Source organism: Embleya sp. NPDC001921, assembly GCF_053594475.1.
Genome location: NZ_JBSFEO010000004.1, coordinates 114,458 through 337,506 on the forward strand (window position 1 = coordinate 114,458; position 223,049 = coordinate 337,506).

Sequence of the window (223,049 nt, forward strand, 5' to 3'; positions counted from 1 at the left end):
GCTCGGGGGTGAGGGGTGCTCGATCGCGCATGGTGTGGTCCTCCGGTCGTGGGGCCGGCCCGGCCCGGGGTGTCTCGTGACCACCTCGGGCCGAGCCGGTTAGTGGGTAGGCACTACATGGCGGGCATGGGTGTCACACGCGGCCGGCGGCCATGGCGGCGTCCACGATGAGCGCGGACTGCCCCCAGGTGGCCACGCCGGTGGCGAACTCGGAGCCGCCCCAGCCCTCGCGACCGAAGATCTCGGCCCGCACGGGCACGTCGTTGCCCTTGCGGTCCCGGCCCATGGGGCGAAGGAGCACGGTCCAGGTGTAGCCGTCCGAGGCGCTGACCGAGGCCATCCGGCCGAGGTTCGTCACCGTCCACCGCGCCTTGACGGCCGCCGCGAACACCTCTCGCAGGATCTCGCTCTGTTGTGCTTCCATCGGGTTCTCCTTGGAGGGTGGTGTTTGTTGTGCTTTGAACTACTTTCAGTCTAGTGGGTAGGCACTATATGACCCAGCGAAACGTTCACTCGTTCGAGTGAATATCGCCGTTGAGTTCGGCGGGCTCCGGACGGAATCGCCGCAGCTCATCGGCCGTCATCCGGGTGGTCAGCCGGCCGTACGGGAACCGCTTCGTCTCCGCCGACCCGCCGGCCTCCACCACGGTCACCGTCTTCGGGTTGGCCCGCAGGACCTCGTACCAACGGCCTTCGATCCGCGTGTGGTCGCCCCGCTTGAAGTCGGCCCGGCCCCACGCCGCGCCGTCCGCCCCGCCCCGGGAGAGAATCGCGGCCCAGTGCGCCAGATCCTTGACGATGCTCTCGCGCTGCTCCCAGAGCCCGGCGACGACCAAGGCGTCGTCCAGGTTCGCTTTCCATCCGTCCGCCGTCTCGCCCCTGAGCCAGGTGTCGACGAGGTCGAGACTGTCGCGCAGGAGCCCGACCTCCCAGGGCGTCACGCCCGAGGTGGCGCGCGGCTTCTCCTCGCGCGCGGTCGCCTCGGCGGGGCGGAGAGTCTCGAGTCCGAAGGGGCCGGCCAGGACTTGCCGGAGGGTCGCCTCCGGGGTGTCCGTGTCCGTCCACTCGTCCTGCCAGGTGATCTCGCCGTTGCGGTAGACGGTCCCGGACCATGCCCCGGTGGCGGTCGTCAACTGGAGGAAGTCCCCGTTGGGGAGGGCGATCTCGGTGGCGTAACAGTGGCTGCCGGTGGGGATCGCGCTGGCCGAGATGCCGACCGCTTCGAGCGCGGCGACCATCGCGTTCGCGTCCTCTTCCTCGCTCGTGTCGTCCAGGGTCGCGGCCGGGGCGAATCGCGCGGGGTCGAGGTGGCGAAGGTGATCGATGATCGGTCCGGCGAATTCGTGGTCGAGGTGCTCGGCGACGATGGCGAGGGCGCGCGTGTCGGGAACCTCCTTCAGGGCGTGGTAGACGGCCGCGTTCATGTCGCAGTACTCGGCGCCCTCGCGGACCAGCCAGCCGAAGACGTTGGTGGTCGTGCGGTGGAGTCCGTCGAGATAGCCGGCGGCCTCCGCCACGGCGGCGGCCACTTCGGGGGAGAGGGTGGGCGCGGTCGGGTTGCCGGGGTCGACGAGCCGGCCGAGGGTGCCTGCGATGTCCTGTGCGCTTCGGGCCACGGTTGTCCGTTTCTTGGTTGTGGTGGTTTGGGCCACTTTCAATCTAGTGGGTAGGCACTAGATGACCCAGTGAAACGTTCACTCCATAGAGTGAAGATCTGTGTTGAGTTTCGATGTGCCCGCAGACGTATCCGCAGGTCGGAGGGGGGTTCCCACCGCTCGGGTCCGTGCTGCCGGCGACCGCCCGCCCTAGTGGGTACCCCCTATGCTTGAGGCATGGCACCCACTCCCACCGAACTGCCGCCCACGGAGCTTCCCGAGCCGTTCGCGGCCCTCCTGAACCTCGTCGAGCAGCGCGACGGAGTCCGGCGCGCCCGCTTCCTCACCGATGCGCTCAAAGCAGTTCCGCAGCTCCAGCAGTGGCTGCGCGAACAGCGCCAGCAGACCGTCCGGGAACTCAAGCAGCAGCGGGACATGAGCAACGAGCAGATCGCCCCGTACCTGGACTGCACTCCGCAGCGCGTCGCCGACATCGCCAGCGGCCACGGCCGCAGCAGGGCACCGCGCCCGCCGCGACCGGCCCGCTGACGCCCCACCCGCCCGGGCGGGCGGGTGGGCGCCCCGTTCACACGGTCGCGATGATGAGCGCGGTCGGCAGCAGCCAAGCCACGTGCCAGCTTTGGTCGAGCAGGTACGGCGCGTTGGGATCCTTCTCCCACCAGGTGCCTTTGCCGACCGCGCGGGCCAGGCGCCGGAGCGTCGTCCTGCGGTCCGCCCAGTAGTGACTGGCCGCGTCGACGGCCAGGCCCAGGGCCAGGCCGACGCCGCCGATGGACAGGTCGAGGACCGCCCAAACCAGCGCGATGGCCGCGAGCTTCGTCGCGGTGAGCGACGCGACATGGCGCCCGCACATCCAGCGGCCCGACCAGTTCGCCGCTCCCTTGGCCATTGCTTCGGTGTGGGTCTGGATCCAGTGGTCTCCGAGTTGATGCGCGCTGAACAGCGCCGCGTACACGACGGCCGTCGTGGCGGCGGCCTCGGTTTGGTCCGGTGTCATCGTGCTCTCCTCCATGTGGTTCGTTCCGGATCGTGACGAAGGCCGCGCCCGGTAGTTGCCGGGCGCGGCCTTCGTCTGCGCTGTGCCGAGGGTGGTCGAGGGACGGCCGCGGGGAGGTCACGCGCCCACCGCGCCGAACAGGGCCATCTGCTCGGGCTCGGTCGCGTCGGCCTCGAAGCGTGGCAGTTCGAGCATGCGACAGGGGCGCAATCTGGGGACCACGGGGCGGAGTTGCGGGCATTCGGCGTCCGCGTGCAGTGCCGCGACGACCGCCGGGTCCAGGTCGTGCGCGGCGGCCTCCTCCGGGGTCGGTACCCAGCCGGCGGGGCGGGGGACGGTCCAGTTCAGTACGCGGTTCACCGCAGCCCAGGCCGCCCGCAGCGGCTTCTCGCGGTCCTCCCACGCGTGTTGCGCGGCCAACGCCCGGTTGAACTCATCGCGTTCGAGCTTCTGCCGCTGGTCCTCCTCTTGGCGCTTGCGATGGATCCACGCCGCGTACTGGCCTCCGAGCAGGACCGGGAGCCGCTGTAGCTCCTCCTTGCGGTTCTTCGTCAGCGGAGGCGGCTGCCATCGACGCCACAGCGCGAGTGCCGCCCGGCCGTCGGCCGTGACCTGGACGCGCGCGGCACCGTCCGGGTCCGGGTCGGCGACGATGATCAGGCCGGCGTTGATCAGGGGGTGGAGGCGTTCACGGGTCACGCGCCGGCCGGCCTGGCCGGGCTGGGCGCGGTGCCGCAGGACGCCGTCCGGGTCGATGGACAACTGCGCCGCAGCGGCCATCGCCATCAGCTCGGCCTGCCCGGCGGACCACGCGAGGGCGAATGCCCGCTTCTTCTGTGCTCGCTCGCGCGACCGCGTGAGCGCGTCGAGCACCCGGGCCGGTGAAGGGGCGGCGGGCGCTTCGGGCTCGACCGCCGCCGGCTCGACCGCCGCCGGCTCGACCGCCGCCGGCTCGACCGCCGCCGGCTCGACCGCCGCCGGCTCGACCGCCGCCGGCTCGACAGGCGTCGGCTCGACAGGCGTCGGCTCGGCCGGAGAAGGCGCTCCGGTCGGGGCGGGGGGCGTGTGGCGGACCCTCTTGCCGCCGTTCGCGATCTCGGTCCAGGGTCGGGGGTTGTCGCCGACGTAGGTCACGGACACGCGGAAGGGGAACGGCCCATCCTTCGACCAGCGCTCGATGTCATCGGCGTGCGTGGCGATCAGCTCGTCGACTTCTCGGGTGTAGGTCACGACGTAGGTGTAGAGGCGCTCGCCGGCGCTGTTGTACTCGCCGCGCACGCGGAAGTCTCCGCCGCGTCCCTGGGTCAGGCCGAGGTGATCCCGCAGGATGCGTGCGATCGCGACGGTCGGGGACTTGGGTGGGGGCGTGGTCGTCATGGCCGAGGGCTCCTCGTGGCTGTCCGGACAATGTCGGGACGTGCGTGTCGGGTGTCGGAACAGGTGTCGGGACACGCGTGTCGGGTGTCCCGACACCTGTCCGTGATTCCGTGTCGCTGCTGGTCAGAGCGTGTCCGGTCGTGTCGGGGCACTGTCCCGACACGACCGGACAGGCTCAGGCCGGTCGGTCCGCGAGGCGACGCGCGATGCGCAGGCACGTCCGGCAGGTGGGCCAGCCGTCCTCGTCCGTGTCGGCGATGACGCGGAGGTCGCGGGCCCGGCTGGGGGTCCAGCACAGGACCTGTCGAGCGGTCCTCCGCAGCCGGCCCGCGGTGAGGTCGTCGAGGAGGTAGACGTGGTCGGCGCCCTGCGTGAAGCCGTCGCCGTGACGGTGGCTGGTGTAGTTGTGGCGCACCACGACCCGGACGCCGTGGACGTCGCGGAGCGCGCTCTCCAGCGCTTCCCATTCCTGTGCTCGCCGCCGGTGTTCCGTCTCGGCCGCCGTCCGCCGCTCGGCTTCCAGTGCCCGGTACTGCTCCAGCGTGGCCGATGTCTGCGGGGGTGGTGGCGGTGTCGGCTCGGCCTTGGTGGCGATGTGCAGGAGGTACCGCTCGGGCCAGGTGATGGTGTGCGGGCCGGCGTAGGGGTGGCCCAGGATCTCGCCGGCCCACTCACCGTTGTGGATCGGGGTCGCCAGCACGCGGGGGTTCGTGAAGGGCCCGGCCTCGCGGCGTGCCCGCTCGCGGAGTTCGGTGACCTGCTCGGGGGTCAGGTCTGTGGCTCGGGGGAGTTCGTTGGTCACGGGACTCTCGTTTCTGTGGTGGTGACAGGGCCGCCCCGTCCGGGCGGTGGGCCCGGACGGGGCGCGGGGGGTTCAGCTCGCGTCGTAGTCCAGCGCGAGGCAGAGCCAGCGCGCGGGCCGGACCGGGGCGGAGAGGAGGCGCGAGGCGAGCGCGTTCGCCTCTTCCTCCGCGAGCCGGTCGGCGAGGCGTCCGGCGCTCTCCGAGTAGCGGGTGAGCGGGCAACGCGGGAAGCCGTACTCCCACATGTCCATGAACGCCTGCCGGGCCTCGTACTCGGCGGCGACCGCTTCGGTGACGGCCGGCCGGGTGTGCTTGCGAATGCGCATGGGACACTCCTTGGCGTAGTGGGTAGCCACTATGACTAACGGTTGGTCGGGCCTGGGGTACCGGGATGAACGGGGGAGATTCGGGAGATCTTGCGGGTCAGCGGTCGCCGTACGGCTCGGCTCGGAGGTCGAAGAAGGCGATGCCGCGACGACCGTTGGACACCGGGAGCCCTTCGTGGGACTCGCCGGCGATCACGTACGCGTCGATCGTCTCCTGATTGACCATGAACCAGGCCATGGCCTGCGCCCACGCCCTATTGGTGCTGTGGTCCTCGACCACCACCCTGAACGGCGCCTCGCCGTCGTGTCGTTCGGGGCCGGCGATCACGACCGTGAAGACGCGCGTCCGCTCGGTCCAGTCGTTGCGCAGCGTGTACAGGGGAGGCGCGGCCGGGGCGTTGACCTCCGCCGGCTGCGGGGCGGTGGGCTGGGTTGCGCGGGCGCGCAGCTCGGCGAGGCGCTGCCGCTGGTAGCCGATCCCCAGCCGGGCCAGGGGCGCGGTCGCGTGCGGCCACACCCGGCGGGCCGCGTCGACGTACGCGGCGCCCGCGAGGACGGTCACGTCGTGGGCGTGGGTCACGTCCAGGTCCCGAGCCTGGACCAACAGCCGCCTCTCGAACAGGACGCCCACGTGGCCGAGGCGTTGGTCGTAGGGCTTCAGGATCTCGTCCCCGTCCAGGGCGACGAGTCCGTACCGCGCGGAGAGGACGAGGACGGTGCCGCCGTCCGCGGTGAGCGCTTCGGCAGTTGCTCGGCACCACCGGTGATAGCTGCCGACGTACAGGTCGGCCGCGCGTGCCGGCCTGGGCAACTGGCCGTGGGAGCAGGGGATGACGACGACGGGGCCTGGATTTACTGCGCTCATGTGGAGGATCCTCCCGGATTGTGGTGGTTGGTGGTTATGGGGCGTCGCAGGCGCACAGGGTGCGCCAGCCGTCGCGGTCGATCTCGATCTCGTCCCCGCAGTCCTCGCAGATCGCGTCTCGCCACTCGGGTTGACGGGGCTTCGGGTCGGGCCTGGCCATGTGTTCGGCCCTCTCGGGTGGGTGGTCTAGGACAGGTCGGACATGCCGTGCTCGTACGCGAGTTCCTGGCCGACGTGGACGGTCCAGGGGAGGGGGGTGTCCCTGGGGACCGGGCCGGCGGGCTCGATGTCCAGCCACCAGCCGCGCCCGTCGTCGTCGAGCAGGATGTTGATGTCGTACGGGCAGAACTCGGATGCGGTGATGGTGATCCGGGTCGGGGTGATGTCGAGGGTGGGCTGATGGGGCCAGCGCTGCATGCCGGTCTCCTGGGTGTCTGGTGTGTCCGGGGTGGGGGTCACGCGAGGCTGGCGAGGACCGGGAGGGTCTTCACGAACGTGGTGGCGGCGGTCGCGCGGTGCTCGGCCGCGTCGCGTCGGGCTTCGTCGCGGTCCTCGCAGACCTTCGTGTAGCCGCACTGGCACACAGCCGTGCTGGTCCGGGAGTAGAGGTGGCCGGCGCGGCCACCGGGCTTGTTCAGGCCCGCGCTGGCGATGCCACGGTCGGCCGGTCGGTACCACCCGGCGGGTTCCGTGGTGTGGGTGCGGTGGCTCGTGGCGAACAGGGCCAAGCGCGCGGTGAGGGTGAGGCGCACCGGGCCGTCGTCCTCGGTGACGAGCTTCCGGGCGCGGAGTCGCGCGGTCGCTCCCTGGGGGATGCTCCAGAACAGGCCGCTGATGACGCGGGCTCCGTTGGCGTCCGTCGCGTAGTCGGCCGGGCTCTTGTGGATGAGGTCGAGGTCCGCGCGGGTGGCCTCGGTGAGGGCCTTTCCGACGGGCATGAAGGGGGTGAGGATGACCGCCCGGCCCTCGGTGCCGTGCGGGGTCCTGAACGTGTTCACGATCCAGGTGATGGTCACTCCGCCGTCGGGGGTGGCCTCGATCCGGTAGCCCCGCTGGACGGCTCGGCGGAGGAGGCTCTCGGCGTGCGCCTCGCTCGCGGTGCCTTCGGTGACTCCGCCGGAGTGGGTGACGATCTCGCGGAACATGGGTGTCCCTTCTTCTGGCTTCTGGGGCTGGGGGGTGGGGAGTTCAGGCGGCGGAGACGAGGCGCGCGGCTGCCGCGTGGTAGCACGCGACCGAGCGCAGGCCCGCCGGACAGTTGCACTGTCCGGTTGCCGCGGTGCGGTAGACCTCGCTGCCGTCGTCCGAGACGGTGAGGAAGATCCGGTTGCCGCGCAGGGGGATCAGTGCGCCCATCTCCAGGAGTTCCACGGCCTTCGCGACTTGGTACGGCTTGTAGTCGCCCAGCCGGTTCGCGGGCTTCTGGTGGACCTTCCGCCTGCACTTCGGGCCGTAGCCGTCGGGGGTGGGACGGCGCAGGATCCGCCGGCACTTGAGACAGCGCTGGGCCTCCGAGGTGGGGCCCGTGGTGGGGGAAGTGCAGCCCATGACGCCTGCTTTCGCCTGTTTGGTGGGTTTGTGTGTACACATTCAATATACCCAAGGGAATTTGGCCAAATCCATTTGGGAACTTTGGATCCGCAAAGGATCCGCAAAGGATCGGCGGCCGACCGACCGACCGAGCCCCGCTTCCGGGCAACAGGACGCCCCGCCCTCCCCCTGTCGAGAGAGGAGCGGGGCGTAGTCCCGCGCCGTCCGTACCGGCTATCCGGCGAGTTCCACCGGCCGCTCACAGGAGCCGTGGTCCTCGCAGTTGCACCCGCCGCAGCCGGCGCACGTCTGGCCGGCCTCGATGCCGCACGCACCGCACCCGCCGTCGGCGTCGAGCTCGGCGCCGTCGATCGCGATCATCAGCCCCAAGGCCGCCTTGACCGAGAACGGGCGCCGCGTGCAAGTGCCGTCGCACATCACGGTCTCGCCGAGCGGACCGGCCAGGTCCTCGTGGCCCTCGCACTCGTACTCGGAGGGGTCGGCCTGCTCGATCGTGAGGGTGACCGCGTGGACGATGAGCGTCGCGGTGCCCTTCAGGTCGGCCTGCCACAGGGCCGAGCTGATCGCGCTGCCCAGCTCCATGTCGTCCTTGCCCGGCTTGCCCTGGGCGCCGGCCACGCGGTACGCCGTGGTGAACAGCTCGCCCGCGCCCTTGCAGGTGAACTGCTCGGCCTGGACGGCGGGGTGCTCGATCGTGATCGTGTACATCGGCTTGAACATGGTGGTCTCCTCGCGTCCGGGGGTGTGGGTGTGGTCGGGGTTCAGGCGTGCACGCCGGGCGCGATGCGCTCGACGTCGACCCACTTGCCAGCCGCGTAGTCCACGTACATGCACAGGCTCTGGGGGACTCCGTAGAACGCCCGCCGGTCTTCCTCGGTGACACCGTGGAAGGTCGCCCACCAACGCTGCTGGCCGCCGTCGTTGGCCGCGATGCCGACGTCCAGGAGGGTCAGCCGGGCTCCGTCGATGTGAAGGATGTCGGTGGGCGCGACTGCCAGGAGCGGGATTTCGATCCGGGTCCTGCTGCGGGCCTCCTCGGCCAGCTCGACCAGGACGGCGGGCGCGGCCTGCGCGAGGTAGCGCAGGGCCTCGCCGAGGTCGTACGCGGCGTCGGTCTCCAAGTTGAGGGAGGCGGCGGCCACGCGCGCGTCCTTGCACGCCTGAGCGACGCGGGAGGTGTCGATCCGCTCGCACTTCGCGACCGGCCAGGCGGCGCCCGCTTCGACGAGCACCCATTCGCGTCCGCCGACGGCGGTGTGCGCGCCGGAGACGGTGCGGGTGTGGCCGTCGGGGCAAAGGATGCGGTCGCCGATCGCGAACGGCGCCGGCTTCGGCTTGGGTTCGGGCTTCGGGGTGTGCCTGGTGTGGAGGGCGAGGCCGAGTGCTTCGGCCTGCTCGCGAGCCACGCGGACGGTGGCCGCGTAGCGTCCGTCGTCGGCCTCGGTGGCGTTCTCGGTGAGGGTGTGGAGGCCGCCGTTTTCCTGGGTGAGGGCGGCCGGCCAGGCGCGGTAGAGGAAGGCGACGACGCCTTCCGATTCGATGACGAGCACGTCGCCGTCTTCGATGTCGTCGCGGCACTGGGTCGCGTCGTAGGCGTCTGTCGTGTCGGCGAACCGGTGCACGGCCGGGGAGGTGATGGGGGGTCCGGTGGGGGCCGCTCGTTCGCTCATGGTGGGTGCCTCGCTTGGTGGTTGGTGGGAAGTGGTTCACTCCTAATCATACCCAAATCAATTTGGCCAAATCCATTTGGTCAAAGTGATTGTGCAAAGAGTACGCAAAGGGTGACGAACCCCCACGGCCGCACTCCGCCCCGGCAATCGGCCCGCCCCCGCGCCCCCGGAAGAGACGGAGCTCCGCCGAGGGCACATCGCACCGGATCGACCCACGCGAGACTTGCCAAGTCGGTTTGGCCAAATGGATCCATGGAACACTTGGGCCATGAGCCGTGCGCCAGGACCCAGCAAGAAGTACGCCGACTACAAGCCCGCCCCGCAGATGCTCGACGCCATCAAGGCTTGGGAAGACTCCGTCGAAGCCGAGAAGGTCGCGCGCGCGGCCGCGCGTAAGGCCGTGGCCGACGAACTCAAATCGTCGGGCGTCTCCCGCCGGGCCCTCGCAAGGTTCACGCCCTGGACCGAGCAGACGGTCGACGGCATCGCGAAGGAGCACGGTGCCCCCCCGGTGCGGAAGCCCAAGCCCGACACCACGGGCGAGTGACCACCGCGACGAACGAGTAGAGGGGCCCCACTCGGGCCCCTCTCTCACGTTCCGGCTCGGCGACTCGGTGTTGTTCTTGGGCGACGCCTCCTCGAGGTGGCTTCGTCCGAGGACGAAGTCGACCGGGCCCCTGCGACATGTCCGGTCAGTGGGCCTCGGCGTAGTGGGCATCGAGGGCGGCGGCGACGCGCGCCCGGAGCGCGAGCAGTCGGCTTTCGGCGTTCAGGCTCAGTGCCGCGCTCAACTCGTCGAGGTCGACCAGGTCGCGGAGGTGGGAGGCCGCGGGGTCGGCGCCGGGCTTGGCGGGCAGGATGAGGCGGAGCGGGCCGGGGTCGGTGGACTCGTCGTGCCACCAGCCGCAGCGGCGCGGACACCGGTACCGGGCGACGCAGTTCGGGAGGTGTTCGGGCGCGGGGACCGTGTCGAGGGGCGGTGGCTCACTGGCGCGCCGGGCGGCCTCCCGCCGGGCCGCGAAGTGCTCGGCGGCCTGCCGCGCGGCGGTCTCGGGCCGGGCGAAGTGCCGGCGAATCCGGAGATCCATGGCCTCGAACTCGTCATCGGTCACTGTCCGGCGCTCCCGGTCCCATGGTGACGATCTCTGTGAGGCGGGTCCGGACGTCGGACATGCGCTCCGTCACGTGGGCCGCGAGTGCCCCGTGGTCGTCTTTGGGCATGTGGCCGGCCGTGGTGGACACGAGGTCCATGTACGTCCCGATCAGGATCTCCACCAGTTCCATCAGGTGCCCAATCCGGGGATCGGTGATTACGCTCGGTGTGGGTGCGGTCATGCGTCCATGATGAGGTCCGGCGGTCCCGCGATTCAGCGCCGGCGGGACTGGTCGGTGTACTGGATGCGGGTGATCATCACGCGCATCCAGGCGATGATCCCGACCACGACGACGGCGCAGCCGCCGAGGAGCACCGCTACGAACGCCGTCGTACCCGCCATGCCTACCGCCGCCTCTCGACCCGCCGCCGGAACAGCGGGAGCGTACGCCACCCGCGCCGCCGGGCGGGGGGCTCCGTCGGCCCGATGTCGGGCGGGGGTGGTGGCGGCGGATCGGGGGCGGCGAGCCGCCAGGTGAAGAAGAGTTCCCGGTGGCAGTCGGGGCACCGCCAGGGGCGATCGAGCCGCGCGTGTGGCTCGGCGTAGAACCGCCTCGGGTAGTGCCAGTCGGGCCCGCCCCACGCGTCGTCCGCGTCGTTGCCGTGACACGTGCCGATGTAGCGGAGCCGGGCGGGCGGCGGGTCCTCCTCGCGGAGCATGGGCATGGGCACGTCCCTTCGGCCGGCGGAGAGCATACGTCGCCCCGGGAAGCGGCGAGGCCGCACACGCGGTGCGTGTGCGGCCTTGTGCCGTATCGCCGACTGCAATCGTGCACGGCCTATCGCGGTGATGATCCTGTTCACCAATGGGAGGTAGGGGTCCCGGTCCGGAATCTACCGCTACCGGAGCAAGATCGCGGACGTGTTCACACGATCGGGGTAGGTGGGGGGTGGCCGGTGCGGGGTGGCCCCGTGAATGGAACCGGCCCCGGCGGGAGTCCCGTCGGGGCCGTGGTCTCGGAGTGGTTCGAGGTGTTCACCCGTCGAACCTGCCGCGAGGTCGGTGTGACCCTATCCGAGCCAGATCGCGACGACGATGACGACGAGGATGACCGCCGCCGTGATGAGCTGTCCGCGCGGGACGTGGCTCAGGGAGGTCAGCAGGGACTCCGGCTCGATCGTCTCCTCGCCGGCGTCGGGGATGAGTCCTCCGTGGGCCTGGTCGCGGTGCCGCTGTCGCACCGCGTCCAGGTCGGTGAGCGAGTAGACGGGCGGTGACGTCGCCCGGCACGCCCGGCATCGCGTTCGCCAGCCCATCGGTCTCTCCCTCGGTTCAGATCACCGCCCATCATGGCGGACGATCCGGCCGGATGAGGCTGTTTCCTCCTTTCTCATGATCCCGTCGATTCGTTCGATTTGGGTGCGGGTTCGACGCGGAAATGTCGGGTCGGGTCGCGGGTGATGGTGACCGCCCCGAAATCGATGCTCTCTACAGGCAACCTCTCTTCGGGGGTGTTGGCGCTGTTGTTGGCGGTGTTGTTGGCAGTTGTTGTTGGCGCGCTGACCTGCACCAACGCCGTTGGTGTTGGCAATCCTGGGAGGTCTTGGGCGGAGGGGAGCGGGGGCACATCGGAGGGGTGTACGGCGGGCCCGTTGCCGGCCGCCGTGCGCACCCCTCTGCGCCACCGGATACCGGCCTCGTCGAGGGCGGCCTGTACGTCTCTGGTGTGGGGTAGTTGGAGGTCGTCACGGAGGGCGGTGAGGAGCACTCCCCGGCCACCGTGACGGGGGTGGTGCAGGGCCTCGATCAGGGTCATCGGGCGGGGTGCCAGCGGGGCCTGCGCGGGGTCCTCGACGGGGGGTTCGGGGGCCGGGTTCGGGGGCTGTTCGGAGGCGGCGCCGGCGGGGTCCGGGGGAGCGTCGTCCGGGCCGCGACGGAGGCCGAATCGGGCGAGCATCCCGCCGACCGCGCCGCCGCCGTTCCGGGCCCCCGCGACCTTCTCCTTCTGCGCCGCTCGGGCCGAGCTCGGCGCGGCCTCGGAGGAGGCGCCGGCCTTCCCCTTCCGCTTGCTCTTGCCCGGTCCGGCGTCGGTCTCGTTCTCGGCCGGGGCGGGCCGGCGGACCAGACCGGCGGCGGTCGCGACCACCAGGGCAGCCGCGGCGGCCACCCACGGGCCGGCCGGGTGGGAACCCGCCATCCGTACGGCGGCGTAGATCCCGCCCAGGACGCACAGGACCCGAAGGCCGAAGGCGGCCGGCCCGGGGCCGTCCCCGGACACCCACGCGTGCAGGGACGAACCGACGACGCGGAGACCCCGGGCGAGGACGAGCAGCGCACGGAGCAGGATCGGGCCGCCGTACCGGGCGGCCTTGACGAGCAGTGGCCCGTAGACGGGGTCCGTCGGTCCGTCGCTGTACAGCCCGAGGTACTTCCACGCGACGACCCACCAGGGATCGCCCGGGGGGTCTTCCTCGTCCTCCTGGTCCTCGTCGTGGTCGAGGGGAGGGGCGGCGCCGGGGGAGCCGTGCTCCCCCGCCGCCGCTTCCTCGTTCGGGCCGGGCTCGACGTCGTCGAGCTGGTCGCCGCCGGCGGGGTCGGCGGTCGGGACGGGCGACGGCTCCTCCCCCGGGGTCGGCTCCTCGTCGGGGCCGGGCTCGGGCTCGGGGACCGCGTGCAGGTGGGCGGACCTCATCAGCCGGCACCGCCCGCGGCGACCCGGGACATGATTCCGGCGATCCACGTGGACGCGGTTCCCCAGGCTCCGCCGGAAGCGCCGGCCACGTAGAACAAGATGATGGTGACGACGCCCACCTTGCGGATGGTGACCTCGGCGAACAGCAGATACGTGGCGAGGATCAGTGCGATCGCCGGTGTCGTGAGGCCCGGGGCGGCGAGGAACGCGAAGGCGATCATGTCGTGGATGAGGTCGTTCACGATGGTGAACGGCATTACGGCGGCGGCCTGGTACGCGGCGCCGGCGAACGCTCCGACCCAGAACGCCGACGTCCACGTCAGTTTGAGCTTGGCTTTCGGTCCGCCCTTGGTGCCGTAGAACAGCGCGAGGGTGAGCACGAAGGCCATACCCGGCGCGCCGATGTTTCCGAGGGTTCTCATGAACTGTTTCCGTTCGGGTGGAGGTCGGTCACACCAGGGAGAGGACGAGGTCGCGGAACTGGTCGAGCGCTCCGACGGGCGGGCCGTACAGCAGCAGGCCGGAGCAGAGCGACACGAGGGGGACGCAGCCGGCCCACGCGAACGGGGGCCACATGTGGCGCGTTCGCCAGTGGAGCCAGAAAGTGGCGACGACGACGGAGCCCCACACGATGTGGTTCGGGTCGAACCCGTCGTAGGTGCGGCGGAGGTAAACGGCCTGTCGGCTGACGAACTGGGGGAGTTGCAGCAGCACCCCGGCGCCGAACGCGGTGATCACGTAGGTGCCGGCCCGCTGCTTGTTCTTGAGGCCCCTCCACCACTGAAGGCCCGACTCTCGCGGCCTGAGCGGCTTTTCGCGGTACCGGGGCCGGCGGTAGGTCCGCCGGGCGGGCCGCTCCTCCGCCCCGTCGTTCTCCCACGGCTCGTCGTCTTCCGCTTCGTCGTCCTCCTCCGGCTCGTCCTCCCCCGGCGCCTCCTCTGCCGGCGTCGTCTTCGAGGCCCTCTTGGCTCGTCCCTTCTTCTCCGGCTTGTCCTTCTCCGGCTCCCCCGGCTCGTCGTCGTGGTCGTCACGGTCGGCGGCCGGCGCCTCGGGAACCTCGTCCTCGGTCCGGTCCTGGTCCTCGTCGACGTCGGCGGGCGGGGCGCCGCCGTCGGACAGATCGGCCTGCGGCCCCTCCCGCCAATCGGCGATGAGCGTCCCCCGCGCCGGCCGGGTCGGGGCGTGCCGCTCCGGGACGTCGGGTGTGGTGCCGGGCGGGTCCGGGGGATCGCTCTCGCCGGGCCCGGCCCGACGCTCGTCTTCGCGCGAGGGCGTGACCGGGGCGGTGTGGAACGGCTCGTCGTCCAACGCCTGTTCCCGGGCGGCCTGCGCCTCGCGGGCCTCGGTGACGTGGCGGAGCAGATCGGTGGGGCGGAGTTCCATGGTTGGTCAGTCCTTTCGGTAGGGCGGGAAGAGACGGGCGGCGGCCTTGCCGGGGTGTGCTCCCCCACGGGCCCGACGGCCGCCGCCGAGCGCGCGCAGCGCGGGCGCGGTGCGCTCCGCCGGGATGATCCGGACGCCCGCGACGCGTAGTTCGCCGTCGATGTGCGGGCCGTCCATCGAGACCAGCGGGATGACCGGGCACCCGAGCACGCGGGCCACCGTCGATGCCTCGTGCCGGATTCCGTCGAGCCGGCCGGTCACGTCGAGGTCGCCGTGGAGGAGTCGGCCGCTCACCACCCGCAGCGGGAAGCGCCGAGACCAGCGCTTGCTGTCGACGACGATCACGACGCCGCCCGGAGAGACCACCAGGTGGTCGATGTTCGCGCGGCCGGTCGGTAGCGCGCGGTCGTGGAGGACGGTCCAGCCCTCACGGAGCAGCGGGCCCAGGCGGGCCGCGGTGCGCCGCTCCCCCTCGGCACCGGCTGCCCATCGGGCGGCCTGTCGGCCTCCCGAGGTCCGCACGCCGATCAGATCTGCGAGCCGGACGAGCGGTGTGCGGAGTCGGCGGGCGCGGGTGGCGGCCGACCCGCCGGGGCCGATGCTGGGGCGGTGCCAGAACCAGGTGGCGACGAGCGCGGCGGCGGCCAAGGCGGCGAGCGAGTTCACTTGGCGGTCCTCTTGTTCTCCGGCTTGCCGGCCATCTCCCGCTCGATGCGCAGGCGCAGGCGGCCGACGGTCGAGCCGAGTTGGGCGGTCAGGCCGTGCACCTCGGCGACACGATCCGTCAGGTCCTTGTTCGAGATCTGGGGCGTCTCGGCGAGGACGAGCCGGATGATTCCGGTGACCGACGGGGAGCCGATCTGCCGCACGTTCGACACCGGGTCGGCGTTGTCGGTGTGTTCCGACATCCCGACAACGGGCGTGTCGGTCGTGTCCTCCGGCTGTCCGGACACTGGAGGGGCGGGGGGCGCGGGAGGTGCTGTGACCTGCGCCGACACTGTCGGGACAGCGTGTCCGGACACCGCGACATCAGGCGACACGGTGTGTCCGGCGGCCACGTGTGCGGCCGCCACGCCATTAATGTGATGGGCCGCCACGCCACGATCCCCCGCCACGGGCGCCACGTTCACCGGCGCCACGACATGAGTCGCCACGGTGTGTCCGGCCGCCAGGTGTCCGGCCGCCACGGGCGCCACGGGTCCCGGCGCCACGCCATCGGCCGCCACGGTGTGTCCGGGCGCCACGAAACCGGGCGTCACGGCCGCAACCGGCGCCACAGGCCCGACAATTCCGCCGGCCACGTGTCCGGCGGCCGGTTCCTCGGGGCTCGCCGTCGTGATCGCCGTCGCTCGCGCCGTCGTGCCGGTGCCGTACACGGCCCGCGCGTACGCGTCGTACGCGTCGAGGCGGCGCAGCTCCCCCGCCAGAGCGGACGTCGCCGCGTTGGTCTCGCGACGCCGCGCCAGCCAGAACGCCACGGCCTCGGACAGCTCGACCGAGTGATGCCGCATCACCAGCCACCACAAGCCTTTGGACAGGAGCGGTACGAACGCCCCCACCACGCCCGCCTCGACCTGGCCGTGCTGGCGCCCGAACTCGACGATGGCCGCCATCGAGATCAGCAGAGACATCCACCCCGCCGCGCGGGGCGCCGCCGCGCGCTTACGGTCGAACCTCTCCAACCACTCGACCGCGATGCACGTCAGCCAGCTCACGTCGAACACGACCGCGATCCCGAACGCGATCGTCGCCGGGACGAGCCCGGACAGGAGACCGCCGATGCTCGCCGTCGTCCCGCAGATCGCGAGGACCGTGACCCCGATCGCGACCGACGTCACCCCACGCAGCAGGGACCCGTCCAGGTCACGCGGCGGCATCGGCTCCAGCACGTCGTACGGGACCTGCCGCGTCTCCGAAATCCCGTCGATCGTCACGATCTCCGTGCGGAACCGCTTTACCGTCCGGTACCGCACTCCGGGCACCCTCGGTACCTGCGGCTGCTCGGTCGACTCGTCCATGGCCCTACCTCTCCTGAGTGGCAACAGGGGTCCGGCCCGCCCCCGGGGAAGTGGGGGCGGGCCGGTCGTCATGCCGTAGCCGCAAGTCAGCCGTTGCGGCGGCGGTCTTCGTCCTCCCACGCCTGACCGGCGCGGTCCGCGGTTTTGGCCTGAGCGGCGCGGCCCTTGAGTCGGGCGGCCTGGTCCTCGCGGGCCTTGCGGGCGGCCCGGTCGGTCGCCGACTCGCGACCGCTGAACTTCCCGGCGGCCAACCGCGCGTCCCGGTCGCTCATCCGCTGCGTGAAGCTCACCGCTGCGGCTTCCGACCCGGCAGGTTCGCCGCCTCCTGCGCACGAGCGATGTCGATGCCCCTCAACAGCCGAGCCTGGACCTCGCGCGCCTCGCGCTCTTCCTTCGTGCCGTAGTCCTTCGCCGCTTCGGCGAGGAGCTTGGCCGCCGCCTCCGAGATCGCCATCAGCGGCCACCGTCCATCGGCTTGCGCGGGGCCGGGACGATCGGCGGGATGACGGGCTTGTTGTCCTCGTCCGACCACTCGTAGCCGGCCTCGGTGATCGTCCGGCGCAGCCGCAGCGCGTATTCACCACGCGTGATCCCGTGGTCCCCGACCGGCGCGGCCTTCATCGCCGCGTCCGCGAGCAGGCGTGCACCCATACGCGGGCAAATCTCGTACGCCTTCGAACTCACCACCACGGACAGCGCGTCCGGACCGAGCTTCGCCTCCGGACGACTCACCGTCAGGTGATGGGCAACCGCACCCAGGACGCGCACGACCTTGTCGGTCTGCGCGTCCGCAAGGGACCGCGATTTCAGATCAGTAGCATTCATCGGTGTCAGCTCCTGGTAACGACAGGTGTCTGGCGGTCCGGCCCTCGCACGCATGCGCACAGGCCCGGGATTGCTGGCCCGGTATGCGACTACCGAGCCCTTCAGCAGCCCCGGAACCTCGCGTGCGACCGCGAGGGCCGGGGCTTTTTTGCTGAGCAGCGTGGGCTGCTTGAGCGCCACTGTAGGGGGCCCCTACAGTGGTGGCAAGCGCCGCGCCCAAAAGAAGGGGCCGCGTGTTGAGTGAAGAGGAGGTGCTTCGGGTGTCCCTGGCGATCCAGGCTGTGGAGCAGATCGAGGACATCGAGGCCAGAGTCCGCGCGAAGAGCAAGATCATGGCCGCACAGGTGGAGCGCAACGCCGCATGGGCTCAGGAGCGCCGGGAGTTGATCCGCACCCTCCACCTCGGCGCCGAACGCCTGTCGTACCGACAGATCGCCACGCGTCTGGGAATCAAGCTCAGCACGGTGCAGGACGCGTTTCGGGACTACAGGGGATCGGGCACTACCCGGCCGAAGGTGACGAAGCCGAAAGCGGGTGAACCTCCCGCCGAATGAGGAACGGACCCTGACCTGGGCGAAGACTCCCATCCCACGGCGGTGTTCGCGGGATGGGGGCCTTTGTCGTGCCCTGGTACGCGCGGGTCATAAGGCGGGCGGATCGGTCAACCCCGGCGCTCGCGGGAGGCCCGGGTCCGGGGGTGCTTGGCCGGTGGGGGCGGCTGGTTGACGGTGGCCTGGAGGAGGCGGGTTTCGCGGAGCGGGCGGCTGTCGGGTACGGGTGACGGGTCGGGCCACTCGTACGGCCTGCGGGCGGTATGCCCTTCACCGGCCCCGTGCAGGCGCATGTCCTTCTGGGCGTGCGAGGGCTCGGGACGCAGGACGGTGACGCGCGGGTACAGGAGGTAGAGCCACGCGCCGACGGGGGTTTGTGACCAGGCTTCGACCGCGGTGAAGCCGTCTTCGAAGCCGCGGAAGTAGTCGGTGAGGTCGCCGAGTTCGAAGTACTGCGGGTGGTCGTATGGGGTGCTGATCGTGATGAGGCTCGCCACGGCCTGCGGGATGGCCCTGGAGATCACGCCCTGACGCGGGATCGCGTCCTCGCCCGGGGACGGGTGGCGGATCCGGGTGATGTGGACGAGGGTGGCCGGTTCGTCGAAGTGGTACGTGAGGGCCTGGGCGTGGCCGGGGGCGCCGTCGAGATAGGGGGTGACGCGTACGGCCGAGCAGTAGGTGTGGACCGGTGGTTCGGCCTCGATGTTGTCATCGATCACGTGGAGTTCCGTTCTGCCGGTCGGTTGCTTGGGGATCCGGGGGGCGGTCCGAGGACGATGGCCTGTGTGACCTCGTCGCCGATCCGGACGGTCTGGTTGGGGAAGGGTCCGGGCCAGCGGTAGGTGTCGTGTGCGCCGTGGGCGTGGCCGGCGAGCAGGACGGCCACGCCCACGGGCGGGCGCACCTGGCGGGGGTCGGTCGGTTCGACGCGCGGGTAGAGCTGATAGAGCCAGGTGCCCGCGATGGGGGTTTCGGTCCAGGTCTCGATGGCGGCGAGTTCCGCGCGTTCGTGGAACCGGTAGGCGATCGCGGCGAGTCGGCGGGCCTGCGGGTGACCGTACGGGGCGGTGAGCGCGAGGACCCGTGGCACCGGTACGTGTACGGGGATGGGGGTGATGCGCGCTCCCTCGGGCGGCTGGTCGACCCAGCGCAGCCGTCGGTGGCGGCGGGTGTCGGTGACGGTGGCGGGCTCGGTCAGCCGGTACGCGACCGCCCGGGTGTGGTCGGGGGAGCGCCAGCCGTACGGGGTGATCCGCAGGGCCGAGCAGTAGGTGAGGACCGGCCGCCCGGTCTCGATGTCGTCGTCGGTCACCTGGCGTCCCGATCGGCCGGCGCGCGGGGCGTGTCGGTGGTCGGTTCGTCGGCGTCGCGGGGGCGGCAGCGGGGGATGACCGTGTGCGTCCACGTCCCGGACGGGCCTTCGGTCCAGGTTTCGACGGCGGCCGGGGCGCCCTTGTGCCAGCGGATGTAGCGCGCGAGGGCGGCGAGATCCATCGGCTGGGGGTGGTCGGGGTGAGTGATCCAGGCCGGGCCGGGCGGGGCGGGCGGAAGGCCGTCGACGAGGAGTTCGGGCACCCGGGCGGGACCGCGTTCGATGTCGATGTGCGGTCGCGCGGATCCGAGGGTGAGGGTCAGGGGCTCGTCGAACATGAACGTGCGCCCCCGCCGAAGATCCTGGTCGCCGTCGGGGCGCAGCGGCACGATGCGCAGCGTCAGCCTGGGGGCGCGGATCGCCGGGGTGGGCTCGTCGCTGGGCCAGAACGTGCACGCTCGGCTCATGTCGGGGTTGCCGTGCTCGTCGAGCGGGGCCAGGCGCAGGGTCGAGCCGGGGAGGATCAGCGGAGCGGGTTCGTCGTCGGGCACGGTGGTTCCGTTCTGCGCGGGGTGGTGGGTCATCGGCGTCGGCGGGGCGGGCCGTACGGGGAGACCCAGGCGGGGCGGTCGCGGCGGGCGGCCGCGGTGGCGCGAGCTGCGGTGACGGTGCTCAACTGCTGCCGGAGTTCTTCGAAGAACCCGTTCAGCGCGGCGGCGGCGGCCTGGACGAGCGGCGTGAACCGCTCCGCGAATTCGCGGTACGGGGCCAGGAGTTCGGCGCTGAGCGTGGCGTGTTCGGCGGCGACGAGGTCGGCGTGGGGGCCGTGCTCTCGCCGGGAGTACAGGGCGATGGCCTGCATGCCCTCGTCGATGGTGAGTCCGTGGCGGCCGACCAGGCGGCCGAGGAGCAGGAAGCCGAACTCGGGGTGCATCTCGAGTCTCCCTTGTGGGGTGGGGCGGGGCCCACCGCAAGGTTGCGGTGGGCCCTCGCGGTGTCCGGACCTGTCCGGTGTGGTCAGGCGGATGGGCGGGCGTGGATCCGCATTGCGCCGCGCGTGACGTGGTATGGGGCGTTGGTGTCGCAGAGGATCGAGTGGATCTCGGCGTTCACGCAGTGGACGTGCGGACCCTTGTCGCCGCGCCAGCGTTGGGTGAGGGCCTGGATCGCCTGCCGTGGGGTGAGGTTGTGTCGGGAGACGAGTCGGGCGATCAGCAGCACGAGCAGGGGCATCGTCAGGCCCTCCGGGTCGGTGTGTCCGTGGTGTCGGCGTGTCGGGACATGTCGCCGACACGCGTCGGCGCGGTGTCGGCGGGTCGTGTCGGGTCGGTGGTGTCGATGCCGAGTCGGGACACGTCGACGACCCATGTCCCGACACGTGTCGGAACGGCGTAGGGCCGTGCGCACGTGACGGTTTCGCCGACGATCAGCGGTGTCCGGAGGATGCCGCCCCGGGCGTACGGACTGTCCCGACACGTGTCCGGACAGATGTCGGGACCCGTGTCGGGGGTGTCGGGACGGGGCGTGGTCACGCGTCGGTGCCGGAGATGTAGAGGGTCTGGCCGGTCGCGGTGTGCTGGGCCGCGCCGTCGACGGTGACCGCGACCGCCGTGGTGGTCGGGGTCGGGGTGGGCGGCTGCGGGGGTTCGGCCGGCTCGGTCGGTTCCGCGGTGACCGGGGTGTCCGCGGTGCTCGGGGCGTCGGGGAACGACAGGACGCCGGTCATCATCTGCACCAGGCCGGTCTCGATAAAGGCGGCCACCTCCGGGTCCAGGGGGAACGGGAAGCTCTCTCGGATTGTGCGGGCGAATTCCTGGGGCGTTCCGGGCAGGGCGGGCCGCGCCGGCGGGGTGGGCGCGTTGAGGGCTTCGTCCCACTGGTAGCCGCAGCGGTGGCAGACGCGCTCCAGGCGCTCGGGGAGCGGGCCGCGCGCGGCCGTGACGTCGTTGTACTCGACCACGCAGCGGCGGATCGCCGCCCGGTAGTAGGTCAGCGCCTCGCTGTGGCTGCACTTGACGCATGTGGTGGCTTCGCCGGAGTAGTCGGGCAGCGTGGCGTCGGTGTGCTTCTCGGGGCAGGGCTGCCACAGGGGAGGCAGGTCGGTGGCGTGTTCGGTGGTCTGGGTCATCGCGTGTCCTTCGGTCGTGGGTGGGTGGGGGGAGGGCACCGCACGGGCCGCTTCCGCGCCGCGTGCGGTGCCGGTCGGGAGGGTTGGGTCAGCAGTTGCCGTACGCCATCAGGAGCCAGGTGGGGGCGTCCTGGTGTGGGGTGAGTCCGAGGGCTGCGAGCGCGGTGGCGAGGCGCTGGGCCGCGTCGGAACGGGGCTGGCGCGTGGCCAGGAGGACGAGATCGAGGGGTTGTGCGTGTCCTGGGCCTACGGTGATCTTGTGGGTCGTCAGGGCGTACCGGGGCTCGTGGCCCGTACAGTGGGTGACGATGTGGACGCCGACGCGGGCTTGTGCCGCTTGGACTCGCTCGAAGTAGCCGGTCGCGCCCGCGCTCTGGGTGTACTCCTCGGTGAACCCGGCCATCTGGTTGCGCAGGCGCGTGGCGGCGGACTCGGCGAAGTCCCAGTGAGTGGTCGCCTGGTACCAGGCGAGTTCGGCGAGGCCGCCGTGCCCGTCGATCTCCTGGACTCGCCACGCATTGGGTCCGCCGAGGTCGTAGCCGTACGCGAGGATCGCGCTCGTCGTGTTCATCAGCGGGCGCCTCCGTTCGCGGCGGCCTGTGTGGCGCGGACGCGCGCGATGGCGGACCGGAGCCGGCCCAGGGACACGCCGCGCTGGCCATCGGCGCCGAACATCCGCTTGTAGACGGCGCCCAGGTTGACCGCGGTGGGCTCGGCGATGCGCGGCCCCGGACGTTCCTCGGTGACGTGGCCGCCGGTGACACGCCACTGTGCGAGGACCGGTCCGTCGCCGTCGTCGCCGAGGAACTGGGCGGCCAAGTCGAGGTAGGGAAACGAGACCGCGATCAGCTCCCACTCGGCGGTCACGTTGTCCCGGTCGGGCCACTCGCCAACGTTGTAGGTCGTGCAGCCGATCCGGCCGCCCCACGAGCACCAAGAGTGCGGGCCATCGATCCAGGGCGAGGTGATCGCGTAGTTGTGCAGCGACGACAGGCGGAGGATGCCCAGCTCCTCGTACCGCTCCTTGATGCTCTCGCTCGTCGGGCTGCCGTGTGCACTCAGCGTCAGGTCGAACACGCGGTGCAGGGCGTGCGTCCATGCCTCGTCGTTGGAGTACAGCTCGTACAGGCTCGTGGTGCGGATCAGGATGTCGTCGGCCTGCTCGGGCGTGACGTCCTGGCCGACGACCAGGAGGCGCGGCCACTTGGTGAGGCCGTCGGCTTCCGGCTCGTCGTCGGGTGTGTCTGCGGTGATGCCGTGCGCGGCGAACGCCGCCACCACGGCCGGGTTGTCCGCGAACCCTGCGAGGGACTCGTGTGCGGTGTCCCAGTCCAGCGATCGGAGGGTGCCGATGAGGTTGGTGAGCGTGGCCTCGGTGACCTCGGGGGTGGCGCCGGCGTCGATGAGGGCGCGCGCCGTCGGATCGAAGATGGATGGTCCTGCTGAGCCGTAGCCCATGTTGATGCTCCTGGGTGGTGTGGGGTCGGGGTGGTGGGGGCCGCCCCCGTGCCGGGGCGGGGGCGGCCGGTGGGTTACTGCTCGGTGCGGGTTTGGCCGCAGCAGGTCTCGCGGTTCGTGTAGACGGGCTGGGCGCAGGCGCGGCACTTCCACAGCAGTCCGGCGCGTAGGGCGGCGGCCACGATGGGGCGGTACTCCCGCTCGGTGGCGTCGGCCAGCAGCAGGGACATCACCGTTGCGGCGGCCTCGGCTTCGGCGTCGTCGACAGGCACGGGCATCGGGTCAGCCCCGCATCTCGACGGCGTGCCGGTCCAGGAGTTCGGCGGCGTGCTGCCGGGCGGCGTGCTCGATCAGCCCGCACTCCTCGTACACCTTCGTCAGCCGATCGAACGCCGAGCTGCGCGGGTCGACTTCGGGCTCGACGGGCAGCCACTGGTACACGACGACCGGGCGTTCCTCGACCTCGACGGCCGCGACCAGGTCGCCGGACCAGCCGTGGTCCTCGGGCGCCCCGCCGACCTCGTGGTCACCGGCGTCGATCGCTGCCTCGTATTCGACCGCGTACGTCCGGTCGTCGTCGGCGCGGAACACGACTTCGCGCCGTTCGCTGTACTTGAGGATCGTGAGCGGGCCGTCGTGGAGGATCGTCTCGCTGGTCGCGACGTTGTCGGGGCTGTCGGGCGGGAGGCCGTAGGAGGCGAGCTGCTCGGGGGTGAAGTGGCGGACGGTCATGGTGTGGTCGTCGCTTTCGTCGTCGGAGGGTGTGTCCTCGGCGGGGGGCTTGCGCGATCCGTCGCACAGCCGGTCGTCGGGTTCGATGTGGTGGAGTCGGACGACGCCGGCCTTGGTCAGCGCCCATTCCTGGCCGCACGCCGTGCACGTGCCGCGTCGGGAGGTCCGGGGTTGGACTCGGGGGCGGCCGTCGCCGGGGCAGACGTGGAGGGTCACCGTGGCCAGGGCGGTGCCGGTGGACGGGTCGACCAGTGGGAGCAGTCCGACCGTGACGGCGGCGCGCAGCCAGTCGCGGGCCGCGGTGCGCCACACGTGCTTTTGATGCCAGTCAAGGACGTCCCACGGGCGGTCGTCGTCCTCGAACGCGGCTTGCGCGGCTTCTGCGAGGGCGGTGATCCGCGGGTCGGTGAAGTGCAGCCGCCCGGCGGCCTCGGGGCCGGTCGCCGGCACCGGGTTCACGACTTGACCTCGGCGTGGTCCGCCTCGACGTGCTCGGGCAGGGCGGCGCATCGCGGGTGGTGGTCGTCGTCGTAGCCGATGACCAGCTCGCAGGAGGCGTGGCGGAATTCGCGGGCCATCCCCAGCAGGGGCGCGCCCGCCAGGGCCAGCAGGGCGACCGCCTCAAGGTCGTGGCCGGCGTCGAAGGCCGCCGCCCCTGTCCCGGCCGAGCTCAGGACCCAGACGACATAGAGACCGATCACGAACAGGCGGGGCGGGTTGGCGAAGTTCATCGGGTGTCTCCGTGGTCGTCGGTCCGGGTGTCCTCGGCGGCCGGTGCGCAGCACGCGGCGCGGGTGGCCGGGTCGAGGGCGGGGCATTCGTCGGCGTGTGGTCGGCCGAGGGGGTGGGGAGAGAGCGAGCACGAGCAGGTGCACGCTGGGTCGTCGGCGCGCGGGGTGACGAGGACGAGCTGGCCCACGGGGATCTCCTGCTCGCCGTTCGCTGGGGGCCGGGACGCGTGGTCTTCGGTCCCTGCCGTGGGGCGGATCGTGACCGTCGTCTCGGAGATCGCCACGACCGGGCCGTGGATCGGCAGCAGGTCGGACGCGGACCACGAGGCGACGACGTCGCCGACGCGGACCGGCCGGCCGAAGACGTCGCGCACGGCGTGGTCCACCGGGCCGGTCACCGGCGCTCCCTGGTTTCCTGGTCGGGGGCGGCGGTTGGGCTGGTGTGGGTGGGGTCGGCCTGCGGCGGCCGGGGCAGGGCGAGGCGGCAGGCGCAGGGGTGTTCGTCGTCGCGCGGTGCGAGGAGGAAGACCCGGTCGAGGGAGATCCAGCACTCGGCGCCCGAGGCGGGCCGGAACGTGCTGTCCCCGCCGTCGTTGGGCACGAGGACTTTGACCTGGCCCTTGCCGAGCTTCTTGATCGGGCCGATGATCGTGGCCTGGTAGCGGCCGGACGTCGTCCCGCCGACGATGTCGCCGACGTGGATCGGCCGTTCGTACGCGTCGCGGCGTGATTCCTCGGCGGGGCTCACGCGTCCTCCCCGGCCTGGTCGGTGGCGAGGTGCTCGGCGTGGATGCGGCCGACCTGCGGCGTGAGGTACCGGGCGAGGAGCGCCGGGTCCATGCCGGACCGGCACTCGGGTCCGATGCCGTACGTCTTCGAGGTGCCGTCCTTGAGGGCGCGCCCGCACTGGCAGCAGCGGATCGTGAAGTCCGCGAAGCGCCGCGCGGCGGCGAGCGGGTCGGCCTTGATGGCGTCGATCACCACGTCGAGGAACGCGAGGCTCCTCGCCGACCAGTCGGCGACGAACGCGTCCCGCTCGGCCGGGTCTGCGGGGACGTCGCGCCGGAGCGGGATCGGCGGACCGTACCAAGCCTTTGCTGGCCAGGCCGTGAGGGCGTCCGTCGTGGTGGTGCGCTTGCGGCGCCAGTACGTGATCGTGCCCGGATCGTCCGGGTGGTGCACGGCGTAGTAGCTGTCGGGGATGCCGTCCAGCGCGGGCAGGATGACCGTCACGGGGTGATCTCCAAGGTGTCGAGCGGCAGTCCGCGGTGCAGGTGGGAGTGCAGCTCGCGCAGGCGGGTGATGGCCATCGCGCGGTCGTCGCTGCGGTGCAGCGCCCGGCGCGCGGCCGCGGGGACCAGCGCCCAGCAGTCGCGGCACAGGTATCGGCTGGCCGGCTTCCGGGTTGCGCACGCGGGGCACGGTGTCCACCCGGTGCGGTCCGTCCGGGCGGTCACAGGCCCTCACCGCGCCGAGCCCGCATGTCCGCCACCGTCGCCAGGACCGCTTCGTAGAGGCCGACCGGCTGTTGCCCGCCGCCGCCGTCGGCGGCCGGGGCGGCCGGGGCGGCTTGGCGGGATTCCATTTCCGGGTACGTCTCGAACAGGGCCGGCCAGTCGGGGCGCGGGGCGAGGACGCTGCGGGGGATGCGCCCCTGGGCGACGGCCAGGCGCACACCGAGGTGTCGGTGCGCGACCGACGCGAGCCAGCCGGCGCACGCCCGCTCTTCACCGAGGGGCGTCTTGTGGCAGGCGAACAGCTTCGCCCCCCAGTCAGGTTCGTCGTTGTCGTGCTGCGGGCTCGTCTCGCGCATCTCCACGTACCGCTCGGCCGTGAACTGGCCGGGCGGAGTGGACGGCTTCCACGGGCACTTGCGGCAGGGGAACGTGCAGTACGGGATCGGCCCGGTGTCGGCGAGGATCATCACGCGGCACCGGCCCGGCTCGCGGGCGCCCTGTCCGTCGCGGGCCCCTGGGCATCAGCCGTGTCCGTGTCCGGGGCGGCCGTCACGGCCTGGGCGATCAGGTCGGCGATCAGCGGTAGCGCGATGTGGAACGCCGACGTGTCCCAGTAGCCCGGGGCGTACCGGTTCGACGGGATCGCGACCGCTGTCGCGCACTCCTGCGGCCACGTGCGGCACCCGCACAAGTCGGCGTGGTAGTAGTCGTTCAGGGCCGCGTTCGCGGCGTCGGCGAGGGCGTCGATCTGCTCGGGCGTCAGCATGCGGCACCGTCCCGGGCGGGCGGCCAGCCGGAGCCGAGGCACTTCATGCCGGACGAGTAGCCGGACGGGGTGATGCCGCCGTGCCGGCGGAGCAGCCCGCCCTTGATGATCCGGAACCGGCGCCCGCACATGGGGCATTCGCCGGTCGGCGGCTCCGGGGTAGGCGCGGGGGGCGGCTCGTCGGCGATCCATCCCCGCAGGGCTTCCACGTACACGGCGCGGGCCCGCTTGACCTCCGAGAGCAGGTCGGCCAAGTGCGGGGCGTGCTCGGCGATTTCTTCCGCGAGGCCGGACAGCGAGGTCTCCGTGAGGTCCGCGAGCTTGGCGACGGTGCGCTTGTCGCGGCCGGGACCGGGGTCCAGGCACAGGCGGAGGAACGCGCGTAGGTCTTCTGCGGTTGCGTAGCCGCTCACTGGGATGTTTCTCCTTCGGTCTGGTGTGTCGAGGGGTGGCCGGCGCCGAGGGCCAGGGCGCGGGTCACGGCGCGGGCGCCGTACCGGGCGGTCGCGGCGTCCTGGCCGTCCTCGCGCAGGCAGCGGGCGACGTCCGCCGGGTCGATGTCGTCAGGCATCGGCGACGCGGGCCGGGCGCGGGCCTGCCAGCACAACAGGCACCCGTTCTCGGCGCCCGGGTCGAACGGGCCCCCGGTGTGCTGGCGGCAGAGGTTCGCGCCCTGGGGGCCGTTGGCCGCCCGGATGAACTGCCGGGCGCGGTCCAGCTCGGCGGAGATGTCCGGAAGCGTGGTCTCGGTGATGTCGTGCCGTTCCGCGAACCCGCCCAGCGTGCGCAGGAACCGCGACAGGATCGCCACGAACTCGGGGCTCATCCGGCCATCTGCGGGGCCCGCGCCATCTCCTCGACCCGGCACCCCGGGCACAGCTTCCCGGGCTCGGCGGGGCGGTGCGCGCGATCGCAGCCGTCGCAGTTCACCAACGGCCGCCACCCGCGATCACGCCGAGCGGGCGTGGGCTGGGCCGGGACCAGGGCCAGCCGGGCGGGTGCCGGCGTCGGGAACTCGCCTACGTCGGCGGTCTCCCGGGCGGTGCGGCGGTCGGCGGCCTCACGCTCACACGTCCGGCAGTAGCCGCCGGTGTCGAGATCCTGGCCGTCGTTGCACCGGTCGCTCGTGCAGTTCCCTTGCCGCAGCAGCGCCACGGCCGCGCCGACGGGCCGCCGGATGCCCGGCCCGCCGACCTCTTCGCCGGCCGCCGCGTACCCGTGCTGGAACCAGCGCCGCCCGGCCCGCAAGGTCAGCTCGTCACCGGACAGGCCCCGGGCCAGCTCGGCGCGGATCGTCTCGGTGATCGTGGCCGGTACCAACTCCGGCAGCAGCGACCGGAGATCCTCGGGCAGCCCACACAGGACCGCGCCGATTTGCTTGATCTCGCCGACACCGATTTTCGCGGCGCAGCCGCTCGAACCCGGGCCCGTACTTACGTTGGATGGCCTATGGCCGTTTGTAGGTGTCTTTCCCGTTTTCTTCTTAAGACCGTCTTTGGTAGTAGACGTACCACCTGCCGGCACATCGGTCTGACCTGCGGAAACACCCGAAACCGCAGGTGGGGCCGACGTGCCACACGGTGGTACGTCGGTGGACGGGTTATCCACAGCCTCGTCCACACCCGACGAGCCCGGCCGGACCGGGATGTTCCTCGCTGTCAGCACCGTTGCGTAGCGCCCGCCCTCGAGGAGACAGCGATCCGCGCTCAGGTAGCCGTGTTCCTTCAGTTCGGCCCACGCCGCCCGGTACACCCTGCGCCCGGGGCACCTCGGACCCTGCGACTGCCGGGCCTCCTCCCACATCTCGTCAGCGGTGATCCGCCAGCCTTGGGGGCGGCTCAGCAACTCGACCAGGCACCCGCGCGCCATGTGCGTCAACCGGCCGTCCTGCGCCAGGGCGTTCGGGGTCTGGGCGTAGTCCCGGGTCAGGCGAGTGCGACAAATCCTCACTTCGCCTCCCCCTGCGCGTCCCCGTCACGGAGGTAGCCGTACTCGCGCAACTCGGCATACACCGCTTCGAATTGGCGCAGGCTCGGGCTGTGCTTCCCGTGCGACTCGACCGACTCTTGCCACATCACCTCGGCGGTGACTTCGGCGCCGTCGGACCGAGACCACAGCTCGGTCATGCACCCACGAGCCATGTGCGTCAGCCGGCCGTCCTGCGCAAACGCGATCGGCAGCCGCGTGAAGTCGCGGTCGCGAGCGGAATGGATGATCCTCACGAGTTCTCATCTCGGTCGTGCGTGGAGGGGCAAGCGGAAGCGCTTGAGTCCCGAGGGACTCAAGATCCACCACTTCATGTACAGTAGCGCCTTCTTGGCTTACATGGCGCTCATGTACACGAAAGGGTGTGTTGATGTACTCTGCGGCCATGAGCGCTACGAGAGCCGAGCACCGGGCATCCATCGCCGAAGTCCGCAACTCGTTCGCGGAGTCCGTGGGCCGCGCCCGCTATGCCGGCGCTACAACCGTGCTGATCAGCCGCCGTGAAGAGGCAGCGGTGATCGTGCCCGTCGACTTCTACCGTCGTGCCCTGGAAGCCCTCGGAGAGACGGCAGTACCGGTCGAGCGGAACGACGCCTGACGCACGGGTAGATCCCGGCCCGACCCGGCGCCCTCGACCTGATCCCCGGCTCACCACAGGCCGTCCTCGACCGGGACGGCCTCTTCGGTATGTCCGGGCAGCCAATCCACCGTTGTGCCTGCCTCGTCGGCGAGGGTCGCTTTCGACCAGCACGGCGCGCACGCGAGCCGCGGTAGCCCGTCGGCGCGCGAGACGTGCACATGGAGCGTGCTCGTCTTGCCGCACAGCAGGCACCGACCGCGTACCGACTGCGGTCGGGCGCTCACGGTGAGTCCGGGTCGGACGGCATGGGGCGGCTCCGGGATATCGAAAGGGCGGGGAGGGGTGGGCCGGGGCTGGTCGGCCCCGGGCCCGGGGGTCCTGGTGGGTCAGCCGCAGAAGCCGCCGCCGTGGTGGTGGCCGTGCTTCTTCTTCTTGCCGGGACCGGTGGACGGCTTCGGCGGCTTCGGGGGCTTGGGCGGCCTGGGCGGTTTCCGCGCGAACGCGACTGTTCGGGCCTCGCCGGGGAACGGGGCCGTCGCCGGGGTGCCGGGCACCGCGAACCAACAGTCGTCGTCGGGGCCATCGCCCTCGGCCGCCGCGAGGAGCACGGCCAGGACGACCAGGACCAGGACCACGGCGCCGGCGACGACGACGTTCCGGGGCGTCACAGCCTGCCGTCCGACGCCGGCTGACCGCTCTGCCGGAGCAGCACGTTGGCCTCGACGAGCAGCGTTCTGGTCAGCCCGTACGACAGGTCGAAATCGGCGGCCAGGACGCGGATCGACAACCCTCTCCCGTACCCGGCCGCCAACTCCGCGCGGAGCGCCTCGCGTTCCTCACCGCGTACACGCGGGCCCCGCCGAACCACGGTCGCTTCCCGCTTCTTCGGGTCACTGCTCATCGATGTCTCCTTCGTCCGTCTTTCGGTGGGCGCGAGCTTCGAGCTCGGCCGCGTACATCACCAGCGACCGCAGCGCCTCGGCCCGTTCGCCCCGCGAGGCCCTGGCCACGGTCGCCACCAGCGCGGTGACGAGGTCGCCGTCGCCGTTGGCGTAGGCCGTCACGACCCGCCCGGCGAACAGCAACTCGGGCTCACGCCGCGCGTCTTCGACCTGTTCGAGGGCCCACGGCTTGCCCTCCGACATGTCCCGCAGCCCGAACATGACGACCAGCGCACGCGACGCGACGTCGGCCATCACCCGGCAGACCGCGACCAGGTCGAGGACATCGCCGTCGTCGGCGATCCGCTCGACCGCGTCGGCGGCGACGTCGTCGTCACCGGCGCGGGCGGCGGCTAGCGCCGCCCGCGTCCAGTGCGTCAGCAGCCTGGGACTCATCACGGGCGGACCGCGAACCGCGGTGGTCCGCTACGCCGCCGCATCGGCCCGCTTCTTCGCCGCGTCGGTCCGCTTTTTCGCCTTGGACTTCTTCGACGGCGGGAGCAGCTTCTCCCGCTCGGTCCAGTCCAGACCGCCCCACACGCCATGCCGCTCCGGGACCCTGAGGGCGTGTGCCAGACACGGCGCCCGCACCGGACACCCCTTGCAGTACGTGTTCTTCAGGTACAGCGCCTCGGCCTTCGCCGACGACGACCCGGTGTCTCCGTAATCGAGCGGGAAGAACTCGGCGCCGGCATCGGCGGCCGATCCAGCGCACGCGGCCTCGTCGATCCAGTGCCACGGTCGATCCAGGTTGTCGGGGGCGTATCGGTTCTTGAACGACATGGCGTCAACCCCTCACGTCATCGAGGTCGTGTGCCGACACCCGACACAACCCGCCGGGCATGTCCCGACAACCGTCAGGACAGGTGTCGTTGCAGGTCAGGACTGTTGTCCCGACACGCGACCCGCCGTGTCGGGACAAGTTGTCGGCAGTGTCGGGACGGTGTCGGGACAGCGTGGACACGCTGTCGGCACCGTGTCCCGACGCGTGTCGGCACGGCCGGACAGGCGTGGACGGACGCGGACGGCCGGACCGGTGCTGCCACCGCCGAGGCGTCCCACACACCCCCCACCCGACCGACGCCGCCCCCAGCAACAGCGGCACCCACACCGGGCCCCACGCCAGGCAGGCATCGACCGTCCGCCCGTACGTCATCAGCACGTCGAGCCACATCACGACCCACCGGTCCCGTCCGGCGAGCGATGAGCCTCGCCGCCCTGCCCGGGGATCCGCGGTGCCATACACAGCCCCGGCCACAGCAACTGCTCACCGAGGGTGCCCACGTTGCCCGGGACCGCGTCGACGTCGAGATCCGCGACGAACACCCTGTCCACGAGATCGGCGGCCGGGACACCGGCCGCCGCAACGAACGCCGTCGCGCCCGTCCGGAACGCCCTCGCCGGCGACCACGCCGGCACCCGCACCCACACATGCGCCGAGTCCGCGTCGTAGTCCGTCGTCCGCCGCGTCTCGTCCACGGCCACGATGTGCAGGAACGTCGTAGACGTGCTCACACGCCACCGCCCGACGTGTCGGGCCCGGCGAGGAGAAACGGAGGCGGCGCCGAAGCCGTCACCGGCTGACACACCGCCACCCGCGTCCACGGCTCGACCGGCCCACCGACCACCAAGTCCCGGAACCGCGTCAACACCAACGCGTCGACGTCCGGCGCCCCGCAATTCGCCTCGGCCAACAACTCCAGACCCGGCAACTCCGCGACGCCCACGCCGACATCACCGGCCACCTGGTACGCCATCACCGTCACCGGATCCGGCCCCCAGGCCGGGACATCGATCCGCGCCGTCGACGCGGCCCGGTCGACGTCGAGCACCCGCACCGACGTCACGGTCCGCACGTCGTCACGCGCCGCGAGATACGTCCGACCGAGCGGGGTGATCACCGGCGCCCCGCCCACGAGAGTCACCAGGTTGTGCGCCCGCAGCACCGACAGGAACCCGACCTCGCGGCCCTCGGTGCGCTCCCCGCGCGCCAGACCACGCAGCAGCTCCTCCGCCGGGACCAGCAACGGCTTCTCCCGCGCGAGCCTCGTGACCAGGATCCGCGACGCGCGCCACGCCGCCGTGTGCGGCGTCGACTCCGCCGAGCACGGGCAATCCCGCACCGTCTCGCGGTACTCCTGCGCCGTGAACGTCAGGCACTGCATCACGTCGCCCCGGCCCCGCTCACACAAGGCCGCGGTGCAACACATGCAGTTCGGACAATCCCTTTGGACGGGCCGCACGTAGTCGGCCCCGAACGGCTCATCCACGAGCCTGCTCCTTCTGCTTGAGTCGTCGTGGTCTTGCACACCAGGCAGCGCCGCGCGCCGACGTCGAACCCGTGCGGCGTCTCGCAGCCCTCGGCCGGGCACCAGGCCCACGCCGGACCGAACCAAGCCGCGTCCGGCCGGACGAACCGCCGACGGCGGCGCGGGATCGCCCGCGCCGCCGTCAGCAGGACCCTGGCCACGCCCAGCAACGCCCGGCCGCCGGACAGCACCAGATCGGTCACCGACCCGACCCGGGCCGCATATTCGGAATCAGCGGCCACTCGGTACGCACGTCGTGTGCCAACTGCTGCTTGCCTGCCGTCTTCGCGAAGTACTCGCGGAGGGAAGCCTGTTGGTCGGCCGCCCATCGCACCTGCGCGTCGTGCAGCTCCTTCAGCGGCATCCCTGCCAGCCGCGGGTACGCGACGAGGATTGCCTCCGTGAGCGCGCACGCCGCGACCGCGTCCGCCAGGGCGTCATGCGCCCCGCCGTGCGGCACGTCGTACACCTCGCACAGCGCCGTCAAGGTCCTCGATCCGCGCCGGCGCGGATCGACCTGCTTGTCCAGCACCCTCGGGTCCAGGACGAGCGGCGACAGGATGTCGGTCAACGACGGCCGCTCGTACCGCGCGGCCTCCTCGGCCAGAAGAGACAGGTCGAACGGGGCGTTCATCACGACCAGCGGCAGCCCGCCCGCGCACGCGTCCACCAAGACCCCGACCAGCTCGGACACCACCTCGGCCGCCGGCTGCCCGCTCGCGCGGGCCGCCTCCGTGGTGAAGCCGTGGACCGCCGTCGCCTGCGCCGGGATCTCCACCCCCGGGTCGGCCACCCAGGTGTAGCCCTGGGCGGCCCGACCGCCGACATAACGCACCACGGCCGCCGTCACGATCCGATCCCGCCGAGGGTTGACCCCGGTCGTCTCCAGATCGAAGCCGACAAAGCCCACATCAAGATCCAGATGACTCATCGGGTCTTCCCCTTTTCTTTACGGGCCTTGCGGGAAAGCCGCTTGGGCTGAGCCCGGCCACCGCCCCGCGTGCGTGACTTCTTCCGGACAGTCGGGCTCTGCGGTTCCTGGGAGGCTTCCGCCGCCTCGTGAGCCGCAGTGGCGTCCGCGAGGGCCTGGGCGTCCTCTTCCGACGGCGGCACGTGGAGGACCTGGACCTGGCCGGCGTCACCGGCCTCGTCGGCCTTCTCCAGCGCGATCAACTCGGCAGACGTCGGCACGACCTGAGCCAGACGCAACAGCGCTGATTTCCGCATCATTTGGGGAAAATGGGTGTGCCAAAACGAGTCCTTTGTGCCGGACTCCTCGGCCCGCCGGTACGCGTCGCTGTACTGATCGCGGATCTCCTCCGCGTCCTCACGCGTCAGCAACACGACCTGCGACCGCACACCCGACGCGAGCCACGCGAACGCGTACGCCATCACCGCCGGGCCGCGCTCGGCCCGCGACTTCAGCAGCGCGGGCTCGTGCATGAAGTCGTCCGGCGACGGAGCCGACGGCACGTACGACCACGCGTCACCGGCGTGGATCATCTCGACGTGCACCGAACTGACCCGGCCGGACCGGTACATCAAGTCGATGTAGCCGCGGTACATCGGAATGAACCGGGCCTGCGAGCCCTCGCACACGATCACCGCGCGCCGCCCGTCCGGGACGAGCCCGAACCGCGCGCACGTCAGCAACGCCTGGCGCAGGCTCCCCGGGGAGCAGCGGCTCAGCGACGGCAGAGCGTCGCGCACCGCGCCCAGGAACGCGGCGGTCTCGATGTGCGACGGCAGCGCCGCCGTGAACTCGTCGGCGTACTGCTCCAGCCAGGCCAGGACGGCATCGCTCGTCTCGCCGCCCTCGGCCTGCTCACCGGCGTTCAACTCCTCCGGCGTCGCGCCCTCCACCCTCTCTGCCGGCCGCACCATCGGTACGACGTCCGGCGTCTGGGTGGTGGCCGCGAACACGCGGTCCTGCAACGTGGTCAGCGCCATTTCAGATCGCCTCCAGGACGCGGAGCTGACGCGCGCGGAACCGCGTGTACGTCTTTGGCTCCTCCTTCTTGAGGCGGGCCACGTCGAGCTTGGGTGCCAAGACCGTGTACCGCTTGACGAGTTCCGGCTCGGCCTCGGCGAACTTCTTCGGCGCGAACGTCGAGTTCTGCTTCCACGTCCACACCCGGCGGCCGTTCGCCATGGCGATCTCCGCGTCGCCGGTAAGGAGTCGCATCTCGTTCTCGACCTTGGTCAGATCGGTCGCAAGAGCCTCTTGGGCGGCCTTGATCTCCGCGTGCCGGGCCTGCAACGCCATCGCCGTCGCGAGGTCGACCTCGGCCACGGCATCGGCCTTCACCGACCAGAGCTTCGACAGCAGGTCAGCGGTCGCCTGGAGGCCATCGGCGGGCGGAGGGCAACCCTCCACCACATGCCGCTGATACCAGGCCCCGCAGAATTCGACGAGCTGGCCGATCATGTCCTCGTCGCGCTCAATCCGGTGCCACTTCAGCTTGTTGCCACCGACGAGCGCTGCCACATATCCGGCATCCCACCCACCGACGGCCATGTACCAGTGGCACTGAAGCGCGGGAGCGTCCGGAACGTTGTCGTCGTCCCAATCGGCAAGCTGGTACGCCGAGCGGTTCTTGACCTCCAACGGCCCCTGAACGTGACCGGTCGCCTCGTCCCACAGGGTGTAGCGGTCGACGTTGGCGAGCATCCAGTCGTGTTCGTGGTGTACGAGCATCCCGGGCGGCATCGCAATCGGGACCCCCGACCGCTTGCTGAACAAGTTCGCCACGAAGTCCTCGATCTCCGTGCCGATCTCGGCTGCCTCGCTCGGCGCCTTCTCCGCAGCCGCCGCCTTCGGGCAGGCGTGCTTCGCCTCGTAGATGTGCCGGGGACTCTTGTACTTGTCGAGGCCCAGGAGCGCCGCGACGTCCGAGCCGCCGATGCCGCCCTGCCGGGCCGCCAACCACTCGATCTTCGACGCGGACCTCGGGAGCAGCAGACGCGCGGTCGGCGCCTCCAGCAGCGCGGTGGGGGACATCAGCGGTCACCACCGTTCGCGGGACCGGCCACGGCGTAGGGCGACCGATGCTCGGCGCACAGGGCCTGCCAGCGGGTCGGCTCGCCCACACCCGAGTCCGCGGGGGAAGCGGTGGCCTCCTCGGCCTCCTGCCGTCCGACCTCGCGTACCTGGATGGCGGTGCTCCACAGCAACTCGGCGACGTCGGCCGCCCCGTCGGCGGCGCTGTCGGCCCACAGGTCGAGGCCGTCACCGAGCGCCAGTGCGCACGCGTCGACCGCGGTGGCGACGAGGCTCGGCAGCGGATGAACGTGGACTCGCCCCGTCACGGCCACGCAGATCGCGGCCTCGGCGCCCATGGCGCCGCGCTCGTGCCGATCGGTCCATCCCTCGTGCCGGAGAAAACCGACGTCCGTCACGATCGTTGCTGCGGTGTCGAGCGCGTCCGCGACGCACGTCGCCAGCACGGTCAGGGTGGGTGCCATCAGCGGCCACCGCCGCTCGCGCGGCCGGTGCCGGCCTGGACGACCTGCCGGGGAAACGCGGCCAGCGCGCGGCGCGTCCGCTGCTGGGACGGGTGGCGCAGTACCCGGTACAGGTCCTCACACAGGGGGCACGTACGCGGGTCGTGCTCTCGCACGCTGGCGCTACAGTTCTCGCTCACGGTTCCTCGATTCGAGATGGTTGAGGTTCCGGCGACGCTGGGAGCGGCGATCAAGGCCCGGCATGGCCCGTCGCCCCCGGCGGCGTCGCCGTGGCGGTCGCCTAGGAGGCGACGGCGCTGGGCTGGACCGTTTCCGCCAGCGGGCGCACAGCGGTCATCGCGCTGATTTCGCGGATGTCCAGGCCGGTGAAAGTGACCCGCGCTCCACCGTCGTTGAACGGGATTTCCCGGGCGTACGCCTTCCGCCGGAGTTGAAGGGCGGACCACGGCAGGAAACTGGCCGCTTCCTCCGGGGCGTAGTGGAAAACGGCGCCCTCCGGGGTCCCCGGGAACGGCACGACCCTGCACGGGGCAGGCTTCTTGGGGGGCCTCTTCTTCTTTTCGGCGGAGTCCGCCGGGGGCTCCTCGGTGGTGGTCACGATGTCTCCTCGTGTGATGTCGCTCGCGGTCACGTTCAGTGCCTCCGCCAGGCGCCGGATCAAGTCCTCACCCGCGCCGGCCTTCCCTCGCTCGATGCGCGAGAGCTGACCGGCCGATGTCTGCGCCCGGCGGGCAAGGTCGCGCAGGCTCAGTGACTGAACCTCACGCAGCGCCCGGATAGCCGTACTGTTCGGAATCACGGCCAGAGACTAGACATTCACTGCACACAGATGCAAGACGTATGCGCCACTTCTACGTTCAGTCTCTGAATATTCACTCGACTGGCGTCACTGAGCGCCTGCTGAACGTCTAGCGCTCCGGGTGCAACAAATGCGCCCATTCGCGCTGGTAGTACGCCCTCCCCGTTGCATGGGGATGCTGCATCATGGATCTCATGACGAGAGACTGGACACGACTCGGCGAGAAGCTGAAGACGGCACGGTCCCAGCGGGGTCTGGAGCAGCAGGACGTCGCCGAGAGCATCGGGGTCAAGCGAGGCGCGCTCCACAACATCGAGCGCGGGGCGATCGCCAAGGTCACCCCGACGGTGCTCGCCTACGCGCGGCTCGTGGGGTGGACGGCGGAGTCCGTGGAACTGGTACTGGCCGGAGGCGACCCCATCCCCGGCCACGGCACCGGGGACCCGACACCCGAGTCAGTCGCTGAACGCGAGGTCGCGTCCGACCTGTCGGTGCTGGTGCAGCAGTCGTTGAGAACCGGGCCGCTGCTCGACTCGCGGGTGGCGGAGGTGGTCACGCCGAACGGCCGCGTGCGGGCGACCATCGTCATCCGGGGCGAGGACGGCAGCAGCCCGGAGGATCTGTTGGCCGCCCTGCGCGCACTGCGAATTGACGTGACTACGGACGGTTAACTCGCGCATACGCACGGAATAGTCCTAGGAATCATCCGTTCGGGTACATTTCCAGTACTTTTCAATAATCTCTACCGCTTTTTTCCATCAACGATTAAATTACCCACCAGAGCAGGCCCAGCGAATTCGGTTGGGGGTATGCATGGTGAGGCGACCGCGCCGCCGTTCGCTGCGCGTAGCGGGAGTCCCGAAAGCAGTTCTTGCCTGGATCGATTACGACCGGCATCCCGAAGTTCTGCTCATCAACGGGGACGTTTTCACAGAACAAGATGAAGAGGCGATCACAGCGGCCCTGGCGGGCGCGAAGTACACCACCCGCCAGGTGCTGGAGGCCCTGATCGCGGGAGGGTGAGGGGGAGCGTGCCATACGCGGAGAAACGCACGGCTCGCGGGCAGACCTACTTCCGGGCGTGTTACCAACGGCCGGACCGCAAACCACAGGGGTACGTAACCGACAAGGACGGACGAGCCGTCCGTTATCCCACTAAAACGACCGCATACAAAGCTGCTGAATCAGCCGAAGTAGCCGCTTTTGCGGCAGCGAAGAAGGGGCGGTGGGTCCCACCCGAACAGGCCGCGGAGGCCCCGCCGATCACATTCGGGACCTTCGCCCAGGGGGAAATGGAAAAACTCGCCCTCGCGGACTCCACGATGCAGAACTACCCCCGGAGTCTCGCCCACCTGTTGCCGACGTTCGGCGACATGGTGATCCGGGACATCACCGAGGCCATGGTGAACACCTGGGAAAAAGACCAGTTGAAGCAATTCGCCGTGAGCAGCGTTCGGACGTATCGCTCCCTTCTGCATCGCATCCTTGCCGATGCCGTGATCGCGGGGCACGCGGACACGAACGTGGCGGAACGTCGCCGTGGCCGGGGTCGCCGGCACGGGCGCGGCCAGCGTCACCGCCCCAAGAAGGCGATCACCACCATGCTCGGCTCACTGCTCATCGCCGAGCGCGCCTCGCTGCTGTCCGGCCGGGACGACGAATTCGTGGCACACATCCACAAGACCTACACCGGCGTGCGGTGGGGGGAACTGGTCGGTCTGGAAACGGAGTTCGTCCACATGTCCCCCCGGTCCTTCGCGATCGAGTGGCAGCTCTACGAGCTGGATACGGGCGAGCTGTCGCGCTGCCCGCCGAAAGACGACAGCTATCGCACCATCGACAGCCCGCCGTTCCTGTCCGACCTCGTCGGAGACCACATCACCCGGACACAACCGACCCCGTGCCCCTGCCACGACCTCACCTACGTCTACAGCGGCCGGGGAATCGGCGGCAGTCGCACCCCGGGGCCGACGCTGCGTCAGGTCGCCGAACTCGCCGGGGTGTCCACCGGCACCGTGTCGAACGTGCTCAACCGACCGAGCATGGTGAAGGAGGCGACGCGGGCCCGGGTGGAGAAGGCCATCGCGGAAGTGGGGTTCGTACGACAGGTCGGCCCGGCCCGCGAGGCCGCGCACTGGCGGCGCAGCGGTCACGCGGCGTGGATCTTCACCCCGGCGGCCACCGGCTGGTACCCGCCGAAGGCGCCGGCCGTGGCCCATCCCGTCCCGGTCACCGGCGGACCGTGGCCGGGCGTGCCCGTACGCGGGCGAGGAGCGTCCGGCAGGGCCGAAGCGTGCTGGGTCCCGATCAAGGACAGGCTGACCCGACACGGGCTCCGCCACTGCCACCGCACGCTCATGGAGGAACTGGGCACCCCGAAGGTGCTCATGGACGAGCGGATGGGCCACCAGGACGGTTCCATCGGTGCGCGGTACACCCAGGTGACGGACACCATGCGGGCCACGCTCATGGACCAACTCACCGAGGTGTGGGAGGAATCCCTCGACGCGCGCCTCCTGCTCGCCCCGCGTTCCCCCGTGCCGGTGCTCGACGCGCTGTTGCAACAGCGCGCCGCCGACGCGTGATCCGGGAGTTCAAGATCACACCCAGATGACACCCCACACCCCTCGAAACGCAATCAGGGCCGGTCCTCCGTGAGGAGGAACCGGCCCTGACCTGCTACTACGAAGTCGGGGTGGCGGGATTTGAACCCACGGCCTCTTCGTCCCGAACGAAGCGCGCTACCAAGCTGCGCCACACCCCGATGCTGCGCGTTCAGCTTAGCGGGTCGGGGGCCTGAGGCGAAATCCGGTTTAGCGGGGGGTCGGGGGGAGGGTGCCGGCGGTGGATTGACGGGGTGTCAGGGTGAGGAGGGTGGCCTCGGGGGGGCAGGCGAAGCGGAAGCGGGCGTAGCGGGAGGTGCCGCAGCCGGCGGAGACGTGGAGGTAGGCCTCGCGGTCGGCGGAGGTGTGCTTGGACAGGCCCTTGGCGCGCTTGCGGTCGAGGTCGCAGTTCGTGGTGAGCGCGCCGTAGAAGGGGACGCAGACCTGGCCGCCGTGGGTGTGGCCGGCGATCACGAGGGGGTAGCCCTCGGCGGTGAAGGCGTCGAGGGCGCGCAGGTACGGGGCGTGCACGACGGCGAGCGAGAGGTCCGCTGCCGGGTCGGGGCCGCCGGCCACCTGTTCGTAGCGGTCCCGGTCTATGTGCGGGTCGTCCAGGCCGACCAGCTCGATCTCCAGGCCGTCCACCTTGACGCGGCCGCGCGCGTTGTTGAGGTTCTCCCAGCCCGCCGAGTCGAAGCCGTCGCGCAGGTCGGTCCACGGGTTCTCCCGGCCGAGCCGGCGGGTGCCGTCGTCGCGGCGCAGGTAGCCGGTGGGGTCCTTGGGGCGCGGGCCGTAGTAGTCGTTGGACCCGAAGACGTACGCTCCCGGCCGGCCGAGCAGCGGGCCGAGCGCGTCGAGGGTCTCGGGCACCGCGTCCGGGTCGGACAGGTTGTCGCCGGTGTTCAGCACGAAGTCGGGGTGCAGCGCGTCGAGCCGGCGCAGCCACTCCTGCTTGCGGCGCTGGCCGGAGACCATGTGGATGTCGGACACCTGCAGGATCCGTACCGGCCGCGCCCCGCGTGGCAGCACCGGCACCTCGACCCGGCGCAGACGGAACGAACGGGCCTCGTAGGCCGCCGCATAGGTGAGGCAGGCGGCCCCGGTGACGGCAACGGCTAGGGGGAAGGCTGAACGCGGTCGCATCCCTCCATGCTGGCAGAGCCGGCCGGTCGTCGGCAGTCTCGACGGCGTAGTGCGGCTCCGCTTACCACGACGCGGCGGGTCGGCACGCGTGTCCTCGACCGGTCCGCCTCGCCCCGCGCCCGCGTAATTGGGTAGGGCCCTCGCACCCACGGCTGCGACACTTGACCCCATGAGCCCCTTCAAGAGCCGTTTGCAGAGCGACCTCACCGAGGCCATCCGGTCCCGTGACGAACTGGTCTCCTCGACGCTGCGCCTCACCCTGACCGCGATCACCAACGAGGAGGTCGCGGGCAAGACGGCCCGCGAGCTGTCCGACGACGAGGTCCTCAAGGTCATCGTGCGCGAGGCGAAGAAGCGTCGCGAGGCCGCCGAGGCCTTCGAGAACGGTGGCCGGCCCGAGTCCGCCGCCCGCGAGCGCGCCGAGGGCGAGGTCCTCGCGGCCTACCTGCCGGCGCAACTGTCCGACGACGAGCTCAAGGTGATCGTCGCCGACGCCATCGCGGAGACCGGGGCGAGTGGTCCGCAGGCGATGGGTCAGGTCATGAAGGTGGTCCGCCCCAAGGTCGGCGACAAGGCCGAGGGCGGCCGGATCGCCGCCGAGATCAAGAGCCAGCTCGGCACCTGACCCGACGCGGCCCGGCCCACATCGGCCCGCCCAGGCCCGATCCCGGCCGACCTCACCCACACAACGCCGATGGCGGTGCTCCCCGAAAAACAGGGGCGCACCGCCATCGTCGTTCACCACGGATCCCACGGATCCCACAGGACCCGTGAACCCACAGGAACCGTGAACTCACAGAACCCGTGAACTCACCCGCCCGACCCCGGTCTCACCAGGAACCCGGCCGGCCCCGGCCCCGTCAGTCGTCACCGAACCCGCCACCCCCGGACCCGCCCCCGATCGGTGGCCACGAGTGTCCCGGGGGTCGTGTCGACTCCGGCGGCTTGGTGTTACCGCCCCCGCCGCCACTATTGCCCCCATTACCCCCGCCGGGCGGCGTGGTGTTGGTCGGCATGGTCGGCGGAGTCCACGGCGGCCGCGTGTTCGTACCGCCCGTCGGCGGCCGGTTCTGATCCCGCGGCTTGCCGTCGGTCGGCTTCTTGTTCGGGTCCGGCTTCGCCGGGATCGTCCCCGAGGGGGGATCGACGAAGCCGGGCGCTTCCACGCCCTTGAGCGCGCCGGACATCGCGGACTTCCAGATCGGTCCGGGGACCTGCCCGCCGTAGACCTTGTCGTGGCGGACGCCGGCGATGGTGATGTCGACCATCTCGACGTCGTCCTTGGCGCCACCGATCCACACCGCGGTGGACAGGTTCGGCGTGTAGCCGACGAACCAGGCCGCCTTGCGCTCGTTGGTGGTACCGGTCTTGCCCGCGTTGTCCCGGTCCTTGAGTCCGGCCTGGGTGCCGGTGCCGTCCTCGACCACGCCCTTGAGCAGCGCGTTGATCGTGTCCGCCGTGGACTGCTTCATCACCTGCTTGCAACCCGCCTGGGGGACGGGCAGCTTGGTGCCGTCGAGCTTGGCCACCTCGGTGACCGCGATCGGCGAGCAGTAGACCCCACGGCTGGCGAACGCGGCGTACGCGGCGGCCATGTTCATCGGCGCGACCGTGTTGGCGCCCAGCGTCATGCTCGGCACCTGCTCCAGCGCCTTGCCGTTGCCCTGGTGCACACCGAGCTGGTCGGAGAGCGTCGCGATCGGACACAGCCCCACGTCCTTGGACAACAGGACGAAGTACGTGTTGATCGACTTCTCCAGCGCGGTCTGCATGTTCCAGGTGCCGGTCTCGCTGCGGCTCTCGTTCTGCGGCTGGTACTTCGGGTCCCGGGCAGCGTCACCGCAAGTGCGGAACTTCTCTTTCCGCATGTCGATGTCGTAGCCCGTGGAGTACTCCTGGTCGACCTTCATCCCGCTCTCCAGCGCCGCCGCGGCGGTGATCGGCTTGAACGTCGAGCCGGTCTGGAAGCCGTACGTCGAGCCGCCCATGGAGTGGTCGACCGAGTAGTTGAGCGTGGTCTCGTAGTCGCCGAACCCGTACGGCCGACTCTGCGCCATCGCCTTGATCCTGCCGCTGCCCGGCTCGACCATGACGACCGCGTCGGCGACCGGGTCCTTTTGGAGTACGCCCTTGGTTGCGGCGGTGTAGGCCGCCTTCTGGGCCTTTCGGTCCAACGTGGTGGTGATCCGCAGACCGCCCTCGCGCCACAACCGGTCGCGGTCTCCCTTGTTCGCGCCGAACGCCGGGTCGTTCTTGACCACCCGTTCGACGTAGTCGCAGAAGAACGCGGCACCGTCGACCTGGTCGGCGGTGATGCAGCCGTTGGGCAGCGGCTGGGTCTTCAGGTTCAGTTCGGTGGCCTTGGCCGCGTCGGCCTCGACCTGCGAGATGACCTTCACCTCGGCCATGCGCTGCAACACTATGTTGCGTCGTTCCCGGGCGGCGTTCGGGTAGCCGATCGGGTCGTACGCCGAGGGCGCCTGCACCACGCCGGCCAGGGTGGCCGCCTCGGTCAGGGTCAGGTCCTTGGCGTGCTTGCTGAAGTAGCGCTGCGACGCGGCCTCGACGCCGTACGCCTGGCGGCCGAAGAAGGTGATGTTGAGATACCTGGTGAGGATCTCGTCCTTGGACAGCCGTTGTTCCAGGCCGATCGCGTACTTCAGTTCCTTGACCTTGCGGGAGACCTCCTGGGCCTGGGCCTTGGCCACCTTGGCCGGGTCGTTGCCGGCCTCCTCCACGAAGATGTTCTTCACGTACTGCTGGGTGAGACTGGAACCGCCCTGCTTGGATCCCGTGCCACCCGACTGCTGATTGCGCATCAGGGCGCGCAGGGTGCCCTTGAGGTCGATCGGACCGTGCTCGTAGAAGCGCGAGTCCTCGATCGCCACGATCGCCTGACGCATGATCGGTGAGATCTGGTCGAAGTTCACCAGGATGCGATACCGGTCGTAGACCATCGCGAGCTGGTTGCCCTCGGAGTCGAGGATGTACGACGGCTGCGACAGGAACGGTTGATCCAGATCACTGGGCAGATCGTCGAAGTTTTCCGACGCCGCCTTCGCGGTCAGGCCGAAGCCTCCCACGAAGGGCAGCGCGATTCCCGCGACCAGGGCACCGGCGAGGATGCTCGCACCCACGAAGGCGGCGAACCGTCCCACGAAGCCCAACGGGGATCGTGAGCGGGACGAGCCGCGTTTCGGGCGGGCCGAGCCGGAGGAAGTTCGGGCCATGGGCGACAGCCTACGTGCCGAAACACCCTACGCGGTGAAGGGACTTCGCCTAAGCTGGCGGAGCAGCCGGGGGATCCGTGTCAGTAGCCATTTCACTCTTTAGAGTGAATGTGGCCGGATGTCGGATCTCGCTGCCGTGCTCTGTGTCGCCGACGTGCCTCCTTCTGAGTGAAGCCGTGACCGGAAACGCAAGAGCATTCACCCGGACGGGTGGGTCCATATTTGCGCATAGTCCTTCCGGGCCATCGATGACTGCCCGCACAGGGGCTGTTGCGCGTGCCCAGGGTTTCGTACCGTCCTGCTTGGCGTCGGGAATTCCCTTCGCCGCCGTTGGGGGAGCCTCGAAAATCGGGAGAGGACGGCACCAGCATGAGCTGGGTTACCGACTGGAGCACGCAGGCCGCCTGCCGGAGTACCGATCCGGATGAGCTGTTCGTGCAGGGGGCGGCGCAGAACCGTGCCAAGGCAGTGTGCACCGGGTGTCCGGTCCGCACCGAGTGCCTGGCGGACGCGCTGGACAATCGAGTGGAGTTCGGCGTCTGGGGCGGCATGACCGAGCGGGAGCGGCGCGCGCTGCTGCGCCGCCGGCCGATGATCACCTCGTGGCGTCGGCTGTTGGAGACCGCGCGCGAGGAGTACGAGCGCGACATCCACGGAGACGAGGAGTTTCGGGTCGCCGGCTGAGCACGTGTCGACGGCCGAACGCCACCTCGTTCGCACGTGAGAACCCGCCGGGGCCGGGAGTCAGGCCCGGGTCCCGGCGGGTACGGACGGGCCTCGTGGCACGGTGGGTCGACACGGACGACACGGACGACACGGACGACACCCGCGGCACGACGCCGCATGGGTACGGACGAAACCGGTGGCACGTCGCCGAGCGGGTCCGGGCCGGCACCGGATCCGGGCTCAGCCCGCGCCCAGGCTCTCGCCGATCACCCGCAGCCCGTCCAGGTCGTGTACGTCGCCGGGCAGCGCCGGAACCTCCGCCACCCGCACCTCGGGGTGGATCGAGGTGAAGCGTGTCCGCATGCGCTCTTCCCGGTCGATCACCCGCAACCGCTCGGCGTGCAGCGTCAGCAGTCCCGCGACCAGGCGCAGGTCGGCGGGCCGCGACGCGTGCTCGCCGTCGAGCGGTTCGGCCTGCTCGACCTCCTCGGCCTGCTCCGCCTGCTCGGTCAGCGCCTCGGCCGCGGCCACGCTGCGTTCGGCGGACAACCGACCGGCGCGCGTCGCGTGCACGCGGTTGAGCACGAGGCCGGCCAGCGGCATGCGCTCGGTGCCCAGCCGGTCGACGAAGTACGCGGCCTCGCGCAGCGCGTCCTTCTCCGGCGCGGCGACGACCAGGAACGAGGTGCCGCGCGCCTGGAGCAGCTTGTAGGTCGCGTCGGCCCGCTTGCGGAAGCCGCCGAACGTGGTGTCCAGCGCGGCCACGAAGGTCTGGATGTCGGTCAGCAGGTGGGTGCCGACCACCTTGCTGAGCGCGCCGGTCATCAGGCCCATGCCCGCGGACAGGAACTTGAGCGCGCCGCGCCCGCCGACCTTGGCGGGAGCGGAGAGTATCCGGATCAGCCGGCCGTCCAGGAACGAGCCCAGGCGCTGGGGGGCGTCGAGGAAGTCGAGCGCGGACCGGCTCGGCGGGGTGTCCACCACGATCAGGTCCCACTCGCCGGTCGCGTGCAACTGGCCCAGCTTCTCCATCGCCATGTACTCCTGCGTACCGGCGAAGCTGGAGGACAACGATTGGTAGAACGGGTTGTCCAGGATCTGCTGCGCGCGCTCGGGGTCGGCGTGTTGTTCGACGATCTCGTCGAACGTGCGCTTCATGTCGAGCATCATCGCGTGCAGGCTGCCGCCCTTGGTCTCGTCGACGTCGACGACCCGGCGCGGCGTGTTGTCCAACTCGGTCAGGCCCATCGACTGGGCGAGCCGGCGCGCGGGGTCGATGGTCAGCACCACCACGTCCCGACCGCGTTCGGCCGCGCGCAGCCCGAGTGCCGCGGCGGTGGTGGTCTTGCCGACGCCGCCGGAGCCGCAGCACACCAGGATGCGGGTGCCCGGGTCGTCGATCAGCTCGTCGATCTCCAGCCTGTTCATGCCATCCCCTGCTCGCGCAGCGCTTCGGCCAGGCGGTACAGACCGCCCAGGTCCATTCCGTCGGCCAGCAGCGGCAGTTCGTACACCGGCAGGTCCAGCCCGCGGACCAGGGCGCGGCCGGTGCTCTCCAACTCGATCCGGCTCGCGTGTTCGTCGGCCTCGGCCAACAACGAGGTGACCAGCGGCCGGGTGGGCTTGATGCCGCCCGCGACCAGGCCGGCCTCGAGCAGCTCGGCGGTGAGCCGCTGTCCGGTGTCGCTCTCGTCCTCGGCCTGGAGCGGCGGCCGGGCCATGTTGATCACCACGCCGCCGGTGGGCAGGCCCGAGTCGCGCAGTTCGGTGACGCCGTCCACGGTCTCCTGGACCGGCATCTCCTCCAGCAGGGTGACCAGGTGGACCGCGGTCTGCGGTGAGCGGATCACCCCCATCACCGCCTCGGCCTGGGTGTGGATCGGGCCGAATCTGGCCAGCCCCGCGACCTCGGTGTTGACGTTGAGGAAGCGGGCGATCCGGCCGGTGGGCGGCGCGTCCATGACCACCGCGTCGTAGGCGAACTTCCCCTGCGTGCGGCGCCGGGCCGACTCGCACGCCTTGCCGGTCAACAGCACGTCGCGCAGGCCCGGCGCGATGGTGGTCGCGAAGTCGATCGCCCCGAGCTTCTTCAGGCCCTTACCGGCCCGACCCAGGTGGTAGAACATGTCGAGATATTCGAGCAGCGCCTCTTCCGGGTCGATCGCGAGCGCGTACACCTCGCCGCCACCCGGGGCGACCGCGATCTTGCGGTCCTCATAGGGCAGATGCGGGCAGTCGAAGAGCTGCGCGATGCCCTGTCGCCCCTCCACCTCGACCAGCAGCGTGCGCCGCCCGCCCGAGGCCAGCGCCAGCGCCAGCGCGGCGGCCACGGTGGTCTTGCCGGTGCCGCCCTTGCCGCTGACCACGTGCAGGCGCACGCCTTCCCAGTCGGCGTTGCCGTCGGTCGTGCGTGCGCCCGCCGTCGAGGTGCTCACGGCGTCCGTCCAGCGGGTGCGGCCGGGCCGGCCGGCGCGACGGTCGTCTCGGGTACGTGGCATGCCCGGATCCCTGCCCTCGAAGGCTTGCGCCATTCGGCCGCAGCCGAGGCGTTACCGGACCCGTGTGACCGCGCACCCAAACTCACGAGTCGAGCCTAACCACCCCGTCCCCGCCCGGTCGGAGGTGATCCCCCCGTGGTGACCCGCGTCACGTCACCGTCGCCCGAACGGCGTAGCGCGCGTCCTTGTACGCCCCCGTCTCCAGGATGTCCCCGAGGACGCGCGCGGCCTCGACCACGTCGGCGTGGCCGATGTAGAGCGGGTTGAAGCCGAAGCGCAGCACATCCGGCGGCCGGACGTCGCCGATCACGCCCCGGTCGATCAGCGCCGCCATCACCGCGTGCGGCTCCGGATGGCGCACCGCGACCTGGCTGCCGCGCCGCGCGTGCTCGAGCGGGGTCAGCGTCTCCAGACCCAGATCGGTGACGCAGGCGATGAACAGGTCGGTCAGCGCCAGGCCCTTGGCCCGCACGGCCGTCATGGGCACGTCGTCGTAGGCGCCGAGCGCGGCTTCGAGCGCGAGCATCGACAACAGCGGCGGGGTGCCTATCCGGGCCCGCTCGATGCCCGGCGCGGGCGCGTAGCCCGGCTCCATGCCGAACGGGTTCGCGTGCCCGTGCCAGCCGGTCAGGGCGGGCGCGAAGTCCGCGATGTGCCGCTGGGCCACATAGACGAACGCCGGCGCGCCGGGGCCGCCGGACAGGTACTTGTAGCCGCACCCGACGGCGAGGTCGACGTCGTGCGCGTCCAGGTCGATCGGGAACGCGCCGGCGGAGTGGCACAGGTCCCACAGCGCCAGCGCGCCGACCGCGTGCGCCGCGGCCGTCAGTCCGGGCAGGTCGCGCAGTTCGCCGCTGCGGTAGTCGACGTGGTTGTACGCGATCACCGCGACCGTGTCGCCGTCCGCGCGCAGCACCTCGGCGAGTTCGCCGACCGGGACCCGGCGCACCTCGGCGCCGAGCAGGCCGGAGATCGAGTCGGCCAGGTAGAGGTCGGTGGGGAAGCTGTCCGGGTCGGCCAGCACCACCGTGCGCCCCGGGCGCAGCCGCAGGGCCCCGGCGATCGCGTTGAAGATCTGCACCGACGTCGAGTCGCCGCACACCACCCGGCCGGGCGCGGCGCCGATCAGCGCGCCGATCCGGTCGCCGATCCGCGCGGGCGCGCCCCACCAGTCGTTGGCGTTCCAGGAGCGGATCAGGTCGGTGCCCCACTGGCGGTGCACCGCGTCGTTCAGCGCCTCGGGCACCGCGGCGGGCAGTGCGCCCAGCGAGTTGCCGTCGAGGTAGATCACGCCTGCCGGCAGCAGGAAGCGCTCGCGCACGTGCGCCAGCGGGTCGGCCGCGTCCAGTTCGGCGGCTTCGGCCACCCGTCCGGCCGCGAGGCGGCCGTTGGAGAGCCGGACCGACGCGTCGTCGGCGGCCGTGTTCGGCAAGGAATCGGACATGCTTCACCCATCTTTCGATGAATCAGACCTTCGATGGTTCGACCAAGGTGCGCATGGTCCACAATTCGGGAAAAACGCGCACACGTACGGTCTGCTCCAACCAAGACGCTCCGGCCGAACCACCCGTGCCCGGCCGGTTTCCCAGCGCTCGCAGTGTGGCGGCCAGATGCCGCTCGCGCCAGCGGGTCCAGCGCTCGGAGATGTCGGTGAGCACCTCGCCGAGCTCGACCAAGTCGACCACGCCGTCCGTGTACACGCCCGCCCACGCGCGTTCGACGTCCTGGGCCGGCTGGTACGGCCGGCTCGGATCCGCGCCGGGAGTGGGGGTGTGTCGACCCCGGCGGGCGAGCAGCGCGAGCGCGTGGTCGTACAGGCTCGGCGCGCGCAACGAGCGCTCCAGCTCCGCGTGTATCTGCGGGCTGCCCGTGTAGGCCCGCAGCACACCCGCGCGCTTGACGCCGAGCAGGAATTCGAGATGCCGGTACAGGTGCGACTGGAAGCCGGACGCGTCGCCGAGCGCGTTCCGGAAGCCGCCGAACTCGCCGGGGGTGAGCGTCGCGAGCAGGTCCCACGTGGACACCAGCACGTCCAGCTCGCGGATGCTGCGCCGCAGCGTGCCGATCGCGCCGGGCACGTCGTCCGCGTCGAGCCGGTCGCCCGCGATGGTCCATTCGTGCCGCAGCAGCGCGAACAGCAGCTCCATCACCTGGGAGGAGATCAGGAACGACAGCTCGGCGGGCACGTCGGTGCGGGTGCGCTGGAGGGAGAGCAGCCGGTCGAGCTGCACGTAGTCCGCGTACGGCGGCGCGCCGGCGTCGGCGGGGCCTCGACGCGGGCCGGCCATCGGGCACGTCGCGCCCGCCGGGTCGGCCGGCGGGGTCCGTTCGTCGATCGTCATCGCAGGCCACCTCTCCGGCCGGTCCCGCCGGTGCGCCGAAAGGGCCGGTCGGGGAGTGCCCATATGGAATCGTGCGACCATTCGGTTGGGAATGGGTGTCGGGCATCGGAACCCCCGGTTCGGTTTACGCTCGCAACGTGTCGAAGGACATGTGCTCACGATCGTGAACGGAGGGTGCGCATGGACGCGATCGACCGCAGATTGCTCGCCGAACTGCAACGCGACGCCCGGGTCTCGCTCAACGAGCTGTCCCGGCGGATCAACCTCTCCGCACCCGCGGTGGCCACCCGGGTGCGCCGGCTCGAACACACCGGCGTGATCACCGGCTATCACGCGCACGTGGACCCGGCCGCGGCCGGGCGCGGCGTGGTGGCGCTGGTCCGGATGAACTGCTACGGCCCCGGCTGCCTGCTGCGCCGGGACGCGGACACCGTGCGCGAGTGGCCCGAGGTGCTCCAGGTGCACCGGGTCACCGGCGACGCGTGCTGCCTGCTCATGGTCGCGGTCGCCACGATGTCGGACTTCCAGGTGCTGATCGACCGGCTCGCCGAGCACGGCAAACCCTCCAGCACGATGGTGTTGTCCTCGCCGGTGGCGTGGCGCCCCGTCGAACCGCCCGACGTGTCCGTCTAAAGTCTGCACACATGACGAAGTGGGAATACGTGACCGTCCCCCTGCTGGTGCACGCGACCAAGCAGATCCTGGACAACTGGGGCGACGACGGCTGGGAGCTCGTGCAGGTCGTGCCCGGCCCCAACCCGGAGAGCCTGGTGGCCTACATGAAGCGTGCGAAGCAGGAGGCGGCCAAGTGAGCGAGGTACACCCCGAACAGCGCCTGACCGAGCTGGGGCTGACCCTGCCCGGCGTGGTGCCGCCCGTGGCCGCGTACGTGCCGGCGGTGCGCACCGGCAATTACATCCACACCTCGGGCCAGTTGCCGATGATCGAGGGCAAGCTGCCCGCGACCGGCAAGGTCGGCGCCGAGGTCACCGCCGAGGAGGCGAAGGAACTCGCCCGCCGGTGCGCGCTCAACGCGCTCGCGGCGGTCAAGGCGGAACTCGGCGACCTGTCGCTGGTGCGTCGGGTGGTCAAGGTGGTCGGTTTCGTGGCCAGCGCCCCGGACTTCACCGGCCAGCCCGGTGTGATCAACGGTGCCAGCGAACTGCTCGGCGAGGTCTTCGGCGAGTCCGGGCGGCACGCCCGCAGCGCGGTCGGCGTGGCCGTGCTGCCGTTGGACGCCCCGGTCGAGGTGGAAATCCTCGTCGAGGTGGTCTGAGCGGACCGTCCGCTGCGCCATCGTGATGATCGGACCTGGCCCTTTCGGGTCGGGTCCGATCGTTTTCGGGGGCGAGGGATGGAACTTGACTCGGTCAGGCGTACGATCCGGCGCATGGCCGAATCAGGGAGTACGCAAGCCGGGAAGGCCCAGCCGGGCATGCCCGCGTCCTGGGCCGAGCGGGCCCGCGCGATCATCGCCGGCGAGGCCGAACCGGTGGCTCCGCGCCGCGCGGCGACCGTGGTGCTGCTGCGCGAGCGGCCGCACGGCGCCGAGGCGTATCTGCTGCGCCGGCACACCACGATGAAGTTCGCGGCCGGCATGTACGCGTTCCCCGGCGGCGGCGTCGACCCCCGGGACGCGGACCACTCGGTGGCCTGGGCCGGACCCGAACCCGCCGAGTGGGCGAAGCGGCTGGGCACCGGCGTCGCCGAGGCCCGCGCGATCGTCTGCGCCGCCGTGCGCGAGACCTTCGAGGAATCCGGTGTGCTGCTCGCCGGGCCCGACCCGACCACCGTCGTCTCGGACACCACCGGCGCGGACTGGGAGGCGGACCGCGCCGCGCTGGTGGCGCGCGAGCAGACGCTGACCGAGTTCCTGGAGCGGCGCGAACTGGTGCTGCGCTCCGACCTGCTGGGCGCGTGGGGGCGCTGGATCACCCCCGAGTTCGAGGACCGCCGCTACGACACGTGGTTCTTCGTCGCCGCCCTGCCCGCCGGCCAGCGCACCCGGGACGTCTCCGGCGAGGCCGACCGGGTCACCTGGGCCCGGCCCGGCGATGCGCTGAAGCAGCACCGGGCGCAGGAGATGGCGATGTTGCCGCCCACCATCGACACGCTGCGCCATCTGGCGGAGCTGGCCGACCCGGCGGCGGCCCTGGCCGCCGCGGCCGAGCGGGAGATCACCCCGATCATGGCCCAGGGCCGTTTCGAGGGGGATCGCCTCGTGCTCGAATGGCCGGGGGTCGCGGACCCGTTCGGTCTGCGCTGAGGCCCCACCGACGACCCGGAGCCGGTCCGAGGGCATCCACCGGATCGGTCCGGGCCACCGAGGTACAGGATGACCACCATGAACGCACAGCCCCTGCCCGGCAACCCGCGCCCGACCATCGGCGGACCCGCGAGCCCCCGGGTGACCTGTCTGCTCGCACCGAACCCGAGCGCGATGTCGCTGGACGGCACCAACACGTGGATCGTGGCCGAGCCCGGTGCGGACACCGCCGTGGTGATCGACCCCGGCCCCGACGACGAGGGCCACCTGCGCGCGATCGTGGCCGCGGTGGAGGCCGAGGGACGCCGCGTGGGCCGGATCCTGCTCACCCACGGCCACCCCGACCACTCGGCCGGCGTGGCCGGCCTCAAGGCGCTCACCAACGCCGTCGTGCACTCGGTCGACCCGCAGTGGCGCTACGGCGGCGAGGGCCTGGTGGACGGCCAGGTGATCGACGACGGCGGCCTGGACCTGCGGGTGCTGGCCACTCCCGGCCATTCCGGCGACTCGGTGTGCTTCGTGGTGGCCGCGGACCGCTTCGTGATCACCGGCGACACCGTGCTGGGTCGCGGCACCACGGTGGTCGCGCATCCCGACGGTCGACTCGGCGACTACCTGGACTCGCTGCGCCGGCTGCGCGCGCTCGCCGCCGCCGGCGACGTCACCGCGGTGCTGCCCGCGCACGGCCCGATCCTGGACGACGCGGTCGGCGTGCTCGACTTCTACCTGGCCCACCGGGCGGCCCGGCTGGCCCAGGTGGAGGCCGCGGTCGCGGCGGGCGACAAGAGTGCCCAGGACGTCGTCGCACGGGTCTACGCGGACGTGGACCGCGGCCTGTGGTGGGCCGCCGAGATGTCGGTCCGCGCCCAGCTCGAATACCTGACCGAGTGCGCGGACGCCTGAACGCCGCGTGGGGGCCCGCCGACGGCGGACCCCCACGTGTTCGGTGCGCGATGTGCTAGCGCGAGCGGCGCGACAACCGCTCGACGTCCATCAGGACCACCGCGCGCGCCTCCAGCCGCAGCCAACCCCGGCTGGCGAAGTCGGCGAGCGCCTTGTTGACCGTCTCCCGCGAGGCGCCGACCAACTGGGCCAGCTCCTCCTGGGTGAGGTCGTGCGCGACGTGGATGCCCTCGTCGGCGGGCACGCCGAACCGGCGGGACAGGTCGAGCAGGGCCTTGGCCACCCGTCCGGGGACGTCGGAGAAGACCAGGTCGCCCAGGCTCTCGTTGGTCCGCCGCAGCCGACGGGCTATCGCCCGCAGCAGCGCCGCGGCGACCTTGGGCCGACCGGTCAGCCAGGGCTGCAGGTCGGAGTGGCCCAGGCCGAGCAGGCGCACGTCGGTGAGCGCGGTCGCGGTCGCCGTACGCGGTCCGGGGTCGAACAGCGACAGCTCGCCGAACATCTCGCCCGGGCCGAGCACCGCGAGCATGTTCTCGCGGCCGTCGTTGGAGCTGCGGTGCAGCTTGATCTTGCCCTCGATCACCACGTACAGGCGGTCGCCCGGGTCACCCTCGTGGAAGAGCGAGTCCCCGCGCTCGAGCGCGACCTCCGTCATGGAGGCCCGCAGCTCGGCGGCGTCCTCATCTTCGAGCGCCGCGAACAGCGGAGCCCGCTGCAAAACGTCGTCCACGAGGTTCCTCCTAGGCCGGCCTGGTCGACACCAATGAAAGCCGAGCGGTCAAACAGTGCGATCGGTCACAGTCTGACGCACCGGTACCCGCAATCATCACGCGGGGTGGCCTGGATCACGAACGGGCGGATCCACAGTAACCGGACATGTCGCTCCTGTGATCAAGCATGCGCGGACTGCTCGACCGTACGCCCCGTCCATCTGCGTACTCTGGCCGGGTGTCGAGCAACGTGACGGAGCCCGCGCCGCGCAGGTCGCGGGCAGCCGCGAAGGTCGTGAAAACCGAGTCCCATCTCGCTCTGGTGCGCCGCGCGCGCCGGATCAATCGCGAATTGGGCGAGATATACCCGGGTGCGCACTGCGAACTCGACTACGGCGACGCGTTCCAGCTCCTGGTCGCGGTGGTGTTGTCCGCGCAGACCACCGACCGGCGGGTCAACACGGTCACCCCGGCGCTGTTCGCCCGCTTCCCCGACGCCGCCGCGGTGGCCGCCGCGGAACCGGCCGAACTGGAGGCGATCATTCAGCCGACCGGGTTCTTCCGGGCCAAGACGCGCTCGGTGCAGGGCCTGGCCCAGGCGCTCCTGGAACGCTACGACGGCGAGGTGCCGGGCAAGCTCGCCGAACTGGTCACGCTGCCCGGCGTGGGCCGCAAGACCGCCAACGTGGTGCTCGGCGAGGTCTTCGACGTGCCCGGCATCACCGTCGACACCCACTTCGGCCGGCTGGCCCGGCGCTTCGGGTGGACCAAGGACGACGATCCGGTCAAGGTCGAGCAGGAGGTCGGCGCGCTGTTCCCGCGCAAGGACCTGACCCTGCTGTCGCACCGGGTGATCTTCCACGGCCGCCGGGTCTGCCACGCCCGCCGTCCGGCCTGCGGGGCGTGCGCCATCGCGCCGCTGTGTCCGGCGTACGGCGAGGGCGAGACGGATCCGATCAAGGCCAGGGCGCTGCTCAAGTACGAGATGGCCGGGCAACCGGGCCAACGGCTCAAGCCGCCGGCCAAGCCGGTGCTCGCCGTGCCGGGCGCCGCATCCGAAGACGTATCCGAGACGAAGGCCGCACCGGCCGAGGCCGCACGAGCGAAGGCCGTACGAGCGAGGCCCGCACGAGCGAAGGCCGCACCGCGAGACGAGGGGGACGCCGGGTGACCCAGACCGGAACCGGGATCCAGACCTGGGCCGAAGCGGATCTGCCGGAATGGCTGCGCCCGGTCGCGCGCGCCGCCCGGGAGATCCGCCCCGAGCAACTGAGCCGTTTTCTGCCACCGGCCGAGGGCGGCCGGCGCTCCGCCGTGCTGGTGTTGTTCGGCGAGGGACCCGACGGCCCGGACCTGCTGCTGCTGCAACGCGCCGCGACGCTGCGCTCGCACGCGGGCCAGCCCGCGTTTCCGGGCGGTTCGGTGGACCCGGGCGACGACGGCCCGGAGGGCACCGCGCTGCGCGAGGCGCAGGAGGAGGTCGGGCTCGACCCCGCCGGCGTGCGGGTCTTCGGCCGGCTGCCGGATCTGTACATCCCGGTGAGCGACTTCGTGGTCACGCCCGTACTCGCGTGGTGGCACCGGGAGAGTGAAGTCGCCCCGGGGGCGCCCGAGGAGGTCGCGCGCGTGTTGCGAGTGTCGATCGCCGAGCTCGCCGACCCGGCGAACCGGGCCCGACTGCGTCACCCCGGCGGTCACCTGGGCCCGGCGTTCCTGGTGGAGGACCTGGTGGTCTGGGGCTTCACCGCGGGGCTGATCGACCGGGTCCTGCACCACACCGGCTGGGAACGGCCGTGGGACAGCCGCCGCGAGGTCACCCTCTCGGAGACCGAGAGCCGGTTGGCCCGGCGCGGGTTCGACCGCTACGAGGAGACCGCCTCCGAGCCCGAGGTCCGCGACTGACCGTCGTCCCGCCCGCCGCACCCGGTGCCGCGGGCGGGCTGACGGTACGTCAACACCGGTCCTGTACGGCTGTGTCACCGGTGTTCGACGAACCGGCACGGCGGCGGACAGGGCGGGCTCGCACATGAGAACGTGAGCGCGTGAATGTCCTGGACCTGTTGCTGCTCGCCGCCGCGGTGGCCTTCGCCATCTCCGGATACCGGCAGGGCTTCATCGTCGGTGTGCTCTCGTTCCTGGGCTTCATCGGCGGCGGGGTGTTCGGCATGTGGCTGGTGCCGTCGCTGCTCAACCGGTTCGAGCCGGGTCTGGGTCCCTCGATCGCGGCGATCTGCGTCGTGCTCGTGCTGGCCACCGCGCTCCAGGCGCTGACCACCGCGGCCGGCAACCGGCTGCGCCGGCAACTCACCTGGCGCCCGGCGCGACTGGTGGACGCGGCCGGCGGCGCGATCGTGAGCGTGTGCGCGCTGCTGATCGTGGTGTGGCTGATCGGCTCCTCGGTCGCGGGTGCCTCGATGCCCACCATCTCGCGCGAGGTGCGCTCCTCGCAGGTGCTCGGCGGCGTGCAGAAGGTGTTGCCACAGGGCGCGGACACGTGGTTCTCCTCGTTCGGCAACCTGCTCGACCGCAACGGCTTCCCGCAGGTCTTCAGCCCGTTCGTCCGCGAGGACATCCCGCAGGTCCCGCCGCCGGACCCCAAGTTGTTGTCGATGCCGGCGGTCCAGGAGACCCGGGACAGCATCGTCAAGATCGTCGGCACCGCGAAGAGTTGCGGCAAGGTGATCGAGGGCTCCGGCTTCGTGTACGCCCCGCAGCGCGTGATGACCAACGCCCACGTAGTAGGCGGCGTCAAGAAGCCGACCGTGCAGATCGGCGGCGAGGGCCGCGAATACCCGGCCGAGGTCGTGCTCTACGACTGGAAGCGCGACATCGCGGTGCTCAAGGTGCCCGGACTCAAGGCCACCCCGTTGCAGTTCGAGCCGAAGGTGGAGAGCGGCGCGGACGCGATCGTGGTGGGTTTCCCGGAGAACGGCGCCTTCCACGTCGAACCCGCCCGGGTCCGGGCCCGGATCCAGGCCGGCGGACCGGACATCTACAAGCGCGGCACGGTCAGTCGCGATGTCTACTCGCTGTACGCGAAGGTGCGCCAGGGCAACTCCGGCGGCCCGCTGATCTCACCGAACGGCAAGGTCGCCGGGGTGATCTTCGCCAAGTCGCTCGACGACGAGTCCACCGGGTACGCGCTCACCGTCGAGGAGGTGCGCGCGGACGCCGAGGCCGGCGCGGTCGGCGACCGCCCCGTGGACACCCAGAGTTGCGCCATGTGACGCATGTCCGCCGAGTTCTCGGGCAGGCGTTCGGGCACAGCCGCGGCGAGCGGCGGGGCGAGGCGGGGTGGGGTGGGGGAATGCTCGGGCATTCGCACGCGGTCAGCGGGGCACTGGTGTTCGCGGCGACGGCTCCGACGCTGCCGCAACACCTGTGGCACAACCACCTGTCCCCGTCCGAGATCGTGATCGGTACGTTCCTGACCGCGGGCGCGGCGCTGCTGCCCGACCTCGATCACCACAACGGCACGATCGCCAACTTCCTGGGACCCCTCTCGCGGGCGCTGTGCGCGGGCGTGGCCAAGGTGTCCGGCGGGCACCGACACGCGACCCACTCGATCGCCTTCGTCGTGCTGGCCGGACTGCTGACCTGGCAGGGGGTCGAGCACCTGGGGCGACCGTTCACCCTCACGATGGTCTTCCTCCTGCTCGCGCTCGCGCTGCGCGCGCTGAACCTGTGTCCGCCGGGCAAGGGCCTCGCGTCCTGGATCACCATCGTCGCGCTCGCCGGCGGCGGCACGGCCGTGGTCGACCACTGGATGCCGGCGGCCCCCGACTGGCTGCCGATGGTGATCGTGCTGGGCTGCGTCGCGCACCTGCTCGGCGACTTCCTCACCAAGCAGGGGATACCACTGCTGTGGCCGCTGGGCACCCGCTTCGAGGTGGCCGTGGTCAGCCGCACCGGGAATCGCATGGAGACGCTCGTCCTGGTGCCGGTGATGATGGTCGCCACCGTCGCGCTCTTGTGGTTCGGCACCTTCGCCTGAGGGGCGAAAGGCGAAATCGCCCGACGAATGCGCGGAACTCGTACGCGAGACGAGGGATGGTGCGACGCGACTCGGCCCCGAGTCGCGTCGACACGTCAACGCAGGAAGCGCAGGCGCAGACTCAACCAACGTGCTCGTCGGCGCAATATCCCCATCAATCCCGGGAAATGATCCCCCCGGTCGGCAACCGCGCCGGCCGGCGCCCCTCGCGTGTGCTCGAACCCGTGAGTGCCAGTGGTGCCGATCTCAACCATGAGGGTCTCTGCCGTCTCCGACCGGGTGTCCCCGGCCCCCGCCGCCATGCTCGGAGCGTTGTACGTCCGGCTCATACGGGGGCGCCTACCCGGGTCACCGACGGCGTAATCGCGCCGCCTCGGCGGTCCGAAAATCATTTCCGGACACGTCGGAGGCGATCTGTACGGAAGTGTCGGATATCCCCGTCAAGATCGCACGAGAAAGGCTCGGAAGCGCTGTTGGAACTTCAGCGCTCGGGTTCCGGATCCTTCAACCAGCCCAGGAGTTCCTCGGTGAACACGGCCGGTTGTTCCTCGTGCGGGAAGTGCCCCACGCCGTCGAGCAGTCGCCAGCGGTAGGGCGCCTCGACGTAGCGCCCGGAGCCGGCCGCCGTGCGCGGCAGGATCACCGGGTCGAGCGCGCCGTGCAGATGCAGCGTGGGCACCTCGACGGGGGCCTTCATCCGAGCCGAGTACTGGATGCCGTCCGGACGCGGGATGGACCGGATCAGCCAGCGGTAGTGCTCCGCCGCACAGTGCGCCGTGCCGGGCACCAGCATCGCCTGGCGGTAGCGCGCGATCGACTCGTCGGTCGACCGGCCCGGCGCCGACCACGCGCGCAACATGTCGCCCACCATCGCCGCATCGTCGCGGACCAACTGCCGCTCGGGCACCCACGGTCGCTGGAAGCCGAAGATGTGCGAACTCGCGGCCATCTGGTGCCGGTCGGTCAACAGCGCGCCGCGCAGTTGCCGGGGATGCGGCATGGACACCGCGACCAACCGGCGCACCACCTTGGGCCGCAGCACGGCGGCGGTCCAGCCCAGGTAGGCACCGAGGTCGTGGCCGACCACGATCGCGTCCGGCTCGCCCAGCGAGCGGATCACCCCGGTCACGTCCAGGGCCAGGGTGATCGGGTCGTAGCCGCGCGGGGTGCGGTCGCTGCCGCCGTACCCGCGCAGGTCCATCGCGACCGCGCGGTAGCCGGCCCGGGCCAGCACCGGCATCTGATGCCGCCAGGCCCACCAGAACTCCGGGAAACCGTGCAGCAAGAGCACGACCGGCCCCTCGCCCATCTCGGCGATGTGGAACCGCGCGCCGTTGGCGGCGATGTCGCGGTGTGTCCAGGGCCCGGCCACGTTGACCACGGTGCTCTCGGGAACCGTCATGCGGAGCAGCGTCGCACACTCGCCATCGCACCCCGGTTTCCGCCGCCGGTTTGGCCGGCCCGGGCGCGTTGCCGGATCAACCGACGTTCTTGAGCGTGGTGACCGTGTCGCGGGTGGTGGTGATCGTGCGCTCCGGCGCGCGGACGTTCTTGAACGACTTGATGCCGTAGAACGCGAGTCCGCCCGCGAGCAGGAGATAGAAGCCGCCGACGATCAGGAAGCTCCACGCCACGCCGAGACCGAGAGCGTGGATTCCGTACACGATCGCGAAGCTCAGGAAGATGAACGCGAACACGCCGATGAAGGCCGCCGCGCCGAACGCGCCGCCGCCCTTCGCGACGTTGACCACGCTGACCTTGACCTCGCTCTTGGCGAGCGCGATCTCGCTGCGCACCAGCGTGGACATGTCGCGGCTGGCCGACGAGAACAGCTCGCCGAGGGATCGCTGTGCGTCGACGGGCACGTCCTGGGCCGGGGACCTGTCGGTGCCTGCCATGGTCACTCCTTGTACCTGTATGGATAATCCGACCCCGATCATGCCCTGCTGCGGCGATACGTATCCAGCGGGGCGCGTCGTACGAGTGTTTCGGATGGGAAACGAAGCCTCAGGAGTGGCCGAGCTTCTCGTCGCGGAGTCGATCCGCGTCCGCTTGATAGACGTCCGGAATGCCGTCGCCGTCGTCGTCGCGATTCTCCTCGGCGTACAACCGCGCGTAGGTGTTGTTCCTTATCCGCAGCACCACCGACGCCGCGACGGCCGCGAGCACCGAGCCCACCAGCACCGCGGCCTTGGCCTGTTCGGTCAGCGTCGGGTCGTCGGTGAAGGCCAGTTCGCTGATCAACAGGGACACCGTGAAGCCGATGCCGGCGAGCATGGACATGCCGAACACGTCCGACCACGCGAGGTCGTCGCTGAGTTGGGCCCGGGTGAACCGGGCGACCAGCCAGGTGCCCGCGAAGATGCCGACCACCTTGCCCGCGACCAGGCCGATCATGATGCCGAGCGTGGGCCGCTGGGTGAACACGTCGCCGAGCACCGAACCGGAGACCGCGACGCCCGCGGACAGCAGCGCGAAGATCGGCACCGCCACGCCCGCGGAGAGCGGCCGCACCAGGTGCTCGACGTGCTCGGCCGGCGAGGTCCGCTCGTCCGGGTCCGGGACCACGCGCATCAACAGGCCCATCGCCACACCCGCGACCGTGGCGTGCACTCCGCTCTCGTGCATCAGCGCCCAGATCACCAGGGCGAGCGGTACGTACCACCACCAGCCGCGCACCCGGAAGCGCTGGAGCAGCGCGAACACCACGAGCAGGGCGAAGGCCCCGGCCAGCGCGAGGAAGTCCACCGAGTCGGTGAAGAAGATCGCGATGATCAGGATCGCGCCGAGGTCGTCGACCACCGCCAGGGTGAGCAGGAACGACCGCAGCGCGGAGGGCAGGTTGGTGCCGATCACCGCGAGCACGGCCAGCGCGAACGCGATGTCGGTCGCGGTGGGAATCGCCCAGCCGTCGAGCGAGCCGCCACCCGCGTTGACCGCGAAGTAGAACAGCGCGGGCGTGAGCATCCCGCACGCGGCGGCCACCACCGGCAGCACCGCCTGCGCCGGATTGCGCAGGTCGCCGACCACCAGCTCGCGCTTGAGTTCGATGCCGGCCACGAAGAAGAACACCGCGAGCAGGCCGTCCGCGGCCCAAGTGCCCAGCGACAGGTCCAGGTTGAGCGCCGCCGGACCGATCCGGAAATCGCGCAGGTCCTGGTAGGCCTCGCTCCACCCGGTGTTCGCCCAGATCACCGCGATCACCGCGGCGATCAGCAACAGCGCGCCGCCGACGGTCTCGGTGCGCAGCGCGTCCGCGATGAAGTTCCGTTCGGCCAACGTGGACGGACGCCGAAAGAACTTGTTGCGTGGTGCGGACTCGGCACCCACGGGACCTCCAGGTCGGCTGTGGTTCGCAGGCGTATACCGCCCTGCGGAAACGACAAAACAGCGCCGACCAGACTTCCCGGCATGCCTCCCGAGGGGAGACCCAGACGCGGGACGGCGGAATCCGACCGACCCGATCCCCGTCAGTGTATCGACAAGAAGCAGGCCACGAGGGAACCGAACCGCGCACGGCCGCGTCCGCATTCCCCGGCCCACCGCCGCGCACCCCGCCCCGCGCCGACGCAAAGGCCCCGTACCGAAGGGGATTTCGGTACGGGGCCGGAGCCGGGCGCGGGTTCGGCCGGTCGCTCAGTCCTGGCGGCGCGGCAGCACCGCGGAGTCCGAGGCGGCGAGCGGGCGGAGCGCGGCGGGCCTGTTCTGGCCCCCGGCGGAGGCGGTGATGATCGTGCTCCAGTCGGTCACGGTCTGGCCGACGCCCAGACCCTGCAGCTTGGTGATCACCGCGGGGTCCTGGCCCTCGAGCCAGTCGGTCAACTGACGGAAGGTCACACAGCGCACGTCGGACTTGGTGCAGATCGACTTCACCGTGTCCCGGACGGCATTCATATAGATGCCGCCGTTCCAGTCCTCGAAGTGGTTGCCGATGAACAGCGGCGCGCGATTGGTGGTATAGGCGCGCTGGAATCCGTTCATGTAGAACTCGTGGGCCTCTTTCTCCCACGCCTCCTTCTTGGACGGGTCGTACTTACCGTGCAGCGCTTCCTGCTCGAACATGATGTTGTAGTCCATGGAGAGCTGCGACTTGCTCGGGTTCCCCGGCCACGGCAGCGACTGGAGCGGGAAGTCCCAGATGCCGGTCTCCTTGCCGCGCTTGGGCCACACCTGAAGACCGCCGGCGGAACTCGCGTCGTAGCGGAAGCCCATTTCCTTGCCGGCCCGCATCAGATTCGTCTGGCCCTCCAGGCACGGCGCCCGGCCGCCGATGAGTTCCTTGCCGAGCGAGTAGTCGAACGGCAGCGGGGGCAGGTCGGCGAACCCGGTGTTCGTCTTCCAGTTCTGGACGAACTTGACCGCCTGTTCGGTCTCGTTCTTCCAGTCCGCCGGGGCCCAGGCCTTGCCACTCGTGGAACTGTTGCAGAAGTGGCCGTTGAAGTGCGTGCCGATCTCGTTGCCCTTGAGCCAGACCTCGCGCATCTGGACGATCGTGTTGCGGATCGTCTCGTCGGACATGAACGCGATGTCCGACGCGCCGGCCGCGTGCTTCGGGCCGGTGTACATGGCCCGCTTCGCCTTCGGAAGCATGTAGATGCCGCTCAGGAAGTACGTCATCTGCGCCTTGTTCGCCTCGGACAGCTTCAAGAATTCCGAGACCAGCTTGTTCCCGTCCTCGGCCGCGCCGTCCCAGGAGAACACGACGAACTGCGGCGGTTTTTCACCCGGCTTGAGCTTGTCCACCTTGGGCTGGTTCGGCTGCGGACCGGTGTCGGCGGTCGAGCCGTCGCCGATCAACCGGACCGGACCTCTCGGTTTGTCCGATTCCTTGCCCGGAACGCTCGGATTTCCGTTGCCAGAGTTCTTTGCAGAGGAGTTGCCGGAATCTTTCCCGTCCTTTGCGAAAACCACGAAACCGATAGCGGCCAGGACTGCGACAACGACGAGCACCGCAGCGCCGCGGACAGTTCGCACAGTTCACCTCTTCCCATGGACATGCCGGACCGAGCTGTATTTCCTATCGATACATACGCACGCCGGGGTCACCCGGTTGCGTGCGTGCCCGGACCGCTTTCCCCGCGTACCCGAGTCGGGACGCGTCGGATCGCACGGGGCGCGTGAGCGCGGACACATCACCGTACGGGGCGGAAGGGCCCCAAAGCGATCCGAGTCACCCGCGACGGTCAGGGGTCGGCCCGGAACTCGATCCGTCCGCTGTACATGCCCATCGAACAGGTCCAGGTGAGGGTGCCGGCGTGCGGCGTGCCCAGGTCGATCCCGATCTCGCCGGACGTCGGCAGGACGCGCTGCACGTCGCGGGCGGGCAGCACGAAGCCCCGGGTGCAGCCGGTGGTGTGGTCGGTACGCAGCACCAGCACGGTGCGCACGCCGGATCGGGCGAGCGCGCGGGCCGGGTGGTAGCCCTCGTTCCCGACCCGCACGGTGACCCGCTGCACGCCGTCGGCCCCGGTGCTCGCCGCCGCGTGGTCCACCGCACCCACCGCGGCCGGCGTCCACCAGCCGCCCAGGCGCAGTCCGGAGGCGATCGTCCACGCGGCCACCGCGAGCACCAACAGGCCCACCGCGGCGGTCGGTCGGCCGCGCAGGAGCCGTCCCGACGCGCCGACCAGCAGGCCGAGCGCGGCGAACAGCGGGAAGGTGCCGAGCACGAAGCCGGTCAGCACGGCGGCGCCGCCGAGGGCGTTCCCGGCGGTCACGGCGACCAGTTCGACGCTCAGCGTCACTCCGCACGGGACCAGCACCGTGGCCGCGCCCAAGAGCAGCGGACCGCGACCGGCGCCGCGCGGCGAGGGGCGCGGCAGCAGTCGGCCGACGCCGGGCACGCCGAGCATCGACAACCCGAAGAGCACCATCAGCGCGCCCGCCGCGAGCAGCAGGATCGCGCGGGTGCTCGGCGCCGGTTGCATCGCGCCGCCGAGCAGGCCGAGCAGCGCGCCCAGGACGGCGTGCGCGAGCAGCTTCGCGCCGAGGAACGCGGTCAGCGCGCGGGGGAGCAGGCCGCGCGGCGGTGTGCTCGCGCAGTCGCCGGCCGGGTTCTCGCACGGGCGCACGGCCCCGGCCAGCAGGCCGCCCTGGACCGCCGCGCAGGACGCGCCGCCCGCGACGAACCCCGCACCGAGCCCGGTCGCGAACAGCGTGAGCACCTGCACGGAACCACCCCCACTCCGGGGAGATTACGGGTCATCACGCACAGTGTGGAAGATCTCCGGCATGAAACACCTGTTTCACCCATGCGGGTGCATATTTTACGTTCCGAAAAGGATAGCCTTACTGTGACGATGTAAACACTTAGAGTTAACTTGGCCGACCCGGCCCGGAACTCTCTCGTTCGACCCGCGCGCCGCCATCCCTGCGGCAGCCATGCCCGCCATGACATGACTGACATGACTGACCCGGAGGACACGGACATGCCCGTTGCCCCTGCCACCACGCCCGCGCCGGTTTCCCGGACCGCCGCGCTGCGCGCGGACCTCGGCGCCTCACTCGTGGTTTTCCTCGTCGCCGTACCGCTTTCGCTCGGTATCGCGCTCGCCGCCGGCGCCCCGCTCGGCGCCGGCATCATCTCCGCCGTGATCGGCGGCATCGTGGTCGGCCTGCTCGGGGGCGCGCCGCTCCAGGTGAGCGGCCCCACCGCCGGCGTCATGGTGATCGTGGCCGGTCTCGTGCAGACCTACGGCTGGCGGGTGACCTGCTTGGTCACCGTCGGCGCCGGCCTGGTGCAGATCCTCCTCGGCCTGCTCCGGGTGGCCCGGGCCACCCTCGCACTGTCGCCGGCCGTCGTGCACGGCGTCGTCGCGGGCATCGGCGTGGTGATCGCGCTGGCCCAGTTGCACGTGGTCCTGGGCGGTGCGCCACAGCGCTCGGCCTGGGAGAACCTGCGCGAACTGCCCACCCAGGTCGGCAATCTGCGTGCCCCCGCGGTCGCGGTGGGAGTGATCACCGTGGTCCTGCTGCTCGGTTGGCCGCTGTTGTCCCGGCTGCCCGGGCGATGGGCGGCGCCGGCCAAGGTGCCCGCGCCGCTGATCGCGGTCTCGCTGGCCACGGTGATCGCGAGCGTGACGCACCTGAACGTGGCCCGGGTGGACCTGTCCTCGGTCACCTTCACCACCCCGGTGTTGCCGCCGTCGGGCGCCTGGAGCGCGATCGCGGTCGGCGTGGTCAGCGTGGCCCTGGTCTCCGGCATGGAGTCGCTGCTGTCGGCCGCCGCGGTCGACCGGTTGCACAACGGGCCCCGGGCCAACCTCGATCGCGAACTGATCGGCCAGGGCGTGGGCAACGTGGCCTCCGGCGCGATCGGCGGCTATCCGGTCACCGGTGTCGCGATCCGCTCGGTGACCAACGTGCGCGCGGGCGCGGTCTCGCGGGCCTCGACCATCCTGCACGGCGTGTGGGTGATGTTGTTCGTGGCCCTGTTCGGCGCGTTCGTCGAGCGCATCCCGCTCGCGGTGCTGGCCGCGCTGGTGATGGTGGTCGGCATCCAGATGGTCAGCCTCGCGCACATCCGACACGTGCACCGGCACCGCGAGTTCCCCGCCTACGCGGCGACGATCGCGGGCGTGATCCTGGCCGGTGTGCTCCAGGGCGTGCTGCTGGGCGTGGTGGTCGCGGTGCTCACCGCGCTGTACCGGCTCAGCCGCAGCACCGTGCGGGTCCAGCAGGGCGACGGTGTGCTGCACGTCGAGGTGCACGGGTCGCTGACCTTCCTGTCGGTGCCGCGACTGTCCCGGGTGCTGGGCAAGTTGCCGCCGGGCGAGCACGTCGTGATGGACATGACGGTGGACTACCTCGACCAGGCCGCGTTCGAGGCGGTGCACTCGTGGCGGGTGGGCTACCTCGCGCGCGGCGGGCGGGTGGACATCGAGGAGATCCACGACGGCTGCTACGAGCGGGCCGCGGGCGGCTCCCCGGGGCCCAGGCGCTCGCGGCTGACCCCGTCGCCGCGCTGGTTCGCGCCGTGGTGGCACTGGCAGCGCGCGTGCCCGCGCGAGGACGGCACCGCGTCCCAGGCGCTGGTGGCCGGCTCGCGCGAGTTCCAGCAGCGCACCGCGCCGCTCGTGCAGCCGTTCCTGGAGCGGCTCGCGCTGGAGGGACAAAAGCCCGCGCAACTGTTCATCACCTGCGCCGACTCGCGGATCGTGCCGAACCTGATCACCGCGAGCGGCCCCGGCGACCTGTTCACCGTGCGCAACGTGGGCAACCTGGTGCCGCGCGGCGAGGCCGGGCACGCCGATCCGAACACGGCCGACGCGTCGGTGGGCGCGGCGATCGAGTACGCGGTGGCCGTGCTCGGTGTGCGCAGCATCACGGTGTGCGGGCACTCCGGGTGCGGCGCGATGAACGCGCTGCTGGACAAGGTCGGCGACACGGCCGAGGCGGGACCGGGGCACGGCACGACGCCGCACCTGGATCGCTGGTTGCGCAACGGCGACGCGTCGCTGGCGCGCTTCACGGCCGGCCCCGCGCCGACCCTGACCGGCTACCTGGTGCCGCCGGTGGAACAACTGTGCCTGACCAACGTGGTCCAGCAGTTGGACAACCTGCTCGACCACGCGGTGGTCGCCCGGGCCGTGTCCGAGGGCCGACTCCGGCTGTTCGGGCTCTACTTCGACCTCGCCTCCGCGCAGATGTACCTCTACGACGGCGTGCGCGGCGACTTCGGCCCGGTGGACGCGGAGCGCGCCGAGTCCGGGGCGCTCCCGGAGGGCGTCGTCCTGGGCGCCGAAGATCACACTTTTCCGGTACTCAACGCGGGGTAGCCACCCCGTACGATCGCGCGGTCGGCCACGATGCGCCGTGCACCGACAAGTGGTCTAAACCAATCGCGGTTCTCCTCTTGCCGGCTCGGGCCGGTCCCTGATGAGCTACGGCCAAAGGAACCGACCGCAGCGGCACGGAGGAGTACGCGTGAGCAACGCAGACCGGAACACCGGGGACAAGGCCGGAGAGGCATTGTCGAACCTGCTGCGCGAGGAGCGACGCTTCGCGCCCCCGCCGGCGCTCGCGGCAGACGCCAACGTCAAGGCCGAGGCGTACGAGCGCGCGGCGGCCGACCGGCTCGGCTTCTGGGCCGAGCAGGCCCGGCGGTTGCACTGGGCGGTGGAGCCGCGGGAGACGCTGGACTGGTCGACGCCGCCGTTCGCCAAGTGGTTCGCCGACGGCAAGCTCAACGTCGCCTACAACTGCGTCGACCGGCACGTCGAGGCGGGCAACGGCGACCGGGTGGCGATCCACTTCGAGGGCGAGCCGGGCGACACCCGCACGCTGACCTACGCCGACCTCAAGCGCGAGGTGTCCAAGGCGGCCAACGCGCTGACCTCGCTGGGCGTGGAGGCGGGCGACCGGGTCGCGATCTACCTGCCGATGATCCCCGAGGCGGTGATCTCGATGCTCGCGTGCGCGCGCATCGGCGCCCCGCACTCGGTCGTCTTCGGCGGCTTCTCGGCGGACGCGGTGTCCTCACGTGTCAACGACAACGACGCGCGCGTCGTGATCACCGCCGACGGCGGCTACCGGCGCGGCAAGCCCTCCGCGCTCAAGCCGGCCATCGACGAGGCGCTGCAGTCCTGCCCGGACGTGCGCAACGTGCTGGTGGTGCGCCGTACCGGCGGCGACGTCGCGTGGACCGAGGGCCGCGACCTGTGGTGGCACGACCTGGTCGACGCGCAGTCCGAGGAGCACGAGCCGCAGGCGTTCGACGCCGAGCACCCGCTGTTCATCCTGTACACCTCGGGCACCACCGGGAAGCCGAAGGGCATCCTGCACACCTCCGGCGGCTACCTGACCCAGGCGAGCTACACGCACAACGCGGTGTTCGACCTCAAGCCCGAGACCGACGTGTACTGGTGCACGGCCGACATCGGCTGGGTCACCGGGCACTCGTACATCACCTACGGCCCGCTCTCCAACGGCGCCACCCAGGTCATGTACGAGGGCACGCCGGACTCGCCGCACCAGGGCCGCTGGTGGGAGATCGTGCAGAAGTACGGGGTCACCATCCTGTACACCGCGCCCACCGCGATCCGCACCTGCATGAAGTGGGGCGACGACATCCCGGCCCGGTTCGACCTGTCCTCGCTGCGCATCCTGGGCAGCGTCGGTGAGCCGATCAACCCCGAGGCGTGGATCTGGTACCGCGAGCACATCGGCGCCGGGAAGACCCCGATCGTCGACACGTGGTGGCAGACCGAGACCGGCGCGATCATGATCAGCCCGCTGCCGGGCGTGACCGAGACCAAGCCGGGATCCGCGCAGCGCGCGCTGCCGGGCATCTCGGCCAAGGTGGTCGACGACACCGCGACCGAGGTCGGCAACGGCGGCGGCGGCTACCTGGTCCTGGACCAGCCGTGGCCGTCGATGCTGCGCACCATCTGGGGCGACGACCAGCGGTTCAAGGACACCTACTGGTCCCGCTTCGAGGGGCTGTACTTCGCCGGCGACGGTGCCAAGAAGGACGAGGACGGCGACGTCTGGCTGCTCGGCCGGGTGGACGATGTGATGCTCGTGTCCGGCCACAACATCTCCACCACCGAGGTCGAGTCGGCGCTGGTCTCGCACCCCAAGGTCGCCGAGTCGGCCGTGGTCGGCGCGACCGACGCGACCACGGGGCAGTCGATCGTGGCGTTCGTGATCCTGCGCGGCAGCGCGTCCGAGTCCGAGGAGCTGGTCGGCGAACTGCGCGAGCACGTCGGCAAGGTGCTCGGCCCGATCGCCAAGCCCAAGCGCATCCTGCCGGTCGCCGAACTGCCCAAGACGCGCTCCGGCAAGATCATGCGCCGGCTGCTGCGCGACATCGCGGAGGGCCGCACGCTCGGCGACGTGACCACGTTGACCGACGCGTCGGTGATGGACCTGATCACGTCGCAGTTGCCGTCGGCGGCGGCCGAGGACTGATCCCGGCCGAGCCGGCCGGGACTCGATCGAGGCGGGGCGGCCCGTTCCTTCGGGGGCGGGCCGCCCCGCCGCGTTCACACCGGGGCGGAGATCGCGTGCGGGCCGAGCACGAACGCCGAGTCGACCTGCTCGGCGAGGTCGGCGCCGGTCTTGGCGTTCGCCCAGCTCCGCGCGTTCCTGAGGTGGAACTCGACCATCTGCGCGGTGTATCGCTCCCAGTCGCGGCGCTCGAACGTGGCGTCGCAGGCGCGCGTCAGCTCCTCCAGCGCGGCGCGATTGGCCGGCTCCAGGGTCTCGAAGCCGGGCGCGCGGCCCTTCTCCAGGGCGCGCACGAAGTCGGACTGCACGGTCCAGGTGAGCAGGTCCGCGCCGACGTGCTCGCGCAGGAACTCGACGTCCTCGGGCCCCTGGACCTTGTTGCCGACCACCGCGAGCGAGACGCCCCAGTCGCGCGCGTAGTCGCGGTACTGCCGGTAGACGCCGACACCCCGGCGGGTCGGTTCGGCGACCAGGAAGGTGATGTCGAAGCGGGTGAACAGCCCCGAGGCGAACGAGTCGGATCCGGCGGTCATGTCCACCACCAGGTACTCGTCGGCGTCGTCGACGAGGTGGTTGAGGTAGAGTTCGACCGCGCCGACCTTCGAGTGGTAGCACGCGACGCCCAGGTCGGACTCCTCGAACGGCCCGGTCGCCATCAGCCGCAGCCCGGCCAGGCCCGGCACCTCGCGCGCGCACGCCGCGTGGATCGGGTTGTCGTCGGCGAGCCGGATCAGCCGTGAACCCCGGCCGGGCGGCGTGGTCTTGACCATCTCGGCGACCGATGCGATCCGCGGGTTGTCACCGCGCAGCCAGTCCTTGATCGCGGGCAGTTCGGCGCCCATCGCGGGCAGCGCCGCGGCGGTCCCTTCGTCCAGGCCCAGGGCCACGCCCAGGTGCTGGTTGATGTCCGCGTCCACCGCGACCACCGACCGGCCGGTGGTCGCGAGGTGCCGGATGAACAGGGACGACAGCGTGGTCTTGCCACTGCCGCCCTTGCCGACGAAGGCGATCTTCACGGATGGGCCCTCCGATGATGGGTTCGAGCGATGGAACCGATTGACGGGTTCGACCCGAGGACGGGTTCGTCGGGTCGGGTGGTTCGACAATCTGGGTTTGACAATCGTTTTCGAATACGATCATCGGTCGCTCACCGTGCCTGCGTCAAGTCGCTCGGTGACCACGCGGTGGTGGGAGCGCTGCCGTCGCGTGTCGCGCGGACCGGTGTCGCGGGTGGTTTCCCGCGCGGCGTAATCTCGCCCGGGTGAGCACCGCAACCGATCCCCTCGCCGCCCTGGCCGCGCTGCCCGGCGTGCCGGAGGCCGTCGAGGACACCCGCAAGGCCGTCGACCGGCTGCTCGGCCACCGCACGATGCGCCGCCGCAGCATGGACATCAGCGCCGAGTCCGCGCTTCGGGGCGCGCGCGCGAGTGCCGCGCTCGAAGGCGTCGACTGGTCGCTCGAGGAGATCCGCCGCCGTACCGACTTCTCGTCCTCGCTCGACGACGGCGGCGCGGTGATCGCGGGCGCACTGCGGCTGTCCGCCGAGATCGGCTCGCTGCTGGGCACGTGGGGGCACAGTCCGCTCCAGGTGCTGGCCCGCCTGCACGTGGTCGCCGCCGCCGACGCGGTGCCCGCGGAGGCGCTCGGCCGACCGCGCCGCGACGGCGAACTGCCCGGCCCGGTGCCCTCCGCGGAGGAGGTGGCCGCCCGGCTGGACGGACTGTCCCGGCTGCTGCTCGCGCCCTCCTCGGCGCCCGCGATCGTGGTCGCCGCCGTCACCCACGCGGAGATCCTCACGCTCGCCCCGTTCACCTGGGGCAACGGCCTGGTCGCGCGGGCTGCGCAGCGGATCGTGCTGGTCACCCGCGGACTGGACCCCAAGGGCGCGGCGGTGCCCGAGGTCGGGCACCTGGAACTGGGCGTGGACGCCTACGCGGCGGCGCTGCGCGCGTACGAGAGCGGCACCGCCGAGGGTGTCTCGGCCTGGATCCGGCACTGCGCGGAGGCGATGACGCTGGGCGCGCGGGAGAGTGTGGCGGTCTGCGAAGCGGTGATGCGCGGGATCTGACCGCGATCCCGCGGGCGGTCGTGGCGCCGGCCGCGGTGGGGTCGCGCCGTACGCGCTCGGCGGTTCCCGGTCCCGGACGCACGAGACGGCGGCGCCCGTGAGGACGCCGCCGTTTTGTCACTCCCACCGGGGTACCAAGCGTGTACCCGTTATGACGATCGGCCCCGGCATGCGCATCCACGGGGGGAAGAACATGCAGGTCATCCGACGCGTTCGGCCCCTACGAGGGTCGGTCGCACGTGGGTTCCCGGCGGTCGTGCTCGGCCTGCTCGGGCCGTCCGCCGAAGCGGGGGCCGTACGGGCCGTTGGTCCCTTTTCTAGTGGGTTGCCGGAGGGAGTGGAACCCCTGGGCCAAGATCTTTACTTTTGGCCTTTGTCGGATTTGCTCCCCGGTCGCCGTGCTCCCGGCCCGCCTCGCCCGTGCTTGTGATCCGGGTTTCGGCCGGCCGTCCGGGGTCAGCGGCGCTTCCTGGCCAGGTACCACACGAAGCCGGCCGCCGTGGCGCCCGCGCCGATCGCGGTCGCGGCGAGTACGGGGCGCGAGGGCACCGAGAGGGTGGGCACCCGCTGGCGCAGTGCCACGGGCCGGCTGAAGACCAGTACGGGCCATCCCCGACCGGTCGCCTCGCGGCGCAGGCCACGATCGGGGTTGACCGCGTACGGGTGGCCGACCTCCAGGAGCATCGGCAGGTCGGTGATCGAATCGCTGTACGCGTAGCAGGAGGTCAGGTCGTAGCCCTCGGTTCGGGCCAACTCCTTGACCGCCGCGGCCTTGTTGGGCCCATACGCGTAGAAGTCGATCTCGCCGGAGTAGCGGCCGTCCGCGACCACCATCCGCGTGGCCACCACCCGGTCCGCGCCCAGCATGTCGCCGATCGGCTCGACCACTTCGGCTCCGGAGGAGCTGACGATGACCACGTCGCGGCCGGCGGCGTGGTGCTCCTCGATCAGGGACGCGGCCTCGTCGTAGATGATCGGGTCGATCATGTCGTGCAGGGTCTCCGCGACGATCTCGCGCACCTGCTGGACGTCCCAGCCTCGGCACAGCGCGGAGAGATATTCGCGCATGCGCTCCATCTGATCGTGATCCGCGCCACCGACGAGGAACACGAACTGCGCGTAGGCACTCTTGAGGACGGAGCGGCGATTGATGAGACCGCCGTGGTAGAAGGATCTGCTGAACGCCAGCGCACTGGACCTGGCGATGATGGTCTTGTCGAGGTCGAAGAAGGCTGCTGTCCGCTTCGGAGCCTGGGTTTCCACAGTTCACGAGGATAAGGGCAGCCATTCGGCGTAAACTCCACGTCGTGGGTTTGCTAGAGAACCCCCTCGGGTACATCCTGGAAGTCACGGATCGTTCGCGACCGTGCTAACCCGGTCCGACTCCTCCCCCCCCGAGTCGGCCGTGGAGACGACCCCCGCTCTCCCCCCCGGCGGGGGTCGTCGCTTGTCCGGGGGGCTTTTTTGCGCCCATACGAGTGCGTGGGTCGGGCTTTGTCCGACTAACCGCCGAGGTGCGCGAATGTCGGTGTGCCGCCGGGTCGGCGTGCGGGATTGTCGACGTGGTGCTCGGCGGGCCGGCTCGGATTGAATCCGCGATTCCGCGTCGATCGGCGCCGGTCCGCGTCGATCGTGCCCCCGGTGCGGGCGGCGGACTTTTTCGGAACTGCCGTTCCCCGCTGTTTCGGGTGGATTCCCGGTCGATTTTCGATGTTCTACGCGCGATCAGACCCGGAAGACATGTCCGGAACGGCTGAAGCGTCCCTCTCCCGAGTGAATCCGCAATCCACAACCACGGGCTTGTCCACAGGTACGAACCACCCGCTCGGCCGAGCGCGCGCCGGCGGCGACGGTGGGGTCAGTTCTCGGGAGGCCCGGCTCGGACGGACCTCCCCGACCCCTGGAGGTTCCGTGGCAGCGCTCTCCCCGCCCCGGCCGGCCCGCCCGCTCCTGGTGACCGGCGATCCCACCCTGCTCGACGAACTCCTGCGGCTGTGCGCCGCGGCCGGGATCGAACCGGAGGTACAACCGGACGCGGGCGCGGCACGGGCCGCGTGGCGGGGCGCGCCGCTGGTGCTCGTCGGCGACGATGTGACGCCCGGCCTGGCCCGGTGCGGATTCCCGCGCCGGGAGGACGTGGTGCTGATCGGCGCCGACCTGGACGACGGCGACGTATGGCGGCGGGCCTTGGACGTGGGCGCGGACCACGTGGTGTTCCTGCCCGACGCCGAGGCCTGGATCGTCGATCGCCTGGGCGACGTGGCCGAGGGCACCGGACCGGACGCGTACACGATCGCGGTGCTCGGCGGCTGCGGCGGCAGCGGGGCCAGCACGCTGGCCTGCGCGCTCGCGGTGACCGCGGTGCGCACGGGGCTGACCACCGCGCTGGTGGACGTGGACCCGCTGGGCGGCGGTCTGGACGTACTGCTCGGCGGCGAGGACGAGCGCGGCCTGCGCTGGCCGGATCTGGCGAGCGCGCGCGGCCGGATCGACGGCGGCGCGTTGTCCGACGCGCTGGTGCACCTGCACGGACTGACGGTGCTCTCGTGGGACCGCGACCGACCACCGGGGATCCTGCCGGACACGATGCGCTCGGTGGTGCGGGCGGTGCGCCGGCGCCACGACGTCGCCGTGCTCGACGTGCCGCGGCATACCGACTCGATGGGGGCGGAGGCGCTGCGGCAGTGCGACACCGGGCTGTTGGTGGTGCCGGCCGAGGTGCGCGCGCTGGCCGCGGCGGCGCAGGTGTCGACGCGGATCGGGCCGATGGTGCGCGATCTGCGAGCGGTGGTGCGGCAGCCGAGCGCGTCGGGGCTGACCTCGGAGGCGGTCGCGCGCGGCCTCGGCCTGCCGCTGGCGGGCGAGTTGCGGCCGGAGGCGGGGCTTTCGGCCGCGGCCGAGCGAGGCGATCCGCCGGGCCTGCGGGCGCGTGGACCGCTGGCCCGGTTCTGTCGCGACTACCTCGCGGGCGACCCGGCCGGCCTGGTGCGCGGGGAGGCGGCGTGAGCGCGCGCGAGGTGCCGCCGATGCCGCCGTTCCCGCCGCCGACGCCGCTTCCGGGCGGGCCGCGGGGGACCGGACGGGCGGGGCCGGCGGGGCGGGTGCCGCAGCCGCCGCCGTGGCCGGTACCGACGCCCGCGGACGGCGGGACCGGGGTGTTCTCGGCGCCGCAGTTGCGGGCGGTGCCGCCGCCGACTGCCGCGGTGGGGGCACCGCCGTCGGCGGCGACGGTGGTCGCGGTGCCGCCGCCGGAACCGGAATTGGTGGAGGCGGTGCGGTCGCGGTTGGCCGCCGGCGGGCACGAGCCGACACCCGGGGCGGTGGCCGCGGCGCTTCGTGCCGAGGGGCGGGTGCTCGGCGAGGCGGCGTTGCCGGAGCTGGTCCGCGCGCTGCGGTCGGAGATCGCCGGTGCCGGACCGCTGGACGCGTTGTTGCGCGACCCCGAGGTGACCGACGTGCTGGTCAACGCGCCCGACGAGGTGTGGATCGATCGGGGCGCGGGGCCGCAGCGTACGGCGGTGACCTTCGCCGACGACGCGGCGGTGCGGCGGCTCGCGCAGCGGTTGGCGAGCGGTGCCGGGCGGCGGTTGGACGACGCCTCGCCCTATGTGGACGCGACGTTGGCCGACGGGATCCGGCTGCACGCGGTGCTGCGCCCGGTCGCCGTGCGCGGGACGTGTCTGTCGCTGCGGGTGCCCCGGCGGACCTCGCTCGGCCTGGCCGACCTGGTGCGGGCCGGCTCGTTGTCGCCGGCGGCGGCCGAACTGTTGTGCGCGGTGGTCTCGGCGCGGGCCGCGTTCCTGATCTCCGGCGGCACGGGGTCGGGCAAGACCACGCTGCTCGGAGCCCTGCTCGGGTGCGCGCATCCGGCCGAACGGCTGTTGCTCGCCGAGGACTCGGCCGAGCTGACGCCACGTCATCCACACGTCGTGCGACTCCAGTCGCGACCGGCCAACGTCGAGGGCGCGGGCGAGGTGACGCTGCGGGACCTGGTCCGCCAGGCACTGCGGATGCGACCGGACCGGCTCGTGGTCGGAGAGGTGCGCGGCGCCGAGGTGGTCGAACTGCTCGCGGCGCTGAACACGGGCCACGAGGGCGGCTGCGGCACGGTGCACGCGAACTCGGCGGCGGACGTACCCGCGCGACTGGAGGCGCTCGGGGCGCTGGCCGGCCTCGGCCGGGACGCGCTGCACAGCCAACTGGCCGCCGCGCTCGACCTGGTGGTGCATGTGGTGCGCGAGCGCGACGGTCTGCGCCGGGTGGCCGAGATCCATGTCCTCGAACGGGACGCGGCGGGATGGGTCCGCCCGATCCCGGCGGCCTGCTTCGAACGCGGCGGAGGCCACCGAGCCGGCCCGGGTCACCAACGACTGACCGCGCTGCTGGCGGGGTGGTGGCGGGGGTGAGGGCTGCGGGGGTGGGAGGGCTCTTGGAGGGGGGTGGGGGTGGTTCGAGGGGTGGGACGCCGGCGATTGGCCGCGCTGCCGGCGGGGATGCGGCGGCGTCGGGTGGGTGGGCGGGGTCCGGCTGGGGGCGTGGCTTTCGGTCGGGTGGTGGGGGCGGTTCGGGGCGGCTTGCCGGCCGTTGACTGCGGTGCGGTGGGTGGGCTCGGGCTCGGTGGGCTGTTTCGGGTGGGGGCGACGGGGGGTGGCGTGGGTGTTCGGCGGGGCGGGTGTCGGAGGTCGAGATGGGCCTGCGGTGGGTGGCCGTCGGGCCGGCTGGGCGGGGGTGGTGTGAGTGATCGCGGCGGTGTCGGCCGTGTTCGGGGTTGCGGGGTTGGTGTGGTTGTCGATGACCCGGGCGGGGCCGAGTCGGTTGCGCGTGGTGCTGGGTTCGCTCGACGGCGAGCGGGTGGGGCGGTCGGTGGGCGGCGCGGTGGCCCGGCGGCATCGAGTGCCGTTGGCGGTACTCGTGGGTGGGAGCGGTGCGGCGTTGGTGCTGGGATCGCCGGTGCCCGCGCTGCTGGCCCTGCCGGGAGCGTGGGTGCTGCGCCGTCGGCGGTCGCGGGCCGCGGCGGACCGGGAGGCCGCCGCGGTGCGCGGCGGGGTCGTGGGGCTGTGCGCGGCGCTCGCGGGGGAGTTGCGGGCGGGACGCACGCCGACGGAGGCGCTGGCGGCGGCCGCGCACGCGGTGGACGGGCCGGTCCTGGCGGTGGTGGGCGAGGCGATCGGGTCGGCCCGGGTCGGCGCCGACGTACCGGACGCGTTGGACCGGGCGTCGGTCCGACCCGGGGCGGCCGGATTACGACGGATCGCCGCGTGCTGGCGGATCGCGATCGGTCGGGGCGCCGGCTTCGCCCCGGCGCTGGAGCGGATCGCGGCCACGCTGCGGGCCGAGGAGGACGCGCACGAGGAACTGATCGCCGAACTCGCCGGGGCCCGCTCGACCGCGCACGTGCTGGCCGCGTTGCCGGTCTTCGGCCTCTTCCTGGGCAGCGGCCTGGGCGCCCGGCCACTGGACGTACTGCTCCGCACGCCAACCGGAATCGGTTGCCTGTGCGTGGGCTTGGCCCTGGTGGCCGCCGGCCTGGAGTGGACGGACCGCCTGGTGACCGCGGCGGTGCCGAGACCGGCATGACGACGTCGGGCCCCGTACGGGATGTCGCGGCGGCTCGGAGGTGGGCGGCTCGGAACCGGGCCTTGGGGGTGGCGGGTGATGGCAGCCCCTGGGGCGGGTTCCGGGGGCGGGTGTCGGTGGCGTCGTAGGGGCCGGTGGCTGCTGTCGCAGTGGGTGTGCGGGAGGTCGCGGGGGCCTTCCTGGGGTTGGGGTCGGGGTGATTGGGGGTTGGGGTGGTGGGTGGGCACCTGAGCGGGGTGGCCGTGGTGGTGGCGGTGGTCGCGGCGGCGGGTGGGGCCGGGGGTGCCGTGCGGGGGAGGGGGGTTCGGGTGCGGCGGCCGCAGGGGTGGGGGAGCGAATCGGGGCGGCGGCGGGTGGCGGCGTTGGTGGGTGGGGCGGCCGTCTTCGTGCTGTTCGGTGGGTGGGTCGGGGGTGGTGCGGGTGTCGTGGTGGCGGTGCTGCTCGATCGGCGGCTGGGGCGGCTGGAGTCGCGGTCCGGGCGGGTGCTTCGGGAGCGGCTGCGGGCCGATCTGCCGTCCGCCGCCGACTTGTTCGCGGCGTGTCTGGTGGCCGGGAGTTCGCCGGTGGAGGCCGCGGAGGCGGTCGCGCACGCGGTCGGTGGGCCGCTCGCCGGCAGGTTGCGGCCGATCGTGGCCTCGTTGCGATTGGGCGGCGACCCGAGTCGGTGCTGGCTCGGGTTGACCGACGATCCCGTGCTCGCGCCGCTGGGACGGACCCTCGCGCGCGCCGCGACGGGTGGCGCGCCGGCGGCGGCCCTGGTGGCTCGGATGGCCGACGAGCAACGGGCCGAGCATCGGCGGGCCGCGGGTGCGGCCGCTCGCCGGGTGGGGGTGCGGGCCACCGTTCCGCTCGGGCTGTGCTTTCTGCCGGCTTTTCTGCTGGTCGGTGTGGTCCCGATCGTGATCGGGCTGACGACGACGCTGCTGCGGCCGTTCTGAACGACTGATCAATTCACTCATATACGCATCAATAAGGGGGAGTATCATGCGAATTCTTATGCCGATTCTCGGTCCGGCCGCGCGTCGGGTGTGGTTGCGGTTGCGCGATGACGCCGGGATGACCACGGCCGAGTACGCGGTGGGCACGGTCGCCGCGGTGGCCTTCGGAGCCGTGTTGTTCAAGATCGTGACCAGCCCCGGGGTCGCGACGGCGCTCACCGGCGTGATCACCAAGGCGCTCGATGTCTCGTTCTGATGCGGGGTCTCGTGCTGCCGTCGCAGTTCGCCGAGTGCGCGCGGAGGACGGCTTCGTGACCGCGGAGACCGCCGTCGTGCTGCCGGTGCTGGTGCTGCTGACGGCCGTGCTGGTATCCGGGATCGGTGCCGCTGCCGCGCAGATCCGCTGTGTGGACGCGGCACAGGCGGGGGCGCGGGCGCTGGCCCGAGGCGAGCCGATGGTGGTCGCGCAAACCCGGGCTCGTGCTGCCGGGCCGGTCGGGGCGCGGGCGGAGGCGTCCGGCGGGGAGGGGCTGGTGCGATTCCGGGTGGCGGCCGAGGTCGGTGTGCCGGGGGCGGCCTGGGCCGGGGTGAGGTTCCACGTGGAACATGTGGCGGTGGCGGCCGCGGAGGACGAGGTGCCGCCGTGAGCCCACGCGCGTCGGCGCAGGAGGGCTCGGCGACGTTGTGGGTGGTCGCGCTCGCCCTGGTACCGATGTGTGTGGCGGCGTTCGTGTTCGTCTTCGCCGGGGCGGTCGCGGCCCGACACCGCGCGGGCGCCGCGGCCGACCTCGCCGCGCTGGCGGCGGCCGGCCGAGCCGCGGCCGGCGCCGATGCCGGCGAGGCGTGCGCGCTGGCCCACCGAGTGGCCCGAGCCCAGCACACCGAGCTGACCCGCTGTCGGCTCGCAGCCGGCTTCGCCGAGGTCGACGTGACAGCCCCCGCCCCGGCAGGACGCACAGCCCGGGCAACCGCCCGCGCGGGCCCCTCCGACCAACCCGACACCCACCCGCCCGGCTGACGCGGCCGGGCCGATCGCCCGGATGCAGCCATCCGCCCGACTCACACCTCGTCCGTATCGATCGCGCGGCCCACACCCTCCGAGCCGTCAGCGCGTTCGAGCCGCCCACGAGCCCTACCGCAGTCGACCAGCCGAACCGGTCGCACCGCTCCTGCCCCCCGACACGCCCGAACCACTCATCCGTTCGCTCCCGTTCCCCCGATCAGCCGATCCGACGCGATCGCACCATCCGAACCGCCCGCCCCTCACTCCGCCCCCTCACCCCGGCCCACACCACTCACGCCGCCGCGCCATCCGTGTCGCCCGCGCCCGGCGTGTCGCCCCCGCCCGCGGTCCCGTTTGTTCCGAGCAGGGCGTCCAACAGGGCGACCGCGGCCGGCTTGCTCAGTGGCTGGTTGCCGTTGCCGCATTTGGGGGATTGCACGCAGCTCGGGCAGCCGTGGTCGCATTCGCAGGACGCGATCGCCTCGCGGGTCGCGGTCAGCCACGCGGTGGCGGTCACGTACGCGCGTTCGGCGAAGCCCGCCCCGCCGGGGTGGCCGTCGTAGACGAATACGGTCGGCAGGCGGGTGTCGGGGTGCAGCGACGTGGACACGCCGCCGATGTCCCAGCGGTCGCAGGTGGCGAACAGCGGCAGCAGGCCGATCGAGGCGTGTTCGGCCGCGTGTGCCGCTCCGGGCAGGTCGGTCGGGTCGATGCCCGCCGCGGCGACCTGCTCGGGCGTGACCGTCCACCACACCGCGCGCGTGCGCAGGCTGCGTTCGGGCAGGTCCAGCTTGTGCTCGCCCAGCACCTCGCCCGTGATGATCCGCTTGCGCTGGAAGGAGACCACCCGGCCGGTGACCTCGACCGAGCCGAAGTGCAGCCGGGCCGCGCCCCACTCCCGGCTGCGCGCGGTCTCCAGGATGCGGATCTCGGTGACCTCGCGCGCGCTGGTGGTCCAGTCCGGATTCGCCGCGCGCACCAGCGCCACGCCCTCGCCCAGGTCGAGTTCGCGGACCAGGAAGGTGTCGCCCTGATGCAGGTGCACCGCGCCGGGGTGGACCGCCGAATGCGCCGCCGGCGCGTCGACCGTGCCGAGCAGGCGGCCGGTGTCCTGTTCGACCACCCGCACCGCCGGCCCGCCCGCGCCGCGGATGTCGGTCAGATCCGTGGCCCGCTCCCGGCTCGTCCAGTACCACCCGGTGGACCGCCGGCGCAGCAGCCCGCGCCGCTCCAGGCCCGGCAGCAGCTCGGCGGCCACCGGCCCGAACAGCTCCAGGTCCTCCTCGGTCAGCGCGAACTCGGCCGCGGCCGCGCACAGGTGTGGGGCCAGCACGTACGGGTTGTCCGGATCCAGCACGGTCGCCTCGACCGGCCGGTCGAAGAGGGCCTCGGGGTGGTGCACCAGGAAGGTGTCCAGCGGATCGTCGCGCGCGACCAGAACGGCCAACGCCTCCTGACCGGCCCGGCCCGCCCGGCCGGCCTGCTGCCACAGCGAGGCCCGGGTGCCGGGGTAGCCCGCGATCAGCACCGCGTCCAGACCGGAGATGTCCACGCCCAGTTCGAGCGCCGTGGTCGCGGCCACCCCCAGCAGGCTGCCGTCGTGCAGCGCGCGCTCGATCGCCCGGCGCTCCTGCGGCAGGTAGCCGGCGCGGTAGGTGGCCACCCGATCCGCCAGCGCCTCGTCGACCCGGGCGAGGTGGTCGCGCGCGATCACCCGCACCACCTCGGCGCCGCGCCGCGAGCGCACGAAGGCGACCGTGCGCACGCCGTCGAGCACCAGGTCGGTGAGCAACTCGGCGGTCTCCGCGGTCGCGGTACGCCGGACGGGCGCACCGTGTTCACCCTCGTGGCCGGTCAGCGGCGGCTCCCACAATGCGAACACCAGTTCGCCGTGCGGTGAGCCGTCCTCGGTCACCTCGACCACGGGCGCGCCGATCAGCCGTTCGGCGGCGTGCGCCGGATCGGACACGGTCGCCGACGCCAGGATGAACACGGGGTCGGAGCCGTACCGGCGACACACCCGGCGCAACCGGCGGATCAATTGGGCCACATGCGAGCCGAAGACCCCGCGATACGTGTGGCATTCGTCGATCACCACATAGCGCAGCGAGCGCAGGAAGGCGGCCCACGAACGGTGTCCGGGCAGCAACGCACGGTGCAACATATCCGGATTCGTCAGGACGTACGACGCGTGCGCGCGGATCCACTGGCGGATCTCCACAGGGGTGTCGCCGTCATAGGTGGCGACCCGGACACACCCGAGCGCGGGGTTCGCGGCGCGCAACTCCTCGACGGCGCGCGCCTGATCCGAGGCCAGCGCCTTCGTCGGGGAGAGGTAGAGTGCGGTCGCACCGCGCCCGCTGGGCGCGTCCGCGCCCTCGACCAGGGTCGTGAGGACCGGCAACAGATAGGCGAGGGACTTGCCCGAGGCGGTGCCGGTGGCGATCACGACCGAGCGGCCCTGTGCCGCAACTGAGGCGGCGCGGGCCTGATGCTCCCATGGCAGTTCGATACCCGCCGCGCGAAACGCGTCGCCCACTTCCGGCCGAACCCAGTCGGGCCAGGCCGAGGTAACGCCTTCGCGGGCGGGTATGCGCCGGACGTGCGTCACTCGATCGGGTCGATCCCGACTCGCCAAAAGGCGGCCGAGAAGACCTTCCGGGGGGCGTGTACTGGGCTGCATCGGGCACCAGTGTTACATCCAATGTCGCGGGATTCATCGTCCCCTAGTGCCCATAAGTGGTTGAATGCCTTGGCGGCTGCCGATCCATGGGGGGCGACCGCTCAAGAGCAAGGTGCTGGAGGATCCGTGGACTTGTCCCTGTCGACCCGAACCGAGGGCGGTCGTACGATCGTCGAGGTGGGCGGCGAGATCGATGTATACACCGCACCCAAGCTGCGCGAGCAACTGGTGGAACTCGTCAACGAAGGCCAGTTCCACCTGATCGTCGACATGGAAGCCGTCGACTTCCTGGACTCGACCGGGCTCGGTGTGCTGGTGGGTGGCCTGAAGCGGGTGCGTGCCCACGAAGGGTCGCTGCAGTTGGTGTGCACTCAGGAGCGCATCCTGAAGATCTTCCGCATCACCGGCCTGACCAAGGTCTTCCCGATTCATCCGTCGGTGGCCGTGGCCATCGCCTCGTCCGACTGACCGACGTACGTCCTGACCGGACGCACACCGCACCCGCGCCGGCCCGGGCGGGTGCTCGCACGGCTGGGGGAACCATGGCCATCGTCGAGCTGCGCTTCAGCGCGCTGCCCGAACACGTCCGCACGGCGCGGCTCGTCGCCGCCGCCGTGGCGCGGCGCGCGGGGGTTGCTGAGACGGTGCTCGACGAGGTGCGCCTCGCCGTCGGCGAGGCGTGTTCCCGCGCCGTCGGGATGCACCAGGACCGGGTGGACGACGACCGCCCGGTCACGGTCACGCTGGACGACGGCAACGGCCGCTTCTGTATCGAGGTCAACGACGGCGTTCCACAGCCGGCGTTGACCGAGGCGGGCCTCGCGGAGGGTGCCGGGCTGATGCCCGACATGTCCGGGAACGGCTCCGGCCTCGATCTGATCGAGAACGAGATGGGCCTCGCCGTGATCCTCGGCCTGGTCGACGATCTCGACGTGCGGGCCGGCGCCGAGGGCGGCGTGATCCGCATGTCGTGGCCCTCCGGCGCGAAGTCCGCCGAGACCGTGGGCTGACCGAGCCCCACCCCGCACCACCTCATCGCCCCCGGGACGCCCGGGGGCGATTTCGGCGTTCTCGTGTATCCCCTTTTCCGGGTCGTAAAACCTGATTCCGGATCGATAGGCCATTTTTGGGAATCGCGCCCGGATTTCAACGGTAATTTGATCTGATCATGGCGATTCCCATGGTCTGATCTTGATCATTTGCATACACTCCTTTCGCATTGAGAAGTCCCGATCTGAAAGTGCTCCTAGCCAAGGAGGACGAATGTCCGGGATCCACCCCTCCGAACTCACCGTCGCCGCGGACGTCTCCGTCACCGGCGGCAACCTCACCTACGTCGTCATCGTCGCGGTGATCGCCCTCGGTGCCCTGGGCGTCGCCGCCGGACTCGTGCGTCAAGTGCTCGCGGCGGACGAGGGCACCGAATCCATGCGCCGGATCGCCGGCGCCATCCAAGAGGGCGCGGCCGCCTACCTGGCCCGCCAGTTCCGCACCCTCGCGGTGTTCGCGGTGGGCGTTTTCTTCCTGCTCATGCTGTTGCCCGCGGACGACTGGAACGAGCGGATCGGCCGCTCGATCTTCTTCCTGGTGGGCGCGGTCTTCTCGGCCGTCACCGGGTACGTGGGCATGTGGCTCGCGGTGCGCAGCAACGTGCGGGTCGCCGCCGCCGCCCGCTCCGGCAACGCCGGTCGGGACGCGGCGATGCGGATCGCCTTCCGCACCGGCGGCGTCGCGGGCATGTTCACGGTCGGCCTGGGCCTGTTCGGGGCGGCCCTCGTGGTGATCCTCTACCGTGAGAACGCCCCCAAGGTGCTCGAGGGCTTCGGCTTCGGCGCCGCGCTGCTCGCGATGTTCATGCGTGTGGGCGGCGGCATCTTCACCAAGGCCGCCGACGTCGGCGCCGACCTGGTCGGCAAGGTCGAACAGGGCATCCCCGAGGACGACCCGCGCAACGCCGCGACGATCGCCGACAACGTCGGGGACAACGTGGGCGACTGCGCGGGCATGGCCGCGGACCTGTTCGAGTCGTACGCGGTCACCCTGGTCGCCGCGCTGATCCTGGGCAAGGCGGCCTTCGGCGACGCGGGCCTGGTCTTCCCGCTGATCGTGCCCGCGATCGGCGTACTGACCGCGATCGTGGGCATCTACACGGTCGCGCCCCGGCAGGGCGACCGCAGCGGCATGACCGCGATCAACCGGGGCTTCTTCGTCTCGGCGGTCATCTCGCTGGTCCTGGTCGCGGGCGCGGCGTTCCTGTACCTGCCGAGCAAGTTCTCGGACCTGGACGGGCTGACCGATCAGGAGATCCTCGCGCACGACGCCGACCCGCGCGTGTTCGCGTTGGTGGCGGTGCTGATCGGGATCGTGCTCGCGGCGGTCATCCAACAGTTGACCGGATACTTCACCGAGACCAGCCGGCGACCGGTGCGCGACGTCACCAAGACCTCGCTGACCGGCCCGGCCACGGTGATCCTGTCCGGCATCGCGCTGGGCCTGGAGTCCGCGGTGTACGCCGCGGTGCTGATCTCGGTGGCGGTGCTGGGCGCGTACCTGCTCGGCGCCGGGATCATCATGCTCGCGCTGTTCGCGGTCGCCCTCGCGGGTACCGGGCTGTTGACCACGGTCGGCGTGATCGTGGCCATGGACACCTTCGGGCCGGTCTCCGACAACGCGCAGGGCATCGCCGAGATGTCCGGCGACGTCGAGGGCGAGGGCGCCCAGGTGCTCACCGAGCTCGACGCGGTGGGCAACACGACCAAGGCGATCACCAAGGGCATCGCCATCGCGACCGCCGTGCTCGCGGCGACCGCGCTGTACGGGTCCTATCGCGACGCCGTGCGCACGGCCGTGGACGAGGCGGGCGGACTCGCGGACGCCTCCAAGCTCACCTCGTTCGCGTTCGCCACCGACATCACCCAGCCGAACAACCTGGTCGGGCTGATCCTGGGCGCGGCCGTGGTGTTCCTGTTCAGCGGCCTGGCGATCAACGCGGTCTCCCGGGCGGCGGGCGCGGTGGTCTTCGAGGTGCGCAACCAGTTCCGCACCCGTCCCGGGATCATGGACGGCACCGAACTGCCCGAATACGGCCGAGTGGTGGACATCTGCACCCGCGACTCGCTGCGCGAGTTGGCCACTCCCGGGCTGCTCGCGGTGATGGCTCCGATCGCGGTCGGCTTCACCCTGGGCATCGGCCCGCTCGCGGCGTTCCTCGCCGGTGCGATCGGCACCGGCACGCTGATGGCGGTGTTCCTGGCCAACTCCGGCGGCGCGTGGGACAACGCCAAGAAGATGGTCGAGGACGGCAGTTACGGCGGCAAGGGCTCGGCCGCGCACGAGGCCACGATCATCGGCGACACGGTCGGCGACCCGTTCAAGGACACCGCCGGACCGGCGATCAACCCGCTGCTCAAGGTGATGAACCTGGTGTCGCTGCTGATCGCGCCGGCCGTGGTCAAGCTGAGCATCGGCGCGGACGAGAACGGCGCGCTGCGGGCCCTCGCGGCGGCCTTCTCGGTCGTGGTGATCATGGGCGCGGTCTGGTACAGCAAGCGCAAGTCGGTGGTCGTCGGCGAGGACGAGGACGACCACGAGGAGCGGGCGACCAAGGCGGCCGCCTGATCCGATCCGAGGTGCGCGCGGGCGCGGAACCGGGGAATCCGGTTCCGCGCCCGCGCCGCGTCCGAGGTGCGCGTTTGGCCGAACACCTTTGCGCTGTGCGAGTCTGCGTCCGGCTCCGAGCAAAGGTGGAAAGCGTGTCGAGGAAGTTCCTGGTGGTCTCCGCGCTGGTCCTGGCATCGGCCTTGACCGCGTGTGGTGGCGGCGGCGACGACAAGAACGACGAGAAAAAGAAGCAGCAGGCCGAACTGCGGGCGTGGGCCGCGAAGGTCTGCGCGGTGGACGTCACGGCGCGGATCGACGAGGCGCGGGTGGCGCTGGCCGACGTGGGCAAGGTGATCCCCAACGAGCAGCCCGCGACCCTGCGCACCCGGCTGGCCGCCGACATCTCCCGACTCGCCGACGCGGACAACGCGCTGGCCGACGCGATCGACAGGGCGGGCATACCCGCCGTCCCGGACGGCGCCACGCTGCGCACGTCGGTGGTCGCGGAACTGCGCAACGCGGCCAAGGGCTGGGCCGGGATCCAGGCCAGGATGGAGAGCCTGGCCACCGACAAGCAGAACGTGTTCGCCGACGGACTGCGCTCGCTGAACCCGGAGATCGACGGGCTGCGCGCGTCCGCGCACACGGCGCTGGACAAGCTGCACCGGGGCGAGCCGGGCAAGGCGCTCGCGGCGGTGCCGGGCTGCGCGGCGGGCAAGCCGGACGCGCTTCCCACCGCGCCGGTCTCGGCGCCGACGAGCGGCGCGCCGGGCGGCACTCCGAGCGCCGGTGCCTCGGGCGCCGCGCCAAGCGCGTCCGGGTCGCCGAGCGCGTCATCGAGCGCGTCCTCGAGCGCGTCCACCGCGCCGAGCGGTCCGCCGCCGAGCGGCGGCACGCCGTCCTCCTCGACGCCGCCGACCACCACGGCGGCCACCGGCTGACCCGCCGGGCGGCACGCACGAGGCAGGATGGTGCGCGTGACCATGAACGACACCTCCCAGGTGGCCCGACTTCGCGAGGCCCTGATCGCGGCCGGCTACACCGTCGACGGCTGCCTCGACGCCCTCGGTCCGCAGGCGTACGCGGCGCTGTCGCGCGGTGAGACCGTGCCGGCGCTGCGTGCCCTGCGGGCGGACGCGGCGAGTCCGCTGGCCGTGCTGATCCGGCTGTTCCTGCTGCAGACCTCGGCGCCCGAGGCGCACGTGCGACGGGCCCTGCCGCTGGCCGAGGCGCTGGCCGGCGGGCTGCTGGAGCAGGACGGCGAGGACGTGCGCCCGCTCGTGGACATCCGGCCCTACGGCGAGGCGGACACCGACTGGTGGGTGGTGTCCGACCTGGGCGCGGGCATCGGCGGCGTCAACGGCCCGGTCCGGGCGGACCACGTGCTCGGCATCGGCGGGGCGTCCACCACGCTCGCCGGGATCACCGTGCGTGAGCGGGTGGGCCGTGCGCTGGACCTGGGCACCGGATGCGGCGTGCAGGCGCTGCACGCGTCGCGACACGCCGACTCGGTGCTGGCGACCGACGTCAACAAGCGGGCGCTGGACCTGACCCGGCTGACCATGGCGCTGTCCGGGGTGGGCAACGTCGGCCTGGCCGAGGGCAGCCTGTTCGAGCCGGTCGAGGGCGAGCGGTTCGACCTGATCGTGTCCAACCCGCCGTTCGTGATCACTCCGGTGGGTGAACGGTTCACCTACCGCGACGCGGGCCTGCCCGGCGACGAGGTGTGCCGGCTCCTGGTGGCGCAGGCGCCGCGCTTCCTGAACGAGGGTGGCTACTGCCAGCTACTGGCCAATTGGCAGCACCTGCGCGGACAGGACTGGCAGGACCGGTTGGCGGCCTGGCTCGCGCCCACCGGCTGCGACGCGTGGGTGGTCCAGCGCGACGTGCAGGACCCGGCGCAGTACGCCGAGCTGTGGTTGCGCGATTCGGGTGACCATCGCGGCGCCGCCTACGCCGAACGCTACGACGCGTGGCTGGCCGCGTTCGAGCGGGACGGCGTGGAGGGGATCGGGTTCGGCTGGATCACCCTGCGCGCGTCGGGCGCCGACACGCCGAACGTGCACATCGAGGACTGGCCGCACGCGATCGAACAACCGCTCGGTTCGGAGGTGCACGGGTGGTTCGGCCGGCAGGACCGGCTGGCCGGGACGGACGACGATGGTCTGCTCGACGTCTCCTTCCGGCTCGCCGACCACGTGATCCAGGAGCAGACCGGCGCTCCGGGTGCCGAGGATCCCGAGGCGGTCGTCCTGCGGCAGCGGCGCGGCATGTGCCGCGCGGACCGGGTGGACACCGTCGGCGCGGCCCTGGCCGGGGCCAGCGACGGGCGGCTTCCGGCCGGCGTCATCGTGGACGCGATCGCCGAGCTGCTCGAGGAGGACCCGGCCCGGTTGCGCGACGCCGTACCCGGCGAACTGCGCGGTTTGGTCGCCGACGGATTCCTGCTGTTCCCCGAGGTCGGGGAGGCTGTCCCGGCGGAGTCCGACACCACCGACTGAGCGCGGCTTGGGCCGGTGCACCGTGATCCGGGGCGACACGCCTGTACAGTCGCAGGTGTTGTCCCCACCAAATACTCCTTGCCGTTGCCAAGAAAATGTGTTGTATGGAGGCGGCGGCTTCCCGTTCGACCGCGAACCAACGGGGTCGGGAGGCGGGAACCGCGATGCGCGCGTTACCGTTCGAGGAGCGTGGGACCCGGCCGTCGGAGCATTCGCCGGATCCGGGGGACGGTCCGGCCGGACAGCGGCGCCGGGACGACTCCGTGACGCAAGCCGAGCAGAACCGGTTTGACACACGGGGCCGACCCCCGGTCACGCTCCGCCACCCGGCAACCGCAATGTGAATACGAACCCCCGAGTACGGCCTTGCCCAACTGGGCACGGCCGCTGCCGACGACGATGGAGAGAGAAGCGAAGGTGTCCCCGAGCAGCGAGACCGCGCGCGACGGCCTGAGACTCGTCATTGTCGAGTCCCCGGCCAAGGCGAAAACGATCAAGGGCTATCTCGGCCCCGGTTACGTGGTCGAGGCGAGCGTGGGACACATCCGCGACCTGCCCAACGGCGCCGCCGAGGTCCCGGCCGAGTACGCCGGCAAGCCGTGGGCCCGTCTCGGGGTCGACGTCGACGCCGACTTCGAGCCGATCTACGTGGTCAACGCGGACAAGAAATCCCAGGTCGCCAAGCTCAAGAAGCTCCTCAAGGACGCCGACGAACTCTTCCTCGCGACCGACGAGGACCGCGAGGGCGAGGCCATCGCGTGGCACCTGCTCGAAGTGCTCAAGCCCAAGGTGCCGGTGCACCGGATGGTGTTCCACGAGATCACCAAGGACGCGATCCGCACCGCGGTGAACAACCCGCGTGAGCTCAACCAGCGACTGGTCGACGCGCAGGAGACCCGCCGCATCCTCGACCGCCTCTACGGCTACGAGGTCTCGCCGGTCCTGTGGAAGAAGGTCGGTCCGCGCCTGTCGGCCGGCCGTGTGCAGTCCGTGGCCACCCGCCTGGTCGTCGAGCGCGAGCGGGAGCGCCGCGCGTTCACCTCGGCCTCGTACTGGGACCTGCTCGGCGTCTTCGGCACCGGGCGGGCGGGCGACCCCACCGACCCGAGCACGATGAACGCGCGCCTGGTCTCGCTGGACGGCAAGCGGGTCGCCTCCGGTCGTGACTTCGGCCAGGACGGCAAGCTCAAGAACGCCGGTGTGCTCCAGTTGGAGGAGGCCGGTGCGCGCGCGCTGAGCGCCGCGCTGGAGTCCGCGTCGTTCACGGTGCGCGCCGTCGAGCGCAAGCCCTACCGTCGCTCCCCGTACGCCCCGTTCCGCACCACCACCCTCCAGCAGGAGGCCTCGCGCAAGCTCGGCTACGGCGCCAAGCGCACGATGCAGATCGCGCAGAAGCTGTACGAGAACGGCTTCATCACCTACATGCGTACGGACTCCACCACGCTGTCCGAGACGGCGGTGACGGCCGCCCGGGCGCAGGTGCGCGAGCTGTACGGCGCCGAGTACGTGCCGGACGCGCCGCGGGTGTACGCGGGCAAGGTGAAGAACGCGCAGGAGGCGCACGAGGCGATCCGACCCTCGGGCGAGAGCTTCCGCACGCCGGCCGAGACCGGGTTGGCCGGCGACGAGTTCCGGCTGTACGAGCTGATCTGGATGCGCACCGTCGCGTCGCAGATGAAGGACGCGGTCGGCCAGTCGGTGACCGTGCGCATCGGCGGCATCGCCCAGGGCGCGGACCTGCCCGGGCGCGACGCCGAGTTCACCGCGAGCGGCAAGATCATCACCTTCCACGGCTTCCTCAAGGCCTACGTGGAGGGCTCGGACGACCCCGACGCGGAGCTGGACGACCGCGAGCGGCGGCTGCCGATGGTCACCGAGGGCGACGCGCTCAGCGCCGACGAACTCACCCCGGAGGGCCACGCGACCAAGCCGCCGGCCCGCTACACCGAGGCGTCGCTGATCAAGGAGCTGGAGGACCGGGAGATCGGTCGGCCCTCGACGTTCGCGTCGATCGTCGGCACCATCCTGGACCGCGGCTACACGTTCAAGAAGGGCACCGCGCTGGTGCCCTCCTTCCTCGCGTTCGCCGTGGTCGGGCTGCTCGAGGGCCACTTCGCCACGCTGGTCGACTACGACTTCACCGCGAAGATGGAGGACGACCTCGACAAGATCGCGCGCGGCGAGACCGCGGCCGTGCCGTGGCTGCGCAAGTTCTACTTCGGCGACGAGAGCCGGCCCGACGAGGACCACCTCGGCGGCCTCAAGGCCCTGGTCACCGACCTCAGCTCGATCGACGCCCGCGAGGTCAACTCGTTCCCGGTCGGCGAGGGCATCGTGCTGCGCGTGGGCCGGTACGGTCCCTACGTCGAGCGCGGCGATCGGCGCGCGGACGTGCCGGACGACCTGCCGCCGGACGAGCTGACCGTGGCCAAGGCCGAGGAACTGCTCGACAAGCCCAGCGGCGACCACGAGCTGGGCATCGACCCGGCCAGCGGGCACATGATCGTGGCCAAGGACGGTCGCTACGGTCCGTACGTGACCGAGGTGCTGCCGGAGCCCGAGGCGCCCGCCGCCCCGGCCGCGGACGGCGCCAAGCCGGCCAAGAAGACCGCGAAGAAGGCCGCCGCGAAGAACGGCCCCAAGCCGCGCACCGCGTCGCTGTTCAAGTCGATGGCGCTGGACACGGTCACCCTGGAGGACGCGCTCAAGCTGTTCACGCTGCCGCGCGTGGTGGGCAAGCACCCGGAGACCGGTACCGAGATCACCGCGCAGAACGGCCGCTACGGCCCGTACCTCAAGATGGACACCGACTCGCGCTCGCTGGAGACCGAGGACCAGTTGTTCACGGTGACCCTCGACGAGGCGCTGGCGATCTACGCCCAGCCCAAGGCGCGCGGTCGGGCCGCGGCCAAGCCGCCGCTGAAGGAGCTGGGCACCGACCCGGTCAGCGGCAAGGCGGTCACGGTCAAGGACGGCCGGTTCGGGCCGTACGTGACCGATGGCGAGACCAACGCGACGCTGCGCGCGGACGACTCGGTGGAGACGATCACCCCCGAGCGCGGCTACGAGTTGCTCGCGGACAAGCGGGCCAAGGGCCCGGCGAAGAAGACGACCAAGAAGGCGGCGGCCAAGAAGGCCCCGGCGAAGAAGACGACGGCCACGAAGACCGCCGCGAAGAAGACGGCCGCGAAGAAGCCCGCGGCCGACGGCAAGACCACCAAGTCGGCGGCGGCGAAGGCGACGGCGAACGCCGGCGCGAAGAACGCGGCCGACGAGGCGTGAGGCGACAGGACCGAGGTAGGGATATCTCGGTGTCGAGGTAGGGATATCTCGGTACGTTTCGATCAGGCGGCGCCGGCGGGATCCGGCGCCGCCTCGGTCGGTTCCGGCGACGACATCGGGCCCTGTGCTACGGTCCGCCGCCGGAGCACGGGGGATCGGTCGAGGTTGCCGTTTCCCGTCAGGTGACGACGTTAGGGTTCTCCGTATGACGCACGCGGAGCAGCAAGCGCCGGATTCGGCGATACCGCCCCGTCAGGTCGAACCGACGGAGGGCATCGGGGGCGTGCTGAGCATCCGCCCCTTCCGCCGCTTCTGGTTCGCGGTCGCGGCGTCCGCGCTGGGCGATTGGCTCGCGTTGCTCGCCTTGACCTCCGCCGCGCTGTGGACGGTCGAGGGCGACTACCGCGAGCACGCCACGGCGGTCGCGGTGGTGTTCGCGTTGCGGATGCTGCCGGCCGCCCTGGTCGCCTCGGTGGCGGGCGCGATCGTGGACCACCTCGACCGGCGCTGGACGTTGGTGACGTGCGACGTGATCCGGGCCCTGGTGCTCGTGTCCGTGCCGTTCGTGGACGAGATGTGGTGGGTCTGGGGCGCGACCGCGGTGGTCGGCGTGGTCGGCGCGCTCGCCGGGCCCGCCCGGGACGCCACCGTGCCCAACCTGGTGCCGCGGCAACGGCTGGGCACCGCCAACCAGTTCAACCTCGTGACCTCCTACGGCGCGGCCCCGGCCGCGGCGCTGTTGTTCATCCTCGGCGCGCTGATCGGCACCGCCTTCTCGCGCGACGTGTCGATGTTCGTCGAGCACCCCTCGAACCTGGCCTGCTACACCGCGGGCGCGGTGTTCCTGGCCGCCTCGGTGTTCGCCTTCCTGATCCGGATGCCCACACGCGGGCGTTCGGTCAGCACCCGGCGGCCCAACCCGTTCAAGGTGCTCGCCGACGGACGCAAGGTGTTCGGCCACGGCCGGACCGCGCGCGGTCTGATCGTCGGGATGATCGCGCTGTTCCTGGCGGGCGGCGCGCTGGTGGCCACCGCGCCGCTGCTGGTGGTCGGTTTGCACGCGGGCAACGCGGCGTACGGCACGGTGTTCCTGATGCTCATCGCCGGCGTCAGCGCGGGCATGTTGTGGGGCCCGCGGGTGGTGCCGGCGTTCAGCCGGCGGCGGCTCTACGGCATGGCGGTGATGTTCGCCGGACTGACCCTGCTGATCCTGGCCGCGGTCGCCAACGTGGTGATGGCCGCCGTACTCGCCGCCGTGCTCGGCGTGTTCGCGGGCGTCGCGTGGGTCACCGGGTACACCATGTACGGCCTCGACTTCGGTGAGGACCTGCGGGCCCGGGCCTTCGCGTTCGCCCAACTGATCGTGCGGATCGTGCTGTTCGTGGCACTGGTCGCCGCGCCGATCGGCGCGGGCTACGTGGGCGTGCGCTCGTGGGTGATCGCGGACCGGTTCACCTTCGACTACAGCGGTGCCGCGCTGGTCCTGGCCGGCACCGGCGCGTTCGTGGTGATCCTGGGCTGGATCGCGCTGCTGAGCGTGGACGACCGGCGCGGCGTGCCGATCCTGCGCGACCTGGCCGCGGCGACCCGCAACGAGGACCACATCATCGGCCGGCCGGCCGGGGCCACCGGCTTCTTCATCGCCCTGGAGGGCGGCGAGGGCGCGGGCAAGTCGACCCAGGCCAACGCGATCGCGGCGTGGATCCGGGCCAAGGGCCACGAGGTCGTGGTCACCCGCGAGCCCGGCGCGACCGAGGTCGGCAAGCGGCTGCGCGCGATGCTGCTCGACCTGGACGGCGCTCCGGTCGACCCGCGCACCGAGGCGCTGCTGTACGCGGCGGACCGGGCCGAGCACGTGCAGACCGTGATCCTGCCCGCGCTGCGGCGCGGCGCGATCGTGATCAGCGACCGCTACATCGACTCCTCGATCGCCTACCAGGGCGCCGGGCGCGGCCTGGGCGCGCGCGAGATCGGCCGGGTCTCGCGCTGGGCCAGTGACGGGCTGCTGCCCGACCTGACCATCCTGCTCGACCTGGACCCCGCGGTGGGTCACGGCCGCTTCACCGAGGCGCCGGACCGCCTGGAGTCCGAGCCGCGCGAGTTCCACCTGCGGGTGCGGCACGCGTTCCTGGACCTGGCCGCGCACGACCCCGACCGCTACCTGGTCGTGGACGCCGATCAGGAGCCGGACGCGGTCACCACGCCGATCCGGCACCGGCTCGACCGCGAACTGCCGCTGTCCGAGCAGGAGAAGCGCCAGGCGCTGGAGTTGGCCAAGCGCATGCGCGAGGAGGACGCCCGGCGCAAGGCCGAGCAGGCCGCGCGGGACGCCGAGAAGGCCGCGCTGATCGCCCGACTGCGGGCGGAGAGCGAGGAGCGCCAGCGCCAGGCAGAACAGGCCCGGCTCGAGGAGGAGTCGGCCCGGCTGGCCGAGGAGGAGCAGCGCTACGCCGAGGAGGAGGCCCGTCGGATCGCCGCCGAGGCGGACGAGCGGGCCCGCACCGCGGCCGAGGCGGCGGAGGAGGCCCGGCTGCACGCCGAGGCGGAGCGCCGCCGGCTCGCGGCCGAGGCCGAGCGCCGGGCCCAGGAGCAGCAGCGGGTCGCCGAGGAGGCCAAGGCCAGGGCCGAGGAGGCCCGGGTGCGCGCCGAGGAGGAGGCCGAGCGCCGCGACGAGCAGCGCCGCCGGCTCGAGGAGGCGTCCGCGCTCCAGGCCGAGCAGGCTCGGGCCAGCGCCGAGGAGGAGCGCGAGGCGGCTCTGGAGCGCCAGCGGTCGGCCGAGGAGGAGCGCGACCGGTTGCAGGCCGAGGCGGCCCGCGACGTCGAGCGCATGCGTGCCGAGGAGGCGATCCGGGTCGCCGACGAGCGCCGGGCCGCCGAGGAGCGCCGCCGGGCGGAGGACGCGCTGCGCCGGGCCGAGGCCGATCGTCGCCGGGCCGAGCGGGAGGCGTCGCGCGCGGCGGAGGCCGCGGCGTCCGCTCGGGCGCGCGCCGCGCAGGAGGCCGCCGCACTCGCCGCGGAGGCGGGTCCCGCGACGGACACCGACATGGTCGAGACCCCGGTGCACGGGATCCGACGGCCGGACCCGTCGCTGGGGGAGACGCCCGTACACGGCGTTCCCAAGGTGTCCGCGGACGACGCCGACACCACCGAGCTGCGGCAGATAAAACTGCGCGAGCCGGCCGAGGACACCCGGGAGATCCCGAGGCTGAACCTGGACGAGACGCACGCGCTGCCGGTGCTGCCGACGCCGGCGGAGCCGGGCGACCACTCGCTGGCCGACGACCTGCTCGGGCCGTGGACGGGTGATCCGGCCGCGGACGAGGCGGAGGCGGCGGACGCGGACGCGGACGACGAGCCGGCCGAGCCGGAGCGCAAGCGGCGCTGGCGGCGCAACAAGTCCTGACGCCGGGCCGCACCGGGCACACCCGGCCCCGGGGTGACGTGGCCTCGATTGTCACGTCACCCCGGTACGGTCGTACTCGGGGCACACCGGAACGAGGAGACAAGAGCGCGTGACCGTCTGGGACGACCTCGTCGGGCAGGATCGCGTCGCCGAGCAGTTGCGCACCGCGGCCGGCGCCGCCCGCGCGGTCCTCGCGGGCGAGGGCGTCGGCGGGATGACCCACGCGTGGCTGTTCACCGGTCCGCCCGGCGTCGGCACCGCGACCGCCGCGCGCGCGTTCGCGGCGGCGCTGCAGTGCGTCAGCCCGGATCTGGCGCTGGGCGCCGAGCCCGGCTGCGGACACTGCGACGGTTGCCACACCGCGCTCACCGGGACGCACGCCGACGTCGACGTGGTCGCCACCGCGCTGCTCTCGATCGGCGTCAAGGAGACCCGCGACCTGGTCCGGCGCGCGGCCATGACACCGGCGGGCGGGCGCTGGCAGGTGATCATCCTGGAGGACGCGGGCCGGCTCACCGAGGGCGCGGGCAACGTACTGCTCAAGGCGATCGAGGAGCCCGCGGACCGCACCGTGTGGCTGCTGTGCGCGCCGTCCCTGGAGGACGCGCTGCCCACGATCCGCTCGCGTTGTCGCAACGTGGCGCTGCGCACGCCGCCCGCCGGGGCGGTCGCCGATCTGTTGATGCGCCGGGACGGGATCGAACCGGCGATGGCCGCGTTCGCCGCGGCCGCCTCCGGCGGCGACATCAACAGCGCGCGCCGACTGGCCCTGGACGAGCAGGCGCGCGGGCGCCGTTCCGACGTGTTGCGGATCCCGATGGTGGTCGGCGACATCGGCCTGGCGATGGCCGCCGCACAGCGCCTGGTGGACGCGGCGGCCGAGGACGCGAAGCAGGTCGCGGCGGATCTGGACGGCCGCGAGACCGAGGACCTGCGGACCGCGCTGGGCGCGGTCGGCGGTGGTCGCATGCCCAGCGGCACGGCCGGCGTGATGAAGGAGCTGGAGAACAAGCAGAAGAAGCGGGCCACCCGCACCCAGCGGGACTGCCTGGACCGCGCGCTGGTGGATCTGACCGCGTTCTATCGGGACGTGCTGGCGCTGCAACTGCGCGCCGCCGTGCCGTTGGCCAACGACGTGTTGCGCGCGGACCTGGACTCGGTGGCCCGTACCTCCACGCCGGAGGCGACGCTGCGCCGGATCGAGGCGATCCTGGCCTGTCGGCGGGCGATCGACGCGAACGTCGCGCCGCTGCTCGCGGTCGAGGCGATGGTGCTGACGCTGCGGACCGGCTGAGCGTCCGGTTCGGCGGAGGTCGCGGATCGCAGCCGGCGGGCCCGTTCGCGGGGCGGTTTCGCCGAGGTTCGCGCACGCGGGTGCGCGGTCGTCGGGGCGTTTGCGCGGGTGCCCGGTCGACTCCTTCACTCCTTGGAGCGGAGGTGCTCGTCGAGCGGAACCCGAAGCCCCCACCCGGACGTCATCGTGGGAGAGTTCGCGGGAACATTGTGGCTGGTGAGGTTCGGAAGGACGGTGCGGGGTTGCGTTCCGTGACCAGGACGCTCAAAGGTCTGCTGATCGCGGTGACCCTCGGGGCGATAGTCGTTCTTGTGCTGAGGGCGCGCACGTCGCGCGCGGCCGATGCGGCCGAGGCCGGCTCGTCGGCCGACCCGGAGACCGATTCGGAGGCCGAACCCGGGCCTCGTGCGGCCGAGTTGCCGCCGGCGGCGGTGTCGGCGCCGGCTCGGGAGCAGGTGCGGACGCCGGCGCGGGCCGATGGGCCGAGGCACACCGAGCCGGCCGAGCGGATCGGTGTGCCGGGTTCGAAGAGCGCGGCGGGGTCGGCGGGTTCGACGGGCGCGCCGACGTCGACCGGGTCGGCGCGGTCGACCGGCGCGTCGCGGTCGGCGCCCGCGCGGGCCGAGGCGCCGATGCCGTTCGCGCCGGTCGAGGCCGGCTCCGCGGTGCCCGCCGGGTCGGCCGGGCCCGAGTTGGTGCGCGTCGCCGAGCCCGTGGTGATCGGGGCCGCTCCGGCGCCCGTTCGCCGCAGGCGCGGTGTGCGCTCGCCGCTGGGCGTCGGCCTGCTCGCGCTGGTCGTGGTCGCGGCCGGCGTCGGCGGCACCTTCGCCTACAAGGGGATGGCCGACGACGACAAGCAGAACGTCGCCTCCGCCACCAAGGTCGAACCGTCCGCCGAGCCGGCCGCCACATCGGGCCAACCCAAGCCCGCACCGCAGAAGTTCACCAAGGTCGGCGTCAAGTCCGGTGGCACGCTGACCAAGACGACCGTCGCGGGCCGCCGCTCCGGGGTCACCGCCGACGTGTGGGTGTGGCTGCCGCCGGGCTACGACACCGCAGCCAACCAGGCCCGCAGCTACCCCGTCCTGGTCGCCCAGTCGGCGCTGCCCGGCGTCGAGTCGAACAGCTTCGTGGACGACTCGGTGGCGTTCCTGCCCAAGCTCGCGGCGGCCATCGAGACCGGCACCGTCCCGCCGTACATCGTGGTCGCGCCCGAACTGATGCCGTACTCGAAGCAGGAGGCGGACGCCGGTCGGACGGCGGCCAAGGACACCGAGTGCAGCGACGTCCCGAACCAGCCGAAGATGGCCACCTTCCACAACGACGACGTGCGCGAGGCGGTGCTGTCCACCTATCGCGCCACCGCCGACCGTGCCTCGTGGGCGCTGATCGGGGACGGCTCGGGCGGCCTGTGCGCGGCCAAGTACGCGTTGCAGTACCCGCAGTACTACGCCGCCGCGGTCAGCCTGTCCGGCCGCACCACCCTCAAGTCGCCGCTGTGGGACGCCGATGCGGCGACGAAGGCGGCGAGGACGGCGAACGACCCGGTCAAGCTGCTCGACGCGAAACCCGACGTACAGATCCTGCTGTCCGGCCACACCGGCAGCACGGGCAGCGAGTTCGCCGCGAAGGCGAAGGCGCCGACCACGGTCAAGGCGGTCGCGGGCGCGGGCGGGGCCTCGGGTGACATAGGGCGTCAACTGCCCGAGGCGCTCGTCTTCCTCGGCAAGAACACCAGGAACCCGGCGGCGTGACCCGGCGCGGGCCCGGCGGCGCGCGGTGGGGCGTATCGGTCCGACCGCACCGCGTACCGCCCGTGCGCCGATATGCGTTCGATGGTAGGCAGTACGCGTGAAACGAATATCCAGGGTGGGACTCCTCGGCCGTGCGATCCCGGTCGTGCTCGCCGTCGCGGCAGTCGCGGGCTGTACGGTCGCGTCCGATCTCGGCGACGCCGCGGGCGGTGGCCGAACGGCCGCGGGCTCGCCCACGTCGGCCGGTGCCGGGGCGCCGGGCACGCCCGGGGACCCCAATCCGGCGCTGGCGCGCTTCTACACCCAGCGGCCGACCTGGAAGGACTGCGAGACCGAGGACGCCGACCAGCGCAGCCAGGCCAAGGCGTTCCGCTGCGCGAGCTTCACCGTGCCGCTCGACTACTCCCGACCGACCGGGAAGACCATCGACATCGCGGTGACCCGCAAGAGCGCGGGCAAGCCCGGGCAGCGGCTCGGCTCGCTGCTGCTCAACCCCGGCGGCCCGGGCGGCTCCGGGGTCGAGGCGGCGTGGTGGATGGCCGAGGAGAACATCGGCAAGCCGCTCCAGGACGCCTACGACCTGGTCGGCTTCGACCCGCGCGGGGTCGATCGCAGCGCGCCGGTGCGATGCATGAGCGACGCCGAGCGGGACGAGTACGTGGCCGAGGACCTGCCCGACGATCCGGTACAGGCCGAGGCCCGGTCCAAGGAGCGGGACAGGACGTACGCGGCGGAGTGCCAGAACCGATCCGGCGAACTGCTGCCCTTCGTCGGCACCGACAACGCCGCGCGCGACATGGACATCCTGCGCGCGGCCCTGGGCGACGCGAAGCTCAACTACATCGGCTTCTCGTACGGCACCTACCTGGGCGCCACCTACGCGGAACGTTTCCCGGCCCGTACCGGCCGACTGGTCCTGGACGGCGCGGTGGACCCGACCGCGGACAACCTGACCGCGTCGGTCGAGCAGCAGGTGGGCTTCGAGCGGTCGCTGCGCCGGTTCGCCGAGGACTGCGCGGGCCGCGTCGGCTGCCCGCTGGGCAACGACCCGAAGACCGCGGCGACCAGGGCCGCCGACTTCCTGGACGGGCTCCAGGACCAGCCGCTCGCCGGCCGGAGCGGACGCAAGCTCACCGCCAGCCTGGGTTGGATCGGCGTGATCAGCCTGCTGTACGGCGACAAGGACACCGCCTGGAAGTACCTGCGCGACGCGCTCACCGACGCGATGGTGCGACGGTCGCCGGAGGGGTTGCTGTTCTACGCCGACAACTACAACGGGCGGGACGAACAGGGGCGGTACGACAACAGTTCGGACGCGTTCGTCGCGATCGGCTGCGCGGACGGGAGCGGCGACGCGCCGACGCCGCAGCAGGTGCAGACGGCGCTGGCCCGGCTCAGGGCCGAGGCCCCGTTGTTGTCCCGCGACGTCACGGCCGAGGACCTGACCGGGCAGAGCTGTGAGGACTGGCCGTTCAAGTCGCCGACCAAGCCGCACGCGATCCGGGCGCAGGGGAGCGCGCCGATCCTGGTGGTCGGTACGACGGGCGACCCGGCGACGCCGTACGCCTCGGCGGAGAAGCTGGCGAGTCAGTTGGCCGACGCGACACTGTTGACCTTCGAGGGCGAGGGGCACACCGCGTACGGCGGCAACAGCACGTGCGTGGACGGGGCGGTGGAGGGCTTCCTGCTGCGCGGGACGATGCCGCCGAAGGGGGAGCGGTGTAGTTGATCGCCGGTCGGTGGTCGGCGGTCTCCGGCCGGTCCGGCCGGTGGTCGGGGCCGCGGGCTTGCGTGGCCGCGTCGTCGCGTCGTCGCGTCGTTGGGGGAGTATCGCTCGGCTGCGTGGTTACCCTCCCCAGGAGGTGCACGGTCGTACCGGGCCGACGGTCGTACCGGTCTAGCGGAGGAGCGGGTCGCATGCTGCGGGGTTCGTGCGCGAGGATCGCCGCGGCGGTGGTCGGCCTGTTGCTGGTGGCCGGGTGCGGATCGGGCTCTTCGTCGAAGTCGCCGGACAGGATCGCGGACACGGGCAAGGCTCCCGTGACCGGTGACGCGGACGGCAGGGTCGGCGAGAAGGCGCCGCCGACCGCGGCGGCCGAGCCGATCGGGTGGACGGCGTGTACCGGCGGCTTCCAGTGCGGCACGCTCCAGGTTCCGCTGGACCACGCCAAGCCCGACGGCCCGAAGATCAAGCTCGCGGTGATGAGGAAGCCCGCCACCGGCCCGAATCGGATCGGTTCGCTGGTCCTGAACCCGGGCGGCCCGGGCGGCTCGGGCCTGGACTTCGCGCAGTACGCGGCCACCCGGTATCCGGCCGACCTGCGCAAGCGATTCGACATCGTCGGCTTCGACCCGCGCGGGGTGGGCCGCAGCACCGCGATCGGCTGCCTGACCGACAACGCGATGGACGCGTTCACCCAGCTCGACGCGACACCGGACACCCCCGCCGAGGAACAGGCGTGGGTGGACGGCACCCGTTCCTACGCGCAGGCCTGCGCGAACCGGTCGGCCGATCTGCTGGGCCACGTGAGCACCGTCGACGCGGCGCGCGACCTGGACCTGCTCCGCGCGTCGCTGGGCGACGCCAAGCTCCACTACCTGGGCGCGTCCTACGGGACGTTCCTCGGCGCGACGTACGCCGAGCTGTACCCGAACCGGGTCGGCCGGCTGGTCCTGGACGGCGCGATGGACCCCAGCCAGTCGGCGACGGCGGCCAACAAGGTGCAGGGCGGCGGCTTCGAGACCGCGCTGGCGGCGTTCCTGGACAACTGCGTCGGCGGCGGCTCGTGCTCGCTCGGCGCGACCCGCGAGGCCGGGCTGGCCAAGATCCGGGGCCTGCTGCAACAGCTCGACGCCCGCCCGCTGCCGGGCGACGCGACCCGCAAGGTCACCGAGTCGATCGCGACCACCGGCATCCTGTCGCCGCTGTACGCCAAGGAGCAGTGGCCGGACCTGCGCCGGGCGCTGGACGCGGCGCTGCGCGGTGACGGGCAGCCGCTGCTCGAACTCAACGACCAGTACTACGAACGCGGCCAGGACGGAAAGTACAGCAACCTGATGCCCGCCAACGCGGCGGTGAACTGCCTGGACGCCCCGGCCGCGGCCGGCTCCCGCGAGGACGTCGAGCGCGACCTGCCCGGCTACCTCGCCGACTCCCCGACCTTCGGCCGCAACCTCGCCTGGGCGGGCCTGACCTGCGCCTCCTGGCCGGTCCCGCCGACCGGCAGGCCACACCCGATCAAGGCCGAGGGCGCCGCCCCGATCCTGGTGGTGGGCACCACCCGCGACCCGGCCACCCCGTACGTGTGGTCCCGATCCCTGGCCGCCCAACTGGCCTCCGGCACCCTGCTGACCTACGACGGCGACGGCCACACCGCCTTCGGCCGAGGCAGCGACTGCGTCGACCGCACGGTCGTCGACTACCTCACCCAGGGCACCGTCCCCACCAAGGCCAAGACCTGCCGCTGACCCCCGACAAACGCGCGTGTGGACCACCCCGACGGGTGTGTACACTCATTCCCTGTCGCCACCTTCAAGGTGGGCGGACAAGCCGCCTTAGCTCAGTCGGCTAGAGCGACGCACTCGTAATGCGTAGGTCAAGGGTTCGACTCCCTTAGGCGGCTCCATCACAAAGGCCCAGGTCACTTCATGGTGACCTGGGCCTTTGTCGTGTGCTGAGGGTGGCTTGGGCGGCGACCGCCGGGCCCGTGAGTGGCGGCCCGGCGACCGCGCTCTCGTGCCCCCTCAGGCCTGTGCCGCCGTCACCGGGTTCGTTCGCAGCGCGTTCCAGGTGGGCAGCAGGGTTGCCGCGAAGGTGAGGGTCGCCGCCGTGGCGACCACGGTCGCGTAGATGGTGATCGGGCCGGTCGGCAGCCACGAGTCGGTGAGGGACAGGCTGAAGGGGATCACAGCCGCAGCCGCCGCCACCGTGCCCAGGATCACGCCGATCAGCGTGGTGAGCGTTGCCTCGACCGCGGCCATGCGCATGATCTGGCCGCGGGTCGCGCCGTTGAGGCGTTGCAGGCCGAACTCGCGGCGCCGGTTGTGGGTGGCCAGGATCAGCGAGTTGATCAGGGCCAGCGCGGTGTAGAGGGTCAGCATGCCGATGATCAGGTAGTTGACCCACGCCTGGGTCTTGGATTCCTCGGCGTGCGTCTCCAGCAGCGCGTCCCGGGAGGCGGCCCGAACTCCCGGATGCTCCTCGGCCCATGCCCCGAGCGAGGCGACCAGCCGGTCGGGGTCGGTGCCCTCGGCCGCGCGCACCAGGATCTGCGCGGGCAGCCCGTTCGTGGTGTGCGGTGCGAGCAGGGACACCGGCAGCAGCAGCGAGTCGTAGCCCGGCCGGCTCTCGAACAGCGCGACCACGCGCACGTCCACCGACGCGCCGTCGCCCAGCCGCACGCGGACCGTGTCGCCGGGTCCGCGATGGATCGACCGGGCCAGACCCCGCGGGATCGCCACGGTGTTGCCGCGCAACTCGGACAACGACCCGGAGGTGGCCGTCACAGCTGTCGTGGACAGACCGAACTCGACATCCACACCCTGGAGTCGCAGGCCGTGCCGACCGTCCGGCGCGGTGCGCGGCTGCTCGATGAAACCCGCGCTCGCGGCGTACGCGCTAGCGCTCGCGACGCCGGGGATGCCCCGCACCCGCTCGACCAGGGCCGGGTCGAGACCGCCGCCCGCACCGGTCAACACCGCGTCGGCGCGCAGGCTCTCCGTGTACACCCGCTCGGCCTGCGTGGTCGTGGTGGTCTGCAGGTACAACTGGCCGGTGCTGATCGCCACCGCGAGCATGATCGGCGTCACCACGGCGGCCGTGCGCACCGGGGTGACCCGTGAGCCGAGCATCGCGATCCGACCGGACTCGCCGGTCAGTGCGCCGAGCGGGAAGGACAACACCCACGTGAGCAGCTTGGTCAGGCCGGGGGCGAGCAGGGCCAGGCCGATCGCGGCGCAGATCACCGCCGGGCCCGCCGTACTCCCGGCGATCGGGCCCTCCAGGACGAGCGCGGTGACCAGGCCCAGCGCGATGGTGCCGGCCAGCGCGATCAGCGCGACCACGAATCGGAACCAGTTGAACCAGCGCTGCCGGAACGCGGATTCCGCGAGCGCCTCGGTCGGCTTCGCGGACACCGTGCGCCGCGCGCCGATGAATCCGCCGACGAGTGCGGTCAGCAGCACCGCGCCCGCCGCCGCGACCGCGGGTATCCAGCCCTGCCGGAACCGCACCGTCTCGGCGACCATGCCGGACGCCACCAACCGGTCGAAGAGCACCCGACCGGCGGCGGGCCCGGTGAACCACGCGACGCCCGCCGCGAGCACGGTCACCAGGAACGTCTCGCCGAGCAACATCCGGCGCAACTGACGCGGCGTCGCGCCGATCGCGCGCATCAACGCGAACTCGCGGCGGCGCTGCTGTACGGACAGCCCGATGGTGCCGGCCACCACGAACACCGCGACCGCGACCGCCAGGCCGCCGAAGACGCCCGCCAGCGAGATCAGATCGGACTTGTCCGCCAGGATCTCGGGGTGCTCGACCGCGCCGCGATCGTCACCGGCGAGGATCCTGGCCCGGTCCTCGTTCAGCGCGCCGGCGACCCGCTCGCGCAGCGCGCCGAGATCGGCGCCAGGCTCGGCCACGATCGCGATGTCGGCGATGGTGCCCGCGGGTGCCGTGAGCCGCTCCGCCTCGGCCGCCGCGAAGAACATGGTCGCTTGCGGGACGGTACGCGCCGGCTGCGCGATGCCGGTGACCCGGTACGCGGCCGAGCCGCCGTGTGCGGCGATCTCGACCCGATCGCCCACGGCGACGCCCGCGCGGCGCGCGAGCGCGGCATCCAGGACCACCTCGTCCGGCCCGACCGGCGCGGCTCCTCGGGTGAGCGCGTACGGCGTCAGCGCCGCCGACTCCCAAGCGTGCCCCTGCGCCTCGCGACTGCCGCCGGCGCCGGTCAGCGCGGCCTCGAAGGTGCGTTCGCCGACCGCCGCGCGCACACCCTCCAGGCCCCGCACCCGATCCACGAGCCGCGCGTCCAACGGCACCCGCTCGGCCAGGGCGAAGTCCCGCTCCCGGTCCCCGGATCCGTCGCGCGGGCCGGTGAAGGTGGGATCGCCGATCACCAACAACGAGGCCTGGGCCAGGCGTTGCGGCGGCGCGTTGTTGCGTACCCCGGTCTCGAGCAGCCCGCCGCAGGCCATCACCACCGTCGCGCCCAAGCACAGCGCGACGAAGGTGGCGACGAAGCCACCGGCCCGAAAGCGCAGCGTGCGCAGCGCGAGCCCCCACATCAGTGGATCCCGCCGAACGCCGGCCGCCCACCCGGGAGCGGGGCCTGCGCGAACGCGCCCAGGTGGGTCATGCGTTCGGCGATCGCGTCCACGGTCGGCGCGTCCAGCCGGTCGGCGATCCGGCCGTCGGCGAGGAAGACCACGTGGTCGGCGAAGGACGCGGCGATCGGGTCGTGGGTGACCATCACGATGGTCTGGCCGTCGGTCCGCACGGACTCCCGGAGCAGTCCCAGCACCTCGGCCGCCGTCCGGGTGTCCAACGCGCCGGTCGGCTCGTCCGCGAACAGCACGGCGGGGCGCACGGCCAGCGCGCGAGCGATCGCCACCCGCTGTTGCTGGCCGCCGGACAGCTCGTGCGGCCGGTGCCGGGCGCGCTCGGTCAGGCCGACGCGCGCGATCACCTCGGCGATCCGCCGGCGGTCGGCGCGCTTGCCCGCGAACCGCAGCGGCAGCGTGATGTTCTGCTCCACCGTGAGGGTGGGCAGCAGGTTGAACGCCTGGAAGACGAAACCGATCCGCTCCCGGCGGAGCCTGGTCAGCGCGTTCTCGTTCAGCTCGGCGAGGTCCCGGCCGGCCACCGCGACCGTGCCCGACGTGGGGCGATCCAGGCCGGCCGCGCAGTGCAGGAAGGTGCTCTTGCCGGAGCCGGACGGACCCATCACGGCGGTGAACGAGCCGTGTCCGAAGGCGAGGGTGACCCCGTCGAGGGCGGCGACCGAGGCCGAGCCCCTGCCGTACACCTTGCGCACCGCGTCGAGCCGGACGGCAGGCGCCCCGGCACCCTCCCGCTCGTCCCGGATCGTGTGACCTGCCCGTGTCGGTCGCCCGCTCACGTTCGTCCCTCCGCCGTTGCGGCCGCTCCCCGTTCACGGCACCGGCTCCACGCTAGGAGCGTGAAACGGGCGTGCCCATGGGGCTGGCCGCCCCGCGGGGGTGGGGCTGTCCCCCATTCCCGCGGGCCGCCGAAACCGCCGGCCGCGGCGAACCCGGGCGCGAGCTAGGCCGAAGTGTGTACGCCGGTTCGTCCCCTCGGAGGGCGTGCCGGCCCCGGGCCCGGACCTAGCCTCGTAGCCGTACCCGCAGGTCGAGTGGAGGAGGAAGACCGTGGCGAAGGCACGCGGTTCGTTGACGGCCGGCCTGTTGAGCGCGGTGGTCGGCGGAGCCCTGAAGCTTTTCGCGGACGACGTGGACACACCGGTGGTCGCGCTCGGGAAGATCGGCGTCGTGCTGCTGATCGTCGGCATCGCCGAGCTGCTGTACGGGCTCTACCAGCTCACCCAGGAGGCCCGGCAGGGCTGATCGGGGCGACACCGGCCGCGTCGGGGAAGCCCGGAAGGGCCGATCCGGGCGACGAGCCGCGGAAGGGCCGATCGGGGTGAAGAACCGCGGAAGGTCGATCGGCGCCGAGGAACCCCGGAACTGCCGATCGGGCCGAGGATCCGCGGAGCAGCCGACCGACCCGACCCGGGACCGCTCAGCCGCGCCGCCGCCGGCCCGGCCGACGGTAGGCGAAGAAGGCCAGGACACCCGCCCCCAGCAGGGCCGAGCCGAGGAAGGCCACGAGCAGCGGCCCGCCGCCCGGATCGATCCCGGCGTGCGGACGCGCCGCCGACGCGGCCGAGGGTGCGCGGAGTTCGTCGATGCCGCGATGGACGCCGAGCTTGCCCGCCCGGGTCTCGACCGGCCGGCCGGCCGCGCCCGGGCCGGCCGCCACGTCGACGCGTACGCTCGCGGTGGCCTCGCGGCCGAGCCGGTCGACGATCGTGTAGCGAAAACTGTCGCGTCCGGTGAAGCCCGGCCCCGGCGTATAGCGGAGCACCGAATCCGGCTCGCCCCGCTCGTCCGGCTGGAGCACCAGGCCGTGTTCGGGATTGGTGTACGACAGCACGACCAGCCCTTCGCCGGAGTCGCCGGCCAGGACCGGGACGTCCACCGACTCCCCGGCGCGCGTGCCCACCCGATCGGCGACGGCACGCGGGACGGGCGGCAGGATCGCCTCGGGCTCGCCCCTCGGCCGGAACCGGTGGCCGGACCCGACAGGGCGCCCGGCGCCGGCGTCCAGCAGCGCGGCGGATGGGGTGGGGCCTCCCGTTCCCGCGCCGAGGGGTTCGGCGGATGGGGTGTCGTGTCCCGACCCGCCGCCGAAGACCGCCGCGGATGGGGTCGGTCGCGTCGAGCCCGCATCGAAGTGCCGGACGGAGGCGGCGAGATGCCTTCCTTCGGCGCCGAACCACCTCGCGCAGGCGGCGGGATGCCCCGACCCGGCTGCGAACAGCGAGACGCAACAACCCAGGAGCACGCCCGCTCGACGCACCCGACCCACCCGACGCGTCGGACCGGCTGGTTCAGGTGTTCCGGACACCGTGGACACGCATACCTCCGGCACTGATTTCCCGGCACGGCCGGATCTCGGATCGACTCACCGGCACCCTCCGGTGCCCGCCGACACCCTTCGGCGCCGATACCGGCCGGAGCCGACGCCGGCCGAGGGAGCCGCTCTCGGAATCCGATCCTGGGCTTCGCCCGCGCCGGTCCGGGGCTCGGCACGCGGACCGGCGGCAAGCTTCACCCGCACGCGTGGCCCGGATCCGACGGTGGACCGGGCCCGTCGCGCGTGTCATGGTGGGAGGCGCAAGGCGACGGCGGTACGAGGAAGCCGGTGTGAATCCGGCGCGGTCCCGCCACTGTGATCGGGGAGCGACTCCCGAACCGGCCACGGCCCCGAGACGGGGTCGGAAGGCCGGGAGGAGCGATGATCCGAGAGCCAGGAGACTCACGTCGTCGCCACCTCACCCACCGGGGCGGATTTCCCCGAGAGAGGCCGGTGCCGACCATGTCCTTGGTTTTGAGCCGGATCCACACCCGTACCGGCGATGCCGGCACGACCGCGCTGGGCGACAACTCCCGGACGCGCAAGACCGATCCGAGGTTGGCGGCGTACGCCGACACGGACGAGACCAACGCGGCGATCGGGGTCGTGCTCGCGCTCGGCGACCCGGAACCGCGGACGCGCGCGGTGTTGGCGCAACTGCAACACGACCTGTTCGACGTCGGCGCGGACCTGTGCGCGCCGATCGCCGAGGGGGACACCCGGCTGCGGATCACCGAGGCGGACGTGGCCCGGCTGGAGGAGCACTGCGACGCGTTCAACGCGGAACTCGCCACGCTGCGTTCGTTCGTACTGCCCGGCGGCAGCCCGGCCGCGGCCCTGCTGCACGTGGCCCGCACCTCGGCCCGCCGCGCCGAGCGCTCGACCTGGGCGCTGATCGAGGCGGACGAGCGGGCGGCCGCGGACGGGCCCGCGACCGTCAACCCGCTCACCGCGCGCTACCTCAACCGGTTGTCCGACCTGCTGTTCGTCCTCGCCCGGCGGGCCGACGCCGGCGGTGCGGGTGATGTGCTGTGGCGTCCGGGCGACAGCCGCTGACCGGCGCGCGGTCGCGGTTCGACGTCGGCGGGCCATTGCGCCGGCTCGCCGACGTGGGGCCCTACTTCGAGCTGCGGACCGGGCCGATCACCGACGACGCGGGCTTTCGGCCGTTGGCCGAGTTGTACGACCCGGCCACGCCCGCCGCTTTGGCGGCCCGGGTGGAGCACGTACGGGGCCGGCTGCGGACCGAGGAACCGCGTGTCGCCGCGTCGATCCTGTATCTGGGCGTGGCCTCGCGGCTGTGGTCGGTGGCACTGGGTGCGGCGGTGCTCGGCCGGGTGGTGCCCGACCTGGATCCGGCCCGGACGTACTGGCGCTTCCCGGACACCGGGCCGGTCGAGGTGTGGGCGCCCGATCCGGCGCCGGTGCCGGTGCCGGACGACCGCTCGGGGATCGCGCGGCTGCACGACGCGGTGCTGCTTCGGCATCTGGTGCCGCTCGCCGGGGCGACTCGCGCGGTGGTGCCGGTCGCCGAGCGGCTGCTGTGGGGCAACGCCGCGTCTGCCCTGGTCGGCGCGGCCCGCGTGTTGCACCGGCACCTGGCTCCGGCAGAGCCGGAACTCGTCGCGGCCACAAGCATGTTCGCCGACGGCCTGTTGGCCGCCGGCCGGTTGCGCGGAACCGGCCTGCACGGTGCGCTCGGCGCGTTCCGCCGCACCACGTGCTGCCTGTACTACCGGATCCCCGGGGGCGGTACATGCGGCGACTGCGTCTTCCACGACAAGCCGCCGCGGCCGGCCCGGACCCGGATCGGGTCGTCGGGATCGGGCCGGGGCGGCGCGGGCTGAGCATCCCGGCCTGCCCGCTCGGTTCGCTCCGGGGCCGGGACCCGCCTGTCGGATCCCGCGCGGAGCGGCCGAGCGGGTGAACCGATCGGACACGCCGAGCCGCGCATCCGGGTGACATTCCCGGATTCTCGGCTCGATTGTTTCTAGCCTCGGCCACGAGACACCGAATCCGGCATCGACGAACCCGACCGCCGGGGCCGTGTCCTCGGTCCTGCCGGGTCTGCGCCCCCGGCAGGATCGGGGAGACGGCCCCGGCCGTCGAAGGCCCGCCGAGGACGCATGACCGGGCGCCCGCAGGGCAGGCGCCAGGCGCGGTCCTCGGCGGTGACGCGAGGACATCGAGACCGTGAAGAGGAGTACGCACCGATGAGTACCCCAGGCCGAGACTCCGGCGGCAGGTCCGCGTCGCGCGATCCCGATGAGGTCGCCGCGTTCCCGACCGTGCTTCCCCCCGCCGTCGAACCACCCACGCAGAGCGCACTCCCGCAACAGGAGCCGACGCTGAGCCGCAAACGTGAGCAACTGGATCACGCGGTGGAGGAGTTGACCCAGGTCGAGCCGCCCGAGACGGTGCACCGCAAGGTCGGCGAGGCCGCCGAGCAGGTCGGCCGAGGAGCCGGCCGCGCCCAGGAGCGGGCCCGACGCCGGGCCGAACGGCTCGAAGCGGCGACCGGCGAAGGCGCCGAGCAGGCCGCGGACACCGTCCGCGACCGGGCCGGGCAGGCCAAGGACGCCGCGCGGGAGGGGGCCGGGCAGGCGAGGAAGGCCGCCCGGGACCGGGCCGAGCAGGCCAAGGACGCCGTCCAGGACCGAACCGAGCACGCCAAGGACGCCGCCCGGCAGCGGGTCGAGCAGGTCAAGGAGACCGCCCGGCACAAGACCGCGAAGGCCAAGGAGGCGGTCGGCCACCGCACCGAAGAGCTCATCGAGGCGGCCGGACACCGCGCCGAGCAGGCCAAGGAAGCCGTCGAGCACCGGGCCGGAGAGCTCAAGGAAGCCGCCGGACATCGCGCCGAGGAGCTCAAGCAGTCGGCCGGTCACCGCGCCGAGGAGCTCAAGGAGGCGGCCGTACACAAGGCCGGGCAGGCCCGCGAGGTGGCCGGGGACCGGGTCGGACACGCCAAGGACCGCACCGTCGAGGTCGGACACACCGCCGGCAACCAACTCTTCGACCACACCCCGGATCCGCTCCGGCACGCGACCCTCACCGGCTCGGCGGAGATCCGCCGGCGCCCGGTGCCGGCCGCTGCCGCCGCGGTCGTGACCGTGCTCGTCCTGATCTGGGCGATCCGCAGGTCGCGCCGCTGAATCGAGCGCGCCGACCGCCCGGCCGCACCCGTCACCCCGGCCGCGCCGACCCTCGGGTCGGTGCTCCGGGCGCGGCCGGAAACGCGGCTCAACGGCCCACCGCGTCCTCGGTCCACCTCCGCAACATCCGCCGGGTCGGCGCGTCCGCACCGGGTCCGTACTTCGCGGGCGCCGTCGCCGCGATCGCGACCCGTACGTCCGCCTCGGCCCGTTCCGCGCCCCGCGCGTACTCGGCCGGCAGCGTGGCGTCCAGCGTCGCGGCCAGCTCGGGCTCGGCCGCGTGCGCCAGGATCAATCCGCTCAGGTCCTCACCCGGCAGCCCATAGCCCGCGTGCGACCAGTCGAGCAGCACGACGTCCTCCTCCCGCGCGATCAGGTTCACCGGCCGCAGGTTCAGGTGGCAAGGCACGTACGGCAGTTCGGCGGTCCGAGCGGCCAGCGGTCCGACCGGGGGCGGGCGCTCGAACAGCCAGGACGGTCCGGCCGGTCGGGGCACGGCCTGCGCGGCGCCGAGCCGCCGGGCGAAATCGGCCCACCGGTCGAGGTCCCACGTGGACCCGGACCGCCCGCGCACGAAGTCCAGCCACAGTGCGACCGACCCGTCCCCGCGCGGATCCGCGCGCAGCCGCCGCGGCGCGGTCAGCCCGAAGTCGGCGTAGACGGTGTGCGCGAAGCCGCTCTCGTACGCCTCGACCTCCCGGGCCCAGTAGCGCGGATTGGCCGCCGCCGTGCCGTCCGGTGTCGCGAGCTTGAGCACCGCGTCCCTACGGCTGCCCAGCACGTGCCACACGTCGGCGTGGGTGGACAGCGGTGTGGCGCCCAGCGGGGAGCCCAGCTCGGGCGGTACGGACTCGATGCGCACCGGCGGCGGCGTGGCGGGCTCACTCAGGATCGGCTCCGGGACGGTGGGCCGGCGGTCAACGGAAGACCGGGGCTCGGGGCGGGCGCCGGCGGCCGATGTGGTGCCGGTAGGCGAGCAGCGAGGTCGAGCGACGAGCGTGCCGCGCCCGACCCGATCGCACGGTGTGCCCGGCCGGCCGGGGCACGGTGGGCGGCGCGAGCGGGGTCGGGGTGGGCGCGACGGGTTCGACCGCCGGCCGCGCGGTGGACGGCATGGGCAACGGGGTGGGCGGCGGCGGGGTCAGCGAGCCGAGCATGCGGTCCTCGAGCCAGGAGAGCCCGGGTATCAGCAGGAACATCACGATCGGTGCGAGCAGGGCGAGGACCAAGTACATGATTTGCCGCCTGAGGGTGAGCTCATCCGGGCCGTAGTGACCACCTAGCCGGTGACGATCGGCGCAAACGTGACGGTTAGGCAACGAAGGCCGTTGGCCCAGGTCCGAAGATGATCGGTTTCGATCAATAACTGAGCTATGTGGGTGACCGATCAACCCAACGTGATCATGTCCAACGTGGTCATGAGCGGGGAAGGCCTCGACGCTCCGCCGCCGTTCCTGTCAGCCTGTTCGGATGGCGAACGACGGCACCACGCTCGACTGTGACGCGATCCTGTTCGATCTCGACGGCGTGTTGGTGGACTCCCACCCGCTGATCGAACGCATCCTGCGGGCGTGGGCGGCCGGTCGCGGCGTGGACCCGGACGCGGCGGTCGCGGCGTCGTACGGCCGTCGCGACATCGACCTGGTGCGCGTGGTCGCCCCCACGCTGGACGCCGAGGCCGAGGCCGCGTGGATCGTCGAACGCGAGGAGCGCGACTTCACCGGCATCCTCGCGATGCCCGGTGCGGCCGGCCTGCTCGCCGCACTGCCCGCGGCGCGCTGGGCCATCGTCACGTCGGGCACCCGCAAGGTGGCGAGCGGGCGCCTGCGCGCGGCGGAACTGCCCGAACCGGTGTACATGGTCACCGCGGAGGACGTTCGCGAGGGCAAACCGGCCCCGGAGGGCTACCTGCGTGCGGCCGGTCTGCTCGGTGTGCGACCGGACCGCTGCCTGGTGGTGGAGGACGCGGAGAGCGGTGTGCGGGCGGCGGAGGCGGCCGGGATGCGCTGCCTGGGCATCGGTGCGGCCCTGGCCGAGGGCGAGATCGGCGCCGCGTTGGACGCGTGGGCCCGGGACCTGCGGCCGGTGGACCCCGAAGTGGTCACGGCCGGACATGTCCGGCTGAACATTCACGCGAATGGGTCAAACTAGGGACGCAACCTCTGGGGCCCCATCCGCGTCTACAAGGGAGCACGACTCGGGGAACACTCCACATTTGGGTTTGGGTCGGGAGAGGCACCACTCGATGAAGAAGACTCGTATATCCCTCGCGGTCACCGTGACCGCGATCCTGGCCTTGTCGGCCTGCAACTCCGGCTCGTCGAGCGATTCGACCGCGAAGGCCGGTGCGCAGTCGCCGCTGCCCGTGACCTCCTCCTCCGCACCGGTGACGCCGGCGCCCGAGAGCACCGCTCCGAGCTCGGCCCCGCCCACGAGCACCGCGCCGAGCAGTGCCGCGCCGTCGTCGGCGACCCCGAGCACGGCCAAGCCCGCCGGCAGCAGCAAGCCGCCGACCACCAAGCCGCCGACGAGCAAGCCGCCGACCACCAAGCCCGCCCCGCCCAAGCCGCAGGCCGGACTGGACGAGCGGTGCCTGACCGGCCGGGCGATCTGCATCGACAAGCGCACCGACCGCCTCACCTGGGTGATCGACGGCAAGGCCCAGTACTCGGCCGACGTGCGCTTCGGCTCGGCCGAGACGCCGACCCGCGAGGGCGCGTTCAGCATCAACTTCAAGAGCCGCGACCACGTTTCGACGCTGTACCACACGCCGATGCCGTTCGCGATGTTCTTCTCCGGCGGCCAGGCCGTGCACTACTCGGCCGACTTCGCCGCCCGCGGCTACAACGGGGCCTCGCACGGCTGCGTGAACGTGCGGGACAAGGGTCTCGTGCAGCGGCTGTTCAACGAGACGCGCGTCGGCGACAAGGTGATCGTCTACCGCTCGGCCAAGTAGGCCGCACGACCGCCCGGCGCCCGGCCGGTCCGGCTACCGCTCGGCCACGACGACCGAGCGGTATCGACCCGCCGGGTGGCGGGATCAGCGCTCGCCGGGCGAGCGCACCGTCTTGAACTCCGCCGGACCCGCGCCCATTTCGAAGGTGCCGTCCGCGTAGAGCATCGGGCGACGCTCCTGCATCAGCTTCGAGTACTTCTCCACGTGCTGGATCGAGACGCCGTCGGGGTCGGTGAAGTCGACCAGCGCGATGGCCACCCAGAACACCGCGCGCTTGTTGTTGAACAGCGGCACGTTCACCGTCGAGCCCTGGCCGTCGGTGACCTCGGCGTGCGCGCCGTAGGACTTGAAGCTGCCGAAGCCGTTCTCGACCGCGCTGTACGCGCAGATGAGCACGTAGCCCTGCTCGTCCGGCCGGGTGATCCGGACCGTCTCACGGCCGGGGACGCGCGAGTCGCCGTCCAGTTGGATGTACGGCGCCGAGGTCAGGCTGCCGAGCTCGCGGTAGTAGATCACCCCGTCGCCGCCCTTCTTGGCGCCCACCTTCGACCTGGGTACGAACAGCGCGTACAGGTCCAGGTCGGCGCCCGTCTTGCGGCGCGCGTCGTTGCCGCCGTCCCAGACCAGGGACGCGGTGACGGTGACCGAGCGGTCGCCCTTGTCCATGCTGATCGTCGCGCGGCCGCCCTTGGCCAGGTCGACCCGGCCGAGCGGCTCCTTGGCCATCGAGATCGACGCGGGCGCGGCCGGCGCGGGAGCCGCGGCGGGCTCCTTGACCATCACGTGGGCCGGCGCGGCGGGTGCGGGGGTCGGCTCGGGCTCCGGCTCGTCCTCGACCGAGATGCCGAAGTCGGTCGCCAGCCCGGCGAGTCCGCTCGCGTAGCCCTGACCCACCGCGCGCACCTTCCACGCGTCGCCGCGGCGGTACAACTCGACCAGGACCGCGACCGTCTCGCCACCGGCGAAGGCGTCCGGCGTGTAGGCGATCCGCGCGTCCCCGGACACGGTGGTCGCGCCCAGGCCCGGCACCTGGCCCAGGGTCGCCCCGGGGCGGTCCGCGTCCGAGCTGACCACGACCACCACCCGGGCGATCTCGGCGGGCAGCTTGGCCAATTCGACGCTGACGTGGGTGGTGCCCGAGGGCCCGGGCGCGGTGCGCACCGCGCCGTCGCCGCCGACGGGATTGTTGAAGAAGACCAGGTCCTCGTCGGTGCGCACCTTGTGCGCGTCGGTCAGGAGCACGGCGGACACGTCCACGACGTCGGCCGAGCCCCACCCGATCGAGACCTCGGCGCGGTCGCCGGTCAGGGGCGCGTTGGCCCCGGTGGGCAGCGTGACGTCGGACATGAAGGGCCCTCCCGCGTTGGACAAAGGCGCCGTATCGCGCCCTGATCAGGGCAACGACCCTCCCACCGACGACGTTCCGCAAACCTCGAACTTTCCCCAAGCCGGGGTAAAGCCCCAGGCGGCCGGCCGGTCCCAAGAATGGCTCAGCGCCCGGACACCACCTTGTCGAACAGCTCCCTGGCCTCGGCGAAGAACGCGGGCGCGCCCTCGGGCCCGGTACAGAACACCTGGATGGGCAGGTGCACGGCGGTCGCGCCGGCGGCGATCACCTCGGCCGCACCGGCCATCGTGCGGGCCAGGTCGAACCGTCCGGCGTCGTCCTTGACCATCGGCAGCGGTCCCTGCACACGCAGCGCCCGCGGGTCGCGACCGGCCGCGGCGAGCGCCTCGCGGATCCGGACCACGTCCCGGGCCATGTCGGCGGTGGACAGGCCCATGATCGGAATCCAGCCGTCGCCGCTGCGCACGATGCGGTCCAGGTTGCGCTTGTTCAGCGTGCCGCCGATCCACAGCGGCACACCGCCGGGCTGCGCCGGCTGCGGCGCGCAGTAGGCGTCGGTGAAGTTCACCGTCGGCGACGCGAAGGACGCGGGCAGGTTCGTCCACAGCGCCTTGCACGCCGCGAGCGTGTCGGTGAGCAGTTGTCCGCGGGCGTCCCAGTCGATCCCGGCCGCGTCGTACTCCTCGCGCTGCCACCCCGTGGCCACGCCCAGTTCCAGGCGCCCGCCGGAGATGCGGTCCAGTGTCGCCGCCGTCTTGGCGAGCAGCGTCGCGCCGCGCAACGGGGCGACCAGGATGCCGGTGGCCAGGCGCACGTTCGAGGTGACCGCGGCGATCGCGGCGAGCAGCGTGAGCGGTTCGGGCCAGGCCGCCTCGGGCGGCGTGGGGAAGCGACCCCACGTGTAGTTCTGCGTGTTGGGGCCCATCACCACGTGGTCGACCAGGACGATCCGGTCGATGCCCGCGTCGTCGGCGGCCCGGCCGACGTCCACGAAGCCGCGCCAGTCGTCGGCGGGCCAGGTGCCGAAGTTCGGCAGGCCGATGGAGAGTTGCACGTCGGTGGTCATCCGGATGCTCCGTCGCTTTCGAAGTGGGGCGGGGGCAGGGCAGGGTTTCTTCGGGGGATGGCTCGGGGCGAACCGGCGTACGGGTCGCGTCCCGCGATCGCCGCGTCGATCACCGCGTCGCCGAGCGCGGCCCGGGCGTACTTCTCGAAGGACGGCGCCCGGCGCAGTTCGTTGCCGCCGTCCACGGCCAGGCTCTGGCCGGTGGTCCAGGACGATTCCGGGCCGGCCAGGTGGCGGACCGCCTCGGCGATGTCCTCGGGCAGGCCGGTGCGGCCCAGCGGCTTGTTCGCCACGAAGCGCGCGAGCATCTCCTCGTCGCGGAAGATCCGGGCGTCCTCCTGCGAGCGCACCAGGCCGGGGCGGACCGCGTTGACCCGGACGCCGGCCGCGCCCAGCTCGTCCGCGGCGGCTCGGACCAGCGCCTCCAGGCCCGCCTTCCCGGCCGCGTAGCCGCTCAGGAACGGCATGGTCAGCTTGGCCGCGGTCGAGGACACGCACACGATCGCGCCGCCGCCGCGCGCGGCGATCACGGGCGCGGCGTACTTGATCGCCAGGAACGCGCTGTGCGTGTTGCGGTGCAGGTCGGCCAGGAACGCGTCGTCGTCCATGGCCAGGATCGGCGCGGTGCTCCCGCCGCCCACGGTGGCCACGCAGACGGCGAGTTCGGGACCCGCCGCGCGCACCGCCGTACGGATCCCGTCGGTGCCGCACACGTCCGCCGCGACGACGCGCACCTCGGTGCCGGCCGGGGCCTTCGCGCGCAGTCGTTCGGCGGTCGCGGCGAGCGCGTCGGCCCGGCGGGCGGTGAGCGTGACCGAGCAGCCGTCGCGCAGCAGCCGCGCCGCGCACGCGGAGCCGATGCCGCCGCTGCCGCCGGTGACCAGGGCCATCCGGCCGGTCAGGATTGCGGGCATGGACGGGTTCCTCCCGGGGCGGCCAAGGAAACTGACGGTATGTCAGTTCAGTGCAGACGTTATACCTCGAATCATTCGAGCTGTAACGAAGTTCGGCTAGAGTGTGGCCATGACCACGGGGGAAGGCGAGCTGCCGGGACTGACCGCACTGCTCTACGCGGCCACCGCGCGGCTGGACGCGCACTTCGCCGCGTGTGCCGGCGCGGTCGGCCTGACCGCGTCCCAGGCGAACGCGGTGCACGAACTCGCCGAACCGCTGGGCATGCGCGAACTGGGTCGGCGGATGTGCTGCGAGCCGCCCAACGTGACTTTCGTGGTGGACCGGCTGGCGGAGCGCGGCCTGGTCGAGCGCCGACCGCATCCCGGCGACCGCCGCGCGAAGCTGATCGCGCTCACCCCGGCCGGCGCCGACCTGCGCGAGCGCCTGTTCGCCGGCCTCGCCCAGGACCCGCCGCTGACCGGCCTGCCGGACGCGGACCGACGCGCGCTGCGGGTCCTGCTGGACCGGGCGCTGCGCGGGGGCTGACCGGCCGCGCCGGTCGATCGCCGCCGGTGCTCGTCGGCTCCGCCCCTGGTTCTCCTCGATCCGCGCGACTAACCTGACGCCCCATCAGAGAGTGCGGCGCCGATCACCTCGGCGGTGGCGCCGGGGACAGGAGAACGGCATGGCTGTGTTCGCGCTGCGTTTCGACTTCCGCAATCCGGCTTTCGCCGGGACGAGCATGGGGGAGCGCTACGCGGCGGCACTCGACATGGTCGAGTGGGCCGACCGACACGGGTTCTTCATGGTGACGCTGTCCGAGCACCACGGCTTCGCCGACGGATACCTGCCCGCCCCGCTCCAGTTCACCGCCGCGATCACCGCGCGGAGCCGGAACATGGGCGTGACCATCGCGGCGATACCCGCGCCGCTGCACGACCCGCTGCACCTGGCCGAGGAACTCGCGGTGCTCGACCTGCTCAGCCAGGGCCGGGTCAACGTGGTGCTCACCAACGGCTACGTCGACGCCGAGTTCGCGATGTACGACGTGCCGATGCGCGAGCGGGTCAAGCGCACCGTGGAGACCGTCGAGACGCTGCGCAAGGCGTGGACGGGCGAGGAGTTCGAGTTCCGCGGCCGGACCGTGCGGGTGACCCCGGAGCCGTTCCAAAAGGGCGGACCGCCGATCATCCTCGGCGGCAGCGTCGAGGCCGCCGCGCGCCGCGCCGCACGGATCGCCGACGGGTTCATGCCCTCGAACCCGGCGATCTGGGAGTTCTACCGGGACGAGAAGGTCAAGCTCGGCGAGGAGGACCCGGGCCCGTACTTCGGCGGCGACACCGGTTTCTTCCACCTCTCGAACGATCCCGAGCGGGACTGGGACAGGATCGCGCCGCACGCGCTGCACGAGGTCAACGCCTACGGCGAGACGATGGCGAAGGCGGGCACCTCGGGCGTGGGCGGCTACGCGAGCGTCACCGACGTCGACGAACTGCGCGCGGGCGGGCAGTACCGGGTGATCACGCCACAGACGCTGGTGGCCGAGCTCAAGGCCCAGGGCGACGCGGCGTTCGCGATCCTGCACCCGATGATGGGCGGCATCCCGCCCGAGCTCGCGTGGGAGAGCCTGCGCCTGTTCGAGAACGAGGTGCTGCCCAACCTGTAGGACCGGCCGTGTCGGGCGGCCCGCCGGGCCGCCCCGCACGTCCTACCGGTGCGGCGCGCCCGCCACGAAGTCCTTGGTGTGGTCCCACCACGTGCGCCGGTCGGGCGGGAAGCGGCGCAGCGAGCGGGCCAGTTTGGTGTCCGCGTGCGGCGAGGTGCGGCCCGGGCCCTCCTTGTACCGCCACCGAGCCCACGGCGATTCGGGCTTGGCGATGCGCATCGCCGACACCATCGCGACGAACGGTACGAACACGCCGATCAGGCCGGTGGCCACCTTCCCCTTGGCCAGCGCGCACAGCGCGAAGGCCAGGTTGAACACGACCACCGTCGCGGCCACCGGCTTGCTGTCGCCGTCGCCGAGGCCGAGCGGGTTGGCGCCGACGAACAGCAGCAGTCCCATCGCGGCGGTGATCAGTACCGCGTCCACCGACTTGCGGCCGTCCGCCGCCCAGTACACGTCGTCCAGGTGCACGAGCAGCGCGAACTCGTCCAGGGTGAGCGCCGCGCCCATCCCGAAGAACCCGGCGAGCACCTGCCGCAGCGCGCCGCCCGGCTCGTAGGCGAACTCCAGCGCGCCCGCGATCAGCATCAGGAAGATCCCGTACACCTGGTGGTGCACGTGCACCTTGCCCACCACCATGTTCCGGAACGGGCCCTTGCCCGCCCGGATCAGCCGGGTGATCAGTCGTGTCACGGCGAAGGTGAAGATGAACGCGACGAGCATCCAGCCGACGCCGTGTGGCCCGGCCTCGGCGTCGCCCGCCAGCCCCGTCGTGGTCGAGATCCAGCCTTGGTCGTGCACAGACCCGTCCCTGCTCGCGATTCCCTGTGACGAGGATTGTCCATGATCGAATGGACCGAACGGCGCCACCGCCGCACCGGTGCGACGGCGACCGGATCGAATCGAGGTTAGGACGCGCATGGCCCTCCCCACGACTTCCACCGAGGTGACCTTCCCGGCGGGCGCCGGCACCGGCACCGCACCGATCCTGGCCGCGCCCGTGCTGCCGGACGGGCGGACCGCGCTGGTGGTGGCGCGCACCCCGTTCCACCCGCTGGACCACACCTGGCCGGACCAGCCCGCGGACACCGGGGTGATCCGGGTGGCGGGCGCGGAGCTGGCCGTGACGGACTGCGTGACCGGCGCGCTCGGGCCGGACGGGGAGTTCGCGGTGGGCGAGGCGATCCCGGTCCGCCGCGGCGACGAGGACTGGTCCTGGCTGGTGCTGCACGTGCTCGCGCAGGCTCCCGGCGATCCGGGCGACCTGGTCGGGGCGAGCGCCGAACTGATCGTGGACGCCGAGCGTCGGGCCGCGCTGAGCGCCGCGCACACCTCCTGCCACCTGTTGGCCTTCGCGCTCAACGCGGTGCTCGCGCCGCGCTGGCGCAAGGAGGTGCGTACCGACAGCCTCGGCCGCCCCGACTTCGACAATCTGGCGATCACGTCGTCGCGGATGGACGTGGGCGGCAGCCGCGACGACTACCGGATCGGCAAGTCGCTGCGGAAGAAGGGCTTCACCGCGGACGGCCTGGCCCAGGACCTGCCCGGCGTGCGGGACGAGGTCGAGGCGCTGCTCGGACAATGGCTGAAAACCGACGCCGAGGTGCGGATCGAGGTGCCCGGCCCGGCGCTCACCGCCCGTCGGGTGTGGCACTGCGGACTGCCGGACGGCGACGCGCACATCCCGTGTGGCGGCTCGCACCTGGGCAGGCTCGGCGAACTGCGCGCGCTGGCGATCGAACTGACCATGGACGAGGACGGCGCGCTGGTCGCGCTGACCCGGCCCGAGCGCGCCTGACCGGACCCGGGAATTCCTCCACCGCACCCCCGGGAACCGGTCCCGCGCTGCGGACGTTACCTTCGGAAGGAATTCTCTTTGCCTAACCATGACCTGGTCGGGGGACTTCCGACGTCCGCCACCACCCGTTCCAGGAGGCTCGCGCCGTGAACACCATCGCCCTGGGTCCATCGTTCCTGGACCCCGACAAGCTGATCTCCACGTTCGGCCTGATCGGCATCCTGGTGATCGTCTTCGCCGAGTCGGGCCTGCTGATCGGCTTCTTCCTGCCGGGCGACTCGCTGCTGTTCACCACCGGCCTGCTGGTCTCGGACGGCAAGTTCTCACAGCCGCTGTGGCTGGTGTGCCTGCTCCTGTGGGTCGCGGCGGTGGTGGGCGACCAGGTCGGCTTCCTGTTCGGCCGCAAGGTGGGGCCGTCGCTGTTCAACCGGCCCGATTCGCGGTTCTTCAAGCGGGAGAACGTGGAGAAGGCGCACGAGTTCTTCGAGAAGTACGGCCCGCGCTCGATCGTGCTGGCCCGGTTCGTGCCGATCGTGCGCACCTTCACGCCGATCGTCGCGGGCGTGGCCCGGATGAAGTACCGCACGTTCGTGGTCTACAACGTGGTCGGCGGGTTCCTGTGGGCGGTCGGCGTCACGCTGCTCGGCCACTCGCTGGGCCAGGTGCAATTCGTCCGGGACAACATCGAGTTCATCCTGGTCGGGATCGTGCTGATCTCGGTGCTCCCGGTCGCGATCGAACTCCTGCGCGCCCGCTCGGCGGCGCGCAGGCGGGCCGAGGCGGACCCGGAGCCGTCGTCCGTCCCGGGCCGCGGCCGGCACCGCGCGGGCGACGACCGGCCGGACGCCGAGGCGGATCGCCGGCGCTGAGCCGTACGGGTCGGTGCCGGGCGCCAATAGAGTTCACGCCATGCGCGCTCAACTTCTGGCCCGGGCGACCCTGCCGTCCCTGTGGAGTCTCGACCGCATCCCCGGCGCGGCGGCCTGGCTCGCGCACGGTGTGGACGGCTCGCTCGTCGTGCTCGACGACTCGCTGACCACCGTGCGCGAGGTACGACTGCCCGAGGACTGGCGGGGCGGCCACTCGGTCACCCCGGACCTCGGGCACTTCGTCGCCTCGACACCGGATCGGGTCGTCGTGCTGGATCCGGACGGACGCGAGGTGTGGGCCCACCCGCACGTGCCGTGGGAGGCCGAGGAGGCCGGCTCGAGCGCGGTCACCTCGGCCGGGGTCTGGGCGGTGGTGCGGACCGCCGAGGGGGACCGGTGTGTACTGCTCGACGGCGCGGACGGCTCCGCGCTGGCGGCCTGGCCGCTGGACCCGACCACCGTCGGCTCCGAACTGCTCCCGCACCCCGACGGCGTGCACGTGGGCCTGGCCGCGTCGCACGCCGACGACGCGTACCGGATCTTCGTGCTCCGCGCGGACGCCCCGGGCGCGGTCGCCGAAGTGCCCCCGGGGGACAGCCGGGTGCTCAACGACATCCACGGCTCCGGCCGGATGATGCTGACCACGCCGATCGAGGCCGGTCCGCTGGGGCTGGTGCGCTTCCCGGACGGCGCGGTGATAGCGGCCCGACCCGGCGAGCAGGTCTTCCCGGACCAGGACGAGGTGTTCGACATCTACGCCGGCTTCGTGCGCCGCGACCTGGTGCTCGCCGCCTCCTCGGGCGAGCGGCACGTGCTGTTCTCGGTGCCGGACCTGCGGGCGATCGCCGAGGTCGAGTACCCCGAGGACGCACCGCGCGAATGGCTCGTGGTGCGCTCCGACGGCGTCTGGCTCACCGCCGACTCGGAGTCGGGCACGGTGTGCACGTGGTCCCTGGAGCAGTCGATGGCGACCGGCTGAACCGAGCGCCGGCCCGACGGGCCCGGGCGCGGGTGTGTGGCCGGCGGGACCCGCGGGCGTACCGGTGTTCGGGTCGGTTGTCGAGGGATAAGCCCATTAGCGGGAAATAAGTGGCTTGTGGTGCGATGGCGACTACCGCTCGTTAGCGTGAGGAGACCTGCCCGGAATCGGAACATCCGCTTCCCCTCGGTGCCCGCCGCTTGGAGGGAGACCGCATGCCTCGATCGTTCATCCACGCCGCAGTCCCTGCCGGACTCGCCGCCGTCCTCGTCCTCACGATCACCCCCGGGGCCTTCGCCGACGATCCCGCCGGCTCCGACTACCCCGGGGCCGACCAGGTCCGCCAGGCGCAGGACGCGGTCACCGGCAAGGTCTCGGACGTCGGCCTGATCGAGGCCGAACTCGACCGTGAGGCGAGCGACCTGCAGCGGCTTGACATCCGCGCCGGCGTCGCCGTCGAGGCGTACAACGGGGCCGTGGTGCTGCGGGAGCAGACCCGGGAGCGGGCCGTCGTCGCCGACGGACACCTGCGCACCGCCGACGCGCACCTGGACCTGGCCCGGGACGAACTCGGCCGGCTCGCCGCGCAGACCTACCGGATGGGCGGCGGTGCCCGACTCGGCACCTTCCAGGCGGTCCTGGGCGCCGAGTCGCCCGCCGACCTGGTCACCCGGATGGAGAGCCTGCGGCGGATCTCGCAGGCCGGCGACGACACCGTGCGGCGCGGCACCACCGCCGTCCGCGACGCGGCGAGCGCCAGGGCCGACGCCGTGCGCACGGCGGACGCGGCCGCCCGCGCGACCGCGGCGGTGCGCGCGGCCAAGGACCGGGTCGAGGCCGAACTCGCGGCGCAGCAGCGCCGCTTCGGCGAGGTCGCGGCCCGGCGCATCGCGCTGCTGAGCGAACTGGCCGAGCTGAAGCAGACCTCGGTCGCCCTGGAGACGCGGCGTCGGGACGGCCTGGCGGCCGAGGCCCGACGCCGCGCCGAGGAGGAGGCCCGCGCCCGGGCCGAGGCCGAACAGGCGCGCGAGGAGGCCGACCGGCAGGCCGAGGGGGACCGGCAGGCCGAGGCGGCCCGGGAGGCCCGCGAACAGGCGGCGACCAAGGCCGACAAGACGGGCGAGCCCGCCAAGCCGGCCAAGGGCGCCGGCCCGGCGGCCGCGACCCGGCCCGACACCTCCGGCAAGGCCCCGGCCACCACCGGCGCGTCCGCCGCGATCGCCTACGCGAAGGCCCAACTCGGCAAGCCCTACGTGTGGGGCGGCGAGGGCCCGCAAGGCTACGACTGCTCGGGCCTGGTGATGCGGGCGTGGCGCGAGGCGGGCGTGAACATGACGCACTTCGCCGCCACGCAGTACTTCGAGAGCACGTCCGTGTCCTACCGGAACCTGCGTCCGGGCGACCTGATCTTCTGGAGCGAGACCAAGAGCGCGTCCGACATCCACCACGTCGCGATGTACCTGGGCGGCGGACAGATGATCCACGCCCCGCGCACCGGCGACGTGATCAAGATCGGCAACATGTTCTACATGGGCACCCCGGACTACTACGCCCGCCCGTCCTGACCGCGGCCCGAGCCCCGCGGACCGGCCCAAGGTGCCCGGGACGACGAACGCCGGTCGGCGGCGGCCACCACGGGTGTGGGGTGTCCGTCACCGACCGGCGTTCGCGTGTCGTGCTACCGGGTCAGTGGTGACCCTGCTCGGTGAGCCGCTTGCGCGAGGCCTCGACCTCGGCCTCGGCCTCGTCGCGGCCGACCCAGTTGGCGCCCTCGACCGACTTGCCCGGCTCCAGGTCCTTGTAGACCTCGAAGAAGTGCTGGATCTCGAGCCGGTCGAACTCCGAGACGTGGTGGATGTCACGCAGGTGCTCCACGCGCGGGTCCGTGGCCGGCACGCACAGGACCTTGTCGTCGCCGCCGGCCTCGTCCGTCATCCGGAACATGCCGATCGCCCGGCACTTGACCTGCACGCCCGGGAAGGTCGGCTCGTCCAGCAGCACCAGCGCGTCCAGCGGGTCACCGTCCTCACCGAGGGTGTCCTCGATGAAGCCGTAGTCCGCCGGGTAGCGCGTCGACGTGAACAACATCCGGTCGAGCCGGATGCGGCCCGTCTCGTGGTCCACCTCGTACTTGTTGCGCGATCCCCGGGGGATCTCGATGGTGACGTCGAACTCCAAGGCTCCTCCATAGTGCTGCGCCGGGACCGTTGCCGGGACCGTTAGGGTCGTTCTGTCCGCGAGGCCGAACCCGGCACAGGTCCCGGACAGAACCTGATCTCGTCTCAGTGTCTCGCATGGCCGGTGGTCCGGCGGAAGGGGATGGTCTCGCGTGGCCGGCACCAGGAGCAAAGCGATCGCCGCGGTTGTGGCGGCCATCGTGCTGGCCGTGCTCGTGACGCTCGTGCACGGGTCGTGGAAGGGCGAACGCCTGGACCGGGCCGACGAGGACACCAAGCGGGTGGCGAGCGCCGCCGCGCCGCCGGTGCTCGCGCCGGTGTCCGGCGATGCCGCCGGCGCCACCCCGACCGAGGCCGGCATCCGGGCCGCGCTGGAGCCGTTGGCCAAGGCGACCGCGCTCGGCGCACCGCCCGCGGTCGCCGTGGTCGACGCGCTGACCGGGCGCGCGCTGTACGGCGCCAACCAGGAGCGCGCGGCGACGCCGGCGTCCACCACCAAGATCACCACGGCGGTGGCCGCGCTCACCGCGCCGGGCCCGAACCACCGGATCGCCACCCGGGTGGTGCCCGGCGCGACGCCGGGCACCATCGTGCTGGTCGGCGGCGGGGACCCGACGCTGACCGCGCTCGACGGCGGGCAGTTCGGCCCCGGCTACCGGCCCGCCCGGCTGTCCGACCTGGCGAGCGCGACCGCGGCCGCGCTCAAGGCGAGCGGCACCACGCAGGTCAAACTCCAGTACGACACCACGCTCTACACCGGCCCGGCGCTGCACGCGATCGGCGTCAACGAGAACATCGCGCCGGTGGTGTCGCTGATGGTCGACGAGGGCCGGGTGGACCCGACCGTGGTCGGCAAGGAGAGCAACCGGGTGGCCTCCCCGGGCATCGACGCCGCGAAGAAGTTCGCCGCCCAGCTCAAGACCGCGGGCATCACCGTCGACGGCGCGCCCGCCCCGGGCACCGCGCCCGCCGGCGGCGCGCCCGAACTCGCCTCGGTGCAGTCCCCGCCGCTGTCCGCGATGGTCGAGCAGATGTTGACGTTCAGCGACAACGACCTGGCCGAGGCGCTGCTGCGGCAGGTGGCGATCGCCAAGGGGCAGCCCGCGAGCTTCCAGGGCGGCACCGCCGCGGCGCGCCAGGTCCTGGAGGGCCTGGGCGTCCGCTACGGCGCGTCCAACCTCAAGGACGGCAGCGGCTTGGACAAGGAGGACAAGCTCACCCCGCAGACCCTCGTGCAGACCCTCGCGGTGGCCGCGTCCACGGCGCACCCCGAACTGCGCTGGGCGCTCACCGGCCTGCCCATCGCGGGCTTCACCGGCACCCTGACCGACCGGTACGGGGCCGGCAGCGGCTCCGCCGACGCGGCCGGCGTGGTCCGCGCCAAGACCGGCTCGCTGACCGGGGTCAGCACGCTGTCCGGCCTGGTCCGGGACAAGGACGGCCGACTGCTCGCGTTCGCGATCCTGGCCGACAGGTTCACCGGCGATCCCGACCCGGCCCGTGCGGCGATCGACCGAATGGCCGCCGCGCTGGCCGACTGCGGCTGCGCCGGCTGAATCGGGCCGGTCCCGGCGTTCGACCCGGTCCGCGCCGCCGGCCGACCCGCCTCGCGGATCCGCCGAATCCGCGATCCGCACAAGTCGCGGGCCCCGGTTCCTCTTTCGAGGCCGCGCCGAGCACGTACCGTGGCGGTATGACGAGCGGCAACGGTGCGGACATGATCGATTGGGACCTGGCCGTGGCGACGGCGAACCGGCTCGTGCGGCCGGGACCCGACGTCGGACGGGACGAGGCGCGGGCGGTCGTGGCGGAGCTGCGCGCGCACGCCAAGACGTCCGAGGGGCACGTACGGGCGTTCACGGGACTCGATTCGGGCGACAACGACACCCCGGTCCTGGTGGTGGACCGGCCGGGCTGGGCGCGCGCCAACGTGCAGGGCTTCCGGCATGTGCTGCGCCCGCTCCTGGACAAGGTGGAACAGCGCCGCGAGAGCATGCCGGGCGGTGCCGCGCTGGGCACCGTGGGCGGCAAGGTGACCGGCCTGGAACTGGGCACGCTGCTCGCGTTCCTGTCCTCGCGCGTGCTCGGCCAGTACGAGACCTTCGCGCCGCAGACCCCGGGCGCGAGCGGGCGCGGCCCCGGGCGGCTGCTCCTGGTCGCGCCCAACATCGTCCAGGTCGAGCGCGAGCTCGGGGTGGACCCGCACGACTTCCGGCTGTGGGTGTGCCTGCACGAGGAGACCCACCGGACCCAGTTCACCGCCGTGCCGTGGCTGCGCGACCACCTCGAACAGGAGATCCACGGCTTCCTGGGGCAGACCGAGGTCGACCCGTCGGCGGTGCTCGGCCGGCTGCGCGAGGCGGTCTCCACGTTCGCCGGCGCGCGCAGGGGCGGCGGTGAGGGCGACGGTGACGGCGGCTCGCTGGTCGAACTCGTGCAGACGCCGGAACAGCGCGAGATCCTGGGCCGGATCACCGCGGTGATGTCGCTCCTGGAGGGGCACGCCGACTTCGTGATGGACGGGGTCGGGCCGCGGGTGATCCCCACCGTGGCGGAGATCCGGGAGAAGTTCGCCGAGCGTCGCGCCCAGGGCACCGGGCGGCTCGACCAGGCACTGCGCAAGCTGCTGGGCATGGACGCCAAACTGCGCCAGTACCGCGACGGCGAGCGATTCGTGCGCGAGGTCGTCGGCCGGGTCGGCATGGAGGGCTTCAACCGGGTGTGGACCTCCCCGAACACGCTGCCCACCAAGGCCGAGGTGGCCGAACCGGGCACGTGGGTGGACCGGGTGCACGGCAAGGCCGGCGCCGCCGGGTCCGCCCCGACCGAGGGCCCCTCCGACCCCGCGTGAGCCGACGCGCGAGACCCGACGCGGCGCCGCCTTGGGCCGCGGCGGGCCGGCGGCGACCCGCCCGCCTCCTCATCCGGGCGACATCCGGTGGTGTCTGCGGCCCCGGGCGCTTCGGGTGACGTAGCGTGGGCAAACCAATTCTCTTCGGCATTTCTCGCGGAGGCCGCGACCTCCGCGAACCGGCCGAACCGGACGTGCAAGGAGGTGTCGTCGAGCCGTGGGACCCCATCCCGCCGTGGCCGCCACCAGGCTGGCCGTCCGCAAGACCCTGCGCGAGCTGCAACCGGGTGATCTCGTCCTGGTGGCCTGCAGTGGTGGCGCGGACTCGTTGGCGCTCGCAGCGGCCACCGCGTTCGAGGCCCCCCGCGCGGGTCTGCGCGCCGGAGCCATCACCGTCGACCACGGTCTCCAGGCCGGCTCCACCCGCCGGGCCGTGGACCTGGTCGCCCGGCTGCGCGACCTGGGCCTGGGCCCGGTCGACGCGCTCGGCGTCACCGTCGGCACCCGAGGCGGCCCCGAGGGCGCCGCGCGGCTGGCCCGCTACACCGCCCTGGACACCGCCGCCAAGACGCACGGCGCCGCGCTGGTGCTGCTCGGGCACACCCTGGAGGACCAGGCCGAGACCGTCCTGCTCGGGCTCGCCCGAGGCTCCGGCGCCCGCTCGCTCGCCGGCATGCCGCCGCTGACCGGCCACTACCAGCGCCCGTTCCTGGAGCTGGGCCGCGACATCACCCGCCAGGCGTGCGTCGCGCAGGACCTGCTGCCCTGGGAGGACCCGCACAACGCCGACCCGGCGTACACCAGGGCGCGGGTGCGGCACGAGGTGCTCCCGGTGCTGGAGAAGGCGCTCGGCCCCGGGGTGTCCGAGGCGCTGGCCCGCACCGCGCGACTGTTCCGCGACGACGCCGAGGCACTCGACCAGTGGGCCGACCGGGCCCAGGCGGACGTTACGCACGACGACGGGGAGCTGGAGGTCGCCGGGCTGGCCGAGCTGCCCGCGGCGGTGCGCCGCCGCGTGCTGCGCCGCACCGCCGTCGGCGCGGGCAGTCCCTCCGGCGCGTTGTTCGCCCGGCACGTGGAGGCGGTGGAGAAGCTGGTCATCTCGTGGCACGGCCAGGGGCCCATCCACTTGCCCGGGGGCGTCGAGATACGCAGGCGGTGTGGCAGGCTTCTCTTTCACCGGCCGGCTCAATCCTGACCGGTGACCGCGGGGCTCTGTCGAAAACTTCGTAGTAAGGCATGTGGTGGACGAGAAGGACATGGGCGCCGACCTCGAAAGGGTCCTCGTCACGCAGGAGGAGATCGAGGCGAAGCTCGTCGAGCTCGCCGAGCGGATCGACGAGGACTACCAGGGTCAGGACCTGCTGCTCGTCGGCGTGCTCAAGGGCGCCGTCATGGTCATGGCCGACCTCGCCCGGGCCGTGCACTCGCCGGTCAAGATGGACTGGATGGCGGTGTCGTCCTACGGCTCCGGCACCAAGTCCTCGGGCGTCGTGCGCATCCTCAAGGACCTCGACGCGGACATCGCCGGTCGGCACGTCCTGGTCGTCGAGGACATCATCGACTCGGGTCTGACCCTGTCGTGGATGCTCGCCAACCTCACCTCGCGGGGCCCCGCCTCGCTCGAGGTGTGCGCGTTCTTCCGCAAGCCGGAGGCCGCCAAGGTCGACATCCCGGTCAAGTACGTGGGCTTCGACATCCCCAACGAGTTCGTGGTGGGCTACGGCCTCGACTACGCCGAGCGCTACCGCAACCTGCCGTTCGTGGGCACACTGGCCGAGCACGTGTACGGCGGTTCGAAGCCGACCTGACCCGCTCGGGCGCATGGATCACGGCTTCGGGTTTGCGCGATCGACATCCTGTAACAGCATCCGGGAACAAGGGGAACGTTTCCCCTCGTTGGAGGGTGCGTCGGGGGTCGATCCACGAAGGCGCGCAACGTGAGTGAACGCGCGGCGCGTTGACGTGCGGACGCCCGGTGTACCGTCTAACGCAGTGACATCCGATCAGCACGGGCGACCGTGCCGGGCGATACCGGACAGGCAACGTACCCGGGGGCCATAAGGCGTCCGGGTCAAAAGTCGGCAGGAGGGACGGGGCGTCTGCTGCCCCGCATCGATGGACGTCAAGCGCTATTTCCGCGGGCCGGTCATGTGGATCGCGCTGGCCGTCATTGCTGTGATCCTCCTGATGCAGCTCGTCTCCTCTTCGAGCGGCTTCAAGGGTGTCGACACCGGCAAGGCGATCCAGGCGATCCAAAACGACCAGGTCAAGTCAGCCAAGCTCATCGGCGGTAACGACCAGTCACTCGAGCTCACCCTGATTCCCGGGGTGAAGATCGACAAGCACAACAAGATCAAGACCTCGTACATCGACGAGCAGGGCGTGGAGATCCAGCGCCTGCTCCAGTCCAAGTACGAGCAGGGCAAGATCCAGGACTCCTACACGGTCAAGCTCAGCAAGCAGAGCACGATCGTCAGCATCCTGTTCTCCCTGCTGCCGTTCGTGCTCATCGTCGTGGTCTTCCTGTTCCTGATGAATCAAATGCAGGGCGGCGGCTCCCGGGTCATGAACTTCGGGAAGTCCAAGGCCAAGCTGATCTCCAAGGACACGCCGAAGACGACCTTCGCCGACGTGGCCGGTGCGGACGAGGCGGTCGAGGAACTCCACGAGATCAAGGAGTTCCTCCAGGAGCCGGCCAAGTTCCAGGCGGTCGGCGCGAAGATCCCCAAGGGCGTGCTGCTCTACGGCCCGCCCGGAACCGGCAAGACCCTGCTCGCCCGCGCGGTCGCGGGTGAGGCCGGCGTGCCGTTCTACTCGATCTCCGGTTCGGACTTCGTCGAGATGTTCGTCGGTGTCGGTGCCTCCCGGGTGCGCGACCTGTTCGAGCAGGCCAAGGCCAACGCGCCGGCGATCGTCTTCGTCGACGAGATCGACGCGGTCGGCCGGCACCGCGGCGCGGGCATGGGCGGCGGTCACGACGAACGCGAGCAGACGCTCAACCAGCTCCTGGTCGAGATGGACGGCTTCGACGTCAAGGGCGGCGTGATCCTGATCGCGGCGACCAACCGGCCGGACATCCTGGACCCGGCGCTGCTGCGCCCGGGCCGCTTCGACCGGCAGATCGCGGTCGACCGTCCCGACATGCAGGGCCGCTGGGACATCCTCAAGGTGCACGCCAAGGGCAAGCCGGTCACCGAGGACATCGACCTCAAGGCGGTCGCCCGGCGTACCCCCGGGTTCACCGGTGCCGACCTCGCGAACGTGCTCAACGAGGCCGCGCTGCTGACCGCCCGCTCGGACGCCAAGCTGATCGACGCGAAGTCGATGGACGAGGCGATCGACCGGGTCGTGGCCGGGCCGCAGAAGCGCACCCGGATCATGAGCGACAAGGAAAAGAAGATCACCGCGTACCACGAGGGCGGCCACGCCCTGGTGGCCCACGCGCTGCCGAACACCGACCCGGTGCACAAGATCACGATCCTGTCCCGGGGCCGGGCGCTCGGCTACACGATGGTGTTGCCCGAAGAGGACAAGTACTCCACCACGCGCAACGAGATGCTCGACCAGCTCGCCTACATGATGGGCGGGCGCGCGGCGGAGGAGCTGGTCTTCCACGACCCGACCACGGGCGCCTCGAACGACATCGAGAAGGCCACCGGTCTGGCCCGCTCGATGGTCACGCAGTACGGCATGACCGAGCGCCTGGGCGCGATCAAGTTCGGCAACGACGGCGCCGAGCCGTTCCTGGGTCGTGAAATGGGTCACCAGCGCGACTACTCCGAAGAAGTCGCGGCTATCGTCGACGAAGAGGTCAAAAGGTTCATCGAGACCGCCCACAACGAAGCGTGGGAGATTCTCGTCGAGAACCGTGACGTGCTGGACAACCTGGTGCTGGAGCTGCTGGAGAAGGAGACCCTGGACAAGGCCCAGGTCGCCGAGATCTTCGCACCGGTCACCAAGCGCCCGGCCCGTCCCGCGTGGACGGGTTCCAGCCGGCGTCAGCCGTCCAGCCGTCCTCCCGTGATGACGCCCCGCGAGCTCACGCTCTCCGGTGGCGGCAGCGACAATGGGATTCTCAACGGTGGCCCGACCTCTGCGACGGGCACCACGACGGGGTCCGGTGGGGCGGTAGCGCACCCCGAACCACCGTCCGATTCTCCGGAGAACTGAACGTGACGATCGACCCGGTCACCTTCGACGGTCGTGCCGTGGGTGAGTTCGACCAGGATCGCGCCGAGCGCGCGGTTCGGGAGCTGTTGCTCGCGGTCGGGGAGAACCCCGACCGCGAGGGTCTCAAGGACACCCCGGCCCGTGTGGCCAGGTCGTATCAGGAGATCTTCGCGGGGCTGCGGCAGGATCCCGAGGACGTGCTCACCACGACCTTCGACCTCGGCCACGACGAGATGGTCCTGGTCAAGGACATCGAGGTCTACAGCACGTGCGAGCACCACCTCGTGACCTTCCACGGGGTGGCGCACGTGGGGTACATCCCGTCGGAGGACGGTCAGATCACCGGCCTCTCCAAGCTCGCGCGCCTGGTGGACGTCTACGCCAAGCGTCCGCAGGTGCAGGAGCGGCTGACCACGCAGATCGCCGACGCGCTGGTGAACATCCTGCGTCCGCGCGGGGTGATCGTGGTCGTCGAGTGCGAGCACCTGTGCATGACGATGCGCGGTATACGCAAGCCGGGGGCGCGCACCCTCACCTCCGCCGTGCGCGGCCAGTTGCTGAACGCCGCCACACGGGCCGAGGCGATGAGCCTGATCCTGAGCCGGTAGCGCGGCTTTACGGCGCACGGTCGCGGGGCGGCGAGGCGCCGATAACAAGTCACGACGCAGTACTTGGGGGTTGACCGGGCAGCGCCCGGTCAACCCCTACTCTGTTCCCCATGACAGCGACGACCGGCCCGCGACATCGGGCTCCCGACCGCCCACCAGGGGTGCGCGGCCTGCCCGAGTTCGGCCGGTGCGCGGTCATGGGCGTGGTCAATGTGACCCCCGATTCGTTCTCCGACGGCGGCCTGTGGTTCGACTCGAAGGCCGCGATCACCCGCGGACTCGCGTTGCTGGACCAGGGGGCCGACCTGATCGACGTGGGCGGCGAGTCGACCCGGCCCGGGGCCGGTCGGGTGGATGTGGACGAGGAATTGCGCCGGGTCGTGCCGGTGGTGCGCGAGTTGGCCGCGGCCGGTGCGGTGGTCAGCGTGGACACCACCCGGGTCGAGGTCGCGAGCGCCGCCGTCGAGGCCGGCGCGCGACTGGTCAACGACGTCAGCGGCGGGCTCGCGGATCCGGCGATGGCCGCGTACGTGGCCGACAGCGGGGTGCCCGTGGTGGTCATGCACTGGCGCGGGCACTCGCGCGGGATGCAGCGGCACGCGGTCTACGCCGACGTGGTCGCCGAGGTGCGCACCGAGTTGGCCGAGCGGATGGAGAAGGTGATCGCGGCCGGCGTCCACCCGGAGGCGATCGTGCTCGACCCGGGCCTGGGCTTCGCCAAGACGGCCGAGCACAACTGGCCGTTGCTCGCCCACCTGGACGCGCTGCACGAACTCGGCCGCCCGCTGCTGGTGGCCGCGTCCCGCAAGACCTTCCTGGGGCGGCTGCTCGCCGCCGAGGACGGCACACTGCGCCCGCCCCGCGGGCGCGACGACGCGACGGCCGCGGTCTCCGCGCTGGCCGCCGCCGCGGGCGCGTGGGCCGTCCGTGTGCACGAGGTGCCCGCTTCGCTCGACGCGGTCAAGGTGGCGGCTGCCTGGCAGGAGGCCCGATGAACCCGATTGACGACCAGACGTCGCCCGAGGCGGACGCGGTACGCGAGGTCAACCTCGCGCTGTGGACGGCCGTCGAGGAGGGCGACATCGACGCCCTCGGCGCGATCTGGGCCGACGGCGCCGACGCGCCGAGCGTGACCTGCGTACATCCGGGCTGGCCCGCGCTGCACGGACGCGCGGAGATCCTGCGCTCGTACGCGCTGATCATGGCCAACACCGCGTACGTGCAGTTCTTCCTGACCGACGTCGAGGTCAAGCTGGCCGGCGAGGTCGCGGTGTTGTCCTGCACCGCGAACATGCTCACCGGGATGGCCGAGGAGGACGGCGGCGACGAGACCGGGTTCGCGGGCGGCCGCGCGGTGGTCACCAACGTCTTCCGGCGCACCCCCGCGGGTTGGCGGTTGTGGCTGCACCACGCCTCCCCGGTGATGGCGGAGGTCGACGCCGAAGAGGAGATCTGACCGGTCTTCGGCGTGTTCGCGCGTCGTTCTTGCCCGCTTGGGGCACCCGGACGACGAAACCTGTCGGGACCGCTGGGTACATTCGTACCGCACAGAGGTGGTCCGGCCGTCGGCGCGACCGCCCCTCGACAGGTCCGACCGACCGTTCGGGGTGCGCAGGGATGGGATACGCGCCGAGGAGGCGACTGATGCTGGACCGCGTCTCGCTGCGGGGGTTGAAGGCCCGCGGCAACCATGGAGTGTTCGCGAAGGAACGCGAAGAGGGCCAGACCTTCGTGGTCGACGTCGTGCTCGGGGTGGACACCCGTCCGGCCGCGCGGTCCGACGACCTCACGCTCACGGTCCACTACGGCGAGGTCGCCGAGGATGTGGTCGGCGTCGTCCAGGGCGACCCGGTCGACCTGATCGAGACGCTCGCGCAGCGGATCGCCGACGTGTGCCTGGCCCGCCCGCTGGTGCAGGAGGTGGAAGTGATCGTGCACAAGCCCGACGCCCCGATCACCGTCCCGTTCGACGATGTGACCGTGACCATCGTGCGGGGGCGGGATCGATGACCGACACCGCCCGGGAACCGGTCCGCGAGCCGGTCCCGGAAACACCCGCCGAGACCACCGCGCAGCGTGCGCGACTCACCTGGAGCCGGGTCGTGCTCGCCCTCGGCAGCAACCTGGGCAACCGCCTGGAGACCCTCCAGGGCGCCATCGACGAGATCGCCGACACGCCGGGCGTGACGCTGCTGCGGGTGTCCCCGGTCTACGAGACCGATCCGGTGGGCGGCCCCGAGCAGGGCACCTACTTCAACGCCGTCGTCGAGGTGCGCACGCTGCTGAGCCCGGACCTGATCCTGGAGCGGGTCAACTCGATCGAGGAGGCCTTCCAACGGGTCCGGGTCGAACGCTGGGGGCCGCGCACGCTGGACGTGGACGTGATCCGGTTCGAGGGTGTGGTGCAGGACGACCCGCGGCTGACCCTGCCGCATCCGCGCGCGTACGAGCGCTCGTTCGTGCTCGCGCCCTGGTACGACATCGACCCCGAGGCGGACCTGCCGGGCCACGGCCCGATCGCCGACCTGCTCGCGCGGATGGGCCTCGACGGGGTGCATCGCCGTGACGACCTGGAGTTGACCGCAGACCGATGAAGCCCACGCGCCCGCTCGTCCTGCTCGCCCTCGCGTTGGGGGCGGGCGGCCTCGCGTATGCCGGGATCGACCTGTGGGACTCGCGCGGCACACCGCCCGTGGTCCCGATCCTGGCCCCGATCGTGCTGCTGTGCCTGGCCGTGATCGCGTTGGCGACCGCGCTGTCGTTGCGCTCGCGGCTCAAGGCCCAGCGCGAGCGCCGACCGTCCGCGCGTCCGGTGGATCCGCTGCTCGCCGCCCGGGCGGTGGTCTTCGCCAAGGCCGGTGCGCTGGTCGGCGCGCTGGTGGTGGGCCTGTACGGCGGCTACGCGCTCTACCTGACCGGCTTCTTGGAGGTCACCGAGCGCTCGGCCCAGGCCCAGCGCTGTGCCTTCGCGGTGGGCGCGGGGGTGCTGCTGGTCGGCGCGTGCCTGTTCCTGGAGCGCATACTGCGCGTCCCCGAGGACCCCGAGGACAAGTGAACCCGCGCCCGCTCGGCGGGCGCGGGCCGGACGTCGGCCCGAGGCCGGGTCAGCCCTCGATGGTGTCCAGCACCACGTCGGCCAACGGGATGTCCCGCTCCTCGGCTCCGATCGAGCGCCGCAACGCCTCGTGCAGCCGCGCCGGCGTGAGCACGCCCACGAAGCGGTCGCCGTCCACCACCGCGATCCACCCGGCGTCGTGCTGGAGCATCTCGCCGAACGCCTGCTTGAGCGACGCGCGCACCGGCACCCAGGCCTCCATCCGCCGAGCCCGGTCGCGCACCGTGCCGCCGACCGCGCGATCGTCGACCCAGCCGTGCAGGTTGCCCTCGTCGTCGAGCACCACGGCCCAGCGCGAGTCGGCCGCGCGCAGCTTCGCGAGCGCCTGTGACATCGGGTCGTCCAGGCGCACGACCGGCGGCAGTTCGAGGTCCTCGGGGGTGATCTCGGTCACCGACAGGCGCTTGAGGCCCCGGTCGGCGCCGACGAAGTCGCCGACGTAGTCGTTGGCCGGCGCGCCCAGCACGCTGGAGGGCGTGTCGAACTGCTCGATGTGGCCGCCCATCGAGAAGACCGCCATCCGGTCGCCGAGCCGGACCGCCTCCTCGATGTCGTGCGTGACGAACAACACGGTCTTCTTCAACTCGCCCTGGAGCCGGAGGAACTCGTTCTGCAGGCGCTCGCGGACCACCGGGTCCACCGCGCCGAACGGCTCGTCCATCAGCAGCACGGGCGGATCGGCCGCGAGCGCGCGCGCCACCCCGACCCGCTGGCGCTGGCCACCGGAGAGCTGGTGCGGGTAGCGGTCGCCGAGTCCGGCCGGGTCCAGGCCGACCAGTTCGAGCAGTTCGGCGCCGCGCGCCCGCGCCTTCCTGCGATCCCAGCCCAGCAGGCTGGGCACGGTGACCGTGTTCTCCAGCACGGTGCGGTGCGGGAACAGCCCGCCGGACTGGATCACGTAGCCCATCCGCCGCCGCAGCTTGACCGGATCGGCCCGGGTGATGTCCTCGTCGTCCAGGAAGATCCGCCCGGACGTGGGCTCGATCAGCCGGTTGACCATCTTCATCGTGGTGGTCTTGCCGCAGCCGGACGGGCCGACCAGGGTGACCAGCTCGCCCGTGGCGACCTCGAGGGACAGTTCCGCGACCGCCTCGGTGCCGTCGGGGTACCGCTTGGTGACGCGGTCGAGCCGGATCATGGGGACCCTCCGGGGGCATGGCAGGCGATCATGACAGGTGTCCGGAGCCCCGGATGTAACCCGGCCCCCAGGGGTGGCACCGTACCCGGGCGCCTCCCCTCACACACCGGGTGTGTCCGCCGTCACGGGAGTGTCCGTCGGAGCGCTGGGGTAGGGTCCGCCCGTGATTGTGGCCTCCGGTGACTGCCTGAAGCGCAACTCGTGGGTCTGCGGGAAGTACTTCGACGAGTACTCCGGGGAGATCACCACCGCGTTGCGCGAACACGTCTATCTGACCGTCGTCTCCGTGGCGATCGGTCTGCTCGTCGCGTTCCCGATGGCCCTGGCGGCCCGTCGGTGGCGACTGACCGGCAGCGTGCTGCTCGGCTCGACCACGATTTTGTACACGATTCCCTCGCTCGCGATGTTCGCAATCCTCCAGCCGTTCACCGGCCTGACCGAGACGACGGTCATCATCGGCCTGGTGTTGTACTCGCTGACCATCCTGGTGCGGAACATGCTGGCCGGTCTGCGGTCGGTGCCGCCGGACGTGGTGGAGTCGGCGAAGGGCATGGGGTACGGGCCCGGGCGGCTGCTGTTCCAGGTCGAACTGCCGCTCGCGCTGCCCGCGATCATGGCCGGCGTACGGGTCGCCACGGTGTCCACCGTCGCGCTCACCACGGTCGGTGCGATCGTGGGCTCCGGCGGGTTGGGCAATCTGATCTACGCGGGCATCGACACGCTCTTCAAGGCGCAGGTGCTGACCGCGTCGGTGTTGTGCGTCGCGCTGGCGGTCGCGGCCGACCTGCTGTTGCTGGGGGTACAACGGCTGTTGACCCCGTGGGAGCGGGCGGGCGGGCGCAAGCGGCGGCTGCCGTCGGTGTCCGAGCCGCCCGCCGAGGTCGACGTGCGAGCGGGGGCGGCGGCGTGAACGTGCTCGGGGACGCCTGGGACTGGTTGGCCGACGGCGCGAACTGGAGCGGCGAGAGCGGGGTGTGGAATCGGCTCACCGAGCACATCGTGCTCACCGTGGTGTGCGTGCTGATCGCGGTCGCGATCGCGTTGCCCGTCGCGCTGTGGCTGGGTCATCTGGGCAAGGGCGGCGCGTTGGCGATCAACATCTCCAACATCGGGCGCGCGATCCCGACGTTCGCGGTGCTGGTGCTGCTCGGGCTGAGCCCGATCGGCATGGGCGACACCGCGACGATCATCGCGCTCGTGCTGTTCGCGATCCCGCCGGTGCTCACCAACGCGTACGTCGGCATGCGCCAGGTGGACCGGGATGTGGTCGAGGCGTCGCGTGGCATGGGCATGACGGGCGGCCAGATGTTGTTCCGCGTCGAACTGCCGCTGGCACTTCCGTTGATCATGACGGGAATTCGAACGTGTGCCGTGCAGGTTGTTGCCACGGCAACACTCGCGGCACTTGTCGCGGGGGGCGGTCTCGGGCGCATCGTCACGGCCGGTTTCAACCTGCAGGACAACGGCCAGGTGGTGGCGGGGGCGATCCTCGTGGCCGCGCTGGCTCTGGTGGTGGAGGGCCTGTTCGCGCTCGTGCAGCGGTTCACGGCCCGGACGCCGCGTGGCGGTGTGACCTCGTGAGAACGGAAAGGGCGGTGCATCGCGTGCTTATGCGGCGCGGCAAGACGGGCATGACGGTCGGCGTGGCGGCAGGGCTTTCCCTGGTCTTCCTGGTGGGCGCGACCGGGTGTTCCTCCTCGGACGACGACAAGACGGTCGTCGGTTCGGCCGGATTCACCGAGTCCGAGATCCTGGCGCAGATGTACAAACAGTTGCTCGACAAGGGCGGGGTGAAGGCGAGCATCAAGACGGTCAAGAACCGTGAGCTCTACGAACCCGAGCTGGAGAAGGGCAAGATCGCGGTCGTGCCGGAGTACGCGGCGACGATGGCGGAGTTCCTGAACCGGAAGAAGAACGGCCCGGACGCCGCGCCGGTGGCCTCCTCGGACGTCGCAGCGACGGTGGCCGCGCTGAACACGCTGGCCGGCCCCGCCGGGCTCAAGTCCGGTACGCCGTCGCAGGCGGTGGACCAGAACGCGTTCGCGGTGACCAAGGACTTCGCCGCCAAGTACAACCTGAAGACCCTCTCCGATCTGGCCAAGGCCGGCGTCGAGGTGAAGATAGCGGCGGGCGAGGAGTGCAAGACGCGCCCGTTCTGCGCCCCGGGCCTGGAGAAGACGTACGGCATCAAGGTGGGCGCGGTGGACCCGCTCGGCGTCGGCACCACCGCCGCCAAGCAGGCGGTCAAGGACGGCAAGGACCAACTGGTCCTGACCACTTCGACGGACGCGACGCTCGACCGGTTCGGTCTGGTCGTCCTCACGGACGACAAGAAGCTGCAAAACGCCGACAACGTTATCCCGGTGGTCAATTCGGGCAAGGCCGACAAGATTCTGCCGCTGGTCGACAAACTCGGTGCCGTCCTCACCACCGAGGACCTGACCGCACTGAACAAGCAGGTCGACGAGGACCGCAAGAAGCCGGCGGATGTGGCCAAGGCCTACTTGAAGTCCAAGAACCTGATCTGATCCACGCGGCGAATTCCGCGATATCGGGGCAACGCTCGACGCCGGCCGGGCAGTTCAATTGTCCGGCCGGCGTTCGAGGCCGATTCGACCGAAGGCCGGGGCCCATTCCGCCCGGCGGGCGTTCGAGGCCGACCCGGCCAAGTTCCTCCCACGGAAAGCAAAAAACCCGCACCAACGGCAACCCCCGCACCAAGATGAACGCCGTATGCGCGCTAACGTCTGCTGCATGCCACGTGGACGCCATCGCTCGGTCTCGACCGCCACACGCATATCCCTGCTTGCCGCCATATGCGCGCCGGCGCTCGTCGCCGTCGTCCTGGCGGTCGTCGCGGGAGGTGCGACCACACTTCGAATCGCCGTGCTGCTCGGTGTGTCCTCCGCCGCCGGCGCCCTCGCGTGGGTGGTTCGCGGAAGCACCGCACACCACCGGCGGTCGGCCGAGGAGGCCATCGCGCGGCGTCGGGAGCGGGAACGCATGGCCGACGAGCTACGCGCGGCGATCGAGCGGGCCGGCGAGCACGAGCTCGCCCTGGCACGGGCCGGCGCATCGGCCGCCGCCCACCTGGTGTCGCGTCCGCTGCCGTTGACCCCGGATCTGTTCGCGCGCGGCGCGGCGGTCCTGGACCTGCTGGACCGCCGAGCGGGCGAGGCGCGTCCGACGGCTCCGTCCATCGTTCCGGCGGTACGCCGCCCACCCGTGTCCTCGCCGGACCTGGTTCCGGCCTACGCGGCCTCGGTGTTCGGCCCTTCCGCGCGACCGCGGCCCGCCGAGCCGACGCACGCGCCGCGGGCACCGCACGCACCGCAGGCGCCGGTACGCGAGCCGGTACGCGCCGAGGAGCGCCGCACGCCCGAGGTGCGGCCGAGCCCGACGCGCGCCGCCGAGAAGCCGCGCGACGCCGCGCCGACGGTGCGCGAGCCGGTGCCGACCGTGCGCCCCGTCGCGCCGATCGAAACGGCCCCGGGCGCCGCGGCCCCCGAGCCCATCCCGGTACGCCCCTCCGCTCCGCTCGCGCCGGAGACCGCGCCGGCCGCCGTCACGCGGCCCGCCGCGCCGATCGCGCCGCCCACCGAGCTCACCCGGACCGCCGAGCGCGCGCTCGAGGCGCCGGCCGAATCCGAGGTCGCCGCCGAGGCGCCCGCGACGGAGGGCGCCCCCACCCGCTCCGCGAGCGCACCCGTCGCCGCCGCGCCCGCGCCGACCGAGGCGCCCGCGCCCGCCGAGGCGAGTGGCCCCGCCGGCGCGGCGACCGTCGAGGCGACCGAGGCCGCACCCGTCGCCGCTTCGCCCGCGCCGGCCGAGGCGGCGGAGTCGGCCGACTCCGAGACCGCCGAGGTCACCCGGATGGTGCGGGACAAGGTGCTGGAGGTGACCCGCCGCGTGGCCGACTCCGGCGCGTCCGGCCGGTTCGACTTCTTCGCGCCGCGTGCCGCCCTGGCCGAGCCCGAGGCGACCGGCTTCCTGACCGACGAACTGTTCGGCTCCGACGCGCGCTACGACGCGCTCGTCGCCGGCCGCCCGCACGAGGACGGGATCGAGCCGGCCGAGGCGACCTCGGCCCCGGACCCGGTCGAGGACGACATCGAGGCGGATCGGCTCGCCGACCCGGTGCGCGCCGAGGAGGCTCCCGCCGCACAGCCGGCTCCGGTGCACCGCGGTCACGGCGTACGGTTCGCGCCCGACGAGTCCGACCCGAGCCGTCCGGACGTGCCGCGGCCCAAGCCGCTGCCGGTGGACCTCACCGCGCACGACGACACCGAGGAGATCCCCCGGATCGACGTCCGCAAGCACGCCTGACCCGGCCGGCGCCCGCGGGGCTTGCCCCGGGAGCGCCGGCCGGTGCCCCGGGGGGTCACTTGTCGACGTCGCCCACGACGAAGAAGAGCGACCCCAGGATCGCCACCATGTCCGCGATCAGGCAGCCCGGCAGCAGCTCGGTCAGCACCTGCACGTTGTTGTAGGACGCCGAGCGCAGCTTGAGCCGCCACGGGGTCTTCTCGCCGCGCGAGACCAGGTAGTAGCCGTTGAGGCCGAGCGGGTTCTCGGTCCACGCGTAGGTGTGGCCCTCGGGCGCCTTGAGCACCTTGGGCAGCCGCAGGTTCACCGGACCCTGCGGGAGCCGGTCGAGCCGGTCGCAGCACGCGTCGGCCAGGTCCAGGCTCACGTGTACCTGCTCCAGCAGGCACTCGAACCGGGCCAGGCAGTCGCCCTCCTCGCGGGTGACCACGCGCAGCACGTCGGCCAGCTCGCCGTAGGCCAGGTACGGCTCGTCCCGGCGCAGGTCGAAGTCGACCCCGGAGGCCCGCGCGATCGGCCCGCTGACCCCGTACGCCGCCACCAGGGCCGGCGACAACACGCCCACGCCCCGGGTGCGGGCGCGGAAGATCTCGTTGCCGGAGACCAGGGCGTCCAGACCCGCCAACCGGGTGCGCACGGTCGCCACGGCATGCCGTACCCGCCCCGTCCAGCCCGCCGGCAGATCCTCCTTGAGCCCGCCGACCCGGTTGAACATGAAGTGCATCCGGCCGCCGGAGATCTCCTCCATCACCGCCTGGATCTCCTCACGCTCGCGGAACGCGTGGAAGATCGGGGTGATCGCGCCCAGCTCCAGCGGATACGAGCCGAGGAACATCAGATGGTTGAGCACCCGGTTCAGCTCGGCGAGCAGGGTCCGCGCCCATACCGCGCGCTGCGGCACCTCCATGCCCAGCATGCGCTCCACGGCGAGCACCACGCCCAGCTCGTTCGCGAACGCGCTCAACCAGTCGTGCCGGTTGGCCAGCATCACGATCTGCCGGTAGTCGCGTACCTCGAAGAGCTTCTCCGCGCCGCGATGCATGTAGCCCACGATCGGCTCGGCGGAGACGATCCGCTCGCCGTCGAGTACGAGTCGCAGCCTCAGCACGCCGTGCGTGGAGGGGTGTTGGGGCCCGATGTTGAGCACCATGTCGGTCGTGTCGAGCTGGTCGGCGCCGATACCCACGCCCACGGTCCTGGCGGTCATGGACCCTGAGTCTGCCAGTAGTGGTGTGCTCCTTCGCACCCTTGTATGCCCACCTGGGAAGGTTGCCCGTATGAAACCGGCCGATGACGCCCTGGCTCCGCCCGATCTCGACTGGCGCGCCGTCTCGGAACAGCTCTACCGCATGCGCCGTGCCCTGCTGATCGGCGCCTGCGCGCTGCTCGCCCTCGTCGGTGGGGGCCTGCTGGCGTGGCTCGTCGTGTGGTGGGCCGGCGCGGTGCTCGCGCTCGCCTGGGTCGGGGTCGCCGCCTGGGGTCTCCCGGCGATCCGGCGCAACCAGCGCTCGTGGCGCTACGCGGAGCGGGCCGACGACCTGCTGATCGCGCACGGCGTGCAGTTTCGCCGCCTGGTCGTGGTGCCGTACGGGCGGATGCAGTTCGTGGACGTCGAGGCGGGTCCGCTGGAGCGCCGGTTCGGCATCGCCACGGTGACCCTGCACACCGCCTCGGCCTCCTCGGACGCGGTCGTGCGCGGCCTGCCGCCGGCCGAGGCCGCGCGGCTGCGCGACCGGCTCGCGGCGCTCGGCGAGGCCCGATCGGCGGGGCTGTGAGTACCGGGGTCGAGCAGCCGGTCGAGCGCCCCGGCGAACCGCGCCGCCTGCACCCGCTGACCCCGCCCGCGCGCGGCTGGGTGGTGATCGCGGCCTGCCTGGGCGTGGTGGTCCACAACATCAACTCGGGGTGGGCGACTCCCGGCCGCCTGATGATCGGGCTGGGCGTGGTGGTGCCGCTCGCGTTCGGATACGGATACGTCTCGTGGTGGTTCACCACGTTCCGGATCGAGGGCGACGACCTGCGGTTGGACTCCGGCGTGTTGTTCCGGCGCACCCGGCACGTGCGGTTGTCCCGGCTCCAGGCGGTCGACATCGTCCGGCCGCTGGCCGCCCGGCTGTTCGGTCTCGCCGAGCTTCAACTCCAGGTGGCCGGCGGGGACCGGGCCGAGGCGAGCCTGTCCTACCTGGGCGAGGCGGACGCCCAGCGGCTGCGCGCCGAACTGCTCGCGCGCGCCGCGGGGGTGCGCCCGGACGTGGGGGAGGCGCCCGAACAGACGCTGGTGTCGGTGCCGCTGTCGGCGGTGGTCGGCTCGGTGCTGCTGTCGGTGGGCACCTGGGCCGCGCTCGCGCCCAGCGTGGCGGTGGTGGTGCTGGCCTTCGCGCTGCACGCGCCCGCGTTCGTGTTCGGCTCGGTGCCGCTGTTCCTGGCCGCGTGGCAGTTCACCGCGGGACGGGTGATCCGGAACTTCGACTTCACCGTGGCCGGTTCGCCGGACGGTCTGCGGCTGCGGCACGGCCTGCTCGAACAGCGGCACCAGACGGTCCCTCCGGGCCGGGTCCAGGCGGTGCGGATCGTGCAGCCGTGGTTGTGGCGGCTGCGCGGGTGGGTGCGGGTCGAGATCAACGTGGCCGGCTACGGCGGCAAGGACGCGGACGCCAAGGAGACGATCCTGCTGCCGGTCGCGCCCCGCGCGGTCGCGCACGGCCTGCTCGGGCAGGTCCTGCCGGGTGTGCGCGTCGACACGATCGAGCTGATCCCGGCCCCGCGCCGGGCCCGCTGGCACGACCCGGTCGGCTGGTCGGCGTACGCCTACGGCGCGGACGCCGAGGTCTTCGTGGCCCGCAGTGGCCGGTTCCACCGGATCCTGGACGTGATCCCGCACGCGAAGGTGCAGAGCGTACGGCGGACCCAGGGGCCGTGGGAGCGCCGGCTCGGCCTGGCCAGCGTGCACCTGGATTCCACGCCCGGTCCGGTGCACGTCAAGGCGGCCCGACGGGACGCGGCCGAGGCGCACACGATGGTCGCCGAACAGGCCGAGCGCTCGCGCGTCGGACGCCGCGGGGCGGGCGCGGAACGCTGGATCCACAACGCATCTGACAGTTCGTCAGGTTCCGCCTCTTCCCTCGGCGAGGGCGCCGGTTAATATCTGACGCATCGTCATATTCGCAGGGAGGCAGCGATGAGTCAGGTCGAGTCGAAGGGTGGAGCCCCGCTCGCGGGGGTCCGCATCATCGAGTGTTCGATGCTGGGACCGGCCGCGATCACCTCGTCGCTGGTGGATCTGGGCGCCGAGGTGATCAAGATCGAGCCGCCGCAGGGCGACTACATCCGGGACATGACGTGGCCGATCGTGGAGGGCTCGTCGCTGATGCACCTCCACGTCAACCGGGGCAAGAAGTCCCTGGTCCTGGATCTGCGCAAGCCCGAGGCGATCGAGACGTTCAAGGCCCTGGTCAAGGACGCCGACGCGGTGATCGAGGCGATGCGGCCGGGCGGTCTGGCCCGGCGCGGGATCGGCTACGAGGACTTGAGGAAGATCAACCCGAGGATCGTGTTCTGCACGATCTCCGGCTACGGGGCCACCGGTCCCTACCGGGACATGCCCAGCCACGGCGTCGCCTACGACACCTGGGCCGGTGTGGTGAAGCCCGCGATCGACGAGGACGGCTTCCCCTACCTGCCCGAGCACGCCTCGATCGGCATCCACGCCGGACCGATGTTCGGCGCGCTCGGTGTGCTCGCGGGCATCATCCGGGCTCGGGCCACCGGCGAGGGCAGTGTGATCGACATCGCCCAGTCCGACGCCGCCGCGTCGATGGACTGGCTGCGCAGCGAGACCTGGAAGGCGTACGAGCGCCCGGAGTCCGAGGTGACCGGCAACAAGTCGGACAACTACGAGCGCCGTGCGCCCGGCACCGGGGGCATGGAGAAGGGCGTGCGCTACCAGATCTACGCGACCAAGGACGACCGGCACGTGCTGTTCATGGCGTCCGAGCAGTCGTTGTGGAAGAACTTCTGCGAGGCGGTGGACCGGGCCGACCTGTTCGAGCGCTGGCCGGGCTCCAAGTACGCGGACCACGCGGTCGGCAACGTCGAGCTGCGGGGCGTCCTGCGGGACATCTTCGCGACTCGCACCGCGCGGGAGTGGATCGAGTTCGGCAACGAGGCGAACACGCCGATCGCGCCGGTGAACACGCCGCAGACGATCGCCGAGGACCCGCAGTTCCAGCACCGGTTCCCGTGGTTCGGTCAGGACCGGCTCGGCGCGGAGCAGCTTCCGTCGCCGATCAAGTTCGTCGGCGAGACGCTTCCGATGCCGGAGCGGGCGCCGACGGTCGGGCAGCACAGCGCGGCCGTACTGGCGGACCTGCTCGGGTACGACGAGGCCAGGATCGCCGAACTCCGGGCGGCGGGTGCGCTCGGTAACAGCTGAGGTTGCCTCAAGCGCCGGCCGGGCTGGAGGGGTTGGCCTCAAGCGCCGGCCGGGCTGAAAGGCGGCCTCAAGCGCCGGCCGGGGCTGGATTTGGTCGGCTTCCGGCGCAGGTTGGGCGGAGGTTGGCCTCGAACGCCGGCCGGGCTGACTGCGGTCGGCTTCCAGCGCCGGGCAGGCTGGATTCGATGGGTTCGCAGAGGCCGGCGGCGTTGAAGGCGGGCGGTCTCGGGGCCGGTCAGGGGTGGAGGTGGGCGGGGATGTTCATGCCCACGCCCTGGGCCAGCCAATGGAAGTCGCCGAGGCCGCCTTTCGCGGTGAGTTCGCCGGCCTCGCCCGCGTCGCGCAGGCCGGCGAGGTAGCCGGCCGGGTCGGTGCGGGCCAGTTCGTACGGCGGTCGGTGGCCGACCACGCCCAGCGCGCGCAGCGCGTGTCGCTGCGTGGTCAGGACCGTGTCGCACGCCCCGGCGGCCTCGCCCGCCGCGGCCACCGCGTCCATCGCGACATGGCAGGTCACATCGCAGGTGCCGTCCGGAACCGGCGGCACCTGCCGGCCCTGCCGATACCCGGCGAGCGTGCCGTACGGCGGGCGCCCGTCGGCCAGGTGCCCGTAGTCGATCGCCACCGCGACCCCCCGCTCCAGCCGCTCGATCGCGCCCGCCCACGCGACGTCCCGGGGGTCGCCGATCTCCGCGCGCGTGCCCGGTTCCGCCCCGACCAGCGGCCACCAGCGATCCAACCAGCGCGCGTCCCGCTCGTCGGTGGCCGCGCCGAGCCGCTCGTGGCCGGAGCGCACGTCCACCTCGACCAGCCTGGGCACGCCGTGCCCGTCCACCTCCGCGACGTCGGCGGGCACGTTGTCCAGCCACTCGTTGGCGATCAGCAGCGCGGTCCGGCCCGGCGGGATCTCCGGCCCCCAGGCGATCGACGGCGGCAGGGCCTCCGGCCGGTCGGCGACGTCCACGCCGATCAGCTCCAGGTGCGGCGCGATCCGACACAGCGCGATCAGCAGTTCGCCCCGCCCGGCGCCCACGTCCACGACGGTGTCCAGGCCCGCGGCCCGGGCGAGGTCGGCCAGCGCGCGGGCGAACAGCGGGGAGGCGTGCACCGAAGTGCGGAAATGGCCGGCGGGGCCCTCGGCCCGGCGGTAGAAGCCCTCGGCTCCGTACAACGCCCGACGGGTGGCTTCCTTCCAGGTCAGCCGTCGTTCCATCGCACCCGACGGTACCGGCCCCGGATCGCCCCCGTGCGACCGAGGTCGCTTCTGTACCGGTCCGTCCGGAGTGCGGGCGAACGAATGTGCCCGTCTACCCTGCCTGTGTGCATCACCTGTACGCCTGGCTCCGTGGACGCCCCCTGCTCGTGGACGGAGCATGGGCGCTGCTGCTGCTCATGTTCGGCCTGTTCGAGGTGATCATCGATCAGCCCGGGCCGCCCGACGTCCCGCATCTGATCGCGCTCGGCACGATGTCGATCGTGCTGCTGATCCGCCGGCGCAATCCCACCCTCGCGCTGGTGGCCACCGTCGTGATCGGGATCTTCCAGCTCTTCGACGACATACCGCCGGGCCTGGAGGCGCTCGCGATGCCCGCGATCGCCTACAGCGCCGCCGCGTACAGCCCGCGCTGGGCCTCGCGCACGGCGCTCGTGGGCGGGGTGCTCGCGCCGATCGCGGCGATGTTGCGCTGGTGGGACAACCCGGATGTACCGACCACCGGCATCGTCTTCTTCACGCTGCTGCTGATGGGCCCCTTCGTGATCGCGTGGGTGCTGGGCGACTCGATGCGCACCCGGCGGGCGTACTACGTCGAGCTGGAGGACCGGGCCGACCGGCTGGAGCGCGAGCGGGACCAGCAGGCGCAGATCGCGGCGGCGAGCGAGCGGGCCCGGATCGCGCGCGAGCTGCACGACGTGGTCGCGCACAACGTGTCGGTGATGGTGGTGCAGGCCGACGGCGCGGCGTACGCGCTGGACGGCGCGCCGGAGCTGACCCGCGAGGCGCTCGGCACGATCTCCGCCACCGGGCGCGAGGCGCTCGCCGAGATGCGCCGACTGCTGGGCGTGCTGCGCTCGCAGAACGAGGGCGAGGCGTACGTCCCGCAACCGGGCGTCGAGCAACTCGAGGACCTGCTGGAGCGGGTGCGCAGCGCGGGCCTGCCGGTCGGTCTGACCGTCGAGGGGGTGCCGGTCGAGCTGCCCCAGGGCGTCGCGCTGACCGTGTACCGGATCGTCCAGGAGGCGCTGACCAACACCCGCAAGCACGGTGGGCCGAACGCCGAGGCGGTCGTGCGGCTGCGCTATCTGGGCGAGGACGTCGAACTGGACGTGGGCGACGACGGCCGCGGCGCGGCGGCCCCGGGCGACGGGATGGGCCACGGTCTGGTCGGCATGGGCGAGCGGGTCGCGCTGTTCGGCGGTCGGCTGGACACCGGACCCCGGCCGGGCGGCGGCTGGCAGGTCCGGGCCCGACTGCCGGTACGACCGGGGGAGGACCCCTGAGCCGTCGCCCGCGACACCGGGGATGTGCCCGCGGCGATCCCGGGTGCGACTTGTGGCGGAGGGGCGATTCGGCACGTCGGGGGACGCGCGTGCGACCGCCGGCCACGTAGCGTTGAACTGTGCAACGAATCTATGCCTGGCTGCGCGCGCACCCCCTGTGGGTCGACTCGGTATGCACGGTGCCGGTCTTCGGTCTCGGGATCCTGCAGATCTTCTCGGACACCCTCGTCTCCGCGCCCCGGTGGTGGTGGATTCTGATCGTGACGCTGCTCAGCGTGGGCATGGCGCTGCACCGGGTGCGCCCGATGACCTCGACCGCGCTCGTCGTGCTCGGCGGCCTGATGCAGCTCGTCTGGGACGACACGCTCACCGCGGCCAACTACGCGATGCTCGTCACGTTGTACACGGCCGCCAAGTCCGGCCCGCGATGGCTCTCCCGCGCGGGGCTCGCGATGACCGTGCTGGGGCCGGCGATCCTGCTCGGACGCTTCCCGGAGTCGGGCGGGTCCTCGTTCCGCGACAACGCCGTCGGGTTCGGCTTCATCGTGGTGCTGCTGGCGATCGCGTGGGTGCTGGGCGATTCGATGCGCACCCGGCGGGCGTTCTACGCCGAGTTGGAGGAGCGGGCCACCCGGCTGGAGTTCGAGCGCGACCAGCAGGCGCAGATCGCCGCGGCGGCCGAGCGGGCCCGGATCGCGCGCGAACTGCACGACGTGGTCGCGCACAACGTGTCGGTGATGGTGGTGCAGGCCGACGGCGCGGCGTACGCGATCGACTCGTCGCCGGACCGGGCCCGGGAGGCGCTGGGCACGATCGCGGCGACCGGGCGCGAGGCGCTGGCCGAGATGCGTCGGCTGCTGGGCGTGCTGCGCTCGCAGACCGAGACCGACGCGTACGTACCTCAGCCGGGTGTGGACCAACTCGGCGAACTGGTCGAGCAGGTGCGCACCACCGGCCTCAACGTCGAGCTCCGGGTCGAGGGGGTGCCGGTCGAACTGCCGCAGAGCGTCGCGCTGACCGCGTACCGGATCGTCCAGGAGGCGCTGACGAACACCCGCAAACACGCCGGCCCCGATGCCACCGCGACGGTCGGTGTGGGCTACGGGGAAGATGGACTGGAGATGGAGATCAGCGACGACGGGCGGGGCGCCGCGGCTCCCGGCGACGGGATGGGCCACGGCCTGGTCGGTATGCGCGAGCGGGTCGCGATGCTGGGCGGTCGGTTGCGGACCGGGCCCAGCGTCGGCGGCGGGTGGTCGGTCACCGCGATGCTGCCCTACGCGGGCAGCCCCGACTCCTCCTCCGTCTCCTCCGGCACGCCCAACAGGACGACTCTTCAAGGAGCTCAGTGAGCATCAAGGTGATGCTGGTCGACGACCAGGAATTGCTGCGGACCGGCTTCACCATGGTGTTGCAGGCGCAGCCGGACATGAGCGTGGTCGCCGAGGCCGGCGACGGGGTCGAGGCGCTCGACAAGCTTCGGCACGTGGACGTCGACGTGGTCCTGATGGACGTGCGGATGCCCCGGATGGACGGGGTCGAGGCGTGTCGGCGGATCTGTGCGGAGGGTGGCGAGAACGCCCTGGTGCTGCCGGAGGGCCGGGCCCGGCCCAAGGTGCTCATGCTGACCACCTTCGACCTGGACGAGTACGCGTTCGCCGCGCTCAAGGCCGGGGCCAGCGGCTTCCTGCTCAAGGACGTGCCGCCGCCGGAGCTGCTGTCCGGGATCCGCGCGGTGGCCTCCGGCGACGCGGTGGTCGCGCCGAGCACCACCAAGCGCCTGCTCGACCGGTTCGCGCCGATCCTGCCCAGCGACCACGAACCCCGGCCGGACGTGGTGGACGCGCTGACCGAGCGCGAGCTGGAGGTGATGATGCTGGTCGCCCAGGGCCTGTCCAACGCGGAGATCGCCCAGCGGCTGTTCCTGTCCGAAGCCACCATCAAGACCCACGTCGGCCGGATCCTGATGAAGCTCGGGCTGCGCGACCGGGTCCAGGTCGTGGTGCTCGCGTACGAGACGGGCCTGGTCAAGGCCCGGGGCCGGTAGCGCCCCTCCCGAGGACCTGTGTCCGGGGATGGTGAACGCGGGTCGGGCGATCGCCCGACCCGCGTCCGCGTCCCTGCCCGTCGGCTCGTCGGCCCGGGCCCGTCGGCGGATCAGTCGGTGTAGAAGCCGCCATCCGGGTGCAACATCTCGCCGGTGAAGTAGGACGACTGGTCGCTCGCCAGGAACAGCGCCGCGTTGGCCACCTCGCGGGCGCTGCCCATCCGGCCCAGCGGCACGCTGCCGAGCAGGCGCTGCTCCAGTTCGGGCATCCCGCGCAGGACGGCCGTCATGTTGGTCTCGATGAAGCCCGGTCCGATCGCGTTGACCCGGATCCCGGCCGGTCCGAGTGCGAGCGCGGCCTGCTTGGTCAGCATCCACACGCCGGCCTTGGACACCGAATAGGCCGCCGAGCCGGCCTCGGGGTGCTTCGCGGCGATCGACGCGATGGTGATGATCGAGCCGCGCCGGCCGCCGGCCACCATCCAGCGGGCGGCGGCCTGGACCGCCAGCAGCGTGCCGGTCAGGTTCACGTCGAGCACGCGCTGCCACTCGGCGAGCGGGCTGTCCACGAATCGTTTGATCGGATCCCGCTCGACCGCGGCCCGGTTGCTCGGCCGCCCGCCGACGTAGTCGGCCGTACTGATGCCCGCCGCGGTGACCAGGACGTCGATCGCGCCGAACGTGTCGATCGCGTGCTGCATCACCGTCCCGGTGTCCGTCGGGCTGCTCGCGTCGGTGTGCATGTAGGTGGCCCGCCGGCCCCGCTTCTCGACCGCCTCGATGGTGTCCATCGCGGCTTCGTCGAGAAGATCGGCGACCACGATGTCGGCGCCCTCCTCGGCGAACCGCTCGCAGCACGCGCGACCGATCCCGTTGGCGCCGCCGGTGACCACGGCGACCTTCCCGTCGAGCTGTCCCATCTCCCGCTCCCCATCTCCATCCCCCCGCGTGTGCGATCGATGGTGTTGCCCATCCCACGCGACCCTCGAAACTCCCCGATCCTTGAGGCATGCTGTTACACCGTTACAGGAGCATTGATCGCCTCCGGGAGGAACCCGCATGACCACCACCGCAGCCGGCCGCCCCGCCGTACACATCGGGGCCGAGGACCTGCCGTTCGTCGAGATCGGCGACGGCAACAAGCTCAAGGTGCTGTGCGTCAAGGAGGACGAGGGCCTCTGGATCGTGGAGAACATCTTCCAGCCCGGCTTCGCCGTCGAGACGCACCGCCACACCGGCCCGGTCTACGGCTACACCACGTCCGGCGCGTGGAAGTACGCCGAGTACGACTACGTCAACCGGGCGGGCTCGTTCCTGTACGAACCCGCCGGTTCGGTGCACACGCTCACCTGCGTCGAGCCCGACACCCGGGTGTGGTTCCAGATGTACGGCGCCAACCTCAACCTGGACGCCGAGGGCAACATCACCTCGGTCACCGACGGCGCCGGCACGCTGCGCGCCTACTACGCCCTGTGCGAGGCGCAGGGCTTCGGTCGGCCGAACGTGCTCGTGGGCTGACGACGTGCGATCCGCGGTTGCGAGGGAGACGCCATGACCAGCACGCCCGATTCGACCCGACCCGACCTCTACAGTCCGGAGGGGTATCTCGACGGGCCGCCGCACGCGCTGTTCGCCGAACTGCGCCGGACCGATCCCGTGTACTGGCAGGACATCCCGGGGCAGCCGGGCTACTGGGCCGTGCTCAAACACGCCGACGTCGAGTACGTGTCGCAGAATCCGGCGATCTTCTCCGCCGAGGCCGGCGGGATCATCCTGGAGGACCTCGAACCCGAGCGGCTCGAAGCCCTGCGCGGCACGTTGTTGTCGATGGATCCGCCGCGCCACCGCGCGTACCGCAAGCCGCTGGTGAAGTCCTTCACCGCGAAGGTGGTCGGCGGCATGGAGGACCGGATCCGGACCATCTGCCGGGAGATCTTCGCCCGCGTGGGCACCGGTGACGTCGAGTTCGTGCACGACGTCACCTCCGGCCTGCCGACCCAGGTGATCGGCGAGCTGATGGGCCTGCCCGCGGCGGACTGGGACCACATCCACGAGCTGGCCGAGCGGAACACCGCGGGGGAGGGCGGCCGGGCGGCGATCGAGATGGCCCGCTACGCGATCGGCTTCGCCGCGCGGCGCCGGGCCGAGGAGCCGCGCGAGGACATCACCTCGCTGATCCTGGAGTCCGAGTTCGGTGGCCGGATGATGACCGACCTCGACTTCGGCCAGTTCTTCGTGCAACTGGTCACCGCCGGCAACGACACCACCAAGACCATGTTGTCCGCCGGACTGCACGCGCTGCTGAGCCATCCCGACCAGCTCGCCGCGCTGCGCTCGGATCGCGCCCTGGTGCCGGGCGCGGTCGAGGAGATCCTGCGCTGGGCCAACCCGCTGCACTACTTCCGCCGGACCGCCACCCGGGACACCGAGCTGCGGGGCGTGTCGATCAAGGCGGGCGACAAGGTGGCCATGTACTACACCTCGGCGAACCGCGACGAGGAGGTCTTCGCCGACCCGCAGCGCTTCGACATCACCCGCAGGCCCAACCCGCACCTGTCGTTCGGCTTCGCCGAGCACTTCTGTCTGGGCGTGCACATCGCGCGCCTGGAGGGCCGGGTGTTCTTCGAGGAGCTGCTCGCGACTTATCCCACGATCGAGGCGACCGGCGAGCCCGAGCGGTTGCGCTCGAACCTCAACAACGCGCTCACCCGATTGCCGATCCGGCTCGGCTAGGGCCGATTTCCGGACAGGTCCGGGTCCGGTCCGGGCGGCGCGGACTCGAACCGGACCCGGGACCTGTCCCGGTTCGGGGGTGCGGACCCGGACAGGTCCCGCGACCCGTCCGGCCCGGGCGGTGCGAACCCGCGGCACCGGTGGTGACCAACGGTAACCGACGGTATTCGACGGCCGGAGTGCCCAATCCGGCGTTGGCTCGCGAGCGGTCCGACAGGGCCGCTCTCGCGCCCTTCGCCGGCCGCGAGGCATGCGATCGCGGTCAAAAGGGGACACATAAGCGACCGACTCAGGGAAAGAAGAGGGCCGAACCCTCGCACCTGGTCAATCGTCACCGGTCTCCGGGAGGCTCCCCATGGGAAGCCGTCAGCTGGTCATACGCGCGGGTCGACGCTGTGCGCTCGCGGTCGCCGCGATCGGAATCGTCGCGGCGGCCGGGGCCCTGGACGTCGGCCCCACCTCCTCGCCGTCACCCGAGCGCAGTAGCGCCGCCACGTCGGCGGAACCGACCACCCCCGACGCTCGACAGTCCTCCTCCGCCTACTCGCTGCAAACCGAGGGCGGCCCACGCAGTGTCCGGGTGGCCCGGGTGGTCACCGGCACGATGTTGTTGACCGGCCTCGTGCTGACCGCGCTCGGTGCGATCGGCATGCGCGGCCCCGAGCTGATCCGCCACCGGGTCGTGCGACGGGTCGTTCACCAGGCCGGCTCCTCCCGGTATCGGTGGCAGCCGCCCGGCGCGCCGCGGACCGGCCTGCCGACCAACCCGGGGACCGGCCCGCCCGGCGCGTGAGTACCCTGATCGGGCCAGTACTCGTCCGGTACCCGCCGCGGACTGGAACGGAAGGCTCGCTCGCGTGAACAACGACATCAACGCACGTCCGAATCCGCACGGCCGCTCGCCCGACCCCGCCGACCGCCCCGCGCGGCTGCGCGTGGGAGTCGTCGGCACCGGCCGCGTCGGCCCGACCCTCGCCGCCGCACTCGCCCTCGCCGGGCACTCGGTGGTGGCCGCTTCCGGCGTCTCGGAGACCTCTCGGCGCCGCGCCGAGGACCTGCTCCCCGGCGTCCCGCTGGTCACCCCGCAAGAGGTGATCGCGGCCTCCGACCTGACCCTGCTGACCGTGCCCGACGACGCGCTGGAGGCGCTCGTGCACGGCCTGGCGGAGACCGGCGCGATCAAGGCCGGCCAACTCCTGGTGCACGCGTCGGGACGCTACGGCGTCGACATCCTGGAGCCGGCCACCCGTGCCGGCGCGCTGCCGCTCGCGCTGCACCCGGTGATGACCTTCACCGGCAGCACGATCGACCTCGAACGGCTGGCCGGCTGCTCCTTCGGGGTCACCTCGCCCGAGCCGCTGCGCCCGGTCGCCGAGGCGCTCGTGGTGGAGATGGGCGGCGAGCCGGAGTGGATCGAGGAGCGCGACCGCGCGCTCTACCACGTGGCGCTGGCCAACGGCGCGAACCACCTGGTCACCCTGGTCGCGCAGTCGATCGAACTGCTCGGCGCGGCCGGCGTGCGGGCCCCGGGCCGGATGCTCGGACCGCTGCTCGGCGCCGCCCTGGACAACGCGCTGCGAGCCGGCGATCACGCGCTGACCGGCCCGGTCGCGCGCGGCGACGCGGGCACGGTGGCCGCGCACGTGGCCGAACTGCGCCGGGTCTCGCCCGAGGCGCTCGCCGCCTATGTGGCGATGGCCCGACTGACCGCGGACCGTGCGCTGAACGCCGGCCTGCTCAAGGCCGAGGCGGCCGAGGCGCTGCTGGGCGTGCTGGCCGAGGGAGGCCGACCGTGAGCGCCGTCCGCCTCGTCCGCACCTCGGCCGACCTGGTCCGCGAGGACCGCCTCGCCGGCACCCGCGCGGTGGTGATGACGATGGGCGCGCTGCACCAGGGCCACGCGGCGCTGATCCGCGCGGCGCGCGAGTTCGTCGGCCCGAGCGGCCACGTCGTGGTCACCGTGTTCGTCAACCCGCTCCAGTTCGGCGCGGGCGAGGACCTGGACCGCTATCCGCGCACCCTGGACGCCGACCTGGAGCTGAGCGGGGAGGCGGGCGCCGACGTGGTGTTCGCGCCGTCGGTGGAGGAGGTGTACCCGGGCGGCGAGCCGCGGGTGCGGATCACCGCCGGACCCACCGGCGCGGTCCTGGAAGGCGCCTCCCGTCCCGGCCACTTCGACGGCATGCTCACCGTCGTCGCCAAGCTCCTGCACCTGACCGCGCCGAGGGTCGCCTTCTTCGGCGAGAAGGACGCCCAGCAACTCGCGCTGATCCGGCGCATGGTGCGCGACCTGAACTTCCCCGTCGAGATCGTGGGCGTGCCCACCGTCCGCGAACCCGACGGGCTGGCCCGGTCCAGCCGCAACCGCTACCTGTCCGAGGCCGAGCGGGAGAACGCGCTCGCGCTCAGCCGCGCGCTCGGCGCGGGCGCCCGGCGCGCCGGCGAGGGTGCGGGCGCCGTGCGCGCCGCCGCCGAGGACGTGCTGCGCGCCGTGCTGGAACCCGACTATGTGGAGTTGGTCGACATCGACGACTTCACCCCGGTGGCCGCCGACCACGCCGGCCCGGCGATCCTGGCGATCGCGGCCCGCGTGGGCGCCACCCGGCTCATCGACAACGCCCGCCTGACGATCACGGGAGTCCCCCGGTCATGATGCGCACGATGTTCAAGTCCAAGATCCACCGCGCGACGATCACGCAGGCGGACCTCCACTACGTCGGCTCGATCACCATCGACGAGGATCTGCTCGAAGCCGCCGACATCCTCCCCGGCGAACTGGTGCACGTGGTCGACATCGACAACGGCGCCCGCCTGGAGACGTACACGATCGCCGGCCCGCGCGGCACCGGCGTGATCGGCATCAACGGCGCCGCGGCACGCCTGGTGCACACCGGCGACCTGGTGATCATCATCGCCTACGCGCAGGTCACCGACGCCGAGGCGCGGGCGATGAAGCCGCGCGTGGTGTTCGTCGACGCGGCCAACACGATCACCGGCACCGGTCACGACCCGGCCGAGGCCCTGCCCGGCGGCGAGACGGTGCGCGGCGACCGCGTGGTCCCGGCGCGGGCCGCGCAATGAACACGCCCGTACTGCCCGCGCGCCTGGCCGCACCCGATCCCGGGTGGACCGTGCGCGCGGACGTGATCGTGGTCGGCTCCGGGGTGGCCGGCCTCACCGTCGCGCTGCGCGCGCGCCGGGCCGGCCGGGTCCTGCTGGTGACCAAGGCACAGCTCGACGAGGGCTCCACCCGCTGGGCGCAGGGCGGGATAGCGGCCGCGCTCGGCGAGGGCGACACCCCCGAACAGCACCTGCGCGACACGCTCGTGGCCGGTGCCGGGCTGTGCGCCGAGGACGCGGTCCGGGTGCTGGTCACCGAGGGCCCGGACGCGGTGCGCCGCCTGATCGACACCGGCGCCGAGTTCGACCGCGGGCCGGACGGGGACGTGCTGCTCACCCGCGAGGGTGGTCACCTGCGCAACCGGATCGCGCACGCGGGCGGCGACGCGACGGGTGCGGAGATATCGCGCGCGCTGGTCGCCGCGGTGCGGGCCACGCCGGACATCGAGGTGATCGAGAACGCGCTCGTGCTCGACCTGCTCAAGGACGCCTCCGGGCGCGCGTGCGGGGTCACCCTGCACGTGATGGGCGAGGGCGCGCGGGACGGGGTCGGTGCCGCCGTGGGGCGGGCCGTCGTACTCGCCACCGGCGGCATGGGCCAGGTCTTCTCCTCCACCACGAACCCCTCGGTGTCCACCGGCGACGGGGTCGCGCTCGCGCTGCGCGGCGGGGCCGAGGTCACCGACCTGGAGTTCGTCCAGTTCCACCCGACCGTGCTGTGGCTCGGGGCCGGCGCCGAGGGCCAGCAGCCGCTGGTCTCCGAGGCCGTGCGCGGCGAGGGCGCCCATCTCGTGGACGCGGCCGGCATCCGGTTCATGACGGATCGCCATCCGCTGGGCGAGCTGGCCCCGCGCGACATCGTGGCCAAGGGCATCATGCGCCGGATGGCCGAGACCGGCGCCGAGCACATGTACCTGGACGGTCGGCACTTCGGCGCGGACATGTGGAAGCACCGCTTCCCGACCATCCTGGCCGCGTGCCGCGCGCACGGCATCGACCCGGTGACCGAGCCGATCCCGGTCGCGCCCGCCGCGCACTACGCGAGTGGAGGCGTGCGGACCGACCTGCACGGACGGACCAGCGTGCCGGGGTTGTACGCGTGCGGAGAGGTGGCGTGCACCGGCGTGCACGGCGCCAACCGGCTCGCGTCCAACTCGCTCCTGGAAGGCCTGGTCTTCGCCGAGCGGATCGCGGCCGATCTGGCCCGGGACATGCCGCCGTTCGCCGAGCCGGTCGCGCCGAGCGGTCCGACCGGGCTGCTCGGCGAGGCGGTGCGGCTGCGCCTGCAGCGGGCGATGACCGCCGGTGCCGGGGTGCTGCGGGACGCGGCCGGGCTGGTCGGCACCGAGGCCGAACTGACCGCGTTGGCCGGTCGTACCAGCACCGATCCGTGCACGCAGACGTGGGAGACCACCAACCTGCACCTGGTCGCGAGCGCGCTCACCCGTGCCGCGCTGCTGCGCGAGGAGACGCGCGGCTGCCACTGGCGCGAGGACCATCCCGACCTCGACGACACCGCGTGGCGCGGAAATCTCGTCACGTCGTTGCGCGAGGGCGCCCTGCACGTCGCCTACCAGGCCTACGAACCCGAGGAGTCGACCCCGTGACCACCGCCGAGTTGTCCGCCGATCTCACGTCGCGCCTGGCCGAGGCCGGGCTCGACCCGCTCGCCGTCGCCGCGCTGGTGACCGCCGCCGTGGCCGAGGACCTCGACGGCGGGGTGGACGTCACCTCGGTGGCCACCGTGCCCGAGCACGCGCGCGGCCACGCCGAGTTCGCCGCGCGCGGGTCGGGCGTGGTCGCGGGCATCCCGGTCGCCGAGGCGGTCCTGGAACTGGTCTGCGGCGCCGACCTGGTGGTCGCCCGGCACGTCCGGGACGGCGACGCGGTGACGCCCGGCACGGTGCTGTTCACCGCCGAGGCGAGCACCCGCGCGCTGCTCACCGCCGAGCGGGTCGCGCTCAACCTGCTGTCCCGGCTGTCCGGCGTGGCCACCGCCACCCGCGCGTGGGTCGACGCGATCGAGGGCACCGGCGCCTCGGTCCGCGACACCCGCAAGACCACCCCGGGCCTGCGCGCCCTGGAGAAGTACGCGGTGCGCTGCGGCGGTGGGGTCAACCACCGGATGTCGCTGTCCGACGCGGCCATGGTCAAGGACAACCACGTGGTCGCCGCGGGCGGCGTCGCGGAGGCCTTCAAGGCGGTGCGCGCGGCCTTCCCGAACGTGCCGGTCGAGGTCGAGGTGGACCACCTCGAACAGATCCCGCCGGTGTTGGACGCGGGCGCCGACCTGATCCTGCTGGACAACATGACGCCGGAACGCATGCGCGAGGCGGTGGCCCTGGTCGCGGGGCGGGCCCGACTCGAAGCCAGCGGCGGCCTCACCCTGGCGACCGCCCGCGTGGTCGCCGAGACCGGCGTGGACTACCTCGCGGTCGGCGCGCTCACCCACTCCGCCCCGATCCTGGACGTCGGCGTGGACCTGCGCGCCTGAGCGACCGGTACCGTTCACCGGATCAGCCGTCCGCGCCCCGTTCCGCCACCCCTCTCCTTCCCGAAGCCGCGCTCCGTCCCCCACGGCCCGAGCCAGAACACCAAGGACGCCCACGATGTTGCTCACCATCGACGTCGGTAACTCGCATACCGTGCTCGGCCTGTTCGACGGTGACGAGATCGTCGAGCACTGGCGCATCTCGACCGAGGCCCGGCGGACCGCCGACGAACTCGCGGTGGTCCTCGCGGGGTTGCTCGGCCAGCACCCGCTGATCGGTGCCGACGGCATCGACGGCATCGCGATCTGTTCCACCGTGCCGTCCGTGCTGCACGAGATGCGCGACATGGTGCGGCGCTACTACGGCGACATCCCCACGGTCGTCGTCGAGCCCGGGGTCAAGACCGGCGTGCCGGTCCTGATGGACAACCCCAAGGAGGTCGGCACCGACCGGATCATCAACGCGCTCGCGGCGGTCAAGCTGTACGGCGGCCCGTGCGTGGTGGTCGACTTCGGCACCGCGACCACCTTCGACGCGGTCAGCACCAAGGGCGAGTACGTCGGCGGCGCGATCGCCCCCGGCATCGAGATCTCGGTGGACGCGCTGGGCGCGCGCGGCGCGCAACTGCGCAAGATCGAGCTGATGCGCCCGCGGAGCGTGATCGGCAAGAGCACGGTCGAGGCGATGCAGGCGGGCATCCTGTACGGCTTCGCCGGCCAGGTGGACGGCGTGGTCAAGCGGATGGCGGCCGAACTGTCCCCGGACGACCCGGACGCGGTCACCGTGGTGGCCACCGGCGGACTGGCGACGCTGGTGCTGGGGGAGGCCTCGGTGATCGACGTGCACGAGCCGTGGCTGACCCTGATCGGCCTGCGGATGGTCTACGAGCGCAACGCGGCGGTCTGATCGGAGCCGGCTTCGCGGCCGGCTCCAAGTCGGAAAAACACACGCATCAAATAAGCCGGATTGTCCACCTCTCCGCATACAGTGCGTGGTATGCCGACGCCACATGGTGACCAGGGGATGGCCTTCAGCGCGCACGAGGTGCGGGTGCTGCGTCGCGCGCTTGCCGTCGCGCTGCGCGGGGGGCGCGACTCGGTCGACTTCTGGCTGCTCGGCCAGGCGATCGGCGAGGCGCACGACGAGCGCGAACGGCTGCGCGCGTTCATGACGTCCGAACTGCGGCGCTATCGGGACGCGCTGCCCGGGAGCGCGGCCGGCTTCCTGTCCTGCCTGCGCAACGCGGTGGACGAGATCGCGCACGTCCCCTCGGCCGAGGACCTGGCCGCCCTGCGCACCACCCTCGACCTCCCGTGCGGCGAACGCGAACGCGCGAGCCGCGCGGCCCTGCTCCGCCGGTGCACACACCTGGCCGAGGCCGACCTCGAACAGCGCCTCGCCGCCCGAGCCCACCGCCGAGCCACCGCCGAAGCCGCCCGAGCCATCCGCGCCGACCCCTTGGACATCCTGATCCCCACCCGCCCCCGCCCCGCCCCGCCGGCAGCGGCCGAGCGCAAACCCGCCTTCACCGCGGAGCCGACTCCCGTGCCGATTCCGGAAAGCGAACCCGAACCCCGGCCTGCCCTCGCCGAGGAACCCGTCGAGCAGGCCGCGGACCCGATCGGTTTGGAGGTGACGGCGGTCGTGGAAGACATGGACACCACGGATGTCGCGGACGGCGCGGAGCCGGCGGCCGGCACGGATGTCACGGACGGTACCGCCGGGATGGTCGGCCGCGCCGCCGAGGACCCGTCCGAGGCCGAGCGCGAACCCCGGGCCGAGCCCGAGCCCGAGGCCGAGCACGGGCTCGAACCCGACGCGCCCACGTCGCCCGAACCGGAGGCCGCCGAGGTCGCGACCGACCGCGACGCCGAGAGCCCGAACACGGCGCACGCACCCGCACCCGATTCCGTGCCGGCCGCCGTCCCGCCCCTCGACGCGGACCCGATCCGCGAGGCGCTCTCGCCGGTCATCCCGCACCGCCGCCAGGGTCGTCCCCTCGGTCAACTCCCGGCCCCCGAGATCCTCCAGACCGGCACCGGCTGACCGGGACCCCGTTTCCCGTCCGGCGTGGCCTCCCGCCGCCTCCCGCCGCCGGGCCGTGTCCGGCAACCGCACGGGGGCGCGCCGATCGGGCGGATATCGGTTCGGGGAGCCGGGTGGCCATGGGTAGCCTTGTCCCGTGACCGAGCAGAGCGCAGCGCAGCCGCAGATCGACGACCTTCCCGAGCAGATGCGGGTTCGCCGCGACAAGCTCGATCGGCTTCGGGCCGAGGGGACCGACCCGTACCCGGTCGGGTTCCCCCGCAGCACGACGGTGGGCGCGCTGCGTGCCGAGTTCGACGGTCTCGAGGCGGATGTGGAGACCGGGCGCCGGGTCGGTGTCACCGGCCGGGTGGTGCTCTATCGCACCGGCGGCAAGCTGTGCTTCGCGACGCTGCGCGACGGTGACGGCGACATCCAGGTGATGGTCTCGCTGGACGGCGTCGGCGCCGAGTCGCTCGCCGCCTGGAAGAGCGACGTCGACCTGGGCGACCACGTCGGCGTCGAGGGCCAGGTGATCACGTCCCGCCGCGGCGAGCTGTCGATCATGGTCGACACGTGGGCGATCACGTCCAAGTGCCTGCGCCCGCTGCCGGACAAGCACAAGGGCCTGACCGACCCCGAGGCCCGGGTCCGCCAGCGCTACGTCGACCTGATCGTCAACGACGAGTCGCGCGCGATGTTGCGCACCCGCAGCCGGATCGTGCGCTCGATCCGCGAGTGGTTCGACACCAGGGACTTCCTGGAGGTCGAGACCCCGATGTTGCAGCCGGTGCACGGCGGCGCCACCGCGCGCCCGTTCGTCACCCACATCAACGCCTACGACATGGACCTCTACCTGCGCATCGCGCCGGAGCTGTACCTCAAGCGCCTGGTCGTCGGCGGCGCCGAGAAGGTCTTCGAGATCAACCGCAACTTCCGCAACGAGGGCGCGGACTCGACGCACAACCCCGAGTTCACCATGCTCGAGGCCTACCAGGCGTACGGCGACTACAACACGATGGCCACTCTCACCCGCGAGGTCTACCAGCACGTCGCGCAGGCCGTGTTCGGGACGCACACCTTCCGCTACGGCGACCGCGAGGTGGACATCTCCGGCGAGTGGCGCGAGATCACCGTCTACGGCTCGGTCTCCGAGGCCGTCGGCGAGGAGGTCACCCCCGAGACGCCGATCGAGACCGTGCGCAAGCTCGCCGACGCGCGCGAGATCGAGTACGACAAGGCTTGGGGCCAGGGCAAGTTGGTCCAGGAGATCTACGAGGCGCTGGTCGAGCACACGCTGGCCGAGCCGACCTTCGTGCGCGACTTCCCGATCGAGACCTCGCCGCTGACCCGCCAGCACCGCAGCGTGCCGGGCGTCGCGGAGAAGTGGGACCTGATCGGCTTCGGCATGGAACTGGGCACGGCGTACTCCGAGTTGGTCGACCCGGTCGAGCAGCGCCGCCGGCTCACCGAGCAGTCGCTGCTCGCGGCGGGCGGTGACGTCGAGGCCATGCGGATCGACGAGGACTTCCTGCGCGCGCTGGAGTTCGCGATGCCGCCGAGCGGCGGTCTGGGCCTGGGCATCGACCGGATGATCATGGCCTTCACCGGCCGCGGCATCCGGGAGACGATCCTGTTCCCGCTGGTGAAGCCGACCACCGACTGACCCGCCGGACGGCGCGGCGGAGCCCCCTCGGTGACGGATCGTCGCTCCCGAGGGGGCTCCTGTCCTGTTTCCGGGCGCGTCACCCGTTCGTACGCATAGGGTCGGCCGCATGGAAGCAGCCCCCGATCTCCGGATCTGCGTCGCCGGCGATTCGTTCGTGCAAGGCGTCGGCGACCTCTCCGGCGGCGGATGGGTCGGTCGCCTCGCGGCCGAGTCCCGTCGCCGAGGCCGGCAGTTGACCGCGTACAACCTCGGCGTACGACTGGAGACCTCCGCCGACGTCGCGGAGCGCTGGTACGGCGAGGCGGTCCCGCGCATGCGGCACGCCGACGGCACCGGCATGGTGTTCGCGTTCGGCGTCAACGACGTCAAGGTCGAGCGCGGCCGCCGCCGGGTCAAGCACGCCGACAGCGTCGCCAACCTCGACGCGATACTGGACACCGCCACCGGCGCCCGCTGGACCTGCCTGGTCGTCGGCGCGCCACCGGTCCCCGACGAGGCGAACGACGGCGAGGACGCGCTCGCGTTGGAGGAGGCGTACGCGAAGACCTGCGCCGCGCGCGGCATCACCTTCGTGCCGCTCCAGCGCGTGCTGCGCGAGGATCCGCAGTGGTGGGCCAGCATCGAGGCGTACGGCGACGGGGCGCACTGCGACTCGGTCGGCTACGCCAAGCTCGCCGGGCTGATCGCCGAGGGCGGCTGGTGGGACTGGTTGGACTCGCTCGCCCTCAGGGACTGAGGAGGCCCGCCGAGACGGCGCTCAGGGCTTGACGCCCTTGTTCGCCAGCCACGAACCCGGGTCCACGGCCGCGCCGCCGCGGGGGTGTACCTCGAAGTGCAGGTGCGGGCCGGTGGAGTTGCCGGTCGTGCCGACGTAGCCGATCACCTCGCCCGCCGCCACCGAGCCGGAGGTCTTCGCGAACCGCGACTGGTGGCAGTACCAGGTCTGGGTGCCGTCGGGGTGGGTGATCACGATCCGGTTGCCGAACGCGCCCGCGGTGCCGGCGGAGGCTATCTTCCCGGCGGCGGCGGCCTTGATCGGCGTGCCGGAGCGCGCGGCGAAGTCCAGCCCGGTGTGCGTGTGCGCCCAGCGCGAGCCGCTGTTGCCGAAGCGGCCGGTCAGCGTGTAGTCGGAGGTCGGCAGCACCCATCCGGCGGCCCGCCTGGCCTCCGCCCGCTTGGCCTCCTCCGCGCGCTCGGCCTCCGCCCGCTCGGTCTCGGCTTGCGCCGCCGCCTGCCGCTCGGCCTCCTGGGCCTGCTCGACCTCGCGGGCCCGCTCCGCCTCTCGCTCGGCCTCCCGCTCCGCCTCTTCCGCGCGTTCGAGCTCCTGTGCCCGCTCCGCCTCCGCTCGTACGGCCGCGTCCGAGGCCGCCGATTCCTTGGCCTGTTCCCCGGTGGCACCCAGCGTCGCGCGCTCCTGGGAACGGGCCGCGACGTCCGCACCCCGATCGGCGAGCCGCTGCGCCGTGCCGGGATCGGCGCTCGCCGACCCGGCCGCGTGCTCCCGGCCCGCTCCCGAACCCGCCGTCTGGACGCCGGTGGTGACCGCGACGGCCAGCAGCGCGAGGCCCGAGACCACGGTGACCGAGCGGCTCGGGCGCAGAGCCTTGAGCCGCGCGACGCGGTCGACCGGCCCGGACGTGGGCGTGGACGTGGACGTGGACGGAGCTTCGGGGGAGTGCGGCACGAATACCTCGGGGTTTCGACGACAGGGCCGGGATCAGTGGTAGCAATCCACCGCGCATCGACCAAGTCGTCACGGAGCGGACACTACGACGCCGCGTAGTAATCCCTGCACCCGCCCGGTCGCCGCGAACCACCACTTGCGACAAATCCGGACGAAACCGTGCCTACGATGCCGCGTAGGAGATCGCGCGACGAGGGTGACGCAGTTCACGGCGCGACCAGGTTTCACGAAGGGCCCGCCATGAATCGTCTCGGTGAACTCGAAACCCAGGTGATGCTCCGCGTCTGGTGGCTCAATCGCCCGTCGTCGGTGCGCGAGGTACAGGAGGCGCTGCTGCCGGATCGTGAACCGGCTTATACGACGGTGATGACCGTGCTCGGCAAACTCTTCCGCAAGGGCCTGCTGCGCCGCCGGTTGGCCGGCCGGGCCTATCTGTACGAAGCCGTGCGCTCGCGCGACGCGTATACCGCCGAGTTGATGCGCGCCGACTGGGCGGCGGGCGACAGTCGTGCCGGTGCTCTCGTGCACTTCGTCGAGGGGATGACGCCGGAACAGATCGAGGCGTTGCGCGACGCGTTGCGCGTCGCGCTGCCTTGAGTCGGACCCGCCTCGAACCCGCCTCGAACCCACGTCGAATCGCCCGCGCCTTCGGGACTTCCCTGGGCTGATCGGGGGCCTTGTTAATTCGTTCGGCGCAGCCGCCGGCGCCCCGAGGGCGCAACTCTGCGTAATCGTATTAATGATCTACGTAAGAAATGCGGACTTCTGCACAGCGGAACGGAAAGTGGACCGACATGATGCGAGCGAAAACCCGAGCGAGGCACGCCCTCGCGGTGGTCACTGTCGGCGTGACCGCCGCGCTGGGCGCGAACCTGGCCACGGCCGGCCCGGCCACCGCGTCGTCGGAGCGCCCGCCCCAACCGGCCGCGACGTCGTACGGCACCTCGTACACGACCTCGTCGGGCGCTTCGTACGGGACCTCCTACGGGTGGACGCTGTGGTCGTCCTCGCGGGTGCCCACATCGCCGCTGCCCGGGACGGCCGCGCTCGGCGCCGCGATGGCCGACCTGCGCGCCCGACTCGACCGGATGCACGAGACGCTCGGGCAGGACCTGCAGAGCACGCTCTCGGGCCTGCTGAGCTCGCTGACCACGTCGTTGCCGCCGGGCGTGACCCTGCCCGACCTCGCCGACCTCGGCATCGACACGTCCTCGGTGACGCAGCCGATTCAGCCGCCGGCCGCGAAGGAACCGCCGTCGGTGACGCCGGACAAGCCGCCCGCCCCGCCGGTCGACCCGGCCGCGGCGGTCAGGCTCGAATTGCGCCGCACGGCCGACCCCGCGCAGGCCAAGCCCGGTGACACGGTCACCCACACGGTGACCGTGCTGAACTCCGGCGGCGTCGAGGCGAAGTCCGCGGTCGTGCGCAACGCGTTGCCCGCGGGCGCGAAACTGGTGGAATCCAAGCCGTCGCAGGGTGAATTCGACACCGCGACCGGAGTGTGGAAGACCGGCCGGATCAAGCCGGGCTCCGCGATCACCCTGATTCTCGTGCTCAAGGTTCCGGAAGGCGCGGCCGGATCCGAGATGAGCGCTCGTTCGAGTTTCGTCAGCGCGCCGGGCGCGAAGCCGGTGATCGGCAACGCGTGCGGCGACGATGCCGAAGCGGCCTGTGCGAGCACGCGCGTGGTCGAATCCAGGACCCGGGAATGACCGGGGGAATCCGTCCATATCCGTCCTGATCACTCCACGACCCGTGGACGGGTCCGTCGGTATCGGTGCCGGATGTATGAAGAACCCGAGGTCCGGGCGGTGGGAAACCCCGCTCGGACCTCTGCTGTCGGTCCGGGTGTTTCCGAGACCACCCGGGCAGATCGGTGGTAAACCGGGCGGAGCGGCGATGCCTATCGTGATCGCGATAGCGTCAGCCCATGGAAGTGACGATCCGACGTGCCAGAACGTCCGATGTGCGGGCCATTCGTCGCCTTGTGGATGGGTACGTGGGTCTGCGTATCCTCCTCGACAAACCAACCGTCACCCTCTTCGAGGATGTGCAGGAGTTTTGGGTCGCGGAGCGGGACGCCGACAGTGAGGTGGTCGCGTGCGGGGCGCTGCACGTGATGTGGGAGGACCTGGCGGAGGTACGCACTCTCGCGGTGGATCCCGTGTGCCGCGGCTCCGGAGTGGGCCACCTCTTGCTCACCAAACTCCTGGAGACCGCGCGTTGGCTCGGTGTTCGGCGGATATTCTGCTTGACCTTCGAGGTCGACTTCTTCGCGAAGCACGGCTTCGTCGAGATCGAGGAGACACCGATCGACGGCGATGTCTACAGTGAACTGATGCGTTCGTACGACGAGGGCGTCGCCGAGTTTTTGGATCTGGAACGCGTCAAACCCAACACCCTTGGCAACACGCGGATGCTGCTCCATCTCTGGCAGTGATCTCGATCCGCGTAGACCGGGCGAGTGTGGTGGAGATCGCGTGCCCCGCGCCGGCGAACCTCTTGACGCTTCTTGCCCGTGACGGTGTGGTGTGCGGTGAAGTCGCAACCACAAACCCGGTAACGTATTGCCGACTCGACGGGTTCCGCGCGGGTGGGTTTGTATTTTCCCGCAGAAAGCGGTTTCCTTTTCTTGAGCTGGTTGTGAACCCTCCCGATGAAAGGGAATCCTGGTGGCACAGAAGGTCCAGATTCTTCTCGTTGACGACCTCGACGGCGGCAAGGCCGATGAGACGGTGACGTTCGCGCTCGACGGTGTCTCCTACGAGATCGACCTGAGCGCCACGCACGCAGAGCAGCTCCGCGCGGCCCTGACGACCTACGTCGAGGCCGGCCGTAAGACCGGTGGCCGGGTCGCGGCTCGCCGCGGCGTCCGCCAGGTGGTCAAGGGTGGTGCCGCCTCCGGCGACACCGCCAAGATCCGCGCCTGGGCCAAGGAGAACGGCTACGACGTGAGCGAGCGCGGTCGTGTGCCGGGCAACATTCGCGACGCCTACGAGAAGGCCCACGCCTGATCGTCGACGCCATCATCGAGCGGTGCCCTCCCCCGATTCGTTCGGGGGAGGGCACCGCTCATGTCGTTTTCCGGGAGCCGGTGCCGGAGCCGGAGCCGGTGCCGGTGCCGGCCTCGCGGCCGGGCCTCAGGCCGGCGCCGGGCGGTGGTGGGTCAGCGGCCTGGGCTCGGTCGCCCGCGGCCTCGGGAACAGCCGTACGTGCTGGCAGGCGTGCGCCAACGTGCTCAGCAGCCGGGTCACGTCCGGGAAACGCACGTCCACGTGCAACACCGCGCCTAGTGCCGCGAGGTCCCCGGCGGGGCACACCCGGCCCGGGTCGACCGGTGGCCGCAACCAGCGCGCGTGCTCCCACGACCGCGGCCACGGGGCCCGCCACGTGGCCGGCCACGGCGACGGCGCGGCCACCGTGTCGCCCTCGCCGTACGCGCGCAGGTCCAGGTCCAGATCGGCCCAGTCCAGCCAGTCCAGCAGTGCGGGCAGGTCGCCCGCGACCCCCGGGGCCACGAAGAACTGGATCCGGCCGGTCCCGGTCGCGGCCACCGGCCCGACCGGGGCGCCGAGCCGCTCGGCCCGGTCCAGGGCCCGGACACCGGCCGCACCGGGCACGTCCAGGACGTCGAACCGCACCCCCGCGGCCAGCCGGACCGGGGCCGAGGGGGTGGCCGCCCAGTGGCCCGCGAGCACGCGCGGATCGGTGGTCGCGGCCGCGCTCTCGTGCGCCGGGTCGAGCGATCCCGGACCCACCGGCCATCCGAGGGCACGCGCGTACCAGAGGGCCTCGTCCAGCGGGCCGGGGACGACGGGCGCCGAACGGGACGCGAAAACAAGCGTGGCTGCCATAACGTGTTCAACTCCGGGACGACAGCGAGGTTACGAAAGGTGATATGGCAACCGCAATGAGTGACGCAATGTGTGGGATGGCCGCGCCGGCTCTTCCCCGGCGCCCGCGCGGTTGCCCGCACACCGGTCGTGACCTGCCGGTATACAGCAGGTGTCGTCCGGGGTATGACCCGAACATGGAGGGGGCACGGGGAGGCGGAATCCGGGCCCGCGCCGGGTCGGACCGGTGCCGGAAAATGCCGCGTTCGCTTCTGGCGTACTCGGAATCGGCCTCAGGACGTGACCGACGGGAACACCGACACGCACCATCGGGTTTGACTAGTTGTCCAACGCGGTCCGCAACACGTGGGTCGCACGTCTTCACGGACGAATCGAGCGGTCCTGCGTGCAGGACTAGCATGCGGAAGGACAGGGAGGGGACCGTCCCCGATCTGCACGACCGCTCTGAGGAGCGATAACGATGTTCGAGAGGTTCACCGACCGCGCGCGGCGGGTTGTCGTCCTGGCTCAGGAGGAGGCCCGGATGCTCAACCACAACTACATCGGTACTGAGCACATCCTCCTTGGCCTCATCCACGAGGGTGAGGGCGTCGCTGCGAAGGCCCTGGAGAGCCTCGGCATCTCGCTTGAGGCAGTGCGTCAGCAGGTTGAGGAGATCATCGGCCAGGGCCAGCAGGCTCCGTCCGGTCACATCCCCTTCACGCCCCGTGCGAAGAAGGTCCTCGAGCTGTCGCTTCGCGAGGCGCTCCAGCTCGGCCACAACTACATCGGCACGGAGCACATCCTTCTGGGCCTGATCCGCGAGGGCGAGGGCGTCGCCGCCCAGGTCCTCGTGAAGCTCGGCGCCGACCTCAACCGGGTCCGCCAGCAGGTCATCCAGCTGCTCTCCGGCTACTCGAGCGGCAAGGAATCCGCCGCTCCGGGCGGAAGCGGCCAGGAGGGGACTCCGTCGACGTCCCTCGTGCTCGACCAGTTCGGGCGCAACCTGACCCAGGCGGCGCGCGAGGGCAAGCTCGACCCCGTCATCGGGCGAGAGAAGGAAATCGAGCGGGTCATGCAGGTGCTGTCCCGCCGCACCAAGAACAACCCCGTCCTGATCGGCGAGCCCGGCGTCGGCAAGACCGCCGTCGTCGAGGGCCTGGCCCAGGCGATCGTCAAGGGCGAGGTGCCCGAGACGCTCAAGGACAAGCAGCTCTACACGCTGGACCTCGGCGCGCTGGTGGCGGGTTCCCGCTACCGAGGCGACTTCGAGGAGCGGCTGAAGAAGGTGCTCAAGGAGATCCGCACCCGAGGCGACATCATCCTGTTCATCGACGAGCTGCACACGCTCGTCGGCGCGGGTGCCGCCGAGGGCGCGATCGACGCGGCGAGCATCCTCAAGCCGATGCTGGCGCGAGGCGAGCTGCAGACGATCGGTGCGACCACGCTCGACGAGTACCGCAAGCACCTGGAGAAGGACGCGGCGCTCGAGCGCCGGTTCCAGCCGATCCAGGTCGCGGAACCGTCCCTGCCGCACACGATCGAGATCCTCAAGGGGCTGCGCGACCGCTACGAGGCGCACCACCGCGTGTCGATCACCGACCAGGCCCTGGTGGCCGCGGCGACGCTCGCGGACCGGTACATCTCCGACCGGTTCCTGCCGGACAAGGCGATCGACCTCATCGACGAGGCCGGCTCGCGGATGCGCATCCGGCGCATGACCGCGCCGCCGGACCTGCGCGAGTTCGACGAGAAGATCGCCAACGTGCGTCGGGACAAGGAGTCCGCGATCGACGCGCAGGACTTCGAGAAGGCCGCGTCCCTGCGCGACAGCGAGAAGAAGCTGCTCGCCGACAAGGCGAAGCGGGAGAAGGAGTGGAAGGCCGGCGACATGGACGTCGTGGCCGAGGTCGACGAGGAACTGATCGCAGAGGTTCTCTCGACCGCCACCGGCATCCCGGTCTTCAAGCTGACCGAGGAGGAGTCGGCCCGTCTGCTCCGCATGGAGGACGAGCTGCACAAGCGGGTCATCGGCCAGAAGGACGCCATCAAGGCGCTCTCCCAGGCCATCCGGCGCACCCGCGCCGGACTCAAGGACCCGAAGCGTCCCGGTGGTTCGTTCATCTTCGCCGGCCCGTCCGGTGTCGGTAAGACCGAGCTGTCCAAGACGCTCGCCGAGTTCCTCTTCGGCGACGAGGACGCGCTCATCCAGCTCGACATGAGCGAGTTCTCCGAGAAGCACACGGTGTCCCGGCTGTTCGGTTCGCCGCCCGGATATGTGGGTTACGAAGAGGGCGGCCAGCTCACCGAGAAGGTGCGCCGCAAGCCTTTCTCGGTGGTCCTGTTCGACGAGGTCGAGAAGGCCCACCCGGACATCTTCAACTCGCTGCTGCAGATTCTGGAGGACGGTCGCCTGACCGATTCCCAGGGTCGGGTGGTGGACTTCAAGAACACCGTCATCATCATGACGACCAACCTCGGTACGCGGGACATCTCGAAGGGCTTCGGCCTCGGTTTCTCCGGATCGTCCGACGTCAAGACCGGTTACGACCGGATGAAGGCGAAGGTCAACGAAGAGCTGAAGCAGCACTTCCGTCCCGAGTTCCTCAACCGTGTCGACGACACGATCGTCTTCCACCAGCTTTCCGAGGAAGACATCATCCAGATCGTCGACCTGATGATCGCCAAGGTGGACGAGCGGCTGCGCGACCGGGACATGGGCATCGAGCTCCGTCCGGCCGCCAAGGCCCTGCTCGCCAAGCGGGGCTACGACCCGCTGCTGGGTGCCCGTCCGCTCCGGCGGACGATCCAGCGCCAGATCGAGGACAACCTCTCCGAGAAGATCCTCTACGGCGAGCTGCGCTCCGGGTCGATCATCGTGGTCGACACCGAGGGTGAGGGCAAGGACGAGCAGTTCACCTTCGAGGGCATGGAGAAGGCACCGCTGCCGGACGCGCCGCCCATCGAGGCGACCGGCTCGGGCCCGAACCTGACCAAGGAGTAAGTCGGCCGCGGGAGACCGCACACGACGAGGGGCCGCCCCCGGGAAGCAATTCCCGGGGGCGGCCCCTTTCTCGTGTGCCGACCGCTCTCGTGTGCCGACCGCGGTGCGCGTGACGACTGCGGTACACGTTTGCCGACCGCCGCGGGCGACGGGCGCCGGTGTCCGGTACGACGACCCGGCGCGAGGGGTCAGCGCGCGCCGTCGGCCACGTGCTCGTCGGCCCTGTCCGCGGCACCCGACCGGGCCGGCGGCGCCGACTCCGCCGGTTCCGCGGCCGACTCGCTCAGGCCCACCCGGTCGTGCAGCCGGCGCAGGACCCGCGGGGAGTACCACGCGTGCCGACCCAGGAGGCGCATCGCGGCCGGCACCAGCACGCCGCGGACCAGGGTCGCGTCCAGGAGGATCGCCAACGCCGCGCCGAAGCCGAACAACTGCAGGAAGCTCACGCTGCTGGTCAGGAAGGCCACGAAGGTCACCGCGAGCAGCGCGGCGGCGGTGGTGACGATCCGTCCGGTGCGGCCCAGGCCGTGCCGGACCGCGTCCTCGTCGGATTCGCCGGCGTCGTGCAGTTCCTTGATCCGGCTGGTCACGAACACCTCGTAGTCCATGGACAGGGCGAACGCGATGCAGAACAACAACACCGTCATCGACGTGTCCATCGGCAGCGGCGTGAAGCCCAGCAGGCCGGAGAGATGCCCGTCCTGGAAGACCCACACGGTGATGCCGACCGCGGCCAGGATGCTGATCCCGTTCAGGAGCAGCGCGCGCAGCGGTTGCAGGATGCTCCCGGTGAACAGGAACAGCAGTACGAACGTGCTGAGCACGATCAGCCCGAAGGCCAGCGGCAGCCGGTCGCCGATCGAGGTCTTGGTGTCGACCAGGCGCGCGTCCGTGCCGCCGACCAGGGCCTCGGTGCGCTCCGGCGCGGGGATCGCGCGGACGTCGCGGACCAGGTCCTGGGCGGCGTCCGACTTGGCGGGCAGCGTGGTGATCACGGACAGCAGGCGGGCGTTCGGCCGGATCCGGTCGGGGCCCGCGCTGTCCACCCGGGTGACGCCGGGCAGCGTGGCGAGTCGAGCGGCGTAGCCGTCCACCGGGGCCTCGGCGCCGGCGCCGAGCAGCACCACGTCCAGCGTGCGGGTGTCGTCGAGGCTGTAGTCCGCGCGCAGCGTGTCGCCGACCTGGCGGGCCTCGGTGCTGGTCGGCAGCACCCGCTCGTCGGGCGTGCCGAACTTGACCCCGAGCAGCGGCGACGCGGCGAACAGCAGCACCGCCACCACGGGCAGCGCGGTGAGCGCGGGCCGGCGGGTGACGAAGCCGGCGAGCCGCGACCACATCGGCGCCTCGGCGCCCTGGACCCCCTTGATGCCCTTGATCCGCATCGACTCGACGCGCGGCCCGAGCACGGTGAGCAGGGCCGGCGCGACGATCAGCGCGGCGAGCGCGGAGATGACCACCACACCGATGCCCGCGTAGGCGAAGGAGCGCAGGAAGTACTGCGGGAAGACCAGCAGCACGGCGAGCGCGGCCGCCACCGTCGCGGCGGAGAACAGGATCGTGCGACCGGCGGTGCGCAGTGTGCCGACCACCGCGTCGTGCAGGTCGTGGCCGGCGTGCAGCAGTTCGCGGTGTCGGGCCACGATCAGCAGCGCGTAGTCGATCGCCAGACCCAGGCCCAGGGCGGTGGTGAGGTTGATCGAGAAGATGGAGACGTCGGTGAGGCTGCCGAGGACGTACAGCTCGGCGAACGTGCCCATGATCGCGATGAAGCCGATCACCAGCGGGACCAGGGCGGCGATCAGGCTGCCGAAGGCGAGCACGAGCAGCAGCAGGGTCAGCGGCACCGCGATCGACTCGGCGATCGCCAGGCTCTTGCCGACCTGGCCGTTGACCGCCGGGCCGATCGAGGCGTCGCCGCCTATGCGCACCTTGAGCGGACTGTCCGGGGGCAGTTGGGCGCTCTTGGGCAGTTCGCTGACGTCGTCCTCGACCGAATGGGCGACGAGCAGCGCGCCGCGGCCCCCGTCGGCCTTGAGGCCGGGTGCGTTGGTGGTCCAGTACGAGGCCACCTGGTCGAAGCCCGGCGCGGCGGCGAGGGCCGCGGTGAGCCGGCGCCCGGCGTCCGCGACGGCGGGTGTGTCGACGCCGGAGCCGTCCTTGGCGCGTACCTCGACCACCAGGTTGGGTCGGCCGCCGAAGGTGTCCTTGATCTCGTCCTGAGCCCGGGTCGAGGCCGAGTTCGGCGCTTCGAAGCCGCCCGACTGGAGCTTGCCGAAGGCGCCGAAGCCCACCCCGGCCGCGACGAGCAACAGCAGTCCGCCGACCACGAGCACCATGCGGGCCCGGCGGAACACGAGGTCCCCTAGTCGTTCGAGCATGATCATCGACCTTCCATGTGGTCCCTGGGGGACGGAGGTGCCAGGGTTGGGCAAACGATGTTGACGCCGATAACAATGTTGGCATTGATAACTTGGCATTGAATGTGCGCAGTGTCAACATGGGGCTGGATCGAACGGAGAACCATGGCAAGCGAGCAAGCCGCCGGCACCTCGGGTCGTCGCGGATACCATCACGGGGACCTGCGCAACGCGCTGACCGAGGCCGCCGTGGAGCGGGCCCGGGCGGGCGGACCGCAGGCGATCGTGCTGCGTGAGGCGGCGCGGGCGACGGGAGTGTCCTCCACCGCCGCCTACCGGCACTTCGCCAACCACCACGAGCTGGTCGTGGCGGTCAAGGATCACGGCCTGGCACTGCTCGCGGCGGCCATGCGGGCCGAGTTGGCGAAGGGCGAGCCGTGCCCGGACCCGGGCGACGAGGCGATGCGCCGGCTGCGCGCCGCGGGGCTCGGCTATGTCCGCTTCGCGTTCGCCGAGCCCGGCCTGTTCCGGACCATCTTCTACGGGGCCGGCGAGGGCGAGTCGATGGTCGGTCGTCGGCAGGCGGCCCAGGCTGCGGTCCAGGCCCAGGCCGAGGGCGAGGCCGAGGGCGAGGCCGAGGGGCGGCTGCCCGGCACGCCGGACCGGCCGGAGGAGGCCTACGAGCTGATGTCCCGGGCGCTGGACGAACTGGTCGAGCTCGGTCGGCTGCCGGCCGAGCGACGCGAGTACTCGGACGTGGTGATGTGGTCCGCGGTGCACGGCCTGAGCGTCCTGCTGCTCGACACCGAACTGGCCCACCTCCCGGACGGGATCAAGGCGGACATCGTCCGGCGCGGCCTGGATGTGGCCCTGCACGGCCTCTAGCCGCCGCGCCATTCCCCCATTAGGGCCCGTCCGACGGGCGGCGACGATCGGGCGCTCGCAGGATCGAAGGCATGAGCGCCGACTTCGCCGACAAGACCGCCATCGTCACCGGTGCCGCCTCGGGCATCGGTGCGGCCATCGCCCGCAGGCTGGCCGCCGACGGCGCCGACGTGGTGGTGGCCGACCTCGACGACGTCGGCGCGGCCCGCGTGGCCGCCGAGATCGAGGCGGCCGGCGGGAGCGCCCGGGGGGTGCGCGTGGACGTGGCCGATCCGGAGTCCTGCGCGCTGCTGGTGCGCGCGGCGGTGGAGGCGTTCGGCGGGCTGCACCTCGCGGTCAACAACGCCGGCATCACCGGTCCGCACGCGCACACCGGCGAATACCCGCCGGACGGCTGGCGCAAGGTGATCGACATCAACCTCGGTGGCGTCTTCTACGGCATGCGCCACCAGATCCCGGCGATGCTCGAGTCCGGCGGCGGCGCGATCGTCAACATGGCCTCGATCCTGGGCTCGGTCGGCTTCCCGAACGCGGTCGGCTACGTGGCCGCCAAACACGGCGTACTCGGCCTGACCAAGACCGCCGCGATCGAGTACGCGCAGCGCGGCATCCGGATCAACGCGGTCGGCCCGGGCTTCGTGGAGACCCCGCTGCTCGCGGAATCCGACGCCGAGGCGCACGCCGCGCTGGCCCGGCTGCACCCGATGGGCCGGCTCGGCACGGTCGACGAGGTGGCCGAGCCGGTCGCCTTCCTGCTCTCCGACCGGGCCGCGTTCATCACCGGCAGTTACCACCTGGTGGACGGCGGCTACACCGCGCCGTAACCCGGCCGGGCGGATACCCCCACCCGGTAATCCAATCGGTTGGCGAGCAATAGTCTCACCAGTGACGTCGCCGGCCCACCGTGCCACCCGAGCACCACCCGTGTCATCACTGGGGGCCGGTATGCCGGAAAGGGAGAAACCCATGAAGGCCGTCCAATACGTCGAGTTCGGCAAGCCGGTCGAGGTGCGGGAGATCCCCGCACCCGAACCGGGCCCCGGCCAGGTACTGCTCGAGGTCACCGCCGCCGGCGTCTGCCACTCCGACATCTTCGTGATGAGTCAGCCCACCGGGAGCTTCGGCCCGAACGCCCCGCTGACCCTCGGCCACGAGGGCGCCGGCATCGTCGCCGCGCTCGGCGAGGGGGTCACCGGCGTCGAACTCGGCGACGCGGTCGTCGTCTACGGACCGTGGGGCTGCGGCGCCTGCCACGCGTGCGCGCAGGGCAAGGAGAACTACTGCGCACGCGCCGCCGAACTGGGCATCCGGCCGCCGGGACTGGGCGCGCCCGGCGCGCTCGCCGACTACGTGTTGATCGACGACGCCCGCCACCTGGTGCCGATCGGCGACCTGGACCCGGTGCGGACCGTCCCGCTCACCGACGCCGGTCTGACTCCGTACCACGCGATCAAGCGCTCGCTGGACAAGCTCTACGCGGGCAGCACCGCCGTGGTCCTGGGCGTCGGCGGCCTCGGCCACATCGGCGTGCAACTGCTGCGCGCGCTCTCCGCCACCCAGGTGATCGCGCTGGACGTGAGCGAGGACAAGCTGGACCTGGCCCGGGCGTCCGGTGCACACCTGGCGATCAGGTCCGACGACAAGGCCGCCGACATCGTCCGGGAGGCCACCGACGGCCTGGGCGCACAGCTCGTGCTCGACTTCGCCGGCGTGCAACCCACCGTCGACCTGGCCGCGAAGTGCGCGGCCACGGAGAGCGACCTGACCATCGTCGGCATCGGCGGCGGCACCCTCCCGGTCGGCTTCGGACTGATCCCGTTCGAGTGCTCGGTCAGCACGCCCTACTGGGGTACGCGGGCCGAGCTGATCGAGCTGATCGACCTGGCCCGGCGCGGCGCGGTGAGCGCGCACGTGGAGAGGTTCCCGCTCGACCAGGCGCCGGACGTGTACGACCGGCTGCATCACGGCCGGATCAACGGCCGCGCGGTGCTCGTCCCGGGCGCCTGACCCGGCCGCCGCCTCGCCGGGATACCTCGCGGAATACCTTGCCGGGGTATTCGGTTCTGCCGGGTGTCCGACGCCGTCACGAGCATCGCGAAGGGAGCCACCGTGACGCTGACCCTGGAGAACTACCGAGTAGCCGAGGCACTGGTCGAGTGGCGCGACCCGCTGGGCGCGTTGCGCCTCCTGGAGCCGGTGCTGGAGGAGGAGCGCGACAACGTGGCCGTGCAGCAACTGGCCGGTCGGGCGTACTTCCTCTCGCTGCAACTGCGCCGGGCCGAGGAGACGCTGCGCCGGGTGATCGAGCTGGACCCGTGTGACGCGTGGGCCACGCACGCGCTCGGCCGGACCCTGGAGCGGGCCGGTCGCGGCGCCGAGGCCGCGCCGTTCCTGCGGCTCGCCGCGGCGATGAACCCGGAGCCGGAGTACACCGCGGCGGCGGCGAGGTACGCCGACTGACGCCCGACTCAGCCCGAGGAGGCGGCGGACCGACGGTCCGCCGCCTCGTTCGGGTCCGGACCGGCGAACGGCCAGAGGGCCCAGGTGAGCGCGAGGAGCAACTGGGCGGCCACGTAGGTGGGCATCACCACCGCGTCCTGTCCCGGCACCAGGTCCACGTCGGCGATGCCCAGGGCGATCACCGCGTCCGAGAGCAGGAACAACGCGCCGCCGATACCGGTCCGCCGGCTCACTCCCGCGGCGCCGACCGCCATCGCGGTGAGCAGCAGGCTGTACCCGAGCACCGGGACCAGCAGGTCGTCCAGACCGCGCCACACCAGCGCCATCATCGCGGCCCACGCGAGCAGGTATCCGACGGCGGACCGGGGTGGGAGCGTGCCGCCCAGGCGCCGGAAGGCGACCAGGTAGCACACGTGCCCGACCGCGAACCCGGCCATGCCGACCATGAAGGTCGCGTCGTGGTCCACGAGCAGCCCGACGTCGCCGACGAATCCGCCCACGAGCGCGCCGATCGCCGGCGCCCGAACGCGCTCGGCGCCGGGCCGGGCGGCCACGCACACGAAGGCGATCAGCACCGGCATCAGCAGCGTCTTGGTGACCCAGCGGGGCCCGTCGACGTCGATCGCGGCGAACACCGTGTCCGCGACGCCGAGCGTCAGGTACGCGGCGACCAGGGCGCGTGCCCTCACGCGGTCGCCCGGGCGGCGCCCGCGGGCTCGGCCGCCTTGACCGCGGGCTGCCAGCCGGGACCGCGAAACACCCGGCCGAACCGCGTCCGCCAACCGCGCGCCGCCCGGACGTCACGCGCGATGGCCGCGTACTCGTGGAAGGCCACCCGCAACGGGTTGTAGGTCTCGATGTTCTTGGTGAGCCCGTAGTCCACCGGCTCGCCCTCCGGCTCGAAGCTGCGGAACAGGCGGTCCCACAGGATCAGGATGCCGCCGTAGTTGCGGTCCAGGTACTGCCGGTTCGAGCCGTGGTGCACACGATGGTGCGAGGGCGTGTTGAGGACGAACTCGATCGGCTTCCAGAGCTTGTCGATCCGCTCGGTGTGGATCCAGAACTGGTAGAGCAGGTTGATCGAGAAGGAGGTGACCACCATCGTCAGCGGGAAGCCCAGCAGCAACATCGGCCCGATGAACACGATGTGGTGCGCCCCGGTCCAGGTCTGCCGCAGTGCGGTGGAGAGGTTGTAGTGCCGGCTGGAGTGGTGCACGACATGGCTGGCCCACAACAGCCGGATCTCGTGCCCGGCGCGATGCTCCCAGTAGTAGAAGAAGTCGACGCCGACGATCACCAGCACCCACGCCCACCACGTGTTCCCCACCCGCAGCGGGGTCAGTTCGTGCAGACCGTCCCAGGCCAGGACGGTCAACAACCCCCACCCGAGCCCGGCCGCGATGCTGCCGAGACCCATGGTCAGGCTCGTCGCGGTGTCCTTCACCGCGTACCCGCGCTCGTCGTCGTCGGGGGCGAAGCGGTACGACACCCATTCCACGACCAGGAGCAGGGTGAAGGCCGGAATGGCGAACACCGTGAGGTCCATGCCCCGGACCCTACTGGCGAGTAACGCCCGGTGGAAGAGGTGATTTCCCGCGAATTTCCCGAACCGTGCCCCGAGCGGGGCGAAGCCCCCGGGCGCCACCCGGGAAACGAACCGGGGGACGATCGAGGGCTTCGCGGGAGCTGGGCGGAACGGCCCTACATGTTCTTGTTCTTGTCCATGTTCTTGTCCAGCCGTTCGCCCTTGCCGTCGAGGACCTGCACCTTGTCCCCGTCGTGCAACTCGATCCGCTCGCGACGGACCTCCTCGGTCACCCGCTGCTCGCTCTGCACCTTCTTGGAGACGAGCCGGATGCGCTCGACCGGGACGACCTCCTTGCGGACGACCACACGTTCGGCGTGCAGCACGATCTCGTGCGCGTTCTCACGCATGTCCGGCCCGTCCAGCGCGGCACGGCGGTTCGCGTTGTCGATCGGTTCGCGAACGATCTCCCACTCCTCGTGCATCACCGGTACGACCTTGTCCACGCGCTCGGTCTCGATCACCTTGCGCAGCGCCGCGCGCCCGGCCTCGATCGTCTCGACGTGCACGTCCAGCCGCTCCTCGGAGCGGGTCATCGCGTCGTCGGAACCGGCCTTGGCGGACATCGCCGCGCCCCGGGCCGTGCCCGAGTCGGCCGAGGTCGAACGGGTCGTGGTCGAGGAGGCCATGCCCGCCTTGGCGGCGTCCGCCTCCATCGCCGGCCGGGCGGCGGGCCGACCGGCCGCGGTGCCGGTCGCGGCGGCCGTGGTCGCGGCCGGCGTACCGATCCGCGTCGGCGGGTCGTTGGTGCGCACCGACGGGTCGTGCTTGCCGGTCAACTCCTCGAAGCCGTTGTCCGAGCCCGCGAGCTGCGACTTGGACATGTCCGGACGCCGGTGCGTCCCGGCCGCCCCGGCTGCTCCGGCGGCACCGGCCGCTCCGGCGGCCGTACCGGCGGTTCCGGTGTCCTGGGTGGTCTCGGTGCGCGTCATGCCGGTCGACGGCGTGACGCTGTAGTGCCGATAGAGGCGAGCCTCCTCCTCCGGCGACAGGTGCTCGTCGGTGCCCAGGCTCGGCGCCTCCTTGACGAGTTCCTTGTCGAAGGGCACACGCAGGTCGTCGCCTTGCATGTCGGCCGGGCCCAGCGGCACGAAGCTCTCGCGTCCGCCGAACATGCCGGTCTTGACGGTGACCCACTCCGGCTCGCCGGTGCGGTCGTCCAGATACACCTGGCCGATGGTCCCGATCTTGTTGCCTTCGGAATCGACGACCTTGCGGCCGATCAGTTCCTGCGGGGTGACGTTCGTCTTCACGAGCCAACGCTCCTGTTCCCGGCGCCGCGACAAGGATGTCGCGACACGGCGGTCGTCGTGTGGGAGCTCCGATCACCAGCAGACGGCGAATCGGCCGATGCGACAACCGGAGCCGGCCGGGGCGGCGCCCGCCGGGCACCCGTGGAGGGGTTGCCAGCAGCGGGAATTCGAGCGGTGATGGATTGTGGGCGAGACCCGTGGATTCACCCGAGTGGGTGAGTGACCGGCCGGGCTCGGCCGGCCAAGGCCGCTGTGTGGTCGGGGCCCGCGGAATGCGCGACGGGTGGGGCTGGTGGGGCGGGCGGGGCGCTCGGCGGGCGATCCGCCGGCGGATGTGCGGTGCGCGGGTCCCGGTCGACGCCGTCGCGATTTGTAGGCTTTCGGTATGACCATGACGATCCGCCCGGCGACCGCTCGGGATCTGTCCGGGCTGCTCGCGCTGTACGCCGAGTTCCATCCCGACGACGTGCCTCTGCCGACCGAGGACGCGCATCTGATCTGGGCGGACATCGCCACCCAGCGCGGTCGCACGGTGCTGGTCGCCGATCTGGACGGGATCGTCGCGGGCACCGCCGACTGCGCGGTGTTGCCCAACCTCACCCGGGGCGGGCACCCGATCATGTTCGTGGAGAACGTCGTGGTGGCGTCGACCCACCGGCGACGCGGGATCGGCCGCCGACTGCTGGCCGCCGCAGGCACGGTCGCCGCCGACGCGGGTTGCTACAAGGTGCAACTCCTGTCGGCGGACAGCGCCGAGGCGCTCGCGTTCTATCGGGCCTGCGGCTTCGAGGGCGAGTCGGCGCAGGGCTTTCGCCGCTACCTGCGCGGATCCGCCTCCGGGGGCGCGCGCTAGACCCGCCTCCGGATCCGCCTTTGAGGGCGCGCGCTGGACCCGCCCTGCCGGGCCCGTTCATCGGCCGGTGCGCCACGGGCCGCCGGGGGAGCCTTCCGGGGGATCCACCGGTCCGTTGCGCAGCCAGCCGGTGCCTCGGCAGTGTGGGCAGCGGGTGCCGGCCCAGATCGTCGACACCTCGCGGTGCCGGCTGCGGTAGACCCGGCCGGAGGTGTCCAGGCCGGTGCCCTGGCAGCCCATGCACTGGATCGCGTCGCCCGCCGTGGGCTCGTCGTACCCGGAGTCCTCCGTCACCGCGTCCCCCTTCGATCCTCGGTGTGCGCCCGCGGCCGAGCCGCATCGCGTTCCGTAGCCGGCGCGTGTACGTCCAGTATTCGCGGACGGTGTGCCGGGCGCCGGGATTCGGGGCAAAAGGTTCCCACGCGGGGCCGGTCGGCGGGGGACGAGGCGACCGGCCGGGGAGTCGCCGGGGCCATCGATCGTCGGTCGACACCGGCCGGTTCGAGGCGGGGTACAGTAATGCGTTTTCCTGCGGGCTTCGTCACGTTGGAAAAGAATGGATATGGATGTCGAAATGTCGCCGCGCCCGCTCGGATGATCGACACAGTCTTCGATCGAATTATCGAAGGTGCGCCGGGGGCAATTCGGACCGCTATTTTTCCCAATGATATTATCGGGCCGATCGGTGTGCGGGACGACAGGAATTCGGGGGCAGGACGATGGCCGTAGGAAGCACCTTGGCCGAAAAGAATAAGGCCGAGGACGCGGCGAATACCGATCCGGAAATGTCGCGAAAAAGGCCGTGGTACCGGCTCGACGCGCGAACCGGATGGGCGATCGCCGTGGTGCTGGTGCCGGCCCTGCTGCTCGGGCTCGCCGGCTTCCGGCGGCGCTGGATCGGCGACGACGGACTGATCTTCGTTCGCGTCTCGCAGCAGATCCTGGACGGGAACGGGCCCAACTTCAACGTGGGCGAGCGGGCCGAGGCGGCGACGTCGATGCTGTGGCCGTGGCTGCTCGCGCTGGTCGGCGGGGCGACCGGGATCGACCTGGTCACCATCGCGGTGTACGGCTCGCTGCTGTGCGCGGTCGGCGGCCTGGCGATCGCGACCGCCGGCACCCGGCGGCTCTACCTCGACCTCCCGGGCGGCGGATGGCCGCTGCCCGCCGGTGCGTTGGCGATCGCCGCGCTGCCGCCGTTCTGGGACTTCGCCACGTCCGGCCTGGAGATGGGGCTGATCTTCGTCTGGCTGGGCACGAGTTGGTGCCTGCTGGCCCGGCTGGACCGAAACTCCTCGTTCGCGCGCCAGGCGGGCACCTCGTTCGCGCTCGGCACGGGGGTGCTGGTCCGGCCCGACCTCGCGCTGGGCACGATCGTGTTCGCGGTGGCCGCGTGGCTGCTGCTGCGGCCGACCGGCAAGCGGCTGGCCGTGCTCGCGGTGTTCGGCGGACTGCTGCCGGTGCTCTACCAGGTCTTCCGGATGGGCTACTACGGCGTCCTGCTGCCCAACACCGCGATAGCCAAGGAGGGCACCAAGACCGACGTCGGGCGCGGATGGACCTACTTCGAGGACTACGCGAGCCCGTACAACATCTGGGCGCCGCTGCTGCTGACCGTGGTCGCGGTCGGGCTGTTGGCCACGATCGGCCGTTCGGTCGGCGACTTCGAGCGCTATCGCATCCGGGTGCTGACCGCGACCGCCCTGGTCACCGGCACGGTGCTGCTCGGCTACGTGATCGTGGTCGGCGGCGACTTCATGCACGCCCGCCTGTTGTTGCCGGGCACGTTCGCGTTCCTGCTGCCGGTCCTGGTGCTGCCGTTGCAGCGGTTGTACGCGGGCACCGCGGCGGGGCTGGCCGTGTGGTCGCTGGTCTGCGCGGCCTCGATGCGGGTTCCGTACCAGGGCTTCGGGCCGAAGAACATCGAGGACACCCGCTCGTGGTACGTGGCCTGGACCGGCGAGGAGAACCCGGTCACCTCGAAGGTCTATCGGGAGGCGTTCGTGAAGCGGCTCGAAGGGGTCGGCACGGAGTGGAACAAGGACATCGCCACGCCCGGGGCGCAGTTCGTCTATCTGACCTACTACCACGAGCCCGACAAGTTCTGGATGTTGAACTTCGACTTCCGCTCCGCACCGCTCGAGTACCACGTCCCGGTCACCGACTCGGTGGTCTACGGCGCCCTCGGGCAGCCCGCGGTGCTGGTGCCGACGTCGGGTCTGGCGATCGACATCTTCGGTCTGGCGAATCCGCTCGGCGCGCACCTGGACCTCGACTATCGGACCCGGTCCGGGCACGACAAGCTGACCTACATCGAATGGATTCTCGCCGACTTCACCCGGCCGGGCACACCACTCGACCTGCGCAATGTCGATCCGGCCAAGGTCGAGGCGGCTCGTCGGGCATTGAACTGCGGCGGTATTCGCGAACTTCAGCAGGCGACTCGCGAGCCCATGTCGGTATCGCGGTTCTGGAAGAACCTCACCGGGTCGGTGAAACGGAACTCGATGCGGATTCCGACGAATCCGATCGACGCGGAGAAGAAGTACTGCCGCTGAGCGGGCCGGCGGGCAACCGGTACACGCCCGCCGCCAACGGCTCGACCAGGCCGTCCGCGACCAGCCCGTCCAGTGCCCGCGCGCGTTGGACGGGCTCGTCCCACACCGCGTCCAACGCGGCCTGCGACACCGGTCCGGGGCTCTCCCGCAGCACCGCGAGCAACCGCCCGCGGACCTGCCGGTCGGTGCCCGCGTAGGTCTGGCCCCGGCGGGGCGGGCCCTCGTACGCGGGCTTGCCCGCCAGGCGCCACGCGCACAGCGCGGCGACCGGACAGCCCACGCACCTGGGCGACTTCGCGGTGCACACCAGCGCACCGAGTTCCATGATCGCCACCGCCCAGGTCGCGGCGGTGTCCGCGGCGGCGGGCAGCAGCGTGGTCGCGGTACGGCGCTCGGCCGGCGTGGTGGCCTGCGGCGGGTACTCGACGCCGTCGATCGCCCGGCCGATCACCCGGCGCACGTTGGTGTCCAGCACGATGTGGCGCTGCCCGAACGCGAACGAGGCGACGGCAGCGGCGGTGTACTCGCCGACGCCGGGCAGCGCGAGCAGGTCCGCGTGGGTGGAGGGGACCTCGCCGTCGTGGCGGTCGACCATCGCGACCGCCGCGCCGTGCAGCCGCAGGGCGCGGCGCGGGTAGCCGAGCCGGCCCCACATCCGCACCGCCTCGCCCGGCTCGTCGGCAGCCAGCGCGGCCGGTGTGGGCCAGCGCCGCAGCCAGGCCTGGTAGACCGGCAACACCCGGACCACGGGGGTCTGTTGCAGCATGAACTCGCTGACCACGACCGCCCACGCGGAGGCGTCGGGGGTTCGCCAGGGCAAATCGCGTCGATGGGCCGAGTACCAGTCGAGGATCGGCTCGTGCAGTGCGTGTGACATCTCCCCCCGATCCTCGCACGTTACGGGAGGTCACTCGGGCGAGTGACGGTGGCTTCTGCCCGCAAATGCCGGAATAGGCCTGCGACCAGGGCTTCTTCGGGCACGACACGGCGAGAAATTCCAACGCGTCGGACGGTGTGGCTACACCGGACGGCGTAACGATCTCCCCTAGAGTTTGCGCGTGGACTCGATGCGCCGTCCCGTGGGTCACCTGCCGTCAACCGTGTATTGGCGTCGGCGGGTCGTCGTGCTGCTCGCCCTCGCGCTGTTGATCGCGCTGGTGGCCTGGGCATGCACTGCCGGTGGGGACTCCGACGACAAGAAGAACGCCGCGGACAAGAAGCCGGCCCCGAGCGGCTCGGCCTCGCCCGATCCGAGCGCCATCACGCCGGGGCCCAACCCGACCAATGGCGCCAATCCGCCGATCCCGGGCGGTGGCACCGGTACGCCCGGCGCGGGGACCCCCGGCGCGTCGGCGGGCACGTCCGGCCAGCCCGGCGGGCAACCGGTCCCGGGCGGCGGGCAGTCCGCGGGTACCGCGGGCAACTCCGGCGCCGCGAGTTCCGGCGGGAAGGCCGCGCCGAACGGCGGCACGTGGTGCACGCCGAACATGATCCGGGTGCAGATCCAGCCGGTGGACGCGGGCAAGACGGCCTACAACGCCTCGCAGAACGTGGCGCTCAAGCTGATCGTCACGAATCAGACCGGGCCCACCTGCTACGTCGACCTCGCGCCGAGCCGCGCCTACATCGAGGTGCTCTCCGGCCCCGAGCGGCTGTGGAGCTCGGCCGACTGCGTCGCCGGCGCGGCCACCGACGTGCGGCAACTGCAGCAGGGCGACGCGCAGGCCGTCTCGATCACCCGCGACTGGTCCTGGACCCGCTCCAACGCCGCGCAGTGCGCGACCAACGGCGGGCAGAGCAAGGCCGCACCCGCGGACAAGGCCGCCTACCGCGCGAAGGGCACGCTGGCGGGTCTGGAGCCGTCCGGCGAGTTCGTGTTCACCGCGACGGTGGGCAAGTAGCGGACGATCCGCATCCGAACGACGAAGGAGGGCCCCGGCGCGTGCGCCGGGGCCCTCCTTCGTGTGTGCGACGTCGTCTCGTGCGGCCTCGGCTACACGTAGCGCTCCAGGATCGAGGACTCGGCGAGTCGGGACAGCCCCTCGCGCACGCTGCGCGCGCGGGCCTCGCCGACGCCGTCCACGGCCTGGAGGTCGTCGACGCTGGCCGCGAGCAGCTTCTGCAGGCCGCCGAAGTGCTCCACGAGCCGCTCGATCACCACGGGTGGCAGCCGGGGGACCTTCGCCAGCAGTCGGTAGCCGCGCGGGCTGACCGCCGAGTCGAGCACCTCGTGCCCCGAGGTGAAGCCCAGCGCGCGGGCCACGGTCTGCAGGTCGAGCAGGTCCGCGTGGGCGAGCCCGTCCAACTCGGCGAGCACGTCGGCCTCGGTCCGGCCGCGCTTGATCGCGCGCTCGGGCACGTAGTCGCGGGCGACCAGCTTGCGGTCGTCCTCGACGCCCGCGATCAGCTCCTCCAGTTGCAGCGAGAGCAGTCGCCCGTCCACGCCCAACTCGGTGACGTAGCCGTCGATCTCGCGGGCGATCAGGCGCACCATCTCCAGTCGCTGGGACACCGCGCACACGTCCCGCACGGTGACCAGGTCCTCGATCTCCAGCGCGGACAGCGTGCCCGACACCTCGTCGAGCCGCAGCTTGTAGCGCTCCAGCGTGGCGAGCGCCTGGTTGGCCCGGGACAGGATCGCCGCCGAGTCCTCCAACACGTGTCGCTTGCCGTTGACGTAGAGCGCGATCAGGCGCATGGACTGGCTCACCGAGACCACCGGGTAGCCGGTCTGCTTGTTGACCCGCTCGGCGGTGCGGTGTCGGGTGCCGGTCTCCTCCGTCGGGATCGACGGGTCCGGGACGAGCTGCACGCCCGCCCGGACGATCTTCGTGCACTCGCGGTCGACCACGACCCCGCCGTCGAGCTTGCACAGCTCGCGCAGCCGGGTCGCGGAGAACTCGACGTCCAGCACGAAGCCGCCCGTGGAGAGCGCCTCCACCGTCTTGTCGAAACCGAGCACGATCAGGCCGCCGGTGTTGCCCCGGAGAATGCGCTCCAGGCCGTCGCGCAGGGCGGTGCCCGGGGCCACGGATTGCAGCGCGGCCCTCACGAGGGCCGCGTCGGCACTCGTGCCCTTGTCGGTCCGGTCATTCGTAGCCACAGAACTCCCCGTGGTCGTTGCCATCCTCGGCCGGCCATCGGCCGTCACCCGGGCATTTGCTCCGGTATGCACGGCCGGGAGCGCCTCAGGACCTGCGGTCGACACAGGTCGGCCGCTACGTCGGAAGATCGGTGGAAAAGTCTAGTGCCTCCCGGCCGCCGACCGGTCGCCTTATCCGGCCCGAAGCCGTGTTTCGGCACAGGTCGCGCATGCCGTTCCGCTTGTCGAGTATCTCCGAGGCGACGCCCGGTCACTCCTCGGGGCACCCGGAAAGTTGTCGGCCGGCATCGGAGCGTCCCGCCGGTGTCCCTTCCGGGTCCGCTTCCCGGGGTGCCGCCGGGTCGGGCCGGTCACTCGCGATCGGGCTTTCGCTCGCGGTGCGACACCAGGTTGAACGCGCGCAGCGCCTCGCGGATGTCGGCCACCTCGATCACCTTCATGCCCTTGGGGATCTTGCCGGGGTCGGGCGGCACCAGCGCGTGGGTGAAGCCGAGCCGGAACGCCTCGGCGAGCCGGCGCTGCACGCCGGTGGCCCGGCGGATCTCGCCCGCGAGGCCGACCTCGCCGATCGCGACCAGCTTGGACGGCAGCGGGTGGTCGGCGGCGGCGCCCGCGAGCGCGAGGGCCGCGGCCAGGTCGGCGGCCGGTTCGGTGAGCTTCACGCCGCCGACGGTGGCGGTGTAGATCTCGGTCTTCTCCAGGCGGACCCCGCCGCGCCGCTCGAGCACCGCGAGCACCATGCCCATCCGGGCCGAGTCCAGCCCGGAGGTGGCCCGACGCGGGGTGGGGATCTGCGACGGTGCCACCAGTGCCTGTACCTCGACCACCAGGGGGCGCTTGCCCTCCAGGGTGACCGTGACGCAGGTGCCGGAGACCGGCTCCTGGCGCTGGGTCAGGAACAGGCCGCTGGGGTCGGTCAGGCCGGTGATGCCCTCGTCGTGCAGTTCGAAGCAGCCGACCTCGTCCGCCGTGCCGTAGCGGTTCTTGATCGCACGGACCAGGCGCAGCCGGGCGTGTCGGTCGCCCTCGAAGTGCAGTACGACGTCGACCAGGTGCTCGAGCAGGCGCGGGCCGGCGATCGAGCCGTCCTTGGTGACGTGGCCGACCAGGACGGTGGCGATGTTGCGTTCCTTGGCGATCCGGATCAGCGCGCCGGTCACCTCGCGGATCTGCGACACGCCGCCGGGGGCGCCGTCGATCGCGGGCGAGGCGATGGTCTGCACCGAGTCGACCACCAGCAGCGCGGGCTTGACCGCGTCGACGTGGCTGATCAGCGCGGCGAGGTCGGTCTCGGCGGCGAGGTAGAGCTCCTCGTTCAGCGCTCCGATCCGGCCCGCGCGCAGCCGGACCTGGGCGGCCGACTCCTCGCCGGTGATGTAGAGCGTGCGCGCGGCGGCCGAGGCGGACTTGCTCGCCACATCCAGCAGCAGGGTGGACTTGCCGACGCCGGGCTCGCCCGCGAGCAGCACGACCGCGCCCGGGACCAGGCCGCCGCCGAGCACGCGGTCCAGCTCGTCGACGCCGGTCGAGCGGAACTTGGCCGTCTGCACGTCGATCCGGCCGATCGGCAGCGCCGCCGTGGTCACCGGGCCGGCGACGATCGAGCGGGCCTTGGGCGCGCCGAACTCCTCGACCGTGCCCCACGCGTGGCACTCGTTGCAGCGGCCCAGCCATTTCGGCCCGGTCCAGCCGCATTCGGTGCAGCGGTACGACGGGCGATCCTTCGTGGTGGTCCTGGCCATGCCAGGAACGTTAACGGCCCGCGCCGACATCGATGACCGGCCGCCGATCGATCATGGTCGGAATGTCTTGATCCTGTCACCGAGCCGGCGAAGAGATGGTGACCATGGGCCGTTCTCCCTACCGTGTGGCGGCATGGCGCGTGGGGACGTTGCGGGGCAGGGGTCGGGGACGAGGGACGTGACGGGCGTGGTGCCCGACGCGGTCGCGTTGTACGACGCCCACGGCGACGCCCTGTTCGGTTTCTGCTTGGGACTCGTGCACGACCCCGAGGTCGCCGCGCGGGTGGTGCGGGACACGCTGGCCGTCGGGCCCGAGCGGATCCGGGTGCTGCGCGAGGCCGGGCGGACCCGGGCGCTGCTGTACGCGCTCGCGCGCGCCGAGTGTGCCCGGGCGGCCGGCGGCCGGCGCGGGCCCGGGGTGGTCGAGCAGGTGTTGGCCGCGGGCGGCGCGGCGTGGACGGTGCCCGACCGGCATCGGTTGCCGCCGCTGGTGCCGTACGCGCTGTGGGCGGTGGACGAGGTCGAGCGGATCGCGCTGGGCCTGGGTGTGCGGCACGGTCTGGACGGTGCGGAACTGGCCGATGTGCTGGCGCTGTCCGAGCGGCGGGTGGAGCGCACGCTGGCACGCGGGTGGGCGCAGTTCGAGCAGGCGCTGGCGGTGTACGCGGTGGCCACGCACGCGCGCCGGGACTGCCCCGAGCTCGCGTTGTTGTTGCCGGACGAGGGCGCGGCGGTCGAGGCGACGCTGCGCCCGCCGCTGTACCTGCACGTGGATTCGTGCCCGGACTGCGTGGCGCTGCGACCGGACGGGGTGGACGCGCGGGAGTTGTTGGCGGCCGGCGTGACGCCCGCGGCGCCGTACTCGATCCGCACCGAGCTGCTCGTGCACGGGACGGCGGCCTTCGGCGGGTGGGGCGGGGTCGGCGCGTCGGCCGACCGCGGCGCCTTCCCGAGGGGGACCGGGCGGCCGCGTTCGCGGGTGCCGATGGTGGTGGCGTGCGCGGTCGTCGCGGCGCTGGTGTCGACGCTGGGCGTCCTGGTGCGACCGGGGGCCGGGGGCGAGGGCAGGCCGGTGGCGCTGGGGTCGGCCCAGGTGCCGGATCAGCCCGCGGCCGTGCGTCCGCCGGTAGTGCCCACGCCCGCGCCGAGCAGCGCGTCCGGGCCCGGGCCGACCGCGTCACGCGGCCCGACCGCGGTGCCGAGCACGCGCGCCGGCGGCGCGAAGCCGACCACCCGGAGCAGCAGGAGCGCCAAGCCCCCGGCGGGCGGCCCGGCTTCGGCGGCCGGTCTTCCGGTGAACCGGCCCCGGTCGCTGGGCTCCACCGAGGGCAATCCGGCGCCCCGGGGCACGCTCGTGTGGTCGAGCCGCGTGCTGGAGCTGGGGGCCGACGGCGGCGCGCGAGTCGTGCGGCTCACCGCCGAGAACGGACCGGTCACGTGGTCCCTGGGCATGTCGGAAAATGATTGGCTCTCGGCGAGTCCGAATTCCGGAACGCTGGCCAACGGCCAGTCGATATCGATCACGATCTCGGCGAATCCGGACAGGACACCGGCCACCACGTGGGAAGTGAGCGTTTCGGCGGATCCGACGGGTGTTTCGCTCGCGGTCAGTGGTCCGGGGCGTCGCGTGGACGTTCGATGAAAGAATTCGGCCAAAGGTGACGGACATTCACTCGAAAGTATGATTGTCGACCTCGAAAGGCGTATGAAAGTGCAAATCACCTGAGTCGGCGGCTCTCGGACACCTACGTTCACGAGCGTGACGGATTCGGTAACCGGCCCGGCGGCCGCCCCCGGAGGGGCTTCCCGCTCCGCTCCCCCCGACGGGGCTCCTCGGTTCGCTCCTCCCGCCGCGGTGCTCTCGTGGGGGCGCGCCGCCTACGACGCCTACGCCGAAGGGCTCTACACCTACTGCCTCTCGGTGCTGCGCGATCATCGCGCGGCCGCGGAGTCGCTGCGCAGCACCTTCGTGCTGGCCGATCGTCACATCGGCCGGCTCCCCGACCTGGATCTGCTCAAACCGTGGCTGTACGCGCTCGCCCGCTACGAGTGCCTGGTCCGTCTGGACGCACACGTGCGGGTGGGCAGCGGCCCCGCGCGGCCCGAGGACGTGCGGGTGGTGTGGGCGCACGAGCGCTGCCTGCCGCCGCTGTCCTCCGACGCCGACGAACCGGTCGACCTGTTCCCGGGCACCGAGGCCGGTCGCGCCCCGGCGCGGCACGGCGACCTGGACGAACTCGCCTGGCCCGAGGCCGTGGGCCTGACCCCGGAGCGGCGCGAGGCGCTGGAGTTGTCGGTGCGGCACGGGCTCGACCCGCGCGGGCTGGCCGCCGTGCTCGGCTGCGACGAGCAACACGCCCGCAGCCTGCTCCTGGGCGCCGGCCGCGAGGTGGACCGCACGCGGGCCGCGGTCGCGGGCGCCGAGGCCTCGCACGGGTGCGCCGAGGGCCGGGAACTGGCCGGCGGGCGGCTCACCTCCGCGCTGCGCGAGCGGTTGATCGCGCACATCGAGACATGTCGGCGGTGCGGACCGCGGGTGCGCCGCGCCGCGACCCACCTGGCGCCGACCACGGGCGCGGCGGCGGCCCCGATCGGGCTCGCGCTGATCGCCCCGCCGGCGGCGCTGCGAAGCGAGGTGTTGGGCGAGGTCGGCAAGGGGCGCTCGGCCCAGCGCCCGCCGGAGCTCGCCCGCCGGGTCGCCGAGTTCGACCGGGCCGGCTTCCCGGTCTTTCGCGCCCGCGTGGTCGAGCGCGGCAATCGCCGCCGGGCCACGGTGATCGCGGCGGTCGTGGTGGCCGCGGTCGTCGCCGCGCCCGCGTTGGCCCTGTGGCAGGCGTCCGGCGGGTCGGCCGGGGAGTCGGGCGCCAAGGCCGTCACGATCGCGTCGGCGCGGGTGGACGGCCCCAGCGGCCTTGTCGCGCTCACACCCCCGATCGGACCCGCGCGTTCGCCGGCGGCGACGACGGTGAGCCCCGCGGCGGCCGACACACCGCTCGGGCACGGCTTCGCGCCGATCTCCCCCGCCGGGTCGCCCGCCGCGGTTCCGGCCGAGGTCGTGCCCGGAGCGGTCCCGCCCCCGCCCGCGCCGGCCGGCGTGCCGAGTGCGACGCCGCCCGTGCTCACGGTCACCCACACCGGTGACCGCACGGTCGTCACGCTGCGCAACACCGGCTCGGTCCCGGTCGACTGGCAGGCCGGGACGGCGGCGACCTGGCTGCGGCTGAGCCACACGCACGGCACGCTCGCCCCCGGGCAGCGGGACACCGTCACGGTCTCGGTCGACGCGGAGCGGGCCCCTCGGGGGTCGTGGGTGGCCAGGGTGGAGGTGGATCCGGGCGGCGCGGTGGTCACCATCGCGGGGAGCACGGGCGAGACGACCTCCCCGAGCGTCCCGCCGAACACGACGCCCGCGAGCTCCACGAGCGCCGACCCCGCGCCGACCGGCTGAGCGACACCGGCACCGGTCACCGACGCCGGCACGGGTACCGGTACCGGCCGGCACCTGCTCCGGCATCGCTCAGGTGACCGGATCCGCCGGGTGCGGCGCGATCGGCCGCCCGCCCGCCAGCCGGGTCTCGCAGGCCGCGACCAGCACCGCGTACGCCGCCTCGCCCATCAGCTCGCGCAGTTCCGGACCGTACGACAGGTAGACCGGTTCGCCCGCGCCGTGCGCCTCGGTGCTCCCGGTGCACCACCAGTGCAGGTCGTGCCCGCCCGGTCCCCAACCGCGCCGGTCGTACTCGCCGATCGTCACCATCAGCACGCGGGTCTCGTCCGGCCGGTCGATCCAGTCGTAGGTGCGCCGGACCGGCAGTTGCCAGCACACGTCCGGCTTGGTCTCCAGCGGGTGCACGCCCTCGCGCAGCGCGAGCGCGTGCAGCGAACAGCCGGTGCCGCCGGCGAACCCGGGACGGTTCAGGAACACGCACGCCCCGTCCACCAGGCGGGTGCGCTTGTCGCCGTCCTCGAACTCGCTGACGCCGTGCTCCAGGGCCAGGTCGTGGAACTGCCAGGTCTGTGGGGTCAGCCGTTCGGCCCAGGCCAGCACGCGCTTCTCGTCGTCCTCGTCCGACCAGTGCGCGCCCAGCGAGCAGCATCCGTCCGGTGCGCGGCCGGCCACGACGCCGTGGCAACCGGCGCCGAAGATGCACTGCCAACGCGACGTCAGCCAGGTCAGGTCGCAACGAAAGAGTTGATCGGCGTCCTCGGGGTCGGGGAATTCGAACCAAGCGCGCGGAAAATCCAGGTCTACCTCAGGCACGGGACAAGCCTAGGGCTCGCCGCCGGGTGGTCGGTCGGGCAAAGGTGTGGCAACCGAGGGAACGCCCCCGCTCGCGCGCCGGCGGCGACGGATTACCTTCGTGACCATGCGACTCGGTGTTCTCGACGTGGGCTCCAATACGGTCCACCTGCTCGTGGTCGACGCCCATCAGGGTGCTCGGCCTCTTCCCGCGTACTCGCACAAGCGCGAACTGCGCCTGGCGGAGCTTCTGGAGCCGGACGGGAGCATCGCCCCGCACGGGGTCGATCTGCTGGTGCGGACGATGGCGGCGGCCCTGGAGGTCGCCGAGGACAAGGGCGTCGAGGACCTGCTGCCGTTCGCCACGTCCGCGGTGCGCGAGGCGGCCAACTCCGAGGCGGTGCTCGATCGGGTGCGCCGCGAGACCGGTGTGGACCTCCAGGTGCTCACCGGCGCCGACGAGGCCCGGCTGACCTTCCTGGCGGTGCGCCGCTGGTTCGGCTGGTCCTCCGGCCGGTTGCTGGTGCTCGACATCGGCGGCGGCTCGCTGGAGATCGCGGCGGGCGTGGACGAGGAGCCGGACGCGGCGGCCTCGCTGCCGCTGGGCGCGGGCCGGCTGACCCGGGCCTGGCTGCACACCGACCCGCCCTCGCCGGACGAGATGCGGGTGCTGCGCAAGCACGTACGCGCGGAGATCGCGCGCACGGTCGCCGAGTTCAGCCGGCTCGGCCGGCCCGACCACGTGGTGGCCACCTCCAAGACGTTCAAGCAACTGGCCCGGATCGCCGGCGCGCCGTCCTCGGGCGAGGGGCCCTACGTCAAGCGCTCGCTCAGCCGGGCCGGACTGGCCGACTGGCTGCCCCGGCTCGCGACGATGACCTCGGCCGAGCGGGCCGCCCTGCCGGGCGTGTCCGTGGGCCGGGCGCCCCAACTGGTCGCGGGCGCGATAGTGGCGGACGCGGCGCTGGACCTGTTCAACGTGGGCGCGCTGGAAGTGTGTCCGTGGGCCCTGCGCGAGGGCATCATCCTGCGCCGCCTGGACTGGATGGACTGACCCGCCCGCTCACCCGGATGCCGGGGTCCGGCCCCCGGTTCGGACGCACCGATGCGCGCGATACCACCGTGTCGGCGGTCGATGGTTCTACTCTGGGCGACGTGGCCGACCACGACATACTCGACAGTACGGGGGCCGACACGTCCGAGGCACGAGTGCCGGACGCGGTTCTGCGCGTCCCCGACGCGAAGATCGCCCTGTCCACCGCCTCCGTCTACCCCGAGTCCACCGCCGACGGATTCGAGATCGCGGCCCGGCTCGGCTACGACGGGATCGAGGTGATGGTCTCCACGGATCCGGTGAGCCAGGACGTCGAGGCGCTGCGGCGCCTGTCCGACCACCACGGCGTGCCGATCCTGTCCGTGCACGCGCCCTGCCTGCTGATCACCCAGCGGGTGTGGGGCACGGATCCGTGGACCAAGCTGGTGCGCGCGCGGGACGCGGCCGAGCGGCTCGGCGCCGGGACCGTCGTGGTGCATCCGCCGTTTCGTTGGCAGCGCAGCTATGCCCGCGACTTCGTGCGCGGCATCGAGCGCATGGCCGGCGAGACCGATGTGCTGTTCGCGGTGGAGAACATGTTCCCGCTGCGCTACCGGGACAAGGAGGTCGCCGCCTACGCGCCGGACTGGGACCCCTCCGACGAGGACTACCGCCACTTCACCCTCGACCTGTCGCACACCGCGACCTCGCGCTCGGACGCGATGGACATGCTCGCCCGGATGGGCGACCGGCTCGGGCACGTGCACCTGGCCGACGGCAGCGGCTCGCTCAAGGACGAGCACCTGGTGCCCGGACGCGGCACCCAGCCGTGCGCGGAACTGCTCGAACACCTGGCGCGCACCTCGTTCGCCGGGACGATCGTGCTGGAAGTGAACACCCGCCGCTGCTCCTCGCGTGCCGAGCGTGAGGCGGATCTGGCCGAGGCGCTCGCGTACACGCGCCTGCACCTGGCCGCGGAGGCCGAGGCGGAGCGGCGTTATGGCTGAGGCGCGAACGGCCGCCGAGTCGGCGGGCGCGCGGCGCGGCCCGGGCCGGCCGCCGGGTCGGCGCGGCAACGCCTCGGCGACGCGCGAGGGCATCCTGGACGCGGCCCGCGCCGAGTTCGCCGCGCGGGGCTACGCCGGTGCCTCGGTGCGCGCGATCGCCCGGGGCGCGGGCGTGGACCCGGCGCTCGTGCACCACTACTTCGGCTCCAAGGACCGGGTGTTCATCGCGGCCATGGACCTGCCGCTGGAGCCCGAGGCGCTGGCCGCGCGGGTGTTCGCGGCGGGCCCCGAGCACGCGGGCGAGCGCCTGGCCGAGGCGTTCGTGACGCTGTGGGAGCACCCGGACACCGGCCCCCGACTGCTGGCCATCCTGCGTACGGCGGTGTCCGACGGCGGCAACCCGGCCTTTCGCGAGTTCGTCGGCGCCGAGTTGATCGCGCGCCTGGCCGAGGGGGTCGGCGGGGCGGACGCGGCGCTGCGGGTGAACCTGTGTGTGAGCCAGCTCCTGGGGACCGCGCTCACCCGCTACGTCCTGCGCCTGGAGCCGATCGCCTCGACGCCGGCGGCGGAGGTGGCCGCCCGGCTCGCGCCGATCCTCCAGCGGCACCTGACCGGCTGAGCGCCGGCGGGCCCGGTCGGTCCGGTCGGTCCGGTCGTCGGTGCGGTCGGGCCGGGTCGGGTTCGCTCGTGGGGGTCGCATGGTGGACGTCCGCGCCGTCGTCGGCGCTCGCGGACGTAAGCTCGAAAGCACCCCGGATCCACCGGTGAATTGCTGAGAGGGTGTGTGCAGTGCCGCAACTCAGGTCTCGGACGGTCACCCACGGTCGCGAAATGGCGGGCGCTCGCGCGCTCCTCATGGCCGCAGGCGTCAAGCGTGAGGACTTCGGCAAGCCGATCATCGCGGTTGCCAACAGCTTCACCGAGTTCGTACCGGGGCACACCCACCTCCAGCCGGTCGGCCGGATCGTGTCCGAGGCGATCTCCGCCGCCGGTGGCATCCCGCGCGAGTTCAACACGATCGCGGTCGACGACGGCATCGCGATGGGTCACTCCGGGATGCTCTACTCGCTGCCCTCGCGCGAGCTGATCGCCGACGCGGTGGAGTACATGGTCAACGCGCACCAGGCGGACGCCATGGTGTGCGTGTCCAACTGCGACAAGATCACCCCCGGCATGCTGATGGCCGCGCTGCGGCTGAACATCCCGGCCGTGTTCGTCTCCGGCGGCCCGATGGAGGCCGGCACCGCGGTGATGGTCGACGGTCGGGTGCGCCCGCACCTGGACCTGATCACCGCGATCTCCGACTCCGCGTCCGACCAGGTCTCCGACGAGGACCTGGAGCGGATCGAGAACGCCGCGTGTCCCACGTGCGGTTCGTGCGCGGGCATGTTCACCGCCAACTCGATGAACTTCCTGGTCGAGGCGATGGGCCTGGCGCTGCCGGGCAACGGCTCGGTGCTGGCCACGCACACCGCGCGCAAGGCGCTGTACGAGGGCGCGGGCCGCACCGTCGTGGAGATCACCAAGCGCTACTACGAGCAGGACGACGAGAGCGTGCTGCCGCGCAACGTGGCGACCCGGCAGGCCTTCGAGAACGCGATGGCGATGGACATCGCCATGGGCGGTTCGACCAACACCATCCTGCACCTGCTCGCGGCCGCGCAGGAGGCCGAGATGGACTTCACCATGGCGGACATCGACGCGCTCTCGCGGCGCGTGCCGTGTCTGGCCAAGGTGGCGCCGAACAACGCGCCGTACCACGTGGAGGACGTGCACCGGGCGGGCGGCGTGCCCGCGCTGCTCGGCGAGCTGTACCGCGCCGGGCTGCTGCACGAGGACGTGCGCTCGGTGCACACCGACTCGCTCGCCGAATGGCTCAAGACCTGGGACGTGCGCGGCGGTTCGCCCTCCGCCGAGGCGGTCGAGCTGTTCCACGCGGCGCCCGGGTGCGTGCGCTCGGCCACCGCGTTCAGCCAGTCCGAGCGCTGGGACTCGCTCGACCTGGACGTGGCCTCGGGCTGCATCCGCGACGTCGAGCACGCGTACAGCAAGGACGGCGGCCTGGGCATCCTGTACGGCAACCTCGCCGAGGCGGGTTGTGTGGTCAAGACCGCCGGCGTGGACGAGTCGATCTGGACCTTCTCCGGCCCGGCCGTGGTGGTCGAGTCGCAGGAGGCGGCGGTCGACGCGATCCTGACCAAGCGGGTCAAGGAGGGCGACGTCGTGGTGGTCCGCTACGAGGGCCCCAAGGGTGGTCCCGGCATGCAGGAGATGCTCTACCCGACGTCCTTCCTCAAGGGCCGCGGGCTCGGCGCGAAGTGTGCGCTGATCACCGACGGGCGTTTCTCCGGCGGTACCTCGGGCCTGTCCATCGGGCACGTCTCGCCGGAGGCCGCGGCCGGCGGCACGATCGCGCTGGTCCGGGACGGCGACATCATCACGATCGACATCCCGAACCGCCGGATCGAGCTCGAGGTCTCCTTCGAGGAGCTGGCCGAGCGCCGCGAGCGGCTGCTGCACGACCTGGGCAGGTACCGCCCGGTCGACCGCGACCGGGTGGTCAGCACGGCGCTGAAGGCGTACGCGGCGATGGCCACCAGCGCGGACCGGGGCGCGGTGCGCGACGTGTCGATGTTCGACTGATCCACGGCGATCTCCGCGAGGGCGTCCCGGCTTCGGCCGGGGCGCCCTTCGTCGTGTGCGGGGCCGGGCAGTTCCTCGACACGGCGGGCCCGGCGGGTCGCAGGGCCTTGACGAAGCAGGTCGGCGAGCGCATATTCAACACATGATGAATTATGCCGAGGACGCGATCCGGGCCGAGGGGCTGCGGGTCGTGCGTGCCGGGCGCGTGGTGCTCGACGACGTGTCGTTCGTCGTGCCGCGCGGGAGCGTCACCGGGCTGCTCGGGCCGAGCGGCTGCGGCAAGAGCACGCTGATGCGTGCGATCGTCGGCGTGCAGGCACATGTGAGCGGGCGACTGGAGGTGCTGGGCCGGCCCGCCGGACACAAGCGGCTGCGCGGCGCGATCGGCTACGTGACCCAGGCGCCGTCGGTCTACGCCGACCTGACCGTGCGGGAGAACCTGCGCTACTTCGGCGCGATCCTGGGCGCCTCGGCGGGCGAGGTGGACCGGGTGCTCCGCGAGGTGGACCTGACCGATCGCCAGGACGCCGAGGTGGCCCGGCTGTCCGGCGGCCAGCGGGCGCGGGTGTCGCTGGCCGCCGCGCTGCTCGGCGAGCCGGACCTGCTGGTCCTGGACGAGCCCACGGTCGGCCTCGACCCGGTGCTGCGCCGGGACCTGTGGGGCCTGTTCCATCGGCTCGCCGCCGCCGGTGTCACGCTGCTGGTCTCCAGCCACGTGATGGACGAGGCCGAGCGCTGCGAGCGGCTGTTGCTGCTGCGCGACGGCGCGCTGCTCGCCGACGACACCCCCGCCGCGCTGCTCGAGCGGACCGGGGCCCGGGACGCGGAGTCCGCCTTCCTCGCACTGGTCGACTCCGCGGGCGGCCCGGCCGCTCCGACCTCCGTCGCCGCTTCGACCTCCACCTCCGGGAGCGCGTCATGACCGGCACCGCCACCACCGCCACCGCGCGCCGCGTGCTCGGGCAACTGCGGCACGACCCGCGCACCATCGCGCTGATGCTGCTGGTGCCGTGCGTGCTGCTCACGCTGCTGTACTGGCTCTACGACGCCGAACCGCAGCGGTTCGACCGGATCGGCGGACCACTGCTCGGCATCTTCCCGTTCGTGGTGATGTTCCTGGTCACCTCGGTGGCCACGCTGCGCGAGCGGTCCACCGGCACGCTGGAGCGACTGCTCACCATGCCGATCGGCAAGCTCGAACTGATCGGCGGCTACGCGCTCGCGTTCGGTCTGGTCGCGGTGGTCCAGGCGGTCGTGGCCACCGGGCTCGCGATCGGCCTGCTCGGCCTGGACGTGGCCGGACCGACCTGGCTGATCCTGTGCGTCGCGGTGTTGAACGCGCTGCTCGGGCTTGCTCTCGGGCTGCTGGTGAGCGCCTTCGCCAACTCCGAATTCCAGGCCGTGCAGTTCCTGCCCGCGGTGATCCTGCCGCAGTTCCTGCTGTGCGGGCTGTTCGTGCCGCGCGCGCGGATGCAGCCGGTGCTCGAAGCGGTCTCCGCCGTGCTCCCGTTGTCCTACGCGGTGGACGCGATGTCGCGGCTGACCACCGACAGCGAGGTCTCCGGCCTGCTGCTTCGCGATGTCGCGGTGATCGCCGGCTGTGTTCTGGCGGCCCTCGGACTCGGTGCGATCACCCTGCGTCGACGCACCCCTTAGGACACGTGTACGTACCGTACGGTGGCCACCGGAGGCATCCGTGCCTCCGGTTGGACCAACGAACGCGAGAAAGTGTGGGGCCATGGCTCAGCGGGTTGCCGTCGTCGGCACCGGGAAGATCGGTGAAGCGCTGTTGTCCGGGATGATCCGGGCGGGCAAGAGCCCGGACGACCTGCTGGTCACCGCCCGCCGGGCCGAGCGCGCCGAGGACCTGCGCCGCCGCTACGGCGTGGAGGCGGTCACCAACGCCGAGGCGGCCAAGGCCGCCGACATCCTGATCCTGACCGTCAAGCCGCAGGACATGGCCGCGCTGATGGACGAGTTGGCCCCGCACGTACCCGCCGACCGGTTGATCGTCAGCGGCGCGGCGGGCATCACCACCAAGTTCCTGGAGGCGCGCCTGGCCGGCGGCACCCCGGTGGTGCGGGTCATGTCGAACACGCCCGTGCTGGTGGACGAGGGGATGAGCGCCATCTCCGGCGGCGCGCACGCCACCGAGGAGCACCTGGCCCGGGTCGAGGAGATCTTCGGGTCGGTCGGCAAGACCATCCGGGTTCCGGAGAAGCAGCAGGACGCGGTCACCGCGCTGTCCGGCTCGGGTCCGGCCTACTTCTACTTCCTGGTCGAGGCGATGACCGACGCCGGCATCCTGCTCGGCCTGCCGCGTGCCGCCGCGCACGACCTGATCGTGCAGGCCGCGATCGGCGCGTCGGTGATGCTGCGCGACTCGGGCGAGCACCCCACGCTGCTGCGCGAGGCGGTGACCTCGCCGGCCGGCACCACGATCGCCGCGATTCGCGAGCTGGAGAACCACGGCGTGCGCGCCGCGCTGCTGGCCGCGCTGGAAGCCGCGAGCAACCGGTCGCAGGAGATCGCCGAGGGCCTCGAGTGAAGCCCGAACTGGTGGTCTTCGACAACGACGGCGTGCTGGTGGACAGCGAGCCGATCGCCAACCGGGCGCTCGCCGGGCTGCTCACCGAACTGGGCGTGCCCACCAGCTACGAGGACTCGCTGCGCGACTACCTCGGCGGCACCATGGCGCGAGTGCACACGATCGTCCGCGAGCGGGACGGCGTCACACTGCCCGCCGATTTCGACCACGTCTACCACGAGCGGGTGTTCGCCGGGTTCCGGGCCGAACTCGAGGCCGTGGTCGGGGTCGCCGACGTGCTCGCCGCGCTCGACCGCGCGGGCGTCGGGTACTGCCTCGCCTCCTCCGGCACGCACGAGCGGATCCGGCTCGCGCTGACCCGGACCGGGCTGATCCGGCACTTTCCCGAGTCGGTCCTGTTCAGCAGCCAGGATGTCGCGCAGGGCAAGCCGGCCCCCGACCTGTTCCTGCACGCCGCCGCCACGATGGGCGTCGACCCGGCGCGGTGCGTGGTGATCGAGGACAGTCCGCTGGGGGTCCAGGCCGCGCGGGCGGCCGGGATGACCGTCTACGGCTATGCCGCGATGACCCCGCCGGAGCGGCTCGCGGACGCCGACTCGCTGTTCAAGGACATGGCGGACCTGCCGGAGCTGCTGGGAATCTGAGCGGACTTCGGACGGTTTGTTCGCCGGGGGAATCTGACGATTCATCAAAAGATCTTCCCGGCCTCTGTCCGTGGAAGTGACCCGTCGGTAGCGTGCACGCCCATGCAGGTGACCGAACCGGCGGCCGGGCCGTCCAAGGAAGAGACGCTGCGCCGCGCGCGGTTCAGCCTGCTCGCGTGCTTCCTGATCCAGGGCGCCTCCTTCGCGCTCCTGGTGACCCGGATCCCGGCGATCCAGCGCCGCTACGACATGGGCGACGGCACGCTGACCGCGGTCCTGTCGGTGGTGCCGATCGTGGCCGGGGTGGGCAGCGTGCTCGCCGGCGCGCTGGCCAAGCGCTACGGCAGCCACACCGTGCTCCGGGTGTCCCAGCCGATCGTCTGCGCGATCCTGATCGGGGTCGGCGCGGGCGATCGGCTGTGGCAACTGGCGATCGTGCTCCTCGTGTTCGGGCTCTCCCTGGGCGCGGTGGACGCGACGATGAACATGCAGGGCGTGGCGATCCAGGGCCGCGCGGGGCGCAGCATCATGCTCGGCTTCCACGCCTCCTACAGCCTCGGCGGCCTGGCCGGCGCCGGGGTCGCCGGACTGTGCGCGTGGGGCGACGTGGCACTGGTGTGGATGTACGCCGGCGCCGCCGTGCTCACCGTGCCGGCCCTGCTCGTGGTCGGCCCCGGCTACCTGCGCGCGGACACCGCGGCGCCGGCCGCCGAGCCCGTCGACCCGGAGCGGCCCGCGTACAAGCTGCCCTGGCGCCCGTTGATCCCGCTGTGCCTGGTGATGACGTTCGCCTACATCGGCGACTCGACGGTGGCCAACTGGAGCGCGGTCTACCTGGAGAAGGTGCTGGACAGCTCCGAGGCGTTCGCGGTGGTCCCCTACATCGCGTACATGATCACCACGCTGATCGGCCGCGGCGTCGGCGACCTGGGCGTGCGCCGCTGGGGCATGGTCAACGTGGTCCGCGGCGGGGCCGTGGTCGCGGCGGCCGGATTCGCGGTGGTCCTCGCCGCTCCACACGCCGCGGTGGGCCTGCTCGGCTTCGTGATCCTGGGCGTGGGCCTGTGCGTACTGGTCCCGCAGACGTTCGCCGCGGGCGGCCGGCAGTCGCCGCGGGACGCGGACGAGGCGGTGGCCCGGCTCAACATCTTCAACTACGTCGGCTTCCTGATCGGCACCCCGCTCGTGGGCGGGATCGCCGACCTCGCCTCGTTCCGCGTCGCGATGCTCGTACCGCTGTTCCTGGTGCTCGCCGTGGTGCCGCTGGCCCGCGCCTTCGCCCCGCACGGTGAACCCGCTCACGACCGATGATCGCGAGCCGGGCCGGGCGGTAGCGTGACCGCATGAGTCGAGCGGTGCGGGTGATGTGGGACGACCGGATGACCGGTTACGACTTCGGCTCGTGGCACCCGATGAAGCCGGTACGGCTGCGCCTGACCATCGACCTGATCCGCGCGTTCGGCCTGCACAACCTGCCGGAACTGCGGGTGTGCACGCCCGGGACCGCCACCGACGAGCAACTGGCCACGGTGCACACCGCCGCCTACGTGGCCGCCGTGCGGGCCGCCTCCGAGAACCCCGAGCGGGCCGATCAGAGCTATGGGTTCGGCACCGTGGACACTCCCGCGTTCGCCGACATGCACGACGTGTCCGCGCTGATCGCGGGCGCCTCGATCGCCGCCGCCGACGCGGTGTGGCTGGGGCCGGAACACCCGGACGGCGCCGACCACGCGATCAACTTCGCGGGCGGCCTGCACCACGCGATGCCCGGCTCGGCGGGCGGCTTCTGCGTGTACAACGACCCCGCGCTGGCCATCGCCCGCCTGCTCGAACTCGGCGCCGAGCGGGTCGCCTACGTGGACATCGACGTGCACCACGGTGACGGCGTGCAGCAGGCGTTCTGGAACGACCCGCGCGTGCTCACCATCAGCCTGCACGAGAGCCCGCGCTTCCTGTTCCCGGGCACCGGCTTCCCGGACGAGGTGGGCGGGCCGGACGCCGAGGGCTTCGCGGTCAACGTCGCGCTCCCGCCCGGCATCGCCGACGCCGCGTGGCTGCGCGCGTTCCACGCGGTGGTGCCGCCGCTGCTCGCGGCGTTTCGCCCGGACGTACTGGTCACCCAGCACGGCGCGGACACCCATGTGGAGGACCCGCTGGCGCACTTCGCGCTGAGCCTGGACGCGCAGCGCACGGCGCACGCCGCGCTGCACGCGCTCGCGCACGAACACGCCGGCGGGCGCTGGATAGCCACCGGCGGCGGAGGCTACGCGGCGGTGGACGTGGTGCCGCGCACCTGGACGCACCTGGTGGCCGAGGCGGCCGGCCACCCCATCGAACCCACCCGGGACGTACCGCTCGACTGGCGCGAGGAGGTCCGCATGCTCACCCGCGAGCCGGGGCCGCAGCGGATGACCGACGGCGGGACCGGCGATTTTCGGCCGTTCTCCACGGGGTACGACCCGGCGGACCGGATCGACCAATCAATTCTGGCCACCCGCCGAGCGGTCTTCCCGGCCCACGGCCTCGACCCGATGTTCGACCTGTGACCCGTGGTCGCGATGCCTCCCGTGACCTCGACCCGTGACCCAAGGAGCTGTGCGTGACCGTTGCGGTTCCCACCCCCTCGGAGCTTCGCTCCCACCTCGTGCGCGGCCGGATCGCCGGTGACGTGGCGACGTCGAGAGAGAACAACCTCCGGCACTACCGACTGATGAGCGAGCGGCACCCGGGCCATCTGTTCGGCCTCGAACCGGACGGTCGGTGGAACGCGGACGACGTGCTGGCGCTGATGGTGCGCCGGTGCGGAGTGGTCGCCGACCCGGCCCATCGCAGCGGCCAGGACACCATCGACCCGGACCTGACCATCGCCGCCCTGGACGCCTACGCCGATCGGGTCGCCCTCGCCGCGAAGCGCCGCGAGCGGGTCATCGTCGCGACGGGTCACCCGGACGGCCTACAGGAGTGGTACCGCACGCTCGCGCGCGTGCTGCGCGACGCCGGGTGTACGCTCCTGCGCCCCGCCGCGGGCTGGACCTATCGCACACCCACCGCCGAGGGCGGGCAGAGCCGCACGGTGCGATACCGGGGCGACGTGGCGATGGTGGTGGACGACGCGGGAGATTTCCGGCACACCCACTCCGCGCGCGGCGTCCGGGCGATGCTGGCCGAGCTGGCGGCCCGCAACGAGCCGCTCCCGGATCTGCTGATCGGCGACCACGGGTGGGCAGGCGGCGCGGGTCAGGCGGGGGTGCCGGCGATCGGATTCGCGGATTGCAACGACCCCGCGCTGTTCGTGGCGGCCGAGGAGGGCCGGGTCGAGGTGGTCGTCCCGCTGGACGACAACGTCGCGCCACACCTGTACAAACCGCTCACGGCCTACGTGCTCGATCGGTCCGGACTGTCCGGAATCAATCCATAAAACAGCCTGATGGGCGATTCAGGTGGGATAACTACTCCTCTTCCCCACTGGTACCACACGCCACTACTCTGGAGGGACGCACGTGCGTGTGGCAGTCGCCGGAGGGGAAGCCGGCGCCCGACGCGTGCTGAATGGTTCGGTGCGTCATGGCTTCTGGAGAGAGGCCTCTCAACGAGGTCAACTTCTTGACTGTGGCCGAGGTGGCCGCGGTGATGCGGGTGTCCAAGATGACGGTGTATCGCCTGGTCCACAGTGGCGAGATGCCGGCCATCAGGGTTGGTCGGTCCTTCCGAGTTCCGGAGCAGGCCGTCCACGACTACCTGCGAGACTCCTACGTGGAAACAGCGTAGGGGGGCATTACGGACCGCCTCGTTTAGAGGTGGGCCGGGGCGGCGAGTAGGCTGGCCCCCAGTTGTGCGGGCTGATCCGGCTCCGCGCGGTAGGAACGTCACGTGAGCGAGGGTTGTCGGTGGGCTCTGTCATCAAGAAGCGTCGCAAGCGCATGGCGAAGAAGAAGCACCGCAAGCTTCTCAAGAAGACGCGTGTGCAGCGTCGCAACAAGAAGTAGGCATCCCACCGGCGTATGCCGCTGAAGCCTTGGGCGACCGCCCGTCGTGTTCCCTTCCGGGGGGCGCGACGGGCGGTCGTCGTGCGTTTCGGGGTGTTGCCGGTGCGTTTCCCGACTCGCATATGTGCACCACCGGTGTGAACGCCTCGTAAACGCGCGTCCGGTGGGTAGTCGGTACGGATACGTTGGGAACCTGTCGTCTCGCGTATGCGTTCCGTCACCATTCGAGCGCATGGCGATCATCTGGCGAGCAAACACGGGCGGGGGGAGGCACAGCGTGGGACGTGTCGTGATGGTCACCGGGGTCGCCGGCGATCCGGGGGCCGATTTCGTGCGGATGATCCGCGACGAGCCGGGCGTCGACCGGGTGATCGGGGTCGACCTGGTCGAGCCCGGGTCCACCCCGGACGGCGTGGACTTCGTGCTCGCCGACATCCGCAACCCGATGATCGCCAAGGTGGTCGCCTCGGCGGCGGTGGACACCGTGGTGCACCTGAGTCCCAGCGAGCTGCCCTCGACCCAGGGCGGTGCGGTCTCGATCAAGGAGACCAACGTCATCGGCACCATGCAGTTGCTCGCGGCCTGCCAGAAGGCGCCGTCGATCCGCCGCCTCGTGGTGCGCTCGACCACCGCGGTCTACGGCGGTTCGCCGCGCGACCCCGCGCTGTTCGCGGAGGACACCGAACCGCGGGTGCAGCCGTCGGCCGGATGGGCCAAGGACGCCGTCGAGATCGAGGGCTACGTGCGCGGCTTCGCCCGGCGCCGGCCGGATGTCGCGGTCACGGTGCTGCGGTTCGCGCCGCAGCTCGGGCCGCGGACCGATTCGCCGATGGGCTCCTACTTCGCGCTCCCGGTGCTGCCGACGGTGCTCGGCTACGACCCGCGCCTGCAGTTCGTGCACGAGGACGACCTGCTGGAGGCGCTGCGGATCGCCGTACTGGCCGATCGGCCGGGTACGTACAACATCGCCGCCGAGGGGGTGTTGTTCCTGTCCCAGGCCGCGCGTCGGCTCGGTCGACCGGTGCTGCCCTTCCCAGCCGCCGCGGTCGGGCTGGTCAATCAGGGTTTGCGCCGCGCGGGTTCGGTGCACCTGTCCGCCGAGCAGGTGCGGCTGCTCACCCACGGGCGTGTGGTCGACCCCGCGCGCGCCCGGGAGAAACTGGGCTTCGTCGCGGCCAGGAGCACGGCCGAGACGTTCGCCGACTATGCCTGGGGTCGACATTCGGCCGGCCTGCTCGACCCCAGGCGCCTGGCACAGGTGCCCGATCGACTCGCCACGTTGCTGCTCACCAGGAGGAGCCCCGATGGGTGACGCCCGGATCATTCCCTTCGACGGCGCCGCCTCCGGAGCGCGGACGCCCGCGCCCCGGTCGGCGCGGCGGCCCGCCCGGCCCGCCCGACCCGCGCGGGCGGTTCGGGTACCCGAGCCGGTCGAGGGCGAGGTGCCGGTGCGGTCGATCGAGGGGCGGTCGACCGAGGGACGGTCGGTCCGCGAGCGCGAGGAGGCGCCGGGCGCCGGGCCCAGGCGCGCGCCCGGGACCGGGCGCTCGCTGCTCGGCTCGCTCGCGGGCGCGGTGGGCGGGGTCGTGGGCGGCGCCGCCGCCGGACTCCTGGACGGTGTGGCCGGACCGGGCTGGGAGGACAAGGCCGCGGACGGGCTGGCCTTCCTGCGTCGGCGGATCACCGGCGACTACGAGGTGGACGAGTTCGGCTTCGACCCCGAGCTCAACGACAAGCTGATGGCCGCGCTGCGGGTGGTGTACGAGCAGTACTTCCGGATCGAGGTCAGCGGCCTGGAGAACATCCCGGCCAAGGGCGGCGCGCTGATCGTCGCGAACCACTCGGGCACGCTGCCCGTGGACGCGCTGATGACGCAGGTGGCGGTGCACGACCACCACCCCGACCAACGCAACCTGCGGCTGCTCGCCGCCGACCTGGTCTTCCAGTTGCCGCTGGTGGGCTCGGTGGCGCGCAAGAGCGGACACACCCTCGCGTGCCACGCGGACGCCGAACGGCTGCTCGCCAAGGGCGAGTTGGTCGGGGTGTGGCCGGAGGGCTACAAGGGCTTGGGCAAGCCGTTCAGCGAGCGGTACAAGCTCCAGCGCTTCGGGCGCGGCGGGTTCGTCTCGGCCGCGCTGCGCACCCAGGTACCGATCGTGCCCTGCTCGATCGTGGGCGCCGAGGAGATCTTCCCGATGGTCGGCAACGTGCGCACGCTGGCCCGGTTGCTGAACCTGCCCTACTTCCCGATCACGCCGACCTTCCCGCTGCTCGGCCCGCTCGGACTGGTGCCGCTGCCGACCCGGTGGCGGATCGAGTTCGGCGCGCCGATCCACACGGACGCGTACGCGGAGGAGGCGGCGGACGACCCGATGGTCGTGTTCAACCTGACCGACGAGGTGCGCGAGACCATCCAGCACACCATCTATCGGTTGTTGATGCAGCGGCGGTCGGTCTTCTTCTAGGTCCGCGCGGGCGCGCTCCGGCCCCGGTCTTCCTGTCGGGGCGCGCCTCGGGCCTCGGTCTCCCGCCGGCGCCCCGGGATTCGGCACACGACGCGAGCGGCTCGTGGACACCCGTCCACGAGCCGCTCGTCCGCACCGGTCGACCGCACCGGTCCGGTGGGTCAGCCCTGCGGTTCGTCCTCCGCGGGGCCGAGCAGGTTGAGCCCGATACCCGGCAGGCCGGGCAGCAGCGGCGGCAGGATCTGACCCTTGGGCGTCTTCGCCGGGGTCGGCGTCGTGCCCGCGCCGCCGGACTGGGCGCTGGGGCTCTGCGCGGGCGGGCCGCCGAGCAGCGGGATGTTCAGCCCCGGGAGCAGGCCGCCGTTCTGCGGCTGCTGCTGTGGAGTCGAACCGCCCGGTGCCGCCGAGCCGTTCGGCTGCGGTGCGCCGTTCGCCGCGGTGCCGCCCGAGCCGGGCGCCTGCGGGGCGAGCGGCTGTGACCCGGAGCCCGGTGCGCCGCCCGGGTTCGTGCCCGGAGCGGCCGGCGAGCCGCCGGAGCGCCCACCCTCGGCGGGTGCGGACGAGGTCTTGCCCGCGGTGCCCGCGATCGGGGCGACCTGCTCGTTGATCGCGGTGAGCAGAGTACGGACCCGGTCCCGCTCGGAGGAGAGCTCCGGTGGGAGGCGGTCGCCGATCCGGTCCATGCGCTCGTGGCCGGACCGGGCGAAGTCGGCCAGATTGCGCATCGGGCCTTCGCTGCCGCTCTTGCGGAAGTGGTCGGTGAGCAGCGCGCGGCCCTTGTCGGCCTCTTCGCGCCAGTCGTCGAGCACCTGCCGCAGGTGCCGCACCGTCGCCTTGTCGGCGGGGGTCCGGCCGGTCCGCTTGAGTAGTTGTTCGGCCTCGCCCATCCGGGTCTCGGCCTGCTGGAGATAGCGCTCGCCGCGCTCGTGGTCGTTGTCCGCGAGCGAGATCTTGAAGTCTTCGACCGTGCGCTTGACGCCGTACGTCATGTCGCCGGGCAGCGCGTCGGAGCTGGCGTACGCCACCCCGCCGAGGCCGCCGCCGGTGACCACGACGAACGTGCCCGCGATGGCCGCGCGGCGACGCCAGCGCACGGTGCGCGGCGGGGCCGCGAGCTCCTTGCGCCGGTGCGCGCCGCGAGGCGCGGGCACGGTGGCCGCGCCCGCGGTCGCGGGCAGTGCCGCGGCCTCCTCCAGCAGCCGTTGCCGGAGCGCGGCTCGAAAGTCCGTGCTCGGCACGGGTGCCGACTCGGACCGATCGCGCAGCAGCTCGGCGGTCCGCAGCAGCGGGGCCAGCCCGGGTGGGGGCTCTGCCGATCGGTTGTTGCGGTCGTTCTCGTCGAGGGCTCGCGCGAAGGCGTTCGCGGGTCGCCGATCCAGGGCCGCAATGCTCACAGGCCGCACCTCCTCTCCCCGGATGTCCGTCCAGGGAAGTCTCCGGGTCGGGGGCCACAGGGCGGCTCCCCGCCGCAGCGATCCCCGAAGGGGGTCGCTATCGAGGAGAACGATCCGGCGACCCCGAAGGTTACGGAAGTGTGATTCACCGCACGTCCTCGGGCAGGAGTCGGGCGAGGGTCCGTACGGCGCGGTACTGCAACGTCTTGATCGCCCCCTCGTTCTTACCCATGATCTGTGCGGTCTCCGCGACCGAGAGTCCCTGCAGGAAGCGCAGGGTCACGCATTCCTGCTGCTGGGGGTTGAGCTTGTGCACGGCGTCCAGGAGGGCCGCGTTGGACAGCGATTCCAGGACACAGTCCTCGGGGCTGGACTCGACCTCGTTCGCGTCGAGCATCTCCCCGGTGGTGACCTCCAGGCGGAACCGGCTGGACTTGAAGTGGTCGGCGACCAGGTTGCGCGCGATGGTCACCAGCCAGGCGCCGAAGTCGCGGCCCTGCCAGGTGAAGGTGCCGATCCGACGCAGCGCGCGCAGGAAGGTCTCGCTGGTCAGGTCCTCGGCGACGGCGCGGCCGCCGACCCGGTAGTAGATGTACCGGTAGACGGTGTCGAAGTAGTTGTCGTAAAGCTGGGCGAATGCGTCGCCGTCGCCGTCCTGGGCGAGTTCGACGAGGGCCATGATGCGGCGGGCCTCGCCGTCCGGACCCGGTCCCCGGGTGTACCCGGATCCTCGGGTCGGACGGGTCGGTTCGGTGGTGCCGGCGCGCGACGCGAGGGCGAAGCCCACGGGTCCGGCCGGGGTCGCGTAGCAGACCCCCGCGCCGTAACCGGCGGTGGCGGCGAAGCCGACGGACGGGGGGGCAAAGCTCGCGCACACCGCCGCACGCAGTGTCGCCAGCCCGGACACGTCAACCCGGACGATTCGGTGCACGGGACTCCCTGTTGCTTCAGCGGTAATTACGTTCGGTGCGGAATCGATCACCCATAGTAGGGAACTTGGATACCGCCGTGCGCCGATCGAGAATAACGCTTAGTAAAGGAAGGGATACCAAGTGTGCCCATCGGCGTTGTGAAGCTACCGGGATGGACCGCTGTTGTGTGCTCTTTGCGTGTTTGCCGGGTTGTCACGGGTCGGGTGTGCTATATGCGGACAACTCGCCGCCGATCGGGTGCCCCGAGGCAGCCGGGAACGACCCCCTCGCCGCAGGTCGCGGGGGGTGTGGGGGTGTTCGGGCGGACCGCTCAGACGCGGCCCGGCACCCGGCGCCGAACGGCGGTGCCGGCGGCCAGCGCACCCGCGACCGCGCCCACGCCGGCGGCGGCCGGCAGCCCGATCCGGGCGGCCTTGCGACCGGTGCGGTAGTCCTTCACACGCCACCCGTTCGCCCGGGCGTGGCGGCGCAGTCGGGCGTCCGGATTGACCGCGCACGGATCGCCCACCAGGGTCAACATCGGGATGTCGTTGGCCGAGTCGCTGTAGGCCGAGCAGTCGGTCAGGTCCAGGCCCTCGCTCAGCGCGAGCGCGCGAACGGCCTCCGCCTTGGCCTCGCCGTGCAGCAGTTCGCCGACCAGGCGCCCGGTGTACACGCCGTCCCGGGTCTCGGAGACGGTGCCCAGCGCGCCGGTCAGACCCAGTCGACCGGCGATCGTGGTGGCGATCTCGATCGGTGCGGCGGTGACCAGCCACACCTGGCGGCCCGCGTCCAGGTGCATCTGGGCCAGTCCCCGGGTGCCCGGCCAGATCTTGTCCGACATGCACTCGTCGAAGATCTCCTCGCCGATCACCCGGATCTCCTCGACGGTGTGGCCCTTCGCGAACGACAGCGCCATCTCCTGGGCGTCGCCGACGTGCCCCATGTGCTCGCCGCCGAGCCGGAACCGGGCCTGCTGCCAGCCGAACCGGGCGATGTCGCGGGTGCCGAAGAACCGGCGCGCGTACAGGCCCCGGGCCAGGTGGAAGATCGACGCGCCGCGCATCACGGTGTTGTCGAGGTCGAAGAACGCGGCGCCGATCCGCGCCGGCAGGCCGTCGTCGCCGAGGGCGCGTGGCGGGACGCTCGCGTGTGCCGCCGCGGCGGCGGCCTCGCCCGCCCGCACGGCACTGTCGTTGGTGTTCTTGGTCGTCGATCGCCGGCGCAAGAGAACCATGGAGCCGAGCGTAGTAGGCGCGTATTGCGGGTGTGTGGCGGTTGTCTTGCGGCGGCGCGCCGCCCGGATGAAGCCCGGTCCCCTCCGGCGTACCGCCGGGACCGGATCCGGCCGGTCCCGGGGCGGCCTTCTGGCCGGCGCCCTCGGCGGGTGACAATCGAGGACGTGAATCTCTTCCGCCGCCGCACCGACGCCGCGACCCGCACCGTGACGCTGCTGAGCAAGCCCGGTTGCCACCTGTGTGACGACGCCCGTGCCGTCATCGAACGGGTGACCGGGGAGCTGGGCGTGACCTGGACGGAGGTCGACATCACCCAGGACGCGGAGCTGCGGCACAAGTACTGGGAGCAGATCCCGGTGACCATGGTGGACGGCAGGCAGCACGACTTCTGGCGGGTGGACGAGCGGCGGCTGCGTCGCGCACTGGGCGGCTGAGCGGACCCCGGCCGCCGGCCCGACCACGTGGCGGACGCCGCGCGAGGGGCCGGCGAGGGGGCCGGCGGAGGGAAATATCGCCGACACGTACGGTGAGGGGGCGTGCGCGATCGGACACCACGGCTACGCATGGACCATACGGGGGTCACCTCGTGTGATCGAGTTCACGCACCGATTCGGAACCAAGGCGTGACGAGCATCACGACAGGCGCGCAAATCGGACACCTACTTTGTGCGTACGTTCACAAAAGCCTAACCTGGCAATCGAAATCCCAGGTCCCACCCACAGGAGCAGCGTGGCTACAGGGCGTACCGAGCGACCGGCGCAACGGGGACGTGGCATCCCCGAGGCGACGGTGGCGCGGCTTCCGCTGTACCTCCGGGCGCTCAGTGCGCTGTCGGAGCGGGGTGTTCCCACGGTCTCGTCCGAGGAACTCGCCGCTGCCGCCGGGGTGAATTCGGCGAAGTTGCGCAAGGACCTGTCGTATCTCGGCTCCTACGGCACCCGCGGGGTCGGTTACGACGTCGAGTATCTCGTGTACCAAATCTCGCGTGAACTCGGGCTCACCCAAGACTGGCCGGTCGCCATCATCGGCATAGGAAACCTGGGTCACGCCCTCGCCAACTACGGCGGGTTCGCCTCCCGGGGATTCCGGGTCGCGGCGCTGCTGGACGCCGATCGGGCGGTCACCGGTCAGCGGATCGCGGGCATGGCGGTGCGCCACATGGACGACCTCGAGCAGATCGTGCGCGAGGACCACGTGTCGATCGGCGTGATCACCACGCCCGCGCCGGCCGCGCAGGAAGTGGCCGATCGGCTGGTCGCCGCCGGCATCACCAGCATCTTGAACTTCGCGCCCACGGTCCTCTCGGTGCCCGAGGGCGTGGACGTGCGCAAGGTGGATCTGTCCATCGAGTTGCAGATCCTGGCCTTCCACGAACAGCGCAAGTCCGGTCTCGATCCCGTCGCGGGACCGGTTCCGGCGCGACCCTCGAAGTCGGGGGAACGCGGCGACCTCCCCGAGGTGATGCCCGCGTGACCGGCTGTCGCGTGGGTGTCGCGCCCGCGAACACGGCGAACAACGGTAGGAAGACACCATGAGTGTCCTGGCGGTCGGTCTGAGTCATCGGACGGCCGAGGTCAGTCTCCTGGAACGGGTCTCGGTCACCGGGCAGGCCCAGGAGGCGCTGCTGCGCGACCTGATCGCGGCCGAGCCGGTCGGCGAGGCCGTGCTGTTGTCGACCTGCAACCGGGTCGAGGTCTACGCGGACGTGGACCGCTTCCACGGCGGGGTCACCGAACTGGGCAACCTGCTGTCGCGGCACACCGGCGTACCGGTGTCCGAGCTGACCCCGTGCCTGTACGTGCACTACGAGGACCGCGCCGTCCAGCACCTGTTCTCGGTGGCCTGCGGACTCGACTCGATGGTGGTCGGCGAAGGCCAGATCCTCGGTCAGATAAAGGCGGCGCTGGCGCTCGCGCAGACCCACGGCACCGCCGGTCGGGTCCTCAACGAGCTGACCCAGCAGGCGCTGCGGGTGGGCAAGCGGGCGCACACCGAGACCGGCATCGACCAGGCCGGCCGGTCGCTGATGACCGTCGGGCTGGCCCAGGCCGAGCTGTCGATGGGCCCGATCGAGGGTTGCCGGGCGCTGGTGGTGGGCGCCGGCTCGATGAGCGCGCTGGCCGCGAAGACGCTGCACCGCGAGGGCGTCGGACACATCGTGGTGGCCAACCGCACCTACGAGCGGGCCGAGCACCTGGCCGAGTCGGTGGCCGGCCGGGCGGTGCCGATGTCCGCGCTGCCCGACGCGCTGGGCTCGGTCGACCTGGTGGTCTCCTGTACCGGCGCGGCCGGTCTGGTGATCGGCCGGGACGAGATCGAGGCGGTGCTGGCCGCGCGTCGCGAGCGCGGGGTCGAGCGGCCGCTCGTGCTGATCGACCTGGCGCTGCCGCGCGACATCGACTCGGGTGTGCGCGACCTCGACGGCGTGGTGCTGATCGACCTGGAACTGCTCGCCGAGGTCTCCGCCGGTACGGCCGGCGAGGCCGACGTGGACCTGGTGCGCAAGATCGTCTGCGAGGAGGTCGCGGCGTTCGCGACCGCGCAGCAGGCCCAGCAGGTCGCACCGACCGTCGTCGCGCTGCGCAGCATGGGCTCGGACGTGGTCCGGGCCGAGTTGGACCGGCTCAGCGGCCGGGTCCCGGAGATGGACGACCGGGTGCGCGCCGAGGTCGAGCAGACCGTGCGGCGCGTGGTGGACAAGCTGCTGCACGCGCCGACGGTGCGGGTCAAGCAGTTGGCCGGCGAGCCCGGCGGCTCTTCGTACGCGGACGCGCTGCGGATGTTGTTCGATCTCGACCCCGGCACCCCCGAGGTGGTCCGCCGGGCGGACGCCCCCGACGCAGTGGAAGGTGTGGCGTGACCGAAGCACCGTTGCGACTGGGCACCCGGCGCAGCAAATTGGCGATGGCCCAGTCGGGTCATGTCGCCGCAGCCGTCACGCGCCTGACCGGCCGTGCCGTCGAACTCGTGGAGATCACCACGCAGGGCGACGTCTCGCGGGAACAGCTCACGCAGATCGGCGGCACCGGCGTCTTCGTCAACGCGCTGCGCGACGCGCTGCTGGCCGGCGAGGTCGACTTCGTCGTGCACTCGCTCAAGGACCTGCCGACCGGCGACCCCGAGGGCATCACCCTGGTGGCGGTCCCGCCGCGGTACGACCCGCGCGACGCGCTGGTGGCCCGGGACGGGCTCGCGCTCGCCGAGTTGCCGGCCGGCTCCCGGATCGGGACCGGTTCGCCGCGCCGCGCGGCGCAGTTGCTGCTGCTCGGGCTCGGCCACGAGATCGTGCCGATCCGCGGCAACGTCGACACCCGGGTCGGCTTCGTGACGTCCGGCGAACTCGACGCCGTCGTCCTGGCCAAGGCCGGTCTCGCCCGCCTGGGCCGTGCGGAGGAGGTCACCGAGACCTTCGATCCGCTCCACATGCTGCCTGCCCCCGGTCAAGGGGCATTGGCCGTCGAGTGCGCGACTCACGATGTCGCCCTCGTCGAACTGCTCACCGGTTTGGACGACTCGGACACCCGAGCCGCCGTACTGGCCGAGCGCACGCTGCTCGCCGTGTTGGAAGCCGGATGTTCGGCTCCGGTCGGCGCCCTCTGTGAGGTCGCCGAGGGCGAGCAGGTCACCGAGCTGTACCTGCGGGCCGTAGTCGCGAATGTCGACGGCACCGACAGCGTACGGTTGTCCGCCACCGGAACCCTCGACGAGGCGCAGAAGATCGGTCGCGAACTCGCGGCCGAACTGCTCGCCCGAGGGGCCTCCGGTTTGATGGGGGAGCGCGTCCCTTGAGCCCCAGAGCGAAGAAGAAGCCCAGCGGCATCGTGACCTTTGTGGGTGCCGGTCCCGGCGACCCGCGACTGCTCACACTGCGGGCCATCGAGGTGCTGGCCGAGGCCGATGTGGTGATCGCCGACGAGGCGACGCTGCGCCAGGTCCTGTTCCACTGCAAGAGCGGCGTCGAGGTCCTCGACCCGGTGACCGGCGACGACGGGGAACTCCTGTCGGCCGTTGCCCGGGCCAAGGTCGTCGTGGCCGCCGCGCGGTCGGGCAGGCAGGTCGTCCGGGCCGTGGCGGGTGACCCGTGCGTGGACCAGTCGGTCACGGACGAGATCACCGCGGTCGCGAAGGCGAAGATCGTCTTCGAGGTCGTCCCGGGTGTCCCGGTCAGCACGGCCGTTCCCACGTACGCGGGCATCCCGCTGCACGCGGCCAAGGGCAGCGGTGGCGTTCGCGTCCTCGACATGGCCGAGGCCTCGATCGACTGGGCCACGGTCGGCTCCGTCGACGGCACGCTCGTGCTGCGCGGTGCGCTCGACTCGATCGCCGAGATCGCGCAGGAACTGGTCGCCGGCGGTCGCAAGCCGGCCACGCCGGTCGCGGTCACCGTCAACGGCACCACCACCGAGCAGCGCACCCTGGTGAGCACGCTCGCGCAGGTGGCGTCCGACGTGCGGTCCGCGAAGATCACGCTGCCGGCCGTCGTGGTCGTCGGTGACGTGGTCGCCCAGCGCGACACCCTGTCGTGGTTCGAGACCAAGCCCCTGTTCGGCTGGAAGGTGCTCGTTCCGCGCACCAAGGAGCAGGCGGTCACGCTGTCCGAGCAACTGCGCTCGTACGGCGCGGTGCCGCACGAGGTGCCGACCATCGCGGTCGAGCCCCCGCGCACGCCGCAGCAGATGGAGCGGGCGATCAAGGGCCTGGTCACCGGCCGCTACGAGTGGATCGCGTTCACGTCGGTCAACGCCGTGCGCGCGGTGCGCGAGCGGTTCGAGGACTACGGCCTGGACGCGCGCGCCTTCGCCGGGATCAAGGTCGCGGCCGTGGGCGAGGCGACCGCGCGGGCGCTGGTCGAGTTCGGCGTCAAGCCGGACCTGGTGCCGTCGGGCGAGCAGTCCGCCGCCGGGTTGCTGGAGGACTGGCCGCCGTACGACCCGGTCTTCGACCCGATCGACCGGGTGTTCCTGCCGCGCGCCGACATCGCCACCGAGACCCTGGTGGCCGGTCTGGTCGAGCTGGGCTGGGAGGTCGACGACGTCACCGCGTACCGCACGGTGCGCGCGGCGCCGCCGCCGGCGGACACCCGCGAGGCGATCAAGGGCGGCGGCTTCGACGCGGTCCTGTTCACGTCGTCCTCGACGGTGCGCAACCTGGTCGGCATCGCGGGCAAGCCGCACGCGGTGACGGTGATCGCGTGTATCGGCTCGGCGACCGCGAAGACCGCCGAGGAGCACGGTCTACGCGTGGACGTGATGGCTCCCGAGCCGTCGGTGTCCGCGCTGGCCGAGGCGCTCGCGGAGTTCGGCACGGCGCGGCGGGCCGCCATGGTGGAGGCGGGCGACCCTGTCACCCGTCCGAGTGAACGGCGGCCGGGGTCGCGACGGAAGGCGAAGTAGATTACGTGGAGGGGCGCCCAGGATTCGGGGGGCGCCTCTCAGGGCTCGCGGGGTGACTCTCGGGCTCGTGGGGTGACCCTCGGGACTCTTGGGTGACCGCTCGGGACTCGTGGAGTGGCGCTCAGGATTCGTGGGGTGGCCCGCACACCTCTCATGAGGAAGGCCGACCAGTTCCGATGTCGTACCAGGCTGACGCATCGTCAGGGTTTCCCGCGCACCGCCCCCGTCGGTTGCGCACGTCCCCGGCGGTGCGCCGCCTGGTCGCGGAGACCCGGCTGCATCCCGCCGACCTGATCCTGCCGCTGTTCGTGCGCGAGGGTGTGCGCGAACCGGTGCCGATCTCGTCGATGCCGGGCGTTGTGCAACACACGCGCGACTCGCTGCGCAAGGCCGCGCACGACGCGGTCGCGGCGGGGGTCGGCGGGCTGATGTTGTTCGGCATCCCGACGGTCAAGGACGCGGTCGGCTCGGCCGGCTTCGACCCCGAGGGCGTGCTCCAGGTCGCCATCCGCGACGTGGTGGCCGAGGTGGGCGCCGACGCGGTGGTGATGTCCGACCTGTGTCTGGACGAGTTCACCGACCACGGGCACTGCGGCGTGTTGGCGGCGGACGGCTCGGTGGACAACGACGCGACGCTGGAGGCGTACGCGCGGATGGCCGTCGTACAGGCCGACGCGGGCGTACACATGGTCGGTCCCAGCGGCATGATGGACGGTCAGGTCGGGGTGATCCGGCGGGCGTTGGACGGCGCCGGGTATCGGGACGTGTCGATCCTGGCGTACAGCGTGAAGTACGCGTCGGGCTTCTACGGTCCGTTCCGCGAGGCGGTCGAATCCACGCTCAAGGGCGACCGGATGACCTACCAGCAGGACCCGGCCAACGCCGAGGAGTCCGTGCGCGAGGTCCTGTTGGACGTGGCCGAGGGCGCGGACCTGGTGATGGTCAAGCCCGCGATGGCTTACCTGGACATCGTCCGGCGGATCGCCGACGAGGTGCACGTGCCGGTCGCGGCGTACCAGGTCAGCGGCGAGTACGCGATGGTCGAGGCGGCGGCGGCGAACGGCTGGATCGACCGGGACCGGGTGGTGCTGGAGACGCTGACGTCGGTCAAGCGGGCGGGGGCCTCGTCGATCCTGACGTATTGGGCCACCGAGGTGGCGCGGAAGTTGCGCTGATCGGGGGCGGCTCGCCGGGCGGCTCGTCCGGGCCGGTCGGTGGGGCCGACTGGTGCGGCCCCACCGACTCACTCGATCGAGTTGGGCGCGTGGGAAGCGGGCGCGGCTCGGCCGGATGCGGGCCTACTGTCGCGATGTGCGCGTGACACGAATCATGGCCGAACGCGACCGGTTCCTTTGGCGCACCTGGCGGGCGATGACCGTCCCCGAGGGGTTTCGTGCCGAGATCATCGACGGCTCCATCGTGCTTTCGCCGATGGGTGGTCGGCGGCACGCCGTGCTCGCCAACCGACTGCGCGACGCGCTGACCGAGCACCTGGCCAACGGGCCGTTGGCGGCGTATACGGCGGGCACCGTCGTCTCCGGTCGAGAGCTCTACATGCCGGACGTGTTCGTGGCGCCCGACGATGTGGACCGCGTGGGTGACGCGGACGGCATCGGCGTACTCGCGTCCGGAGTGGTGTTCGTGGCCGAGGTGGTGTGTCCGGAGCGTCCGGCCGGTGAGCGGGACCGCAAGCGTCGGGCGTACGCGCGGGCGGGTATCGGTGCGTATGTCATCGTCGACGACTCCGACGGGGACGGTGTCGTGACGGTGCTCGGTGCGCCGAACGTCGCCGGGGGCACCTATGGGCTGGAGACGCGGGCGGCGTACGGGGTTCCCGTGGGCGTGGCGGGCGGTCCGTTGGAGGGCTTCGTGGTCGGAGCCGATATCACCCTGCGTCGGGTTCCGGGCCGCGGTTGAGGCGGGCGAGGGTCGCGGGCGTCACGTGACGCGCCAGGGTGGCCGGGGTGAGGGGCGGCGCCGGCTTCGGGGGCGGGGAGGGCGTCCTCATGCGCCGGTTGGTCGGGTTCGGGTTCGGGTCCGGGGGCTTGGGCTTGGGCTGGGGCGGGTCACTCGTATGTGGGATTTTCGGGGGTTCGTTCGGGGTGATCCGCTGGGTGGAGCCAACCTTGCGCCATGGCCGACTCTCGGTTCGCGGTGCGGTGTCTGCTGGTGGCATGTGTGTGCGTGCCGGCCGTTGGGGCCTGCGGCACGGCGGGCGCCGAGGCCGGTGGGCGGGCGGCCGTCGAGGTCGGGTCCGGCGGGGGGTCGGGCGGGGCGGGGTACGAGGTGCGGGTCGGGCGGATGGGCGCCGGGTACGCGCCGGGGAGTGAGTGTTTCGAGGGGGCTCGGGGTGGCGGAGGGCCGGCGGTGAGGGTCGCGGGCGTCACCAAACCGCCGACGAAGCCGGCGAATCCGCGACCGCCTCGGCCGCCGGCGACCAAACCGCCGAAGCCGCCTGCGCCCAAGCCGCCGGTGTTGGGGTCGTCGGTGTCGAAGTCGACGGGGGTGTTGCGGGTCGGGGCGCCGGTGGGGCCGGCCGAGGGGCCGAGTGCCGGATTGGTGATCGGGCTCGCGCCGGCTTTGGTGATGTCGGTCGTGTTCGTGGCGCTCGTCCCCGGGTCGGGAGCCGGTGGGCGCGCGTGGCGTTCGTGATCGATGGGACGAAAAGGCCGCCGAGACTTGACGGCTAACGGTGTTAGCCGGATGATGGACGCAGACGGCTAACATTGTTAGCCTCAGGCGAACGGAGGCGGCGGCATGAGCACCATCGCGCACACGGGAATCGGCGGCTCGGCCGTGGTTCGACGGATCCGACGCGGAGCGTGGATCGCGCTGACGTTGTTCCTGGCGGCTTTCGCGGTGTTCGAGAGCGTGAAGTACGGCTTCGCCACCTCGGCGGCGGCGCTGCTCTTCTTCGTGCTGCCCGACCTGACCATGTTCATCGGCATCAAGGACGCGGCGCGCGACGGTACGCACCAGCCCGGTCGGCTCCAGCCGCGCGCGGTGCCGTTCTACAACGCGCTGCACCGGGCCTGGGTCCCGCTGATCGTGCTGGTCGCGTACGCCGTCGGACCCGTCGTCTGGCCGCCGCTGTTCACCGCCGGCCTCGGCTGGCTCACCCACATCGCGATGGACCGTGCCGCCGGGTACGGACTGCGCACTCCGGAAGGATTCCGCAAGCATGTCTGACGTGTTGTCACCGCCCCTCAGCGCCAGGGCTCGCGAGATCGTGGTCGCCGCGCGGGAACTCCTGGAGGCGGAGGGACCGGATGCGGTGTCGATGCGGCGGATCGCGGACCGGATCGGCATCAAGGCGCCGTCGTTGTACAAGCACTTCCCGGACAAGTCCGCGGTCGAGAACGCACTGATCGCCCAGGGCATGACCGAACTCGCGGAGGCGCTGGAGGCCGTCGAGGTGGCGGACGGTGTGGGCGATGGTGTGGTCGGCGGGGTTGAGGCGGGCGGTGGGTCGGGGTCGCCCGGAGCGGCGAGCGCGGGCGGTGTGGCCGACGTGGTTCGGGGTGAGGGGCGGATCGCTGCGCTGGCGGGGGCGTACCGCGCGTACGCGCTGGCCCATCCGGATCTGTATCGACTGATGAGCGGCCGGCCCCTGGATCGCGGCGCGCTGCCGGCGGGACTGGAGGCTCGCGCGGCGGCACCCCTGGTGCGAGCCGTGGGCGGCGACGCCGACGCCGCGCGCGCCGTATGGGGCTTTGCCCACGGCATGGTCGTGTTGGAACTGGCCGGCCGGTTTCCACCGGGGGCGGACCTCTCCGGAGCCTGGGCCAAGGGCTGCGACGCCTTTTCCGCGGACCCGACCGGGGCCTGAGCGCGCCGTCGTCGGCGCCGAACGCGGCCGGGCCGGGCCGGGTGGCTCGGCCGGCGTTGGGCGTCGGGTGGGCCGGGGTGGCCTCGAACGCCGGCCGGGCTGAGTGGGGTGGGCCGTTCGGGTTTCGGCGCGCGTCGCCCGCCGTCCGTTGCCGCCGGTCGTTCGTGCCGTCTTTTCGTCGCCGGCCGTGTGGTGCGCGTTGTCGTCTGTGGTTTTGGGAGCCGTGGTTCGGTGGGGCGGGGGTGGGTCAGGGGGAGTCGAGCGGGGCGGGGTTGGGGCAGGGGGATTTTTGGGCTTTGCGGGTGGGGCGGGGCGTGGGGGAGCGGTAGAGGAGGCCGTCTTGGAGCCAGGAGGTGTAGGTGTGGAGGGGGCGGCAGGGGAGTTGGCCGGTGGAGCGGCCGGTGGCCAGTTCGAAGGTGGCTTGGTGGGCCGGGCAGGTGAGGCTTTCGTTGGTCAGGGTGCCTCTGGAGAGGATCGCGCCGGCGTGGGGGCAGCGGTCCTCGAAGACGTGGACCGTGTCGCCGTGGCGCAGGATCGCGACCGGGGGGCTGGTGCCGACCCGCGTCGGGACGTCCTCGGGGAGGTTCGCGAGCGGGCCCAGGCATACCGACGGGCGCTCCCGGCGGAAGGGTGACATTTTGCCCCCGGGGGTAGGCGGTAGCGCCCCAGGTTAGGCAGTCCCGGGCCGGTTGGCCAGCACTCGATCAAGGTTGCGAACGATTCGGTTGTGATGCGCGTGACCACGCGAAGTCTTTCTTCCCGCAAAGCTTCTGACGTACCGTCAGGTTCAGCACCCGGGCGCTGGCCCCGCCATGCCCGGGCACCGTACCCCCGGCCCCGGCTTCCCGCGCGGAGGACACGTGTCTGACCCGATCTACGACGCCACCACTCTCTGGGAGCTGGTGGAGCGCCGCGCGGCGGCGACTCCCGATGTGCCCATGTTGCTCGACCCGGAGGACCGTACGGTCACCTTCGGTGAGTTCAAGGCGTGGGCGGAGCGCGTGGCCGCGGGCTATCACGCGCTCGGTGTCACCGCCGGTACCCGCGTGACCTGGCAGTTGACCACGCGGATCGAGTCCGTCGTGGTCTCCTTCGCGCTGGCTCGACTGGGCGCGGTGCAGAACCCGATCATCCCGTTCTACCGGGAGAAGGAGGTCGGCTTCTGTCTGCGGCAGACCGGCGCCGAGTTCTTCCTGTGTCCGCGTAGCTGGAAGGGCTTCGACTTCCTGGCGATGGGCGAGTCGCTCGCGAAGGACCTGGCGCAGCCGCCGACCGTGTTGGTGGCGTACGACGAACTGCCCGAGGGCGACCCGGCCGGGCTGCCTGCCGCGCCGACCGACGGGGACGAGGTGCGCTGGCTCTACTACACCTCCGGCACCACATCCGACCCCAAGGGTGTGCAGCACAGCGACTCCACGCTGCTCGCGGGCGGCAAGGGCCTGGCCGTCGCGCTCGACATGTCGCAGTCCGACGTCGGCTCGATCGCCTTCCCGTACGCGCACATCGCGGGCCCGGACTACATCGTCACGGTGCTCGCCTCCGGCTTCCCGGCCGTGATCGTGGAGAACTTCGACCCGGCCGGCGTGGTGCCCGTGTACAAGCGGCTCGGCGTCACCATGGTCGGCGGCTCGACCGCGTTCTACGTCGCGTTCCTGAACGAACAGCGCAAGCAGCCCGGCGAGAAGATCATCCCGACGCTGCGGATCGTCTCGGGCGGCGGTGCGCCCAAGCCGCCGGAGCTGGTCGCCGAGGTCCGCGACGAGATGCGGGCGATCCTGTGCCACGGGTACGGGATGACCGAGGTCCCGATGATCGCCCAGGGTGGCCCGCACGACTCCGAGGACCAGCGTTCGTACACCGAGGGCAAGCCGGTCACCGGGATCCGGGTGCGGATCGCCCGGGCCGACGGCAGCGTCGCGGAGACCGGCGAGGAGGGCGAGGTCCGGCTGCGCGGGCCGATGGTGTTCAAGGGGTACACCGACCCCGCGCTGACCGCCGACGCGTTCGACGAGGACGGCTACTTCCGTACCGGCGACCTGGGCAGGCTGCGGGCCGACGGACACCTCTCGCTCACCGGTCGGCTCAAGGACGTGATCATCCGAAAGGGTGAGAACATCTCGGCCCGCGAGATCGAGGACCTGCTGTTCGCCCACCCGAAGGTCGCCGACGCGGCAGTCGTCGGTCTGGTCGATCGCGAGCGCGGCGAGCGGGTGTGCGCCGTGGTCGAGCGGCAACCGGGTGAGGCCGACCTGGAGTTCGCCGAAATGGTCGCATACCTGCGCGAAGCCGGGTTGATGACGCAGAAGATCCCGGAGCAGTTGGAACTGGTCGACGCGCTGCCCCGGAACGAGACGCTGCGCAAGGTGCTGAAGTTCAAGCTTCGCGAGGAGTACGACAAGAAGCCCTGGGCGCCCGGTCGCTGACGGTCGGTCAGCCGTAGCCGTCCGGACGGATTCCCTCGATCGCTCGCCGTTGGATCCGGCGCTCCGTGATCGGGCCCGCTCCGGGTCGGGCTTTCCCCGGATCGGCGTTCGCCCGATCGGGTGTTCCCCGAATCAGCTGTTCCAAGATTCGTCTGATGCCCCGTCACCGACACGGTGACGGGGCATCAGGTTTCAGTTCCAGGCGGCGAGTACGGCGTCCACCGTGGTGATCGTGGCAATCGCGTTGAAGGTGTTCGCGAGCACCGCCTCGGCGTATTCGGGGGGGAATCCGGCCACCGCCTCGCGCGGGACGACGAACTGGAATCCGGCGTTGACCGCGTCCATCGCGAAGTTGAGCATGCCGACGTTGAGCGAGACGCCGACGCCCACGATCGTGCGCACGCCCATGTTCCGCAGTACTGCGGCCAATCCGGTGTCGGCCATCGGACCGAGCCCGTGATAACGGGAAAGCACCAGGTCGGAGGGCTCGACGGTGATTCCGTCGGCCACCGCGGCGGCGGTCGTACCCGGCTCCAACAGGACCGGTGCCTTGGCCGCTGCGCCGAACATCCGGGCGTTGGTGTTGGCACCCAGGCCGTCCGGACGGCGGACCGCGAGGCAGTGCACGACCGGGAGTCGGGCGCTGCGGGCGGCCTTCGCGAGTCGGTCGACGGCCGGAATCAGCTCCCCGGTGTGGGCGGTCAGCGCGGGGAACACCGCGTGTGCGCCGATCACTCCGTTCTGGCATTCCTGGGTGATCAACGCGGTGTGCCCGGGGGCGATCAGTTCTTCGAGGCGCAGGGCCATCCGTGATTCTCCTGACGTTGAGTCAGCTTGTGGTTCCCTCCGCCCAGAGATTACGCTAAATCTGACGGTCCATCAGATTTCAGTGAGCGGGAGGGGCCGATGAGCACCAACCAGCCCGGACAGGCTGCCACGCGGTCCGGAAACTCCTTCGGCGAACTGCCGAAGATCATCAGCGTGGATGACCATGTCATCGAGCCGGCACATCTGTTCGAGCGCTGGTTGCCGAAGAAGTACCACGAGCGTGGCCCCAAGCCGGTCACCACCGGCATCGGCACGCTGGAGTACACCGGGGCGAGCTACAAGATCACCACCGACCCCGACGGGCCGCCGGCCGACTGGTGGTTCTACGAGGACCTGCGCTTCCCGTACAAGCGCAACATCGCCGCCGTGGGCTTCAGTCGCGACGAGATGACCCTGGAGGGCATCACCCGCGCCGAGATGCGCCCCGGGCTGTACGACCCGGCCGAGCGGCTCAAGGACATGGACGTCAACCATGTCGAGGCCTCGCTGTGCTTCCCGACCTTCCCGCGTTTTTGCGGCCAGACCTTCTCGGAGGCCGCGGACAAGGAGGTCGCGCTCGCGTGCGTGCGCGCCTACAACGACTGGATGGTCGAGGAGTGGTGCGGTGACTCCGGCGGCCGGCTGATCCCGCTGATCATCATCCCGCTGTGGGACGTGCGGCTCGCGGTCGAGGAGGTCGAGCGCAACCGGGCGCGCGGCGTCACCGCCGTGTGCTTCTCCGAGATCCCGGCGTTCCTGGGCCTGCCCAGCATCCACACCGGCTACTGGGACCCGTTCTTCCAGGTCTGCGCGGACCTGGGCGTGACGATCAACATGCACATCGGCTCGTCCTCGACGATGCCCGCCGCCTCGCCCGACGCCCCCGCGGCCGTGCAGGCGTCACTGAGCTTCAACAACGCGATGGCCTCGATGGCCGACTTCATCTTCGCGGGCATCCCGGCCCGGTTCCCGAAGATCAAGCTGGCCTACTCCGAGGGCCAGATGGGCTGGATCCCGTACGCGCTGGAGCGGATGGACGACGTCTGGCTGGAGCACCGCGCGTGGGCCGTCACCGGTGAGGTGCTGCCCGAGGCGCCGTCGTACTACTTCCGGCGGAACATGTTCGCCTGCTTCTTCCGGGACCGGCACGGGGTGAACTCGCTCGACGTGATCGGCGAGGACAACGTCACGTTCGAGACCGACTACCCGCACGTCGACTCCACGTGGCCGCACACCAAGAAGATCGCCGAGGAGCACCTCGCCGGGCTGAGCGAGGAGACGGTCTACAAGATCATCCGGGGCAACGCGATCCGGATGCTCGACCTCGACTTCGACAAGGGGCGGGTGGCCGCGACCGCGGTCTGAGTCGGGTTCGCGCCGGGATTCCTCGGGATCTCGTCGGTTTTCGGCGGGCTCGAGTCTTCGGCGGGCCCGAGTCTTCGCAGGGCTCGGTCGGGCTCGGTCGGGTTTTGGGTTCAGCGGCAAGGGGCGGCTCGTCGAATTCTCGGCGGGCCGCTTCCGAGGTATTTCCGACTCGCGTCGGCACACGTCGTCAGTACACCGGAGGGGCCTGGAATGAGTGGGATCTGCGAGGGGCGCGTCGTCATCGTCACCGGTGCCGGCGGCGGCATCGGGCGCGAGCACGCGCTGGCGTTCGCCCGTGAGGGCGCGCACGTGGTGGTCAACGACATCGGCGCCTCGCGCCAGGGCGACGGCCGTTCGCTCGGGCCGGCCCAGCAGGTCGTGGCCGACATCGAGGCGCTGGGCGGCAAGGCGGTGATCAACGCGGACGACGTCGCGGACTGGGCGGGCGCGGAGCGCCTGGTACAGACCGCCATCGACGCGTTCGGCCGGCTGGACGTCGTGGTCAACAACGCGGGCTTCCTGCGCGACCGGATGCTGGTCTCGCTCGGCGAGGACGAGTTCGACGCGGTGGTACGGGTGCACCTCAAGGGCCACTTCGCGGTGATGCGGCACGCCGGCGCGTACTGGCGTGCGCGGGCCAAGGCGGGCGACACGATCGACGCGCGGCTGATCAACACCACGTCCGGCGCGGGTCTGATGGGCTCGGTCGGGCAGGGCAACTACGCCGCGGCCAAGGCCGGCATCACGTGCCTGACCCAGATCGCGGCGGTGGAGATGGGCCGGTACGGGGTGACCGCCAACGCGATCGCGCCCGCCGCGCGGACCCGGATGACCGAGGAAGCGATGCCGGACATGGTGCGCAAGCCCGAGGACGGCAGCTTCGACTTCTACGACCCGGCGAACATCTCGCCGCTGGTGGTCTGGCTCGGCTCGGCGCAGTCGCGCGAGGTGACCGGGCGGGTGTTCGAGGTCGAGGGCGACAAGGTCTCGGTGGCGACCGGCTGGCAGCACGGTCCCGAGGCGAGCGCGGGTCGGCGCTGGGAGCCGGCCGAGCTCGGTCCGGTGGTGGCGAAGTTGATCGACGAGGCGCCGACGCCGACGCCTGTGTATGGGGCGTGAGTTTGGGCTCGGGGTCTGGGGCCTGGGGTTCGGGGCTTGGGGCTTGGGCTGAGGGTTTGGGTTTCAGGCTCAGGGGTCCGGGCTGGGCCTGGGGGCTTCGGTTTTTTGTTTTCCGGTCTTGGGGCCGGCCCGACTGTTCGTGACAGGGAGTCGAGATGGACCTCCGGTATACCGAGGCCGAGGAGAGATTTCGCGCGGAGCTGCGCGCGTGGCTCGATCGGGCCATCCCGCTGCTGCCCGCCAAGCCCGATCGCAACGACTGGCCGGGGCGGCGGGCGTATGACACCGCCTGGCAGCGGTTGTTGTTCGAGGCCGGCTACGCGGGCCTGCACTGGTCGGTCGAGGCGGGCGGCAAGGGGGCCACGCCGACCGAACACCTGATCTTCCTGGAGGAGACCGAGCGGGCGGGCGCGCCGTACGTGGGCGCCAACTTCGTCGGCCTGCTGCACGCGGGACCGACCATCGACGCGGCGGGCACCGAGGAACAGCGTCGCCGCTACCTCCCGGGCATCCTGCGCGGCGACGAGGTGTGGTGCCAGGGCTTCTCCGAACCGGGCGCGGGCAGCGACCTGGCGTCGCTGCGTACCCGGGCCGTCCGGGACGGCGACGACTACGTCGTCAACGGCTCGAAGATCTGGACCTCGCACGCCGAAGTGGCCGACTACTGCGAGATGTTGGTACGTACCGACCCGGACGCGCCGAAGCACAAGGGGATCACCTGGCTGATCGTGCCGATGGATACGCCGGGCATCACCATCCGTCCGCTGCAGACGGTGATGGGCACGTCGGAGTTCGCCGAGGTGTTCTTCGACGACGTACGCGTGCCGGTGGCCAACCGGGTCGGTGCGGAGAACGACGGCTGGCGGGTCACCATGGTCACCCTGTCGTTCGAGCGCGGTACCGCGTTCGTCAGCGAAGTGGTGGCCTGCCAACGGCTGTTGCGCGAACTCGCGGCACTGGCCAAGAAGGTGACGCGACGTCAGGCGAGCGCCTGGGACGATCTCGCCTTGCGGCGCGAACTCGGGCATCTGACGGCGGAGTTCGAGGCGCTGTGGGCGTTGACCAAGTGGAACGTGTCCGAGGCGCAGCGTTCCGGCGTGCCCGGGGTCGGCGGTTCGGTGTTCAAGCTGCGGTTCTCCGAGACGAAGCAGAAGGTGTACGACCTGGCGCACCGGCTGCTGGGTCGGGCGGCCCTGGCCGTGGACGATGTCGCGGGGCTGCCCGGCGGCACGCTGATGGACGAGCGGCTGTCGTCGCTGTCGTACACGATCGCGGCGGGTACGTCGCAGATTCAGCGCAACATCGTGGGCGAGCGCATCCTCGGTTTGCCGAAGGAACGGTGATCGGGCGTGGGTTGCCTACTGAGCGTGGAGGGGCGACCGGGCGTGGATCGGCCGGGCGTGGGTTTCCGGCTGGGCAGGGGCGTGGATTTGCGGCTGGGCACGGAACGGTCGGGCATGGACTTTCGGCTGAGCAAGGAACGGTGATCGGACATGGATTTCCAGCTGAGTGAGGACCAGCGCGATCTGCGGTCCGGGGTGCGGGAGTTCTGCGAGGGTCGGTTCGACCGGGAGCGCATGCGGACGCTGGTGGACATCGCGCCGGTGCCCGGGATGGTGGACCGCGCGCTGTGGCGGGAACTGGCCGAGACCGGCTTCTTCTCGCTGCGGATCGCGGAGGAGGCGGGCGGCGTCGGGCTGGGGGTGGCCGAGGCCGCGCTGGTGTACGAGGAGGCGGGTCGGGTGTTGTTGCCCGGGCCGCTGGTGGCCACGCATCTGGCGGCCTCGCTGCCCGGGGACCTGGGGACGGACGCGGCCTCGGGGGACGCGGTGGTCGGGTTGATCGAGGGTGATTCGTGGCCGTTGCTGGTCGAGCATCTGGACGCGTTGGACTGTTTGTTGGTGCTCACCGGGGATGGCATTCGGCTGGTCGACCCGAAGCAGGTGCGCGGTGAGCGGGTCGCGCATCCGGTGGACCCGTTCACGCCGGTGACCTCGGTGGACGAGCTGCCGGTGGGCGAGTTGGTGGCCGATGCTCTCGTCGCGGAGCAG

At 71.7% G+C, this 223,049-nt stretch carries 232 protein-coding genes, 2 tRNA genes and 1 riboswitch (2 of these 235 running past the window's edge); of the genes, 128 read left to right on the forward strand and 106 right to left on the reverse strand.

What is annotated here, in order from left to right:
- From ACWCPW_RS05705 to ACWCPW_RS05715, 3 genes are all read right to left on the reverse strand, one after another.
- Positions 1 to 31, reverse strand: partial view of a hypothetical protein gene (locus tag ACWCPW_RS05705; protein ID WP_449760318.1) — the beginning only. The gene continues 323 nt to the left of window position 1, outside the view; the window shows 31 of its 354 coding nt (coding positions 1-31); it begins with the start codon at positions 29 to 31; its stop codon lies off the left edge, out of view.
- A 102-nt stretch (positions 32 to 133) separates the two neighbouring features.
- Positions 134 to 424, reverse strand: coding sequence for a hypothetical protein (locus tag ACWCPW_RS05710; protein WP_449760319.1), 291 nt, complete (start codon positions 422 to 424; stop codon positions 134 to 136).
- Between the two features lie 85 nt (positions 425 to 509).
- Positions 510 to 1,616 (reverse strand): hypothetical protein, encoded by a 1,107-nt coding sequence (locus tag ACWCPW_RS05715; protein ID WP_449760320.1) that lies wholly within the window; start codon positions 1,614 to 1,616, stop codon positions 510 to 512.
- Positions 1,617 to 1,832: 216 nt separating this feature from the next.
- Between ACWCPW_RS05715 and ACWCPW_RS05720 the strand changes: the two genes are divergently transcribed.
- Complete coding sequence (locus tag ACWCPW_RS05720) at positions 1,833 to 2,144, forward strand: sigma-70 family RNA polymerase sigma factor (RefSeq protein WP_449760321.1); 312 nt, start codon at positions 1,833 to 1,835, stop codon at positions 2,142 to 2,144.
- A gap of 37 nt (positions 2,145 to 2,181) precedes the next feature.
- Here the strand turns inward: ACWCPW_RS05720 and ACWCPW_RS05725 are convergent, their stop codons facing one another.
- The 10 genes from ACWCPW_RS05725 to ACWCPW_RS05770 form a co-directional block, all read right to left on the reverse strand.
- A complete protein-coding gene (locus tag ACWCPW_RS05725; protein ID WP_449760322.1) occupies positions 2,182 to 2,613 on the reverse strand; it encodes a DUF3307 domain-containing protein in 432 nt (143 codons plus the stop codon).
- 117 nt (positions 2,614 to 2,730) lie between these two features.
- A complete protein-coding gene (locus tag ACWCPW_RS05730; RefSeq protein WP_449760323.1) occupies positions 2,731 to 3,990 on the reverse strand; it encodes a hypothetical protein in 1,260 nt (419 codons plus the stop codon).
- A gap of 175 nt (positions 3,991 to 4,165) precedes the next feature.
- Complete coding sequence (locus tag ACWCPW_RS05735; RefSeq protein ID WP_449760324.1) at positions 4,166 to 4,792, reverse strand: hypothetical protein; 627 nt, start codon at positions 4,790 to 4,792, stop codon at positions 4,166 to 4,168.
- 72 nt (positions 4,793 to 4,864) lie between these two features.
- Entirely contained in the window at positions 4,865 to 5,119 is a 255-nt protein-coding gene (locus tag ACWCPW_RS05740) for a hypothetical protein (RefSeq protein ID WP_449760325.1), read from the reverse strand.
- A gap of 97 nt (positions 5,120 to 5,216) precedes the next feature.
- A complete protein-coding gene (locus ACWCPW_RS05745; RefSeq protein WP_449760326.1) occupies positions 5,217 to 5,984 on the reverse strand; it encodes a DUF6884 domain-containing protein in 768 nt (255 codons plus the stop codon).
- A 186-nt stretch (positions 5,985 to 6,170) separates the two neighbouring features.
- Complete coding sequence (locus ACWCPW_RS05750; protein ID WP_449760327.1) at positions 6,171 to 6,401, reverse strand: hypothetical protein; 231 nt, start codon at positions 6,399 to 6,401, stop codon at positions 6,171 to 6,173.
- Between the two features lie 38 nt (positions 6,402 to 6,439).
- Positions 6,440 to 7,129: a hypothetical protein gene (locus ACWCPW_RS05755; RefSeq protein ID WP_449760328.1), complete on the reverse strand. Its 690-nt coding sequence runs from the start codon at positions 7,127 to 7,129 to the stop codon at positions 6,440 to 6,442.
- Positions 7,130 to 7,172: 43 nt separating this feature from the next.
- Positions 7,173 to 7,532, reverse strand: a complete 360-nt coding sequence (locus ACWCPW_RS05760) for a hypothetical protein (protein ID WP_449760329.1) — start codon at positions 7,530 to 7,532, stop codon at positions 7,173 to 7,175.
- 216 nt (positions 7,533 to 7,748) lie between these two features.
- On the reverse strand, positions 7,749 to 8,255 hold the full coding sequence (locus ACWCPW_RS05765) for a hypothetical protein (protein WP_449760330.1): 507 nt from the start codon (positions 8,253 to 8,255) through the stop codon (positions 7,749 to 7,751).
- A gap of 41 nt (positions 8,256 to 8,296) precedes the next feature.
- Positions 8,297 to 9,205, reverse strand: coding sequence for a hypothetical protein (locus tag ACWCPW_RS05770; RefSeq protein ID WP_449760331.1), 909 nt, complete (start codon positions 9,203 to 9,205; stop codon positions 8,297 to 8,299).
- Positions 9,206 to 9,473: 268 nt separating this feature from the next.
- On the opposite strand from ACWCPW_RS05770, the gene ACWCPW_RS05775 reads away from it, so the two are divergent.
- Positions 9,474 to 9,752 (forward strand): hypothetical protein, encoded by a 279-nt coding sequence (locus ACWCPW_RS05775; RefSeq protein ID WP_449760332.1) that lies wholly within the window; start codon positions 9,474 to 9,476, stop codon positions 9,750 to 9,752.
- A 145-nt stretch (positions 9,753 to 9,897) separates the two neighbouring features.
- Here the strand turns inward: ACWCPW_RS05775 and ACWCPW_RS05780 are convergent, their stop codons facing one another.
- The 13 genes from ACWCPW_RS05780 to ACWCPW_RS05840 form a co-directional block, all read right to left on the reverse strand.
- Positions 9,898 to 10,317 carry a hypothetical protein gene (locus ACWCPW_RS05780; RefSeq protein WP_449760333.1) on the reverse strand — a complete coding sequence of 140 codons (420 nt, stop codon included), beginning with the start codon at positions 10,315 to 10,317 and terminating at the stop codon, positions 9,898 to 9,900.
- On the reverse strand, positions 10,307 to 10,540 hold the full coding sequence (locus ACWCPW_RS05785) for a hypothetical protein (protein WP_449760334.1): 234 nt from the start codon (positions 10,538 to 10,540) through the stop codon (positions 10,307 to 10,309). The genes ACWCPW_RS05780 and ACWCPW_RS05785 overlap by 11 nt, the downstream gene beginning before the upstream one ends.
- A gap of 32 nt (positions 10,541 to 10,572) precedes the next feature.
- The gene (locus ACWCPW_RS05790) at positions 10,573 to 10,701 is read right to left on the reverse strand and encodes a hypothetical protein (RefSeq protein WP_449760335.1); all 129 of its coding nucleotides are present in this window, start codon (positions 10,699 to 10,701) and stop codon (positions 10,573 to 10,575) included.
- Positions 10,702 to 10,703: 2 nt separating this feature from the next.
- Complete coding sequence (locus tag ACWCPW_RS05795) at positions 10,704 to 11,024, reverse strand: hypothetical protein (RefSeq protein WP_449760336.1); 321 nt, start codon at positions 11,022 to 11,024, stop codon at positions 10,704 to 10,706.
- Positions 11,025 to 11,369: 345 nt separating this feature from the next.
- Complete coding sequence (locus ACWCPW_RS05800; RefSeq protein WP_449760337.1) at positions 11,370 to 11,615, reverse strand: hypothetical protein; 246 nt, start codon at positions 11,613 to 11,615, stop codon at positions 11,370 to 11,372.
- 74 nt (positions 11,616 to 11,689) lie between these two features.
- Positions 11,690 to 12,991 (reverse strand): hypothetical protein, encoded by a 1,302-nt coding sequence (locus tag ACWCPW_RS05805; protein WP_449760338.1) that lies wholly within the window; start codon positions 12,989 to 12,991, stop codon positions 11,690 to 11,692.
- Positions 12,991 to 13,413 (reverse strand): hypothetical protein, encoded by a 423-nt coding sequence (locus ACWCPW_RS05810; protein WP_449760339.1) that lies wholly within the window; start codon positions 13,411 to 13,413, stop codon positions 12,991 to 12,993. The genes ACWCPW_RS05805 and ACWCPW_RS05810 overlap by 1 nt, the downstream gene beginning before the upstream one ends.
- A gap of 28 nt (positions 13,414 to 13,441) precedes the next feature.
- A complete protein-coding gene (locus ACWCPW_RS05815; RefSeq protein ID WP_449760340.1) occupies positions 13,442 to 14,374 on the reverse strand; it encodes a hypothetical protein in 933 nt (310 codons plus the stop codon).
- A gap of 6 nt (positions 14,375 to 14,380) precedes the next feature.
- A complete protein-coding gene (locus ACWCPW_RS05820) occupies positions 14,381 to 15,040 on the reverse strand; it encodes a nuclease-related domain-containing protein (protein ID WP_449760341.1) in 660 nt (219 codons plus the stop codon).
- Complete coding sequence (locus ACWCPW_RS05825; RefSeq protein ID WP_449760342.1) at positions 15,037 to 16,392, reverse strand: hypothetical protein; 1,356 nt, start codon at positions 16,390 to 16,392, stop codon at positions 15,037 to 15,039. Before ACWCPW_RS05825 ends, ACWCPW_RS05820 begins: the two co-directional genes overlap by 4 nt.
- A gap of 86 nt (positions 16,393 to 16,478) precedes the next feature.
- Positions 16,479 to 16,682 (reverse strand): hypothetical protein, encoded by a 204-nt coding sequence (locus ACWCPW_RS05830; RefSeq protein WP_449760343.1) that lies wholly within the window; start codon positions 16,680 to 16,682, stop codon positions 16,479 to 16,481.
- Positions 16,679 to 16,846 (reverse strand): hypothetical protein, encoded by a 168-nt coding sequence (locus ACWCPW_RS05835; RefSeq protein WP_449760344.1) that lies wholly within the window; start codon positions 16,844 to 16,846, stop codon positions 16,679 to 16,681. Before ACWCPW_RS05835 ends, ACWCPW_RS05830 begins: the two co-directional genes overlap by 4 nt.
- Positions 16,846 to 17,397 carry a hypothetical protein gene (locus ACWCPW_RS05840; protein WP_449760345.1) on the reverse strand — a complete coding sequence of 184 codons (552 nt, stop codon included), beginning with the start codon at positions 17,395 to 17,397 and terminating at the stop codon, positions 16,846 to 16,848. Before ACWCPW_RS05840 ends, ACWCPW_RS05835 begins: the two co-directional genes overlap by 1 nt.
- Before the next feature lie 56 nt (positions 17,398 to 17,453).
- On the opposite strand from ACWCPW_RS05840, the gene ACWCPW_RS05845 reads away from it, so the two are divergent.
- Complete coding sequence (locus ACWCPW_RS05845) at positions 17,454 to 17,771, forward strand: helix-turn-helix domain-containing protein (RefSeq protein WP_449760346.1); 318 nt, start codon at positions 17,454 to 17,456, stop codon at positions 17,769 to 17,771.
- A gap of 107 nt (positions 17,772 to 17,878) precedes the next feature.
- Here ACWCPW_RS05845 and ACWCPW_RS05850 read toward each other — a convergent pair whose 3' ends face one another.
- The 21 genes from ACWCPW_RS05850 to ACWCPW_RS05950 form a co-directional block, all read right to left on the reverse strand.
- Positions 17,879 to 18,487 carry a hypothetical protein gene (locus ACWCPW_RS05850; RefSeq protein WP_449760347.1) on the reverse strand — a complete coding sequence of 203 codons (609 nt, stop codon included), beginning with the start codon at positions 18,485 to 18,487 and terminating at the stop codon, positions 17,879 to 17,881.
- Positions 18,484 to 19,080, reverse strand: a complete 597-nt coding sequence (locus tag ACWCPW_RS05855; protein WP_449760348.1) for a hypothetical protein — start codon at positions 19,078 to 19,080, stop codon at positions 18,484 to 18,486. The genes ACWCPW_RS05850 and ACWCPW_RS05855 overlap by 4 nt, the downstream gene beginning before the upstream one ends.
- Entirely contained in the window at positions 19,077 to 19,631 is a 555-nt protein-coding gene (locus ACWCPW_RS05860; RefSeq protein ID WP_449760349.1) for a hypothetical protein, read from the reverse strand. The genes ACWCPW_RS05855 and ACWCPW_RS05860 overlap by 4 nt, the downstream gene beginning before the upstream one ends.
- A 29-nt stretch (positions 19,632 to 19,660) precedes the next feature.
- Positions 19,661 to 20,014 (reverse strand): hypothetical protein, encoded by a 354-nt coding sequence (locus ACWCPW_RS05865; protein WP_449760350.1) that lies wholly within the window; start codon positions 20,012 to 20,014, stop codon positions 19,661 to 19,663.
- An 83-nt stretch (positions 20,015 to 20,097) separates the two neighbouring features.
- Positions 20,098 to 20,313 (reverse strand): hypothetical protein, encoded by a 216-nt coding sequence (locus tag ACWCPW_RS05870; protein ID WP_449760351.1) that lies wholly within the window; start codon positions 20,311 to 20,313, stop codon positions 20,098 to 20,100.
- Positions 20,314 to 20,608: 295 nt separating this feature from the next.
- Complete coding sequence (locus ACWCPW_RS05875) at positions 20,609 to 21,208, reverse strand: hypothetical protein (RefSeq protein WP_449760352.1); 600 nt, start codon at positions 21,206 to 21,208, stop codon at positions 20,609 to 20,611.
- An 88-nt stretch (positions 21,209 to 21,296) separates the two neighbouring features.
- Positions 21,297 to 21,779, reverse strand: coding sequence for a hypothetical protein (locus ACWCPW_RS05880; protein ID WP_449760353.1), 483 nt, complete (start codon positions 21,777 to 21,779; stop codon positions 21,297 to 21,299).
- Positions 21,779 to 22,666 carry a hypothetical protein gene (locus ACWCPW_RS05885; RefSeq protein ID WP_449760354.1) on the reverse strand — a complete coding sequence of 296 codons (888 nt, stop codon included), beginning with the start codon at positions 22,664 to 22,666 and terminating at the stop codon, positions 21,779 to 21,781. The genes ACWCPW_RS05880 and ACWCPW_RS05885 overlap by 1 nt, the downstream gene beginning before the upstream one ends.
- 74 nt (positions 22,667 to 22,740) lie before the next feature.
- Positions 22,741 to 22,938, reverse strand: a complete 198-nt coding sequence (locus tag ACWCPW_RS05890) for a hypothetical protein (RefSeq protein ID WP_449760355.1) — start codon at positions 22,936 to 22,938, stop codon at positions 22,741 to 22,743.
- A 10-nt stretch (positions 22,939 to 22,948) separates the two neighbouring features.
- Positions 22,949 to 23,857 carry a hypothetical protein gene (locus tag ACWCPW_RS05895; RefSeq protein ID WP_449760356.1) on the reverse strand — a complete coding sequence of 303 codons (909 nt, stop codon included), beginning with the start codon at positions 23,855 to 23,857 and terminating at the stop codon, positions 22,949 to 22,951.
- Positions 23,854 to 24,129: a hypothetical protein gene (locus tag ACWCPW_RS05900; protein WP_449760357.1), complete on the reverse strand. Its 276-nt coding sequence runs from the start codon at positions 24,127 to 24,129 to the stop codon at positions 23,854 to 23,856. Before ACWCPW_RS05900 ends, ACWCPW_RS05895 begins: the two co-directional genes overlap by 4 nt.
- On the reverse strand, positions 24,126 to 24,527 hold the full coding sequence (locus ACWCPW_RS05905; protein ID WP_449760358.1) for a hypothetical protein: 402 nt from the start codon (positions 24,525 to 24,527) through the stop codon (positions 24,126 to 24,128). Before ACWCPW_RS05905 ends, ACWCPW_RS05900 begins: the two co-directional genes overlap by 4 nt.
- Positions 24,524 to 24,877, reverse strand: coding sequence for a hypothetical protein (locus ACWCPW_RS05910; protein WP_449760359.1), 354 nt, complete (start codon positions 24,875 to 24,877; stop codon positions 24,524 to 24,526). The genes ACWCPW_RS05905 and ACWCPW_RS05910 overlap by 4 nt, the downstream gene beginning before the upstream one ends.
- Positions 24,874 to 25,362, reverse strand: coding sequence for a DUF6011 domain-containing protein (locus ACWCPW_RS05915; RefSeq protein ID WP_449760360.1), 489 nt, complete (start codon positions 25,360 to 25,362; stop codon positions 24,874 to 24,876). Before ACWCPW_RS05915 ends, ACWCPW_RS05910 begins: the two co-directional genes overlap by 4 nt.
- Positions 25,359 to 25,586: a hypothetical protein gene (locus ACWCPW_RS05920; protein WP_449760361.1), complete on the reverse strand. Its 228-nt coding sequence runs from the start codon at positions 25,584 to 25,586 to the stop codon at positions 25,359 to 25,361. Before ACWCPW_RS05920 ends, ACWCPW_RS05915 begins: the two co-directional genes overlap by 4 nt.
- Positions 25,583 to 26,053, reverse strand: a complete 471-nt coding sequence (locus ACWCPW_RS05925) for a DUF6283 family protein (protein ID WP_449760362.1) — start codon at positions 26,051 to 26,053, stop codon at positions 25,583 to 25,585. The genes ACWCPW_RS05920 and ACWCPW_RS05925 overlap by 4 nt, the downstream gene beginning before the upstream one ends.
- Positions 26,053 to 26,352 (reverse strand): hypothetical protein, encoded by a 300-nt coding sequence (locus tag ACWCPW_RS05930; protein WP_449760363.1) that lies wholly within the window; start codon positions 26,350 to 26,352, stop codon positions 26,053 to 26,055. The genes ACWCPW_RS05925 and ACWCPW_RS05930 overlap by 1 nt, the downstream gene beginning before the upstream one ends.
- Positions 26,346 to 26,765: a hypothetical protein gene (locus tag ACWCPW_RS05935; protein ID WP_449760364.1), complete on the reverse strand. Its 420-nt coding sequence runs from the start codon at positions 26,763 to 26,765 to the stop codon at positions 26,346 to 26,348. Before ACWCPW_RS05935 ends, ACWCPW_RS05930 begins: the two co-directional genes overlap by 7 nt.
- Complete coding sequence (locus ACWCPW_RS05940; RefSeq protein WP_449760365.1) at positions 26,762 to 27,178, reverse strand: hypothetical protein; 417 nt, start codon at positions 27,176 to 27,178, stop codon at positions 26,762 to 26,764. The genes ACWCPW_RS05935 and ACWCPW_RS05940 overlap by 4 nt, the downstream gene beginning before the upstream one ends.
- Positions 27,175 to 27,672 carry a hypothetical protein gene (locus tag ACWCPW_RS05945; RefSeq protein ID WP_449760366.1) on the reverse strand — a complete coding sequence of 166 codons (498 nt, stop codon included), beginning with the start codon at positions 27,670 to 27,672 and terminating at the stop codon, positions 27,175 to 27,177. The genes ACWCPW_RS05940 and ACWCPW_RS05945 overlap by 4 nt, the downstream gene beginning before the upstream one ends.
- Before the next feature lie 626 nt (positions 27,673 to 28,298).
- Positions 28,299 to 28,574 carry a hypothetical protein gene (locus ACWCPW_RS05950; protein ID WP_449760367.1) on the reverse strand — a complete coding sequence of 92 codons (276 nt, stop codon included), beginning with the start codon at positions 28,572 to 28,574 and terminating at the stop codon, positions 28,299 to 28,301.
- A gap of 149 nt (positions 28,575 to 28,723) precedes the next feature.
- Here ACWCPW_RS05950 and ACWCPW_RS05955 point away from each other — a divergent pair, with 149 nt between their 5' ends.
- Positions 28,724 to 28,936, forward strand: a complete 213-nt coding sequence (locus tag ACWCPW_RS05955; RefSeq protein WP_449760368.1) for a hypothetical protein — start codon at positions 28,724 to 28,726, stop codon at positions 28,934 to 28,936.
- A 50-nt stretch (positions 28,937 to 28,986) separates the two neighbouring features.
- Here the strand turns inward: ACWCPW_RS05955 and ACWCPW_RS05960 are convergent, their stop codons facing one another.
- The 13 genes from ACWCPW_RS05960 to ACWCPW_RS06020 all read right to left on the reverse strand — a co-directional run bounded on the left by ACWCPW_RS05960 (position 28,987) and on the right by ACWCPW_RS06020 (position 36,432).
- Entirely contained in the window at positions 28,987 to 29,202 is a 216-nt protein-coding gene (locus ACWCPW_RS05960) for a hypothetical protein (RefSeq protein WP_449760369.1), read from the reverse strand.
- Between the two features lie 102 nt (positions 29,203 to 29,304).
- On the reverse strand, positions 29,305 to 29,586 hold the full coding sequence (locus tag ACWCPW_RS05965; RefSeq protein WP_449760370.1) for a hypothetical protein: 282 nt from the start codon (positions 29,584 to 29,586) through the stop codon (positions 29,305 to 29,307).
- On the reverse strand, positions 29,583 to 29,819 hold the full coding sequence (locus ACWCPW_RS05970) for a helix-turn-helix domain-containing protein (protein ID WP_449760371.1): 237 nt from the start codon (positions 29,817 to 29,819) through the stop codon (positions 29,583 to 29,585). The genes ACWCPW_RS05965 and ACWCPW_RS05970 overlap by 4 nt, the downstream gene beginning before the upstream one ends.
- Complete coding sequence (locus ACWCPW_RS05975; protein ID WP_449760372.1) at positions 29,809 to 30,255, reverse strand: hypothetical protein; 447 nt, start codon at positions 30,253 to 30,255, stop codon at positions 29,809 to 29,811. The genes ACWCPW_RS05970 and ACWCPW_RS05975 overlap by 11 nt, the downstream gene beginning before the upstream one ends.
- Before the next feature lie 30 nt (positions 30,256 to 30,285).
- Positions 30,286 to 30,642 (reverse strand): WhiB family transcriptional regulator, encoded by a 357-nt coding sequence (locus ACWCPW_RS05980; RefSeq protein ID WP_449760373.1) that lies wholly within the window; start codon positions 30,640 to 30,642, stop codon positions 30,286 to 30,288.
- 390 nt (positions 30,643 to 31,032) lie between these two features.
- Positions 31,033 to 31,374: a hypothetical protein gene (locus tag ACWCPW_RS05985; protein ID WP_449760374.1), complete on the reverse strand. Its 342-nt coding sequence runs from the start codon at positions 31,372 to 31,374 to the stop codon at positions 31,033 to 31,035.
- Complete coding sequence (locus ACWCPW_RS05990; protein WP_449760375.1) at positions 31,371 to 32,129, reverse strand: hypothetical protein; 759 nt, start codon at positions 32,127 to 32,129, stop codon at positions 31,371 to 31,373. The genes ACWCPW_RS05985 and ACWCPW_RS05990 overlap by 4 nt, the downstream gene beginning before the upstream one ends.
- 238 nt (positions 32,130 to 32,367) lie before the next feature.
- Positions 32,368 to 33,099 carry an exonuclease domain-containing protein gene (locus ACWCPW_RS05995; RefSeq protein WP_449760376.1) on the reverse strand — a complete coding sequence of 244 codons (732 nt, stop codon included), beginning with the start codon at positions 33,097 to 33,099 and terminating at the stop codon, positions 32,368 to 32,370.
- Entirely contained in the window at positions 33,096 to 34,118 is a 1,023-nt protein-coding gene (locus tag ACWCPW_RS06000; RefSeq protein ID WP_449760377.1) for a recombinase RecT, read from the reverse strand. The genes ACWCPW_RS05995 and ACWCPW_RS06000 overlap by 4 nt, the downstream gene beginning before the upstream one ends.
- Before the next feature lies 1 nt (position 34,119).
- On the reverse strand, positions 34,120 to 35,094 hold the full coding sequence (locus tag ACWCPW_RS06005) for a YqaJ viral recombinase family nuclease (RefSeq protein WP_449760378.1): 975 nt from the start codon (positions 35,092 to 35,094) through the stop codon (positions 34,120 to 34,122).
- Between the two features lie 74 nt (positions 35,095 to 35,168).
- Complete coding sequence (locus ACWCPW_RS06010; protein WP_449760379.1) at positions 35,169 to 35,633, reverse strand: hypothetical protein; 465 nt, start codon at positions 35,631 to 35,633, stop codon at positions 35,169 to 35,171.
- Entirely contained in the window at positions 35,633 to 35,812 is a 180-nt protein-coding gene (locus tag ACWCPW_RS06015) for a hypothetical protein (RefSeq protein ID WP_449760380.1), read from the reverse strand. Before ACWCPW_RS06015 ends, ACWCPW_RS06010 begins: the two co-directional genes overlap by 1 nt.
- Before the next feature lie 101 nt (positions 35,813 to 35,913).
- Entirely contained in the window at positions 35,914 to 36,432 is a 519-nt protein-coding gene (locus ACWCPW_RS06020) for a helix-turn-helix domain-containing protein (protein ID WP_449760381.1), read from the reverse strand.
- Between the two features lie 194 nt (positions 36,433 to 36,626).
- Between ACWCPW_RS06020 and ACWCPW_RS06025 the strand changes: the two genes are divergently transcribed.
- The 3 genes from ACWCPW_RS06025 to ACWCPW_RS06035 all read left to right on the forward strand — a co-directional run bounded on the left by ACWCPW_RS06025 (position 36,627) and on the right by ACWCPW_RS06035 (position 39,017).
- Positions 36,627 to 37,103: a helix-turn-helix transcriptional regulator gene (locus tag ACWCPW_RS06025; protein WP_449760382.1), complete on the forward strand. Its 477-nt coding sequence runs from the start codon at positions 36,627 to 36,629 to the stop codon at positions 37,101 to 37,103.
- 142 nt (positions 37,104 to 37,245) lie between these two features.
- Positions 37,246 to 37,455 (forward strand): hypothetical protein, encoded by a 210-nt coding sequence (locus ACWCPW_RS06030; protein ID WP_449760383.1) that lies wholly within the window; start codon positions 37,246 to 37,248, stop codon positions 37,453 to 37,455.
- Positions 37,456 to 37,463: 8 nt separating this feature from the next.
- Positions 37,464 to 39,017: a LacI family DNA-binding transcriptional regulator gene (locus ACWCPW_RS06035; RefSeq protein WP_449760384.1), complete on the forward strand. Its 1,554-nt coding sequence runs from the start codon at positions 37,464 to 37,466 to the stop codon at positions 39,015 to 39,017.
- 105 nt (positions 39,018 to 39,122) lie between these two features.
- Here ACWCPW_RS06035 and ACWCPW_RS06040 read toward each other — a convergent pair.
- Both ACWCPW_RS06040 and ACWCPW_RS06045 read right to left on the reverse strand, forming a co-directional pair.
- Positions 39,123 to 39,196: transfer RNA gene (locus tag ACWCPW_RS06040), tRNA-Pro, on the reverse strand.
- A 49-nt stretch (positions 39,197 to 39,245) separates the two neighbouring features.
- Positions 39,246 to 40,178 carry a metallophosphoesterase gene (locus ACWCPW_RS06045; protein ID WP_449760385.1) on the reverse strand — a complete coding sequence of 311 codons (933 nt, stop codon included), beginning with the start codon at positions 40,176 to 40,178 and terminating at the stop codon, positions 39,246 to 39,248.
- A gap of 169 nt (positions 40,179 to 40,347) precedes the next feature.
- Between ACWCPW_RS06045 and ACWCPW_RS06050 the strand changes: the two genes are divergently transcribed.
- Positions 40,348 to 40,803, forward strand: a complete 456-nt coding sequence (locus ACWCPW_RS06050) for a GatB/YqeY domain-containing protein (RefSeq protein WP_449760386.1) — start codon at positions 40,348 to 40,350, stop codon at positions 40,801 to 40,803.
- A gap of 235 nt (positions 40,804 to 41,038) precedes the next feature.
- Here the strand turns inward: ACWCPW_RS06050 and ACWCPW_RS06055 are convergent, their stop codons facing one another.
- The gene (locus tag ACWCPW_RS06055; RefSeq protein WP_449760387.1) at positions 41,039 to 43,408 is read right to left on the reverse strand and encodes a transglycosylase domain-containing protein; all 2,370 of its coding nucleotides are present in this window, start codon (positions 43,406 to 43,408) and stop codon (positions 41,039 to 41,041) included.
- 369 nt (positions 43,409 to 43,777) lie between these two features.
- Here ACWCPW_RS06055 and ACWCPW_RS06060 point away from each other — a divergent pair, with 369 nt between their 5' ends.
- Complete coding sequence (locus tag ACWCPW_RS06060) at positions 43,778 to 44,092, forward strand: WhiB family transcriptional regulator (protein WP_020554910.1); 315 nt, start codon at positions 43,778 to 43,780, stop codon at positions 44,090 to 44,092.
- 222 nt (positions 44,093 to 44,314) lie between these two features.
- Here ACWCPW_RS06060 and ACWCPW_RS06065 read toward each other — a convergent pair whose 3' ends face one another.
- The 4 genes from ACWCPW_RS06065 to ACWCPW_RS06080 all read right to left on the reverse strand — a co-directional run bounded on the left by ACWCPW_RS06065 (position 44,315) and on the right by ACWCPW_RS06080 (position 48,914).
- Positions 44,315 to 45,502: an ArsA family ATPase gene (locus tag ACWCPW_RS06065; RefSeq protein ID WP_449760388.1), complete on the reverse strand. Its 1,188-nt coding sequence runs from the start codon at positions 45,500 to 45,502 to the stop codon at positions 44,315 to 44,317.
- Complete coding sequence (locus ACWCPW_RS06070; protein WP_395866649.1) at positions 45,499 to 46,572, reverse strand: ArsA-related P-loop ATPase; 1,074 nt, start codon at positions 46,570 to 46,572, stop codon at positions 45,499 to 45,501. Before ACWCPW_RS06070 ends, ACWCPW_RS06065 begins: the two co-directional genes overlap by 4 nt.
- A 148-nt stretch (positions 46,573 to 46,720) precedes the next feature.
- Entirely contained in the window at positions 46,721 to 48,016 is a 1,296-nt protein-coding gene (gene kynU, locus ACWCPW_RS06075; RefSeq protein ID WP_449760389.1) for a kynureninase, read from the reverse strand.
- A 22-nt stretch (positions 48,017 to 48,038) separates the two neighbouring features.
- A complete protein-coding gene (locus ACWCPW_RS06080) occupies positions 48,039 to 48,914 on the reverse strand; it encodes a tryptophan 2,3-dioxygenase (protein WP_449760390.1) in 876 nt (291 codons plus the stop codon).
- A 180-nt stretch (positions 48,915 to 49,094) separates the two neighbouring features.
- Between ACWCPW_RS06080 and ACWCPW_RS06085 the strand changes: the two genes are divergently transcribed.
- The 5 genes from ACWCPW_RS06085 to ACWCPW_RS06105 all read left to right on the forward strand — a co-directional run bounded on the left by ACWCPW_RS06085 (position 49,095) and on the right by ACWCPW_RS06105 (position 52,083).
- Positions 49,095 to 49,547 (forward strand): Lrp/AsnC family transcriptional regulator, encoded by a 453-nt coding sequence (locus ACWCPW_RS06085; protein ID WP_406297428.1) that lies wholly within the window; start codon positions 49,095 to 49,097, stop codon positions 49,545 to 49,547.
- A gap of 11 nt (positions 49,548 to 49,558) precedes the next feature.
- Positions 49,559 to 49,726, forward strand: a complete 168-nt coding sequence (locus ACWCPW_RS06090; protein ID WP_395866657.1) for a hypothetical protein — start codon at positions 49,559 to 49,561, stop codon at positions 49,724 to 49,726.
- Complete coding sequence (locus ACWCPW_RS06095; RefSeq protein WP_449760391.1) at positions 49,723 to 50,190, forward strand: RidA family protein; 468 nt, start codon at positions 49,723 to 49,725, stop codon at positions 50,188 to 50,190. The genes ACWCPW_RS06090 and ACWCPW_RS06095 overlap by 4 nt, the downstream gene beginning before the upstream one ends.
- 114 nt (positions 50,191 to 50,304) lie before the next feature.
- A complete protein-coding gene (locus ACWCPW_RS06100; protein ID WP_449760392.1) occupies positions 50,305 to 51,180 on the forward strand; it encodes an NUDIX hydrolase in 876 nt (291 codons plus the stop codon).
- A 78-nt stretch (positions 51,181 to 51,258) separates the two neighbouring features.
- The gene (locus tag ACWCPW_RS06105) at positions 51,259 to 52,083 is read left to right on the forward strand and encodes an MBL fold metallo-hydrolase (protein ID WP_449760393.1); all 825 of its coding nucleotides are present in this window, start codon (positions 51,259 to 51,261) and stop codon (positions 52,081 to 52,083) included.
- Positions 52,084 to 52,138: 55 nt separating this feature from the next.
- Here ACWCPW_RS06105 and ACWCPW_RS06110 read toward each other — a convergent pair whose 3' ends face one another.
- Positions 52,139 to 52,813 (reverse strand): Crp/Fnr family transcriptional regulator, encoded by a 675-nt coding sequence (locus ACWCPW_RS06110; RefSeq protein WP_020554920.1) that lies wholly within the window; start codon positions 52,811 to 52,813, stop codon positions 52,139 to 52,141.
- 167 nt (positions 52,814 to 52,980) lie between these two features.
- Between ACWCPW_RS06110 and nth the strand changes: the two genes are divergently transcribed.
- From nth to ACWCPW_RS06130, 4 genes are all read left to right on the forward strand, one after another.
- Entirely contained in the window at positions 52,981 to 53,964 is a 984-nt protein-coding gene (nth, locus tag ACWCPW_RS06115) for an endonuclease III (protein ID WP_449760394.1), read from the forward strand.
- Positions 53,961 to 54,695: an NUDIX hydrolase gene (locus ACWCPW_RS06120; protein ID WP_449760395.1), complete on the forward strand. Its 735-nt coding sequence runs from the start codon at positions 53,961 to 53,963 to the stop codon at positions 54,693 to 54,695. The genes nth and ACWCPW_RS06120 overlap by 4 nt, the downstream gene beginning before the upstream one ends.
- A 140-nt stretch (positions 54,696 to 54,835) precedes the next feature.
- Complete coding sequence (locus tag ACWCPW_RS06125) at positions 54,836 to 56,020, forward strand: MarP family serine protease (protein WP_449760396.1); 1,185 nt, start codon at positions 54,836 to 54,838, stop codon at positions 56,018 to 56,020.
- 80 nt (positions 56,021 to 56,100) lie between these two features.
- Positions 56,101 to 56,787, forward strand: a complete 687-nt coding sequence (locus tag ACWCPW_RS06130; RefSeq protein ID WP_449760397.1) for a metal-dependent hydrolase — start codon at positions 56,101 to 56,103, stop codon at positions 56,785 to 56,787.
- A 481-nt stretch (positions 56,788 to 57,268) separates the two neighbouring features.
- Here the strand turns inward: ACWCPW_RS06130 and ACWCPW_RS06135 are convergent, their stop codons facing one another.
- The 5 genes from ACWCPW_RS06135 to ACWCPW_RS06155 all read right to left on the reverse strand — a co-directional run bounded on the left by ACWCPW_RS06135 (position 57,269) and on the right by ACWCPW_RS06155 (position 62,957).
- The gene (locus ACWCPW_RS06135) at positions 57,269 to 58,189 is read right to left on the reverse strand and encodes an alpha/beta fold hydrolase (RefSeq protein WP_449760398.1); all 921 of its coding nucleotides are present in this window, start codon (positions 58,187 to 58,189) and stop codon (positions 57,269 to 57,271) included.
- 76 nt (positions 58,190 to 58,265) lie between these two features.
- A complete protein-coding gene (locus ACWCPW_RS06140) occupies positions 58,266 to 58,685 on the reverse strand; it encodes a phage holin family protein (RefSeq protein WP_395866673.1) in 420 nt (139 codons plus the stop codon).
- 109 nt (positions 58,686 to 58,794) lie between these two features.
- A complete protein-coding gene (gene nhaA, locus ACWCPW_RS06145; protein WP_449760399.1) occupies positions 58,795 to 60,117 on the reverse strand; it encodes a Na+/H+ antiporter NhaA in 1,323 nt (440 codons plus the stop codon).
- 306 nt (positions 60,118 to 60,423) lie between these two features.
- Positions 60,424 to 61,584 (reverse strand): hypothetical protein, encoded by a 1,161-nt coding sequence (locus ACWCPW_RS06150; RefSeq protein WP_449760400.1) that lies wholly within the window; start codon positions 61,582 to 61,584, stop codon positions 60,424 to 60,426.
- Between the two features lie 386 nt (positions 61,585 to 61,970).
- Entirely contained in the window at positions 61,971 to 62,957 is a 987-nt protein-coding gene (locus tag ACWCPW_RS06155) for an urease accessory protein UreH domain-containing protein (protein ID WP_449760401.1), read from the reverse strand.
- Positions 62,958 to 63,215: 258 nt separating this feature from the next.
- Here ACWCPW_RS06155 and ACWCPW_RS06160 point away from each other — a divergent pair, with 258 nt between their 5' ends.
- The gene (locus ACWCPW_RS06160) at positions 63,216 to 65,564 is read left to right on the forward strand and encodes a SulP family inorganic anion transporter (protein ID WP_449760402.1); all 2,349 of its coding nucleotides are present in this window, start codon (positions 63,216 to 63,218) and stop codon (positions 65,562 to 65,564) included.
- Positions 65,565 to 65,712: 148 nt separating this feature from the next.
- Positions 65,713 to 67,698, forward strand: a complete 1,986-nt coding sequence (gene acs / locus ACWCPW_RS06165) for an acetate--CoA ligase (RefSeq protein ID WP_449760403.1) — start codon at positions 65,713 to 65,715, stop codon at positions 67,696 to 67,698.
- 74 nt (positions 67,699 to 67,772) lie between these two features.
- Here acs and ACWCPW_RS06170 read toward each other — a convergent pair whose 3' ends face one another.
- Positions 67,773 to 68,753 carry an ATP-binding protein gene (locus ACWCPW_RS06170; RefSeq protein ID WP_449760404.1) on the reverse strand — a complete coding sequence of 327 codons (981 nt, stop codon included), beginning with the start codon at positions 68,751 to 68,753 and terminating at the stop codon, positions 67,773 to 67,775.
- Between the two features lie 245 nt (positions 68,754 to 68,998).
- On the opposite strand from ACWCPW_RS06170, the gene ACWCPW_RS06175 reads away from it, so the two are divergent.
- Positions 68,999 to 69,805: an oxidoreductase gene (locus tag ACWCPW_RS06175; protein WP_449760405.1), complete on the forward strand. Its 807-nt coding sequence runs from the start codon at positions 68,999 to 69,001 to the stop codon at positions 69,803 to 69,805.
- Between the two features lie 456 nt (positions 69,806 to 70,261).
- Here the strand turns inward: ACWCPW_RS06175 and ACWCPW_RS06180 are convergent, their stop codons facing one another.
- A complete protein-coding gene (locus ACWCPW_RS06180; protein WP_449760406.1) occupies positions 70,262 to 71,068 on the reverse strand; it encodes an HAD family hydrolase in 807 nt (268 codons plus the stop codon).
- A gap of 690 nt (positions 71,069 to 71,758) precedes the next feature.
- Between ACWCPW_RS06180 and ssd the strand changes: the two genes are divergently transcribed.
- From ssd to ACWCPW_RS06215, 7 genes are all read left to right on the forward strand, one after another.
- Positions 71,759 to 72,811 (forward strand): septum site-determining protein Ssd, encoded by a 1,053-nt coding sequence (ssd, locus tag ACWCPW_RS06185; RefSeq protein WP_449760534.1) that lies wholly within the window; start codon positions 71,759 to 71,761, stop codon positions 72,809 to 72,811.
- Positions 72,808 to 74,211: a TadA family conjugal transfer-associated ATPase gene (locus ACWCPW_RS06190; protein WP_449760407.1), complete on the forward strand. Its 1,404-nt coding sequence runs from the start codon at positions 72,808 to 72,810 to the stop codon at positions 74,209 to 74,211. The genes ssd and ACWCPW_RS06190 overlap by 4 nt, the downstream gene beginning before the upstream one ends.
- Positions 74,212 to 74,563: 352 nt before the next feature.
- Positions 74,564 to 75,382, forward strand: coding sequence for a type II secretion system F family protein (locus ACWCPW_RS06195; protein WP_449760408.1), 819 nt, complete (start codon positions 74,564 to 74,566; stop codon positions 75,380 to 75,382).
- Between the two features lie 353 nt (positions 75,383 to 75,735).
- On the forward strand, positions 75,736 to 76,320 hold the full coding sequence (locus tag ACWCPW_RS06200; protein WP_449760409.1) for a type II secretion system F family protein: 585 nt from the start codon (positions 75,736 to 75,738) through the stop codon (positions 76,318 to 76,320).
- A 46-nt stretch (positions 76,321 to 76,366) separates the two neighbouring features.
- Entirely contained in the window at positions 76,367 to 76,576 is a 210-nt protein-coding gene (locus ACWCPW_RS06205; RefSeq protein ID WP_406297408.1) for a DUF4244 domain-containing protein, read from the forward strand.
- Between the two features lie 55 nt (positions 76,577 to 76,631).
- Positions 76,632 to 76,967: a TadE family type IV pilus minor pilin gene (locus ACWCPW_RS06210; RefSeq protein ID WP_449760410.1), complete on the forward strand. Its 336-nt coding sequence runs from the start codon at positions 76,632 to 76,634 to the stop codon at positions 76,965 to 76,967.
- On the forward strand, positions 76,964 to 77,338 hold the full coding sequence (locus ACWCPW_RS06215) for an Rv3654c family TadE-like protein (RefSeq protein WP_449760411.1): 375 nt from the start codon (positions 76,964 to 76,966) through the stop codon (positions 77,336 to 77,338). The genes ACWCPW_RS06210 and ACWCPW_RS06215 overlap by 4 nt, the downstream gene beginning before the upstream one ends.
- 277 nt (positions 77,339 to 77,615) lie before the next feature.
- Here the strand turns inward: ACWCPW_RS06215 and ACWCPW_RS06220 are convergent, their stop codons facing one another.
- Positions 77,616 to 80,006 (reverse strand): DEAD/DEAH box helicase, encoded by a 2,391-nt coding sequence (locus tag ACWCPW_RS06220; RefSeq protein ID WP_449760412.1) that lies wholly within the window; start codon positions 80,004 to 80,006, stop codon positions 77,616 to 77,618.
- A gap of 126 nt (positions 80,007 to 80,132) precedes the next feature.
- Here ACWCPW_RS06220 and ACWCPW_RS06225 point away from each other — a divergent pair, with 126 nt between their 5' ends.
- The 12 genes from ACWCPW_RS06225 to ACWCPW_RS06280 all read left to right on the forward strand — a co-directional run bounded on the left by ACWCPW_RS06225 (position 80,133) and on the right by ACWCPW_RS06280 (position 99,466).
- Positions 80,133 to 80,474: an STAS domain-containing protein gene (locus tag ACWCPW_RS06225; protein WP_020549531.1), complete on the forward strand. Its 342-nt coding sequence runs from the start codon at positions 80,133 to 80,135 to the stop codon at positions 80,472 to 80,474.
- A gap of 74 nt (positions 80,475 to 80,548) precedes the next feature.
- Positions 80,549 to 81,016, forward strand: a complete 468-nt coding sequence (locus tag ACWCPW_RS06230; protein WP_449760413.1) for an ATP-binding protein — start codon at positions 80,549 to 80,551, stop codon at positions 81,014 to 81,016.
- Between the two features lie 253 nt (positions 81,017 to 81,269).
- Entirely contained in the window at positions 81,270 to 83,624 is a 2,355-nt protein-coding gene (locus tag ACWCPW_RS06235; RefSeq protein WP_449760414.1) for a sodium-translocating pyrophosphatase, read from the forward strand.
- A gap of 134 nt (positions 83,625 to 83,758) precedes the next feature.
- Positions 83,759 to 84,547 (forward strand): hypothetical protein, encoded by a 789-nt coding sequence (locus ACWCPW_RS06240; RefSeq protein WP_449760415.1) that lies wholly within the window; start codon positions 83,759 to 83,761, stop codon positions 84,545 to 84,547.
- 27 nt (positions 84,548 to 84,574) lie between these two features.
- Positions 84,575 to 86,107 (forward strand): DUF7059 domain-containing protein, encoded by a 1,533-nt coding sequence (locus ACWCPW_RS06245; RefSeq protein WP_449760416.1) that lies wholly within the window; start codon positions 84,575 to 84,577, stop codon positions 86,105 to 86,107.
- 417 nt (positions 86,108 to 86,524) lie between these two features.
- Positions 86,525 to 89,389: a type I DNA topoisomerase gene (gene topA / locus ACWCPW_RS06250; protein WP_449760417.1), complete on the forward strand. Its 2,865-nt coding sequence runs from the start codon at positions 86,525 to 86,527 to the stop codon at positions 89,387 to 89,389.
- A 205-nt stretch (positions 89,390 to 89,594) separates the two neighbouring features.
- Positions 89,595 to 92,792 (forward strand): dTMP kinase, encoded by a 3,198-nt coding sequence (gene tmk / locus ACWCPW_RS06255; RefSeq protein WP_449760418.1) that lies wholly within the window; start codon positions 89,595 to 89,597, stop codon positions 92,790 to 92,792.
- 109 nt (positions 92,793 to 92,901) lie between these two features.
- Positions 92,902 to 94,086 (forward strand): DNA polymerase III subunit delta', encoded by a 1,185-nt coding sequence (locus ACWCPW_RS06260; RefSeq protein ID WP_449760419.1) that lies wholly within the window; start codon positions 92,902 to 92,904, stop codon positions 94,084 to 94,086.
- A 251-nt stretch (positions 94,087 to 94,337) separates the two neighbouring features.
- Complete coding sequence (locus ACWCPW_RS06265) at positions 94,338 to 95,840, forward strand: alpha/beta hydrolase-fold protein (protein WP_449760420.1); 1,503 nt, start codon at positions 94,338 to 94,340, stop codon at positions 95,838 to 95,840.
- A gap of 97 nt (positions 95,841 to 95,937) precedes the next feature.
- Entirely contained in the window at positions 95,938 to 97,569 is a 1,632-nt protein-coding gene (locus ACWCPW_RS06270; RefSeq protein WP_449760421.1) for an alpha/beta hydrolase, read from the forward strand.
- Between the two features lie 188 nt (positions 97,570 to 97,757).
- A complete protein-coding gene (locus tag ACWCPW_RS06275) occupies positions 97,758 to 99,308 on the forward strand; it encodes an alpha/beta hydrolase (protein ID WP_449760422.1) in 1,551 nt (516 codons plus the stop codon).
- An 81-nt stretch (positions 99,309 to 99,389) separates the two neighbouring features.
- Positions 99,390 to 99,466, forward strand: a tRNA-Thr gene (locus tag ACWCPW_RS06280).
- Between the two features lie 118 nt (positions 99,467 to 99,584).
- Here ACWCPW_RS06280 and ACWCPW_RS06285 read toward each other — a convergent pair.
- Together ACWCPW_RS06285 and ACWCPW_RS06290 are read right to left on the reverse strand one after the other, a co-directional pair.
- Complete coding sequence (locus tag ACWCPW_RS06285; protein ID WP_449760423.1) at positions 99,585 to 102,131, reverse strand: FtsX-like permease family protein; 2,547 nt, start codon at positions 102,129 to 102,131, stop codon at positions 99,585 to 99,587.
- Positions 102,131 to 102,964, reverse strand: a complete 834-nt coding sequence (locus ACWCPW_RS06290) for an ABC transporter ATP-binding protein (RefSeq protein WP_449760424.1) — start codon at positions 102,962 to 102,964, stop codon at positions 102,131 to 102,133. The genes ACWCPW_RS06285 and ACWCPW_RS06290 overlap by 1 nt, the downstream gene beginning before the upstream one ends.
- 271 nt (positions 102,965 to 103,235) lie before the next feature.
- Between ACWCPW_RS06290 and ACWCPW_RS06295 the strand changes: the two genes are divergently transcribed.
- A complete protein-coding gene (locus ACWCPW_RS06295; RefSeq protein WP_449760425.1) occupies positions 103,236 to 103,430 on the forward strand; it encodes a DUF5708 family protein in 195 nt (64 codons plus the stop codon).
- A gap of 175 nt (positions 103,431 to 103,605) precedes the next feature.
- Here the strand turns inward: ACWCPW_RS06295 and ACWCPW_RS06300 are convergent, their stop codons facing one another.
- Complete coding sequence (locus tag ACWCPW_RS06300) at positions 103,606 to 104,445, reverse strand: Ig-like domain-containing protein (protein ID WP_449760426.1); 840 nt, start codon at positions 104,443 to 104,445, stop codon at positions 103,606 to 103,608.
- A gap of 335 nt (positions 104,446 to 104,780) precedes the next feature.
- Positions 104,781 to 104,906: riboswitch (cobalamin riboswitch) on the forward strand.
- 58 nt (positions 104,907 to 104,964) lie between these two features.
- Between ACWCPW_RS06300 and ACWCPW_RS06305 the strand changes: the two genes are divergently transcribed.
- The 3 genes from ACWCPW_RS06305 (at position 104,965) to ACWCPW_RS06315 (ending at position 107,657) form a co-directional block, all read left to right on the forward strand.
- On the forward strand, positions 104,965 to 105,558 hold the full coding sequence (locus ACWCPW_RS06305; protein WP_449760427.1) for a cob(I)yrinic acid a,c-diamide adenosyltransferase: 594 nt from the start codon (positions 104,965 to 104,967) through the stop codon (positions 105,556 to 105,558).
- A complete protein-coding gene (locus tag ACWCPW_RS06310; RefSeq protein WP_449760428.1) occupies positions 105,534 to 106,349 on the forward strand; it encodes a (2Fe-2S)-binding protein in 816 nt (271 codons plus the stop codon). Before ACWCPW_RS06305 ends, ACWCPW_RS06310 begins: the two co-directional genes overlap by 25 nt.
- A 366-nt stretch (positions 106,350 to 106,715) precedes the next feature.
- Positions 106,716 to 107,657, forward strand: coding sequence for a hypothetical protein (locus tag ACWCPW_RS06315; protein ID WP_449760429.1), 942 nt, complete (start codon positions 106,716 to 106,718; stop codon positions 107,655 to 107,657).
- A gap of 88 nt (positions 107,658 to 107,745) precedes the next feature.
- Here ACWCPW_RS06315 and ACWCPW_RS06320 read toward each other — a convergent pair whose 3' ends face one another.
- Complete coding sequence (locus ACWCPW_RS06320; protein WP_449760430.1) at positions 107,746 to 108,519, reverse strand: phosphotransferase; 774 nt, start codon at positions 108,517 to 108,519, stop codon at positions 107,746 to 107,748.
- A gap of 55 nt (positions 108,520 to 108,574) precedes the next feature.
- Positions 108,575 to 108,892, reverse strand: a complete 318-nt coding sequence (locus ACWCPW_RS06325) for a hypothetical protein (RefSeq protein WP_449760431.1) — start codon at positions 108,890 to 108,892, stop codon at positions 108,575 to 108,577.
- A gap of 235 nt (positions 108,893 to 109,127) precedes the next feature.
- Between ACWCPW_RS06325 and ACWCPW_RS06330 the strand changes: the two genes are divergently transcribed.
- Both ACWCPW_RS06330 and ACWCPW_RS06335 read left to right on the forward strand, forming a co-directional pair.
- Entirely contained in the window at positions 109,128 to 109,808 is a 681-nt protein-coding gene (locus ACWCPW_RS06330; RefSeq protein WP_449760432.1) for an HAD-IA family hydrolase, read from the forward strand.
- Positions 109,809 to 109,902: 94 nt separating this feature from the next.
- Positions 109,903 to 110,613 (forward strand): L,D-transpeptidase, encoded by a 711-nt coding sequence (locus ACWCPW_RS06335; RefSeq protein ID WP_449760433.1) that lies wholly within the window; start codon positions 109,903 to 109,905, stop codon positions 110,611 to 110,613.
- Between the two features lie 84 nt (positions 110,614 to 110,697).
- Here the strand turns inward: ACWCPW_RS06335 and ACWCPW_RS06340 are convergent, their stop codons facing one another.
- The 3 genes from ACWCPW_RS06340 to ACWCPW_RS06350 all read right to left on the reverse strand — a co-directional run bounded on the left by ACWCPW_RS06340 (position 110,698) and on the right by ACWCPW_RS06350 (position 113,941).
- Entirely contained in the window at positions 110,698 to 111,960 is a 1,263-nt protein-coding gene (locus ACWCPW_RS06340; RefSeq protein WP_449760434.1) for a TerD family protein, read from the reverse strand.
- 143 nt (positions 111,961 to 112,103) lie between these two features.
- Complete coding sequence (locus tag ACWCPW_RS06345; RefSeq protein WP_449760435.1) at positions 112,104 to 113,027, reverse strand: TIGR03619 family F420-dependent LLM class oxidoreductase; 924 nt, start codon at positions 113,025 to 113,027, stop codon at positions 112,104 to 112,106.
- Positions 113,024 to 113,941 (reverse strand): SDR family NAD(P)-dependent oxidoreductase, encoded by a 918-nt coding sequence (locus ACWCPW_RS06350; RefSeq protein WP_449760436.1) that lies wholly within the window; start codon positions 113,939 to 113,941, stop codon positions 113,024 to 113,026. Before ACWCPW_RS06350 ends, ACWCPW_RS06345 begins: the two co-directional genes overlap by 4 nt.
- A 109-nt stretch (positions 113,942 to 114,050) precedes the next feature.
- Between ACWCPW_RS06350 and ACWCPW_RS06355 the strand changes: the two genes are divergently transcribed.
- Positions 114,051 to 114,467, forward strand: a complete 417-nt coding sequence (locus ACWCPW_RS06355; RefSeq protein WP_406297361.1) for a MarR family winged helix-turn-helix transcriptional regulator — start codon at positions 114,051 to 114,053, stop codon at positions 114,465 to 114,467.
- A 139-nt stretch (positions 114,468 to 114,606) separates the two neighbouring features.
- A complete protein-coding gene (locus ACWCPW_RS06360; protein ID WP_449760437.1) occupies positions 114,607 to 115,587 on the forward strand; it encodes an LLM class flavin-dependent oxidoreductase in 981 nt (326 codons plus the stop codon).
- 42 nt (positions 115,588 to 115,629) lie between these two features.
- Here ACWCPW_RS06360 and ACWCPW_RS06365 read toward each other — a convergent pair whose 3' ends face one another.
- Positions 115,630 to 116,388, reverse strand: coding sequence for a hypothetical protein (locus tag ACWCPW_RS06365; protein ID WP_449760438.1), 759 nt, complete (start codon positions 116,386 to 116,388; stop codon positions 115,630 to 115,632).
- Positions 116,389 to 116,506: 118 nt separating this feature from the next.
- Between ACWCPW_RS06365 and ACWCPW_RS06370 the strand changes: the two genes are divergently transcribed.
- From ACWCPW_RS06370 to ACWCPW_RS06385, 4 genes are all read left to right on the forward strand, one after another.
- Positions 116,507 to 117,385: a metal-dependent hydrolase gene (locus ACWCPW_RS06370; RefSeq protein ID WP_449760439.1), complete on the forward strand. Its 879-nt coding sequence runs from the start codon at positions 116,507 to 116,509 to the stop codon at positions 117,383 to 117,385.
- Positions 117,386 to 117,531: 146 nt separating this feature from the next.
- Entirely contained in the window at positions 117,532 to 118,254 is a 723-nt protein-coding gene (locus tag ACWCPW_RS06375) for a DedA family protein (RefSeq protein WP_449760440.1), read from the forward strand.
- Positions 118,255 to 118,294: 40 nt separating this feature from the next.
- On the forward strand, positions 118,295 to 119,233 hold the full coding sequence (locus ACWCPW_RS06380) for a hypothetical protein (protein ID WP_449760441.1): 939 nt from the start codon (positions 118,295 to 118,297) through the stop codon (positions 119,231 to 119,233).
- A 215-nt stretch (positions 119,234 to 119,448) separates the two neighbouring features.
- Complete coding sequence (locus tag ACWCPW_RS06385) at positions 119,449 to 120,798, forward strand: NlpC/P60 family protein (protein ID WP_449760442.1); 1,350 nt, start codon at positions 119,449 to 119,451, stop codon at positions 120,796 to 120,798.
- Between the two features lie 121 nt (positions 120,799 to 120,919).
- Here the strand turns inward: ACWCPW_RS06385 and ACWCPW_RS06390 are convergent, their stop codons facing one another.
- Entirely contained in the window at positions 120,920 to 121,411 is a 492-nt protein-coding gene (locus ACWCPW_RS06390; protein ID WP_395866767.1) for an inorganic diphosphatase, read from the reverse strand.
- A 151-nt stretch (positions 121,412 to 121,562) separates the two neighbouring features.
- Between ACWCPW_RS06390 and dacB the strand changes: the two genes are divergently transcribed.
- From dacB to ACWCPW_RS06445, 11 genes are all read left to right on the forward strand, one after another.
- On the forward strand, positions 121,563 to 122,966 hold the full coding sequence (gene dacB, locus ACWCPW_RS06395; RefSeq protein WP_449760443.1) for a D-alanyl-D-alanine carboxypeptidase/D-alanyl-D-alanine endopeptidase: 1,404 nt from the start codon (positions 121,563 to 121,565) through the stop codon (positions 122,964 to 122,966).
- A 137-nt stretch (positions 122,967 to 123,103) separates the two neighbouring features.
- Positions 123,104 to 124,261 (forward strand): zinc-dependent metalloprotease, encoded by a 1,158-nt coding sequence (locus ACWCPW_RS06400; protein WP_449760444.1) that lies wholly within the window; start codon positions 123,104 to 123,106, stop codon positions 124,259 to 124,261.
- 217 nt (positions 124,262 to 124,478) lie between these two features.
- Positions 124,479 to 125,459, forward strand: a complete 981-nt coding sequence (tilS, locus tag ACWCPW_RS06405) for a tRNA lysidine(34) synthetase TilS (RefSeq protein WP_449760445.1) — start codon at positions 124,479 to 124,481, stop codon at positions 125,457 to 125,459.
- A 46-nt stretch (positions 125,460 to 125,505) separates the two neighbouring features.
- Complete coding sequence (gene hpt / locus ACWCPW_RS06410; protein ID WP_395866775.1) at positions 125,506 to 126,072, forward strand: hypoxanthine phosphoribosyltransferase; 567 nt, start codon at positions 125,506 to 125,508, stop codon at positions 126,070 to 126,072.
- Between the two features lie 307 nt (positions 126,073 to 126,379).
- A complete protein-coding gene (ftsH, locus tag ACWCPW_RS06415; protein WP_449760446.1) occupies positions 126,380 to 128,434 on the forward strand; it encodes an ATP-dependent zinc metalloprotease FtsH in 2,055 nt (684 codons plus the stop codon).
- A 2-nt stretch (positions 128,435 to 128,436) separates the two neighbouring features.
- A complete protein-coding gene (gene folE, locus ACWCPW_RS06420; RefSeq protein ID WP_020549572.1) occupies positions 128,437 to 129,042 on the forward strand; it encodes a GTP cyclohydrolase I FolE in 606 nt (201 codons plus the stop codon).
- Between the two features lie 110 nt (positions 129,043 to 129,152).
- Positions 129,153 to 130,037, forward strand: coding sequence for a dihydropteroate synthase (gene folP, locus ACWCPW_RS06425; RefSeq protein WP_449760447.1), 885 nt, complete (start codon positions 129,153 to 129,155; stop codon positions 130,035 to 130,037).
- The gene (locus ACWCPW_RS06430; RefSeq protein WP_078976561.1) at positions 130,034 to 130,498 is read left to right on the forward strand and encodes a nuclear transport factor 2 family protein; all 465 of its coding nucleotides are present in this window, start codon (positions 130,034 to 130,036) and stop codon (positions 130,496 to 130,498) included. Before folP ends, ACWCPW_RS06430 begins: the two co-directional genes overlap by 4 nt.
- A 191-nt stretch (positions 130,499 to 130,689) precedes the next feature.
- Positions 130,690 to 131,052 carry a dihydroneopterin aldolase gene (gene folB, locus ACWCPW_RS06435; protein ID WP_026218007.1) on the forward strand — a complete coding sequence of 121 codons (363 nt, stop codon included), beginning with the start codon at positions 130,690 to 130,692 and terminating at the stop codon, positions 131,050 to 131,052.
- Positions 131,049 to 131,636, forward strand: coding sequence for a 2-amino-4-hydroxy-6-hydroxymethyldihydropteridine diphosphokinase (gene folK, locus ACWCPW_RS06440; RefSeq protein WP_449760448.1), 588 nt, complete (start codon positions 131,049 to 131,051; stop codon positions 131,634 to 131,636). The genes folB and folK overlap by 4 nt, the downstream gene beginning before the upstream one ends.
- Positions 131,633 to 132,097, forward strand: coding sequence for a DUF3180 domain-containing protein (locus ACWCPW_RS06445; RefSeq protein ID WP_449760449.1), 465 nt, complete (start codon positions 131,633 to 131,635; stop codon positions 132,095 to 132,097). The genes folK and ACWCPW_RS06445 overlap by 4 nt, the downstream gene beginning before the upstream one ends.
- A 49-nt stretch (positions 132,098 to 132,146) precedes the next feature.
- Here ACWCPW_RS06445 and ACWCPW_RS06450 read toward each other — a convergent pair whose 3' ends face one another.
- Positions 132,147 to 133,295, reverse strand: coding sequence for an ABC transporter ATP-binding protein (locus tag ACWCPW_RS06450; protein ID WP_449760450.1), 1,149 nt, complete (start codon positions 133,293 to 133,295; stop codon positions 132,147 to 132,149).
- Between the two features lie 169 nt (positions 133,296 to 133,464).
- On the opposite strand from ACWCPW_RS06450, the gene ACWCPW_RS06455 reads away from it, so the two are divergent.
- The 4 genes from ACWCPW_RS06455 (at position 133,465) to ACWCPW_RS06470 (ending at position 137,621) form a co-directional block, all read left to right on the forward strand.
- Positions 133,465 to 134,205, forward strand: a complete 741-nt coding sequence (locus ACWCPW_RS06455; protein WP_449760535.1) for an ABC transporter permease — start codon at positions 133,465 to 133,467, stop codon at positions 134,203 to 134,205.
- Positions 134,202 to 134,876 (forward strand): ABC transporter permease, encoded by a 675-nt coding sequence (locus tag ACWCPW_RS06460; RefSeq protein ID WP_449760451.1) that lies wholly within the window; start codon positions 134,202 to 134,204, stop codon positions 134,874 to 134,876. Before ACWCPW_RS06455 ends, ACWCPW_RS06460 begins: the two co-directional genes overlap by 4 nt.
- Before the next feature lie 50 nt (positions 134,877 to 134,926).
- Positions 134,927 to 135,823 carry an ABC transporter substrate-binding protein gene (locus tag ACWCPW_RS06465; RefSeq protein ID WP_449760536.1) on the forward strand — a complete coding sequence of 299 codons (897 nt, stop codon included), beginning with the start codon at positions 134,927 to 134,929 and terminating at the stop codon, positions 135,821 to 135,823.
- A gap of 226 nt (positions 135,824 to 136,049) precedes the next feature.
- Positions 136,050 to 137,621, forward strand: coding sequence for a hypothetical protein (locus ACWCPW_RS06470; protein WP_449760452.1), 1,572 nt, complete (start codon positions 136,050 to 136,052; stop codon positions 137,619 to 137,621).
- Positions 137,622 to 137,676: 55 nt separating this feature from the next.
- Here the strand turns inward: ACWCPW_RS06470 and ACWCPW_RS06475 are convergent, their stop codons facing one another.
- The gene (locus ACWCPW_RS06475) at positions 137,677 to 138,828 is read right to left on the reverse strand and encodes an NADH-quinone oxidoreductase subunit D (RefSeq protein ID WP_449760453.1); all 1,152 of its coding nucleotides are present in this window, start codon (positions 138,826 to 138,828) and stop codon (positions 137,677 to 137,679) included.
- Between the two features lie 70 nt (positions 138,829 to 138,898).
- Between ACWCPW_RS06475 and ACWCPW_RS06480 the strand changes: the two genes are divergently transcribed.
- From ACWCPW_RS06480 to ACWCPW_RS06490, 3 genes are read left to right on the forward strand one after another with little or no spacing between them, the layout of a single operon-like run.
- A complete protein-coding gene (locus ACWCPW_RS06480) occupies positions 138,899 to 139,396 on the forward strand; it encodes a PH domain-containing protein (protein WP_449760454.1) in 498 nt (165 codons plus the stop codon).
- Complete coding sequence (locus ACWCPW_RS06485; protein WP_449760455.1) at positions 139,393 to 140,763, forward strand: PH domain-containing protein; 1,371 nt, start codon at positions 139,393 to 139,395, stop codon at positions 140,761 to 140,763. Before ACWCPW_RS06480 ends, ACWCPW_RS06485 begins: the two co-directional genes overlap by 4 nt.
- A 36-nt stretch (positions 140,764 to 140,799) precedes the next feature.
- A complete protein-coding gene (locus ACWCPW_RS06490; RefSeq protein WP_449760456.1) occupies positions 140,800 to 142,053 on the forward strand; it encodes a CaiB/BaiF CoA transferase family protein in 1,254 nt (417 codons plus the stop codon).
- Positions 142,054 to 142,288: 235 nt separating this feature from the next.
- On the opposite strand, the gene ACWCPW_RS06495 is transcribed toward ACWCPW_RS06490, so the two are convergent.
- Complete coding sequence (locus ACWCPW_RS06495; protein ID WP_449760457.1) at positions 142,289 to 143,263, reverse strand: SAM-dependent methyltransferase; 975 nt, start codon at positions 143,261 to 143,263, stop codon at positions 142,289 to 142,291.
- Positions 143,264 to 143,370: 107 nt separating this feature from the next.
- Here ACWCPW_RS06495 and ACWCPW_RS06500 point away from each other — a divergent pair, with 107 nt between their 5' ends.
- From ACWCPW_RS06500 to ACWCPW_RS06510, 3 genes are all read left to right on the forward strand, one after another.
- Complete coding sequence (locus ACWCPW_RS06500; protein ID WP_449760458.1) at positions 143,371 to 144,549, forward strand: sensor histidine kinase; 1,179 nt, start codon at positions 143,371 to 143,373, stop codon at positions 144,547 to 144,549.
- 119 nt (positions 144,550 to 144,668) lie between these two features.
- Positions 144,669 to 145,901 (forward strand): sensor histidine kinase, encoded by a 1,233-nt coding sequence (locus ACWCPW_RS06505; RefSeq protein WP_449760459.1) that lies wholly within the window; start codon positions 144,669 to 144,671, stop codon positions 145,899 to 145,901.
- Positions 145,898 to 146,596, forward strand: coding sequence for a response regulator (locus tag ACWCPW_RS06510; protein ID WP_402234511.1), 699 nt, complete (start codon positions 145,898 to 145,900; stop codon positions 146,594 to 146,596). Before ACWCPW_RS06505 ends, ACWCPW_RS06510 begins: the two co-directional genes overlap by 4 nt.
- Positions 146,597 to 146,706: 110 nt before the next feature.
- Here the strand turns inward: ACWCPW_RS06510 and ACWCPW_RS06515 are convergent, their stop codons facing one another.
- On the reverse strand, positions 146,707 to 147,516 hold the full coding sequence (locus ACWCPW_RS06515; RefSeq protein ID WP_449760460.1) for an SDR family NAD(P)-dependent oxidoreductase: 810 nt from the start codon (positions 147,514 to 147,516) through the stop codon (positions 146,707 to 146,709).
- A gap of 139 nt (positions 147,517 to 147,655) precedes the next feature.
- Between ACWCPW_RS06515 and ACWCPW_RS06520 the strand changes: the two genes are divergently transcribed.
- The 12 genes from ACWCPW_RS06520 (at position 147,656) to ACWCPW_RS06575 (ending at position 159,371) form a co-directional block, all read left to right on the forward strand.
- Positions 147,656 to 148,114 carry a 2,4'-dihydroxyacetophenone dioxygenase family protein gene (locus tag ACWCPW_RS06520; protein WP_406297336.1) on the forward strand — a complete coding sequence of 153 codons (459 nt, stop codon included), beginning with the start codon at positions 147,656 to 147,658 and terminating at the stop codon, positions 148,112 to 148,114.
- A 33-nt stretch (positions 148,115 to 148,147) separates the two neighbouring features.
- Positions 148,148 to 149,329 (forward strand): cytochrome P450, encoded by a 1,182-nt coding sequence (locus ACWCPW_RS06525; protein WP_449760461.1) that lies wholly within the window; start codon positions 148,148 to 148,150, stop codon positions 149,327 to 149,329.
- A gap of 355 nt (positions 149,330 to 149,684) precedes the next feature.
- Positions 149,685 to 150,122: a hypothetical protein gene (locus ACWCPW_RS06530; RefSeq protein WP_449760462.1), complete on the forward strand. Its 438-nt coding sequence runs from the start codon at positions 149,685 to 149,687 to the stop codon at positions 150,120 to 150,122.
- 64 nt (positions 150,123 to 150,186) lie between these two features.
- Positions 150,187 to 151,125, forward strand: a complete 939-nt coding sequence (locus ACWCPW_RS06535; protein WP_449760463.1) for a Rossmann-like and DUF2520 domain-containing protein — start codon at positions 150,187 to 150,189, stop codon at positions 151,123 to 151,125.
- Positions 151,122 to 151,982, forward strand: coding sequence for a pantoate--beta-alanine ligase (gene panC, locus ACWCPW_RS06540; RefSeq protein WP_449760464.1), 861 nt, complete (start codon positions 151,122 to 151,124; stop codon positions 151,980 to 151,982). Before ACWCPW_RS06535 ends, panC begins: the two co-directional genes overlap by 4 nt.
- A complete protein-coding gene (panD, locus tag ACWCPW_RS06545) occupies positions 151,979 to 152,410 on the forward strand; it encodes an aspartate 1-decarboxylase (RefSeq protein WP_395866820.1) in 432 nt (143 codons plus the stop codon). Before panC ends, panD begins: the two co-directional genes overlap by 4 nt.
- Complete coding sequence (locus tag ACWCPW_RS06550; RefSeq protein ID WP_449760465.1) at positions 152,407 to 154,056, forward strand: L-aspartate oxidase; 1,650 nt, start codon at positions 152,407 to 152,409, stop codon at positions 154,054 to 154,056. The genes panD and ACWCPW_RS06550 overlap by 4 nt, the downstream gene beginning before the upstream one ends.
- Complete coding sequence (nadC, locus tag ACWCPW_RS06555; RefSeq protein WP_449760466.1) at positions 154,053 to 154,943, forward strand: carboxylating nicotinate-nucleotide diphosphorylase; 891 nt, start codon at positions 154,053 to 154,055, stop codon at positions 154,941 to 154,943. The genes ACWCPW_RS06550 and nadC overlap by 4 nt, the downstream gene beginning before the upstream one ends.
- 115 nt (positions 154,944 to 155,058) lie before the next feature.
- Positions 155,059 to 155,847, forward strand: a complete 789-nt coding sequence (locus ACWCPW_RS06560) for a type III pantothenate kinase (RefSeq protein WP_020549599.1) — start codon at positions 155,059 to 155,061, stop codon at positions 155,845 to 155,847.
- A gap of 90 nt (positions 155,848 to 155,937) precedes the next feature.
- Positions 155,938 to 156,987, forward strand: a complete 1,050-nt coding sequence (locus tag ACWCPW_RS06565; protein WP_449760467.1) for a hypothetical protein — start codon at positions 155,938 to 155,940, stop codon at positions 156,985 to 156,987.
- Between the two features lie 136 nt (positions 156,988 to 157,123).
- Positions 157,124 to 158,632: a bifunctional lysylphosphatidylglycerol synthetase/lysine--tRNA ligase LysX gene (gene lysX / locus ACWCPW_RS06570; RefSeq protein WP_395866828.1), complete on the forward strand. Its 1,509-nt coding sequence runs from the start codon at positions 157,124 to 157,126 to the stop codon at positions 158,630 to 158,632.
- Between the two features lie 109 nt (positions 158,633 to 158,741).
- A complete protein-coding gene (locus tag ACWCPW_RS06575) occupies positions 158,742 to 159,371 on the forward strand; it encodes a GDSL-type esterase/lipase family protein (RefSeq protein WP_449760468.1) in 630 nt (209 codons plus the stop codon).
- A gap of 21 nt (positions 159,372 to 159,392) precedes the next feature.
- Here ACWCPW_RS06575 and ACWCPW_RS06580 read toward each other — a convergent pair whose 3' ends face one another.
- Positions 159,393 to 160,319 (reverse strand): M23 family metallopeptidase, encoded by a 927-nt coding sequence (locus tag ACWCPW_RS06580; RefSeq protein ID WP_449760469.1) that lies wholly within the window; start codon positions 160,317 to 160,319, stop codon positions 159,393 to 159,395.
- A 240-nt stretch (positions 160,320 to 160,559) separates the two neighbouring features.
- Between ACWCPW_RS06580 and ACWCPW_RS06585 the strand changes: the two genes are divergently transcribed.
- The 4 genes from ACWCPW_RS06585 to ACWCPW_RS06600 all read left to right on the forward strand — a co-directional run bounded on the left by ACWCPW_RS06585 (position 160,560) and on the right by ACWCPW_RS06600 (position 163,333).
- The gene (locus tag ACWCPW_RS06585) at positions 160,560 to 160,916 is read left to right on the forward strand and encodes a BlaI/MecI/CopY family transcriptional regulator (RefSeq protein ID WP_449760470.1); all 357 of its coding nucleotides are present in this window, start codon (positions 160,560 to 160,562) and stop codon (positions 160,914 to 160,916) included.
- A 236-nt stretch (positions 160,917 to 161,152) separates the two neighbouring features.
- A complete protein-coding gene (locus ACWCPW_RS06590; RefSeq protein WP_449760471.1) occupies positions 161,153 to 162,031 on the forward strand; it encodes a DUF11 domain-containing protein in 879 nt (292 codons plus the stop codon).
- 218 nt (positions 162,032 to 162,249) lie between these two features.
- Positions 162,250 to 162,759 (forward strand): amino-acid N-acetyltransferase, encoded by a 510-nt coding sequence (locus ACWCPW_RS06595; RefSeq protein ID WP_395866837.1) that lies wholly within the window; start codon positions 162,250 to 162,252, stop codon positions 162,757 to 162,759.
- A gap of 232 nt (positions 162,760 to 162,991) precedes the next feature.
- A complete protein-coding gene (locus ACWCPW_RS06600) occupies positions 162,992 to 163,333 on the forward strand; it encodes a histone-like nucleoid-structuring protein Lsr2 (RefSeq protein WP_355542767.1) in 342 nt (113 codons plus the stop codon).
- A gap of 126 nt (positions 163,334 to 163,459) precedes the next feature.
- Here ACWCPW_RS06600 and ACWCPW_RS06605 read toward each other — a convergent pair whose 3' ends face one another.
- Positions 163,460 to 164,173 carry an SCO3374 family protein gene (locus tag ACWCPW_RS06605; protein ID WP_449760472.1) on the reverse strand — a complete coding sequence of 238 codons (714 nt, stop codon included), beginning with the start codon at positions 164,171 to 164,173 and terminating at the stop codon, positions 163,460 to 163,462.
- Positions 164,174 to 164,633: 460 nt separating this feature from the next.
- On the opposite strand from ACWCPW_RS06605, the gene ACWCPW_RS06610 reads away from it, so the two are divergent.
- On the forward strand, positions 164,634 to 167,156 hold the full coding sequence (locus ACWCPW_RS06610) for an ATP-dependent Clp protease ATP-binding subunit (protein WP_395866841.1): 2,523 nt from the start codon (positions 164,634 to 164,636) through the stop codon (positions 167,154 to 167,156).
- Positions 167,157 to 167,344: 188 nt separating this feature from the next.
- Here the strand turns inward: ACWCPW_RS06610 and ACWCPW_RS06615 are convergent, their stop codons facing one another.
- Positions 167,345 to 169,534: an MMPL family transporter gene (locus ACWCPW_RS06615; RefSeq protein ID WP_449760537.1), complete on the reverse strand. Its 2,190-nt coding sequence runs from the start codon at positions 169,532 to 169,534 to the stop codon at positions 167,345 to 167,347.
- A 144-nt stretch (positions 169,535 to 169,678) separates the two neighbouring features.
- On the opposite strand from ACWCPW_RS06615, the gene ACWCPW_RS06620 reads away from it, so the two are divergent.
- From ACWCPW_RS06620 to ACWCPW_RS06635, 4 genes are all read left to right on the forward strand, one after another.
- Positions 169,679 to 170,398 (forward strand): TetR/AcrR family transcriptional regulator, encoded by a 720-nt coding sequence (locus ACWCPW_RS06620; RefSeq protein ID WP_449760473.1) that lies wholly within the window; start codon positions 169,679 to 169,681, stop codon positions 170,396 to 170,398.
- Positions 170,399 to 170,469: 71 nt separating this feature from the next.
- Positions 170,470 to 171,222 carry an SDR family NAD(P)-dependent oxidoreductase gene (locus ACWCPW_RS06625; RefSeq protein WP_449760474.1) on the forward strand — a complete coding sequence of 251 codons (753 nt, stop codon included), beginning with the start codon at positions 170,470 to 170,472 and terminating at the stop codon, positions 171,220 to 171,222.
- A gap of 142 nt (positions 171,223 to 171,364) precedes the next feature.
- Positions 171,365 to 172,405 (forward strand): NAD(P)-dependent alcohol dehydrogenase, encoded by a 1,041-nt coding sequence (locus ACWCPW_RS06630; RefSeq protein ID WP_449760475.1) that lies wholly within the window; start codon positions 171,365 to 171,367, stop codon positions 172,403 to 172,405.
- 102 nt (positions 172,406 to 172,507) lie between these two features.
- Positions 172,508 to 172,858: a tetratricopeptide repeat protein gene (locus ACWCPW_RS06635; protein ID WP_395866851.1), complete on the forward strand. Its 351-nt coding sequence runs from the start codon at positions 172,508 to 172,510 to the stop codon at positions 172,856 to 172,858.
- An 8-nt stretch (positions 172,859 to 172,866) separates the two neighbouring features.
- On the opposite strand, the gene ACWCPW_RS06640 is transcribed toward ACWCPW_RS06635, so the two are convergent.
- The 3 genes from ACWCPW_RS06640 to ACWCPW_RS06650 form a co-directional block, all read right to left on the reverse strand.
- Entirely contained in the window at positions 172,867 to 173,547 is a 681-nt protein-coding gene (locus ACWCPW_RS06640) for a lysoplasmalogenase (protein ID WP_449760476.1), read from the reverse strand.
- Positions 173,544 to 174,404: a sterol desaturase family protein gene (locus ACWCPW_RS06645; protein WP_449760477.1), complete on the reverse strand. Its 861-nt coding sequence runs from the start codon at positions 174,402 to 174,404 to the stop codon at positions 173,544 to 173,546. Before ACWCPW_RS06645 ends, ACWCPW_RS06640 begins: the two co-directional genes overlap by 4 nt.
- A gap of 155 nt (positions 174,405 to 174,559) precedes the next feature.
- A complete protein-coding gene (locus ACWCPW_RS06650; protein WP_449760478.1) occupies positions 174,560 to 175,696 on the reverse strand; it encodes a DUF2382 domain-containing protein in 1,137 nt (378 codons plus the stop codon).
- A gap of 385 nt (positions 175,697 to 176,081) precedes the next feature.
- Between ACWCPW_RS06650 and ACWCPW_RS06655 the strand changes: the two genes are divergently transcribed.
- The gene (locus ACWCPW_RS06655; RefSeq protein WP_449760479.1) at positions 176,082 to 176,549 is read left to right on the forward strand and encodes an N-acetyltransferase family protein; all 468 of its coding nucleotides are present in this window, start codon (positions 176,082 to 176,084) and stop codon (positions 176,547 to 176,549) included.
- Between the two features lie 57 nt (positions 176,550 to 176,606).
- Here ACWCPW_RS06655 and ACWCPW_RS06660 read toward each other — a convergent pair whose 3' ends face one another.
- Positions 176,607 to 176,843, reverse strand: a complete 237-nt coding sequence (locus ACWCPW_RS06660; protein ID WP_449760480.1) for a hypothetical protein — start codon at positions 176,841 to 176,843, stop codon at positions 176,607 to 176,609.
- Positions 176,844 to 177,334: 491 nt separating this feature from the next.
- Here ACWCPW_RS06660 and ACWCPW_RS06665 point away from each other — a divergent pair, with 491 nt between their 5' ends.
- Positions 177,335 to 179,107: a hypothetical protein gene (locus ACWCPW_RS06665; RefSeq protein ID WP_449760481.1), complete on the forward strand. Its 1,773-nt coding sequence runs from the start codon at positions 177,335 to 177,337 to the stop codon at positions 179,105 to 179,107.
- Here ACWCPW_RS06665 and ACWCPW_RS06670 read toward each other — a convergent pair.
- Positions 179,031 to 179,984, reverse strand: coding sequence for an A/G-specific adenine glycosylase (locus tag ACWCPW_RS06670; protein ID WP_449760482.1), 954 nt, complete (start codon positions 179,982 to 179,984; stop codon positions 179,031 to 179,033). The genes ACWCPW_RS06665 and ACWCPW_RS06670 overlap by 77 nt on opposite strands.
- A gap of 181 nt (positions 179,985 to 180,165) precedes the next feature.
- Between ACWCPW_RS06670 and ACWCPW_RS06675 the strand changes: the two genes are divergently transcribed.
- Positions 180,166 to 181,008 (forward strand): hypothetical protein, encoded by an 843-nt coding sequence (locus ACWCPW_RS06675; protein ID WP_449760483.1) that lies wholly within the window; start codon positions 180,166 to 180,168, stop codon positions 181,006 to 181,008.
- A 92-nt stretch (positions 181,009 to 181,100) separates the two neighbouring features.
- On the opposite strand, the gene disA is transcribed toward ACWCPW_RS06675, so the two are convergent.
- Together disA and radA are read right to left on the reverse strand one after the other, a co-directional pair.
- On the reverse strand, positions 181,101 to 182,210 hold the full coding sequence (gene disA, locus ACWCPW_RS06680; protein ID WP_391586461.1) for a DNA integrity scanning diadenylate cyclase DisA: 1,110 nt from the start codon (positions 182,208 to 182,210) through the stop codon (positions 181,101 to 181,103).
- 350 nt (positions 182,211 to 182,560) lie between these two features.
- A complete protein-coding gene (gene radA / locus ACWCPW_RS06685; RefSeq protein WP_406297309.1) occupies positions 182,561 to 183,952 on the reverse strand; it encodes a DNA repair protein RadA in 1,392 nt (463 codons plus the stop codon).
- A gap of 178 nt (positions 183,953 to 184,130) precedes the next feature.
- Between radA and ACWCPW_RS06690 the strand changes: the two genes are divergently transcribed.
- Entirely contained in the window at positions 184,131 to 185,594 is a 1,464-nt protein-coding gene (locus ACWCPW_RS06690; RefSeq protein WP_449760484.1) for a BACON domain-containing protein, read from the forward strand.
- 117 nt (positions 185,595 to 185,711) lie between these two features.
- Complete coding sequence (locus ACWCPW_RS06695; RefSeq protein WP_449760485.1) at positions 185,712 to 187,400, forward strand: BACON domain-containing protein; 1,689 nt, start codon at positions 185,712 to 185,714, stop codon at positions 187,398 to 187,400.
- Between the two features lie 69 nt (positions 187,401 to 187,469).
- Here ACWCPW_RS06695 and ACWCPW_RS06700 read toward each other — a convergent pair whose 3' ends face one another.
- A complete protein-coding gene (locus ACWCPW_RS06700) occupies positions 187,470 to 188,213 on the reverse strand; it encodes a hypothetical protein (RefSeq protein ID WP_449760486.1) in 744 nt (247 codons plus the stop codon).
- A 106-nt stretch (positions 188,214 to 188,319) separates the two neighbouring features.
- On the opposite strand from ACWCPW_RS06700, the gene ACWCPW_RS06705 reads away from it, so the two are divergent.
- The 15 genes from ACWCPW_RS06705 to ACWCPW_RS06775 all read left to right on the forward strand — a co-directional run bounded on the left by ACWCPW_RS06705 (position 188,320) and on the right by ACWCPW_RS06775 (position 202,518).
- A complete protein-coding gene (locus ACWCPW_RS06705; protein ID WP_449760487.1) occupies positions 188,320 to 189,246 on the forward strand; it encodes a Ppx/GppA phosphatase family protein in 927 nt (308 codons plus the stop codon).
- A 170-nt stretch (positions 189,247 to 189,416) separates the two neighbouring features.
- On the forward strand, positions 189,417 to 190,232 hold the full coding sequence (locus ACWCPW_RS06710) for a sugar phosphate isomerase/epimerase family protein (protein WP_449760538.1): 816 nt from the start codon (positions 189,417 to 189,419) through the stop codon (positions 190,230 to 190,232).
- The gene (locus tag ACWCPW_RS06715; RefSeq protein ID WP_449760488.1) at positions 190,225 to 190,851 is read left to right on the forward strand and encodes a TetR/AcrR family transcriptional regulator; all 627 of its coding nucleotides are present in this window, start codon (positions 190,225 to 190,227) and stop codon (positions 190,849 to 190,851) included. The genes ACWCPW_RS06710 and ACWCPW_RS06715 overlap by 8 nt, the downstream gene beginning before the upstream one ends.
- 170 nt (positions 190,852 to 191,021) lie before the next feature.
- Positions 191,022 to 192,875 (forward strand): dihydroxy-acid dehydratase, encoded by a 1,854-nt coding sequence (gene ilvD, locus ACWCPW_RS06720; RefSeq protein WP_449760489.1) that lies wholly within the window; start codon positions 191,022 to 191,024, stop codon positions 192,873 to 192,875.
- Positions 192,876 to 193,017: 142 nt separating this feature from the next.
- The gene (locus tag ACWCPW_RS06725; protein ID WP_449760490.1) at positions 193,018 to 193,797 is read left to right on the forward strand and encodes an ABC transporter ATP-binding protein; all 780 of its coding nucleotides are present in this window, start codon (positions 193,018 to 193,020) and stop codon (positions 193,795 to 193,797) included.
- Positions 193,794 to 194,531 carry an ABC transporter permease gene (locus tag ACWCPW_RS06730; protein ID WP_449760491.1) on the forward strand — a complete coding sequence of 246 codons (738 nt, stop codon included), beginning with the start codon at positions 193,794 to 193,796 and terminating at the stop codon, positions 194,529 to 194,531. The genes ACWCPW_RS06725 and ACWCPW_RS06730 overlap by 4 nt, the downstream gene beginning before the upstream one ends.
- An 82-nt stretch (positions 194,532 to 194,613) precedes the next feature.
- On the forward strand, positions 194,614 to 195,423 hold the full coding sequence (proC, locus tag ACWCPW_RS06735; RefSeq protein WP_449760492.1) for a pyrroline-5-carboxylate reductase: 810 nt from the start codon (positions 194,614 to 194,616) through the stop codon (positions 195,421 to 195,423).
- Complete coding sequence (locus tag ACWCPW_RS06740) at positions 195,420 to 196,067, forward strand: HAD family hydrolase (RefSeq protein ID WP_449760493.1); 648 nt, start codon at positions 195,420 to 195,422, stop codon at positions 196,065 to 196,067. The genes proC and ACWCPW_RS06740 overlap by 4 nt, the downstream gene beginning before the upstream one ends.
- 102 nt (positions 196,068 to 196,169) lie before the next feature.
- Positions 196,170 to 197,378 (forward strand): MFS transporter, encoded by a 1,209-nt coding sequence (locus tag ACWCPW_RS06745; protein ID WP_449760494.1) that lies wholly within the window; start codon positions 196,170 to 196,172, stop codon positions 197,376 to 197,378.
- A gap of 32 nt (positions 197,379 to 197,410) precedes the next feature.
- Positions 197,411 to 198,613: an acetoin utilization protein AcuC gene (locus tag ACWCPW_RS06750; protein WP_449760495.1), complete on the forward strand. Its 1,203-nt coding sequence runs from the start codon at positions 197,411 to 197,413 to the stop codon at positions 198,611 to 198,613.
- Between the two features lie 53 nt (positions 198,614 to 198,666).
- Entirely contained in the window at positions 198,667 to 199,485 is an 819-nt protein-coding gene (locus ACWCPW_RS06755; RefSeq protein WP_449760496.1) for a phosphatase, read from the forward strand.
- 146 nt (positions 199,486 to 199,631) lie between these two features.
- The gene (locus tag ACWCPW_RS06760) at positions 199,632 to 199,835 is read left to right on the forward strand and encodes a helix-turn-helix domain-containing protein (RefSeq protein ID WP_020549639.1); all 204 of its coding nucleotides are present in this window, start codon (positions 199,632 to 199,634) and stop codon (positions 199,833 to 199,835) included.
- A 119-nt stretch (positions 199,836 to 199,954) separates the two neighbouring features.
- Positions 199,955 to 200,053: a 30S ribosomal protein bS22 gene (locus ACWCPW_RS06765; RefSeq protein WP_012854759.1), complete on the forward strand. Its 99-nt coding sequence runs from the start codon at positions 199,955 to 199,957 to the stop codon at positions 200,051 to 200,053.
- A 277-nt stretch (positions 200,054 to 200,330) separates the two neighbouring features.
- Positions 200,331 to 201,365: an NAD-dependent epimerase/dehydratase family protein gene (locus tag ACWCPW_RS06770; RefSeq protein ID WP_449760497.1), complete on the forward strand. Its 1,035-nt coding sequence runs from the start codon at positions 200,331 to 200,333 to the stop codon at positions 201,363 to 201,365.
- Entirely contained in the window at positions 201,358 to 202,518 is a 1,161-nt protein-coding gene (locus ACWCPW_RS06775; protein WP_449760498.1) for a lysophospholipid acyltransferase family protein, read from the forward strand. Before ACWCPW_RS06770 ends, ACWCPW_RS06775 begins: the two co-directional genes overlap by 8 nt.
- A gap of 161 nt (positions 202,519 to 202,679) precedes the next feature.
- On the opposite strand, the gene ACWCPW_RS06780 is transcribed toward ACWCPW_RS06775, so the two are convergent.
- From ACWCPW_RS06780 to ACWCPW_RS06790, 3 genes are all read right to left on the reverse strand, one after another.
- Positions 202,680 to 203,912, reverse strand: a complete 1,233-nt coding sequence (locus ACWCPW_RS06780; RefSeq protein WP_449760499.1) for a DUF5667 domain-containing protein — start codon at positions 203,910 to 203,912, stop codon at positions 202,680 to 202,682.
- A gap of 145 nt (positions 203,913 to 204,057) precedes the next feature.
- Positions 204,058 to 204,843, reverse strand: a complete 786-nt coding sequence (locus ACWCPW_RS06785; RefSeq protein WP_395866901.1) for an ECF subfamily RNA polymerase sigma factor, BldN family — start codon at positions 204,841 to 204,843, stop codon at positions 204,058 to 204,060.
- A 311-nt stretch (positions 204,844 to 205,154) separates the two neighbouring features.
- Positions 205,155 to 206,060, reverse strand: a complete 906-nt coding sequence (locus ACWCPW_RS06790) for an HAD family hydrolase (RefSeq protein ID WP_449760500.1) — start codon at positions 206,058 to 206,060, stop codon at positions 205,155 to 205,157.
- Between the two features lie 165 nt (positions 206,061 to 206,225).
- Between ACWCPW_RS06790 and ACWCPW_RS06795 the strand changes: the two genes are divergently transcribed.
- The 9 genes from ACWCPW_RS06795 to ACWCPW_RS06835 all read left to right on the forward strand — a co-directional run bounded on the left by ACWCPW_RS06795 (position 206,226) and on the right by ACWCPW_RS06835 (position 215,284).
- Positions 206,226 to 206,495, forward strand: a complete 270-nt coding sequence (locus ACWCPW_RS06795) for a glutaredoxin family protein (protein WP_449760501.1) — start codon at positions 206,226 to 206,228, stop codon at positions 206,493 to 206,495.
- Positions 206,496 to 206,791: 296 nt separating this feature from the next.
- Complete coding sequence (locus ACWCPW_RS06800; RefSeq protein WP_449760502.1) at positions 206,792 to 207,535, forward strand: redox-sensing transcriptional repressor Rex; 744 nt, start codon at positions 206,792 to 206,794, stop codon at positions 207,533 to 207,535.
- Positions 207,536 to 207,593: 58 nt separating this feature from the next.
- Complete coding sequence (locus ACWCPW_RS06805) at positions 207,594 to 208,922, forward strand: glutamyl-tRNA reductase (RefSeq protein WP_449760503.1); 1,329 nt, start codon at positions 207,594 to 207,596, stop codon at positions 208,920 to 208,922.
- Positions 208,919 to 209,851: a hydroxymethylbilane synthase gene (gene hemC, locus ACWCPW_RS06810; RefSeq protein ID WP_449760504.1), complete on the forward strand. Its 933-nt coding sequence runs from the start codon at positions 208,919 to 208,921 to the stop codon at positions 209,849 to 209,851. Before ACWCPW_RS06805 ends, hemC begins: the two co-directional genes overlap by 4 nt.
- Positions 209,848 to 211,455, forward strand: coding sequence for a uroporphyrinogen-III synthase (locus tag ACWCPW_RS06815; protein WP_449760505.1), 1,608 nt, complete (start codon positions 209,848 to 209,850; stop codon positions 211,453 to 211,455). Before hemC ends, ACWCPW_RS06815 begins: the two co-directional genes overlap by 4 nt.
- A 176-nt stretch (positions 211,456 to 211,631) precedes the next feature.
- Positions 211,632 to 212,630, forward strand: coding sequence for a porphobilinogen synthase (gene hemB / locus ACWCPW_RS06820; RefSeq protein WP_449760506.1), 999 nt, complete (start codon positions 211,632 to 211,634; stop codon positions 212,628 to 212,630).
- Positions 212,631 to 212,766: 136 nt separating this feature from the next.
- Positions 212,767 to 213,372: a Uma2 family endonuclease gene (locus ACWCPW_RS06825; RefSeq protein ID WP_449760507.1), complete on the forward strand. Its 606-nt coding sequence runs from the start codon at positions 212,767 to 212,769 to the stop codon at positions 213,370 to 213,372.
- An 840-nt stretch (positions 213,373 to 214,212) separates the two neighbouring features.
- Positions 214,213 to 214,644: a DUF4260 family protein gene (locus ACWCPW_RS06830; protein WP_449760508.1), complete on the forward strand. Its 432-nt coding sequence runs from the start codon at positions 214,213 to 214,215 to the stop codon at positions 214,642 to 214,644.
- Positions 214,637 to 215,284, forward strand: a complete 648-nt coding sequence (locus tag ACWCPW_RS06835) for a TetR/AcrR family transcriptional regulator (RefSeq protein ID WP_449760509.1) — start codon at positions 214,637 to 214,639, stop codon at positions 215,282 to 215,284. Before ACWCPW_RS06830 ends, ACWCPW_RS06835 begins: the two co-directional genes overlap by 8 nt.
- 247 nt (positions 215,285 to 215,531) lie before the next feature.
- Here the strand turns inward: ACWCPW_RS06835 and ACWCPW_RS06840 are convergent, their stop codons facing one another.
- Entirely contained in the window at positions 215,532 to 215,921 is a 390-nt protein-coding gene (locus tag ACWCPW_RS06840) for a Rieske (2Fe-2S) protein (RefSeq protein WP_449760510.1), read from the reverse strand.
- 223 nt (positions 215,922 to 216,144) lie between these two features.
- Between ACWCPW_RS06840 and ACWCPW_RS06845 the strand changes: the two genes are divergently transcribed.
- Positions 216,145 to 217,707 (forward strand): class I adenylate-forming enzyme family protein, encoded by a 1,563-nt coding sequence (locus tag ACWCPW_RS06845; RefSeq protein WP_449760511.1) that lies wholly within the window; start codon positions 216,145 to 216,147, stop codon positions 217,705 to 217,707.
- A 192-nt stretch (positions 217,708 to 217,899) separates the two neighbouring features.
- Here the strand turns inward: ACWCPW_RS06845 and ACWCPW_RS06850 are convergent, their stop codons facing one another.
- Positions 217,900 to 218,514 (reverse strand): cysteine hydrolase, encoded by a 615-nt coding sequence (locus tag ACWCPW_RS06850; protein ID WP_449760512.1) that lies wholly within the window; start codon positions 218,512 to 218,514, stop codon positions 217,900 to 217,902.
- 99 nt (positions 218,515 to 218,613) lie between these two features.
- Between ACWCPW_RS06850 and ACWCPW_RS06855 the strand changes: the two genes are divergently transcribed.
- From ACWCPW_RS06855 to ACWCPW_RS06870, 4 genes are all read left to right on the forward strand, one after another.
- On the forward strand, positions 218,614 to 219,879 hold the full coding sequence (locus ACWCPW_RS06855) for an amidohydrolase family protein (RefSeq protein ID WP_395866924.1): 1,266 nt from the start codon (positions 218,614 to 218,616) through the stop codon (positions 219,877 to 219,879).
- Between the two features lie 210 nt (positions 219,880 to 220,089).
- Complete coding sequence (locus tag ACWCPW_RS06860) at positions 220,090 to 220,998, forward strand: SDR family oxidoreductase (RefSeq protein ID WP_395866925.1); 909 nt, start codon at positions 220,090 to 220,092, stop codon at positions 220,996 to 220,998.
- 155 nt (positions 220,999 to 221,153) lie between these two features.
- Entirely contained in the window at positions 221,154 to 222,341 is a 1,188-nt protein-coding gene (locus ACWCPW_RS06865; RefSeq protein ID WP_449760513.1) for an acyl-CoA dehydrogenase, read from the forward strand.
- Between the two features lie 150 nt (positions 222,342 to 222,491).
- Positions 222,492 to 223,049 carry the 5' portion of an acyl-CoA dehydrogenase family protein gene (locus tag ACWCPW_RS06870; protein WP_449760514.1) on the forward strand. It continues 429 nt past the right edge of the window, so the window shows 558 of its 987 coding nt (coding positions 1-558); its start codon is at positions 222,492 to 222,494; its stop codon lies off the right edge, out of view.

Excerpts from the sequence above, each read along its gene's own strand:
- ACWCPW_RS05785 (WP_449760334.1), bottom strand. The coding sequence starts at position 10,540 with ATGACCGCACCCACACCGAGCGTAATCACCGATCCCCGGATTGGGCAC.
- ACWCPW_RS06615 (WP_449760537.1), bottom strand. The coding sequence starts at position 169,534 with ATGCTCGAACGACTAGGGGACCTCGTGTTCCGCCGGGCCCGCATGGTG.
- ACWCPW_RS06140 (WP_395866673.1), bottom strand. The coding sequence starts at position 58,685 with ATGGCAGGCACCGACAGGTCCCCGGCCCAGGACGTGCCCGTCGACGCA.
- ACWCPW_RS06620 (WP_449760473.1), top strand. The coding sequence starts at position 169,679 with ATGGCAAGCGAGCAAGCCGCCGGCACCTCGGGTCGTCGCGGATACCAT.
- ACWCPW_RS05805 (WP_449760338.1), bottom strand. The coding sequence starts at position 12,991 with ATGAGGTCCGCCCACCTGCACGCGGTCCCCGAGCCCGAGCCCGGCCCC.
- ACWCPW_RS06000 (WP_449760377.1), bottom strand. The coding sequence starts at position 34,118 with ATGGCGCTGACCACGTTGCAGGACCGCGTGTTCGCGGCCACCACCCAG.
- ACWCPW_RS06160 (WP_449760402.1), top strand. The coding sequence starts at position 63,216 with ATGCCCGTTGCCCCTGCCACCACGCCCGCGCCGGTTTCCCGGACCGCC.
- ACWCPW_RS06065 (WP_449760388.1), bottom strand. The coding sequence starts at position 45,502 with ATGAACAGGCTGGAGATCGACGAGCTGATCGACGACCCGGGCACCCGC.
- ACWCPW_RS06230 (WP_449760413.1), top strand. The coding sequence starts at position 80,549 with ATGGCCATCGTCGAGCTGCGCTTCAGCGCGCTGCCCGAACACGTCCGC.
- ACWCPW_RS06045 (WP_449760385.1), bottom strand. The coding sequence starts at position 40,178 with ATGCGACCGCGTTCAGCCTTCCCCCTAGCCGTTGCCGTCACCGGGGCC.
- ACWCPW_RS06220 (WP_449760412.1), bottom strand. The coding sequence starts at position 80,006 with ATGCAGCCCAGTACACGCCCCCCGGAAGGTCTTCTCGGCCGCCTTTTG.
- ACWCPW_RS06850 (WP_449760512.1), bottom strand. The coding sequence starts at position 218,514 with ATGGCCCTGCGCCTCGAAGAACTGATCGCCCCCGGGCACACCGCGTTG.
- ACWCPW_RS06665 (WP_449760481.1), top strand. The coding sequence starts at position 177,335 with ATGTCGCGAAAAAGGCCGTGGTACCGGCTCGACGCGCGAACCGGATGG.
- ACWCPW_RS06595 (WP_395866837.1), top strand. The coding sequence starts at position 162,250 with ATGGAAGTGACGATCCGACGTGCCAGAACGTCCGATGTGCGGGCCATT.
- folP (WP_449760447.1), top strand. The coding sequence starts at position 129,153 with ATGACAGCGACGACCGGCCCGCGACATCGGGCTCCCGACCGCCCACCA.
- folK (WP_449760448.1), top strand. The coding sequence starts at position 131,049 with ATGACCGACACCGCCCGGGAACCGGTCCGCGAGCCGGTCCCGGAAACA.
- ACWCPW_RS06350 (WP_449760436.1), bottom strand. The coding sequence starts at position 113,941 with ATGCCCGCAATCCTGACCGGCCGGATGGCCCTGGTCACCGGCGGCAGC.
- ACWCPW_RS06355 (WP_406297361.1), top strand. The coding sequence starts at position 114,051 with ATGACCACGGGGGAAGGCGAGCTGCCGGGACTGACCGCACTGCTCTAC.
- ACWCPW_RS06575 (WP_449760468.1), top strand. The coding sequence starts at position 158,742 with ATGGAAGCAGCCCCCGATCTCCGGATCTGCGTCGCCGGCGATTCGTTC.
- ACWCPW_RS05900 (WP_449760357.1), bottom strand. The coding sequence starts at position 24,129 with ATGAACTTCGCCAACCCGCCCCGCCTGTTCGTGATCGGTCTCTATGTC.
- ACWCPW_RS06010 (WP_449760379.1), bottom strand. The coding sequence starts at position 35,633 with ATGGCACCCACCCTGACCGTGCTGGCGACGTGCGTCGCGGACGCGCTC.
- ACWCPW_RS06360 (WP_449760437.1), top strand. The coding sequence starts at position 114,607 with ATGGCTGTGTTCGCGCTGCGTTTCGACTTCCGCAATCCGGCTTTCGCC.
- ACWCPW_RS05800 (WP_449760337.1), bottom strand. The coding sequence starts at position 11,615 with ATGGGCTGGCGAACGCGATGCCGGGCGTGCCGGGCGACGTCACCGCCC.
- ACWCPW_RS06745 (WP_449760494.1), top strand. The coding sequence starts at position 196,170 with ATGCAGGTGACCGAACCGGCGGCCGGGCCGTCCAAGGAAGAGACGCTG.
- nth (WP_449760394.1), top strand. The coding sequence starts at position 52,981 with ATGCGCGGACTGCTCGACCGTACGCCCCGTCCATCTGCGTACTCTGGC.
- ACWCPW_RS06330 (WP_449760432.1), top strand. The coding sequence starts at position 109,128 with ATGGCGAACGACGGCACCACGCTCGACTGTGACGCGATCCTGTTCGAT.
- ACWCPW_RS06245 (WP_449760416.1), top strand. The coding sequence starts at position 84,575 with ATGGTGCGCGTGACCATGAACGACACCTCCCAGGTGGCCCGACTTCGC.
- ACWCPW_RS06515 (WP_449760460.1), bottom strand. The coding sequence starts at position 147,516 with ATGGGACAGCTCGACGGGAAGGTCGCCGTGGTCACCGGCGGCGCCAAC.
- ACWCPW_RS05755 (WP_449760328.1), bottom strand. The coding sequence starts at position 7,129 with ATGTTCCGCGAGATCGTCACCCACTCCGGCGGAGTCACCGAAGGCACC.
- ACWCPW_RS06830 (WP_449760508.1), top strand. The coding sequence starts at position 214,213 with ATGAGCACCATCGCGCACACGGGAATCGGCGGCTCGGCCGTGGTTCGA.
- ACWCPW_RS06585 (WP_449760470.1), top strand. The coding sequence starts at position 160,560 with ATGAATCGTCTCGGTGAACTCGAAACCCAGGTGATGCTCCGCGTCTGG.
- ACWCPW_RS05885 (WP_449760354.1), bottom strand. The coding sequence starts at position 22,666 with ATGGGCTACGGCTCAGCAGGACCATCCATCTTCGATCCGACGGCGCGC.
- ACWCPW_RS06495 (WP_449760457.1), bottom strand. The coding sequence starts at position 143,263 with ATGGAACGACGGCTGACCTGGAAGGAAGCCACCCGTCGGGCGTTGTAC.
- ACWCPW_RS06725 (WP_449760490.1), top strand. The coding sequence starts at position 193,018 with ATGATGAATTATGCCGAGGACGCGATCCGGGCCGAGGGGCTGCGGGTC.
- ACWCPW_RS06605 (WP_449760472.1), bottom strand. The coding sequence starts at position 164,173 with ATGGCAGCCACGCTTGTTTTCGCGTCCCGTTCGGCGCCCGTCGTCCCC.
- ACWCPW_RS05980 (WP_449760373.1), bottom strand. The coding sequence starts at position 30,642 with ATGTCGTTCAAGAACCGATACGCCCCCGACAACCTGGATCGACCGTGG.
- ACWCPW_RS05865 (WP_449760350.1), bottom strand. The coding sequence starts at position 20,014 with ATGCACCCCGAGTTCGGCTTCCTGCTCCTCGGCCGCCTGGTCGGCCGC.
- ACWCPW_RS05975 (WP_449760372.1), bottom strand. The coding sequence starts at position 30,255 with ATGAGTCCCAGGCTGCTGACGCACTGGACGCGGGCGGCGCTAGCCGCC.
- ACWCPW_RS05875 (WP_449760352.1), bottom strand. The coding sequence starts at position 21,208 with ATGACCCAGACCACCGAACACGCCACCGACCTGCCTCCCCTGTGGCAG.
- ACWCPW_RS06630 (WP_449760475.1), top strand. The coding sequence starts at position 171,365 with ATGAAGGCCGTCCAATACGTCGAGTTCGGCAAGCCGGTCGAGGTGCGG.
- ACWCPW_RS05790 (WP_449760335.1), bottom strand. The coding sequence starts at position 10,701 with ATGGCGGGTACGACGGCGTTCGTAGCGGTGCTCCTCGGCGGCTGCGCC.
- ACWCPW_RS06465 (WP_449760536.1), top strand. The coding sequence starts at position 134,927 with ATGACGGTCGGCGTGGCGGCAGGGCTTTCCCTGGTCTTCCTGGTGGGC.
- ACWCPW_RS06730 (WP_449760491.1), top strand. The coding sequence starts at position 193,794 with ATGACCGGCACCGCCACCACCGCCACCGCGCGCCGCGTGCTCGGGCAA.
- ACWCPW_RS05815 (WP_449760340.1), bottom strand. The coding sequence starts at position 14,374 with ATGGAACTCCGCCCCACCGATCTGCTCCGCCACGTCACCGAGGCCCGC.
- ftsH (WP_449760446.1), top strand. The coding sequence starts at position 126,380 with ATGGACGTCAAGCGCTATTTCCGCGGGCCGGTCATGTGGATCGCGCTG.
- ACWCPW_RS06655 (WP_449760479.1), top strand. The coding sequence starts at position 176,082 with ATGACCATGACGATCCGCCCGGCGACCGCTCGGGATCTGTCCGGGCTG.
- ACWCPW_RS06670 (WP_449760482.1), bottom strand. The coding sequence starts at position 179,984 with ATGTCACACGCACTGCACGAGCCGATCCTCGACTGGTACTCGGCCCAT.
- ACWCPW_RS05740 (WP_449760325.1), bottom strand. The coding sequence starts at position 5,119 with ATGCGCATTCGCAAGCACACCCGGCCGGCCGTCACCGAAGCGGTCGCC.
- ACWCPW_RS06335 (WP_449760433.1), top strand. The coding sequence starts at position 109,903 with ATGAAGAAGACTCGTATATCCCTCGCGGTCACCGTGACCGCGATCCTG.
- ACWCPW_RS06715 (WP_449760488.1), top strand. The coding sequence starts at position 190,225 with ATGGCTGAGGCGCGAACGGCCGCCGAGTCGGCGGGCGCGCGGCGCGGC.
- ACWCPW_RS06475 (WP_449760453.1), bottom strand. The coding sequence starts at position 138,828 with ATGACCGCCAGGACCGTGGGCGTGGGTATCGGCGCCGACCAGCTCGAC.
- ACWCPW_RS06050 (WP_449760386.1), top strand. The coding sequence starts at position 40,348 with ATGAGCCCCTTCAAGAGCCGTTTGCAGAGCGACCTCACCGAGGCCATC.
- ACWCPW_RS06775 (WP_449760498.1), top strand. The coding sequence starts at position 201,358 with ATGGGTGACGCCCGGATCATTCCCTTCGACGGCGCCGCCTCCGGAGCG.
- ACWCPW_RS06705 (WP_449760487.1), top strand. The coding sequence starts at position 188,320 with ATGCGACTCGGTGTTCTCGACGTGGGCTCCAATACGGTCCACCTGCTC.
- ACWCPW_RS06130 (WP_449760397.1), top strand. The coding sequence starts at position 56,101 with ATGCTCGGGCATTCGCACGCGGTCAGCGGGGCACTGGTGTTCGCGGCG.
- radA (WP_406297309.1), bottom strand. The coding sequence starts at position 183,952 with ATGGCCAGGACCACCACGAAGGATCGCCCGTCGTACCGCTGCACCGAA.
- ACWCPW_RS06235 (WP_449760414.1), top strand. The coding sequence starts at position 81,270 with ATGTCCGGGATCCACCCCTCCGAACTCACCGTCGCCGCGGACGTCTCC.
- panD (WP_395866820.1), top strand. The coding sequence starts at position 151,979 with ATGATGCGCACGATGTTCAAGTCCAAGATCCACCGCGCGACGATCACG.
- ACWCPW_RS06205 (WP_406297408.1), top strand. The coding sequence starts at position 76,367 with ATGCGAATTCTTATGCCGATTCTCGGTCCGGCCGCGCGTCGGGTGTGG.
- ACWCPW_RS05775 (WP_449760332.1), top strand. The coding sequence starts at position 9,474 with ATGAGCCGTGCGCCAGGACCCAGCAAGAAGTACGCCGACTACAAGCCC.
- ACWCPW_RS06340 (WP_449760434.1), bottom strand. The coding sequence starts at position 111,960 with ATGTCCGACGTCACGCTGCCCACCGGGGCCAACGCGCCCCTGACCGGC.
- ACWCPW_RS05835 (WP_449760344.1), bottom strand. The coding sequence starts at position 16,846 with ATGGCGATCTCGGAGGCGGCGGCCAAGCTCCTCGCCGAAGCGGCGAAG.
- ACWCPW_RS06865 (WP_449760513.1), top strand. The coding sequence starts at position 221,154 with ATGGACCTCCGGTATACCGAGGCCGAGGAGAGATTTCGCGCGGAGCTG.
- ACWCPW_RS06135 (WP_449760398.1), bottom strand. The coding sequence starts at position 58,189 with ATGACGGTTCCCGAGAGCACCGTGGTCAACGTGGCCGGGCCCTGGACA.
- ACWCPW_RS05880 (WP_449760353.1), bottom strand. The coding sequence starts at position 21,779 with ATGAACACGACGAGCGCGATCCTCGCGTACGGCTACGACCTCGGCGGA.
- ACWCPW_RS05725 (WP_449760322.1), bottom strand. The coding sequence starts at position 2,613 with ATGACACCGGACCAAACCGAGGCCGCCGCCACGACGGCCGTCGTGTAC.
- ACWCPW_RS05810 (WP_449760339.1), bottom strand. The coding sequence starts at position 13,413 with ATGAGAACCCTCGGAAACATCGGCGCGCCGGGTATGGCCTTCGTGCTC.
- ACWCPW_RS06470 (WP_449760452.1), top strand. The coding sequence starts at position 136,050 with ATGCCACGTGGACGCCATCGCTCGGTCTCGACCGCCACACGCATATCC.
- ACWCPW_RS06080 (WP_449760390.1), bottom strand. The coding sequence starts at position 48,914 with ATGACGATCGACGAACGGACCCCGCCGGCCGACCCGGCGGGCGCGACG.
- kynU (WP_449760389.1), bottom strand. The coding sequence starts at position 48,016 with ATGTCCGATTCCTTGCCGAACACGGCCGCCGACGACGCGTCGGTCCGG.
- ACWCPW_RS06550 (WP_449760465.1), top strand. The coding sequence starts at position 152,407 with ATGAACACGCCCGTACTGCCCGCGCGCCTGGCCGCACCCGATCCCGGG.
- ACWCPW_RS06060 (WP_020554910.1), top strand. The coding sequence starts at position 43,778 with ATGAGCTGGGTTACCGACTGGAGCACGCAGGCCGCCTGCCGGAGTACC.
- ACWCPW_RS06750 (WP_449760495.1), top strand. The coding sequence starts at position 197,411 with ATGAGTCGAGCGGTGCGGGTGATGTGGGACGACCGGATGACCGGTTAC.
- ACWCPW_RS06530 (WP_449760462.1), top strand. The coding sequence starts at position 149,685 with ATGGGAAGCCGTCAGCTGGTCATACGCGCGGGTCGACGCTGTGCGCTC.
- ACWCPW_RS05765 (WP_449760330.1), bottom strand. The coding sequence starts at position 8,255 with ATGTTCAAGCCGATGTACACGATCACGATCGAGCACCCCGCCGTCCAG.
- ACWCPW_RS06645 (WP_449760477.1), bottom strand. The coding sequence starts at position 174,404 with ATGGACCTCACGGTGTTCGCCATTCCGGCCTTCACCCTGCTCCTGGTC.
- ACWCPW_RS05825 (WP_449760342.1), bottom strand. The coding sequence starts at position 16,392 with ATGGACGAGTCGACCGAGCAGCCGCAGGTACCGAGGGTGCCCGGAGTG.
- ACWCPW_RS06490 (WP_449760456.1), top strand. The coding sequence starts at position 140,800 with ATGAGTCAGGTCGAGTCGAAGGGTGGAGCCCCGCTCGCGGGGGTCCGC.
- ACWCPW_RS06025 (WP_449760382.1), top strand. The coding sequence starts at position 36,627 with ATGACGAGAGACTGGACACGACTCGGCGAGAAGCTGAAGACGGCACGG.
- ACWCPW_RS06480 (WP_449760454.1), top strand. The coding sequence starts at position 138,899 with ATGAAACCGGCCGATGACGCCCTGGCTCCGCCCGATCTCGACTGGCGC.
- ACWCPW_RS06445 (WP_449760449.1), top strand. The coding sequence starts at position 131,633 with ATGAAGCCCACGCGCCCGCTCGTCCTGCTCGCCCTCGCGTTGGGGGCG.
- ACWCPW_RS06385 (WP_449760442.1), top strand. The coding sequence starts at position 119,449 with ATGCCTCGATCGTTCATCCACGCCGCAGTCCCTGCCGGACTCGCCGCC.
- ACWCPW_RS06805 (WP_449760503.1), top strand. The coding sequence starts at position 207,594 with ATGAGTGTCCTGGCGGTCGGTCTGAGTCATCGGACGGCCGAGGTCAGT.
- hemB (WP_449760506.1), top strand. The coding sequence starts at position 211,632 with ATGTCGTACCAGGCTGACGCATCGTCAGGGTTTCCCGCGCACCGCCCC.
- ACWCPW_RS05930 (WP_449760363.1), bottom strand. The coding sequence starts at position 26,352 with ATGCTGACGCCCGAGCAGATCGACGCCCTCGCCGACGCCGCGAACGCG.
- ACWCPW_RS05955 (WP_449760368.1), top strand. The coding sequence starts at position 28,724 with ATGAGCGCTACGAGAGCCGAGCACCGGGCATCCATCGCCGAAGTCCGC.
- ACWCPW_RS06370 (WP_449760439.1), top strand. The coding sequence starts at position 116,507 with ATGGCCCTCCCCACGACTTCCACCGAGGTGACCTTCCCGGCGGGCGCC.
- ACWCPW_RS06380 (WP_449760441.1), top strand. The coding sequence starts at position 118,295 with ATGCGCGCTCAACTTCTGGCCCGGGCGACCCTGCCGTCCCTGTGGAGT.
- ACWCPW_RS06450 (WP_449760450.1), bottom strand. The coding sequence starts at position 133,295 with ATGATCCGGCTCGACCGCGTCACCAAGCGGTACCCCGACGGCACCGAG.
- ACWCPW_RS06030 (WP_449760383.1), top strand. The coding sequence starts at position 37,246 with ATGGTGAGGCGACCGCGCCGCCGTTCGCTGCGCGTAGCGGGAGTCCCG.
- ACWCPW_RS06285 (WP_449760423.1), bottom strand. The coding sequence starts at position 102,131 with ATGTGGGGGCTCGCGCTGCGCACGCTGCGCTTTCGGGCCGGTGGCTTC.
- ACWCPW_RS06400 (WP_449760444.1), top strand. The coding sequence starts at position 123,104 with ATGACGAGCGGCAACGGTGCGGACATGATCGATTGGGACCTGGCCGTG.
- ACWCPW_RS06055 (WP_449760387.1), bottom strand. The coding sequence starts at position 43,408 with ATGGCCCGAACTTCCTCCGGCTCGGCCCGCCCGAAACGCGGCTCGTCC.
- ACWCPW_RS05940 (WP_449760365.1), bottom strand. The coding sequence starts at position 27,178 with ATGAGCCCCGAGTTCGTGGCGATCCTGTCGCGGTTCCTGCGCACGCTG.
- ACWCPW_RS06525 (WP_449760461.1), top strand. The coding sequence starts at position 148,148 with ATGACCAGCACGCCCGATTCGACCCGACCCGACCTCTACAGTCCGGAG.
- ACWCPW_RS06085 (WP_406297428.1), top strand. The coding sequence starts at position 49,095 with ATGGACGCGATCGACCGCAGATTGCTCGCCGAACTGCAACGCGACGCC.
- ACWCPW_RS05730 (WP_449760323.1), bottom strand. The coding sequence starts at position 3,990 with ATGACGACCACGCCCCCACCCAAGTCCCCGACCGTCGCGATCGCACGC.
- proC (WP_449760492.1), top strand. The coding sequence starts at position 194,614 with ATGGCTCAGCGGGTTGCCGTCGTCGGCACCGGGAAGATCGGTGAAGCG.
- ACWCPW_RS06625 (WP_449760474.1), top strand. The coding sequence starts at position 170,470 with ATGAGCGCCGACTTCGCCGACAAGACCGCCATCGTCACCGGTGCCGCC.
- ACWCPW_RS05870 (WP_449760351.1), bottom strand. The coding sequence starts at position 20,313 with ATGCCCCTGCTCGTGCTGCTGATCGCCCGACTCGTCTCCCGACACAAC.
- ACWCPW_RS06315 (WP_449760429.1), top strand. The coding sequence starts at position 106,716 with ATGAGTACCCCAGGCCGAGACTCCGGCGGCAGGTCCGCGTCGCGCGAT.
- ACWCPW_RS06790 (WP_449760500.1), bottom strand. The coding sequence starts at position 206,060 with ATGGTTCTCTTGCGCCGGCGATCGACGACCAAGAACACCAACGACAGT.
- ACWCPW_RS06840 (WP_449760510.1), bottom strand. The coding sequence starts at position 215,921 with ATGTCACCCTTCCGCCGGGAGCGCCCGTCGGTATGCCTGGGCCCGCTC.
- ACWCPW_RS06855 (WP_395866924.1), top strand. The coding sequence starts at position 218,614 with ATGAGCACCAACCAGCCCGGACAGGCTGCCACGCGGTCCGGAAACTCC.
- ACWCPW_RS06610 (WP_395866841.1), top strand. The coding sequence starts at position 164,634 with ATGTTCGAGAGGTTCACCGACCGCGCGCGGCGGGTTGTCGTCCTGGCT.
- ACWCPW_RS06090 (WP_395866657.1), top strand. The coding sequence starts at position 49,559 with ATGACGAAGTGGGAATACGTGACCGTCCCCCTGCTGGTGCACGCGACC.
- ACWCPW_RS06565 (WP_449760467.1), top strand. The coding sequence starts at position 155,938 with ATGCCGACGCCACATGGTGACCAGGGGATGGCCTTCAGCGCGCACGAG.
- ACWCPW_RS05970 (WP_449760371.1), bottom strand. The coding sequence starts at position 29,819 with ATGAGCAGTGACCCGAAGAAGCGGGAAGCGACCGTGGTTCGGCGGGGC.
- ACWCPW_RS06345 (WP_449760435.1), bottom strand. The coding sequence starts at position 113,027 with ATGACCACCGACGTGCAACTCTCCATCGGCCTGCCGAACTTCGGCACC.
- tmk (WP_449760418.1), top strand. The coding sequence starts at position 89,595 with ATGACGCACGCGGAGCAGCAAGCGCCGGATTCGGCGATACCGCCCCGT.
- ACWCPW_RS06560 (WP_020549599.1), top strand. The coding sequence starts at position 155,059 with ATGTTGCTCACCATCGACGTCGGTAACTCGCATACCGTGCTCGGCCTG.
- ACWCPW_RS06305 (WP_449760427.1), top strand. The coding sequence starts at position 104,965 with ATGTCCTTGGTTTTGAGCCGGATCCACACCCGTACCGGCGATGCCGGC.
- ACWCPW_RS05925 (WP_449760362.1), bottom strand. The coding sequence starts at position 26,053 with ATGATCCTCGCCGACACCGGGCCGATCCCGTACTGCACGTTCCCCTGC.
- ACWCPW_RS05710 (WP_449760319.1), bottom strand. The coding sequence starts at position 424 with ATGGAAGCACAACAGAGCGAGATCCTGCGAGAGGTGTTCGCGGCGGCC.
- ACWCPW_RS06275 (WP_449760422.1), top strand. The coding sequence starts at position 97,758 with ATGCTGCGGGGTTCGTGCGCGAGGATCGCCGCGGCGGTGGTCGGCCTG.
- ACWCPW_RS05745 (WP_449760326.1), bottom strand. The coding sequence starts at position 5,984 with ATGAGCGCAGTAAATCCAGGCCCCGTCGTCGTCATCCCCTGCTCCCAC.
- ACWCPW_RS05770 (WP_449760331.1), bottom strand. The coding sequence starts at position 9,205 with ATGAGCGAACGAGCGGCCCCCACCGGACCCCCCATCACCTCCCCGGCC.
- ACWCPW_RS06835 (WP_449760509.1), top strand. The coding sequence starts at position 214,637 with ATGTCTGACGTGTTGTCACCGCCCCTCAGCGCCAGGGCTCGCGAGATC.
- ACWCPW_RS05995 (WP_449760376.1), bottom strand. The coding sequence starts at position 33,099 with ATGAGTCATCTGGATCTTGATGTGGGCTTTGTCGGCTTCGATCTGGAG.
- ACWCPW_RS06325 (WP_449760431.1), bottom strand. The coding sequence starts at position 108,892 with ATGTACTTGGTCCTCGCCCTGCTCGCACCGATCGTGATGTTCCTGCTG.
- ACWCPW_RS06520 (WP_406297336.1), top strand. The coding sequence starts at position 147,656 with ATGACCACCACCGCAGCCGGCCGCCCCGCCGTACACATCGGGGCCGAG.
- ACWCPW_RS06070 (WP_395866649.1), bottom strand. The coding sequence starts at position 46,572 with ATGCCACGTACCCGAGACGACCGTCGCGCCGGCCGGCCCGGCCGCACC.
- ACWCPW_RS06860 (WP_395866925.1), top strand. The coding sequence starts at position 220,090 with ATGAGTGGGATCTGCGAGGGGCGCGTCGTCATCGTCACCGGTGCCGGC.
- ACWCPW_RS05750 (WP_449760327.1), bottom strand. The coding sequence starts at position 6,401 with ATGCAGCGCTGGCCCCATCAGCCCACCCTCGACATCACCCCGACCCGG.
- ACWCPW_RS06105 (WP_449760393.1), top strand. The coding sequence starts at position 51,259 with ATGAACGCACAGCCCCTGCCCGGCAACCCGCGCCCGACCATCGGCGGA.
- ACWCPW_RS06100 (WP_449760392.1), top strand. The coding sequence starts at position 50,305 with ATGGCCGAATCAGGGAGTACGCAAGCCGGGAAGGCCCAGCCGGGCATG.
- ACWCPW_RS05760 (WP_449760329.1), bottom strand. The coding sequence starts at position 7,532 with ATGGGCTGCACTTCCCCCACCACGGGCCCCACCTCGGAGGCCCAGCGC.
- ACWCPW_RS05795 (WP_449760336.1), bottom strand. The coding sequence starts at position 11,024 with ATGCCCATGCTCCGCGAGGAGGACCCGCCGCCCGCCCGGCTCCGCTAC.
- ACWCPW_RS06430 (WP_078976561.1), top strand. The coding sequence starts at position 130,034 with ATGAACCCGATTGACGACCAGACGTCGCCCGAGGCGGACGCGGTACGC.
- ACWCPW_RS05720 (WP_449760321.1), top strand. The coding sequence starts at position 1,833 with ATGGCACCCACTCCCACCGAACTGCCGCCCACGGAGCTTCCCGAGCCG.
- ACWCPW_RS06760 (WP_020549639.1), top strand. The coding sequence starts at position 199,632 with ATGGCTTCTGGAGAGAGGCCTCTCAACGAGGTCAACTTCTTGACTGTG.